The organism is Microbacterium sp. GCM10027623, assembly GCF_042666935.1.
GTDB lineage: Bacteria > Actinomycetota > Actinomycetes > Actinomycetales > Microbacteriaceae > Microbacterium.
The window spans coordinates 456,157-680,789 of sequence record NZ_JBHTHE010000001.1 but is presented as its reverse complement, the minus strand read 5'-3'; the positions used below and the strand labels follow the sequence as shown (position 1 = coordinate 680,789).

Annotated in this window: 215 protein-coding genes and 3 tRNA genes (2 of these 218 only partly in view); 122 read left to right on the top strand and 96 right to left on the bottom strand. The window is 68.8% G+C overall.

Annotated elements, in window-relative coordinates; translation table 11 throughout:
• A protein-coding gene (locus ACFQY2_RS03105) for an MBL fold metallo-hydrolase (RefSeq protein ID WP_378744158.1) crosses the window boundary here: on the top strand, positions 1-786 show its 3' portion. It extends 138 nt beyond the left edge of the window; the window shows 786 of its 924 coding nt (coding positions 139-924); its start codon lies off the left edge, out of view; its stop codon occupies positions 784-786.
• Between the two features lie 44 nt (positions 787-830).
• Here the strand turns inward: ACFQY2_RS03105 and ACFQY2_RS03100 are convergent, their stop codons facing one another.
• The 11 genes from ACFQY2_RS03100 to ACFQY2_RS03050 form a co-directional block, all read right to left on the bottom strand.
• Entirely contained in the window at positions 831-1,733 is a 903-nt protein-coding gene (locus ACFQY2_RS03100; RefSeq protein ID WP_378744157.1) for a hypothetical protein, read from the bottom strand.
• The gene (locus tag ACFQY2_RS03095) at positions 1,714-2,100 is read right to left on the bottom strand and encodes a carboxymuconolactone decarboxylase family protein (RefSeq protein WP_378744156.1); all 387 of its coding nucleotides are present in this window, start codon (positions 2,098-2,100) and stop codon (positions 1,714-1,716) included. Before ACFQY2_RS03095 ends, ACFQY2_RS03100 begins: the two co-directional genes overlap by 20 nt.
• 59 nt (positions 2,101-2,159) lie before the next feature.
• Positions 2,160-3,110 carry a DUF6282 family protein gene (locus ACFQY2_RS03090; RefSeq protein ID WP_378744155.1) on the bottom strand — a complete coding sequence of 317 codons (951 nt, stop codon included), beginning with the start codon at positions 3,108-3,110 and terminating at the stop codon, positions 2,160-2,162.
• Positions 3,111-3,146: 36 nt separating this feature from the next.
• The gene (locus tag ACFQY2_RS03085; RefSeq protein WP_378744154.1) at positions 3,147-4,127 is read right to left on the bottom strand and encodes a cyclase family protein; all 981 of its coding nucleotides are present in this window, start codon (positions 4,125-4,127) and stop codon (positions 3,147-3,149) included.
• Positions 4,124-5,245 (bottom strand): ABC transporter ATP-binding protein, encoded by a 1,122-nt coding sequence (locus ACFQY2_RS03080; RefSeq protein WP_378744153.1) that lies wholly within the window; start codon positions 5,243-5,245, stop codon positions 4,124-4,126. Before ACFQY2_RS03080 ends, ACFQY2_RS03085 begins: the two co-directional genes overlap by 4 nt.
• Positions 5,242-6,057, bottom strand: a complete 816-nt coding sequence (locus ACFQY2_RS03075) for an ABC transporter permease (RefSeq protein ID WP_378744152.1) — start codon at positions 6,055-6,057, stop codon at positions 5,242-5,244. The genes ACFQY2_RS03080 and ACFQY2_RS03075 overlap by 4 nt, the downstream gene beginning before the upstream one ends.
• The gene (locus ACFQY2_RS03070) at positions 6,054-6,992 is read right to left on the bottom strand and encodes an ABC transporter permease (protein ID WP_378744151.1); all 939 of its coding nucleotides are present in this window, start codon (positions 6,990-6,992) and stop codon (positions 6,054-6,056) included. Before ACFQY2_RS03070 ends, ACFQY2_RS03075 begins: the two co-directional genes overlap by 4 nt.
• The gene (locus ACFQY2_RS03065) at positions 6,989-7,711 is read right to left on the bottom strand and encodes an IclR family transcriptional regulator (RefSeq protein ID WP_378744150.1); all 723 of its coding nucleotides are present in this window, start codon (positions 7,709-7,711) and stop codon (positions 6,989-6,991) included. Before ACFQY2_RS03065 ends, ACFQY2_RS03070 begins: the two co-directional genes overlap by 4 nt.
• Before the next feature lie 80 nt (positions 7,712-7,791).
• Positions 7,792-8,598 (bottom strand): HpcH/HpaI aldolase/citrate lyase family protein, encoded by an 807-nt coding sequence (locus tag ACFQY2_RS03060; protein ID WP_378744149.1) that lies wholly within the window; start codon positions 8,596-8,598, stop codon positions 7,792-7,794.
• Between the two features lie 8 nt (positions 8,599-8,606).
• Complete coding sequence (locus tag ACFQY2_RS03055) at positions 8,607-9,359, bottom strand: SDR family NAD(P)-dependent oxidoreductase (RefSeq protein ID WP_378744148.1); 753 nt, start codon at positions 9,357-9,359, stop codon at positions 8,607-8,609.
• Between the two features lie 132 nt (positions 9,360-9,491).
• Positions 9,492-10,565: an extracellular solute-binding protein gene (locus ACFQY2_RS03050; RefSeq protein WP_378744147.1), complete on the bottom strand. Its 1,074-nt coding sequence runs from the start codon at positions 10,563-10,565 to the stop codon at positions 9,492-9,494.
• Positions 10,566-11,014: 449 nt separating this feature from the next.
• On the opposite strand from ACFQY2_RS03050, the gene ACFQY2_RS03045 reads away from it, so the two are divergent.
• Positions 11,015-12,553, top strand: coding sequence for a flavin-containing monooxygenase (locus ACFQY2_RS03045; RefSeq protein ID WP_378744146.1), 1,539 nt, complete (start codon positions 11,015-11,017; stop codon positions 12,551-12,553).
• A gap of 19 nt (positions 12,554-12,572) precedes the next feature.
• On the opposite strand, the gene ACFQY2_RS03040 is transcribed toward ACFQY2_RS03045, so the two are convergent.
• Both ACFQY2_RS03040 and ACFQY2_RS03035 read right to left on the bottom strand, forming a co-directional pair.
• Positions 12,573-13,703: an aminotransferase class V-fold PLP-dependent enzyme gene (locus ACFQY2_RS03040; RefSeq protein ID WP_378744145.1), complete on the bottom strand. Its 1,131-nt coding sequence runs from the start codon at positions 13,701-13,703 to the stop codon at positions 12,573-12,575.
• A 116-nt stretch (positions 13,704-13,819) separates the two neighbouring features.
• Positions 13,820-14,173, bottom strand: a complete 354-nt coding sequence (locus ACFQY2_RS03035) for a MerR family transcriptional regulator (protein WP_378744143.1) — start codon at positions 14,171-14,173, stop codon at positions 13,820-13,822.
• Positions 14,174-14,264: 91 nt separating this feature from the next.
• Here ACFQY2_RS03035 and ACFQY2_RS03030 point away from each other — a divergent pair, with 91 nt between their 5' ends.
• Positions 14,265-15,173 carry an NAD-dependent epimerase/dehydratase family protein gene (locus tag ACFQY2_RS03030; protein WP_378744142.1) on the top strand — a complete coding sequence of 303 codons (909 nt, stop codon included), beginning with the start codon at positions 14,265-14,267 and terminating at the stop codon, positions 15,171-15,173.
• A 67-nt stretch (positions 15,174-15,240) separates the two neighbouring features.
• On the opposite strand, the gene ACFQY2_RS03025 is transcribed toward ACFQY2_RS03030, so the two are convergent.
• The 6 genes from ACFQY2_RS03025 to ACFQY2_RS03000 form a co-directional block, all read right to left on the bottom strand.
• Positions 15,241-15,693, bottom strand: a complete 453-nt coding sequence (locus ACFQY2_RS03025) for a hypothetical protein (RefSeq protein ID WP_378744141.1) — start codon at positions 15,691-15,693, stop codon at positions 15,241-15,243.
• 222 nt (positions 15,694-15,915) lie between these two features.
• Positions 15,916-15,988: transfer RNA gene (locus ACFQY2_RS03020), tRNA-Ala, on the bottom strand.
• A gap of 24 nt (positions 15,989-16,012) precedes the next feature.
• Positions 16,013-16,089, bottom strand: a tRNA-Ile gene (locus ACFQY2_RS03015).
• Between the two features lie 88 nt (positions 16,090-16,177).
• The gene (locus tag ACFQY2_RS03010) at positions 16,178-16,981 is read right to left on the bottom strand and encodes a hypothetical protein (protein WP_378744140.1); all 804 of its coding nucleotides are present in this window, start codon (positions 16,979-16,981) and stop codon (positions 16,178-16,180) included.
• Positions 16,978-17,679 (bottom strand): LuxR C-terminal-related transcriptional regulator, encoded by a 702-nt coding sequence (locus ACFQY2_RS03005; protein ID WP_378744139.1) that lies wholly within the window; start codon positions 17,677-17,679, stop codon positions 16,978-16,980. The genes ACFQY2_RS03010 and ACFQY2_RS03005 overlap by 4 nt, the downstream gene beginning before the upstream one ends.
• Positions 17,667-19,076 carry a histidine kinase gene (locus tag ACFQY2_RS03000; protein ID WP_378744138.1) on the bottom strand — a complete coding sequence of 470 codons (1,410 nt, stop codon included), beginning with the start codon at positions 19,074-19,076 and terminating at the stop codon, positions 17,667-17,669. The genes ACFQY2_RS03005 and ACFQY2_RS03000 overlap by 13 nt, the downstream gene beginning before the upstream one ends.
• 117 nt (positions 19,077-19,193) lie before the next feature.
• Here ACFQY2_RS03000 and ACFQY2_RS02995 point away from each other — a divergent pair, with 117 nt between their 5' ends.
• On the top strand, positions 19,194-19,916 hold the full coding sequence (locus tag ACFQY2_RS02995) for a VIT family protein (RefSeq protein WP_378744137.1): 723 nt from the start codon (positions 19,194-19,196) through the stop codon (positions 19,914-19,916).
• Between the two features lie 157 nt (positions 19,917-20,073).
• Here the strand turns inward: ACFQY2_RS02995 and ACFQY2_RS02990 are convergent, their stop codons facing one another.
• The 7 genes from ACFQY2_RS02990 to dnaA all read right to left on the bottom strand — a co-directional run bounded on the left by ACFQY2_RS02990 (position 20,074) and on the right by dnaA (position 30,188).
• Positions 20,074-20,478: a DUF3566 domain-containing protein gene (locus ACFQY2_RS02990; RefSeq protein WP_378744136.1), complete on the bottom strand. Its 405-nt coding sequence runs from the start codon at positions 20,476-20,478 to the stop codon at positions 20,074-20,076.
• Positions 20,479-20,481: 3 nt separating this feature from the next.
• The gene (gene gyrA / locus ACFQY2_RS02985; RefSeq protein WP_378744135.1) at positions 20,482-23,076 is read right to left on the bottom strand and encodes a DNA gyrase subunit A; all 2,595 of its coding nucleotides are present in this window, start codon (positions 23,074-23,076) and stop codon (positions 20,482-20,484) included.
• Between the two features lie 168 nt (positions 23,077-23,244).
• Positions 23,245-25,311 (bottom strand): DNA topoisomerase (ATP-hydrolyzing) subunit B, encoded by a 2,067-nt coding sequence (gyrB, locus tag ACFQY2_RS02980; protein WP_378744134.1) that lies wholly within the window; start codon positions 25,309-25,311, stop codon positions 23,245-23,247.
• Positions 25,312-25,428: 117 nt separating this feature from the next.
• Entirely contained in the window at positions 25,429-25,956 is a 528-nt protein-coding gene (locus ACFQY2_RS02975; RefSeq protein ID WP_378744133.1) for a DUF721 domain-containing protein, read from the bottom strand.
• The gene (gene recF / locus ACFQY2_RS02970; protein ID WP_378744132.1) at positions 25,943-27,157 is read right to left on the bottom strand and encodes a DNA replication/repair protein RecF; all 1,215 of its coding nucleotides are present in this window, start codon (positions 27,155-27,157) and stop codon (positions 25,943-25,945) included. The genes ACFQY2_RS02975 and recF overlap by 14 nt, the downstream gene beginning before the upstream one ends.
• 79 nt (positions 27,158-27,236) lie before the next feature.
• Entirely contained in the window at positions 27,237-28,379 is a 1,143-nt protein-coding gene (gene dnaN, locus ACFQY2_RS02965; protein ID WP_378744131.1) for a DNA polymerase III subunit beta, read from the bottom strand.
• Positions 28,380-28,796: 417 nt separating this feature from the next.
• The gene (gene dnaA / locus ACFQY2_RS02960) at positions 28,797-30,188 is read right to left on the bottom strand and encodes a chromosomal replication initiator protein DnaA (RefSeq protein ID WP_378744130.1); all 1,392 of its coding nucleotides are present in this window, start codon (positions 30,186-30,188) and stop codon (positions 28,797-28,799) included.
• 320 nt (positions 30,189-30,508) lie between these two features.
• Here dnaA and rpmH point away from each other — a divergent pair, with 320 nt between their 5' ends.
• The 9 genes from rpmH (at position 30,509) to ACFQY2_RS02915 (ending at position 37,358) form a co-directional block, all read left to right on the top strand.
• The gene (gene rpmH / locus ACFQY2_RS02955; protein ID WP_241927151.1) at positions 30,509-30,646 is read left to right on the top strand and encodes a 50S ribosomal protein L34; all 138 of its coding nucleotides are present in this window, start codon (positions 30,509-30,511) and stop codon (positions 30,644-30,646) included.
• Positions 30,585-31,016, top strand: coding sequence for a ribonuclease P protein component (gene rnpA, locus ACFQY2_RS02950; protein WP_378744129.1), 432 nt, complete (start codon positions 30,585-30,587; stop codon positions 31,014-31,016). The genes rpmH and rnpA overlap by 62 nt, the downstream gene beginning before the upstream one ends.
• Positions 31,013-31,363, top strand: a complete 351-nt coding sequence (gene yidD / locus ACFQY2_RS02945; RefSeq protein ID WP_378744128.1) for a membrane protein insertion efficiency factor YidD — start codon at positions 31,013-31,015, stop codon at positions 31,361-31,363. The genes rnpA and yidD overlap by 4 nt, the downstream gene beginning before the upstream one ends.
• A 3-nt stretch (positions 31,364-31,366) precedes the next feature.
• Positions 31,367-32,431 carry a membrane protein insertase YidC gene (gene yidC / locus ACFQY2_RS02940; RefSeq protein WP_378744127.1) on the top strand — a complete coding sequence of 355 codons (1,065 nt, stop codon included), beginning with the start codon at positions 31,367-31,369 and terminating at the stop codon, positions 32,429-32,431.
• Positions 32,431-32,925, top strand: coding sequence for a protein jag (locus ACFQY2_RS02935; RefSeq protein WP_378744125.1), 495 nt, complete (start codon positions 32,431-32,433; stop codon positions 32,923-32,925). The genes yidC and ACFQY2_RS02935 overlap by 1 nt, the downstream gene beginning before the upstream one ends.
• A gap of 72 nt (positions 32,926-32,997) precedes the next feature.
• Entirely contained in the window at positions 32,998-33,627 is a 630-nt protein-coding gene (gene rsmG, locus ACFQY2_RS02930) for a 16S rRNA (guanine(527)-N(7))-methyltransferase RsmG (protein ID WP_378744124.1), read from the top strand.
• 1,525 nt (positions 33,628-35,152) lie between these two features.
• Positions 35,153-36,034, top strand: a complete 882-nt coding sequence (locus ACFQY2_RS02925; protein WP_378744123.1) for a ParA family protein — start codon at positions 35,153-35,155, stop codon at positions 36,032-36,034.
• A complete protein-coding gene (locus ACFQY2_RS02920; protein ID WP_378744122.1) occupies positions 36,034-37,011 on the top strand; it encodes a ParB/RepB/Spo0J family partition protein in 978 nt (325 codons plus the stop codon). The genes ACFQY2_RS02925 and ACFQY2_RS02920 overlap by 1 nt, the downstream gene beginning before the upstream one ends.
• A 14-nt stretch (positions 37,012-37,025) precedes the next feature.
• Positions 37,026-37,358, top strand: a complete 333-nt coding sequence (locus tag ACFQY2_RS02915; RefSeq protein ID WP_378744121.1) for a tryptophan synthase subunit alpha — start codon at positions 37,026-37,028, stop codon at positions 37,356-37,358.
• 104 nt (positions 37,359-37,462) lie between these two features.
• Here the strand turns inward: ACFQY2_RS02915 and trxA are convergent, their stop codons facing one another.
• From trxA to ACFQY2_RS02895, 4 genes are all read right to left on the bottom strand, one after another.
• Positions 37,463-37,786 carry a thioredoxin gene (trxA, locus tag ACFQY2_RS02910; RefSeq protein WP_378744120.1) on the bottom strand — a complete coding sequence of 108 codons (324 nt, stop codon included), beginning with the start codon at positions 37,784-37,786 and terminating at the stop codon, positions 37,463-37,465.
• A 64-nt stretch (positions 37,787-37,850) separates the two neighbouring features.
• Positions 37,851-38,825 carry a thioredoxin-disulfide reductase gene (gene trxB / locus ACFQY2_RS02905; protein WP_378744119.1) on the bottom strand — a complete coding sequence of 325 codons (975 nt, stop codon included), beginning with the start codon at positions 38,823-38,825 and terminating at the stop codon, positions 37,851-37,853.
• Between the two features lie 169 nt (positions 38,826-38,994).
• Positions 38,995-40,614, bottom strand: a complete 1,620-nt coding sequence (gene murJ / locus ACFQY2_RS02900) for a murein biosynthesis integral membrane protein MurJ (protein ID WP_378744118.1) — start codon at positions 40,612-40,614, stop codon at positions 38,995-38,997.
• Positions 40,611-42,728, bottom strand: a complete 2,118-nt coding sequence (locus ACFQY2_RS02895) for a DUF6049 family protein (RefSeq protein ID WP_378744117.1) — start codon at positions 42,726-42,728, stop codon at positions 40,611-40,613. The genes murJ and ACFQY2_RS02895 overlap by 4 nt, the downstream gene beginning before the upstream one ends.
• 87 nt (positions 42,729-42,815) lie before the next feature.
• Between ACFQY2_RS02895 and ACFQY2_RS02890 the strand changes: the two genes are divergently transcribed.
• The 3 genes from ACFQY2_RS02890 to ACFQY2_RS02880 all read left to right on the top strand — a co-directional run bounded on the left by ACFQY2_RS02890 (position 42,816) and on the right by ACFQY2_RS02880 (position 46,449).
• Positions 42,816-44,414, top strand: coding sequence for a class I SAM-dependent methyltransferase (locus tag ACFQY2_RS02890; protein WP_378744115.1), 1,599 nt, complete (start codon positions 42,816-42,818; stop codon positions 44,412-44,414).
• 28 nt (positions 44,415-44,442) lie between these two features.
• Entirely contained in the window at positions 44,443-45,498 is a 1,056-nt protein-coding gene (locus tag ACFQY2_RS02885) for an LLM class flavin-dependent oxidoreductase (protein ID WP_378744114.1), read from the top strand.
• A gap of 105 nt (positions 45,499-45,603) precedes the next feature.
• Complete coding sequence (locus ACFQY2_RS02880) at positions 45,604-46,449, top strand: endo alpha-1,4 polygalactosaminidase (RefSeq protein WP_378744113.1); 846 nt, start codon at positions 45,604-45,606, stop codon at positions 46,447-46,449.
• 82 nt (positions 46,450-46,531) lie between these two features.
• Here ACFQY2_RS02880 and ACFQY2_RS02875 read toward each other — a convergent pair whose 3' ends face one another.
• Both ACFQY2_RS02875 and ACFQY2_RS02870 read right to left on the bottom strand, forming a co-directional pair.
• Positions 46,532-49,096 (bottom strand): fibronectin type III domain-containing protein, encoded by a 2,565-nt coding sequence (locus ACFQY2_RS02875; protein ID WP_378744112.1) that lies wholly within the window; start codon positions 49,094-49,096, stop codon positions 46,532-46,534.
• Between the two features lie 65 nt (positions 49,097-49,161).
• Positions 49,162-50,424, bottom strand: coding sequence for an FAD-dependent oxidoreductase (locus ACFQY2_RS02870; RefSeq protein ID WP_378744111.1), 1,263 nt, complete (start codon positions 50,422-50,424; stop codon positions 49,162-49,164).
• A 73-nt stretch (positions 50,425-50,497) separates the two neighbouring features.
• Here ACFQY2_RS02870 and ACFQY2_RS02865 point away from each other — a divergent pair, with 73 nt between their 5' ends.
• The 6 genes from ACFQY2_RS02865 (at position 50,498) to ACFQY2_RS02840 (ending at position 58,272) form a co-directional block, all read left to right on the top strand.
• Positions 50,498-51,121: a TetR/AcrR family transcriptional regulator gene (locus ACFQY2_RS02865; RefSeq protein ID WP_378744109.1), complete on the top strand. Its 624-nt coding sequence runs from the start codon at positions 50,498-50,500 to the stop codon at positions 51,119-51,121.
• A 10-nt stretch (positions 51,122-51,131) separates the two neighbouring features.
• The gene (locus tag ACFQY2_RS02860) at positions 51,132-52,562 is read left to right on the top strand and encodes a CCA tRNA nucleotidyltransferase (RefSeq protein ID WP_378744108.1); all 1,431 of its coding nucleotides are present in this window, start codon (positions 51,132-51,134) and stop codon (positions 52,560-52,562) included.
• A gap of 131 nt (positions 52,563-52,693) precedes the next feature.
• The gene (locus ACFQY2_RS02855) at positions 52,694-54,328 is read left to right on the top strand and encodes an ABC transporter substrate-binding protein (protein WP_378745017.1); all 1,635 of its coding nucleotides are present in this window, start codon (positions 52,694-52,696) and stop codon (positions 54,326-54,328) included.
• A gap of 83 nt (positions 54,329-54,411) precedes the next feature.
• Positions 54,412-55,491, top strand: coding sequence for an ABC transporter permease (locus tag ACFQY2_RS02850; protein ID WP_378744107.1), 1,080 nt, complete (start codon positions 54,412-54,414; stop codon positions 55,489-55,491).
• A gap of 49 nt (positions 55,492-55,540) precedes the next feature.
• The gene (locus ACFQY2_RS02845; protein WP_378745015.1) at positions 55,541-56,548 is read left to right on the top strand and encodes an ABC transporter permease; all 1,008 of its coding nucleotides are present in this window, start codon (positions 55,541-55,543) and stop codon (positions 56,546-56,548) included.
• Positions 56,549-56,562: 14 nt separating this feature from the next.
• Positions 56,563-58,272: a dipeptide ABC transporter ATP-binding protein gene (locus tag ACFQY2_RS02840; RefSeq protein ID WP_378745014.1), complete on the top strand. Its 1,710-nt coding sequence runs from the start codon at positions 56,563-56,565 to the stop codon at positions 58,270-58,272.
• 61 nt (positions 58,273-58,333) lie between these two features.
• On the opposite strand, the gene ACFQY2_RS02835 is transcribed toward ACFQY2_RS02840, so the two are convergent.
• Positions 58,334-61,075, bottom strand: a complete 2,742-nt coding sequence (locus tag ACFQY2_RS02835; protein WP_378744106.1) for a LuxR C-terminal-related transcriptional regulator — start codon at positions 61,073-61,075, stop codon at positions 58,334-58,336.
• A 233-nt stretch (positions 61,076-61,308) separates the two neighbouring features.
• On the opposite strand from ACFQY2_RS02835, the gene ACFQY2_RS02830 reads away from it, so the two are divergent.
• On the top strand, positions 61,309-67,986 hold the full coding sequence (locus ACFQY2_RS02830; RefSeq protein WP_378744105.1) for a DUF6923 family protein: 6,678 nt from the start codon (positions 61,309-61,311) through the stop codon (positions 67,984-67,986).
• Positions 67,987-68,068: 82 nt separating this feature from the next.
• On the opposite strand, the gene ACFQY2_RS02825 is transcribed toward ACFQY2_RS02830, so the two are convergent.
• Together ACFQY2_RS02825 and ACFQY2_RS02820 are read right to left on the bottom strand one after the other, a co-directional pair.
• Positions 68,069-69,265 (bottom strand): hypothetical protein, encoded by a 1,197-nt coding sequence (locus ACFQY2_RS02825; protein ID WP_378744104.1) that lies wholly within the window; start codon positions 69,263-69,265, stop codon positions 68,069-68,071.
• Between the two features lie 4 nt (positions 69,266-69,269).
• Positions 69,270-70,187, bottom strand: coding sequence for a hypothetical protein (locus ACFQY2_RS02820; RefSeq protein ID WP_378744102.1), 918 nt, complete (start codon positions 70,185-70,187; stop codon positions 69,270-69,272).
• 346 nt (positions 70,188-70,533) lie between these two features.
• Here ACFQY2_RS02820 and rpsF point away from each other — a divergent pair, with 346 nt between their 5' ends.
• The 10 genes from rpsF (at position 70,534) to ACFQY2_RS02770 (ending at position 79,399) form a co-directional block, all read left to right on the top strand.
• A complete protein-coding gene (rpsF, locus tag ACFQY2_RS02815; RefSeq protein WP_378744101.1) occupies positions 70,534-70,899 on the top strand; it encodes a 30S ribosomal protein S6 in 366 nt (121 codons plus the stop codon).
• 5 nt (positions 70,900-70,904) lie between these two features.
• Entirely contained in the window at positions 70,905-71,402 is a 498-nt protein-coding gene (locus tag ACFQY2_RS02810) for a single-stranded DNA-binding protein (protein WP_378744100.1), read from the top strand.
• Between the two features lie 47 nt (positions 71,403-71,449).
• Positions 71,450-71,704, top strand: a complete 255-nt coding sequence (rpsR, locus tag ACFQY2_RS02805) for a 30S ribosomal protein S18 (protein WP_307369931.1) — start codon at positions 71,450-71,452, stop codon at positions 71,702-71,704.
• Between the two features lie 11 nt (positions 71,705-71,715).
• Positions 71,716-72,168 (top strand): 50S ribosomal protein L9, encoded by a 453-nt coding sequence (rplI, locus tag ACFQY2_RS02800; RefSeq protein WP_378744099.1) that lies wholly within the window; start codon positions 71,716-71,718, stop codon positions 72,166-72,168.
• 113 nt (positions 72,169-72,281) lie between these two features.
• Positions 72,282-73,319 carry a Gfo/Idh/MocA family protein gene (locus ACFQY2_RS02795; RefSeq protein ID WP_378744098.1) on the top strand — a complete coding sequence of 346 codons (1,038 nt, stop codon included), beginning with the start codon at positions 72,282-72,284 and terminating at the stop codon, positions 73,317-73,319.
• A 193-nt stretch (positions 73,320-73,512) separates the two neighbouring features.
• The gene (locus ACFQY2_RS02790; protein ID WP_378744097.1) at positions 73,513-74,814 is read left to right on the top strand and encodes an extracellular solute-binding protein; all 1,302 of its coding nucleotides are present in this window, start codon (positions 73,513-73,515) and stop codon (positions 74,812-74,814) included.
• 78 nt (positions 74,815-74,892) lie between these two features.
• Entirely contained in the window at positions 74,893-75,885 is a 993-nt protein-coding gene (locus ACFQY2_RS02785; protein ID WP_378744096.1) for a carbohydrate ABC transporter permease, read from the top strand.
• Entirely contained in the window at positions 75,882-76,799 is a 918-nt protein-coding gene (locus tag ACFQY2_RS02780; RefSeq protein WP_378744095.1) for a carbohydrate ABC transporter permease, read from the top strand. Before ACFQY2_RS02785 ends, ACFQY2_RS02780 begins: the two co-directional genes overlap by 4 nt.
• A 1-nt stretch (position 76,800) precedes the next feature.
• On the top strand, positions 76,801-78,276 hold the full coding sequence (locus ACFQY2_RS02775) for a GH1 family beta-glucosidase (protein WP_378744093.1): 1,476 nt from the start codon (positions 76,801-76,803) through the stop codon (positions 78,274-78,276).
• Positions 78,277-78,364: 88 nt separating this feature from the next.
• On the top strand, positions 78,365-79,399 hold the full coding sequence (locus tag ACFQY2_RS02770; protein ID WP_378744092.1) for a LacI family DNA-binding transcriptional regulator: 1,035 nt from the start codon (positions 78,365-78,367) through the stop codon (positions 79,397-79,399).
• 431 nt (positions 79,400-79,830) lie between these two features.
• Here the strand turns inward: ACFQY2_RS02770 and ACFQY2_RS02765 are convergent, their stop codons facing one another.
• Positions 79,831-80,826: a hypothetical protein gene (locus tag ACFQY2_RS02765; protein ID WP_378744091.1), complete on the bottom strand. Its 996-nt coding sequence runs from the start codon at positions 80,824-80,826 to the stop codon at positions 79,831-79,833.
• Positions 80,827-81,311: 485 nt separating this feature from the next.
• Between ACFQY2_RS02765 and dnaB the strand changes: the two genes are divergently transcribed.
• From dnaB to ACFQY2_RS02740, 5 genes are all read left to right on the top strand, one after another.
• Positions 81,312-82,685 carry a replicative DNA helicase gene (gene dnaB, locus ACFQY2_RS02760; RefSeq protein ID WP_378744090.1) on the top strand — a complete coding sequence of 458 codons (1,374 nt, stop codon included), beginning with the start codon at positions 81,312-81,314 and terminating at the stop codon, positions 82,683-82,685.
• 156 nt (positions 82,686-82,841) lie between these two features.
• Positions 82,842-83,369: a hemerythrin domain-containing protein gene (locus ACFQY2_RS02755; protein WP_378744089.1), complete on the top strand. Its 528-nt coding sequence runs from the start codon at positions 82,842-82,844 to the stop codon at positions 83,367-83,369.
• A gap of 45 nt (positions 83,370-83,414) precedes the next feature.
• Positions 83,415-83,792 (top strand): GntR family transcriptional regulator, encoded by a 378-nt coding sequence (locus tag ACFQY2_RS02750; protein WP_378744088.1) that lies wholly within the window; start codon positions 83,415-83,417, stop codon positions 83,790-83,792.
• Positions 83,785-84,636 (top strand): ABC transporter ATP-binding protein, encoded by an 852-nt coding sequence (locus tag ACFQY2_RS02745; protein ID WP_378744087.1) that lies wholly within the window; start codon positions 83,785-83,787, stop codon positions 84,634-84,636. Before ACFQY2_RS02750 ends, ACFQY2_RS02745 begins: the two co-directional genes overlap by 8 nt.
• Positions 84,633-85,268, top strand: a complete 636-nt coding sequence (locus ACFQY2_RS02740) for an ABC-2 transporter permease (protein ID WP_378744086.1) — start codon at positions 84,633-84,635, stop codon at positions 85,266-85,268. The genes ACFQY2_RS02745 and ACFQY2_RS02740 overlap by 4 nt, the downstream gene beginning before the upstream one ends.
• 92 nt (positions 85,269-85,360) lie before the next feature.
• On the opposite strand, the gene ACFQY2_RS02735 is transcribed toward ACFQY2_RS02740, so the two are convergent.
• Positions 85,361-86,095 carry an SDR family NAD(P)-dependent oxidoreductase gene (locus tag ACFQY2_RS02735; RefSeq protein ID WP_378744085.1) on the bottom strand — a complete coding sequence of 245 codons (735 nt, stop codon included), beginning with the start codon at positions 86,093-86,095 and terminating at the stop codon, positions 85,361-85,363.
• A gap of 2 nt (positions 86,096-86,097) precedes the next feature.
• Positions 86,098-86,856: an NADPH-dependent F420 reductase gene (locus ACFQY2_RS02730; RefSeq protein ID WP_378745013.1), complete on the bottom strand. Its 759-nt coding sequence runs from the start codon at positions 86,854-86,856 to the stop codon at positions 86,098-86,100.
• Between the two features lie 19 nt (positions 86,857-86,875).
• Here ACFQY2_RS02730 and ACFQY2_RS02725 point away from each other — a divergent pair, with 19 nt between their 5' ends.
• Positions 86,876-87,541, top strand: a complete 666-nt coding sequence (locus tag ACFQY2_RS02725; protein WP_378744084.1) for a TetR/AcrR family transcriptional regulator — start codon at positions 86,876-86,878, stop codon at positions 87,539-87,541.
• Positions 87,542-87,603: 62 nt separating this feature from the next.
• On the opposite strand, the gene ACFQY2_RS02720 is transcribed toward ACFQY2_RS02725, so the two are convergent.
• The 6 genes from ACFQY2_RS02720 to ACFQY2_RS02695 form a co-directional block, all read right to left on the bottom strand.
• Positions 87,604-87,789, bottom strand: coding sequence for a hypothetical protein (locus tag ACFQY2_RS02720; protein ID WP_378744083.1), 186 nt, complete (start codon positions 87,787-87,789; stop codon positions 87,604-87,606).
• Positions 87,786-88,526, bottom strand: a complete 741-nt coding sequence (locus ACFQY2_RS02715; RefSeq protein WP_378744082.1) for a DsbA family protein — start codon at positions 88,524-88,526, stop codon at positions 87,786-87,788. The genes ACFQY2_RS02720 and ACFQY2_RS02715 overlap by 4 nt, the downstream gene beginning before the upstream one ends.
• Positions 88,527-88,629: 103 nt before the next feature.
• A complete protein-coding gene (locus ACFQY2_RS02710) occupies positions 88,630-89,733 on the bottom strand; it encodes an ABC transporter ATP-binding protein (RefSeq protein ID WP_378744081.1) in 1,104 nt (367 codons plus the stop codon).
• Positions 89,721-90,413 carry an NADPH-dependent F420 reductase gene (locus ACFQY2_RS02705; protein ID WP_378744080.1) on the bottom strand — a complete coding sequence of 231 codons (693 nt, stop codon included), beginning with the start codon at positions 90,411-90,413 and terminating at the stop codon, positions 89,721-89,723. Before ACFQY2_RS02705 ends, ACFQY2_RS02710 begins: the two co-directional genes overlap by 13 nt.
• Positions 90,410-91,492, bottom strand: a complete 1,083-nt coding sequence (locus ACFQY2_RS02700; protein ID WP_378744079.1) for an LLM class flavin-dependent oxidoreductase — start codon at positions 91,490-91,492, stop codon at positions 90,410-90,412. Before ACFQY2_RS02700 ends, ACFQY2_RS02705 begins: the two co-directional genes overlap by 4 nt.
• A 22-nt stretch (positions 91,493-91,514) precedes the next feature.
• Positions 91,515-92,627, bottom strand: a complete 1,113-nt coding sequence (locus ACFQY2_RS02695; RefSeq protein WP_378744078.1) for an LLM class flavin-dependent oxidoreductase — start codon at positions 92,625-92,627, stop codon at positions 91,515-91,517.
• Between the two features lie 102 nt (positions 92,628-92,729).
• Here ACFQY2_RS02695 and ACFQY2_RS02690 point away from each other — a divergent pair, with 102 nt between their 5' ends.
• Positions 92,730-93,212, top strand: coding sequence for a MarR family winged helix-turn-helix transcriptional regulator (locus ACFQY2_RS02690; protein WP_378744077.1), 483 nt, complete (start codon positions 92,730-92,732; stop codon positions 93,210-93,212).
• Positions 93,213-93,220: 8 nt separating this feature from the next.
• Here ACFQY2_RS02690 and ACFQY2_RS02685 read toward each other — a convergent pair whose 3' ends face one another.
• Positions 93,221-93,973 (bottom strand): SDR family NAD(P)-dependent oxidoreductase, encoded by a 753-nt coding sequence (locus ACFQY2_RS02685; RefSeq protein ID WP_378744075.1) that lies wholly within the window; start codon positions 93,971-93,973, stop codon positions 93,221-93,223.
• A gap of 115 nt (positions 93,974-94,088) precedes the next feature.
• Here ACFQY2_RS02685 and ACFQY2_RS02680 point away from each other — a divergent pair, with 115 nt between their 5' ends.
• On the top strand, positions 94,089-95,030 hold the full coding sequence (locus tag ACFQY2_RS02680) for an AraC family transcriptional regulator (RefSeq protein WP_378744074.1): 942 nt from the start codon (positions 94,089-94,091) through the stop codon (positions 95,028-95,030).
• Here the strand turns inward: ACFQY2_RS02680 and ACFQY2_RS02675 are convergent.
• The 5 genes from ACFQY2_RS02675 to ACFQY2_RS02655 all read right to left on the bottom strand — a co-directional run bounded on the left by ACFQY2_RS02675 (position 95,011) and on the right by ACFQY2_RS02655 (position 98,876).
• On the bottom strand, positions 95,011-95,703 hold the full coding sequence (locus ACFQY2_RS02675) for an NAD(P)H-dependent oxidoreductase (RefSeq protein WP_378744073.1): 693 nt from the start codon (positions 95,701-95,703) through the stop codon (positions 95,011-95,013). The two genes, ACFQY2_RS02680 and ACFQY2_RS02675, sit on opposite strands and share 20 nt — an antisense overlap.
• Positions 95,704-95,728: 25 nt before the next feature.
• Entirely contained in the window at positions 95,729-96,463 is a 735-nt protein-coding gene (locus tag ACFQY2_RS02670) for a GPP34 family phosphoprotein (RefSeq protein ID WP_378744072.1), read from the bottom strand.
• A 52-nt stretch (positions 96,464-96,515) separates the two neighbouring features.
• A complete protein-coding gene (locus ACFQY2_RS02665) occupies positions 96,516-97,106 on the bottom strand; it encodes a small multidrug efflux protein (protein ID WP_378744071.1) in 591 nt (196 codons plus the stop codon).
• 77 nt (positions 97,107-97,183) lie between these two features.
• Positions 97,184-97,966: a MerR family transcriptional regulator gene (locus ACFQY2_RS02660; protein ID WP_378744070.1), complete on the bottom strand. Its 783-nt coding sequence runs from the start codon at positions 97,964-97,966 to the stop codon at positions 97,184-97,186.
• Between the two features lie 7 nt (positions 97,967-97,973).
• Positions 97,974-98,876, bottom strand: a complete 903-nt coding sequence (locus ACFQY2_RS02655) for an alpha/beta fold hydrolase (RefSeq protein WP_378744069.1) — start codon at positions 98,874-98,876, stop codon at positions 97,974-97,976.
• 223 nt (positions 98,877-99,099) lie between these two features.
• Here ACFQY2_RS02655 and ACFQY2_RS02650 point away from each other — a divergent pair, with 223 nt between their 5' ends.
• Positions 99,100-101,856, top strand: a complete 2,757-nt coding sequence (locus ACFQY2_RS02650; protein ID WP_378744068.1) for an ATP-binding protein — start codon at positions 99,100-99,102, stop codon at positions 101,854-101,856.
• Positions 101,857-101,886: 30 nt separating this feature from the next.
• On the opposite strand, the gene ACFQY2_RS02645 is transcribed toward ACFQY2_RS02650, so the two are convergent.
• A complete protein-coding gene (locus tag ACFQY2_RS02645) occupies positions 101,887-102,642 on the bottom strand; it encodes an SDR family oxidoreductase (protein WP_378744067.1) in 756 nt (251 codons plus the stop codon).
• A 209-nt stretch (positions 102,643-102,851) separates the two neighbouring features.
• Between ACFQY2_RS02645 and ACFQY2_RS02640 the strand changes: the two genes are divergently transcribed.
• Complete coding sequence (locus ACFQY2_RS02640; protein ID WP_378744066.1) at positions 102,852-103,757, top strand: RNA polymerase sigma-70 factor; 906 nt, start codon at positions 102,852-102,854, stop codon at positions 103,755-103,757.
• Complete coding sequence (locus ACFQY2_RS02635) at positions 103,754-104,173, top strand: hypothetical protein (RefSeq protein ID WP_378744065.1); 420 nt, start codon at positions 103,754-103,756, stop codon at positions 104,171-104,173. Before ACFQY2_RS02640 ends, ACFQY2_RS02635 begins: the two co-directional genes overlap by 4 nt.
• Before the next feature lie 74 nt (positions 104,174-104,247).
• Here ACFQY2_RS02635 and ACFQY2_RS02630 read toward each other — a convergent pair whose 3' ends face one another.
• Both ACFQY2_RS02630 and ACFQY2_RS02625 read right to left on the bottom strand, forming a co-directional pair.
• Positions 104,248-105,444, bottom strand: coding sequence for an MFS transporter (locus ACFQY2_RS02630; RefSeq protein ID WP_378744064.1), 1,197 nt, complete (start codon positions 105,442-105,444; stop codon positions 104,248-104,250).
• On the bottom strand, positions 105,441-105,797 hold the full coding sequence (locus ACFQY2_RS02625; RefSeq protein ID WP_378744063.1) for a DUF1330 domain-containing protein: 357 nt from the start codon (positions 105,795-105,797) through the stop codon (positions 105,441-105,443). Before ACFQY2_RS02625 ends, ACFQY2_RS02630 begins: the two co-directional genes overlap by 4 nt.
• Before the next feature lie 111 nt (positions 105,798-105,908).
• Here ACFQY2_RS02625 and ACFQY2_RS02620 point away from each other — a divergent pair, with 111 nt between their 5' ends.
• On the top strand, positions 105,909-106,502 hold the full coding sequence (locus ACFQY2_RS02620) for a TetR/AcrR family transcriptional regulator (protein WP_378744062.1): 594 nt from the start codon (positions 105,909-105,911) through the stop codon (positions 106,500-106,502).
• A gap of 14 nt (positions 106,503-106,516) precedes the next feature.
• Here ACFQY2_RS02620 and ACFQY2_RS02615 read toward each other — a convergent pair whose 3' ends face one another.
• Positions 106,517-107,290: an alpha/beta fold hydrolase gene (locus tag ACFQY2_RS02615; RefSeq protein ID WP_378744061.1), complete on the bottom strand. Its 774-nt coding sequence runs from the start codon at positions 107,288-107,290 to the stop codon at positions 106,517-106,519.
• 122 nt (positions 107,291-107,412) lie between these two features.
• Between ACFQY2_RS02615 and ACFQY2_RS02610 the strand changes: the two genes are divergently transcribed.
• Together ACFQY2_RS02610 and ACFQY2_RS02605 are read left to right on the top strand one after the other, a co-directional pair.
• Positions 107,413-108,351 carry a VOC family protein gene (locus tag ACFQY2_RS02610; protein ID WP_378744060.1) on the top strand — a complete coding sequence of 313 codons (939 nt, stop codon included), beginning with the start codon at positions 107,413-107,415 and terminating at the stop codon, positions 108,349-108,351.
• Positions 108,348-108,983, top strand: a complete 636-nt coding sequence (locus ACFQY2_RS02605) for an alpha/beta hydrolase (protein ID WP_378744059.1) — start codon at positions 108,348-108,350, stop codon at positions 108,981-108,983. Before ACFQY2_RS02610 ends, ACFQY2_RS02605 begins: the two co-directional genes overlap by 4 nt.
• A 22-nt stretch (positions 108,984-109,005) precedes the next feature.
• Here ACFQY2_RS02605 and ACFQY2_RS02600 read toward each other — a convergent pair whose 3' ends face one another.
• Together ACFQY2_RS02600 and ACFQY2_RS02595 are read right to left on the bottom strand one after the other, a co-directional pair.
• On the bottom strand, positions 109,006-109,677 hold the full coding sequence (locus tag ACFQY2_RS02600; RefSeq protein WP_378744058.1) for a histidine phosphatase family protein: 672 nt from the start codon (positions 109,675-109,677) through the stop codon (positions 109,006-109,008).
• Between the two features lie 29 nt (positions 109,678-109,706).
• A complete protein-coding gene (locus tag ACFQY2_RS02595) occupies positions 109,707-110,192 on the bottom strand; it encodes a MarR family winged helix-turn-helix transcriptional regulator (protein ID WP_378744057.1) in 486 nt (161 codons plus the stop codon).
• Between the two features lie 89 nt (positions 110,193-110,281).
• Here ACFQY2_RS02595 and ACFQY2_RS02590 point away from each other — a divergent pair, with 89 nt between their 5' ends.
• Entirely contained in the window at positions 110,282-110,857 is a 576-nt protein-coding gene (locus tag ACFQY2_RS02590) for an NADPH-dependent F420 reductase (RefSeq protein WP_378744056.1), read from the top strand.
• Positions 110,858-110,911: 54 nt separating this feature from the next.
• Here the strand turns inward: ACFQY2_RS02590 and ACFQY2_RS02585 are convergent, their stop codons facing one another.
• Entirely contained in the window at positions 110,912-111,832 is a 921-nt protein-coding gene (locus tag ACFQY2_RS02585) for a J domain-containing protein (RefSeq protein ID WP_378744054.1), read from the bottom strand.
• A 37-nt stretch (positions 111,833-111,869) separates the two neighbouring features.
• On the opposite strand from ACFQY2_RS02585, the gene ACFQY2_RS02580 reads away from it, so the two are divergent.
• Positions 111,870-112,049 carry a hypothetical protein gene (locus ACFQY2_RS02580; RefSeq protein ID WP_378744053.1) on the top strand — a complete coding sequence of 60 codons (180 nt, stop codon included), beginning with the start codon at positions 111,870-111,872 and terminating at the stop codon, positions 112,047-112,049.
• A gap of 9 nt (positions 112,050-112,058) precedes the next feature.
• Here ACFQY2_RS02580 and ACFQY2_RS02575 read toward each other — a convergent pair whose 3' ends face one another.
• The 9 genes from ACFQY2_RS02575 to ACFQY2_RS02535 all read right to left on the bottom strand — a co-directional run bounded on the left by ACFQY2_RS02575 (position 112,059) and on the right by ACFQY2_RS02535 (position 120,456).
• Positions 112,059-112,859 (bottom strand): alpha/beta fold hydrolase, encoded by an 801-nt coding sequence (locus tag ACFQY2_RS02575; protein WP_378744052.1) that lies wholly within the window; start codon positions 112,857-112,859, stop codon positions 112,059-112,061.
• 43 nt (positions 112,860-112,902) lie between these two features.
• Positions 112,903-113,871, bottom strand: coding sequence for a glycoside hydrolase family 130 protein (locus ACFQY2_RS02570; protein ID WP_378744051.1), 969 nt, complete (start codon positions 113,869-113,871; stop codon positions 112,903-112,905).
• 79 nt (positions 113,872-113,950) lie between these two features.
• Complete coding sequence (locus tag ACFQY2_RS02565) at positions 113,951-114,793, bottom strand: carbohydrate ABC transporter permease (protein WP_378744050.1); 843 nt, start codon at positions 114,791-114,793, stop codon at positions 113,951-113,953.
• Complete coding sequence (locus ACFQY2_RS02560; protein WP_378744049.1) at positions 114,790-115,728, bottom strand: carbohydrate ABC transporter permease; 939 nt, start codon at positions 115,726-115,728, stop codon at positions 114,790-114,792. Before ACFQY2_RS02560 ends, ACFQY2_RS02565 begins: the two co-directional genes overlap by 4 nt.
• Positions 115,729-115,732: 4 nt before the next feature.
• The gene (locus ACFQY2_RS02555) at positions 115,733-117,007 is read right to left on the bottom strand and encodes an ABC transporter substrate-binding protein (protein ID WP_378744048.1); all 1,275 of its coding nucleotides are present in this window, start codon (positions 117,005-117,007) and stop codon (positions 115,733-115,735) included.
• On the bottom strand, positions 117,004-118,035 hold the full coding sequence (locus ACFQY2_RS02550) for a LacI family DNA-binding transcriptional regulator (RefSeq protein WP_378744047.1): 1,032 nt from the start codon (positions 118,033-118,035) through the stop codon (positions 117,004-117,006). Before ACFQY2_RS02550 ends, ACFQY2_RS02555 begins: the two co-directional genes overlap by 4 nt.
• 100 nt (positions 118,036-118,135) lie before the next feature.
• Positions 118,136-119,014 carry a nitroreductase family protein gene (locus tag ACFQY2_RS02545; protein ID WP_378744045.1) on the bottom strand — a complete coding sequence of 293 codons (879 nt, stop codon included), beginning with the start codon at positions 119,012-119,014 and terminating at the stop codon, positions 118,136-118,138.
• A gap of 4 nt (positions 119,015-119,018) precedes the next feature.
• A complete protein-coding gene (locus ACFQY2_RS02540) occupies positions 119,019-119,378 on the bottom strand; it encodes a hypothetical protein (protein WP_378744044.1) in 360 nt (119 codons plus the stop codon).
• Positions 119,379-119,487: 109 nt separating this feature from the next.
• Positions 119,488-120,456 (bottom strand): DNA topoisomerase IB, encoded by a 969-nt coding sequence (locus ACFQY2_RS02535; protein WP_378744043.1) that lies wholly within the window; start codon positions 120,454-120,456, stop codon positions 119,488-119,490.
• Positions 120,457-120,572: 116 nt separating this feature from the next.
• Between ACFQY2_RS02535 and ACFQY2_RS02530 the strand changes: the two genes are divergently transcribed.
• The 3 genes from ACFQY2_RS02530 to ACFQY2_RS02520 all read left to right on the top strand — a co-directional run bounded on the left by ACFQY2_RS02530 (position 120,573) and on the right by ACFQY2_RS02520 (position 123,047).
• Positions 120,573-120,827, top strand: a complete 255-nt coding sequence (locus tag ACFQY2_RS02530; RefSeq protein ID WP_378744042.1) for a DUF2188 domain-containing protein — start codon at positions 120,573-120,575, stop codon at positions 120,825-120,827.
• Positions 120,828-120,944: 117 nt separating this feature from the next.
• The gene (locus ACFQY2_RS02525; RefSeq protein ID WP_378744041.1) at positions 120,945-122,435 is read left to right on the top strand and encodes an MATE family efflux transporter; all 1,491 of its coding nucleotides are present in this window, start codon (positions 120,945-120,947) and stop codon (positions 122,433-122,435) included.
• A gap of 180 nt (positions 122,436-122,615) precedes the next feature.
• A complete protein-coding gene (locus tag ACFQY2_RS02520) occupies positions 122,616-123,047 on the top strand; it encodes a hypothetical protein (RefSeq protein WP_378744040.1) in 432 nt (143 codons plus the stop codon).
• 51 nt (positions 123,048-123,098) lie between these two features.
• Here ACFQY2_RS02520 and ACFQY2_RS02515 read toward each other — a convergent pair whose 3' ends face one another.
• From ACFQY2_RS02515 to ACFQY2_RS02495, 5 genes are all read right to left on the bottom strand, one after another.
• Entirely contained in the window at positions 123,099-124,148 is a 1,050-nt protein-coding gene (locus tag ACFQY2_RS02515) for an NAD(P)-dependent alcohol dehydrogenase (RefSeq protein ID WP_378744038.1), read from the bottom strand.
• 61 nt (positions 124,149-124,209) lie between these two features.
• On the bottom strand, positions 124,210-125,118 hold the full coding sequence (locus tag ACFQY2_RS02510) for a DMT family transporter (protein ID WP_378744037.1): 909 nt from the start codon (positions 125,116-125,118) through the stop codon (positions 124,210-124,212).
• 70 nt (positions 125,119-125,188) lie between these two features.
• Positions 125,189-126,103 (bottom strand): hypothetical protein, encoded by a 915-nt coding sequence (locus ACFQY2_RS02505; protein WP_378744036.1) that lies wholly within the window; start codon positions 126,101-126,103, stop codon positions 125,189-125,191.
• A gap of 213 nt (positions 126,104-126,316) precedes the next feature.
• Positions 126,317-127,249: a hypothetical protein gene (locus ACFQY2_RS02500; protein ID WP_378744035.1), complete on the bottom strand. Its 933-nt coding sequence runs from the start codon at positions 127,247-127,249 to the stop codon at positions 126,317-126,319.
• Positions 127,246-127,584, bottom strand: coding sequence for a PadR family transcriptional regulator (locus ACFQY2_RS02495; protein ID WP_378744034.1), 339 nt, complete (start codon positions 127,582-127,584; stop codon positions 127,246-127,248). The genes ACFQY2_RS02500 and ACFQY2_RS02495 overlap by 4 nt, the downstream gene beginning before the upstream one ends.
• Positions 127,585-127,738: 154 nt before the next feature.
• Between ACFQY2_RS02495 and ACFQY2_RS02490 the strand changes: the two genes are divergently transcribed.
• Together ACFQY2_RS02490 and ACFQY2_RS02485 are read left to right on the top strand one after the other, a co-directional pair.
• Positions 127,739-128,383 carry a ClpP family protease gene (locus ACFQY2_RS02490; RefSeq protein ID WP_378744033.1) on the top strand — a complete coding sequence of 215 codons (645 nt, stop codon included), beginning with the start codon at positions 127,739-127,741 and terminating at the stop codon, positions 128,381-128,383.
• Positions 128,380-128,967, top strand: coding sequence for a ClpP family protease (locus ACFQY2_RS02485; protein ID WP_378744032.1), 588 nt, complete (start codon positions 128,380-128,382; stop codon positions 128,965-128,967). The genes ACFQY2_RS02490 and ACFQY2_RS02485 overlap by 4 nt, the downstream gene beginning before the upstream one ends.
• A 48-nt stretch (positions 128,968-129,015) precedes the next feature.
• Here ACFQY2_RS02485 and ACFQY2_RS02480 read toward each other — a convergent pair whose 3' ends face one another.
• Complete coding sequence (locus ACFQY2_RS02480; protein ID WP_378744030.1) at positions 129,016-129,339, bottom strand: helix-turn-helix domain-containing protein; 324 nt, start codon at positions 129,337-129,339, stop codon at positions 129,016-129,018.
• A 145-nt stretch (positions 129,340-129,484) separates the two neighbouring features.
• Here ACFQY2_RS02480 and ACFQY2_RS02475 point away from each other — a divergent pair, with 145 nt between their 5' ends.
• Together ACFQY2_RS02475 and ACFQY2_RS02470 are read left to right on the top strand one after the other, a co-directional pair.
• The gene (locus ACFQY2_RS02475) at positions 129,485-130,129 is read left to right on the top strand and encodes an acyl-CoA synthetase (RefSeq protein ID WP_378744029.1); all 645 of its coding nucleotides are present in this window, start codon (positions 129,485-129,487) and stop codon (positions 130,127-130,129) included.
• Entirely contained in the window at positions 130,126-130,533 is a 408-nt protein-coding gene (locus ACFQY2_RS02470) for a hypothetical protein (protein ID WP_378744028.1), read from the top strand. Before ACFQY2_RS02475 ends, ACFQY2_RS02470 begins: the two co-directional genes overlap by 4 nt.
• Positions 130,534-130,549: 16 nt before the next feature.
• Here ACFQY2_RS02470 and ACFQY2_RS02465 read toward each other — a convergent pair whose 3' ends face one another.
• Positions 130,550-131,605 carry a PQQ-dependent sugar dehydrogenase gene (locus ACFQY2_RS02465; RefSeq protein WP_378744027.1) on the bottom strand — a complete coding sequence of 352 codons (1,056 nt, stop codon included), beginning with the start codon at positions 131,603-131,605 and terminating at the stop codon, positions 130,550-130,552.
• A gap of 154 nt (positions 131,606-131,759) precedes the next feature.
• Between ACFQY2_RS02465 and ACFQY2_RS02460 the strand changes: the two genes are divergently transcribed.
• A complete protein-coding gene (locus ACFQY2_RS02460; RefSeq protein ID WP_378744026.1) occupies positions 131,760-133,178 on the top strand; it encodes an MFS transporter in 1,419 nt (472 codons plus the stop codon).
• Positions 133,179-133,429: 251 nt separating this feature from the next.
• Here the strand turns inward: ACFQY2_RS02460 and purB are convergent, their stop codons facing one another.
• Both purB and ACFQY2_RS02450 read right to left on the bottom strand, forming a co-directional pair.
• Positions 133,430-134,827: an adenylosuccinate lyase gene (gene purB, locus ACFQY2_RS02455; RefSeq protein WP_378745012.1), complete on the bottom strand. Its 1,398-nt coding sequence runs from the start codon at positions 134,825-134,827 to the stop codon at positions 133,430-133,432.
• Complete coding sequence (locus tag ACFQY2_RS02450; protein WP_378745011.1) at positions 134,824-135,306, bottom strand: low molecular weight protein-tyrosine-phosphatase; 483 nt, start codon at positions 135,304-135,306, stop codon at positions 134,824-134,826. The genes purB and ACFQY2_RS02450 overlap by 4 nt, the downstream gene beginning before the upstream one ends.
• Before the next feature lie 176 nt (positions 135,307-135,482).
• Between ACFQY2_RS02450 and ACFQY2_RS02445 the strand changes: the two genes are divergently transcribed.
• Together ACFQY2_RS02445 and ACFQY2_RS02440 are read left to right on the top strand one after the other, a co-directional pair.
• A complete protein-coding gene (locus tag ACFQY2_RS02445) occupies positions 135,483-135,752 on the top strand; it encodes a hypothetical protein (protein ID WP_378744025.1) in 270 nt (89 codons plus the stop codon).
• Positions 135,749-137,116: a hypothetical protein gene (locus ACFQY2_RS02440; protein ID WP_378744024.1), complete on the top strand. Its 1,368-nt coding sequence runs from the start codon at positions 135,749-135,751 to the stop codon at positions 137,114-137,116. Before ACFQY2_RS02445 ends, ACFQY2_RS02440 begins: the two co-directional genes overlap by 4 nt.
• A 24-nt stretch (positions 137,117-137,140) precedes the next feature.
• Here ACFQY2_RS02440 and ACFQY2_RS02435 read toward each other — a convergent pair whose 3' ends face one another.
• The gene (locus tag ACFQY2_RS02435; protein WP_378744023.1) at positions 137,141-137,539 is read right to left on the bottom strand and encodes a phage holin family protein; all 399 of its coding nucleotides are present in this window, start codon (positions 137,537-137,539) and stop codon (positions 137,141-137,143) included.
• 95 nt (positions 137,540-137,634) lie between these two features.
• Here ACFQY2_RS02435 and ACFQY2_RS02430 point away from each other — a divergent pair, with 95 nt between their 5' ends.
• The 5 genes from ACFQY2_RS02430 to ACFQY2_RS02410 all read left to right on the top strand — a co-directional run bounded on the left by ACFQY2_RS02430 (position 137,635) and on the right by ACFQY2_RS02410 (position 143,541).
• A complete protein-coding gene (locus ACFQY2_RS02430; protein WP_378744022.1) occupies positions 137,635-138,705 on the top strand; it encodes a histidinol-phosphate transaminase in 1,071 nt (356 codons plus the stop codon).
• Entirely contained in the window at positions 138,702-139,892 is a 1,191-nt protein-coding gene (locus tag ACFQY2_RS02425; protein ID WP_378744021.1) for a MalY/PatB family protein, read from the top strand. The genes ACFQY2_RS02430 and ACFQY2_RS02425 overlap by 4 nt, the downstream gene beginning before the upstream one ends.
• A gap of 87 nt (positions 139,893-139,979) precedes the next feature.
• Positions 139,980-141,107: a thiamine pyrophosphate-dependent enzyme gene (locus tag ACFQY2_RS02420; RefSeq protein ID WP_378744019.1), complete on the top strand. Its 1,128-nt coding sequence runs from the start codon at positions 139,980-139,982 to the stop codon at positions 141,105-141,107.
• Positions 141,108-141,118: 11 nt separating this feature from the next.
• Positions 141,119-142,084, top strand: coding sequence for an alpha-ketoacid dehydrogenase subunit beta (locus tag ACFQY2_RS02415; protein ID WP_378745010.1), 966 nt, complete (start codon positions 141,119-141,121; stop codon positions 142,082-142,084).
• A 122-nt stretch (positions 142,085-142,206) separates the two neighbouring features.
• Positions 142,207-143,541, top strand: a complete 1,335-nt coding sequence (locus ACFQY2_RS02410; RefSeq protein ID WP_378744018.1) for a dihydrolipoamide acetyltransferase family protein — start codon at positions 142,207-142,209, stop codon at positions 143,539-143,541.
• A 147-nt stretch (positions 143,542-143,688) separates the two neighbouring features.
• Here the strand turns inward: ACFQY2_RS02410 and ACFQY2_RS02405 are convergent, their stop codons facing one another.
• A complete protein-coding gene (locus tag ACFQY2_RS02405; RefSeq protein WP_378744017.1) occupies positions 143,689-144,909 on the bottom strand; it encodes an ROK family protein in 1,221 nt (406 codons plus the stop codon).
• Between the two features lie 131 nt (positions 144,910-145,040).
• On the opposite strand from ACFQY2_RS02405, the gene ACFQY2_RS02400 reads away from it, so the two are divergent.
• The 4 genes from ACFQY2_RS02400 to ACFQY2_RS02385 are packed head-to-tail and all read left to right on the top strand — an operon-like array spanning position 145,041 to position 149,919.
• A complete protein-coding gene (locus ACFQY2_RS02400) occupies positions 145,041-146,315 on the top strand; it encodes an ABC transporter substrate-binding protein (RefSeq protein WP_378744016.1) in 1,275 nt (424 codons plus the stop codon).
• The gene (locus tag ACFQY2_RS02395) at positions 146,312-147,220 is read left to right on the top strand and encodes a carbohydrate ABC transporter permease (RefSeq protein WP_378744015.1); all 909 of its coding nucleotides are present in this window, start codon (positions 146,312-146,314) and stop codon (positions 147,218-147,220) included. Before ACFQY2_RS02400 ends, ACFQY2_RS02395 begins: the two co-directional genes overlap by 4 nt.
• On the top strand, positions 147,220-148,125 hold the full coding sequence (locus tag ACFQY2_RS02390) for a carbohydrate ABC transporter permease (RefSeq protein ID WP_378744014.1): 906 nt from the start codon (positions 147,220-147,222) through the stop codon (positions 148,123-148,125). The genes ACFQY2_RS02395 and ACFQY2_RS02390 overlap by 1 nt, the downstream gene beginning before the upstream one ends.
• Positions 148,126-148,176: 51 nt before the next feature.
• On the top strand, positions 148,177-149,919 hold the full coding sequence (locus tag ACFQY2_RS02385; protein ID WP_378744013.1) for a glycoside hydrolase family 13 protein: 1,743 nt from the start codon (positions 148,177-148,179) through the stop codon (positions 149,917-149,919).
• A 33-nt stretch (positions 149,920-149,952) separates the two neighbouring features.
• On the opposite strand, the gene ACFQY2_RS02380 is transcribed toward ACFQY2_RS02385, so the two are convergent.
• Positions 149,953-150,153, bottom strand: coding sequence for a hypothetical protein (locus ACFQY2_RS02380; protein WP_378744011.1), 201 nt, complete (start codon positions 150,151-150,153; stop codon positions 149,953-149,955).
• Positions 150,154-150,254: 101 nt separating this feature from the next.
• Here ACFQY2_RS02380 and ACFQY2_RS02375 point away from each other — a divergent pair, with 101 nt between their 5' ends.
• The 9 genes from ACFQY2_RS02375 to ACFQY2_RS02335 all read left to right on the top strand — a co-directional run bounded on the left by ACFQY2_RS02375 (position 150,255) and on the right by ACFQY2_RS02335 (position 159,333).
• Positions 150,255-151,232, top strand: coding sequence for a metal ABC transporter solute-binding protein, Zn/Mn family (locus ACFQY2_RS02375; RefSeq protein ID WP_378744010.1), 978 nt, complete (start codon positions 150,255-150,257; stop codon positions 151,230-151,232).
• On the top strand, positions 151,229-152,113 hold the full coding sequence (locus ACFQY2_RS02370) for a metal ABC transporter ATP-binding protein (RefSeq protein WP_378744009.1): 885 nt from the start codon (positions 151,229-151,231) through the stop codon (positions 152,111-152,113). Before ACFQY2_RS02375 ends, ACFQY2_RS02370 begins: the two co-directional genes overlap by 4 nt.
• Complete coding sequence (locus ACFQY2_RS02365) at positions 152,110-152,964, top strand: metal ABC transporter permease (protein WP_378744008.1); 855 nt, start codon at positions 152,110-152,112, stop codon at positions 152,962-152,964. The genes ACFQY2_RS02370 and ACFQY2_RS02365 overlap by 4 nt, the downstream gene beginning before the upstream one ends.
• Before the next feature lie 91 nt (positions 152,965-153,055).
• Positions 153,056-154,429 (top strand): DivIVA domain-containing protein, encoded by a 1,374-nt coding sequence (locus ACFQY2_RS02360; protein ID WP_378744007.1) that lies wholly within the window; start codon positions 153,056-153,058, stop codon positions 154,427-154,429.
• Positions 154,430-154,659: 230 nt separating this feature from the next.
• On the top strand, positions 154,660-155,094 hold the full coding sequence (locus ACFQY2_RS02355; RefSeq protein WP_378744006.1) for a Fur family transcriptional regulator: 435 nt from the start codon (positions 154,660-154,662) through the stop codon (positions 155,092-155,094).
• Between the two features lie 17 nt (positions 155,095-155,111).
• On the top strand, positions 155,112-156,146 hold the full coding sequence (locus ACFQY2_RS02350; protein WP_378745008.1) for a permease: 1,035 nt from the start codon (positions 155,112-155,114) through the stop codon (positions 156,144-156,146).
• Positions 156,139-156,930 carry a TIGR03943 family putative permease subunit gene (locus ACFQY2_RS02345; RefSeq protein WP_378744004.1) on the top strand — a complete coding sequence of 264 codons (792 nt, stop codon included), beginning with the start codon at positions 156,139-156,141 and terminating at the stop codon, positions 156,928-156,930. Before ACFQY2_RS02350 ends, ACFQY2_RS02345 begins: the two co-directional genes overlap by 8 nt.
• Positions 156,920-158,647 carry a hypothetical protein gene (locus ACFQY2_RS02340; protein ID WP_378744003.1) on the top strand — a complete coding sequence of 576 codons (1,728 nt, stop codon included), beginning with the start codon at positions 156,920-156,922 and terminating at the stop codon, positions 158,645-158,647. Before ACFQY2_RS02345 ends, ACFQY2_RS02340 begins: the two co-directional genes overlap by 11 nt.
• Positions 158,644-159,333 (top strand): DNA-3-methyladenine glycosylase, encoded by a 690-nt coding sequence (locus ACFQY2_RS02335; protein ID WP_378744002.1) that lies wholly within the window; start codon positions 158,644-158,646, stop codon positions 159,331-159,333. Before ACFQY2_RS02340 ends, ACFQY2_RS02335 begins: the two co-directional genes overlap by 4 nt.
• A 57-nt stretch (positions 159,334-159,390) precedes the next feature.
• Here the strand turns inward: ACFQY2_RS02335 and ACFQY2_RS02330 are convergent, their stop codons facing one another.
• Together ACFQY2_RS02330 and ACFQY2_RS02325 are read right to left on the bottom strand one after the other, a co-directional pair.
• Positions 159,391-160,392, bottom strand: a complete 1,002-nt coding sequence (locus tag ACFQY2_RS02330; protein WP_378744001.1) for a LacI family DNA-binding transcriptional regulator — start codon at positions 160,390-160,392, stop codon at positions 159,391-159,393.
• Positions 160,382-161,590, bottom strand: a complete 1,209-nt coding sequence (locus ACFQY2_RS02325) for a Gfo/Idh/MocA family protein (protein WP_378744000.1) — start codon at positions 161,588-161,590, stop codon at positions 160,382-160,384. The genes ACFQY2_RS02330 and ACFQY2_RS02325 overlap by 11 nt, the downstream gene beginning before the upstream one ends.
• A 210-nt stretch (positions 161,591-161,800) precedes the next feature.
• Here ACFQY2_RS02325 and ACFQY2_RS02320 point away from each other — a divergent pair, with 210 nt between their 5' ends.
• Genes ACFQY2_RS02320 through ACFQY2_RS02310 form a run of 3 tightly spaced genes read left to right on the top strand, consistent with a single transcriptional unit; the run spans position 161,801 to position 164,894 of the window.
• Positions 161,801-163,054, top strand: a complete 1,254-nt coding sequence (locus tag ACFQY2_RS02320) for an ABC transporter substrate-binding protein (RefSeq protein ID WP_378743999.1) — start codon at positions 161,801-161,803, stop codon at positions 163,052-163,054.
• The gene (locus ACFQY2_RS02315) at positions 163,051-164,013 is read left to right on the top strand and encodes a carbohydrate ABC transporter permease (RefSeq protein ID WP_378743998.1); all 963 of its coding nucleotides are present in this window, start codon (positions 163,051-163,053) and stop codon (positions 164,011-164,013) included. Before ACFQY2_RS02320 ends, ACFQY2_RS02315 begins: the two co-directional genes overlap by 4 nt.
• Positions 164,010-164,894, top strand: coding sequence for a carbohydrate ABC transporter permease (locus ACFQY2_RS02310; RefSeq protein WP_378743997.1), 885 nt, complete (start codon positions 164,010-164,012; stop codon positions 164,892-164,894). Before ACFQY2_RS02315 ends, ACFQY2_RS02310 begins: the two co-directional genes overlap by 4 nt.
• Before the next feature lie 8 nt (positions 164,895-164,902).
• On the opposite strand, the gene ACFQY2_RS02305 is transcribed toward ACFQY2_RS02310, so the two are convergent.
• Positions 164,903-165,526 carry a TetR/AcrR family transcriptional regulator gene (locus tag ACFQY2_RS02305; RefSeq protein WP_378743996.1) on the bottom strand — a complete coding sequence of 208 codons (624 nt, stop codon included), beginning with the start codon at positions 165,524-165,526 and terminating at the stop codon, positions 164,903-164,905.
• Positions 165,527-165,560: 34 nt separating this feature from the next.
• On the opposite strand from ACFQY2_RS02305, the gene ACFQY2_RS02300 reads away from it, so the two are divergent.
• From ACFQY2_RS02300 to ACFQY2_RS02265, 8 genes are all read left to right on the top strand, one after another.
• Complete coding sequence (locus ACFQY2_RS02300) at positions 165,561-166,970, top strand: glycosyltransferase (protein ID WP_378743995.1); 1,410 nt, start codon at positions 165,561-165,563, stop codon at positions 166,968-166,970.
• A 61-nt stretch (positions 166,971-167,031) separates the two neighbouring features.
• Positions 167,032-168,399 (top strand): FAD-binding oxidoreductase, encoded by a 1,368-nt coding sequence (locus tag ACFQY2_RS02295; protein ID WP_378743993.1) that lies wholly within the window; start codon positions 167,032-167,034, stop codon positions 168,397-168,399.
• A gap of 202 nt (positions 168,400-168,601) precedes the next feature.
• Positions 168,602-168,838: a 50S ribosomal protein L28 gene (gene rpmB / locus ACFQY2_RS02290; protein WP_045271470.1), complete on the top strand. Its 237-nt coding sequence runs from the start codon at positions 168,602-168,604 to the stop codon at positions 168,836-168,838.
• Positions 168,838-169,008, top strand: a complete 171-nt coding sequence (rpmG, locus tag ACFQY2_RS02285; protein WP_066082388.1) for a 50S ribosomal protein L33 — start codon at positions 168,838-168,840, stop codon at positions 169,006-169,008. Before rpmB ends, rpmG begins: the two co-directional genes overlap by 1 nt.
• A 3-nt stretch (positions 169,009-169,011) precedes the next feature.
• Entirely contained in the window at positions 169,012-169,317 is a 306-nt protein-coding gene (gene rpsN / locus ACFQY2_RS02280; RefSeq protein ID WP_378743992.1) for a 30S ribosomal protein S14, read from the top strand.
• Positions 169,318-169,572: 255 nt separating this feature from the next.
• The gene (locus tag ACFQY2_RS02275; RefSeq protein WP_378743991.1) at positions 169,573-170,397 is read left to right on the top strand and encodes a DUF559 domain-containing protein; all 825 of its coding nucleotides are present in this window, start codon (positions 169,573-169,575) and stop codon (positions 170,395-170,397) included.
• Positions 170,398-170,708: 311 nt separating this feature from the next.
• Positions 170,709-170,996 (top strand): HU family DNA-binding protein, encoded by a 288-nt coding sequence (locus ACFQY2_RS02270; RefSeq protein ID WP_285638350.1) that lies wholly within the window; start codon positions 170,709-170,711, stop codon positions 170,994-170,996.
• Positions 170,997-171,125: 129 nt separating this feature from the next.
• Positions 171,126-173,147 (top strand): cytochrome c oxidase assembly protein, encoded by a 2,022-nt coding sequence (locus ACFQY2_RS02265; RefSeq protein ID WP_378743990.1) that lies wholly within the window; start codon positions 171,126-171,128, stop codon positions 173,145-173,147.
• Positions 173,148-173,218: 71 nt separating this feature from the next.
• Here the strand turns inward: ACFQY2_RS02265 and ACFQY2_RS02260 are convergent, their stop codons facing one another.
• On the bottom strand, positions 173,219-175,549 hold the full coding sequence (locus ACFQY2_RS02260) for a beta-glucosidase (RefSeq protein ID WP_378743989.1): 2,331 nt from the start codon (positions 175,547-175,549) through the stop codon (positions 173,219-173,221).
• Complete coding sequence (locus ACFQY2_RS02255; protein ID WP_378743988.1) at positions 175,546-176,595, bottom strand: LacI family DNA-binding transcriptional regulator; 1,050 nt, start codon at positions 176,593-176,595, stop codon at positions 175,546-175,548. Before ACFQY2_RS02255 ends, ACFQY2_RS02260 begins: the two co-directional genes overlap by 4 nt.
• Positions 176,596-176,795: 200 nt before the next feature.
• Between ACFQY2_RS02255 and ACFQY2_RS02250 the strand changes: the two genes are divergently transcribed.
• Genes ACFQY2_RS02250 through ACFQY2_RS02240 form a run of 3 tightly spaced genes read left to right on the top strand, consistent with a single transcriptional unit; the run spans position 176,796 to position 179,903 of the window.
• Positions 176,796-178,094, top strand: a complete 1,299-nt coding sequence (locus ACFQY2_RS02250; protein WP_378743987.1) for an ABC transporter substrate-binding protein — start codon at positions 176,796-176,798, stop codon at positions 178,092-178,094.
• Positions 178,091-178,999 (top strand): carbohydrate ABC transporter permease, encoded by a 909-nt coding sequence (locus ACFQY2_RS02245; RefSeq protein ID WP_378743986.1) that lies wholly within the window; start codon positions 178,091-178,093, stop codon positions 178,997-178,999. The genes ACFQY2_RS02250 and ACFQY2_RS02245 overlap by 4 nt, the downstream gene beginning before the upstream one ends.
• Position 179,000: 1 nt before the next feature.
• Complete coding sequence (locus ACFQY2_RS02240) at positions 179,001-179,903, top strand: carbohydrate ABC transporter permease (protein WP_378743985.1); 903 nt, start codon at positions 179,001-179,003, stop codon at positions 179,901-179,903.
• A gap of 19 nt (positions 179,904-179,922) precedes the next feature.
• Here ACFQY2_RS02240 and ACFQY2_RS02235 read toward each other — a convergent pair whose 3' ends face one another.
• On the bottom strand, positions 179,923-181,002 hold the full coding sequence (locus tag ACFQY2_RS02235; protein WP_378743984.1) for a hypothetical protein: 1,080 nt from the start codon (positions 181,000-181,002) through the stop codon (positions 179,923-179,925).
• A gap of 101 nt (positions 181,003-181,103) precedes the next feature.
• On the opposite strand from ACFQY2_RS02235, the gene ACFQY2_RS02230 reads away from it, so the two are divergent.
• The 4 genes from ACFQY2_RS02230 to ACFQY2_RS02215 all read left to right on the top strand — a co-directional run bounded on the left by ACFQY2_RS02230 (position 181,104) and on the right by ACFQY2_RS02215 (position 185,164).
• Complete coding sequence (locus ACFQY2_RS02230) at positions 181,104-182,489, top strand: ATP-dependent RecD-like DNA helicase (protein ID WP_378743982.1); 1,386 nt, start codon at positions 181,104-181,106, stop codon at positions 182,487-182,489.
• 77 nt (positions 182,490-182,566) lie between these two features.
• Entirely contained in the window at positions 182,567-183,853 is a 1,287-nt protein-coding gene (locus ACFQY2_RS02225) for a serine hydrolase domain-containing protein (protein ID WP_378743981.1), read from the top strand.
• Between the two features lie 51 nt (positions 183,854-183,904).
• Entirely contained in the window at positions 183,905-184,480 is a 576-nt protein-coding gene (locus tag ACFQY2_RS02220; protein WP_378743980.1) for a hypothetical protein, read from the top strand.
• Positions 184,481-184,579: 99 nt separating this feature from the next.
• Positions 184,580-185,164, top strand: a complete 585-nt coding sequence (locus ACFQY2_RS02215) for a copper resistance protein CopC (RefSeq protein ID WP_378743979.1) — start codon at positions 184,580-184,582, stop codon at positions 185,162-185,164.
• Between the two features lie 189 nt (positions 185,165-185,353).
• Here ACFQY2_RS02215 and ACFQY2_RS02210 read toward each other — a convergent pair whose 3' ends face one another.
• Positions 185,354-186,421 (bottom strand): YeiH family protein, encoded by a 1,068-nt coding sequence (locus ACFQY2_RS02210; RefSeq protein WP_378743978.1) that lies wholly within the window; start codon positions 186,419-186,421, stop codon positions 185,354-185,356.
• Positions 186,422-186,503: 82 nt separating this feature from the next.
• Here ACFQY2_RS02210 and ACFQY2_RS02205 point away from each other — a divergent pair, with 82 nt between their 5' ends.
• Positions 186,504-187,418, top strand: a complete 915-nt coding sequence (locus ACFQY2_RS02205) for a LysR family transcriptional regulator (RefSeq protein WP_378743977.1) — start codon at positions 186,504-186,506, stop codon at positions 187,416-187,418.
• A 59-nt stretch (positions 187,419-187,477) separates the two neighbouring features.
• Entirely contained in the window at positions 187,478-189,490 is a 2,013-nt protein-coding gene (locus ACFQY2_RS02200) for an ATP-dependent helicase (protein ID WP_378743976.1), read from the top strand.
• Positions 189,491-189,502: 12 nt separating this feature from the next.
• On the opposite strand, the gene ACFQY2_RS02195 is transcribed toward ACFQY2_RS02200, so the two are convergent.
• A complete protein-coding gene (locus tag ACFQY2_RS02195) occupies positions 189,503-190,165 on the bottom strand; it encodes an NAD(P)H-dependent oxidoreductase (RefSeq protein WP_378745007.1) in 663 nt (220 codons plus the stop codon).
• Positions 190,165-191,259, bottom strand: a complete 1,095-nt coding sequence (locus ACFQY2_RS02190; RefSeq protein ID WP_378743975.1) for an LLM class flavin-dependent oxidoreductase — start codon at positions 191,257-191,259, stop codon at positions 190,165-190,167. Before ACFQY2_RS02190 ends, ACFQY2_RS02195 begins: the two co-directional genes overlap by 1 nt.
• A 127-nt stretch (positions 191,260-191,386) precedes the next feature.
• Between ACFQY2_RS02190 and ACFQY2_RS02185 the strand changes: the two genes are divergently transcribed.
• The 14 genes from ACFQY2_RS02185 (at position 191,387) to ACFQY2_RS02120 (ending at position 207,716) form a co-directional block, all read left to right on the top strand.
• Positions 191,387-191,833, top strand: coding sequence for a MarR family winged helix-turn-helix transcriptional regulator (locus ACFQY2_RS02185; RefSeq protein ID WP_378743974.1), 447 nt, complete (start codon positions 191,387-191,389; stop codon positions 191,831-191,833).
• Positions 191,834-191,994: 161 nt separating this feature from the next.
• Positions 191,995-194,808 carry an FAD-binding and (Fe-S)-binding domain-containing protein gene (locus ACFQY2_RS02180; protein WP_378743973.1) on the top strand — a complete coding sequence of 938 codons (2,814 nt, stop codon included), beginning with the start codon at positions 191,995-191,997 and terminating at the stop codon, positions 194,806-194,808.
• A gap of 73 nt (positions 194,809-194,881) precedes the next feature.
• On the top strand, positions 194,882-196,114 hold the full coding sequence (locus tag ACFQY2_RS02175; RefSeq protein ID WP_378743972.1) for a threonine synthase: 1,233 nt from the start codon (positions 194,882-194,884) through the stop codon (positions 196,112-196,114).
• A 243-nt stretch (positions 196,115-196,357) separates the two neighbouring features.
• Positions 196,358-197,491, top strand: coding sequence for a Gfo/Idh/MocA family protein (locus tag ACFQY2_RS02170; RefSeq protein ID WP_378743971.1), 1,134 nt, complete (start codon positions 196,358-196,360; stop codon positions 197,489-197,491).
• A 16-nt stretch (positions 197,492-197,507) separates the two neighbouring features.
• Positions 197,508-198,749: an AGE family epimerase/isomerase gene (locus ACFQY2_RS02165; RefSeq protein WP_378743970.1), complete on the top strand. Its 1,242-nt coding sequence runs from the start codon at positions 197,508-197,510 to the stop codon at positions 198,747-198,749.
• The gene (locus ACFQY2_RS02160) at positions 198,746-199,684 is read left to right on the top strand and encodes a carbohydrate kinase family protein (RefSeq protein ID WP_378743969.1); all 939 of its coding nucleotides are present in this window, start codon (positions 198,746-198,748) and stop codon (positions 199,682-199,684) included. Before ACFQY2_RS02165 ends, ACFQY2_RS02160 begins: the two co-directional genes overlap by 4 nt.
• A gap of 17 nt (positions 199,685-199,701) precedes the next feature.
• On the top strand, positions 199,702-200,586 hold the full coding sequence (locus ACFQY2_RS02155; RefSeq protein WP_378743968.1) for an aldolase: 885 nt from the start codon (positions 199,702-199,704) through the stop codon (positions 200,584-200,586).
• Between the two features lie 39 nt (positions 200,587-200,625).
• Positions 200,626-201,948, top strand: a complete 1,323-nt coding sequence (locus tag ACFQY2_RS02150; protein ID WP_378743967.1) for an ABC transporter substrate-binding protein — start codon at positions 200,626-200,628, stop codon at positions 201,946-201,948.
• 4 nt (positions 201,949-201,952) lie between these two features.
• Complete coding sequence (locus tag ACFQY2_RS02145; RefSeq protein ID WP_378743966.1) at positions 201,953-202,891, top strand: carbohydrate ABC transporter permease; 939 nt, start codon at positions 201,953-201,955, stop codon at positions 202,889-202,891.
• Entirely contained in the window at positions 202,888-203,703 is an 816-nt protein-coding gene (locus tag ACFQY2_RS02140; protein WP_378743965.1) for a carbohydrate ABC transporter permease, read from the top strand. Before ACFQY2_RS02145 ends, ACFQY2_RS02140 begins: the two co-directional genes overlap by 4 nt.
• Positions 203,704-203,752: 49 nt before the next feature.
• A complete protein-coding gene (locus ACFQY2_RS02135) occupies positions 203,753-205,177 on the top strand; it encodes an NAD-dependent succinate-semialdehyde dehydrogenase (RefSeq protein WP_378743964.1) in 1,425 nt (474 codons plus the stop codon).
• A 25-nt stretch (positions 205,178-205,202) separates the two neighbouring features.
• On the top strand, positions 205,203-205,943 hold the full coding sequence (locus tag ACFQY2_RS02130; protein WP_378743963.1) for a sulfite exporter TauE/SafE family protein: 741 nt from the start codon (positions 205,203-205,205) through the stop codon (positions 205,941-205,943).
• Positions 205,944-206,048: 105 nt separating this feature from the next.
• Positions 206,049-206,825: a DeoR/GlpR family DNA-binding transcription regulator gene (locus ACFQY2_RS02125; RefSeq protein WP_378743962.1), complete on the top strand. Its 777-nt coding sequence runs from the start codon at positions 206,049-206,051 to the stop codon at positions 206,823-206,825.
• Between the two features lie 108 nt (positions 206,826-206,933).
• Positions 206,934-207,716, top strand: a complete 783-nt coding sequence (locus ACFQY2_RS02120; protein ID WP_378743961.1) for an aspartate dehydrogenase domain-containing protein — start codon at positions 206,934-206,936, stop codon at positions 207,714-207,716.
• 65 nt (positions 207,717-207,781) lie between these two features.
• Here the strand turns inward: ACFQY2_RS02120 and ACFQY2_RS02115 are convergent, their stop codons facing one another.
• From ACFQY2_RS02115 to ACFQY2_RS02105, 3 genes are read right to left on the bottom strand one after another with little or no spacing between them, the layout of a single operon-like run.
• Complete coding sequence (locus ACFQY2_RS02115; RefSeq protein WP_378743960.1) at positions 207,782-208,447, bottom strand: FMN-dependent NADH-azoreductase; 666 nt, start codon at positions 208,445-208,447, stop codon at positions 207,782-207,784.
• A gap of 51 nt (positions 208,448-208,498) precedes the next feature.
• Positions 208,499-209,119, bottom strand: a complete 621-nt coding sequence (locus ACFQY2_RS02110; protein ID WP_378743959.1) for an NADPH-dependent F420 reductase — start codon at positions 209,117-209,119, stop codon at positions 208,499-208,501.
• Positions 209,120-209,144: 25 nt separating this feature from the next.
• On the bottom strand, positions 209,145-210,080 hold the full coding sequence (locus ACFQY2_RS02105) for an SDR family oxidoreductase (protein WP_378743958.1): 936 nt from the start codon (positions 210,078-210,080) through the stop codon (positions 209,145-209,147).
• A 51-nt stretch (positions 210,081-210,131) separates the two neighbouring features.
• Here ACFQY2_RS02105 and ACFQY2_RS02100 point away from each other — a divergent pair, with 51 nt between their 5' ends.
• Entirely contained in the window at positions 210,132-210,752 is a 621-nt protein-coding gene (locus ACFQY2_RS02100) for a TetR/AcrR family transcriptional regulator (RefSeq protein WP_378743957.1), read from the top strand.
• Between the two features lie 7 nt (positions 210,753-210,759).
• Here the strand turns inward: ACFQY2_RS02100 and ACFQY2_RS02095 are convergent, their stop codons facing one another.
• Positions 210,760-211,116, bottom strand: coding sequence for a metalloregulator ArsR/SmtB family transcription factor (locus tag ACFQY2_RS02095; RefSeq protein ID WP_378743956.1), 357 nt, complete (start codon positions 211,114-211,116; stop codon positions 210,760-210,762).
• Between the two features lie 88 nt (positions 211,117-211,204).
• On the opposite strand from ACFQY2_RS02095, the gene ACFQY2_RS02090 reads away from it, so the two are divergent.
• A complete protein-coding gene (locus ACFQY2_RS02090) occupies positions 211,205-212,512 on the top strand; it encodes an FAD-dependent oxidoreductase (RefSeq protein ID WP_378743955.1) in 1,308 nt (435 codons plus the stop codon).
• Between the two features lie 19 nt (positions 212,513-212,531).
• On the opposite strand, the gene ACFQY2_RS02085 is transcribed toward ACFQY2_RS02090, so the two are convergent.
• Genes ACFQY2_RS02085 through ACFQY2_RS02075 form a run of 3 tightly spaced genes read right to left on the bottom strand, consistent with a single transcriptional unit; the run spans position 212,532 to position 215,310 of the window.
• A complete protein-coding gene (locus ACFQY2_RS02085; protein ID WP_378743954.1) occupies positions 212,532-213,407 on the bottom strand; it encodes an SMP-30/gluconolactonase/LRE family protein in 876 nt (291 codons plus the stop codon).
• Positions 213,404-214,297, bottom strand: coding sequence for an MBL fold metallo-hydrolase (locus ACFQY2_RS02080; RefSeq protein WP_378743953.1), 894 nt, complete (start codon positions 214,295-214,297; stop codon positions 213,404-213,406). The genes ACFQY2_RS02085 and ACFQY2_RS02080 overlap by 4 nt, the downstream gene beginning before the upstream one ends.
• Positions 214,294-215,310 (bottom strand): LacI family DNA-binding transcriptional regulator, encoded by a 1,017-nt coding sequence (locus ACFQY2_RS02075; protein ID WP_378743952.1) that lies wholly within the window; start codon positions 215,308-215,310, stop codon positions 214,294-214,296. The genes ACFQY2_RS02080 and ACFQY2_RS02075 overlap by 4 nt, the downstream gene beginning before the upstream one ends.
• A gap of 145 nt (positions 215,311-215,455) precedes the next feature.
• On the opposite strand from ACFQY2_RS02075, the gene ACFQY2_RS02070 reads away from it, so the two are divergent.
• The 6 genes from ACFQY2_RS02070 (at position 215,456) to ACFQY2_RS02045 (ending at position 222,730) form a co-directional block, all read left to right on the top strand.
• Positions 215,456-216,733 carry an ABC transporter substrate-binding protein gene (locus ACFQY2_RS02070; protein WP_378743951.1) on the top strand — a complete coding sequence of 426 codons (1,278 nt, stop codon included), beginning with the start codon at positions 215,456-215,458 and terminating at the stop codon, positions 216,731-216,733.
• Between the two features lie 2 nt (positions 216,734-216,735).
• Entirely contained in the window at positions 216,736-217,656 is a 921-nt protein-coding gene (locus tag ACFQY2_RS02065; protein WP_378743950.1) for a carbohydrate ABC transporter permease, read from the top strand.
• Positions 217,657-217,772: 116 nt separating this feature from the next.
• A complete protein-coding gene (locus tag ACFQY2_RS02060) occupies positions 217,773-218,594 on the top strand; it encodes a carbohydrate ABC transporter permease (protein WP_378743949.1) in 822 nt (273 codons plus the stop codon).
• Positions 218,595-218,619: 25 nt separating this feature from the next.
• Entirely contained in the window at positions 218,620-220,503 is a 1,884-nt protein-coding gene (locus ACFQY2_RS02055) for a beta-L-arabinofuranosidase domain-containing protein (RefSeq protein WP_378743948.1), read from the top strand.
• Positions 220,500-221,468 carry a PdxA family protein gene (locus ACFQY2_RS02050; protein WP_378743947.1) on the top strand — a complete coding sequence of 323 codons (969 nt, stop codon included), beginning with the start codon at positions 220,500-220,502 and terminating at the stop codon, positions 221,466-221,468. The genes ACFQY2_RS02055 and ACFQY2_RS02050 overlap by 4 nt, the downstream gene beginning before the upstream one ends.
• Positions 221,465-222,730, top strand: coding sequence for a four-carbon acid sugar kinase family protein (locus ACFQY2_RS02045; protein ID WP_378743946.1), 1,266 nt, complete (start codon positions 221,465-221,467; stop codon positions 222,728-222,730). The genes ACFQY2_RS02050 and ACFQY2_RS02045 overlap by 4 nt, the downstream gene beginning before the upstream one ends.
• Positions 222,731-222,794: 64 nt before the next feature.
• On the opposite strand, the gene ACFQY2_RS02040 is transcribed toward ACFQY2_RS02045, so the two are convergent.
• Complete coding sequence (locus tag ACFQY2_RS02040) at positions 222,795-222,998, bottom strand: hypothetical protein (RefSeq protein WP_378743945.1); 204 nt, start codon at positions 222,996-222,998, stop codon at positions 222,795-222,797.
• Here ACFQY2_RS02040 and ACFQY2_RS02035 point away from each other — a divergent pair.
• Both ACFQY2_RS02035 and ACFQY2_RS02030 read left to right on the top strand, forming a co-directional pair.
• The gene (locus ACFQY2_RS02035) at positions 222,988-223,539 is read left to right on the top strand and encodes an SDR family NAD(P)-dependent oxidoreductase (RefSeq protein ID WP_378743944.1); all 552 of its coding nucleotides are present in this window, start codon (positions 222,988-222,990) and stop codon (positions 223,537-223,539) included. The two genes, ACFQY2_RS02040 and ACFQY2_RS02035, sit on opposite strands and share 11 nt — an antisense overlap.
• 172 nt (positions 223,540-223,711) lie before the next feature.
• On the top strand, positions 223,712-224,098 hold the full coding sequence (locus ACFQY2_RS02030) for a hypothetical protein (protein ID WP_378743943.1): 387 nt from the start codon (positions 223,712-223,714) through the stop codon (positions 224,096-224,098).
• Between the two features lie 59 nt (positions 224,099-224,157).
• On the opposite strand, the gene ACFQY2_RS02025 is transcribed toward ACFQY2_RS02030, so the two are convergent.
• A tRNA-Gly gene (locus ACFQY2_RS02025) sits at positions 224,158-224,231 on the bottom strand.
• A gap of 249 nt (positions 224,232-224,480) precedes the next feature.
• Between ACFQY2_RS02025 and ACFQY2_RS02020 the strand changes: the two genes are divergently transcribed.
• Positions 224,481-224,633, top strand: the beginning of a protein-coding gene (locus tag ACFQY2_RS02020; RefSeq protein ID WP_378743942.1) for an ABC transporter ATP-binding protein. The gene runs 792 nt beyond the window's last position; only the first 153 of its 945 coding nucleotides appear in the window; its start codon is at positions 224,481-224,483; its stop codon lies beyond the right edge, outside the window.

Below are 224,633 nucleotides of genomic sequence, written 5' to 3'. Positions count from 1 at the left end.
GGATGGTCCATCGACGAGGACGGCTGGTACTGGCGCGCGCCGTATCTGGATTCGGGTGCTCTGGTGATCGACATGGGCGGCTTCCTCGTCCGCACGCGCGACCGTGTCATCGTCATCGACGCCGGCGTCGGCAACGGCAAGACCAGACCCAACCCCAGCTTCCACCGCCGCGACGACGACTGGCTCGGCCTGCTGCCGCAGGTCGGGGTCGCCGTCGAGGATGTCGACACGGTGCTGTTCACGCATCTGCACGTCGACCACGTCGGCTTCGCGACCACCTGGTCCGATGGACGATGGGTGCCCACGTTCCCGAACGCGCGCTACCACACCACTGCCGCCGAGTGGGCGTACTGGACGAGCCCGGCGGCCGCGCCGGAGTTCGATCGGCTGGGCGACTACGTCTCCGACAGCATCCGCCCGCTGCAGACCGCCGGGGTGCTGGAGCTGTCCGCGCCCGACCTCGTCGTCTCCGACGAGGTGCGCCTTGTTCCGGCCTTCGGTCACACGCCCGGCAACGTGTGCGTCGAGGTGCGGTCGCAGGGCATGCGCGCCGTCTTCGCGGGCGACATGATCCACCATCCCCTCCAGCTCGCGTTCCCGCACCGGAGCACCGACTACTGCATCGACGACCAGGCCGCGACCGCGGCACGGCGCGAACTCCTGCACAGCATGGGGCCGCGAGATCTGCTGTTTCCCGCGCACTTCGCCGAGGCGGTTCCGGGCCGGGTGCGCACCGACGCCGCCGGCGCTTACCGGTTCGACCCGCAACCGGGTCGGCCGATCTGACCAGGACGCGCCGGAGTCCTCACCGGGGCGCGTCTTCTTCGGGTTCATGGCATCGGATACTCGTGGGCGTTGAGCACCCATCCCGGCTTGGCCGAGAAATCCAGACGCGGGGGCGCGAAGATGTCGATGAGGTGGTTGCGCCCGGCGGAGATGCCCTGGCTGGTGTGGACCGCCTGTGCGGGGATGACCGTCACCGAGGGCGCGTCGAGCGTCTCGTGCTCGTCCTCGCGCCAGGTGGCCATGTCGGGAGTCCATGGCCAGCGGATGTGGTGCACGAACTCCCCTTCGAGCACCAGCGAGCACTGCTCGAAATCGTCGTGCGAATGGGGGGAGAGGTTTGCCGTGTCTCGCGGCCCGTCGGACGGATCGAAGAAGTTCACCATCAGCGTCGTGCTCCGGTACAGCCGGAACCGCGGGCGCTCCAGCGGAGGCAGTGAGAGGTCGTACACCCGGACGCGGTACCCGCCCACCGGCTCGGGCCAGTCCTCGAGAGGGGCGAGATTGCAGTGCTCCTCGGCGTACGAGTGGGCATTCGCCGCGCGTACGGTCAGGTCATCCGCCCTGCTGGAGAGAAGCCGGATGACCCGGCCCGTTCCTCGCAGGTCGACGGCGCTGTCTCCAGGCGGGACGATGACCAGGCTCCTGCCCGGGACCTCCTCGATCTGCGCGGACGTGCGCACGGTCGCCGTCACCCCGTCGTCGGGCAGGATCAGCATGTACTCGTCCGGCTGATCCGAGCGCTCGAGCGCCGTCTCGCCGTCCAGCTCAGAGAACTCCAGCACGAAGTGCTGTCCGCGCGCGTACCACGTCCGGCGGCCGCCCTCCCGCTCGCGCGGTGGCTGCTGCGAGAAGCGCACGTACTCCGCCGGCGAGAAGGCGGTCGCCGGTGGCACCCGGCTCTCCAGGACCGGCAGCGTGGAGCGAGGGTCATTCGTGCCGTAGGCCATGGTCGGCGTCCTTCCGTGCGGCAGGCTCGTCGTCGTCCAGCATCCCCAACCGCGTCAGCACCGATTCGGCCCGGCGGAACGCCGCCAGGGCGGCGGGTGCGCCGCAATAGGGGGCCACCTGCAGCAGCACCTCCTGGATATCGGAGACCGTGCATCCGTTGCGCGGTGCGGCGGTCAGATGCATCTCGAGCTCCTCGGACCTCAGTGCGGCGAGTATCGCGATGGTGACCAGGCTTCTGGTACGGCGGTCCAGTCCATCCCTCGTCCACACGTCGGCCCAGACCGCTCCCGCCAGCCATTGCTGGACCGGGCGGTTGAAGTCGTCGGCGCCGATGTAGTTGCGGTCGACGAGGTCGTCGCCGAACATCGACCGCCGTACGGCTTCCCCCCCTTGGACAAGGATGTCGTCTGCGGATCTCACGTCGCTCACCCGTTCAGCAGCTGAGCGCCGTTTGTCGCGACCATCCGGTGGACGTCCTCCCCGGGGATGCCGGCGTCCAGCAATCGCCGCGCCATGCGACGGAAGCCCGACACGGGCAGGATGCTGGCGCGCTGGCCGAGGTCGGACGAGAACACCGTCCCGCCCACCCCGCACGCCTCCAGATACGGCATCAGCGCCTCATGCGTGAGGGGCGACTCGGGCCGGCCGACCGCCAGAGCCAGGCAGTGCTCCACGGTGGCGCCTTCGCGCACCCAGCTCGCGGCGCGCTGCGGGGAGGCGCCGATGATGAAGGTCGGATGGCTGACGACGATCCGGTCCACGCCGGCGGCGCGCGCGGCAGGGATCAGCACGTCGATCTCCTCCGCAGGCAGATGCCCAGCGTTGAGCACAGCCCCGTGGGAGCGGATGATCTCGAAGATGTCGTACACCTCCGGCACCAGCGCACCCTCTGCGTCGAGGATCGACAGCGGCTCATGCTCACGCAGCGCGAGGTCGGTGGTCGGGAACCGGCTGTCGTGATGGACGTGATGGAAGTCGATGTGCGCGCGGGAGGAGATCGTCGGGAACCAGACCAGTTTCGCGCCCAGGCTCAGGAACAGCTCGACGGCATAGGGATTGAGTCCGCCCACGGTGCGGTTCAGCGCGACGCCCGAGTACACGTCGATGTCGAGTTCGTCGAGTCCGGCAGGGCCGAGAGCCAGCACGTCTGTCTGCATGGAGGCGTGGTGCGACTTGACGACGATCGCCGAGAAGCCGGCTTCCGCGGCGTCCTGCGCGGCATCGAGGATCCCGATCCGTCGGGGGAACGGGCTCGGCGCCGGATGCACGTGCAGGTCCACGGCGCCGCGCAGCAGCTCGTCGACCTCCGGGTCGTCGGTGAGGCGGTCGGCGTCGATCTCGGCATCGTAGAGGTGGGAAAGTGCGTTGAGCGTCATGCGAGAGTCTCCTGGTTCAGTTGCGGGAGGGCGAGGTCATTTGATGGCCATGGCGTTGGGCGGGGAGCCGACACCACCGATGAGGTTCAGCGGCTTGGCGGTGAGGAGAAAGGCGTACGAGCCGTCCTCCGCGCAGGCACGTGCGAGCTCGTCGAGCTTCCAGAGTTCGCCCAGCATGAGCCCCAGAAGAGGGATCAGACTGCGATGCATCATGCCGTTGTGATCGGGACCCCGCTCTGGCGGTGGGGCGTCTTCGATGACGAACCCGGACGAGCGGTCGATGGGGAAGGCCTCCAGGCCCGGGTTGTCGGCGGCGATCAGGCTGAACCGCCGGTTCCACAGCCACTCGAGCATCTGATCCGACTGATGCAGGCCCGCCGACCCGCGCCGGAGCGCGCGCTCCTCCTGGGTCATGCCGAGATACGCGACGGCCCAGCCGGTGTGCAGCAGCAGGATGTCACCGGGCTCGAAGGCCACCCTCTGATGCTCGGCCGCGGCTTCGAGCACCTCCGGCGTGAACGCGGCGGTGCGGGGCATCTCCTCCCCGCGGTCGCGGAAGAACTTCGGCATATCGAGCAGCACGCCCCGGCCCGCGATGCCGTGCTCGGCGACGTGATGGATGCCCAGGCGCGTCCTGCCCTCGGCGATCTCATCGTCTGCGGCGCCGTCGTAGAAGCCGGCGCTGGGGTGTCGCATATGTCGCAGTCCGTCGATCTGCGAGGTGGACTGCAGATAGAAGGAGTCCAGCCAGTCGTCACGGTGGTTGGGGTTGTTCGCGAAGATGTGATGCTCGGTCGCCGGTCGGGTGCCGGAGATGCTCGGAACGAACGTGTTGATCGGGTAGTCCAGGTTGTACACGGACCCCGTGCGCACCAGCTTCGCCGCTGCTGCCGTGCGAGGCGCGGTCAGGTTGTTGAGCATGCCGAGATCGTCCGGACTGCCGAACGCGCTCCACATCGCTCCCGCCGGCGTCGTGGGTGAGTCCGCGAGCGCCCGGTAGGTCGATTCGACGCTCATGCCGCGACCGTCTCGGCGCGAGCGGCGACGGCGCCCGGCGCATCGAGCTCGGGGGTGACGAACCGCTGGGAGGCAGGTGACCAGGCCGCCCAGGTGCTGTCTCCGGACCGCAGCGCGATCGTGGGATCGGCATCGAGACGAGCCGTGCCCGCCTGCCCGTTGTCGAACCGGAAGTCGACGCGGGTCGAGGAGCCGAGCTGCGACACGTCGACGACCGTGGCCCTCGCCGCGTTCCAGCCGGTCGGGACCGTCTCGCCGACCCGCACGTTCTCGGGACGCACCATCAGCAGGGATCCCGCATGAGCGTCCGCATCGCTGACTCGCAGACGTTCCTCGTTCCAGAGATAGGAACCGTCGGAGGTCAGCGTGCCCGCGAAGACATTCGCCTCGCCGAGGAACTGTGCGACGAATTGGGTGCCGGGGTCGTCATACAGTTCCGTGGGACTGCCCACCCGCTCGATGCGGCCCCGGTTGAACACCGCGATCTTGTCGGACAGGAACATCGCCTCGTCCTGATCGTGCGTGACGAAGACGAACGTGAGCCCGAGTTCGCGATGCAGCTTCTTGATCTCGGCCTGCAGCTGCGCCCGAAGCTTGCGATCCAGCGCTCCCAGCGGTTCATCCAGCAGCAGCACGGACGGCTCGAAGACAGTGGCCCGCGCCAGGGCGACGCGCTGCCGCTGACCTCCGGAGAGCTCCGCGGGCTTGCGGCCCTCGAATCCGGCCAGCCCGAACCGATGGAGCACGTCCTGGACGAGTTCGCGGATGTCTGTCCGTGAACGGCGACGCTGGCGCAGCGGGAAGGCGACGTTGTCGAAGACGCTCATGTGCGGGAAGAGCGCGTAGTCCTGGAACACCATCCCGAAGCTCCGCTTGTTCGGCGGCACGGCCACCAGGTCCCTGTCGTTGACCCGGATGGACCCGGACGTGGGCTGCAGGAACCCCGCGAGGAGGTTGAGGGTCGTCGTCTTGCCCGACCCGCTCGGACCGAGCAGCGTCATGAACTCGCCGGGATTGATGGTGAGGTCGATCGAGTCGACCGCCGGCGCTGACGTGCTGTTGTATCTCAGGACGAGATCCCGGATCTCGATGCGTCCGGCGTGTGGGGTGGTGCTCATCGGTTTCCGCCTTTCGTGGCGTGTTGTCCGCGCCGCAGCCAGACCAGCTGCACGAGGAGCACAGCGGTGCTGACAGCGACGACGAGGATCGTGGATGCGGCGGTGATCGTGGGGTCGGCTTCCTCCACGACGCTGTCGAACATCTTGACGGGGAGGGTGACGACGCCGGGGCCCTGAAGCAGAAGTGCTATCACCAGCTCGTCGAAGGAGGAGACGAATGCGAAGACCGCGCCGGCGATGATGCCGGGGAGGATCAGTGGAAGCGTCACCAGCCGGAATGTCGTGAACGGCGAGGCACCCAGACTCAGGGCCGCCGAGGTCAGTGACCGGTCGTACCCCTGCAGTCGTGCCCAGACCGCGATCACCACGAAGGGGATGGCCAGACAGGTCTGCGCGAACACCAGGCCGTGGATCGTGCCGCTGAGACCGAGTTGCAGGAAGAACGCGTAGGCAGCGAGCGCGATGAGGATGTTGGGGATCGCCAGTGGGGAGACCAGGATCCCGAGTCCCACGATGCGCGCCCTGCGGGTCATGCGGTGGAGAGCGAACGACGCCAGCGTGCCGATGACGAGGGCGAGAGGTGTCACCAGGCCCGACACCTGGAACGAGGTGATGATCGCCCGCTGCCATCCCGCGTCCACGATGAGGTTCTCGTACCAGCGCAACGAGAATCCGGGGGGCGGGAACTGGAAGGTGGTGCCGCTGGACAGACTCATCGGGACGATGAGCACGGCCGGAAGCAGGAGCAGTGCCGACACCAGGATCACGGAGATGCCCAGCGGCGACCAGGGCCGCATCGGTTTCGTGTTCATCTGATGCCTCCCAGGCTGTTGGTTCCGCGCGAGCGGCCTCCCGCTATGAGTCGACTGACCCCCAGCGAGAGCATCGTCACCACGAGCAGGAAGATGCCGATGGCACCCGCCCCGCCGAGATCGAGGATGAGTTGCACCCGCGCCATGATCAGCTGGGCGATCATCGCCTGCTGGGGCGAGCCGAGCATGGCCGGCGTGACGTAGAAGCCGAGCGACAGCACGAAGACGAGGATCAGGCCGGCGGCCAGGCCGGGGGCCGACAGCGGCAGGTAGACGCGGAAGAAGGCCCGCGTGCGTGTGGCCCCCAATCCGACCGCCGCGTCGAGCAGTCTTCTGTCGATCTGACCCAGGCTCGCGTAGAGGGGGAGCACCGCGAACGGCAGGAGAACCTGGGCCATCGCGATGGTCACGCCGAAGGCGGTCCCGATCAGCGGATAGTGGATGCCGAACTGCTGCAGGAACGAGTCGATCACCCCATTGCGCTGGAACAGCGCGAGGAAGACGAAGTTCTTCGCCGTCGCGTTGGTCCAGAACGGGATGAGGACGATCGTGAACAGGATCACGCGGGTGAGCGGGCTGCAGATCGTCATCGCGTAGGCGAAGGGGAACGCCAGGGCGGTGGTGACCACCGCGACGATGAAGGAGACCCAGACGGTGCGCAACAGGATGGCGACGGTGTAGCCGTCGGTGAACATCTTGACGTAGTTGTCGAATCCCGGTTCGGGTTGCGTGAGGCTCAGATACGCGATCTGGACCAGCGGCCAGAAGAACAGCAGGGTGAGTGCGACGGCGGCCGGCAGCATGAGCACCGCGGTCGGGAGCGAAGCGCGCCACCAGGTGCGACGGCGCGGTGCAGAGGGCGTGGAGACCGGGGGCCCGCCGTCGGAGGCGGTTGTCCCGGTGTCGGCCCGTTCGGTCGACAGTTCGGTGGTCATGATGTCTGCAGCTCTCGTGCGGCGGTGACGAGCCGTCGGATCAGGGCATCGTCATCGGTGTCGGGCAGTGAGACGCCGAACCCGAGCACGGCGAGGGTGGCGGCGATGTCTCCGCCGCGCGTGAGCACGGGGACGGCGACGACCTTGAGCGCACCCTCGGCGTAGGTGTGCCGGGCCACGAGTGTCTCCTCGTCCTCGAGCACGTAGGTGCTCACCCCCTCCTGCGCGTGGGGACGTCCGCTGCGTCTGGCCTGAAAGGCGGTGAAGAGCAGGTTCTGGGCGGATTCGGGGCCCAGTGAGCGGCCCACATCGACCGCGACAGACGTGGTCTGACTGGTGTTGCGCTCCACGCGCGCGACGACGGGGGACTGTCCTCCCCACACCCCGAGGACGACGGTCCCGAGTATCTCCGAAGCGAGTTCGCGCATGATGGGTCCGGCGGCATCGACCAGCCCGGAACCGGAGAAGGCGATGGCGCCGAGGCGCACCATCACCGGCCCGAGCACATACTTGGACGACGCGTCCTTGGTGAGCAGGCCGGATTTCTCCATCGATGCCAGGTAGCGGTGCGCCGTCGAGCGTCCGACGCCGAGCACGTCCGCAGCCCGCTGGATGTCCATCGAGGGGGAGTCCGCCGTGATGCATTCCAGCAGCGCCGCGAGGCGCGAGACGACCTGGATGTCGCCGCGGCCGCCGGCCACCTCATTCGTCGTGTTCATGTCGCATGCTCCTTCTCTGTGCGGTCGACCGAGGGCGCCCGCCCGTATCAGCTCGTGTGCGTCGCAGCGCGCCGCGCCTCTCAGCCATGCGCTGCTCCGACCGTCTGCCGGTGCAGCTGATGTCCGAGGGCTGCTGCGGCCTCGCGGAAGATGCTCGCGTCGTTGCTGACCATGACGTACTGGAACCCCCGATCGGCGGCCCTGCTGGCCTGCTCCGGCGTCTGCACGGCAGCACCGCAGGGGATCCCCCTGGCCTCCGCCGCACGCAGCATCCGGTCCACGAGGGCGTCGATGCGCGGGTCCGAGGGCGACAGCCCCGAGGAGAGCGAGAGGTCGCCCGCCCCGAGGAAGACCCCGTTGAGCTCAGGCACCGCGACGATCTCCTCCACCTGCTCGAGGGCGCTCATGTCCTCCAGCTGCACGGCGCGCAGCACGTTCTCGTTGCCGTGCGCCACATACTCGGCCCGCGAGCGCTCGCCCCAGCCACCGGCTCGGGCGGTGCTGCCGAGCCCTCGATCCCCTTCCGGGGAGAAGACCATCTGCGACACCAGCCGACGCACCTCGTCGGCGTTCTGGACGCGGGGGACCTGGATGCCGTCGACCCCGAGGTCGAGCAGGCGCTGCAGATGGCTCTCGCTGCGGTCGGGCACGCGGACGATGACGTGCAGGCCGAGGCCCTGAGCGACGACCGTCGTCCGGTAGGCGGATTCGAGGCTCAACGGCGAGTGCTCCTGGTCGATGACGATGAAGTCGAAGCCCGCCATCGCGATCATCTCCACCGTCTCGAGGCTGGGCAGTTTCACCCAGGTCCCCCATAGGCACTCCGCGGACTCGCGGAGGCGGCGCGCGAATCCGGGGAGGTCGGCACTGGTTCGTGTTCGCATCATGATTCCTCTCACTGGGCCAGATATCCGCCGTCGACGTTCACGACGGCACCGGTGATGCCGCTCGCGCTCGGCGCCGCGAGGAAGGCGATGGTGGCGGCGACTTCATCCGCGGTGGAGAACCGACCGATGGGATGCCGCGCCAGCGACGCCAGGGTGGTGGCCTCCGGGTCAGGGTCGGCTGCGCGGGACTCGGCGGTGAAGTCGGTGTCGATCGCTCCGGGCGCGACCGCGTTGACGCGTACGCCATGCGGGGCCTGCTCGATGGCCTGCTGACGGGTCAGCTGGATGATCGCGCCCTTCGTCATGGCGTAGACCGCCTGTTCGGCGACGCCGATGAAGCCGGAGGTGGAGGCGACATTGACCACGCATCCGCCGGACTCGCGCAGCAGCGGCATCGAGTCCCGGGTGTACGAGAACGCCGACCTCGCGTTGATCTGCATGAGCTCGTCGAAGGCCGTGTCATCCGTATCGATGATGGGCTTGCGCAGGAACCTGCCGGCGTTGTTCACCAGCACATCGAGCCGGCCGAAGCGCTCCCGCACCTCGCGCACTGTGCGCGCCGCGGCGCCGGGCTGGCGCACGTCCTGCTGCAGGGCGAGGACCTCGGGCGCGGACGCCGAGCCGGACTCGAGGTCGGCGACGGCCGGCGAGACGTCGACCGCCACGACCGCGAGTCCCGCGCGGCGCAGGGCGCCGACCGTGGCACGGCCGACACCCCCCGCCGCGCCCGTGACGATCGCCACCCGCTGATCCGCGAGCATCAGCGCACCTGCCAGGCCACGTAGGCTTCGGAAGCCTCCGCCGCGAGGGCGACGGTTCCGATCGACTTCTTCATCTGTGTTCTCCGTCCGTGATCTCTGTGTCTCTGACTGCGCCGACGCGTCCGGGTGGACTCAGCCGACCTGCCACGAGACATAGGCCTCGGATGCGGATCCGATGTTCTCGGCCCACCAGACCGGATCCAGGAGACCCATCCGTCCCTTGTCCTCGTTGAGGAACGGGTTGAAGATCCGGTGCGTGTCGGAGTACTCGATCGACGACAGCTCGATGTCCTCGCGTGCGGGAGTGCCGCCGTTGGTCTCGGCATAGCGGATGATCTGCTCCGGCTGCAGGGCGAACTCGATGGCCTTCGCGGCCTCATCCTTGTTCTTCGATCCGAGCGGGACGAGGAGCGCGTCGAAGTCCCAGGAGGTGTAGTCCCATACCGGCGTGATCGTTCCGCCGCTGTCGTAGATGGTGCCCAGACGCCCGGTCAGCGACAGGGTCATGGTGGCCTGCTTGTCGACGATGTTCTGCTGCAGCGCCGTCAGAGTCGGGGCGAAGATCATGTCGTCCTTGATGGTGTCCAGCTTCGCGATAGCCCGATCGACGTCGAGGGGGTACAGATCCTCCGGCTCGACCCCGTCGGCGACGAGGGCCGCTTCGAAGACGCCACGGGGGTTGCTGCCGTAGACCACGCGCTTGCCGGGGAACGTGTCGACGTCGAAGAAGTCCTCGATCTTGGTCGGCACCTTGTCGGTGTACACCTCGTTGTCGTAGGCGAATGCCGTGCCGTACTTCTGCAGCGGACGCGCGCAGTCGGACGTCGACCCGTCGGGGTAGATGTCTTCCGGGACCGTCTCGAAGTCGAGCTTCTCGAAGAGCTCGCCGCAGTAGCGCGCGGCGATGTGCGACCCCTTGTGGGTGACATCCCAAAGCACGTTCCCCGTCTCGACCATCGTCTGGATCTGGTTCACGGCCGACGGTGATGACACGTTCTCGAACCGCACGCCGGTCTTCTCCGTGTACGGGTCCTGGAACGAGTGCTTCTCCTTCTCGGTCGCCTCTCCACCGGTGGTCTCCCAGGTGAGCACCGTGTCCGATCCCGGGCGCTCATCATCTGCGCCACGCGATTCCGCCGCCGCGCAGGCGGTCAGGGGAAGGGCGGCGACCAGCAACAGCACGATCGCTCTGGGGGTTCGTCTCATTTCCTTGCCTCTCTTGATCGGACCCAGCCGGCGTGCCCTGCGGCGAATGCCGCCGGGCTCTGCGCCGTGTTCTGAGTCCACGGGACGGAATCCGGCAGCACGATGGCGCCGCTGTCCCGCTGGAACGGATGGGTCGTGTTCGCAGCCCGGTGCGCACATGGACGCCCGCCGAAGGCCGACGCTGTGGCGTCGGTGGTTCGGTTCATGGTGTTGCCTCTCTACATCGAGAAAGCTCCGAGCAGGGTCCCGGTCACCTCCGGGCGAGGGTGTTGCGTAATGCGGGATGGGTATCCCTTAATGCGGGTTGGGTGTTAGCGTAAGGCCGAAAACCGCCGAGGTCAACACATTTGACACAAATCGTATGACGATCCTACACTCGCCGTGTCGGCCGCTGACGAGCCGAACGCCCCGGGGACGCGTCGCGTCCCGCTTGGAAGATTGAGAACCGAATGCGCAGCAACGACCATCCTCACCAGCTCGCCACCCCACGGCGGCGACTGCGTGTCGGCATCATCGGGTCCGGGTTCGGCGGGATCGCCCTGGCCGTCAAGCTGAAAGCGAAGACCGATGCCGACATCGTCATCTTCGAGCAGGAGGGCGGCATCGGCGGCACGTGGTGGCAGAACCGTTACCCCGGCTGCGAGGTCGACATCCCCTCGCACGTGTACTCGTTCTCGTTCGTGAAGTGGGACTGGCCGCGTACACACGCCACGCAACCCGAGCTGCAGGACTACGCCGAGCGCGTCGTGGACATGTTCGGACTGCGCGATCACATCCGACTGAACACCAAGGTCGACGACGCCGTCTGGGACGACGAGACCCGCAGCTACACCGTCCGCACGGCGGACGGCGACGAGGAGCGATTCGACTTCGTCGTCTCCTCCGTCGGACTGCTCAACGTGCCTCGATACCCGGACTGGCCCGGTATCGACGACTTCGAAGGGGTGAAGTTCCACACCTCGAGGTGGGAGCACGATCACGACCTCACCGGCAAGCGGGTGGCTGTCGTCGGAACCGGCTCGACGGCCGTGCAGGTGGGTCCCGCCATCGCCCCCATCGCCGGCGAGGTCGCCGTCTATCAGCGCGAGCCCGGATGGATCGAGCCCAAGCACGAGCGCGCGTACACGCCGCGGGAGCGGTGGTTCTACCGGAACGTGCCGTTCGCCCAGCGCATCCATCGTCTCGTGCTGATGGCCAAGGCGAACAGCAGGTTCAAGGCGTACGACTCACGGAGCAGGATGCAGAAGCGGATGCAGCAGCTCTGCCTCGACTTCATCTCGGAGAGCATCCACGACCCCGACGTCCGCGCCAGTGTGACTCCGAACTACGCCTGGGGATGCAAACGGCCCATCGTCGCATCGACGTTCTACCCCTCACTGAACAGACCGAACGTCACGCTGGTCCCCCATGCGGTCACGCGCGTCACCAAGGACGGTCTGATCGATGCGACCGGCGCGGAGCGCAAGATCGACGTGCTGATCATGAGCACGGGCTTCCAGCCCCAGCGCTTCCTCAACAGCATCGAGGTGCACGGACGAGGCGGAAGATCGCTGCACGAGGCATGGGCGCAGCGGGCGACCGCATTCCTCGGGGTCACCGTCCCCGGCTTCCCGAACTTCTTCGTGCTCTACGGACCGAACACCAATGGCGGCACCTCGATCATCGCCCAGCTGGAGCGCCAGGCCGAGCTGGCCGTGAGGGCGATCCGCCGGATCGAGCGGGGAGTGGCCGACGTCGTCGACACCGACCCGTCGATGCTCACCCGGTGGACGAAGTGGATCGATGACCAGCTCGCGACCCACGCGTCCGCGATGAACTCGGGGTGCAACAACTACTACACCAGTGAAGGAGGCGCGAACGTCACCCAGTGGCCGCGAACGCACTGGATCTACTACCTCGCCACGCGTTTCCTCGCGCGCCGCGGTCTCGTGTTCGATGCGGCCGGGTCGGAGAGGCGTCGGGAGGACAGGGTCGGCGCCGCCGCCTGACAGGCGCGTCAGGCAGCCGTCAGGCGCCGATCGCATCGAGGGCGGTGCGGAGACGAGCGACCGTCCCCTCCACGTCGTCGAGCTTGTCCAGACCGAAGAGTCCCACCCGGAAGGTGGAGAACGACTCCGGCTCGCCGCAGTGCAGCGGCACTCCGGCGGCGATCTGCAGCCCGTGCTCGCGGAAGGCGCTCCCCGCCCGCATGCCGGGATCGGTGGTGTGCACGACGACCACACTGGGCGCCGCGAACGCGGCGGCGGCGACCGAGGGCAGACCACGGGACGCCAGCAGCTCCCGCACCCGCGAACCGAGGTCCATCTGCCGCGCGCGGAGGTCGTCGAGCCCGCGATCGCGCGTCTCGATCATCTGAGCGAGATTGTGTGCGATCGAGTCGGTCGGCATCGTCGCGTGGTAGGCGGCGGTGCCGTCACGATAGCCGTCGGAGATGGCGAGCCACCGGTTCAGGTCGAGAGCGAAGCTGGTCGGGGTGCCTGCTGCGACGGCATCCCGACCCTTCTCGCTGAGCATGACGTAGCCGACCCCGGGAGTTCCGCTCCATCCCTTCTGGGGAGCGCTGATGAGCACGTCGACGCCGAGCGCGCGCATGTCGACCCACATGGCGCCCGATGCGATGCAGTCCAGCACGAGGATCCCGCCGCCGGCGTGCACGGCATCGGCGAGCGCACGCACGTAATCGTCTGACAGCAGGATGCCCGCGGCGGTCTCGACATGCGGAGCGAACACGACGTCGGGGCGCTCGGTCCGAATGCTCGCGACGACCTCGTCGATCGGCGCGGGACTCCAGGCCGCCTGCGGGTCGTCGCTGTCCGCGCGCGCGGCGCAGACGGTGACGGCGGATGCGATGGAGCCGGACTCCAGGATCTGCGACCAGCGGAAGGAGAAGAGCCCGTTGCGCACCACGAGCGCGCGGCGTCCCGTGGCGAGGTGTCGGGCGACGGACTCCATGGCGTAGGTGCCGCCGCCGTTGATCACCGCGGCGCTGTCGGCGCCGTAGGCATCGCAGAGAATGCCGAGCGTCTGCTGCATGACGTCGATGAAACGCGTCGACATGTGGTTGAGCGAGCGATCCGTGAAGACGACCGAGTACTCCAGCAGTCCGTCGGGGTCGATGTCAGCGCGAGGAAGGTCCATGCTTCCAGGGTCGCACCCCGGGCACTTCCCCGGTGCGTCGTTTCCACGAAGTGGAAGAACCACGGCTGCGGCCGGGCCCGGGAGGGTCGCTGCGTCCTCCGACCCTCGGCGATCGGCTATCGCTGTCCCGCGGTGTCGATGAACCGGGTGAGCTGGTCGCGGGTGGCGTCGAGGCGTCTGGCCTTGGCATCCATCTCGTCGCGGATCTCGGAGACGCGCTGCATGAGAGCGCCGCAGTCCCCCGCGACCGGGCCCGCCTCGCCTGTGCACGGAAGCACACGCGAGACGAGTTCGGATGGGAACCCGAGTTCGAAGAGGGTACGGATCGTGCTGACCGTCCGTATTGCGTCGACGTCGAACTCCCGGTACCCGTTGGCTCGGCGCTCGGACTTCAGCAGTCCGGTCTGCTCGTAGTAGCGAATCGCCCGCGGGCTCGCACCGGTTTCTCGACTGAGCTCCCCGATCCTCACGGCAGCACACCTCCCGACTTGACCTTGACGTCAGCGTCAGAGTTTACCGTCGAGTCCGAGCGGGCATCGAGCTCGCACGGAAAGGACGGATATGAAGATCTTCCTCACGGGTGGCACAGGATACGTGGGTTCGGTCCTGCTGGAGCATCTGATCGCCGAAGGACACGTCGTCGAAGCGCTCACCCGCAGCGCCGGCGGCGCCGCTCGTCTCATCGAGGCGGGCGCGACGCCGGTGCAGGGCTCGCTGGCGGATGCCGATGTGCTCCGCGCCGCGGCGGCGAGAGCGGATGCCGTGGTCCATGCCGCGTTCGACAGCACCATGTCAGACGACGCGTCGGCGACGGAGCTCATCGCGGTCGGCGCACTCGCGTCCGGTGCGGGTGAGTCGGGGAGTGGAAAGCCGGTGCTGTACACGAGCACGGCGCTTGTCTACGGGGTCGACCCGGACCAGGACCGCCATGAGGAAGCACAGCTTCCCGAGCGCAGCGCTCAGCCGGTCAAAGCCCAGGCGGAACAGACGCTTCTCGCCGCTCCCGGCATCATCCCCATGGTGATGCGTGTCGCGCTCGTGCACGGCCGCGCTGGGTCCGGTCTGCTGACGGCGCTCATCTCACACTCAGCGACCACGGCGACCGCAGCCTACATCGATAACGGCGCGCAGGTCTGGGATGCGATCGACGTCGACGATCTCGCGGATCTCTACGTCGCCGCGCTCACCCAGCCCCGCGCTGGCGTGTACAACGCCAAGGGGGCCCACTCCTTCACGCAGCGCGAACTCGTCGAGGCGATCAGCGCTGTCACGCACGCGCAACCGGTCTCGCTGTCTGCGGAGAACGCGGCCAGCGCGCTCGGCCCCCTCGCACTGATCCTGGGAGCACCCGGCACGCTCGCCGGCGACAAGGCCAGGAGGACTTTCCCGTGGACACCGCTCCGCGGCTCAATCCTGGACGACATCCGGTATGGCAGCTACCGGCACGCGATCGACCAGCCGTCCGAATGACTTTCAGGTCCGATGTTCCTGCCCGCGGATCCGAACAGTACGCGGTGTCCGCCTCCGCGGAAGGGTGTCAGGCGCTGCGCAGCGGGTGCCGCATCCGGTCGCCGAACAGCCAGCCGAATCCGGCGACGATGAGAACGCCGTCGACGGCGTGGAGGAAGCCGAACCATCTGCTCACGCCGAATCCCAGCCCGACGAGCAGACCCTGCACGAAGTACAGCAACAGGAACAGCGCGATCGGGATGACCCACACACTCCAGTTCGCTCTCGACAGCAGCCCCAGGATCACCAGCACGATGGTGACCGCGTACAGGATCATCCCGTTGACGGCGTGCGGCTCGAATGCCGCCATGCCCCATTCCTGATCGCCCGGCTTCTCCTCCGCGCCCCAGAAGCCCAGCGCGGCGAACGCGAACTGAAGCAGGCTGAGGACGAGGCCGAGCAGCGCCACCCATTTGAAGATCTGGTCGCACACGACCCGCCACCCTGCGACGGTCGTGCTCCTGTTCTCCGCGGACGTCATCTTCGACTCCTTTCCGGCACGGGCTGATCCGCAGATGCGGTCGGCCCCGCGTGACTTCACTGTCCCTGGTCGTCGGAGGTCCGGCAGGCCGAGCAGACTCTACTCCTCCGGCGCAGCGCTCACCAGAGGGCGACTCCGCCGCCCGGCTCGGGACCCGATCGGTCCAGGGAGAAAAAGAAGACCCCGCCGAGGCGGGGTCGTCTTCACTGTCTCAACACAGTGTGGAGCCTAGGAGATTCGAACTCCTGACATCCTGCTTGCAAAGCAGGCGCTCTACCAACTGAGCTAAGGCCCCGAACGGGTATTCATTTGGAGGGAATGGTGGGGCTACCAGGACTTGAACCTGGGACCTCTTCATTATCAGTGAAGCGCTCTAACCACCTGAGCTATAGCCCCGTCAACCTCCAAGACTTTACCGGATGTCCCGCGTCAAAAGCGAATCGAGCCCGACCGCTCAGGGCCGGGCTCGATCGCCGATCCACGGTCAGTCGGCCGCGGGGTGGAGCCGGACGGATCCCGCCGAAACCGACGCTGTGATCCGGTTCACGCTGTTCGAGCTCTGCTGCAGACGGCTCTCCAGCGACCCGGCGCTCACGTCCTGCCGCAGGTCGTACTCTTCGTCCGGAACGGTGAGGTCGAGAGCCCCCGCGGAGACGTCGATCGCGACCGACGATGGCACGGTGTCGAGCGAGGCGACGATGCGGCCGGCGTTGACGGTGAACTCGGCCGTCCGCACGTCGCTCAGATCGATGTCGGCCCTGCCGGCGTTCAGCTGCGCGTCGAACTCACGCGCCGTGGCGTTCAGGCTCAACGAGCCGGCGTTCACGTCCACGTCGAGCTCGCCGAACGCGCCGTCGACGGAGAGCGAACCCGCCTGCAGGGTGAAGTCGGCGTCCAGCCCTCTCAGTCGGTCGGGCAGCACCAGCGTCACCCGCTGATCACCGCGGAGCCAGTCCGGACGGAACCAATCGAAGCCGTCGTGCGGTCCCCGCACGTGCAGCTCCTCCCCGTCGCGCTTGAGCACCCATCCGTCCGAGGACCCGCCATCGATCCGCAGCACGGCCTCGTCGGCGTCGTCCCGGAACTCGACGGTCACCTCGGCGCCGCTGACCTCGAGGTCGAGGGAGTCCACCCCCCGGACATCGGTCTGCAGCGAGCCGGAATCCGGCCCGATCCGGTGGACTCCGGCGACCGTCGCGGCGGCTCCCGTGCCCAGCAGCACCACGCCGCCGAACACTGCCAGCACCACGGTCAATGCGCCGATGCTCTTCTTCGTCGTGCCGCTCATCGCAGCCCTCCCTGGTTGTCTCGGCCCGCATCCGCAGTGCCGTTGTTCTCGATGTGGGCGAGCGCTGCCAGCACCCGCCGATTGCCGTCCTCGGGATCCAGCCCGAGCTTCTGGAAGATGGACGTGATGTGCTTCTCCACGCTGGCCTCGCTGAGGAACAGCATCCCGGCGATCGAGGCGTTCGACTTGCCCTCGGCGATCAGCGCGAGCACCGTGCGCTCGCGCTCGGTCAGCCGCAGCATCCGCTCGTCGCGGTTGCGCCGGGTGAGCAGCTGGGCGACCACCTCGGGGTCGAGCACCGTGCTGCCGTCGGCGATCCGCTGCACGGACTCCAGGAACTCGGCCACGTCGGCGACCCGGTCCTTGAGCAGGTAGCCGAGCGCACCACCGTGGGCGGGACCGCTGTGGGCGGCGATCAGCTCGCTGGCGTAGCGCTCCTCGACGTACTGGGAGAGCACCAGCAACGGGACCGAGGGGTGCGCGGCACGGATCTCCAGTGCGGCGCGGATGCCCTCGTCCGTGAAGGTCGGAGGCAGGCGCACATCGAGGATGCAGAGCTCCGGGTCCTTCTCGGTGACGGCGTCCATCAGCCCGTGCGTGTCGGCCAGGGCGGCGACCACCTCGTGGCCCGCGTCCTCGAGCAGGCGCACCAGGCCCTCACGAAGGAGGACCGAGTCCTCGCAGATCAGGATGCGCATGGGACCGTCACCTCCAGGCTGGTCGGACCGCCGGCGGGGCTGTCGAGACGGAACGTGCCGCCCGCGGCGAGCACCCGGTTGGTGATCCCGTCCAGTCCGCCGCCGGGCTGCACCTGAGCGCCGCCCATGCCGTTGTCCTCGACGCGTGCCCACAGTCCGCCGTCCCGACTGCGCACCACGACCCGGCATTCGCTGGCTCGGGAGTGCTTGGCCGCGTTGGTCAGCGACTCGGCGATCGCGAAGTACACGGCCGCCTCGGCATCCCGGCAGGAGGCGTTCACACCGGTCACGGTCGGGTCCAGTCGCACGTCCAGCTGCACGGGGATGTGCGATCGGCCGGCGAGCGCGGAGAGGGCGGCGTCGAGACCGCGGTCGTCGAGGACCGAGGTGTGGATGCCGCGCGCCAGCTGCCGCAGCTCGGTGATCGCCGCCTTCGTCGAGGTGTGGGCCTCGTCGATCAGCGCCTTGGCGGCGGCCGGATCGGCGTCGATCTTCTGCTGCGCCAGACCGAGGGTCATGCCCACGGAGACGAGGCGCGGCTGGACGCCGTCGTGCAGGTCGCGCTCGATGCGGGTGCGCTCGAGCTCGGCGGCGCGCACGGCTCCGGCGCGCTGGGCGCTGGTCGACTGCACCTTGGCGGTCAGCTCGGCCTCGCGGTTAGGCACGACGAGCGTCTGGCTGAGCAGGCGGTGCAGCAGGGCGAGTCCGATGATGCCTGCGATGCAGGCGAGGACGCCGAGGATGCCGACGAGCGGAGTCCATCCGACCGAGATGATGTTGCCGAAGATCGCGGGGCCGTCGACGACGCCGTCGCTGTGCAACGGGGTGAAGGCGAAGAAGGCCGACCAGATCATGCCCCAGAACAGACGGATCACCAGAGTGCCGGCGATGCAGGCGAGGACGAAGTTCACGATCGCCCGCCACATCGGTCCGCTGAGCGCCTGCTTGCCGACGTTGCGCAGCCACCCGCCGAAGCCCGGGTGGTTGCGGGCCCGCCACTGCAGGTCGGGCAGGTCCTTGCCGTACAGACCGCTGATGCGACGCACCTCGAACCACGCGACGCCGTAGAGGGCGTACACGAGGCCGAGCAGGATGAACAGACCCAGGCCGAAGACGAACAGCATCCCGAGCCCGACGCCGAGCATCGCGCTCAACGCGGCGAGGATGCCGGAGCCGACCACGCCGAGACCGGCGAGCTCGAGGATCGTGAGGACGAGACGAAGCGGGCGCTTCGTCGGCTCGCCGGCGATTGCCGGAAGAGGAGGCGTCGGGCCTGCTGCCGGAGGAGGCGTGGGGCCGGCTGCCGGGGGCAGGGGGGCGGCGGGCGGAGCCGGCGGCACGGCCGCCTGCGACGCGGTGGGCTGCACCGGCTGCGAAGGTGTCGGATTCGTGGTCATGTCAACAAAGCTACGGCGCACCGCAGAATCACGACACGGGGCCACCTGGAGAACCGTGTTCGGGTTTTCCCTACCGCTCTCGCGCGCTCGGCTCCATAAGGTGCTTCACTGGGCGTCATGACGACAGCGGACAGCGCCCACCCGTACGAGCCGCACGGCGCGGGCATCGGTCAGAAGCTCAACTGGCTGCGGGCCGGAGTGCTCGGCGCCAACGACGGCATCGTCTCGGTGGCGTCCCTCGTCGTCGGCGTCGCCGGAGCCACCACCGACAACGCCGCCCTGTTGATCGCGGGGCTGGCGGGTCTGGTCGGTGGCGCGATCTCGATGGCTCTCGGCGAGTACGTGTCGGTGAGCAGCCAGCGCGACACCGAGCAGGCGCTGATCCACAAGGAGCGCGAAGAGCTGCGGACGATGCCGGAGGAGGAGCTCGCCGAGCTGACGCAGCTGTACCGCGATCGCGGCCTCAGTGAACAGACCGCCCGCCGGGTGGCGACGGAGCTCACCGCGCACGACGCCCTCGCCGCCCACCTGGAGGTGGAGCTCGGCATCGATCAGAACGACCTGGTGAACCCCTGGCATGCGGCGATCTCGTCGGCCGTCTCGTTCACCGTCGGCGCGCTGCTGCCGCTGCTGGCCATCCTGCTTCCCCCGCCGGAGTGGCGCGTGCCGGTCACATTCGCGGCGGTGCTGATCGCCCTCGCCGCCACCGGCACCATCTCCGCCCGGGTCGGCGGCGCCTCACCGCTGCGTGCCTCGGCCCGTCTGGTCATCGGCGGCGCGCTGGCACTGCTGGCCACCTGGCTGATCGGCACTCTCCTCGGCACCACCGGCGTCGTCTAGCGAAAGGAGAAGGCGGATGCGAAGCATCCGCCTTCTCCTCATCCCGCTACCCCGAAGGGGGCGGGGACATTCCCGGAGCGAGCATCGGGGAGGGACCCGCGCAGCGGGAGGGGCACCCGCTCTGCGAGCGCAGGGAATGTCCCCGCGCCCGACCCCCTCAGTTCGACATGAAACCGACGAGCAGCCCGCCGGTCACCTTCACCGCCAGGTTGTAGATGCCCGCGACCACGGCGCCGAGCACCGTGAAGACGATCAGGTTCAGGATCGACACGACTGCCCCGAACGCCATCACCTGGGGCAGCCCGATCAGGCTCTCCAGGTCGATCGAGCCGTCGGTCAGCTTGTCGAGGAACTCACCCGTCTGGGACAGCACACCGGTGGCCTGCAGCACCATGTAGATCAGGAAGAACGACACCATCGTGACGATGGCGAGTGCCACCGCCCCGAGGAACGACAGCTTCACCGCAGACCAGAAGTCGACGTAGACCAGACGCAGCCGGACCTGCTTGCCACCGGTCTTGCGGGTGGACTTCTTCGCCAGCTTGTCGGCGACTGTGCTCATCGGTCAGCTCTCTTCGGGGGACTCGGCTTCAGCAGCCTGGACTTCGGAACTCTCGGCTTCGGCGATGGGCGACTCGGGCGTCGGAGACTCTGCGGTCTCGGCATCCGTCTCGTCCTCTTCATCGATGCCGCGCTCGCTGTTGCGTGCCACGGCGAGGATGCGATCGTCGCCCGTCATCCGGGCGAACACGACTCCCATGGTGTCGCGGCCCTTGGCGGGCACCTCGGCCACGGCAGAGCGTACCACCTTGCCGCTGGACAGAACCACCAAGACCTCGTCGTCCTCAGAGACGATCAGACCGCCCGCGAGAACGCCGCGCTCGTCGCTCAGCTTGGCCACCTTGATGCCGGTTCCGCCGCGCTTCTGCACCTTGTACTCCCCGACCCTGGTGCGCTTCGCGTACCCGCCGTCGGTCACGGTGAACACGTAGGAGTCCTCGGCGACGACGGATGCCGAGAGCAGGCAGTCCTCATCGTCCTTGAACTTCATCCCCCGCACACCCTCGGTCGCCCGGCCCATCGGACGCAGCGCGTCATCGGTGGCGTGGAAGCGCACCGACATGCCCTTGGCGCTGATGAGCAGGATGTCCTCATCCGCGTTGACGAGCTTGGCGCTGACCAGCTCGTCGCCCTCGCGCATCCGGATGGCGATCACACCGCCCTGACGGTTCGTGTCGTAATCCCCCAGGCGCGTCTTCTTGACCAGGCCGCCGCGGGTGGCCAGCACCAGGTAATCCTTGGCGTCGTAGTCGCTGATCGCGAGAACCTGGGCGATCTTCTCCTCCGGCTGCAGCGCGAGCAGGTTCGCGACGTGCTGACCCTTCGCGTCGCGGCCGGCCTCGGGCACCTCGTACGTCTTGGTGCGGTACACCCGGCCCATGTCGGTGAAGAACAGCAGCCAGTGGTGCGTGGTGGTCACGAAGAAGTGCTCGACCAGGTCGTCGGCGCGCAGCTGCGCACCCTTCACGCCCTTGCCGCCACGATGCTGCGAACGGTAGTTGTCGCTGCGGGTGCGCTTGATGTAGCCCTCACGGGTGACGGTGACGACCATCTCCTCGACGGGGATGAGGTCCTCCATCGACATGTCGCCGTCGAAGCCGTGCAGGATGTGGGTGCGGCGCTCGTCCGCGAAGCGGTCGACGATCTCGGTGAGCTCGATGCGCACGATGTCGCGCTGACGCGACTCCGTGGCGATGATCTCCTTGTAGTCCGTGATCTTCGCCTCGAGATCCGTGGCCTCGTCGATGATCTTCTGACGCTCCAGTGCGGCCAGGCGCCGCAGCTGCATGTCGAGGATCGCCTGAGCCTGGTCGTCGTCGATCTCCAGCAGGGCCTTCAGCCCCTCGCGGGCCTCGTCGACCGTGGGGGAGCGGCGGATCAGCGCGATGACCTCGTCGAGAGCATCCAGCGCCTTGAGGTACCCCTGCAGGATGTGCATGCGGGCCTGCGCCTTGCGCAGCCGGAATCGGGTGCGCCGCACGATCACGTCGAGCTGGTGGTCGAGCCAATGGGTGATGAAGCCGTCCAGTGCCAGGGTGCGCGGTACCCCGTCGACGATGGCCAGCATGTTCGCGCCGAAGTTGTCCTGCAGCGGTGTGTGCTTGTACAGGTTGTTCAGCACCACCTTGGCCACTGCGTCGCGCTTGAGCACGACGACCAGGCGCTGACCCGTGCGGTCGGACGACTCGTCGCGGATGTCGGCGATGCCGGTGATCCGACCCTCACGGGCCAGCTCGCCGATCTTCACCGCGAGGTTGTCGGGGTTGACCTGATACGGGAGCTCGGTGATGACCAGGCACGTGCGGCCCTGGATCTCCTCGACCTCGACGACCGCGCGCATGGTGATCGAGCCGCGACCCGTGCGGTACGCCTCGTGGATGCCCTTGGTGCCCAGGATCTGCGCGCCGGTCGGGAAGTCCGGACCGGGGATGCGCTGGATCAGTCCCTCGAGCAGATCCTCCCGCGGAAGACCCGGGTTCTCGAGAGCCCACAGAGCGGCCGCCGCGACCTCGCGGAGGTTGTGCGGCGGGATGTTGGTCGCCATGCCGACCGCGATGCCGATCGAGCCGTTGACGAGCAGGTTCGGGAACCGTGCGGGCAGGACGTCCGGCTCCTGCGTCTGACCGTCGTAGTTCGGCGAGAAGTCGACGGTCTCCTCTTCGATGTCGCGCACCATCTCCAGCGCGAGAGGAGCCATCTTCGTCTCGGTGTACCGAGGAGCAGCGGCGCCCATGTTGCCCGGGGAGCCGAAGTTGCCCTGGCCGAGAGCCAGCGGGTAGCGCAGCGACCACGGCTGCACCAGGCGCACGAGAGTGTCGTAGATCGCCGTGTCGCCGTGCGGGTGGTACTGACCCATCACCTCGCCGACGACGCGGGCGCACTTGGAGAACGACTTGTCGGGGCGGAAACCGCCGTCGTACATGCCGTAGATCACCCGACGGTGCACGGGCTTCAGGCCGTCGCGCACATCCGGCAGCGCTCGTCCGACGATGACGGCCATCGCGTAGTCGAGATAGCTGCGCTGCATCTCGGACTGCAGGTCGACCTGGTCGATGCGGCCGTGCTCGTGGATCGGCTCGGGGCGTTCTTCGTCAGTCATTGCTCATTTTCCGTACTTGTGGGGCGGGATCTCGGATGCCGCTTCGCTCGCAGAGCGGGGCCCCGGCGCTGGCGCGCCACCCCGATGCTCGCTCACGCGGCATCCGAGATCCCTCACGTTTTGAAGTTTGTCACCGCCGAGATCAGCGGGGTGTGTAAGCAGGGGTGGTCAGATGTCGAGGAAGCGGACGTCCTTGGCGTTGCGCTGGATGAAGGTGCGCCGGGACTCGACGTCCTCACCCATCAGCACGCTGAAGATCTCATCCGCGGCCGCGGCGTCATCGATGGTGATCTGACGAAGGGTGCGCGTGGTGTGATCCATCGTGGTCTCCCACAGCTCCTTCGGGTTCATCTCACCCAGACCCTTGTAGCGCTGGATTCCGGCATCCTTCGGGAGGCGCTTGCCGTTCGCCATGCCGTCCTTCATCAGCGCGTCGCGCTCGAGGTCGGTGTACACGTACTGATGCGGCGCGTTCGTCCACTTCAACCGGTACAGCGGCGGCATCGCGAGGTACACGAAACCGGCCTCGATGAGCCCGCGCATGTAGCGGAACAGCAGCGTGAGCAGCAGCGTGGTGATGTGCTGGCCGTCGACATCGGCATCCGCCATCAGCACGATCTTGTGGTACCGGGCCTTCTCGATGTCGAAGTCCTCGCCGATCCCCGTGCCGAAGGCCTGGATCATCGCCTGCACCTCGCGGTTTCCGAGCGCCTTGTCCAGCCGTGCGCGCTCGACGTTGAGGATCTTGCCGCGCAGCGCCAGGATCGCCTGGGTGTGCGGGTCGCGACCCTGCACAGCGGAACCGCCGGCCGAGTCGCCCTCCACGAGGAAGATCTCGCTGATCGAAGGGTCCTTGCTCGTGCAGTCCTTCAGCTTGTCGGGCATCGCAGCGGACTCGAAGACGCTCTTGCGGCGCGCGGTCTCACGCGCCTTGCGAGCGGCGAGACGAGCCGTGGCGGCATCGATCGACTTGCGGATGATGTTCCTCGCCTGCGCGGGGTTGCGGGCCAGCCAGTCGCCCAGCTGATCGTTCACGATCTTCTGCACGAAGGCCTTGGCCTCGGTGTTGCCCAGCTTGGTCTTGGTCTGACCCTCGAACTGGGGCTCGCCGAGCTTGATCGAGATGACCGCGGTGAGACCTTCGCGCACATCGTCGCCCGAGAGGTTCTCGTCCTTCTCCTTCAGCAGGTTGTTGGCGCGCGCGTAGCGGTTGACCAGGCTGGTCAGCGCGGCGCGGAAGCCCTCCTCGTGGGTGCCGCCCTCATGGGTGTTGATCGTGTTGGCGTACGTGAACACGTTCTCGGTGTAGGACGTCGTCCACTGCATCGCGATCTCGAGCGAGATCTTGCGATCGGTGTCCTCGGCTTCGAAATCGATGATCTCGTCGTTGACGACCTCGGCCTTGCGCACCCGGTTGAGGTACTCGACGTAGTCGACCAGACCCCGCTCGTACAGGAACACGTCCGACGGCTGCTTGGTGACGGTGGTGCCGTCTCCGGTGTCGACCTCGTATGCCGACGCCGGCCGCTCGTCGCGCAGCGCGATCCGCAGGCCCTTGTTGAGGAACGCCATCTGCTGGAAGCGCGTGCGCAGCGTGTCGTAGTCGAAGTCGACGCCCTCGGTGAAGATCTCCGGATCCGGCCAGAACGTGATGAGCGTACCCGTGCCGTCGGTCTCCTCGCCCTTCACCAGCTGCTGCTGGGGCACGCCGCCATCCGCGAAGCTGTGGCGCCAGACGTGTCCCTTGCGCTTGATCTCGACATCGAACCGTGTGGAGAGGGCGTTCACGACAGACGATCCCACGCCGTGCAGACCACCGGAGACCGCATAGCCTCCGCCGCCGAACTTTCCGCCGGCGTGCAGGATGGTCAGCACGACCTCGACCGTCGACTTGGTCGGGTCGGAGGAGTGCGGATCGACCGGGATGCCACGGCCGTTGTCATCCACGCGGATGCCGCCGTCCTCGAGGATCGTCACCTCGATGTTGTCGGCATAGCCGGCGAGAGCCTCATCCACCGAGTTGTCGACGATCTCGTACACCAGGTGGTGCAGACCACGCGGTCCCGTCGAGCCGATGTACATGCCCGGTCGCTTGCGCACCGCCTCAAGACCCTCGAGGATCTGGATGTCGTCGGCGCCGTAGTCGCCTGAAACCTTCCCGGAATTGCCCTCCCCGGATACAGGGATGCCCCCGTCGGTCGAATCGTTGTCGTCAGCAGGGGTTTCAGGCGTCATCAGAAATGGTTCTCCACATCGAAAGTACCCTGTCATTCTAGCGGGTTTCTGGAACCTATATACGCGTCAAACGCCGTGTATGCGATTCTGAGCGCGTGAGGGGTGCTTCGTGATGTCCTACCCGTAGGTATCCCGTGGGCCCCTTCCGGGGACGACCCGCGGACCCCACTTCCAGGACGGCACATCCGGTCCGATGAACCGGATGTCCACGACGCCGGCGTCGGGATAACGATTGCCGATCTCCGTCATGATCACGGCGCGCATGAACTGGAGGTTCTTCGCCCACGCCGTGGAGTCGCACTTGACGGTGAGCACACCGCGCTGCAGCGAGACCGGCTCGGAGTGCTTCGCGGTGTCGGATCCGGCCAGCTCGGCCCACTGTCGCACGAGGTCCTCGGCGGCGAGCGTCTTCTCCCACCCGGAGTCCTTGGTGAGCTGTGCGAGGACATCGCCCAGCATGCCGGGATCGCGACCCTTGGCGAACGGGGCGTTCTCGTCGTCGACGACGAGGCGCCTCTTGCGCTTCCAGTTCTTCGAGCTGGGCTTCAGTCCGCGCAGCCGGAGGTAGGTCGCGACGGTCTCGGGCGGCGCGGGGTCGGTGGCGGCGGGCCGGGCGGGCGGCTGGTGCGGATCAGTCATCGGCATCCTCGGTCGCTGACTTCCCCGATGGGGTTCCCGAGCTTGTCGAAGGGCGCTCGTCGCTGATGGTGCCGGCCGTGATGCGCACGACGTGACGATGCAGCTGAGCCGGGATGTCCGCTTCGACCGCGGCCGTGACGATGACCTGCTCGTAACCCGCGGTCAGGGTGGCGAGACGCTGCCGGCGATCGGCATCCAGTTCGGCGAACACGTCGTCGAGGATCAGCACCGGGTCGCCGGCCGGAGACTCCTCACGCAGCAGTGCCGCAGATGCCAGTCGCAGCGCCAGCGCCATCGACCACGATTCACCGTGGGAGGCATACCCCTTGACCGGGAGGTCCCGCACCCGGAGCACAAGGTCATCCCGGTGCGGACCCACCAGTGTGAGGCCTCGCTCGATCTCTCTGGCGCGCTTGTCCTGCAGCGCCGCGCGGAACAGCTCCTCGATCTCACCGCGCTGGTCGGCTGCGGCATCCGCATCCGGTTCCTGGGATTCCTCGGGATCTCCGCCTCTTACCGACAGCGCCCATTCGAGCTGCGGACGGTGGTCCGCGCCGGCGATGGCGGTGTACGCGTCGGACAGCGGACCCTGCAGATCGTCGGCGAGCCGGATGCGCGCGTGGATGATCTCCGAGCCGAGGGCCACGAGCTTGTCGTCCCAGACGTCCAGGGTCGACAGACCCTCCCCCCGAACGCCGCGCGCGCGCGCCGATTTCAGCAGCGCGGTGCGCTGACGCAGCACCCGCTCGTAGTCGCCGATGACCCCGGCCATGCGCGGGGTGCGCTGGATCAGCAGCTGATCGGCGAATCTCCGCCGGGAGGAGGGATCACCGCGCACGATCTGGAGATCCTCCGGTGCGAACAGCACGACATGGGCGTAGCGGGGAAGCTCATTGGTCTTCGACGGCGATCCGTTGATGCGCGCGCGGTTCGCGCCCTGCCGGTTCACCTGGACCTCGACCAGCACGGTCCGGCTGCCGTGCTGGAGACGTGCACGGACGATGGCGAAATCCTGTCCGTCACGCACCATCGGAGCGTCCGTCGAGACGCGGTGCGAACCGAGCGTCGCCAGGTAGACCACCGCTTCGGCGAGATTGGTCTTGCCCTGTCCGTTGCTGCCGACCAGGACATTCGGCCCGGGATGCAGGGTGAGATCAGCGGTCGCGTAATTGCGGAAGTCGACCAGATTCAGGTGCTCCACGATCACGGGACCAGCCTACCTTCGGGCCCTGACACCCACATCGGGCGGGGCCTTCGTCGCGGGCGCCCGGGCTGCACTGAGAACGTCAGCGCAGCAGCAGGTTCGGCTGCAACAGGTACTTGAACGAGTCCAGACCCGCCTGGTCGACCGAGGTCTGGCTGGTCACGAGCACCGGGCTGAGCTTGTTCGCATTGTCGCTCGAGGTGAAGGTGACCCGGGTGAACTCGCTCTTCACGGCCCCAAGTGCCTCGAGCAGATACTGCGGATTCAGACCGAGCGTCACCTCGTCGCCGCCGTTCAGGTGCGCGTCGACCGATTCGGATGCGCGGGCCTGCTCGCTCCCCGACGCGTCCATCGTCACGGCGTCGGCGCCGAACGTGAATCGCAGCGGGGCGGAACGGTCGAGCACGAGTGCCACTCGGCGCACCGCCTCGATCAGGTCACCGGTGTTGACCACCGCATAATGGTCGGTCTGCTCCGGGAACAGTCGGCGCACGGGCGGGAAATTGCCCTTGATCAGGAGGGATGTCACGGTCTTGTTGCCCGCGGTGAAAGCGATGATCTCGCGGTCGCCTGCACCCGAGAACGCGATCTCGATGTTGCCGGCGTGCGCGAAGGTCTTTCCGACCTCGGTGAGGGTGCGGGCCGGGACGAGCGCGGTCTGCTCGGTTCCCTCGCCGTCCCAGGGGACGTCGCGCAGCGAGACGCGATAGCGGTCCGTGGCGACCAGGCTGAGGTTCGTGCCCGAGACCTCGAGCTGCACGCCGGTGAGCACCGGGGTCACGTCGTCGCGGGAAGCGGCGAACGCCACCTGCGCGATGGCGGTGCCGAACTCCTCGGCGGGCACCACGCCGGTCGAGCCGCTGACCTCAGGGATCGAGGGATATTCCTCCACAGGCATGGCTGCGAGCGTGAATCGCGCGGATCCGCAGGTGACGGCGATGCCGCCGTCCTCCTCCACGACGATCTCGATGGGCGCGTTGGGCAGGCGGCTGGCGATGTCCGAGAGCAGTCGGCCGTGCACGAGGATCGTGCCCGGTTCGTCGACCGTCGCCTCGATGGTCGTGCGAGCAGAAGCCTCGTAGTCGAACGCCGAGAGGGTGAGACCCTCATCCGAGGCCTCGATGAGGACACCGGCGAGGATCGGCTGAGGATTGCGCTGAGGCAGCAGCTTGACGACGAAGGACACAGCCTCGCTGAACACATCGCGGTTGACCTGGAACCTCACGGGCGCTCCCTCGTTGTCATTCACCCATCGCAGCGGACCTGCTGCAGGCCATCCCATGCTAGTCGTACAGAGGGAAGGACCCGCTACCCGGATCCGGCCTCGCGCCGGTTCCCATCCACATCCGTCTGGTCATCGGATAGCCCATTTCAGAGAGAGATCTCTTAACGGTGTTAACAGCTGTGGAATCTGTGGATAAGTCGGTGGATATCAACGAAGAGTAGGAAACTACATCCGTGTCAGATGTGGATGCCCTGAGGAATCCGCGGGTTTCTGGTGCATCGGGGGTCTGGGCCGGTGGCCCGGTTATCCACAGACGCGGACGCGAGAAGGCATCCGCGGGTCGGGGTTTCCACAAGTTATCCACAGCCCCTGCGGACAACCGGTCCGATCCCAGTGGTGCGCAGGGATGTCGAGGCCTCAGCGTCGACTGATCTGGGTGGTGATCTCGGTGACCTGGTTGTAGATCGAGCGGCGCTCCTTCATGAGCTCGCTGATCTTCTTGCAGGCGTACATGACGGTCGTGTGATCACGATTGCCGAACAGCTGCCCGATCTTGGGCAGCGACAGACTGGTGCGCTCACGGCAGAGGTACATGGCGATCTGGCGGGCGATCGCGATCTGCTGCGATCGGCTGGAGCCGTAGAGATCGTCCACCGTGAGCTTGAAGTACGCGGCGGTGGCGGTGATGATGTCCGTCGGCGAGATGATGTTGTCGTCGGTCGTGTCGATGATGTCGCGCAGGACGGACTGCGCCAGCGAGATGTCCAGCGCCGAGCGGTTCAGGCTCGCGAACGCGGAGACCCGGATCAGCGCTCCCTCGAGTTCGCGGATGTTGGATGAGACCACCGTCGCGATGTATTCGAGGACTTCGTCGGGAATGTGCAGAGAATCGCTCTGCGCCTTCTTGCGCAGGATCGCGATGCGCGTCTCGAGGTCCGGCGCCTGCACGTCGGTGATGAGGCCCCATTCGAAGCGGCTGCGCATGCGGTCTTCGAATCCGGTGAGCAGCTTCGGCGCCACATCGCTCGTGATCACGACCTGCTTGTTATGGTCGTGCAGCTGGTTGAAGGTGTGGAAGAACGCCTCCTGGGTCTCGGCGCGACCCTGGAGGAACTGGATGTCGTCGATCATCAGGATGTCGACCTCGCGGTACCGGCTCTGGAATGCGGCGCCCCGGTTGTTCGCGATCGAGTTGATGAAGTCGTTGGTGAACTCCTCGCTGGACACGTAGCGCACCTTGACGCCGGCGTAGAGCGATTGGGCGTAGTCGCCGATGGCGTGCAGGAGGTGCGTCTTGCCCAGCCCGGAGTCGCCGTAGATGAACAGCGGGTTGTAGGCCTTCGCGGGCGCCTCGGCCACGGCGACCGCCGCTGCGTGCGCGAATCGATTCGACTGCCCGATGACGAAGTTGTCGAAGGTGTACTTCGGATTCAGTCGCGATTCGTGTCGCAGGGCGGTGGGCGCTTCCACAGCCGACTCGAGACGGACCGGTTCGGGAGCCGTGAAGTCGGGGACGGAGATCGGCGCGGTCGGCTGGTCGGCGAGCTCGTGGTTGACGACCGTCCGATAGGAGGAGACCTCATCGCCGATCGCGGAGAGCGCCTCCATGAGAGGCAGCCGCAGCCGTTTGTTGATCTGCGCGGCGGTCAGGTCGTTGGGCACGTCGAGGTAGAGAACACCGGCCATGACGCCGGCGGGGACCACCAGGCTGAGAAATCCATGCAGCTGCGGCGATACGCGCTCATCCTGGGCAAGATGATCCAGCAGCGCGGGCCAGATCGGAACATCGGGATGGGCTGCAGTGGTCATTGTGCTCCGGGCGAGTTGTGGAAAGGTCGCCTCAAGCGTGGTCTCCCCCTGTGGATAACGTCGTCTGCCACGGTAGTCATCGCTCGCCCGAACGGCAAGCTGCCCGCGGAAACACGCGGGTGTGTCGTGATCCGCCGTGGAGTCGACAGTTGTGGATAATGGATGTGCGCAACTGACAGGAAGGGCAAGGGCATCCGTCGGTGGATTTGCCCTGCGCGACGGCAGGTCGTACCCTTAATCGGTTGACTTATGCCTGTTGGCAGAACCCCCTGTCTCCGGATGACGAACCCCGGTGACACCACCATTTCCGGAGTGATTCCATGACCAAGCGCACCTTCCAGCCCAACAACCGCCGTCGCGCCAAGAAGCACGGCTTCCGCGCTCGCATGCGCACCCGTGCCGGCCGCGCCATCCTTTCGGCTCGCCGCACGAAGGGCCGTACCGAGCTCTCGGCGTAAGCCACAGCTCGGATCCGCCTTGCTCGCCCGGCTGAATCGTCTGACGCGCGGTGTCGACTACCGCCAGGTCGTTCGCCGTGGCGCGCGATGCGGTGGGCCGCGGCTCATCACCTCGGTGCTCCCGGCGTCGGAGGTGCGAGCCCCGCGGTTCGGGTTCATCATCAGCAAGCAGGTAGGAACCGCCGTGGTTCGCAATACCGTCCGTCGTCGCCTGAAGGCGATCTGCGCGGAGCTGCTGGACACGGTTCCCGAGGGCACGGATGTCGTCATCCGTGCCCTTCCTGCATCCGCCGGTGCCGACTTCAGCGACCTGCGCGCCGATGTGGTGCGCTGCCTGAACCGTCTGATCCCCCGAACGGTGCGAGCATGAGCGCACTACCGTCTTACGCGTTCGGAACCGCACGGTTTCATGCATCCGATCTGCTCCGCAGCATCCTGATCCTCCCGCGCAACGCGGTTCTCGCCTTTCTGGTGGCGTACCGGTCGGTGATCTCACCGCTCTATGGGGATGTATGCAGGTATTACCCCTCTTGTTCCGCATACGCTGTAGGGGCGGTTCAACAGCACGGTGCCGTGCGGGGAACGATTCTCTCCGCATGGCGCATCCTGCGCTGCAACCCGTGGAGCAAAGGCGGCGTCGACGACGTCCGCCCGCATGCTCACTTCCGATACGAACTGACTCCGCACGGATTCGTCGTACCCGCTCGAAAGGACTGAACAGTGGGTCTTGACCTTCTGCTCGCAAACACGCCCAGCCCCGACGCCGGTGGCGGTGGATTCGATCTGTTCGGCGTCGTGCTCTGGCCCCTGAAGTGGGCGGTCGAGCTGATCCTCGTCGCCTGGCACTGGCTTCTGACGGTCGTCGGCCTGCCGGCTGCCGAAGGCATCACGTGGGTGCTTTCGATCGTCGGCCTCGTGATCGTGGTGCGCGCGGCGGTTTTCCCGCTGTTCGTCAAGCAGATCAAGAGCCAGCGGAAGATGATGGAGATCGCTCCCGAGCTGAAGAAGGTTCAGGAGAAGTACAAGGGCAAGCGCGACCAGCTCTCCCGCGAGGCCATGAGTCGCGAGACCATGGCGCTGTACAAGAAGCACGGCACGACGCCGATGTCGAGCTGTCTGCCTCTTCTCGTGCAGATGCCGATCTTCTTCGCACTGTTCAGCGTGCTGCGGGATGTGGGAACCCACGCCAAGGCCGGTGGCGGTGGTGTCGGGATGCTGACACCCGAGCTCACCAAGGAGTTCTACGACGCGAAGCTGCTCGGCAGTGTGTCCCTGCACGAGACACTCGGCGACGCCTGGGCGGTGCAGAACACGCCCGCCATCGTGCTGCTGGTGATCCTCGTCGTGCTCATGATCGTCTCCCAGTTCTTCACCCAGCTGCAGATCATCTCCAAGAACCTGTCGCCCGAGGCCAAGACCGGTCAGGCGTACCAGATGCAGAAGATCATGCTGTACGTTCTGCCGCTGGGCTTCATCTTCTCCGGCGTCTTCTTCCCGCTCGGCGTGGTCATCTACTGGTTCGTCTCCAACCTGTGGACGATGGGCCAGCAGTTCATGGTCATCCGTGAGATGCCGACCCCGGGATCCGAAGCGGCACGCGCCCGCGAAGAGCGCCTCGCTCGCAAGGGCAAGGCCATCGCTGCCGATGGCAAGATCGTTCCTATGTCGGTGTATGAGGCCGAGCAGCAGCGCCTGCTCGAAGAGGCCGAGCGCGCGAAGGCGGAGGCGCCGAAGCGCGAGCAGCCTATGAGCAAGAAGCGCGCGAAGAAGAAGGGGTCCAACTGATGGCCGCTGAAGAACTGAGGACCTCCGCGGAGTCGACCGTCGAAGAGCTTGAGCGCGAAGGCGACATCGCTGCGGACTTCCTGGAAGGTCTGCTGGACATCGCCGACATCGACGGTGACCTCAACCTGGATGTTCGACAGGGCCGCGCCTACGTCTCGGTGGAGTCGGACGAGGACGGTCTGTCCGTGTTGTCGGCGCCGGACACCGTGCAGGCTCTGCAGGAGCTCACGCGGTTGGCCGTGCAGAGCAGCACCGGAGCCTTCTCACGGATGATCCTCGACATCGGCGGCTCTCGCGACACGCGTCGCCGGCAGCTCCAGTCACTGGTGGACGCCGCCGCGGCGAAGCTCGATGACGGCGCCAGCCAGGCTTCCCTCCCGGCCATGTCGAGCTATGAGCGCAAGCTCGTTCATGACATCGCTGCCGAGCGAGGGCTGGTGTCCGAGTCCTACGGCGATGGCGCCGACCGTCACACGGTGATCTCCCGCGGCTGACGCCCTCGTCTCCGGATGTTTCACGTGAAACATCCGGAGACGGGCAACACGGAAACCCCCACAGGAGCCCCGATGAATGTTCAGTCGCAGGTGGAGCCGGAGCCTTCTGTCGCCGCGTCGCTGTTCGGCGACCGCATCGATGCCGCTCGTCAGTTCGCCCGTGCTCTGGCCGCCGAGGGTGAGTTGCGCGGTCTGATCGGCCCCCTGGAGCTCCCGCGCCTCTGGACGCGCCACGTCTTGAACTCGGTGATCGCCGCACCACTGTTCCATGGCGCGGTCGCCGACGTCGGTTCCGGCGCCGGGCTTCCCGGGCTTGTCCTGGCGGTTGCGCGGCCTGATGTGCAGTGGACCTTGATCGAGCCGATGGAGCGGCGGGTGACCTGGCTCAATGAGCAGGTTGAGTCGCTGAGTCTGGACAACGTGAGGGTGATGCGTGCTCGCGCGGAGGATGTGGGACTCGAGTTCGACGTCGTCACCGCACGCGCGGTCAGTGCGCTGCGCACGCTGGTGCCGATCACTGCGCCGCTGGTGAGGGATGGCGGAGAGCTGGTCTTCCTCAAGGGCCAGAACGTCGCTGCCGAGATCGATGCCGCGCAGAAGGCGCTGAAGAAGCACAGGGTCTCCGCGGTCTCTGTCGACACCCTCGGGGAGGGCGTGCTCAGCGAGCCCACCCGCGTCTTCCGGGCGCGCGTCCGCGCCTGACTCACGGAGCGGGCAGGCCCTACTTGGGTCGTTGAGCGGACTGTGCCGGTCAGAGCGTCCTTCCGACTGGGGCACACGTGTCGCGTTTCACGTGAAACATCCCCCGGCCTGAGCCAGGACTCACGGTGTCGGCGCCCACTCCTCGGGTCACCGAGCGACCGGGCCCCCGCTTCCCTTCCCCGCCTTCGTGGTAATCAGTTCCCGAGGACCAGCACGCGCTCTGCACAACGGTCTCGCGATGCGTACGCGGGGCAGACAGCGGGAGCACCGCCTTCCGGCACTTCTTGGATCTGGTCCGCGGACTCGCCCGGGTCGGTGAGGCGCCGCGCCGATGACGGGGACTCGGGGACGGAGTCATGCGAAGCATGTCGGCTTCATCGTAGGCGCCGTCGATGACGCGGACGCTGGCTCGCTCGCGAGCGCAGCTCTCGCTCCACCCGCAAATCTGCCACCTCGCGATGGGCACTGAGCGGATCCAGTGAATCGGGCAGCTCACCGCGCGACGTCGACGACGTATTGTCCTATCGAAGGAGCGGGGAGCGCGGGTCTCCTCCCGCACCGAACCGCATCCGCACATCGAGCGAGGTGGGTCGGAAGAGGTCACTGACCCGTCATTGAAGAGTCTTGCTGCGCCTCGGCGCCCGCTGTGATCGGGGCTGGGTGTTGCTCGGAAACGCGACGGGCACCGGGCCGCTACGTTTCACGTGAAACGTCGCGGCGCGCAGAGCTGCGCGCGCGGTCGAGCGAGCTCGCCCGTCGAGATGCTGCACGCTGCTCGCGGGGCCATTGCAGTCATGCGATCTCTCGTCACTCGGTCGTTCAGAGGACGTGGTGGATCGAGCGCGCTGTTTCACGTGAAACAAGACAAACACGGGAGGGGTGTGCTGGTCACAGAAACAGGAGCGGTGCGGCTCCGAACCGGAGGGTCGTCTACCGGTGCTGGGTGCTGGGTGGTGGGTGGTGGGTGCTGGGTGCTGGGCATTCGCTTCTTCGGCGTTCCGCACTGTTCGGTTGCGCCGCGGTCTCACAGTGTGTTTCACGTGAAACATCCCTGGTCGGGGCGGTTGACGTGCAACCCCGGAGGGTCGACGTCCCTCGCGGCAGGAGGGCTCGACGTGGTCGTCCTCGATCCATGGCCGAATCGGGTCCCTGGTACAGGCGCCACGGCGGCGCGCGCGACCGTTTCACGTGAAACAGTCGGCGGACGACGGGAGCCGATTGTCGGGCCACCCGACGCGATCAGGCGCATACCGGCCGCCGCAGCCCGATCCGTCTCGTACTGCATCTCCCCTTCACTCACCGACTTCTTTCTGGCGCACCGCTCGCGGTCCCGTGAACATGACCGCTGTACGGGGAGCACCCCTCGTCCTTCGTCGTCGCGTCGCGGCCCGGCGGACGACCGCGCGAGGAGCGGCGCGCGTTTCGTCATGTCGCCGGCCGCGATTAGAGTGGTAGACGGTCCCGAAAGGAGTCGATGTTTCACGTGAAACCATCTGACGCAACATCGCCGAGCCACGATTTCGGGATGGACACGCCACTCGCCCGCGAACTCGCCGACCTCTCCACCCGCCGCAAAGCCCTTCGGGACGTGCACGTCAGTTTCTCCGGAGACACGCGCATCTTCACCGTCTCCAACCAGAAGGGCGGCGTCGGCAAGACGACGACAGCGGTGAACCTCGCATCAGCCCTCGCCGAACTCGGAGCCCAGGTGCTCGTCATCGATCTGGACCCGCAGGGCAACGCGTCCACCGCGCTCAACGTCACCCACACGGCAGACACGCCGAGCGTCTACGACGTGCTGATCGACGATCTTCCCTTCGCGGAGATCGTGCAGCAGAGCCCCGAGTCCCCCAATCTCTCCTGCGCGCCCAGCACCATCCACCTCGCCGGCGCGGAGATCGAGCTCGTGTCTCAGGTCGCGCGGGAGTTCCGTCTTCGTCGAGCTCTCGAGACCTACCTCGAGGAGCACCCGAAGGACATCGTCATCATCGACTGCCCGCCATCACTGGGGCTGCTCACCATCAACGCATTCACGGCGGCGACCGAGGTGCTCATCCCGATCCAGTGCGAGTACTACGCACTGGAAGGTCTCAGCCAGCTGCTCGGCAGCATCCAGATGATCCAGAAGCACCTCAACCCGGCGCTGGATCTCTCCACGATCCTGCTCACGATGTTCGATGCACGCACCCGGCTGGCACAGCAGGTGGCGGACGAGGTGCGCACGCATTTCCCGGAGCAGGTGCTCGACGCCGTCATCCCGCGCTCCGTGCGCGTGTCCGAGGCACCCAGCTTCGGGCAGACGGTGATCGCCTACGACGGCGCATCGGCCGGGGCAGTCGCCTATCGTGAGGCAGCGGTCGAGATCGCAAGACGCACCCCGCATGGGGCACAGAAGAAGGAGAACTGATGGCGAAGCGAACCGGACTCGGTCGGGGGATCGGTGCACTCATTCCGACGACGGATCACTCGGAGCGTCCCGTCGACGTCTTCTTCCCTGGGGCGGTGAAGACGAAGCCCGCGGAGGCTGCGGAGATCGCGGCTCCGGAGCAGCAGGCGGACGCTGACCTGGCCGTGGTGCCCGGCATCCACCTCATTCAACTCGACCCGCACGCGATCGTTCCGAATCCGCGCCAGCCGCGGACGGTCTTCGACGACGAGGACCTCGCGGAACTGGTGCACAGCGTGCGCGAGTTCGGCGTTCTCCAGCCCGTCGTGGTGCGCAAGAACGCGGCAGACGAGTATGAACTGATCATGGGGGAGCGGCGCACGCGCGCCGCGCGCGAGGCCGGATTGACCGAGATCCCCGCGATCGTCCGCGATACGGCGGACGAGAACCTGTTGCGGGATGCCCTCCTCGAGAACCTGCACCGATCGGAGCTGAATCCGCTGGAAGAGGCATCCGCCTACCAGCAGCTTCTCGAGGACTTCGGCATCACGCAGGAGCAGCTGGCCACGCGCATCGGTCGGTCGCGTCCGCAGATCAGCAACACCATCCGCCTGCTCCGGCTGCCGGTCCCCGTGCAGCAGCGCGTCGCCGCGGGCGTGCTCTCGGCAGGACACGCCCGCGCGATCCTCTCGGTCGACGACCCGGAGCGCATGCAGCAGCTCGCCGACAAGGTGGTGAACGAGGACCTCTCCGTGCGGGCTACCGAGGCCGCGGCGAAGGCTCTTCCCACCGAGACCGGCAGCAGGAGCAAGCCCCAGGCCGGTGCCCGGCGCGCGTACCTCGATGAGGTCTCCGCGAAGCTCGGCGATCGACTGAACACGCGGGTGCAGATCGCCCTCGGAGCACGAAAAGGCCAGATCAAGATCGAATTCGCGTCGATCCAGGATCTCAATCGCATTCTGACTGACCTCGGCGAGGACGAGTACGGCAACCGCTGACGTAGTCTGGACTGATGAGCGAATCAGTTCCGCGTCGCGCGAGCCTTGAGATCCTTCGTGCCGAGGCCACAGACGAACTCGCGGTGCTGATCCAGGAGCGTCTGCGTTCCGGCGAGGACCCGTGGGACTTCATGGAAGACCTGCCGAGCGTCGACGAACTCGTCGTCTACCTTCTACGCGCGGAGAACATCGTCGCGAACGACGGGGTGCGACCCAACGCCGCACGTCACTACCGGGTGCTGCGCCAGATCGCGCTGGAGTATCCGGAGCTCACGGGCACCGTGTGGCATCTGCTGGGTGAACAGAGACACCGGAGCTGGGATCCCCGGATCGCCGACGCTTCCTGACTCCGCCGCCCCGATGCGCGGCGGCGCGCGCACACAGAAGAGGCCCGCCACCGAAACGGTGGGCGGGCCTCTCCCGTGACTCAGTCCTCAGTGGACCGGCACTGTCAGCCGATGAACGCTGCGAGGTCCTTCTCGAGCGCGAACTTCGGCTTGGCGCCGATGATCGTGGTCTTCACCTCACCACCGTCGAACACCTTCATCGCAGGGATCGAGGTGATCTGGTACTGCATCGCGAGGTTGGGGTTCTCGTCGACGTTCAGCTTCAGGATGGTGATCTTGTCGGGGTTCTCGGACTGGATCTCGTCCAGAACGGGTGAGACCATGCGACACGGACCGCACCACTCGGCCCAGAAGTCGACGAGAACGGGACCCTCGGCCTGGAGCACGTCCTGCTCCCAGGTGGCCTCGGTGGTTGCCTTGGCAGTCATGAAACTCTCCTTGTTCGTAGTCACCTGGTCAAACACCGGATGCGGCTAAAGTGTTCCCGCCGGCTCAGCCGACGATGATCTCGGCGGCCTCCGCGGCCGGCTCCTCGACGGAGGCGTCTTCCAGAGCGGCCAGGAAGTGCTCCACGTCCAGAGCCGCGACGACGCCCGATCCGGCGGCGGTGGCGGCCTGACGGTACGTCGGGTCGATCACGTCGCCGGCGGCGAAGATTCCGGGTACCGATGTGTGCGACGAGCGGCCGTCGACCCAGATGGTGCCCTCCGGAGTGAGATCCAGCTTGCCGTGCACCAGATGGGTGCGCGGGTCGTTGCCGATCGCGACGAACACGCCCTGCAGGTCGAGTTCGCGAGTGGAGCCGTCGACGGTCGAGCGCAGACGCACACCCGTGGTCTCGAACTCACCGAGGATCTCCTCGACCTCGCTGTTCCAGATGAACTCGATCTTCTCGTTCGCGAACGCACGCTCCTGCATGATCTTGGAGGCGCGCAGGCTGTCCTTGCGGTGGATGACGTACACCTTCGAGGCGAAGCGCGTCAGGAAGGTCGCCTCCTCCATGGCCGAGTCGCCGCCGCCGACGACGGCGATCGTCTTCTCGCGGAAGAAGAACCCGTCGCACGTCGCGCACCAGGACACGCCGTGGCCGGAGAGCCGCTCCTCGCCCTCGATGCCGAGCTTGCGGTACGCGGACCCGGTGGCGTAGATGATGGTGGATGCTTCGTGCACGGCGCCCGAGCCGAGCGTGACCTTCTTCACAGGACCGGAGACGTCCAGCTCCACGACGTCGTCGTAGAGCACCTCGGTGCCGAACCTCTCGGCCTGCTCCTGCATCTTGACCATCAGGTCGGGGCCCTGGATGCCCTCGGGGAAGCCCGGGAAGTTCTCGACATCCGTCGTCTTCGTCAGCTCTCCGCCGACTTCGACGGAGCTCGCGACCATGAGCGGCTGCAGGTTGGCGCGCGCGGCGTAGATGGCGGCACTGAACCCGGCCGGGCCCGAACCGATGATGATGACCTGACGCATGAACTCTCCTCTGCCGGCAGACGGGAAACCGGATGCGATGAACCCGCCACGACTGCTTCAACCAATGGTAACCGGGTCGCATTCCCGCAGGCTGACCGCCTCGCTTCACCGCAGCGAACCGACCGGAATGCGGCGATGCCGACCGCTCCGTCGCTCCGATCCGGCGGGATCAGCGCGAGGGCAGGAACCGCGTGAGAAGCCCCCGTGCGGAGGAGAGCTCCGGCGCCCTGAGCACGATCAGCACGATCGCGTAGACCACCACGACGACCAGTCCGATCACTCCCGTACCCACCGCACCGAGCATCTTGTCGACGAACGCCGAGCCGGTCTGACCCGCAGCCCACCCGTCGCCAGCCCCCATCAGGACGAAGGCGCCCCACCCGGCGAAGCCGGCGGGAATGGCAGCGATTGCGAAGCGCAGCAGCGACATGAGGGTGCTGGGCAGTCCGAGTCCGCCCAGCCGGTTGCGCAGGATCCAGATGGCGATGACGGTCTGCACGATGCCGGCGATGGACTGTCCGAGGGCCACTGCTGCGGCGAGCTGGTCCAGCGGGGCGATGGCGGCGGCGAGCAGCGAGAACCCGATGATCAGCGCCACCTGCGCGAGGGTGAACAGGAAGGGTGTGCGGGTGTCGCCGTAGGCGTAGAACGTCCGCTGCACGATGAACAGCAGCGACAGCGGCACGAGTCCCACCAGATAGCAGATCAGCACCGGCGCAGCCTGCACCGCCTCCGCAGGGGTCGCCGTGAAGATGCGGGTCGCGGGGACGGACGCCACGGCGAGTGCGACGCCGGAACCGACCACGAACAGCACGACGAAGCGCATGCACCGCGCCACGTCGCCGCGCACTTCGTCATCGCGCTGCTCGGCGGCGTGCTCCGCGATCTGCGTGAAATACGGGGTGCCGATGGAGATCGCGAAGATCGAGTACGGCAGCATGAACACCAGCCAGGCCGCCATCATCAGCGCGGTTGACGGGTGCTCGCCGGACGCGGCCGTGACCACACGGGTCTGGATGAGCCCGGCGATCTGTCCGGCGATGACCATCAGGAAGGTCCAGCCGGCCAGGGAGCCGACCTGTCCCAGTCCCACGCCGCGCCAGCGGAAGTCCGGGCGCAGCTGCAGCCCGGTGTGCTTCCAGGCGAACAGCAGCAGGGCGGCCTGGAGCGCGATTCCGAGCGTGGCCGTGCCGCCGAGGACGGCGATCATCGAGGGGTCCCAGGCGCCCACCTGGTCGCGGTTGCCCCCGAACAGCGCGATGAACACGAGGAAGCCGATGATGGAGATGATGTTGTTCGCGACCGGGGTCCAGGTGTACGGCCCGAACACGCGCTTGGCGTTCAGCGTCTCGCCGATGAGCGCGTACAGGCCGTAGAAGAAGATCTGCGGCAGGCACCAGTACGCGAACGCGGTGCCCAGCGCCAGCTGATCGGGCGTGAACTTCTCGGCGTACAGCAGAATCAGCCAGGGCGCGAGCAGCATCGCCAGCACGGTGGCGCCGAGGAAGACCACGGTGCCGAGCGTGAACAGCTTGGAGATGTACGCGCGACCGCCGTCGCGATGCGCCGCCGACTTGACGATCTGCGGAATGATCACCGCAGTGAGGATGCCGGTCTGGATGATGGTGAAGACGTTGTTGGGGAGCTGGTTCGCGACGGCGAACGCGTCGGCCGGACGCCCGAAGCTGCCGATCGCCGCCACGAGCACGATCGTCCGCACGAGTCCGGTGAGGCGGGACACGAGGGTGCCTGCGCCGAGGACGGCGCTGGCTCTGCCGAGACTTGTCACTCATCCCCCTGGGGCGGTGTCGGGCGGGCGTCGGCATCCACGCCGGCGAGGGAACCCCTCGCCGCGGCCCGTCGCCGGCGACGCACGGTGCGGATGAGTCCGAAGACGAACAGCAGCGCGATCGCGGTGCCGAGGATGCCGATGCCGATGCCCTCCCAGTCGGCGCGCAGCGTGACATCCGCGGCCGTCGCCTGCCCGATGGGCACCTCGCTCGCACTGGTGAGCCGGAAGTCGACGCGCACCTCGCCGCTGGCCACGCGCGCCTCGATCGGTACATCCACGCGAGCGACGCTCGCGCCGATCACCTCGACCTCGGTCGTCGGCGCGATGTCGAGCCGGGGATCGGTCGGCTCACTGTGCAGCGTCACGTGGACGGTCCACGGCAGGTCGTTGCGCACCCACACCGGCAGCGGCGCCGCCGAGGTGATCAGCTGGACGGGCTTGGGCTGCTGGATGCTGACGGAGCGCAGGGTGGTCTGAACGCTCTCGGCCCGGGTGGATGCCGCAGCCGCGAACTCATCGTCGGTGAGGCCCACGCCGATCGTGCGCAGCATCCGGATCCGCTCGGGTGCGAGCAGCACGGCGGGCACGTCGAGGATCGAGGAGAAGGCCTGAAGTCGCTTCTCGTCGGCGAGCATGGCCGTCAGGCCTGCGGGACGGGTCGTGTCGGCGGCGCCGGTGATGGTGGCGGATGCCGCGGGCGCGGCTTCGAGAGCCGCCAGGTTCACCGTGGGCGTGGCGAACAGGCTGAGCAGGTCGCGCACGGCGACGGGGGAGCGGGTCTCCGACCGGTCGAGACCCACCAGGATCGTGGCGGACTTCTGTCCGGCGAAGAAGAGGTGTCCGGCGGCGCCTGCGAGCTCGCGGGCGATCGCGGGCGCGTCGGTGAGCTCGGCGGCCGCCGACAGCCGAGCAGAGGCGGCGGCGTCGGTGACCAGCACGTCATGCCCGTCGACGGTGCTGTGCGCAGTGGCGTCAGCGGACAGCGAGGTCGACGGCAGGATGGTGCTGGCGGCACCGCCGAGGTACGAGTCGAACGAACCGAGATCCTTCGCGGTCACGTCCGGACGGGGCCAGAGGACGTGGCTCTTCGCGCCGGAGACCGCTGACAGCGCTGCGGTGTCGGGGAGGACGGGTTCCGGGCTCTCCGTGGCGGTCGGGTCGGGCGTCGGGCTCGGTGTGCCCTGCGGGAAGTCATCGAGCTGCAGCAGCGGTGTCAGATCGAGCGGTCCGAGCAGGCCCGCCTGGCCGGCATGCGCCTGCGTGGCCGGGTCCGCGTCGCCGAACTGCAGCGTGAAGACGTCATTGGGCAGACGCTCCAGGCGCTGCAGCCATTCGACCGCGCTCTGCGGGGCGCGTGCTCCCAGCACCCGGATCGCGGCGGCGATCGCGGGGTCGACCGCGAGGATGGCCGAGGTGCCGGTGACGGCGTCGAGCTGACCGGTCAGTGCGCCGTCGGGTGCGGTGAGTGTCGTCAGCTCCTCAGCGGTGAGCAGGTCGCCCGCGGCGGGGGTGGCGGTGAGGGGGATGAGCACGCCGACAATGTGCGAACCGGGTGCCGCGACTACGAGCACGGTGGTCGCCGACAGATTCCAGACCGTGGCGTCGGCATCGTCGGTCGATGCGCCGGTCAGGCGCGCGCGCACCGGATAGACACCCGGCTTCAGGCTGCCGAGGCTCACGGCATCCGCGATCATGTCGACCGTGCCGCTGGTGTTCGCTGCGAGCTCCGGGGAGGGGGCCGTCGCGACGGAGTGGAAGTCCCCTGTGGCCGTGTCGTCGTCGAGCCAGGCGTCGAGCGCGTCCCCGTCGGGGAGGGGCGTGCTGTCGACCTCGAGGGACAGGGCTCCTGCGCTGAGCGAGTCATCGCTGTTGTTGGCGACGGTCACCGTGCTCACCAGCGGGCCGCCAGGGTCGATGGTCGCCTCGGTCGACACCATCAGCTCGACTCCGGCGGTCTCGGCTGCCGGATCGTCGGTTGCGGCGGATGCCCGGGAGGCGTTCGCGAAGGCGCCGCTGAGAGCGACCGAGCCGACGACGAGCACCGCGGCGAGTCGGCTCAGGAGCCTGGACGCGCGCGGGCGGGTGCCGTCGCCGGGGGAGATCGCAGTCATAGTTCAGGTCGGGGTGCCGAAGGATCGGCACGGTCGACGCCCCCGATTCTAGGTGCCGGGAGGCTGCGAACCCTGAAGGCGCGTAGAGTGACGGCCGTGCCGGATCGTGCCCAGCCCCTCCCTGACCTCGTGCTCGCGCAGGCGCTCGCCGCCGATCTGGACGCCGCGGACTTCCGTTCCGACCCGCTGCGACTGCTCTGGGGCGAGGAGCCGGACGATGCCTTGGCGCGCGGGCTGCGCGAACCGATCCTGCGCGCCATCGACGGGCAGAGCGGCGCTGCGGCGACACTGGGGCGCCTCTTCGTGCTCGGGATGCCGCAGCCGCGGGACGCCGTGCACAGGGCGCTTCCGCGGGTCGGCGTGGACGGACTTCTGACGCTGGGTCTGGCGACGCTCGAGAGTGGGGAGGGCGACACGGACGGCCCGGACGGCGTGGTGGTGCCGCAGGCCGTGATCCGCCCGCAGTCTTTCGTGGATGTCGACGGGGTCGGCGAGTGGTGGATCGCCAGCGACCTCGATGAAGTCGCCCTGGGATCATCGCTGCCCGCCGATCACGTCCTCGGTGTGGGAGGAGCCTCCCGCACCCTCGCCGAGCTCGTGATCCCCGCGCCGGTGGAGCGTGCGCTGGACCTCGGCACCGGGTGCGGTATCCAGGCGCTGCTGGTCTCCCGGCACGCGCAGGTCGTGATCGCCACCGACATCTCCGAGCGCGCCCTGGCGTATGCGGAGCTGAATGCCCAGCTGAACGGCGTCCGCAACGTCGAGTTCCGCGCGGGAAGCATGTTCGAGCCGGTGACCGGGGAGTCGTTCGATCTGATCGTGTCGAACCCGCCGTTCGTGATCACACCGCGCGCGACGGGGGTTCCGGAGTACGAGTACCGCGACGGCGGGCTGGTGGGTGACGCGCTCGTCGAGCGGTTCCTGCGGTTGGCCCCCGAACACCTGCGTCCCGGTGGCGTCGCCCAGTTGCTGGGCAACTGGGAGTCCCGCGAGGGGACCGGCGGGCTGGAGCGTGTGGGCACCTGGGTCGGCGAGGACCTCGACGTCTGGGTGGTGCAGCGCGAGGAGCTCTCGCCGCTGGCGTACGCCGAACTGTGGATCCGCGACGGCGGCATTCTGCCGCGGGATGCCGAATTCACCCGGCTGCTGACCGCGTGGCTCGATGATTTCGCCGCCCGAGGGGTGACGGCGATCGGCTTCGGGTACATCCTGCTGCGCCGGCCGGCCCGCGCCCAGGGAAACCGCACCGAGCATGTGTCGTCACCCCGGGAGGATCAGGCTCCGCGACGGCTGCGCCGGTTCGAGACCGTGACGCAGCCGGTGTCGAATCTCGGCCGTGCGCTGGGCGCCGGCCTGGCCGCCCACGACGTGCTCGCCGCCGGCATCCCGGACCGACTGGTCATCGCCGCCGATGTGACGGAGGCCCGCCACCACCTGCCGGGCAACGGGGACCCGAGCGTGATCGAGCTGCGTCAGGGCGGCGGCTTCGCACGCACGATCGGCGTCGATTCGGCCCTCGCCGGATTCGTGGGCGCCTGCGACGGCGAGCTGTCGGTCTCGCAGATAGTCAGCGCGCTGGCCGACCTGTTCGAGGTGCCGGTCGCCGACCTCTGGGCGGATCTGGAACCTCGCATCAGCGACCTCATGCTCGACGGATTCCTGCTGCCGGCCGACGACGCGGAATAGATCCCCAATTCATTCGCTTGGATACAACATGAAGGCATTCGGGTTCCTCTCCTTCGGGCACTACGCAGATGTGCCCGGCTCCGTCACGCGTACCGCCGGCGACATGCTGCGTCAGAGCATCGAGATCGCCGAGGGCGCCGACGAGATCGGCGTGAACGGTGCCTACATGCGCGTGCATCACTGGGCCCGGCAGGCGGCGTCTCCGATCCCTCTGCTGACGGCCATGGCCGCCCGCACGAAGCGCATCGAGGTCGGTACCGGCGTGGTCGACATGCGGTACGAGAACCCGTTCCAGTTCGCCGAGGAGGCCGCGGCTCTGGACTACATCGCCGACGGCCGCCTGGCCCTGGGCGTCAGCCGCGGGTCACCCGAGACCGCCCTGCGCGGTTACGAGACGTTCGGTTACGTCGACGGCGAGGACACCGAGCGCGGCAGCGTGATGGCCCGCGAGAAGTTCGACCTGTTCCTGCGCCTCATCGATGGTGAGCGCATCGCGCCCGGCGACCCGCGCATGGTCGGTGCGGGTCAGTACCTGGCCATCGAGCCGCAGTCGCCCACCCTGCGCGACCACATCTGGTGGGGGGCCGGCTCCCGCGCGACGGCCGAGGATACCGGCCGCAAGGGCCTGAACCTGATGAGTTCGACCCTGCTCACCGAGGCCACCGGCCAGCCGTTCCACGAGCTGCAGCGCGAGCAGATCGACCTGTTCCGCGCGGCCTACAAGGAAGCCGGGCACACCGGCAGCCCGCGCGTCTCCGTCAGCCGCAGCGTGTTCCCGCTCGTCAGCGCCAAGGACCGCGCCTACTTCGGTATGCGCTCGTCCGAGAACGGTGACCAGATCGGCATCATCGACGGCTACCGGTCGACCTTCGGCAAGACCTATGCCGCCGAGCCGGATGTGCTCATCGAGCAGCTGCTCGCCGACGAGGCCGTCATGGCCGCGGACACCCTGATGCTCACCATCCCGAACCAGCTCGGACCGGAGTACAACCTGCACGTGCTGCAGGCGTTCGCCGAGCACGTCGCCCCCGCACTGGGGTGGAAGCCCAACACCGAAGGGCCCGTCCAGGGCGACTCGGTCTGATGCGCCCCGACCGGTCGTTCCGCGAGAGACCACATTCCGCATGAGACACCACCTGTCAGCTGATGTCTCGTGCAGAATGTGGTTTCTCGTCAACGAATGAGGGCCATGATCAGGCTGATCACACTCGGCGCAACACTCGCGCTCGCGCTCACTTCGACGGCCTGTGCGACCGGAGCGCTGGACGCGCCTTCGTCCGAGCAGGCCGTCCACCTGCCACCCACGATCGGGGTCTTCGACTACCAGCTCGGCGGTGCTTCCGACGAGCTGGAGGCCGTTGCCGGGCCGATCGACGTCGTCGTGCGGGATGCCACTGCACGGCCCCTCGCCGGTGCGTACAGCATCTGCTACGTCAACGGGTTCCAGACGCAGCCGGGCGACGCGGATGCCTGGCTCGCGCACGAGGACCTGCTGCTGCACGACGCCGCGGGAGAACTCGTCACCGACCCCGAATGGCCGGACGAGTACGTGCTCGAGCCCAGCACACCCGCTCAGCGCGACGGCATCCTCCGTCACATCGGCCCCGTCATCGACGGCTGCGCCGAGAGGGGCTTCGATGCGGTCGAGATCGACAATCTCGACACCTGGACGCGTTTCGACGGGATCGATGAGGCAGGTGCGCACGCGCTCGCCGCCGCCTATGTCGACCGCGCGCACGGCGCCGGCATGGCGATCGCGCAGAAGAACGCAGCCGAGATCACCGCGTTGGCGCACAACGAACTCGGCTTCGACTTCGCCGTCACCGAAGAGTGCGGCGCGTGGGGCGAATGCGCCGCGTACACCGACGTGTACGGCGGCCGTGTGCTCCAGATCGAGTACCCGGACGCATTGGCCGAGAAGAACATGACCTTCGCCGACGTGTGCGCCCAGCCGGATCGCGCCCCGCTCACCATCCTGCGCGACCTCGCGCTCGCCGCCCCGGGGGTCGCCGGTCACCTGTACGCGTCCTGCTGACGCCGACACGAGTCGGCAGCGACGAGGGGATACGGTGAGGGCGCCGTCCGGAGCAGACCGGACGGCGCCCTCGTCGAACCGGCTACTCGCTGTCGCTGCGCGCGCGCCGACGGGCGACCAGGAGCACAGAACCCAGTGCCAGCAGTACGGCCGCGGTGATCACGTAGGGGATGCTGTCCGCACCGGTCGTGGCGAGCGAGCCCGCGTCGGGTCCCGAACCCGAGCCAGAACCCGCGCCTGCGCCCGCATCCGGGTCGGTCGTGCCGGGCTCTCCGCCGTCGTCTCCGTCGCCGGGGACCACAGCGGCCGCGGTGACCGTCAGCGCCGAGGCGACCTCGGAGCCGTCCGCACGGATCACGGCGAGCGTGTGCCGGCCGGCATCCGTCGCCGCGGGGATCGCGACCGTCGTGCGGAACGCGCCGTCGGCATCCGCCGTCACCGCTCCCACGCGCACGGGATCCGAGCGCAGCTCGAAGACGAGCTCCTCGCCGGCCGTGAACCCGGTGCCCGACACCTCGAGCGAGGCTCCCGCCTGCACGGAGGAGGCGGTGAGCTCGACCGCCGCCGGCACGTGCGGCGCGGGCGGAGTCATGCCCGCCTCGGTGACCCACTTCTCGCCGTCGTCGTACTTCGTGACGGTGAACTCGTCGTACACGTCGCCGACGTTCTTGTCGGTGCTCGCGCCCGGTACCTTCTCGGCGAGGTACGAGCGGTAGACCAGCTGATCCTTGGTGACGTCGATGACCTGGTAGGTGGTGACGCGTTCGCCGCGGATCACCTGGGTGGCGCCGTTGTTGGTCCACACGTTCCTCGCGTCGGTCTCGAGGTCGTAGTGCTTCGCGCCCGAGTTCGACACCATGTACACCGGTCCGGTGGTCAGTCCGGGCGTCTCGGTGGCCGAGGTGTTCTTGAAGCCGCGAGCATAGGTGTGGTCGTGGCCCATCATGACCAGGTCGATGTCGTTGCGCTCGAACACCGGCACCCACTCGTCGCGCAGGATCGGCTCGTCGCGCCCCGCCGAGGTGGAGTAGACCGGCTGGTGGAAGGTGACCACGTTCCACTTCGACGGGCTGCTGCTGAGGATGCCGTCGAGCCAGGCCGCCTGGAAGCGCGTCCACAGCCGCGCGACGTCGTTCTGCGGGCAGTCGTCGCCGGTGCAGGCGGGCAGGCTGCTCGGGGTGAGGAAGGTGGTGTCGCGGGTGGCGTTCAAGGTGATGAAGCGCACGTTCTGGTAATCGGTGTAGTACGCCGTCTCCTTCGCGAACTCGCTCCAGTGCTCGAAGTACGCCTGGTACTGGCGCGCGACCGGCGAGTCGCCCTGGGCCAGGTTCGCGAGCTCGCCGACCGAGCCGACCGCGGGATTGTTGTGCGGATACTCGAAGTTCGCCTTCCAGGCGGTGAGCATCTTGTCGCCGCTGTACTCGTGGTTGCCGGGTGCCGCCATGACGTTGGTGGTCGCGGCGGAGCGGCTCATGCCGGTGAACCAGTTGCGCCACTCGGTCTCGTTGGAGCCGGTGTTGATGAGGTCACCGGCGTGCACGGAGCCGATGGAGCGCGGGGCGTTCGCCTCGGCCTGCGTGACGACCGACGGCCAGGTGCTGTCCAGGCCGATCTGCGCATCGCCGTAGTAGACGAACTGGAAGTCGGTGGCGGCGGGGTCGGCGGTGCGGAACTCGTTCCACTCGCTCCAGCCGCCCTCGAACCCGACCCGGTAGCGGTAGGCGGTGGCGGGGACGAGCCCGCCGACCGTGGCCGAGAAGTGCTGCAGCGGGTTTCCGTTGACGACGCCCGCGGAGTACCCGTCGACAGTGCGCACATCGCCGCCGGCGACCGGCGCGATCTGCACCGAGCCGGTCACGTGCGAGGCATCGCCCGCCAGCCAGGAGAACGACTGCGAGGTCTCGGGGGTGGTGGTCGGCGTCAGGATCACGCGGCTCGGCGGTGCGGAGACCGGTTCGGCGTTCACGGAGACGAGTGAGAGCTCCGACAGGTCGAAGTAGATGTCGGAGCTGGACTCCCGGTCCTGATGCAGGGCGACGGCGACGGTGTTCTCGCCGTCGTGCAGCAGGTCACCGGTGGCCGTGAAGGTGCTCGTGAGCGGATCGCCGTTGCTGTCGCCGGCGTACTCCAGGTTCGTGGTCCCCGTGACACGGCCGTCGGCGTAGCCGGCGACCTGGGTGCCGTTGATCCAGACGACCAGCGCGTCGTCATAGGTGACGGTGCCGGCGAGCGAGGCGACCTGATCGGCCACGCCGTCCTCGAGGGTGAACTCCGTGCGGAAGAAGTAGGTCGGGATGGCGGTCGAGGTGTCGCCGATGTAGTGCGTCAGCAGCGTGCGCGGCTGGTGCGGCCCGACCTTGTCGAGCGTTCCGCGCTTCGCTCCGAACGAGCCCGGCGCGCTCTTCCACGCGCTGTCGTCGTACGCGGCAGCGGTCCACGCCCGCACGTCGCTGTCTCCGCGTGCGGGATCGGTGTTGTCGTCGAGGTAGCGCCAGGTGCTGTCGGAGGTGAGTACCGGTGCGGTGGGCACCTCGGGCTCGGGGGCGGCGGATGCGGCGGCCGGGGCGAGCAGGACGCCGCCCAGCAGCGCGACGAGCACGGTGGCGGTCACCGTGCCGCGCGGCCGTGCCTGGGGTCGAGAATGCATGTCGATCCTTCGTTGGGTGGTGGGGGAACTGCGTCGGCGGACGCACGCGCACCACCCAATCGACCTCAGGTGTCCTGCGGATGTCGTGCGCGCGACCCCTCGGTGAACGTCAGCCGCGCAGTGTCCCGCAGCACGCCATCCGGATCCGGACGGGCGGAGACCAGGCGCACGATCGGACCGAGCGCGGTGCGCACGCTCAGCATCCGCATCACCGTCTCGCGCAGCCAGGCGATGACCGGGCCGCGGCGGAACATGATCCTCGCCAGGGCCCGCGAGTTGGTCTGCGCCGCCTCGACCCGCGGCCGTTCCACCCGCTCCCAGGCCTTCAGCACCGTCGGCAGCGAGCCGCGGTCGGCATGCCGCAGCATCCGCGCCAGCATCCAGGCCGACTCGATCGCCATCCCGGCGCCGATGCCCGCCGTCGGCAGGAAGCCGGCGGCCGCGTCGCCGAGCAGGATGCCGCGTGGCAGCACCCAGCCGGGCACCCGCGCGTCGTCGAGCCGCCACAGGTACGGATCCGGATCCTCCTCGACCGCCGTGAGGGATGCCTCCAGGCGGGATCCCAGTTCGTCGACACGACGGCGGACGGATGCCGCGAAAGCGGCCGGTCCCACGCGCAGCTCGGCGTCCGGCCCGCCGAGGAACACGCCCAGCCGGCCCCTCACCGGATAGACGCCCAGGAGGAACCCGTCGCCCCAGAGCTCCTCACCCAGATCCGGATCGCCGAGGTCCTCTGCCCACGCGACCCACCCCGACCAGCCGGTCTCGACGACCTCCGGATCGCCGGCGCCGAGCACGGACCGCATGCGGGATCGGATGCCGTCGGCGCCGACGATCAGGTCGAACGCCGCCTCACCCGCAGGGGCTCCGTCGCGGTCGAGGAACCGTGCGACGCCCTCGGACACGTCGTCCACGGTGGTCCCGAAGGCCACCGGACACCCGCCGGTGCTGAGCACCTCGATCAGCTCGCCGCGCGAGATGCCGGTGTAATCGCCGTAGACGCTGAGCAGCGCGCTCATCGAATCGGTGCGCAGCGTCCGGCCGCGGTGCGAGCGGAACGAGTACCGCGCCATGGGCGTGCCGGATGCGCGGTACTGCTCCTGCACGCCGAGGTCGACGAACGCCTGATCGACCAGGGGCATCAGCGCGAGCATGTAGCCGGGGTGCTCCCTCGTCGGCATCCGATCGACGAGTACGGGGTGCAGGCCTTCACGGCGCAGCAGCTGTGCGAGCGTGAGTCCTGCGATCCCGGCGCCGACGACGAGCACACGCAGCCGGTCGCCGACCTGGGCCTCGAGCTGAGCGGAGAGCGGGGTGTCCGTGAGCATGATCCTCCTCTGGACCAGGTGGTCCAGATCGACTGTACGCCGGTTGGACCGCATGGTCCAGTAGGCTCTCTCCATGACCCAGCTGACCGGTGCGCACCGCGATGCGCTCATCGGGGCCACGGTCGCGGAGTTCGCGTCGGCAGGCTACGAGGGCGCGTCGCTCAATCGCATCATCCGTGCCGCGGGCATCAGCAAGAGCTCGTTCTATCACGCGGTCGCCTCCAAGGCCGAGCTGTTGGACGCGGTCGTGGAATCCCTCATCCGCGATGTGCGCGCGCGCTGGACCCCGCCCTCACCGGCCGACTTCCGGCACGGCCGCTTCTGGGCGATGGTCGACGCCGTGCTGGTCGACCTCGCAGCGCTCGCCGCGGACGACAGGGCGCTCGGCCTGCTGGGCCGGATCTTCTACCTCCCGACGACAGGAGCGGCCGACGCGCGCAGCGCTCTGCTCGGCACGGTGCGCACCTGGCTCGACGAGGTGCTGCGGGTGGGTGCGGCGAGCGGTGCGGTCCGCACCGACGTCCCGGTCGACGCGCTCGCCGCAGCGGCGTTCGGGATGCTGCGCGGCCTGGACGAGTGGGCGCTGACCGATCCGGCATCCCCCGATGCCGCGTCCGCGGCAGCCGCACCCGGCATCCTGCTGCGCGCGATGCTGCAGCCGGGACCCGTCGCGAACCCGTCCCGTCCACCCCGGTAACCTGGAACCCATGCTCAATATGGCCGAGGGTCTGTCCCGACTCGGCGCGCTCGCCGCGAATCCCGTCGTCGCCACCCTCGCCGACGCCTTCGCCGCAGCGGGCTTCGAGCTCGCCGTCGTCGGCGGTCCGGTGCGCGACGCCATCCTCGGCCGCTCCACCCACGACCTCGACTTCACCACGAACGCCCGCCCCGACGACATCCTGCGCATCGTCGAGCCCATCTCCAGCACGCACTGGGACGTGGGGCGCGCCTTCGGCACGATCGGCGCACGCGTGCAGGGGGAGCAGGTCGAGATCACCACGTACCGCGCCGACAGCTACGACGGTGTCACCCGCAAGCCCACCGTGGAGTTCGGCGATCGCATCGACGGTGACCTGCTGCGCCGCGACTTCACGGTGAACGCGATGGCGCTGCAGGTGCCCGCCGTGAAGCTGATCGACCCGACCGGCGGCGTCGAGGATCTGGTGTCGGGCATCCTGCGCACCCCCATCGACCCGCTCGTCAGCTTCGGCGACGACCCGCTGCGGATGCTGCGCGCCGCGCGCTTCAGCGCCCAGCTCGACTTCGCCGTCGACTCCGACACCCTCGGCGCCATCGAGCAGCTGCGCGAGACGCTCGAGATTGTCAGCCCCGAGCGCGTGCAGAGCGAACTGGTCCGGCTGATGCAGACCGATGATCCCGTACGCGGCATCCGCGTGCTGGTCGACACCGAGCTCATCGGGGAGTTCCTGCCCGAGGTCGGCGCGCTGCGCCTCGAGGTCGACGAGCACCATCATCACAAGGACGTCTACGAGCACTCGCTCACCGTGCTGCGGCAGGCCATCGAGCTCGAGCAGGCGCGCAACCCCGGCGCCGCGCCGGACGTTCCGCTGCGGCTGGCCGCGCTGCTGCACGACATCGGCAAGCCGCGCACGCGCAAGCTCGAGCCGGGTGGCGGCGTCACCTTCCATCACCACGACGTCGTCGGCGCCCGACTGGCCCGCAAGCGCCTGCAGGCGCTGCGGTTCGACGGCGCGACCATAGATGCCGTCACGACCCTCATCGAACTGCACCTGCGCTTCTTCGGCTACGCCGAGGGAGCCTGGACCGACAGCGCGGTGCGCCGGTACGTACGCGACGCGGGCGACCTGGTCGAGCGCCTGCACATCCTCGTGCGGGCCGACGTCACGACCCGCAACAGGCGCAAGGCCGCGCGCCTGGCATCCGCCTACGACGACATCGAGCGCCGCATCGCCGAGCTGCGCGAGCAGGAGCAGCTGGACAGCATCCGTCCCGAACTCGACGGCAACCGGATCCAGCAGGTCCTCGGCATCCGACCCGGCCGTGAGGTCGGCGAGGCGTACCGCTTCCTGCTCGAGGTGCGGCTCGATGAGGGCGTCATCGGGGCCGAGGCGGCGGAGCAGCGCCTGCGGGACTGGTGGGCGGCGCGGGCTCCGTGAGGTGGGCGCGCGTGTGTCGGTCTCGTCACGATCCTGACCGATCGGTTGGGTCATTTCATGCGGGTGACTAGATTGAACCCCGACCGCGCGGATGATCCGCGCGGTGTACTCGAACCATGACAGGGCAGGTTATGTCAATGAACATCCCCAGGGGCCGACTCGGCCTCGCCATCGGCGCCATCGGCATCTCGGCGCTCGTCCTCTCCGGCTGCGCGACCAGCACCGGCGACACGGGCGACGACAAGGGAGATGCCCAGGGCGGCGACATCATCGTCGGCACCACCGACAAGATCGTCTCGCTCGACCCGGCGGGCTCGTACGACAACGGCTCGTTCGCGGTGATGAACCAGATCTATCCGTTCCTGATGAACAGCAAGTACGGCACCGCCGAGGTCACGCCCGACATCGCCGAGTCGGCCGAGTTCACCTCGCCGACCGAGTACACCGTCAAGCTCAAGTCCGGCCTGACCTTCGCCAACGGCAACGAGCTCACCTCCAGCGACGTGAAGTTTTCGTTCGATCGCATGGTGAAGATCGCCGACCCGAACGGACCGTCCTCGCTGCTGGGCAACCTGGCCTCGGTCGAGGCGCCCGACGACACCACCGTCGTGTTCACCCTCAAGAACGGCAACGACCAGATCTGGCCGCTGATCCTCTCCAGCCCGGCCGGCCCCATCATCGACGAGGACGTCTTCTCGCCCGATGCGGTCACCGCCGATGACGTCATCGTCGATGGCGATGCATTCGCCGGCCAGTACACGATCGACTCGTACAAGGTGAACGAGCTGGTCTCGTACAAGCCGAACCCCGACTACAAGGGAGTGCTCGGCGCCGCCGAGAACAGCGCCGTGCAGACGAAGTACTACGCGGACGCCTCCAACCTGAAGCTCGCGATCGGCAACGGCGACATCGACGTGGCGTTCCGCAGCCTCTCGGCCACCGACGTCGCCGACCTCTCCACGAACGACGAGGTGCAGGTCATCGACGGTCCCGGTGGAGAGATCCGCTACATCGTCTTCAACTTCAACACCATGCCGTTCGGCGCGACCACTGACGAGGCCGACCCGGCCAAGGCACTGGCCGTTCGTCAGGCGATGGCCGACCTGATCGATCGCGACGCGGTCGCGAAGGACGTCTACAAGGACACCTTCGCCCCGCTGTACTCCTTCGTCCCCGAGGGCATGCCCGGCGCCACCACGCCGCTGAAAGACATGTACGGCGACGGCAACGGCGGACCGGACGTCGACAAGGCGACCAAGACGCTGGCGGATGCCGGTGTCACCACGCCGGTCACGGTGAACCTGCAGTACAACGGCGACCACTACGGCCCCTCCTCGGGCGACGAGTACGCCGCGTACAAGACGCAGCTCGAGAAGGGCGGCCTGTTCACGGTCAACCTCCAGCAGACCGAGTGGGTGCAGTACTCCAAGGACCGCAGCGCCGACGTGTACCCCGTGTACCAGCTCGGCTGGTTCCCGGACTACTCGGATGCCGACAACTACCTGTCGCCGTTCTTCCTCAAGGAGAACTTCCTCGCGAACCACTACGACAACCCCGCCGTCAACGACGCGATCGTCGCAGAACAGACCGAGACCGACTCGGACAAGCGCCTGGAGCAGATCGGCCAGATCCAGGAGATGGTCGCCAAGGACCTCTCCACGCTGCCGATCCTGCAGGGCAAGCAGGTCGCGGTCGTCGGCAAGGACGTCAAGGGCACCACGCTCGACGCCTCGTTCAAGTTCCGCTACGCACCGCTGAGCAAGTAACGCGTTCCACGTCCCGGGGGTGCTGCCTCACCGCAGCACCCCCGAGGCGTGCTCGCCCGACGAACGCAAGAAGAGGTACCCGAATGGCCGTCGACATCGGCGAGGCTCTCGTCCCCGTCCAACCCCGCAGCCGCTCCAACGGCGGAGGACTGTGGCGCTACATCCTGATCAGGCTCCTCCTGATCATCCCCACCGTGCTCATCCTGGTGAGCACCGTCTTCTTCCTGATGAGGATCACCGGGGATCCCATCACCGCAGCTCTGGGCGGCCGCCTGCCCGCCGACCAGCTGCAGGAGCGCATCCACGCCGCCGGCTACGACCGCCCGCTGTGGCAGCAATATCTGGAATACCTGGGTGCCGTCGTCCGGGGTGACTTCGGTGTGACCATCACCGACCGCCGACCCGTTGTCGAGATCCTGCTGCAGTACGGTTCGGCCACCCTGGAACTCGCGATCTACGCGCTGCTGGTCGCGCTGCTGGTCAGCATCCCGCTCGGGCTGGTGGCCGCGTACCGTCGCGACCGCTGGCAGGACGCCGTGCTGCGCGTGATGGCGATCCTCGCCTACGCGACGCCGATCTTCTTCGCCGGACTGCTGCTCAAGCTCATCTTCGCCGTGTGGCTCGGCTGGCTGCCCGTCTCCGGGCGCGGCAACACGCGCACCGAACTGCTGATGGCCGGACTCGACACCCCGACCGGCATCTACCTGCTCGATGCGATCCGCCTGGGCAACAGCGCGGCCATCGCCGACGTGCTCCAGCACGCGATCCTCCCGGCGATCGCACTCGGGCTGCTCACCGCCGGCGTGTTCCTACGGCTGATCCGCACCAACGTGATCGGCACGCTCGGTCAGCAGTTCGTCACCTCCGGCCGCTCCCGCGGTGTCAGCGAGTTCCGTCTCGTCACCAAGCACGCCTACCGGCCGGCTCTCATCCCCATCATCACCGTGATGGGCTTGCAGATCGCCATGCTGCTCGCGGGCGCCGTGCTCACCGAGACCACGTTCGAATGGAAGGGGATCGGCTTCATGCTCGCCGAGTACCTGAAGTCGCGCGACTTCGTGGCTGTTCAGGGAATCGTCGTGATGATCGCCGTGGTCGTCGCGGTGACCAACTTCATCGTCGACATCGTCGCGGCGTTCATCGACCCGAGGGTGAGGTACTGACATGAGGAGAGTCCGTGAGCCTGTCGGAGGGCACGACTCCCACGACGAGATGCCGACCCTGCAGACGTCGGCGCTCGCCGCCGTTCCGCCGCGCAAGAAGCACTGGAGCGAGAAGGTGCCCGTGCTCTCGCAGCTGCGGCAGAGCGTCGGTCTGCAGCGGGGGATGCTGGTCACCGGTCTGGTCATCACGGGGCTGTTCATCGTCATCGCGGTGCTCGCCCCGTTGATCGCTCCGTACTCCTGGGCGCAGCAGCAGACCGCCGACGACATCTCGTTCGGCACGCAGCAGGCGCCGAACGGCCTGAATCCGCTGGGCACCACCGTCTCCGGCTTCGACGTGCTCTCCCGGGTGCTCTGGGGCGCCCAGACGGCACTGCTCGTGATCCTCGCGGCCATCGCGTGCTCGATCTTCATCGGCATCGCTCTGGGACTGATCTCGGGCTACTTCGGCGGATGGCTCGATCGCATTCTGGTCGTCGTCGCCGACGCGATCTACGCCTTCCCGTCGCTGCTGCTGGCGATCGTGATGTCGATCGTCATCAGCCGAGGACAGTCCACCCTCGTCGGCGGCATCATGGCGACCGCCATAGCGATCACCGTGGTGTTCGTTCCGCAGTACTTCCGCGTGATCCGCTCCGAGGTCGTGCGGGTGCGGGCCGAGCCGTTCGTCGACTCCGCCAAGGTGATCGGCGTGCCGACCTCCCGCATCCTGCTGCGCCATGTGCTGCGCAACTCCACACGGTCGCTGCCGGTGATCATCACGCTGAACGCATCCGAGGCGCTGCTGACGCTCGCAGGACTCGGATTCCTCGGCTTCGGCATCGAGGCGACCGCCGCAGCCGAGTGGGGCTACGACCTGAACCGTGCGATGCAGGACGTGACCAGCGGCATCTGGTGGACCAGCGTGTTCCCCGGTGTCGCGATCGTGCTGGTCGTGCTGGGCGTCACCCTGGTCGGTGAGAGCCTGAACGATCTGAGCGACCCGCGACTGCGCATGCGTCGCCGCGCCGGCTCGAAGAAGAGCGCTCGCACCACGAGCGAAGGAGCGCAGTCGTGAGCGGTACCGGACGGATGGATGTGGATGTGGCGGAGATCCGCGACCTGCGGGTCGTGTTCGCCACCGACGATGAGCCCGTCGAGGCCGTCAAGGGGATCTCGCTGACCGCGCACGCCGGTGAGGTGCTCGCGATCGTCGGGGAGTCCGGCTCGGGCAAGACGGTCACGGCGAACACGCTGCTCGGGCTGCTGCCCGAGACGGCGACCACCTCGGGTGCTGTGATCATCCGCGGTCGTGACGGCGGCGAGACCGACATCGTGCATGCGTCGCACAACCGCATGCGGCAACTGCGCGGACGCGATGCCGCGATGGTGTTCCAGGAGCCGTCCACCGCGCTGAACCCGGTGTACACGGTGGGATGGCAGATCGCCGAAGGGCTTCGCGCGCACACCCGGATCTCGAAGAAGGATGCCAGGGTGCGCGCCATCGACATGATGCGACGGGTCGGCATCCCCGACCCCGAACGACGCGTCGACGACTATCCGCACCAGTTCTCCGGAGGTCAGAAGCAGCGCATCGTCATCGCGATGGCGCTCGTGCTCGATGCCGGGCTGATCATCGCCGACGAGCCGACGACTGCGCTCGACGTGACCGTGCAGGCAGAGATCCTCGAACTGCTGCGCACCTGTCGTGACGAGTTCGGCGCGACGATCGTGCTCATCACCCACAACATGGGCGTGGTGGCCGATCTCGCCGACCGCGTCGTCGTGATGTACCAGGGCGACATCGTCGAGCAGGCTCCGGTGACCGAGCTGTTCGCGCACCCGCGCGAGGAGTACACCCGCAAGCTGCTCGCGGCGGTGCCGCACGTGGGGCGGGGCAAGTCGTCCCTGGCTCCGGCGGCTGCCGCCGCCGTCACCGCGGTCGGTGAATCCCACGCCGCCGCGGCCGTCCCCGAGGGGAGCCTGATCGTCGCGTCCCGCGCCGAGATCGGCTACCCGGGGCGCTTCGGGCGCAACGCGGTGGTGGCCGTGAAGGGCATCGACTTCCACGTCGGCCCCGGTGAGGTCGTCGGTCTCGTCGGCGAGTCCGGTTCCGGAAAGACCACGATCGGCCGGGCCGTCGTGGGGCTGACCACGGTGCTGAGCGGCTCGCTCACGGTGCTGGGTCAGGAGATGCGCGGCGTCAAGAGCCGCACACTCACCCCTCTGCGCCCGCAGATCGGATTCGTCTTCCAGGATCCGGCGACGAGCTTCAACCCGCTGCTCACGATCGCGGAGTGCATCGCCGAACCGCTGATCGTGCACGGGCGGGCGTCGGGCCTGCAGGGCGCGCGACCCCGCGTGGACGAACTGCTGGATGCGGTGCGGCTGCCCAGGAACTTCGGGGAGCGCTATCCGCACGAGCTGTCCGGCGGGCAGCGTCAGCGCGCGTCGCTCGCCCGTGCGCTCGCGCTGGATCCGAAACTCCTGATCGCCGACGAGCCGACCAGCGCTCTGGACGTCTCGGTGCAGGCGACGGTGCTGGAGCTGTTCGTGCAGCTGCAGGCCGAGCTGGGTTTCGCATCGCTGTTCATCAGTCACGATCTGGCCGTGATCGACGCGGTGTCCGATCGGATCATCGTGCTTCAGCAGGGCCGCATCATGGAGCAGGGCACGGCGGCGCAGGTGCTCGGCGACCCGCGCGACCAGTACACCCGCGAGCTGCTGACCGCCCTGCCGGTGCCCGACCCCGTGGCCCAGGCCCAGCGCCGTGCCCAGTGGCAGGCGGTGCGCCGGAGCTGACGGGGACCTCGGCAACCCGAGGTTCCGGCCGCCGGCCGACGATGATCGCCGGCCGGCGCGCTCATTCCTGTGTTCGCGGGTCGGGTCGGCGATCGTGGGACATCATCATCAGTCCCGTGCGCCGCGCGAATGCCACGGCCTCCTGCCGATTCTTGACCTCGAGCTTGCGGTAGACGGAGCGCAGCTGGGACTTGAGGGTGTTCGTCGACACCGAGAGCGCGTGGGCGATCTCCGGGAGTGTGAGATCGCTCGCGAGCGCGGCGAGTACGTGCTGCTCGCGTCTGGACAGGGCGACGATGATCTCCGGTTCCGGGTATCTCGGCGACCGATCCGGAACCTGATCGAGCAGAGCCGGCCGGTGCGAGGCCAGCGCGATGAGATCACTCCGCGTCATGGATGCGAAAGGCAGCCGGACTCCGACCTGCTCGGCGATGTCGGCCGCCTGGTCGAAGCGGTTCTGCGCCTCCGTGCGATCGCCTGCACGGAGGTTCGATGACGCCGAGATCAGCAGCAGGTCGATGCGGTCGCGCCACGGCAGGGAGGCGCTGTGGGCATACCGATCGGCGATCGCCGCGGCCTGGTCCCAGCTTCCCGTGAGCAGCAGCGACCTGCTCTTGGGCACCTGGAGGCGCCTCGAGCGGCGCAACCGCCCGGATGTCAGCAGCGCCAGCGCCTCCGAACCGTGTCCCGAAGCCAGCAGCAGCTCGGCCTCCAGCGCAACGAGCAGGAGGACCATGGCGTCGCCGATCGGAGCCTTGAAGCGCTTCTCCGCACGGCCCTCGCGGAGAGTCAGCAGCGCGGATTCCGGGCCACGCCGCTGCCAGTCGATGTGAGCACGCGCCTCGAGGACGAAGGGCCAGTACTCCATGGCGGGCCAGTGCGGATCGGTGCGCCGCAGCGCGCTGTCCGCGGCCTCGGGGTCGAATCGTTCCAATGCGGTCCACGCCTCGGCGATGTGCATGCTCACCGCGAAGAAGCTCTCCTCGAACCCCGGCGGTGTGCCCAGTTCGGCGACCGTCTGCAGCACGGCGCTCGCGCGGGCCCGGTCGCCGCGGCGAGCATGGGCGAAGGCGGTGAGTCCTTGCAGGTTGGACTGCTGGAACCACGACATCGGATGCTGCTCGCGCACCGTGTCCAGTGCCAGCTGCTCGGCGGCATCCAGTCGATCCATGAAGCTGAGCGTGATCACCGTCTGCGTGCGGAAGAGCAGCATGGCGGGATCGAGCTGTCCCTCAGGATCATCGACCGCCTCGAGCATCCGCATGAATCGCCGGAGCGCGACGGAGACCAGCTCGAATCGGCCCGCCAGGCGCAGCGCGATCGTCAGGATGCCCTGCACCCAGACCTGGTCCGGCGTAGGCGCCCGTCTACTGGCGCCGCGCTGATGCTCGAATGCCGCCACCGCCGCGAGCAGCATCCGCACCGCCTTGGTATGACGGCCGGCGCTGTAATGCGCGATGCCGCTCATCAGCATGAGCAGTGGTTCCTGTCTGAGAACCGCGCGGGGGATGCCATCGAGCGCGTCCGGGTGCAACCGCAGCAGCACGATCACGTCGAACATGTCCGATCGCACGCATCGTCCGGCCAGCGCCCATTCTCCCGCGCGGATCGCGGCTTCGAACGCCGAGGCGGACTCCCCCCGGGTGGCGTGCCAGAGGGCGAGCCGTCTGAAGGCCTCCCGGGTGCGATCGTCGTCGAGCTGATCGCGGAGAGCGAGACGAAGCGCCGGGTGCAGCTGGTACTCGGGTGGGTCGGAGTCGAGTCGCCACGTTCCCATGCCGCGCACCTCCAGCTCGCGCAGCAGTGGATGAGGGTCCAGGTCGACGCCGAGCGCCGTGGCCTGCTCCAGATTGAACGTTTCACGTATCGACGTGGCGGCGAGCTGATCCAGTCCCTCGAGGTCGCTCAGCGAGTGCAGCAGCCGCGTGCTGACATAACCGGGGTCGAATGTCGACGGCTGGGATGCCGGCACGCCGAGGACGGCGGGCTTCCCGTTCGTCGGGGCCGACGCCCCCTTGAGGTGCCGCTCCAGCACGGCACGGATCCCGAACGGCCAACCGTCCAATTGCGCACCGAGCTGCTGCAGCTCTCGCTGGGATGCGGTGACGCCCAGCCGTGCCGACAGCTGCCGGACCTCCTGATCGCTGAAGCGCAGCGCGGCCGCGTCCACGACGAGCATGTCCAGCCGGCTCGCTGTGGCAGCGGTGCCGATCTCGGAGAGCACCTGCGTCGCGACCACGAGCCGCAGGTTGTCCGTCCGGGTCAGGAGGTCGATCAACTGGCGCTCGACATCCGTCCCGCTGAGCCGCTGGAAGTCATCGACGACGAGTGTCGCGTGCGCACGCAGGGAGGCGAAGGCTCGCCGCACCGAGGCGCTCAGCGCGTCTGCGTGAGCCTCGCCGGCGCCCGCCCGCGCCGGTTCGGCGTCGATCAGGCCCGCACGGGTCAACTCACGCAGGGCATGGCGCCAGAACTCGGTCGAATCGTGGAACGGCTGATCGGCGGCGATCCACACCACCGGCTCGTGATGCGCCCGTCCCTGAGCCCACAGCGCGAGCAGCGAGGTCTTGCCGAACCCTGATCCGGCCTGCACGACCGTCAGCGCGGGCGCGGGTTCGGCGTTCAGCAGTGCGACGAGTCTCTCGCGTTGGATCAGCCTCGCCGAGACCCGGGGCACGCCGGTGAACCGGCTCCGTGCTCGATGCTCTTCGCCGTGCTCACGCGCCGCGAAGTGCGTGCTTCCCTCCGGTCGTCGCGCCTCGACGCGCGTGTGAACGTGTTGTCGATCCGTGTCGTGGGTCACCTGTCCGCCGTATATCGTCTGTCAGCGCAACTTCCCCTCGCGCCGCAGCGTCCCCCGGCGACAGTCAAGCACAACCTGTGCGCCTACCGCTCGGCTCACGGGAATCGGCGCCGGAGGGGTGAAAAGCGGGGTGAGTTCCCGACGCCCTGGCGTCGGGCGAGCTCGCGCACCGATAGCAATGGAGTGACGCGCGGCGAGGCCGCGCGTGAATTGTGCAGTCCTGAGGGGGACAGATGATCAGGCAGAACCGTGCTCGCATCACACGAGGACGTTCGCGACGGAGCCGGCTGGGCGTCACCACCCGCAGCCGCTTCGTCTCAGGTTTCGTCACCGCACTGCTCGTCGGAGGCGCCGGGATCGCAACGGCAGCGCCCGCGATGGCCGCCGTGCCGACCGCGGCCACGCCCACCGTCGACGCCGCGCTTGCGCCCCAGGGCGCGGGCCAGCTCCTGCCACTCGCCAATGCGCCCGGCAACCCCGGTACGCCCGGCGAACCGACGGCGCTCTTCGAAGAGGACTTCGAGAACACCGACGGCACCACGCCGGTGGTGCTCGACGACTACGAGAGCGTCGACGGCCACACATACACCGCGGCGGCCGGCTGGCTGACGAACTGCAACGGCGTGATCGTCAACTTCGGCATCCCGTACACCACTCTCGCCAACTGTGCGAACCCGACCAGCTCCGCGAACCTGCGTCAGCTGTCCTATGCACTCGGCGTCCACGCCGGTGGCACGGCCGAGACCAATGACGCCGTCTCGGCGTTCACCGAGGGCAACCCCGGTGCGAACCTGGTCGAGTTCGAGACGGAGAACCCGATCCCGCTGACCAGCGCGTCCGGCCGGTTCCTCACCTTCAGCGTCGACGCGGCGGCGAAGAACTGCGCCGTCTCCGCGCCCGGCTACCAGTTCTCGTTCCTGTCCGAGACCGGTACACCGACTGCTGTCGGCGGCGTCATCAACGCCTGCGAGTCGACGAACACGGTTCCCGCGCCTGAGGTCGGACCCGTTGCGGCCGGAGCCATCAACGTCGACACCTATGCCGCGAACGACTCGATCCTCTTCGACGGCTCGTCCCTCGGCATCCGCATGGTGAACACGAACGGCAGCGGGGTCGGCAACGACGCCGCCTTCGACAACATCCGCATCCTCGACGTCACCCCCCAGCTCGACAAGGGCTTCAGCCCCGCACGCGTGCCGGTCGGCGGCACGTCGACCCTGACACTCACGGTCACCAACACGTCCGAGCTCGCCGCGAAGAGCGGCTGGGGCTTCACGGACGAGCTGCCGGCAGGCCTCACCGTCGCCTCCCCTGCAACCGTCGGCGGCACCTGTGTCGCCGACGTGACCGCTCCCGCCGGAGCCGACTCGGTCGCCGTCGCGAACGGCACGCTCGCCGCAGGCAGCGCATCGTGCACGATCACCGTCCCGGTGACCGCCGACACGGCGGACACCTACAGCAACGGCGCGGACAACATCACCGGCGAGACCGGCATCGATCTGCCCGGGGACTCGAGCGTCGAGTTCTACACCCCCGGTCCGTTCGTGTGCACCTCGGGCGCCGGCGGCATGCTCTTCCAGTACCCCACCGGACCCACCATGATCCAGGACATCAACATGGTCACCGGTGAGTACGAGACCGCGCACACCCTCGACGGCGTCAACATCAACGCCGTCGGCTACAACGTGCTCGACGACTACATCTACGGCTGGGACACGACAGCAGGCGATCAGAGCATCGTCCGCGTCGCCTCGGACGGCACCGTCACGCGGCTCGGAATCCCCGCAGGCGCCGTGACCACCACGGTGGTCGGCGACGTCGACGCCGACGGTCAGTACTGGGTTCTCAATGCGACCACCTGGAACAAGATCGACCTCGCTCCGGGATCGCCCACCTACATGACTCTGGTCGATTCCGGCACGAGCGCATTGCCCGCCGGCCTCACCACTCCGGGTGTCGACTGGGCGTATGTCCCGGGCGGTGGAGACTACCTCTACTCGGTCGGCCAGGGCACGGGCGGGCAGGCGCACCTCGTGCGCTTCAACCGCAGCACCGGCGTGCGCGACATCGTCGGCTCGCTGGGACTCGGCGTCGGCACGTGGAGCTTCGGCGCCGTGTACGCCGATGCGAACGGCTATCTGTACGCTTCGAACAACCCCACCGGCGTGATCTACCGCGTCGACGTTCAGAACGCCACAGCCGAGGTCTTCGCCCAGGGTCCGAACTCTGGAACGAACGACGGTGCGCGCTGCGCATCCTCCCCGATCCTGCTCGACTTCGGTGACGCCCCGGCTTCGTTCGGCACCACGCTGAACGGCGACGGCGCACGCCATGGCATCCTCGGCTACGACGACACCGCGCAGACCGCTCCGGTCATGCTCGGTGCGAGCGTCGATCCCGAGGACAACGGTCAGCCCGGTGCCGCCTCCGTCGGCGATGACGAGAACGGCGCAGACGACGAGGACGGCGTGGTGTTCAACCCGACGCTCGGCTACGCGACCCCGACACTGCGCACCGGACTGGACCTCATCTCCCAGCAGCCGCGGCAGAACACGCTCGAGGTCACTGCCTCCGCGGACGGGTTCGTCTCGGTCTGGGTGGACTGGAACCAGAACGGCGCGTTCTCCGACGATGAGCGGGTGGCCAACGCCCAGCCCGTGACCGCCGGCACGAACGACGTCACCTTCGCACAGGGCACCAACCCGACCGGCATCCACAGCCAGGTCCGCGTGCGCTACTCGACGGATGCGGCATCCATCGCCCTCCCCACCGGCCCGGCGCCGGACGGCGAGGTCGAGGACTACCGCGCCCAGATCGAGCGGGGCGTCCTGCCGAACATCTGCTCGGCCGACGGCGTCGACTACTCCGCCTTCACCTTCACCCAGATCACCGACATCGTCGGCGCCGGCGGGGTGGGCAGCACCGCGCGCTACACCGACGTCAGCGTCGTGGACGGCACTCCGGTCGACATGGTCGTCGAGGTCCTCGCCGGCGGCATGGCACCCACCGGCTCCGCCCCGAACGGCTTCCTGATCGGCAACGGCGGCATCTTCGACACCGACGACGCGCAGTGGCAGATCAACCGGGATGCGACGATCCGGTACACCTTCTACGAGGCGGGCACGACGACTCCCATCGAGGTCAACGCGGTCTTCACCGTGAGCGACCTCGACGGCGGCGTGAACAACGAGCGCGCCACGTTCAGCGCCGCTGATCTCTCCGGCTATGCGATCTCGGACGGCAGTGCGGTGACCATCACCGAGGACGCCGGCAACGTGGTCTTCAGCGGGAACGGCAGCTGGAACGGCGACCCCGAGAGCCGCTTCCAGGTGGCGTTCACCGAGCTCAGCACGCTCGACGTGCACTGGCAGGGAGCTCCGAATTCCGGCTTCGGGTTCGACGGCGACGGCGACCGCGCCATCGACCCCGCGTGCTCCGACTTCGGTGACGCGCCGGTCGGCTACGGTACGCTCGCCGCGGACGGCGGAGCCCAGCACGAGATCGTGCCCGGGCTCACCCTCGGTACGCTGATCGACTTCGACGCCGACGGCCAGCCCTCTCCCTCCGCGCTCGGCGACGACGACAACCGTCTCGCCGACGAGGACGGCGTCGCGGACGAGATCGTCGCGACGGTCGGCGACGAGACCGTCGTCACGGTCAGTGCGACGAACAGCACCGACGCCGCGGCGACTCTCGCAGGGTGGATCGACCTCGACGGCAACGGCACCTTCGATGCAGGCGAGCTCGTCACCGTGACGGTGCCGGCCGACAGCGGAACGGCGGACTACGAGCTGATGTTCCCGGCCGCCACGACGCTCGATGACACGTTCGCCCGGTTCCGGCTGTTCGCCGGCGCCGTGGCAGCCCCGCTCCCCACCGGTGCGGCGGACGGCGGCGAGGTCGAGGACTACGCCGTGACGGTGCTCGACCGCGACCTCGCGATCGTGAAGTCATCGGACTTCACCGCCGACTCGCGTCCGGGCGACACCGTGGAGTACACCATCACGGCCACCAACACCGGTACGGCCGACTACACGACGACAGACCCCGCGGTCGTGTTCGACGACCTGGCCGGCGTCCTCGACGACGCCGAGTACAACCGCGACGCGACCGCGACGAGCAACGGCTCCGATGCGGGTCCGGTGGGATTCCTCCCGGACTCCTTCCTGTCGTGGTCGGGCGCGCTTGCGGCGGGTGACTCGGTGACCATCACCTACACGGTCGAGCTGACCGGTGGCGGAGACGGTACCGTCCGCAACGTGGCGTGGGAGCCGAACGTGCCGCCCACACCGGGCGTGCCTCCGACCGTCATCCCGACGTGCGACCCGCCTTCGAGCGACGGCACCGATCCCGTCACCGGCGAGGCCTGCGGCTTCGTCGAGAACGCGCTGCCGAAGCTGACGATCGACAAGACCGCGGACCGCACGGACCTTCCTGCGGACGGCGAGACCGTCACCTACACCGTCACCGCGACGAATGTCGGACCCGGCGTCTACACCGCTGACGCTCCGGCGACCGTGACCGATGACCTGTCGAACGTGCTGGACGACAGCACGTTCGGGGAGATCGTCGCGCCTACCACGGGAGCGGCACTGAACGGCGAGGAGCTGACCTGGAGCGGCCCGCTCGGAGTCGGTGAGAGCGTGCAGATCGAGTACACGGTCGTCTACGACGCCGACGCACCCGATGGCGACCACCTCCTGGTGAACGCCGCGTGCGTCCCTGTGGACGACGCTCTCGACGCCGACGCGGCCTGCGACGTCGTGCAGGTTCCCGCTGCCGCGCTCATCATGTCGAAGAGCGTCGACCCGGCGGACGGCACGGCGGTGGAAGCCGGCCAGGAGGTCACCTACACGCTCTCGTTCGAGAACAACGGACAGGCCCCCGCGACCGTCGACGCGCTCGATGACCTCACCGGGGTGCTGGATGACGCGGAGCTGACCGACGGACCCACCGCGGAGGCGGGCCTCGCCGCCACGCTGACCGGTCAGGAGATCGAGGTGACCGGCGAGGTGCCGGTCGGCGAGACGCTGACGGTGAGCTACACGGTGGTCGTGCACGCCTACGCGGACCAGGCCGATCACCGGCTGGGCAACGTGCTCAGCAACGGTGACGGCACCTGTCCGCCGGTCGGATGCGAGGAGACCTCGAACCCGATCCGTCACTTCTCGGTGACGAAGACGTCCGACGCGGCGGCCGACGTGCAGCCGGGCGACACGGTCACCTACACGGTGACGGTGACGAACGACGGAGCCGCCGACTACACCGCCGGCCACCCGGCCGGAGTGTCGGATGACCTCACCGACGTGCTCGACGACGCGACCTACAACGGCGACGCCGCAGCAGTGGCGTCGGACGGGTCGATCGTCCCGCCGCCGGGCTTCACCGCACCGCAGCTGGACTGGGCGGGCGCCATCGCGACCGGCAGGACGGTCACGATCACGTACAGCGTCATCGTCACCAATCTGGGCGACCACGACCTGTCGAACGTCGTGACTCCGGTCTGTGCACCCGGCGTGCTGTGCGACCCTCCCACCGAGGTGACCACCCTGCTGCCGAGCATCACCCCCGCCAAGACGTCTGACCCGGCATCGGGCGAGGCGCTGCAGGCCGGTGACGTCGTCACCTACACGCTGAGCTGGACGAACGACGGTCAGGCTCCGGGTCCGCTGGACTCGACCGACGACCTGTCCGGTGTGCTGGACGACGCTGAGCTGACCACGGCTCCGACGGCGAGCTCGCCCGACGTCGATGTCGTGCTCGACGACGCGGCCCAGACGCTGCGGGTCACAGGCGAGCTCGATCCCGGTGCGACGGTCACGGTGACCTACCAGGCCACCATCCGTCCCGACGGAGACCGGGGCGACAACATCGCGGGCAACGTGCTGACGCCCGACGTACCGCCGTTCTTCTGCGCGGAGGACGACCCGGACTGCGACCCGTTCGTGCCGCCGGCCACCACGCACCCGCTGGGTGAGCTCGACGATTGGAAGACCGTCGATCCCGCCTCGGGCACGACGGTGCGTCCCGGCCAGGAGATGACCTACACGCTGCACTTCGCCAATACCGGTGAGGCGGATGTGGACGTCGCCCGTGACGATGTGCTGACGATGGTGCTCGACGACGCGACGGTGACCGCCGCTCCGACGGCCTCCGACTCGGCGCTGACGGTGTCGACGATCGTCGACGGACGCTTCACGGTCGCGGGAACGCTTGCCGCAGGGCAGGACGTCACCGTGGCGTACACGGTCACCGTGAACGAGGACGGCGCTCGCGGCGACGACCAGTTGGGCAACTTCCTGGTCGACGAGGGCGACGTGCCCCCGACGGACTGCACACCGACCGATGACGAGCGTCCGGACTGCACGGTCAACTTCGTCTCGAACGTGGTCGTGTCCAAGTCGGCCGACCCGGCATCGGGTACCGCCGTCGACTACAACCAGAACGTCACGTACACGCTGTCGTTCCGCAACGTCGGAACGAACGCGGGCGCCGGGGCGGTACCGGTGGACTACACCGATCACCTGGTCGACGTGCTCGACGACGCCGTCATGACGATGAGTCCGATCCCCTCGGACCGCAGCGTCCAGGCGGCTCTGGCGGGCGACACCATCCGGATCACCGGAGCGGTGCCGACCGGTGAGGTCGTCACGGTCACGTACACGGTCACGCCGAAGGCGTACGACGAGCAGGGCGATCACGTGCTCGGCAACGTCGTCGCCGTCACCGGCACCGACCCGATCTGCGCACCGGACAGCCCGCTGTGCACCACGCACGACATCACGCCGCCGCCGCCGCTGGCGACGACGGGTGCCGAGGCCACCTGGTCGAGCGCGTTCGCGGCGCTGCTGCTACTGATCGGCGGTGCGCTCCTCGTGGTGACCGGCCGCCGTCGCCGCATGGTCGTCTGACGCTCATCGCACAGGGATGCCCCTCCGTCCGGATCGGACGGAGGGGCATCGTGCTGTCCGGGGCCCACCGACCCGGGGCCGATCAGCGCAGGAAGAGGGCGGTGAGCACGCCGAAGAGCTGCGGCACGAATCCGAAACCGAGCACGACGACGATGATGACGACGGTCAGCCAGGAGAAGCTCTTCTTCAGTCGTCGCCCCTCGAGCGCGACACCGGGCGGCGGTTCCAGCATGCCGGCGGGAGCGGCGAACGGGAGCGGGCTCGCAGCGGCGCGGGGCGGCAGCGGGGCGCCCGGCGGCAGCGGGGCGTCGGGAGAACCGGTGTGCGCCTGGACCGCACGGGACTGCGCCTCGCGGAGACGGTCGTCGCGCCAGCGCGCCCATTGGTCGAACTTCGTCATCAACGCGCCGACCGCTCCGAACAACCAGGCCCAGGTGGCGGCATCCGTCGTCGACGCCGGACGCTGCATATAGAGGAACATCCAGTCGTCGACGATCTCCACGTCCAGTTGCGCGGCGTGGTCGACGAAGCGCGCCATGATGTCGGGAGTGAACAGGTAGAGCGCGTCGGCCTCGTACCCCCGCGGGCAGTACAGGGTGAAGTACCGGTCGAAGTCGCCTTCGAGCGACAGGCGCTGGTCCCGCGAGAACGACGCGGGCAGATTGGTGCCCAGGGCGTTGTTGCCGAGCGCGTCGAGCACGATGTTCGGCAGCGGAACGTCCAACTTGACGGCCACGTACCCCCAGTGATGGGTGGTGCGGTTCTTTCCCGACCCGGTCGTGTACTGATAATTGCCGAACTCCACGAAGCGCGGTTCGTAGCCCCGCAGCAGGGACGACGCCCTGCGAGAAGATCCGTTCTGGAAGATCATGCCGGGAAGGGGCGGGTCATCGACCGCGTGCTCGTAGACCATCCCGTTCGCGGCGGCGAAGCGCGAGAGCCGGTACGCGGTGGCGCGGCTGCTGCGGTAGGCGCGGATGCCGAGCGGAACACCGATCGCGGCGATCGCGACGATGACGAGCATCGGCACGGTGAACACGAAGGCGACCGGTCCTGTCTCGCGCAGCGCGAACATGCTGAACACCGAGACCCCGATCAAGGGCACGGCGATCCCGATGCCGATCAGGCCGATGAGAACCCCCACGATCACGCTGCTCGCGGATGTCGGATGCTTCGCCTTGGTCTGGCGCCAGAACTCCGCCGCCGCGCGGGGATCCACCGGGTCGGTGAGCGGCCGGGTGTCGAACGGATGGGTCCGCGCCTGCGGGGAGTTCGTCATCGGTTCACCCGGTGGTCCCTGAGCCTGTCGAAGGGTCGGCCCTCCACGTGAGGTCGGCGTTCTCGGCAAGCGGCAGAGCTTCGATCGCCGGGTCGGCGCAGATCGCGCGGACCAGGTCGACGGACCCGGCGACGATCGTCGAGTCGAAGTCGATCTCGCTGACCACCACCCAGGCCCGGTCGTCCGGCCAGATGAGGCTGGGATGCTGTGCCGACGGCGGGAAGCCGTGCTCCTCGGCCACGGTGTCGCGCCACGGCGCGTCGAGGGTCCAGTCCGGGTCGGCGAACACCCGCGGCGGTGCGGAGAACAGCACGTGTTCGCGGCCGGGCAGCTGCAGGCGGGGGCCCTCGGAGATCTCGCGGGAGAGGATGCCCTCCTGCCAGGTGCGCCTGCGGAACGCGTCCTCGAAGGGGCTGCGGATGCTGCGCTGGAGCATCTGCTCGTGGGCGGGCTGGTCGGTGAATCCGAAGAAGCTGCGGGACGGTGAGTGCCCCATGAAGCCCAGCAGTCCGCCCCACCCCGCCCAGAGCGCCGCGAACCCGGCATCCGGAGTACCGGTGTGCTCGACCAGGTGCCGGGCGACGGATGCCAGCAGCTCAGGCGGCATCGAACCCTCTTCGGGAGAGGTGAACTCACGGCCGTCCGGGCCGTTCCGCGTGCGCCAATCCTCATCATCGGGGGTGCGGACCAGGGCGCGCCATTGCGCGAGCGGATGCAGACGGGTGGCGAACACGGATGCGACATCCGCCCAGGTCACGGCGACGTCGTCGGGGATCTCGGGACGCGACCGCACGGATGCCGGGTGGAACACGCGCGCGTACGCGGCGTACCCGCGCGGCACGACACCGTGCATCGTGGCGTACCCGTCGTCCAGCCGCTCGCGCAACCAGTTCCCCGCGGAGGGGGCAGCGATCCACTCCATGCGATAACGGTACCCGCCAGGATTCCGTCGCCGCCGCCGCCCGCTCCGCATACGAAGAAGCCCCGTGGAGCATTCCACGGGGCTTCTTCGTCATCGGCTGTCAGCCACCCAGGCCGCCGAGCAGCCCGGAGACGCTGCTCCCCTGATCCAGCCCTGTTCCGGTCGAGCGGCGGCATCCCCTGCGGGTGCCGCCGTTCGTGCACGTCCTGCAGGATCGGCTCGCATCCGGTAGACTTCTGAGGTTGTCTGCCCGGCGGCGCCTTGCCGAAGGAGCTGACGACATGCACACACCCTCCTGCTTCCGGGAAAGCCCCGGAAGCCGTTCTAGTCCGAAGGAGGTGGGTAAGTGACGCACCAGTACGAGCTCATGGTCATTCTGACCCCCGAGCTGGACGAGCGCCAGGTTGCCCCCAACCTCGACAAGTTCCTGAAGGTCATCACCAACGATGGTGGCTCGATTGACAAGGTCGATGTCTGGGGCAAGCGCCGTTTCGCCTATGAGATCAACAAGAAGAACGAGGGCATCTACGCCGTCGTCAACTTCACCGCGACGAGCGCGGCCACCCAGGAGCTCGACCGCCAGCTGAAGCTGAGTGAGCTCGTCTTCCGCACCAAGGTCCAGCGCGCCGAAGAGGCGCAGGCCATGGTCGCAGCCGAGGCGAAGCGCGCAGCCGACAAGGCCGCTCGCAAGCCCAAGGTCGCGAAGGCGTAAGCATCATGGCCGGCGAAACCGTCATCACCGTGGTGGGCAACCTCACCGCAGACCCCGAACTGCGCTACACGCAGAACGGCCTGCCGGTGGCGAACTTCACCATCGCCTCGACTCCGCGCACGTTCGACCGTCAGGCCAACGAGTGGAAGGACGGCGATGCGCTGTTCCTTCGCGCGTCGGTCTGGCGCGAGTTCGCCGAGCACGTGGCAGGATCGCTGACCAAGGGCATGCGCGTCATCGCGCAGGGCCGCCTGCGTCAGCGCTCCTACCAGGACCGCGAAGGCAACCAGCGCACGTCGATCGAGCTGGAAGTTGACGAGATCGGTCCGTCGCTGCGATACGCGACGGCACAGGTCACGCGGGCCGCATCCACCGGCGGTGGTCAGTCCCGTCCGCAGCAACAGCAGCAGCAGGTCTCGGACGAGCCGTGGTCGACCCCCGGTTCCTCGAGCGCTGACGCCTGGAGCACTCCGGGCAGCTTCGGCGACGACACCCCGTTCTGAATTCCGGATGCTGCACAGCATCCGACCTCATCTGTTAAGGAAAACTCATGGCTGGAAAGTCGAGCGGCGACCGCCGCAAGCCGCGGAAGGGTGGCAAGCCCACCGCTCCCGCGAAGTCGATCCGCGTGGGCGTCATTGATTACAAGGACGTCGCAACGCTTCGCAAGTTCGTGTCCGAGCGCGGAAAGATCCGCGCCCGTCGTATCACCGGTGTCTCTGTGCAGGAGCAGCGTCTGATCGCCAAGGCGATCAAGAACGCTCGCGAGATGGCTCTCCTGCCCTACGCCGGCGCTGGCCGCTGAGGGGTACGGACATGTCTAAGCTGATTCTCACGAACGAGGTCGCCGGGCTCGGCAGCGCCGGCGATGTCATCGAGGTCAAGAACGGGTACGCCCGCAACTACCTCATCCCCCAGGGCTTCGCCGTCGCGTGGACCCGTGGTGGCGCCAAGCAGGTCGAGTCGATCCAGGCCGCCCGCAAGGCTCGCCAGATCCACGACCTCGATGAGGCGACCGCACTGAAGAACAGGCTCGAGGGCACCAAGGTGCGTCTGGCCGTCAAGGCCGGTGGCGAGGGCCGTCTGTTCGGTTCCGTCAAGACGGCCGATGTGGCCGACGCCGTCGCCGCAGCCGACCTCGGCTCGATCGACAAGCGCAAGGTGCACATCGCCAACCCGATCAAGTCGGTCGGTCTGCACGAGGCGACCGTTCGTCTGCACGACGACGTCACCGCCGTCATCACGCTGCAGGTCGTCGCCGCCAAGTGATCGACAGCGCTCTCTGAGTCTGTCGCAGGACGCCCCGCTCTCCTCGGAGGGCGGGGCGTCCTGCGTCGTCTCATGACGGCAGGCGCGCCCGCGTGTGCAGTATGTTCGGGCCCATGACCCCCGCACCGCTGTCCCTGCCCTCGCCGCGCTCCGAGCCGTTGCGCGGGGGTCCCGTGCTGCGGTGGGGCGTCGTGGCGCCCGGCACCATCGCGACCGATTTCGTGCACGCGCTGCACGCGCACACCGACCAGAGGGTGAGCGCTGTCGCGTCCCGCTCGCCCGAGCGCGCGGCCGCATTCGCGACACGACATGACATCCCGAGGTCGTACGGCGACTACGGACAGCTCTACGACGACCCCGACGTGCAGATCGTCTATGTGGCCTCGCCGCACAGCGAGCACCTGCGCCTCGCGCAGGACGCCATCGCCGCGGGCAAGCACGTGCTCGTGGAGAAGCCCCTGGGCCTGTCGGCGCACCAGGCGCGTCAGATCCGCGACCGGGCCCGTGAGGCCGGTGTGTTCGCCATGGAGGCGATGTGGACCCGTTTCGTGCCCCGGACGGATGTCATGATGCAGCTGCACGAGGACGGTGCGCTCGGCGACGTGCGGCTGGTGATGGCGGACCTCGGCTTCGCTGCACCGCCCGGGTCGGGCGGCCGGCTGTTCGACCCGGCGCTCGGAGGCGGAGCTCTCCTCGACCTGGGCGTCTACCCGATCTGGCTGAGTCATCTCTTCCTCGGGACGCCGATCTCGATCACCGCGCGCGGCACGTTGACCCGGTCGGGTGTCGATGAGCAGAGCGCGCTCGTGATGGAGTACGCCTCGGACGCGCAGGCGCTGCTCAGCACCAGCATCCGGGTCACGACCCCGGGTGCGGCAGCGATCTCCGGCACGGGCGGCCGGCTCGAGATCGACGCGAACTTCGTCTTCCCCGGCGGGTTCACCCTGACCGACCCGGCCGGCCGCCGCGGTCGCTTCGAGGACCGCTCAGGGCTGACCCACCGCGAGGGGATGGCCTGGCAGGCCGCCGCCGTGGCCCGCCACATCGACGACGGCCTGAGCGAGTCGCCGCTGCATCCGCTGCAGTCCACGATCGACGTGCTGGAGACCATCGACGAGGCGCGTCGCCTGCTCTCGGTCGTATCCGCCTGACCCCCGCGGACGAGCGGGCACGCGACGGCGACGACGTCCGCGTCGTGGCGTAACACTGTGGGAGCGCGCCCATAGATTCCTTGACAGGCCCCAAACACGAGCGTATGGTCGCTATAAAATCACCTGAGAGCGCTCCCACGCGCATTAATGCAAGCGCTCCCACACCTACCCATGCACACAAGGAAGTGAACCCGTGAAAGCATCACGAAGCAGGATCGTCACGTCCCTCGCCGGCGCCGCGGCGCTGGCACTCGTCGTCACCGGCTGCTCTTCGGCGGCCGACTCAGGCGACGCCGGGGGCGACGAGAAGATCACTCTGACCATCACCACCTTCGGCACCATGGGCGTCGAGACCGCCTACGCCCAGTACATGAAGGATCACCCGAACATCACGATCGAGGCGACGAACCTCGAGGGTGGCGGTGCGGCCCGCGATGACGCGTATGCGAAGATCGCCGCCAACACCGGTCTCAGCGACATCGTCGCGATCGAGGAGGGCTGGCTCGGCACGATCGCCGAGGTCTCGGACGCCTTCGTCGACCTGCGCGACTACGGCATCGAAGACGTCAAGGACCGCTGGCTCGACTGGAAGTACGAGCAGGGCACCACGCCCGACGGCCAGGTCATCGGCGCCGGCCTCGACATCGGGCCGCAGGGTCTCTGCTACCGCGGCGACCTTTTCGAGTCCGCCGGTCTGCCCAGCGATCGCGACGAGGTCGCGGAGTACTTCGGTGGGGACGACGCGACGTGGGACCGCTTCTTCGAGGTGGGCAAGGAGTACGTGGAGAAGACCGGCAAGGCGTTCTACCACAGCCCCCGCTTCTTCTGGAACTCCTTCGTGAACCAGCAGAAGGAGGGGTACTACAAGAAGGACGGCGAGACCCTGAACATCAAGGACAACAAGGTCCTGAAGGAGCAGTTCGCGAAGATCGTCCAGGCGGAGAAGGACGGCCTCGGCGCCGGCCTGCCGGGCTGGGAGGTCGGACCCGAGGCCAAGGCCGGCGACTACGCCGTGTACATGTGCCCGAGCTGGATGCTCGGCATCGTGCAGGGCTACTACGACGAGGGCACCACGGACAGCGGCTGGGACTTCGCCAACGTCCTCCCCGGCGGCGCGGCCAACTGGGGCGGCGCCTTCCTCGGCGTCTCCTCCACCTCGGAGCACCCGGAGGAAGCAGCTGAGCTCGCACTCTGGCTGGCCTCTCCCGAGCAGCAGGCCAAGGCTTTCGAGAAGGCCGGACCGTTCCCGAGCACGCCGGAGGGCCAGAAGCTCGTCGCCGACACGAAGAGCGCATTCTTCAACGACGCACCGGTCGGCGAGATCTTCGCCGAGCGCGCGAAGGGAGTCGTCGCCCAGGTCAAGGGACCTGAGGACTCCAACATCCAGGACAACGTCTTCGGCCCCATCTTCGACCGGGTCAGCCAGGGCGAGGTCACCGATCCCGACGAGGCCTGGGACCAGGCCATGACTCTGCTCGATCAGATCGTCGGCTGATCGACCCGGGTGGCCCGGCGCACCGCGCCGGGCCACCCGCTCACCCCTTCATCACCCTCCTCGCGGATTGGCTTGACGATGACCAGCTCACCGGGCCGCGCTGCCCGTTCTCATCTGACGTTCCGTCAGAAGGTCAGTCGCTTCGACTACACCTACTCCCCCTACTTCTACGTCGCGCCGTTCTTCATCCTGTTCGCGCTGATCGGCGTCTTCCCGATCGCGTACACGTTCAACGTGTCGCTGTACGACTGGCACCTCCTCAAGGGCCAGGGCGACTTCGTGGGCCTCGAGAACTACGTCTCGGTCCTGAACGACCCCTTCTTCTGGAACGCGTTCGGCAACACCATCAGCATCTTCCTGCTCTCCGCCATCCCGCAGCTGATCGTCGCCACCATCGTGGCCGCGCTGCTGGATCAGGCCATCCGGGGCAAGACGTTCTGGCGCATGAGCATCCTGCTGCCGTACATCGTCGCTCCCGTCGCGGTCACGGTCATCTTCCTGCAGGTCTTCAATCAGTTCCATGGGCCCATCGCCGGACTGCTCGAGCTGTTCGGGCTGGATCCCATCCGCTGGGCGTTCGACGTGTTCCCGTCGCACGTCGCGATCGCCACCATGGTGAACTGGCGCTGGACCGGGTACAACGCGCTGCTTCTGCTCGCCGCGATGCAGGCGGTCCCCCGTGACGTCTACGAGTCGGCCATGCTCGACGGCGCCAGCAAGGTGCGTCGCTTCTGGTCGATCACCATCCCGATGATCCGGCCGACCATCATCTTCGTGGTCATCACCGCGACCATCGGCGGACTGCAGATCTTCACCGAGCCCAAGCTGTTCGATTCGCGGACCTACGGGGGAAGCGACCGTCAGTTCCAGACCGTCGTGCTCTACCTGTACCAGCTCGGCTTCCCGCGGCGCGACTTCGGCCGGGCGTCGGCGACCGCCTGGATCCTGTTCGTCGTCATCGTCCTCGTCGGACTGCTCAGCTACGCCGCCACGCGCGCTGTGCGCACCGCCGATGAGAAGAGGACCCGCACCGAACGCGCGGCAGTCCGCGCGAAGCAGGGAGTGTCATGACCGCCCTCATCACGTCGCCGCAGGCGACGACATCCGACTCCAGCGATCGTCAGGCGAGCGCAGAAGACCGACGGGCGAAGCGCCGGCGCTTCTACGAGCGACCGGGCGTGCTGACCTACGCACTCCTCGCGGCCTTCTTCGCCGGCTCCGCCTTCCCGCTGTGGTGGTCGTTCGTGATCTCCAGCCGCCAGTCGTCGGACACGAACCTGGTGCCGCCCGCCGTGCTGCCCGGGCCGAACTTCCTCAGCAACGCGCTGAAGGTCTTCGACACCGTCCCGTTCCTGCTGGCGCTGCTGAACAGCGTCATCATCTCGGGCGCGATCACCATCTCGGTCGTGTTCTTCTCCACGCTCGCCGGGTACGCGTTCGCGAAGCTGCGCTTCCGCGGCCGCACCGGCCTGCTGCTGACGGTGATCGCGACCATGGCGATCCCCACCCAGCTGGGCATCGTCCCGATGTTCATGCTGATGGCCGAGTGGAAGTGGACGGGCACGCTGCAGGCGGTCATCGTGCCCGGCCTGGTCACGGCGTTCGGCGTCTTCTTCATGCGCCAGTATCTGGTCGACGTCATCCCCGACGAGCTCATCGAGGCCGCGCGCATGGACGGCGCGAGCATGTGGGGTACCTTCTGGCACGTCGCCGTCCCCGCTGCGCGACCCGGGATGGCGGTGCTCGCGCTGTTCACCTTCATGGCGTCGTGGACCGACTACCTGTGGCCGATGCTGGTGCTGGGCCCGCGCAATCCGAACGTGCAGACCGCGCTGGCATCACTCAGCGCTGCCGGCGGCCAGAACCCCGACAACGCCATGGTTCTCGCGGGGGCCGTGCTCTCGGTCATCCCGCTCCTCATCCTCTTCTTCGTCGCGGGCAGGCAGCTCGTGGCCGGAATCATGCAAGGCGCAGTGAAAGGCTGACATGACCATCGAGATGAACGCCCACACCCGTGAGAGCCCGGCGATCCCCGGCACACAGGGAGATCCGGACTACCGCGACAGTGGGCTCGAGTTCCCGGCGGATTTCGTGATCGGGGCGGCGACCGCCGCGTACCAGATCGAGGGCGCCGCCACCGCCGACGGGCGCGGACCGTCCATCTGGGACACCTTCAGCGCCACACCGGGCCGGGTCGTGAACGGCGACACCGGTGCGGTGGCCGATGACCACTACAACCGGCTCGAGTCCGATCTCGACCTGATGGCCGAGATGGGCCTGGAGGCCTACCGCTTCTCGATCTCCTGGCCGCGCGTGCAGCCGCTGGGCTCGGGCGCCGTGAACCAGGCGGGACTCGACTTCTACAGCCGTCTCGTCGACGGGCTGATCGCGCGCGGCATCCGCCCGGTCGTCACGCTGTATCACTGGGATCTTCCGCAGCCGTTGGAGGATGCCGGTGGCTGGACCAACCGCGAGACCGCGTACCGGTTCGCGGAGTACGCCCGGATCGTCGCGGAAGCGCTCGGCGACCGCGTCCCCGCGTGGACGACGCTGAACGAGCCGTGGTGCAGCGCCTTCCTCGGCTACGGATCAGGCGGTCACGCCCCGGGCCGGACCGACGGCGCCGCCGCGCTCACCGCCATGCACCACCTGAACCTCGCCCACGGCCTCGCGGTGCCGGTGCTCCGCGAGGTGGCTCCTCAGGCCGAGGTGTCCATCACCCTCAACTTCCATGTCGTGCGCTCGGAGGACGGCGTCGACGGGGCCGATACGGAGGCCGTGCGCCGGATCGACGCGCTCGCCAACCGCTCGTTCACCCAGCCCCTGCTCGTCGGCGGGTACCCCGCCGACCTCCTGGAGGACACCGCATCCGTCACGGACTGGTCGTTCGTGCTCCCGGGCGACACCGAGATCATCCGCCAGCCGCTCGACAGCCTCGGGGTCAACTACTACTCCACGGCGCGCGTGCGGATGTGGGACGGCGTCTCGCCGCGCGAGCACGCCGACGGGCACAAGAGCGCCCGGGGCTCAGCCTGGCCGGGCAGTGAGAACGTCGAGTTCCTCACCCAGGAGGGCCCGTACACGTCGATGGGCTGGAACATCGCCCCGGACGGACTCGAGCACCTTCTCCTCTCGCTGGGGGCGCAGCACCCCGGCCTGCCCCTGATGATCACCGAGAACGGGGCCGCCTTCGAGGACGAGGTGGTCGGCGATCGCGTGCACGACCACGAACGCGTCGACTACCTGCGCCGTCACTTCACCGCCGCGCACCGGGCGATGCGCCAGGGCGTCGACCTGCGCGGATACTTCGTCTGGTCGCTGTTCGACAACTTCGAGTGGAGCTACGGATACAGCAAGCGGTTCGGGATCGTGCACGTCGATTACGACACGCTGGAGCGCACGGTGAAGGACAGCGGACGGTGGGTGACGCGGCTGATCGAGGGGCATGTGATCCCGGACTGAACCGCATGTCATGATGGCGTACGGTGTAGAGGTCCCACCTCCGAGACGAGGACCAGAGAAGGCGCCCGACGGGCAGCAGGAGACAGAAGTGACGACGGAGCCGGCCCCCGCGGCGCAGCCCTGGATTCCGACCCTGGAAGAGGTCGCCGCTCTCGCAGGGGTCTCGAGCTCCACCGCGTCTCGGGTGATCAACGGCTCGCCCCGGGTCACCGAGCAGACGATCGCGCGGGTGAACGCCGCGATCGCCAAGGTCGGCTACGTACCCAACAGGGCGGCGCGCAGCCTTGCCCGGCGTCGGACCCAGACCGTCGCGATGATGATCCCCGAGCGCACGGCGGAGTTCTTCGCCGATCCGTACTTCGCCGAGGTCATCCAGGGCGCGGCCATGTACGCCTCCTCCACCGAGTACTCCCTGACGCTGCTGATCGAGTCCGAGAAGGATCCGGAGAAGACGCATCAGTTCCTGCGCCGGGGCAACGTCGACGGCGCGCTGATCCTGTCGCATCACAGCGCATCATCGTCGTACCGGGAGCTCGCTCGCACTCTTCCCGTGGTCTTCGGTGTGCGCCCGCCCGGCGAGATGGGCGACGAGATCCATATCGTCGACGTCGACAACCACGCCGCCGCCGTCATGGGCACGCAGCACCTCGTCGACCGCGGACGCAGACGCATCGCCACGATCACCGGACCGCTGGACACGTTCGCCGGGCAGGAGCGCCTGCGAGGCTGGCGCGAGACGCTTCTCGCGGCCGGGCTCGAGCCCGGTCGCAGCGAGGAGGGCGACTACACTCCCGCGGGGGGAGCGGCGGCAGCCCGCCGACTCATCGAGGCGGATGCCCCCTTCGACGCCATCTTCATCGCATCCGCCCAGATGGCGTCAGGCGCGATGACCGTGCTCAAGGAGAGCGGGCTGCGCGTCCCCGCTGACGTCGCGGTGGGCACCGTCGACAACAACGTCTTCTCGACCGGCACCAGTCCGCAGTTGACCACGGTCGATCTGCACACCGCTGCGAAGGGGGCGGCCATGATGGCGACCGTCGTGCGCCTCATCAAGGGCGAGCAGATCGGCGTCGAGACCCTGGTGCCGATGACCCTCGTCGAGCGCGAATCCACCGCGCTCTGACCGCTGCCCCCGAACGAGCCCGGACCCGCGTCGGCGGACCGCGCCTGCGGACAGAAAAGGCGGGTGCCTCACGAGGGGAGGTGAGGCACCCGCCGAGGCGGCCGGCCGGGGAAGCCGAGAACCGCCCGAGGTGCGGCGCCGCGGAGGAGGGGATCTCCACGGCGCCGCCGGATGCCGACGGCGCGCAGGACGCGCGGAGGCGTCACGGGGCGCGCAGATGCGGCATCCGATCCACCGATGGCGCGTTCCTTCCCCCGAAGGACGCGCAGCACCGGCGGAAGTCGTCAGGCCGTGCGGTGTCGGCGATCGTCCATGCGGACGCGGGGGGCTGTCATGCCCATGTCAGTTCTCCTGATCGGTGGTTCGAGTCGTGAGCGCGCGCCTGCGCGCGCCGGATCGGCGGACGACGCACGGGTCGCCCGGGACTCGGATCAGTCGGGAGAATGGTCGGTGGTGCCCGCCGGACCCGTGGGCAGCACGTCGTCGCCGGCGTGCACGGCGGTCAGGAGGGGCCCCAGCACGTCGCTCGCCTGGAGGGCGCCAGGCAGGACCCCGGCGGATGCGGACGGTCCGGCTCCGGCTGAGGAAGCGGAAGGCGGAGCGGCGGGCTGATGCTGCGTGCTCGCGCCGCGGGTGTCGAAGGGCGTGGGGCTCGGCGCCTTCTCGGATGCGGCGCCGGAGGTCACGACCGGGGTGATCGCCGCCGGGGCCGGCGCGGTTCGTGCGGCGGCGAATGTCGTCGTGCGGTGCGTGCGCTGTGCGTGCGCGCGAATCGTGCCGTCGGACGCGTGCTTCGCCGCATGGGCCGCCTGGTGCCGAGCGGCCGCGTGGGCGTCGTGCCGAGCCGCCGCCTCCGCATGCGGGGACTCTCGGCGCGGGTCGCCGGAGTGGTCGCGGCCCGCAGGATGCTCATCGCGATCCTGACGGTGCAGTGCGAGGGTGCGGGCGGCGCGCTGCGTCAGCGTACGCGCCTCATCCCGGGCCCGCGTCGCGGCGTCCCTCCGCTGCGTCGCCGCGTTCATGCGCTCGGTCGCGGCCTGCGGCAGGGCAGCGGATGCGCGGGGAGCGGGCGGCGTCGCCGGAGGCGGGGCGATCGTGTGGCCGGCCGCGGGCTTCTGCGGTGCGGGCTTCTGCGGTGCGGGCTTCTGGGGTGCGGGCTTCTGGGGTGCGGGCTTCTGGGGTGCGGCGGACTCGCGGACAGCGCGCCTCTGCTGGGCCTCGGCCGGCGAAGCGTGCGCCGTCGCCGGTCGCGCCTGCTGGGCGGTACTGGTCTGCTGGTGCACCGGCTTCGGCGGGCGTACGGAATCATCGTCCGCATGGGCGGGTGACCCGCCGAGGAGCACGCTGAGCGCGGCCCAGATGAGGACACCGAGGCCGGCCAGCAGCCACATCGCTCGGCTGCGGTTGTCGACAGACGCGGACCGCACGTTTTCCTTCCCCAGCACCGGCGAAATCCCGCCAGAACAGCTTGAGCGACGATACCTCGTCAGCGACGCCGTGTCCACACGGCCGGGTGTGCGGCGGCGTGGCGGAGCGCCAGAATCAGCACTTGACTTTCCCCAGGTTCTACACATCCCTCCTCACGGGCGCCAACCTTAAATCTTGGCTTGAAGTCGAATCCCATCCACAGGATGGGGACGAGGGAAACACCTGGTGAGACGCAATAAGAGGGCGGTATATCGATGCTCTCCACCGGGTTGTCCACAGGTCCTCTGCACAGACACCCCCGAGTTCTCCGCAACCTCTCCACAGAGTTATCCACAGGGTGTGTTGCGAGGGCCCTGGCGCTGCTCGTAGCTTGAGGGAGACCGGATGTCCGAGGCTCGTGATTCGCTGTGTGCACGACCGCACGGGTGTCGGTCGCGTGGCTGACGGCAGGCGATCGCATCGCCGTCGCCGGGGGAGGAGCACGGTGTCGATCGCTGATATCTCGAACGAGCGACTGGGCGGGTCGCGCCCGCCTGAGCGCACCCCTCCGCACGACCTGCTGGCGGAGCAGAGCGCACTGGGCGGGATGCTGCTCTCGAAGGACGCCGTCGCGGATGTGATCGAGACGCTCAAGGGCGCCGATTTCTACGTGCCCAAGCACGAGCTCATCTTCGAGGCGATCCTGTCGCTGTACTCGCATGGCGAGCCGACCGACGTCGTGGCGGTGACCGACGAGCTGATCAAGACCGGCGAACTGGGACGAGCGGGCGGCGCGGACTACCTGCACACCCTCACCTCGATCGTGCCGACGGCCGCGAACGCCGGCTACTACGCGGGCATCGTCTCCGAGCGCGCGATCCTGCGCCGCCTGGTCGATGCCGGTACGCGCATCGTGCAGCTCGGCTACGCGGGCGAGGGGGACGCCACCGACATCGTCAACAACGCGCAGGCGGAGATCTACTCGGTGACGGGCGCCGAGGCCGCCGAGGACTACGTGGCGCTCACGGTCGCCGTCGACGCGGCGGTGGAGGAGATCGAGGCGGCGAACGGCCGCGACGGCACCATGACCGGCATCCCGACCGGGTTCCGCGAACTGGACGAGTTGACCAACGGCCTGCACGGCGGACAGATGATCGTCGTCGCCGCTCGCCCTGCGATGGGAAAGTCGACGCTGGCGCTGGATTTCGCCCGCGCGGCGTCCATCGGCCACGATTTCCCCTCGATCTTCTTCTCCCTCGAGATGGGAAAGAGCGAGATCGCGATGCGACTGCTCAGCGCGGAGGGCGGCATCCCGCTGCAGAACATGCGCAAGGGCACGCTCGACCCGCGCGACTGGACCACCGTGGCCGCGACCCGCGGGCGCATCAATGACGCGCCGCTGTACATCGACGACAGCCCCAACATGACGCTCGTCGAGATCCGCGCCAAGTGCCGCCGACTCAAGCAGCGCGAGGGCCTGAAGATGGTGATCATCGACTACCTGCAGCTGATGACCAGCGGCAAGCGCGTGGAGTCGCGTCAGCAGGAGGTCTCGGAGTTCTCGCGTGCCCTGAAGCTGCTCGCCAAGGAGCTGCAGGTTCCGGTGATCGCGCTGAGCCAGCTGAACCGTGGTCCCGAGCAGCGCACCGACAAGAAGCCCGCGATCAGCGACCTGCGCGAGTCCGGCTCGATCGAGCAGGACGCCGACATGGTGATCCTGCTGCATCGCGACTCGGTGTACGACAAGGATGTGCGCCCGGGCGAGGCGGACCTGATCGTCGCCAAGCACCGAAACGGACCGACGGCGACCATCACCGTGGCCTTCCAGGGCCACTACTCGCGCTTCCACGACATGGCCCCGGGCGGCGACTTCAACTAGTCGTGGTTCCCCGCCGCAATGACATGTCCACTCGTAGTCGGCGGGCGCTCGGCATCTCTGCCATTGCCGTGACGAGGGCAGCGATAGGCGGGGGACACTCCCATCGGGCAGTAGGCTGGCCGCAGCGTCGCGTGCTGATGACAGGCTGTGTCAGGCATGGAGGCGCCGGACACAAGGAGTGGACGATGGCCCCGTCGCATCCTTTGTTCTCGCGTGACTGACCGCGAGACGACCAGGCTCATCGCCTGGAGCAACGAACTCCGACGTGCACATTCACGGTTGCGCGACGCACTGCGGGTCGCGCGTGTTGCGGTGCAGGGCGGCGGCGACCCGCAGACGGTGAGCAGTGAGCTCCTGCTCTACTGCCGGGGATTCTGCGCTGCGCTCGATAAGCATCACCGCGGTGAGGACCGGTCGCTGTTCCCCGTGATCGAGGCAGCCCACCCGGAGCTCGCGCCGGTGCTGCGCAATCTCGAGCAGGATCACTCGATGATCGACTTCCTCCTCACGGCGCTGCGTTCGGCCGTGGACGAGGGCGCGGCACCGTCGGAACTCGACCGACATCTGGACGGGATCGGAGCGATCATGGAGAACCACTTCGCGTATGAGGAACGTCAGCTGCTCCGGGTACTGGACACACTCGCGCTGCAGGAGGATCCACGCATCGTGCTTGGCACTTTGTAGCGGGCGCTGTTACTGTTCTTGTGTGTATATACAGCAGGTGGACAGGTGAGGATCGTCGTCTCCACGGACTCGACGATCCCGATCTACGACCAGATCAGGGTGCAGGTGCGCTCTGCGATCCTGTCGGGAACGGTGGCGGCAGGCTCGCACCTGCCCTCACTGCGGCAACTCGCAGCCGATCTTCGAGTCAGCGTGATCACGATCACCCGTGCGTACAACAACCTGGTCGCAGAAGGGCTCGTGAGCAACGAACATGGTCGCGGCTTCGTCGTGCTCGACGTCGATCCGCAGACCGCATCGACCGCACTGCGTGAACGTGTGAACGATGTGCTCGAGGACCTCTACACCGCAGCACGCCATGCACGACTCAGCAGCGCTGACGTGCACCGACTGATCGACGAGACCTGGAGGGCTCATGACTGACGCGTTTGCCCGACTCGATGAACTGCGCATCCGACGTTCGAGCTTCGACGTCGCCGACGTCTCACTGAAGATTCCCCCAGGGAGGGTTGTCGGTCTGGTCGGCCCGAACGGTGCCGGGAAGACCACGATCATCCGTGCGCTGCTCGGTCTGATCACGCCCGATGCAGGAGCGGTCGAGGTCTTCGGGCAGCCGGCGGGATCCCCTGTTGCGCTCGCCCGCACCGGCGTGGTGCTCGACCAGCCGACCGCCGCGCCGGAGTGGCGCGTCGCAAGCCTGGGCCGCCGACTGGCGCCGTTCTACCGCGCGTGGGACGAGGACCACCTCGTCGAGCTGCTCGAAAGATTCGACGTACCCCGCAGCGGGCGCGTCGGCGACCTTTCGCGTGGACAGGGCGTCAAGCTCACGCTCGCCACGGCACTTGCGCAGCGCCCCGACCTGCTGATCCTCGACGAGCCCTCCAGCGGTCTGGATCCGGCGTCGCGTCGTGAGATCGGCGACGTCATCCGGGAGTTCATGGTCGACCCTGAGCACTCCACTCTCCTCTCGACACACATCACCACCGATCTGGACGACCTCGCCGACGAACTCGTCGTGCTCGTCGGCGGCCGGGTCGCGCGCCAGGGTGAACTCCTCGACGTGCGCGACGAGTTCGCGCTCGCTCGCGGAGCGGGAACCGTGCCGCCTTCCGGCGTCATCGGGCCTCAGACCCGGGGAGCCCAATGGTCAGGGCTCATCAGAGCGGCTGACACCGCATCCTTCGACGCCGACGTCGTGATCGACACCGCCAGCGTCGACGACATCATCATCCACCTTGCCGCCGAACACCGGGAGGCCGCAGCATGACGATTGCCTTCATTCGATTCGATCTTCTGTCGTGGCTGCCTCGCAAGCAGACGCTGCTGCCCCTCGCCTTCATCGTCGTCGTGGGTGTGGCGCTCCCGGTGCCGGGCATGGCCGTGGTCGCGTCCGCGGTCGTCGCCTCGATGATGATCTCCGCGCCGTTCCTCGCCGACGAGCGGGGTCGTCTCGACATCCTCTACGGCCTGCTTCCGATCTCCCGGAACAAGGTGGTCGTGGGACGCGCGGCAGCGCTTCTCGTCTACTACGTCATCGCCTTCGGCGTCGCCGCGCTCACCACGTTCGTCGTAGCGATCGCGCGCGGTGACACGATCCCGATGGAGCTGGTCGGCGTCGCGCTCGCCGTCGGTTTCGCCTTCATCGGTCTCGCGATGGCGCTGCAGCTGCCCGTGCTGTTCCGCGTCGGGTACACGCGCGGTCGTCTCGTCGCCTACGCGCCCGCCTTCGTGGTCGCCGGGCTGATCTGGCTGAATCAGGGCACGGGCCTGGTCAAGATGGAGGGGCAGCTTCTCTCCACGATCGGGCTGGTCATCGCCGGTGTGGTCATCGGCGCTTTCGGCTCTGCACTCGGCGTGGTCATCGCGACGCGAATGTACCGGAACCGCGAACTGCGTTGACGGTGGTCGGCTGGCCCGCGCCCCGGCATCCGCGCGCAGGAAAGGGGAGGCCGCCGTCGGCGACCTCCCCTGAGGAACATTCATCTGCGTACTCAGATCACTGTCGAACCTCCGTCCGCCACGAGCTCCATGCCGTTGACGTAGCTGGAGTCGTCTGAGGCGAGGAAGAGCGCCGTGGTGGCGATCTCCTCCGGCTGGCCCATCTCGCGCCGCGGGATGACGGATTCGAAGACCGCCATCATCTGGGCGTCCAGGTTCTTCTCCATCATGGGGGAGGAGACCTGGCCGGGGGTCAGCACGTTCACGCGGATCCTGCGATCCCGCAGCTCCGCGACCCACACCCGTGCGTAGGCGGGGAGCACCGCCTTGCTGCCGGCGTAGGCGGCCCACTCCGGGTACCCCCGGACGGAGGCGTTCGAGCCGGTCATGATGATCGAGCCGTTGTCGTTGAACAGCGGCAGGGCCTTCTGCACCGTGAACAGCGTGCCTCGGGCGTTCACCGAGAACGTGCTGTCGAACTCCTCCTCGGTGATGTCGCCCAGCTTCTGGGGTCCGCCGGCGCCCGCGCTCGCCCACAGCACGTCGATCGAGCCCCTCTCCTGCTGGACCGTCTCGAACAGGCGGTCCAGGTGGGTGAGATCGGCCGAATCGGCCACGACGCCGGTGACGTTGCGTCCGATCTGCTTCACGGCCGCGTCGACCGTGTCCTGGTGGCGTCCGGTGATGAAGACGTACGCGCCCTCTTCGACGAACAGCTTGGCGCCCGCGAGCGCCATTCCACTCGTGGCCCCGGTGATGACCGCGGTCTTGCCGTCAAGCTTTCCCATGCTCAGTTCCCTTCTGCGATGTTGACGCCCAGCGAGAATCCGATCCCCAGGCCGCCGCGCGCCAGACCCATCTCCAAGAGACCGGCCCCCTCGAGCCAGTGGGCCATGAAGAGCTCACCGGCATCGCGCGGGCGCAGCCCCAGGCTGGTGATGAGCGCCGCCACCTTGGCCTTGGCCTGCGCGTCGTCGCCTGCGAAGAAGACGTCCGCCGGCTCGCCCGACGCGACGATCTGGCTGAACAGGGTGTTGAATCCCTTGATCACGCGAGTGCTGGAGGGAGTGGCCTCGTCGACCAGCTTCGCGACGGAGGTGTCATCCGGCACGGCGAGGCCGGTGCCGGTGGCGTTGAACGGGTTCGTGATGTCGATGACGATCTTGCCTGCGAGGGCGTCGCCGAACTCCTTGGCGACCGGAACGGCGCTGGCGAACAGCACGGCGAGGAAGACGATGTCTCCCGTCGGTGCACTGCCCCAGGCGCCGGTGGTCACATCCGCGCCGAGGGTCTTGGCCAGCGATGCGGCCTTCGCCTCGTCGCGAGCGATGATCTGGACGCTGTTGCCGCCCCTCACCGCCCGGCTGCCGATCCCGCGGGCCATGTTGCCCGCCCCGATGATGGTGATGCTGCTCATGGTGAGCTCCTTCGTTATCCGTTGATGACCCGGCGACTTCTCTCGCCGGGTGGACGAGCGGAGCACCAAATATGAGGCACCCCTCCGGTTCGTGTGGAAGAACCGGAGGGAGGCCTCAGGTATTCCCAGCATCGGGGAGTAGATTGACGGCATGACCATCAGTGAGGTGAGACGCAAGCCTCTGCGCCGCGACGCTCAGGCGCGGTACGACCGACTCGTCGCCGCGGCACGGGCGGAGTTCGCCGCACGCGGCATGGACGCCTCCCTGGAGAAGATCGCCCGCGATGCCGGCGTCGCGATCGGGACGCTGTACCGGCACTTCCCGACGCGGATGGACCTGCTGCTCGCGGCGTTCGAGCCTCGACTGCGCGAGTTTCTGAGCGAAGCGGAGAAGGCGCTGCAGATCGAGGACCCCTGGGAGGGGTTCGCTGGCTACCTGGAGAACCTCTTCCGCCTGCAGGCGGGCGACCGCGGATTCAACGACTTCCTGTCCCGTCGCTTCCCTGGCAACGCCGAGACGGAGAGCATCCACGACCGGATGTGTCAGCAGATCGAGGATGTGCTCACGCGCGCCCAGGAGGCCGGCAGCGCTCGTGCCGACATCACCCGTGCCGACATCGTGAATCTCATCTGGTTCAACGGCCGGATGATCGACGCCACCAGCGCCACCGTCCCGAACGCGTGGCGCCGGCAGCTGCACATCATGCTCGACGCCTACCGCGCCGAGCGCGCCCACCCTCTTCCCGAACCGGCGATGACCGACGAGCAGCTCTACAACGCGATGGTGCAGCTCAACGCGAACGACCAGTCGCGGTGACGCCGCCGCAGACAGGCGAAGCGGGGCGCACCCGCTCGGGCGCGCCCCGCGGGGCGGTGGCGTCAGCGAGCGTCTGAGAGCCCGCTCACGACGGCTGAGGCGATTCCGGCACTCAGAGAGCCCGAGGGAATCGCGCACACGTCGCCGCAGAAGCCGGCGGCGACTTCGCCGAACGGGGTGAACGCGGGCGTCGCGCTGACGCCCATCCCGTCGGCATCCTCCACCCGGGTGACGGTCGAGTCGCTCATGCTCCCGGCCTCTCCGACCAGGCCTGTTCCAGGGCGCGCTCGAGCACGGCCTGCTCCTGGGCTCCCGACAGGGCGTACTTCCCGTCGACGACGAAGAACGGCACGCCGGTGATGCCCTGCGCGCCGGCTCGCGCGATGTCGGACCGGACGGCGGGCAGGTGCTCGCTCGAGGCCAGCGCTCGCGTCGTCTCGGCACGATCCAGACCCAGCCGTTCGGCGATGTCTGCCAGGACCTCCGCATCGCCGACGTCCCGACCCTCGGTGAAGTAGGCGGCGAACAGCGCCTCTTCTGCCTCGAGCTGCTTGCCGGCGGCCTTCGCATGATGGATCAGCTGGTGGGCGAGCAGCGTGTTCGTGACCTGAACCGCATCCCAGTTGTAATCGATGCCGATGCGCTTGCCGAGCCGGACCATGTGATTCAGCATGGTGTGCACCTCGGCCTCTGTCGATCCGGTCTCGCGCGCGATGAACGCGGCGGCGGGCTCCGTCTTTCCTGCGGGGAGATCGGGCGCGAGCTGGAAGCTGTGGAACTCGATCTCGACCTTGCGGCCTTCGCCGAGGCCCCGGGCCGCGAAGGAGGCGGCAGCCGCATCGAGCCGTCGCTTGCCGAGGTAGCACCACGGGCACATCACGTCGGCCCAGACATCCACCTTGAGGTGATGCGTCCGGTCATGCAGTTCGCGCCCGGCCGAACCGCGGGTGTCGCCGGATTCCGTCGTCGTCATGATGTTGTTCACTGGGATTCTCTCTTCTCGTGTTTCCGTGATCGCGACGGCCGGATGCGCGTCGAGGAGGACACCGCCGCGTGTGCGGCGGCAGGATTGTGGGTGCGGAGCCGGTTCATCGAACCGCTGCGCCGACGCCCGCGTTCACCCGGACTCCGCTGTGCAGGTCGAACAGGTGCGCGCGTCCGGGCACGGGGACGGCGGAGACGGTGTCGCCCGCCACGGGGTGCCTTCGCCCGTCGACGCGAGCGGTGATCTCGACCCGCCGGTCGTCGAGCGTGGTGTGCCCGTAGAGATAGCCGTCGGCGCCGAGTTCCTCGACGAGGTCGACGGTGAGTCTGAGTCCGGGCTCCATCGCGTCGGCGATCGTGATGTCCTCCGGGCGGATGCCGATCGTGACCCGCGTGCCGGCGGCATCCCGCGTGCCACGATCGATCGCGGCGGTGCCCGTGCCGAAACGCACTCCCTGCTCGCTGATGTCGGCCTCGAAGAGGTTCATCGCCGGCGAGCCGATGAACCCCGCGACGAAGACGTTCGCCGGGTTCTCGTACAGGTCGCGAGGGGTGCCCAGCTGCTGCAGCGCACCATCCGCGAGCACGGCGATGCGATCGCCCATGGTCAGAGCCTCCACCTGGTCGTGGGTCACGTAGACCGTCGTGACGTGGAGGCGACGCTGGAGAGACGAGATCTGGGTGCGGGTCTGGACGCGCAGCTTCGCGTCGAGATTCGACAGCGGTTCATCCATCAGGAACACCTGCGGGCTGCGCACGATCGCCCGCCCCATCGCGACCCGCTGACGCTGGCCGCCGGAGAGAGCCTTCGGCTTCCGCTCGAGGAACGGCACGAGATCGAGCAGCTTCGCAGCATCCAGAACGCGTTGCGCGCGCTCGTGCTTGCCGACGCCGGCGATCTTCAGCGCGAATCCCATGTTCTCGCCGACCGTCATGTGCGGGTAGAGGGCGTAGTTCTGGAACACCATCGCGATGTCGCGATCCTTCGGGGGGACGGACGTCACATCCCGATCGCCGATGAGGATGCGTCCGCCGTTCACCTCTTCGAGGCCGGCGAGCATCCGGAGCGAGGTGGACTTCCCCGACCCCGACGGGCCGACGAGCACGAGGAACTCACCGTCGCCGATTTCGAGATCCAGCTTGTCGACGGCGGGACGGAGCACACCCGGGAAGGTGCGCGTCGCCTGGTCGAAGGTCACCGATGCCATTGCTTCATTCCCTTCTCCGACGCGTCCGCGTCGGATGACGTGATGTGCAGCGGATCCGCAGGCTCGATCAGCGCTCGGAGATCGTCGAGCGGCAGATCCGCACCGAACGTCGGCGAGCCGGGCTGCAGACGCGCTCCGTCCGCGAGTCGGCCGGCGACCAGCGCGTCGAAGCCCAGGCCGTCGACGAATGCGGCCACGCGCTCGACGTCGCGAGCGTGGTCGCCGGCGATGGCGATCGCCTTCCGGCCCGCTGTGCCGCGAGGCCGGGCCTCTTCCTGCATGTCGTGATAGCCCATGTGGTTCAGGGCCTTGATGACACGCGAGTCGGGCAGGAACTCCTGGATGATCTCGCTCGTGGACGTACGGGGATCGTTCAGGTCGTCGCGGATGCCGTCGGTCTCCCACCAGTAGTTCATGGCGTCCACGACGAGCTTGCCGGCGAGCTCGGTCACGGGAAGGCTGCGATACTTCCCGAGAGGAAGGGCCAGGACGACGAGATCGGCAGCGCGCGCCGCGTCGTCGGCGCCGACGGCGACCGCGCCGGGCGCCAGGACCTCGACCGTCAGCGCGATCCGATCCGGATCGCTGGAGCCGGCGATGAGCACCTCGTGGCCTGCGGCGATGGCGAGCCGAGCGATGACCGTGCCGACTTTTCCGGCGCCGAGGATGCCGATGATCATCGGGCCACCTCCTCGGTGGTCAGACCGCGCGCGGGTGTCTCGGCAAGCAGTTCGCGCACCATCGGGATGACGTTCGTGCCGTACAGCTCCACGGCGCGAAGTCGCGCGCTGGCCGACATGGCGCCTCCCGCGGTGTAGATGAGGTCGAATCGGCCGACGTCCAGAGTGCGGATGGCAGCGGCTATCTTCCGGGCGACGGTCTCAGGGGAGCCGACGTACAGCGATCCCTGCGCGACATCTGCCTCGAACTCGGAGCGGCGCAGCGGAGGCCAGCCGCGCAGGGCTCCGATCCGATCCCGGATCACCTTGTATCCGGGGTAGAACATCTCCATCGCCTGCGCATCGGTCTCGGCGATGAAGCCGGGCGAGTGCATGCCCACCGCGTGCGCGCTGGTGCCCAGCTGCTCGGTCGCGCGGCGATACAGGTCGACATACGGAGCGAAGCGCGACGGGGCGCCGCCGATGATGGCGAGCATGAGCCGGAACCCGTAGTGCGCGGTGCGGATGACGGACTGCGGCGACCCGCCGACGCCCACCCAGGTGCGCAGTCGTCCCGAATCGGTCTTGGGGAAGACGTCCGCCGCATGCAGCGCCGGACGCGTCGTGCCCTCCCAGGTGACGGGCTTCTCGTCGAGCAGGGCATGGAAGAGATCGATCTTCTCGTCGAAGAGGAGGTCGTAGTCGGACAGGTCGTAGCCGAACAGGGGGAACGACTCCGTGAAGGATCCCCGACCGAGGATGATCTCGGCACGTCCGCTCGAGAGGGCGTCGAGGGTGGCGAAGCGCTGGAACACGCGCACCGGGTCATCGGAGGAGAGCACCGTGACCCCCGACCCGAGGCGGATGCGATCGGTGGCCGTCGCGATGCCGGCCAGAACCGTCTCGGGTGAGGAGATGGCGAACTCGGGGCGGTGATGCTCCCCGATCGCGACAGCCTCGATTCCGATGCTGTCGGCGAGCACCGCTTCGGCGACGGTGGCCCGGATGGCCGCACCGTAGGAGACGACGGCGCCACGGTCATCGCGCGGCAGGTCGCCGAACGTGTCGATGCCGAACTCGAGGTCGGTGAAGTCGTTCATGATCTCTCTCTTCTCCTGGGTCTCAGGCGTGGACGGCTCTGCCGCCCTTGACGATCTCCGCCGGAGTGCGCCCGGTCAGCCTCCACCGGCCGGGGTCCTCGTCCAGCAGCTCACGCACGCGGGGGACCACGCGCTCGCCGAACAGGCGGATGCTGTGCTCGCGCGCATCTCTGGACAGGTGCAGCAGGTCGTACTTCAGGTCGAAACGCGACAGATGGTTGGCGCGAACGGTCGCAGCGATCTTCTGAGCGACCGTCTCCGGCGATCCGACATACAGGGCTCCGGTATCGACCTCGGTCTCGTACCGCTCGGCAGTCGGCGGGTAGAACCCCCGCTCCTCGCTCATCGCGGTCACGACCGGCTGCCAGTGCTTCCAGTGCACGCTCTTCGCCAGCGCGTCGGTGTCGGCGATGAAGCCGAGGGAGTGCTGACCGATCGGGAGCTCTTCCCGCCCGAACCGGGACAGCGCGCGCAGATAGAGTTCGACGTGCCCGGCGAAGCGCTCCGGACGCCCTCCGATGATCGCCATCATGAGGGGGAGTCCATTGCGCGCGGCCCGAACAGCCGAATCAGGACTTCCCCCGATGCCGATCCAGGTGGGGATCCCGCCATCGGGCATCCGGGGGTGCAGACGCACACCGTCCAGAGGAGCGCGGTGGCGACCGGACCACGATACGCGGTCCTCGCGCATGAGCCTCAGGAACAGGTCGAGCTTCTCCTCGAAGATCTCCTCGTACTCCGCGATGTCGTACCCGAACAGCGGAAAGGACTCTATCGCCGATGCGCGCCCCAGCACGAGGTGGGCTCGTCCGCCGGAAAGGCCGTCGACCGTGGCGAACTGCTGGTAGAGGCGCACGGGATCCTGAGTGGACAGCACGGTCACCGATGTTCCCAGGCGAATGGTCGATGTTCCCTGCGCTGCGGCCGCGAGGATCACGGGAGTTGCCGAGTCGACCATGCCCTCCCGGTGATGCTCGCCGATGCTGAAGACATCCAGCCCGACGGACTCCGCCAGCTGCGCCTCAGCGACGAGAAGCCTCAGAGTCTCGGCGTCCGAGAGCACGCGTCCGCCGTCGGTCGCGATGTCGCCGAAGGAGTTCAGTCCGAACTCCACTTCGCCTGATCGGGTGACCATGATCGATGCCTCTCCGTCGCCGGCGCATCCGGATTGACGTGTCAATGCTGCAACATTGGTATTGACGCGTCTATTCCACGCGTGCGATTCCAGGGAGACGCGATGCCTCACGATCAGCGGACGATGCCCACGCAGGATCAACTGCGCATCTGGCGGGACTACATCGAGACCGCCCAGACCCTGAGGACTCTTCTGGGCAGACGTCTGCTGAGCGAGTCATCGCTGTCGGCGGCGGATTATCAGGTGCTGCTCGCCCTGACGGAGGCGCCGCAGCGAACGCTGCGATCGTCGGAGCTGGCGGCGCTGATCGACTGGGAGCGCAGCCGGCTCTCTCACCATCTGGGGCGGATGGAGAAGCGCCGGCTGATCCGACGCCTCCCCTGCGCGGACGAAGTTCACGGGGTGGATGTCAGCGCGACCGAGCTGGGGAGGGAGGCGTTCCGCGCCGGATCCGTCCCGCACCTGCGCGCCGTGCGCGAGCTGTTCGTCGACGCCCTCACGACGGAACAGCTCGCGCACCTCGATGACATCGCGGGGGCGCTGCGCAGGCATCTGGAGCGGGATGCCGGGGAGGACGAGGACTGAGCCGTCCGTCAGATCTGGTTCGCTCCGCCGTCCACGTAGAGGTTCGCGCCGACGACGTAACTGCTCTGCTCGGAAGCCAGGAACGCGATCACCGCGGCAGCCTCCTCGGGTCGCCCCATGCGTCCCTTGGCGACCGTGGCGGCGACGTTCTCCATGATGGCCCGTGCGGTCTCCTCGTCGCCGAAGGCGGCGGTGCCGCCTGGTGTCTCGATCCAAGCGGGCGAGACCACGTTCACGCGGATCCCACGACCCTTCAGCTCGGTGGACCAGGTTCGTGCGAAGGATCGGACGGCGGCCTTCGACGCCGCGTAGGCGCCGAACGCGTCCATCCCGCGGTCGGCGGCCGTGGAACCGGTCAAGACCACCGATGCGCCGTCGTTGAGCAGGGGCAGCGCCTTCTGGACCGTGAACAGCGTGCCCCTCGTGTTGACCGCGAAGGTCTGGTCGAAGTGCTCCTCGGTGGTCTGCTCCAGTGTGGCGAACGAGCCGACCCCCGCGTTCGCGACCAGCACATCCAGTCCGCTTCCTCGTGACGCGACCGCTGCGTAGAGTCGATCCAGATCGTCTCCGACGGCGACGTCCCCGACGACTCCCGTCGCGCGGCTGGGCCCGATCGTCTCGACGGCTGCGGCCAGTGCCGCGCTGCGCCGTCCGGTGATGAAGACGTGCGCGCCCTCGTCGGCCAATCGGATGCCGGTGGCCAGCCCGATCCCCGTGCTCCCGCCCGTGACGACTGCGGTCTTGCCTGCAAGCTGCGACATGTTGTTGCTCCCTCGTTCGTAGATCGACGTGCTGTCATCCACCCTGGTCGCGCCCCGAGGTAACATCGGTCATACAGCGTCCACATTTCTTTATCTATCGTCCCGAGGAGCTCGCGTGTTCGGATTCCAGGATCCCGTCGCCGACGCCATCGGTCTGCTGCGGCCCCGCACCGTGGTGGGGCCGAACCTGCGCGCCGCGGGAGAGTGGGCGCTGCGTTTCGAGACGTTCCCGCATGTTCGGGTGGGGGGCGTGGTGCGCGGTCGCTGCTGGCTGACGCTGGACGGGCACGACCCGGTGCGGCTGGAGGCAGGAGACACCTTCCTGCTGGGCAATCCGCCCTCCTACGTGCTGGCCAGCACCCTCGACGCCATGCCTCAGCCTGCTGAGCCGGTGTGGGCGGCTGCCGAGGACGGGTTCGCGCGGATCGGATCGGAGCCCGAAGACCTCCACCTCTGCGTGGGGCACATCGGATTCGACGAGGCGAACGCGACGCTGCTGACCGACCTGCTGCCGCCGCTCGTCGTCTTCCGCGCGGCAGACCCGGACGGATCGGGCATGGCACAGCTGATCACCCTGCTGGCCACGGAGGTCGCCGTCACCGCACCGGGCGGGCCGCTCGTGCAGAGCCATCTGGCGCAGATCCTGCTCGTGCACATGCTGCGCGCCCATGCGGCGCGCACCGATCGACCTGCGGGCTGGCTCAGCGCGCTGAACGACGACGGCATCGGCGCCGCCTTGCGTGCCCTGCACTCGGACATCGCCCGTTCGTGGACTCTCGCAGAGCTCGCCGGAATCAGCCACATGTCTCGCTCCGGGTTCGCGCGGACGTTCAAAGCCCATGTCGGGGTGCCACCGCGGGAGTATCTGATCCGATGGCGGATGAGTCTCGCCCGCGATGCCCTCGAGCGCGACAGCCTGTCGATCCCCCAGCTGGCCCGCTCCACCGGCTATCTCTCCGAGAGCGCGTTCAGCACGGCGTTCCGCCGGGTGGTCGGGGCATCGCCCGCGCAGTACCGCAGCCGCTCACGGCATCGGTCTATCGCTGATCCGGGGTGATGGGTCCGCCCCGCCCGCGTCGACCCTCGAGGTGCTCCTGCTTCGCATGGCGGACGGTCCTGCCGGGGTCGATGAAGGAGCGCCCGATCCGACGAGCCTGGGCCAGCCCCGCGCTGCGGACGGAGGCGTTGTGGTCTCCTTCCACGTCGTAGATCAGGTGGCTCTCGACATCATCGATGCCGCAGTACGCGAAGATGCCGACATCCAACTGCGTGCGCATCGCGTCGTCATAGCCGTACTTGTCATAGGTGGCTTTCTTCGAGCCGCCGACACCGACCAGCGCTGTCGGTATCGAGGGGAGGAGCCCGCGAAGCGGCGCTCTGCCGCGATCGACGACCCCTTGGCCGTACTGGTATGCCCAGCCCGCCGTGAACACCCGCTCGATCCACCCCTTCATCAACGCGGGCATCGACCACCAGTAGACGGGGAACACGAACGCGAGCCGGTCGGCTGCTTCCACCCGGCGGTGCATCCCCTCGATGTCGGGGGGAATCGGCCCTCCCCAGAAATGTGCATGGTCCTCGGCGGTGAACCTCGGGTCGAACCGCTCCCGGTGCAGATCCAGGATGTCGATAGTGACACCGGACTGGCTGAGCGGGGCGTGGAAGGAATCCATGACGGCGGCGGGGTACCTGTCGCGGAACGGATGGGCGAACACGGTCAGCAGATGCATGGGTCTCCTTGGTCGTTCACAGCGGTCACCGGCGCGGCAGGGCGGCCGCAGCGAAGATGACGCTGTTGACGATCGTGGCGGTGAGGGTGCGCGCCACGGCGTTCGCGGCGGCATCCGCGCCCCAGCTGCCGGCCTTGAGCTCTTCGGCGCGCGAGATGACCGCGGAGGTCCACGGGATGTCGCGGTCAAACTGCGGCAAGGTGCCACTCCCGTACAGCAGCGCGGCGAGCGCGGCGGTGCGGGGCGTCGCCGGTGCGCCGTCGACGAGCACGGCGCGAACGTCGGCGAGGACGCCCCCGCGGCGGGAGTCGTTCCCGTCCTCCAGTGCCGAGGTGGTGAACAGGCCGAGCATCCGGCGTGTGACCCGCCGGATGTCGCCTCGTTCGACGAGCCGGTCCAGCAGCGGCGCACGCAGGGTGGGGCCCATGGCGGCCAGGACCGTCTGCACACCACGCGGCTTCTCGGCGACGTACTCCCAGCTGGCGCGGAGCAGGTGGTCGTCCGGCGGGTTCTCGGCGACGGCCTGCACGGTCAGCGCACCTGTCACCCCCGTGCCCGTCCTGACGTGTCCGCCGAGCCCGAGGTCGGCCAGCACAGCGCCGGCGAGCACGTAGTAGAGGGTCCCCTCCCCGGCAACGGTCCCGCTGTCGGGCTGGAACAGCAGGAGCAGCAGGTCCTCCGCCACTGTGGGCGCGGGGGAGGGCGTCGCGGCGCCTCCACTCGCGGATGTCGGGCGCGGTGCTTCGTACGAATCAGTCATGAGCTCGATTTCTCTTCGTCGTCGCGAGTCGGGTATGCGTGGGCGCTGAGGCTCAGACCAGGAAGACGACGGTCAGGGCCAGCCAGGCCGAGGTGCTGGCGAGCGCGGTCCAGATCAGGATGGCCACGCCCTGCCAGAGCAGAACCCAGCCGCGCGGCGAGCCTCCCGCGACGAGGATCGCCGAGGTGACCTGCGTGGGCAGCGCCAGTGGGCTCAGGATGCTGGCGCCGGGAACGCCGAAGCGGACGAACCACTTGTTCAGGCGCTGACGGCCCTTCGTACGGCTCTTCGACTCGGCCTTGCCCGACGACGGCGCGGGCAACGCCGTGCCGTCGTCGCTCAGCGTGACGAAGGACTCGGCACCCCCGACGGGGGCGGCAATGCGCTCCTTGCGGTTCTGGATCGCGGTGCGGGCCCGTGCCGTGAGCAGCACGGTGAGCAGCACGGTGACGAAGTTCCCCACTGCGCCGGCGAGTCCCGCGACGACCGGATTGAGTCCGCCGACGATGCCGAGCACAGCGGCAGCATCTCCCTCGATGGCGGGGATCGCGCCGGCGAGCATCACCACGAGTGGCTGCACGATCTCCGGCACTTGCGATACGAGGTCTTGGAGAGTGCTGATGAGGTCCTGGATGATGTTCATGGCTCTGGCTTCTTCCTGTCGCTGACCCGAGCGATTCTCGAATCGCTGTCATTGGACACCGTGTTCTCGGAACAGGGTCAAGTGGGTGGGTGATCCGCCGTCGGCTGCGGGGCGTCGCGCTGATCTGACCTCGATCGGTTCAGGTCATCCGCCAGGGTGCTGGCACGTGCGAGCACATCGATCTGGGCAGGGTTGTAGAGCTCGACGATCGCTTCGATGAAGGTCTCCTGCGTCACGTGCTCGCTCTTGGACAGGTGCCCGGCGGGATCGGACAGCCATGGGTAGTCGACGAGGTTCTGCGCGAGCACGGGAGCAAGGCGTTCTGCGAGCTGCTGCCGGCTGGCTTCGTCCGCGTCCGCGGGGAGAGCCCTGATCTCATCGCCGAGTGCGTCGGACTCGGCGTCCGCCTCGACCATACGCCGCAGATCGGCCAGCGCGTCCTCGTCGTAGAGCTGCGTGTAGACGTGGACGAGAGAGCTGTCGGCGTCGGACAGGTGCGCCGAGACGGAGGCGAATCCCGCCGGTGCATCCGCCGGCGCGTGTTCCTGGAGGATGGCGGCGATCTCCGCCCTCGCCTCCTGCATTCGTACAATGCTCTCGGCCAACTCGGCGTCCAGTTCGCGCAGAGCATCCGGTGTGGTCTCGTCGCCCGCGCCGACAGGATCCACCTTCGACAGCGGCACGCCGAGTTCCGCAAGTCGGCGGATGCGCAGCAGCCGCACCAGGTGGCGCACTCCGTACTGCTTGTAGCCGTTGTACCGGCGTTCCGGCTCGTCGAGCAGGCCGAGCCGGTGATAGTGCCGGATCGTGTTCGTCGTGGTGCCCGCCATGTCGGCGAGTTCTCGTGTGCTCCAGGCCATCGCCGGGCTACACCCGCCCGGCCACGCTGAGCAGAGCGGACACCGTGTCGGTGTCCAGCGACTCGCGGCCCGTGTCGAGGAACGCGGTCAGCGCCAGGTTGACGTCATCGGTGTGTGTCCACAGGAGTCCATGAGGCGCTGCGTCGATCTCGACGTACTGGGCGTCGGGCAGGGCACGATGCAGGCGCCGACCAGTGCTGTCGATCGGCAGGATCCTGTCGGCAGTGCCATGAACGATGAGGGTCGGCACGCCGCTCGCCCGGACGGCGACGATGTCGGCGCGGAAGTCCTCCAACCAGGAGGACACCACGGCGTGTGCAGCCGCCGGCGCGCTCGTGATGGCGACGTTCCAGCTGGCGGTGACCGCTTCCATGCTGATGCGGTCCCCGAGGTTCTGGTCGAGGTTGTAGAAGTCCGCGAAGAAGTGAGCGAACCAGGCGAAACGGTCGGCGACTGCCGCTGCGCGGATCTCCTCGAAGACCATCTGCGGCACGCCCTCCGGGTTGTCGGGGCGCGCAGCGAGGAACGGGGGGAGCGATGCGAGGAACGCCAGCCCGGTCACCCGCTCGTGCCCGAATCGTGAGACGTAGCGGGCCAGCTCACCTGTGCCCATCGAGAACCCGATGAGTACGACGTCGTGCAGATCCAGGGTCTCCAGGACGATGCGGAGATCGGTCGCGAAGGTGTCGTAGTCGTAGCCGGACGAGACCTTCGACGACCGCCCGAATCCGCGACGGTCGTAGGTGATCACGCGATATCCGTCGGCGAGGAGCGCGCGCGACTGCCGCTCCCAGCTGTGACCGTCGAGCGGGTATCCGTGGATGAGGACCAGCGGTCGGCCTGATCCGTGATCCTCGTAGTAGAGCTCGATCGGTGAGCTGTTCTCGGTGCCGACGGTGATGTGTCCCATGTTTCTCTCCCCTGTTCTGCGAGTCGCCTCGGGTGAGCCCAGCGGGTCGCCTCCCGAGGCCGGTGATCGGTAAGCCCAGGTTCGCAACCTCCGCCGGGCCTTCGCGTCGGTAGAACCCCCGCTCCCCGGCGTGCCCTCTCCGACCGCTACACCTGGCCTGCGCTGCGTCGCGTCGGTGATAATTACGTAGAACGGGCGCTCCCGCGCTCTGACGGGAGTCGCCATGTCAGACGTTCTGGGCCGTCGGACCGAGCGCGCCGCTGTTCAGGCGCTCCTCAACGGTGCGCGAGCCGGGCGCAGCTCGGCCCTCGTCGTGCGGGGCGAGGCCGGCATCGGCAAGACGACGTTGCTCGACCACGCGCGCGCCGCAGCCGGGGAAGACGGCTTCCGGGTGGAATCCCTTGTCGGGGTGGAGGCCGAGAGGCAGTTCGCTTTCGCCGGACTGCACCATCTGTGCGCGCCCCTGCTGAGGGGAGACAAGGGGCTGCCCGAGCCGCAGCGGACGGCGCTGGCTGTCGCCTTCGGCCAGCGCAGCGGCGCGCCGCCCGACCGTTTCCTCGTGGGGCTGGCGATCCTCAACCTCTTGGCCGAGGCGGCAGAGCAGCAGCCGCTGCTGTGCGTCATCGATGACGCACAGTGGTTGGATGACGCCTCCGGACAGGTCCTCGCTTTCGTCGCGCGCCGGCTGGACGCCGAGCGCATCGCGCTCGTGTTCGGGATGAGGGATCCGGAGGGCGACGACGCCGGGGTCGACCCCGGTGTCCTGATGGGGCTGCCCGAGATGCGCCTGCAGGGCCTCGACGACGCGGACGCGCGCAGGCTGCTGGCATCCGCGCTCGCCGCGCCGATGGATGACGCAGTGCTCGAACGCATCGTCGCCGAATCGTGCGGGAACCCGCTGGCGCTGCTGGAGCTTCCGCGCAGCATGGATCAGACGCCCCTGGCCGGCGGATTCGCCGTCCCCGGCGCATGGAATGTGTCGCGCCGCATCGAGGAGAGCTTTCGGCGCCGCTCGGCGGGTCTTCCCGGGGACACCCGGCTGCTTCTTCTCGTGGCGGCGGCGGAGCCGACAGGCGACACGGCGCTGCTCTGGCGCGCCCTCGCACGACTGAAGATCTCCCCGAGCGCGGTGGCTCCTGCCGAGGACGCCGGACTGCTCGAGATCGGCAGCATGGTGACATTCCGGCATCCGATGGTGCGCTCGGCGATCTATCGCGAGGCGGCGGCCGCAGATCTGCGTCGCGCGCATGCCGCACTCGCCGCGGCGACGGATCCGGATGCGGAGCCGGATCGCCACGCCTGGCATCGAGCCCGGGCGGTGCTCGGCATGGACGAGGAGACGGCGGCAGCGCTCGAGCGGTCCGCCGATCGGGCCCGCCGGCGGGGCGGACTGGCAGCCTCGGCCGCATTCATGGAGTACGCGGCCCGGTTGACGCCCGACCCCACCGCGCGTGCGCGCCGGTCGCTGGAGGCGGCGTTCGCGATGCACGAGACGGGCTCGTCCGCGGCAGCGGCGGAGCTGCTGACGTCCGCGGAAGGAGGGTCACTGGATGCCCTGCAGAGGGCTCGCCTGAACCTGCTCCGCGCCAGGATCGCGTTCCACCGGTCGCGCGGCGGCCCCGGGCTGGTGATGCTGCTGGAGGCGGCGGAGGGTCTTGCGCCTCTGGATGCGGCACTGTCGCGGGAGACGTACCTCGACGCCCTGGACGCGGCGATCGTCACGGGCGGTCTCCGCTCGGGTCCGGACGTGCGCGAGGTGGCCGAAGCCGCCCGCGCTGCGCCCCCTCCGCCCGGAACGCCGAGGTCACCGGATCTGCTGCTGGACGGACTGGTGACCACCTTCACCGCCGGATACGCGGCCGGTGCGGGTCAGCTGCAGCGGGCTCTGGCCGCCTTCTGCGGGGAGGACCCGAATGTGGATCCGGCCAGTGATGCGGAGGTACGACGCTGGGGATGGCTGGCAAGCCGAACGGCGATGGCGGTGTTCGATGACGAACGGCTTCTGGCGCTCACGTCCCGCCACACTCGCCTGGCTCTGGAAGCCGGAGCGCTCGCCACTCTCCCCGCCGCCCTGCTCGTGCAGTCGGTCATGCTGGTGCTGTTCGGCGAGTTCGCCCGGGCCGCGGAGCAGGCCTCGATCGGTCCGGCCGCGGGGTCGGCGCCGCTGCTGCACGCCCAGCTCATCCTCGCCGCCTGGCGAGGCCGGTCCGACGAGACCGGGCACGCGCACGCGGCGCTCGCGCAGGAGGGGGAGTCGGGAGATCACGCGACCGAGGTGTCGCTCGCGGAGTACGGCATGGCCGTGCTGCACAACGGACTGCGCGCCTATGACGCGGCACGTCACGCCGCGGAGCGCGCGTTCCGATCCGACGAGCTCACCCACAGCAACCTTGCGCACACGGAACTCATCGAAGCGGCATGCAGGTCGGGCGAGCCGGAGCGCGTCGCCGACGCCCTCGAGGAACTGTGCATGCGGGCGACCGCGAGCGGAACGCCGTGGGCGCTGGGGCTGGCGGCACGCTCACGCGCGCTGACCAGCACAGGGCCCACGGCCGAGGCGCACTACAAGGAGGCGATCTCGCAACTCAGCCGATGCCGGACCGTCGCTCACTTGGCCCGCACGCATCTCGTCTACGGCGAGTGGCTGCGCCGTGAAGGGCGGCGTCAGGACGCACGCGAGCAGCTGCGCACCGCCCATGAGCTGTTGTCGGACATGGGTGCCGAGGCGTTCGCCGCGCGTGCTGCCGGGGAGCTCGCGGCCACCGGGGAGTTCGCCCGCAAACGCGCGGTCCGACCGACCGACGAGCTCACTCCTCACGAGCTGCACGTCGCCCGGCTGGTCGCCACGGGAGCGACCAGCCGGGAAGTCGGAGCGCAGCTGTTCCTGAGCCCGCGCACGATCGAGGCGCACCTGCGCAGCATCTTCCGCAAGCTGGGCATCACCTCTCGGCGACAGTTGAGGCAGATTCCGCTGCCCTGATGCCGCGGCCTGCAGGACGGTGCCGGGCCGTCACCTGCGCGGCGGATTGGCCGGCAGCCACTCCTCGAGCGTGGTCTCGAAGATCTGCGCGCCTTCGATGGGAATGAGGGTCCGCTCCGCGATCTGCGCGCCGTAGTACGTGGCGCTGTCATCGCGGACGACCGTGCGCGGGTCTTCCCGGAAGGCGAGCGCGCGGCGTGCGAACTCGTCCATCCCGAAGGCCTCGGGGCCGGCGATCTCGATGTCGCCCTGCGGTGCGCCCGCAGCAGTGCGTGCGACGGCCGTGGCCACGTCCTCCGCCGCGATCGGCTGGATGAGCGCGCCGGGCAGGCGGACCGTGTCCCCCTCGGTCGAGATGTCGGCGATGCTGCCGACGAACTCGAAGAACTGGGTCGCGTGCACCAGCGAGTAGCCCATGCCCGACTCGCGGATCAGCTTCTCCTGCGCGATCTTCGCCGCGAAGTAGTCGATGTTCTGCGGACGGTTCGTGCCGACGATCGTCAGCGCGACGTGGTGGGTGACGCCTGCTGCGGCCTCGGCAGCGAGCAGGTTGCGGGTGGAGGTCGTGAAGAACTCGAGCACGGCCGCGGCCTCGAACGAGGGCGAGTTCGACACGTCCACGACGGTGTTCGCGCCGGTGAGAACCTCCGCGAGTCCTTCACCGGTCAGCGCGTTCACACCTGTCTGGGGCGAGGCGGCGATCGCCTCGTGTCCGTGCTCGGTGAGCTTCGCGACGACCTTCGAGCCGATCAGGCCCGTCCCTCCGATGACGACGATCTTTGCCATTGTCCAGCCTTCCTTGTCAGCGCCGCCGGTGGCGACGTCTACAGCGAGGACAGCGCGGGGACCGCAGGTGTGACGGCTCACCGACGCCGATGGAGGATTCCGCCTCCCTGTCACAGATCCGGGTCGCGTCCTGTCATAGCTGGCAGGACGCGTGTGCGCGAGAGGGGCAGGCGCTTGCGGAGGTGACCGTGCAGATGGAAGGTGGAGGCGTGAGCGCGAGGGATGAGCAGGGATCGGCGGTGGATGATCTCGAGATCGCGACGGAGCTCTTCGCGGCGCAGCGGAGGCGCCTGTTCGGCATCGCATACCGGATGCTGGGGACGGTGGCGGATGCGGAGGACATCGTCCAGGAGACCTGGATCCGCTGGCAGGGCACTGACCGCTCGCGGGTGCAGGAGCCGGCGGCGTTCCTCGCGACGATCGCGACGAGGCTCTCGATCAACGTCCTGCAGTCCGCGCACGCCAAGCGGGAGACGTACATCGGCCCGTGGCTGCCCGAGCCCGTCAACACCGACGACGATCCCGCGCTGGGCGCGGAACGCGCCGAGGCGCTGCAGTTCGCGATCCTGCTCACCCTGGAGAAGCTGACGCCGACGGAGCGTGCGGCCTACATCCTGCGCGAGGCCTTCGACTATCCGTATCCGCGCATCGCGGAGATCGTGTCCTCCAGCGTGGTCAGCGCGAGGCAGCTGGTGAGCCGCGCCCGCGCACACCTCGCATCGGCACGTCACGTTCCTGCCGGTCCTGGACATCAGCGCCGTTTGCTGGAGGCGTTCCTCGCGGCGGCGCGCAGCGGCGACGCGCGTCAGTTGGAGAAGCTCTTCGAGGAGGATGTCGTCAGCTACACCGACGGCAACGGCGCGAAGCTGGCCGCACGCATTCCGGTCATCGGACGCGCGCGCGTCGCCAAGTTCGTGGCCGCCTTCGCGCACCACTTCTGGACCGGCAAGTCGATCGGCTGGGTCGAGGTGAACGGACAACCCGCGGCGACCCTCAGCGAGCACGGACGGATCACCACCATCGTGACGCTGACGACGTCCGGCGCCGGGATCGAGCAGCTCCTCTGGGTGATGAGCCCGCAGAAGCTCGGCCATGTGACTCCGGTCGGCGCATGACGGGTGGACACCGCCCGGCGTGGACGCGCCGGAGTCGCCGTGATGCCCTGGTCAGGCGCACCATCGAAGACCTGGCGACCGCCTTGACCGCGCGGGACGACCACGGCATCCGTGCCGTGCTGCGGCCGGACGTGGAGCTGGTGATCGACACCGGTGATGTCCCACCGACAGTCCGGGCCTCTTCGGGGACGGGCCCGACGGGCTCCGAGACGCGTCGCGATGCGGCCGTCGGACTGCGGCGGCTGATGACCGACGACGTGACGGTCATGACGGCATCCGTCAACGGCACGCCCGGACTGCTCCTCGTCCGTGCAGGCGCGGTCATCGGAGTCGTGACCGCACAGCCACGCGGGCGCCTGCTGGCGAACGTCTGGGTGGTGAGCAACCCCGACAAGCTCAGGCACTGGAACCGATGACGGTCGTCGCCACGGCGGCGGTCGGAGCTCGAGCCGAACCCGCACCGGGCTTCGAGCGCACCCTGCTCGCCTCGCTAGACGGACGTCCGCCGCGGTCGGACCCGCCGCCGGGCGACGTCGAGCACCACCGCGGTGACGGCAAGCAGCACCACCGCCGCGCCGTACCACTGGGTCGTGCCGCCCAGCGTCAGCACCGGGATGAGGAAGCCGGCTGCGACGGCCGGAAGGCCGAACGCGAGATACGAGACCGTGTACATGGCGGCGAACAGGCCCGCCCGTTCGTGGACGCCGACGACCGCGGGCACGGAGCGGAGCGCTCCGGTGAAGGCGATGCCGTAGCCGAGGCCGGCGACGGCGACGGCGCCCAGGTACACCGCGGCGGAGTGCCCGGCCAGCGCGATCAGCGACGACCCCGTGCCGATGACGATCGCGATCATGCCGACCAGAGGGGCGTGGCCGGCTCCCAGCCGGATGACGACGAGGGCACCGACCGCAGCGGCGGTGGAGAGGATGCCGACGACGGCTCCCTGCCAGGCGTGCGAACGGATGCCGAGTTCCGATCTCACGATCTGCGCTCCGAGCGAGAGGAACAGGGCGCCGTTGGCCCAACCTGCCACGAGCACGGGAACGGCGGCCCAGAACTCACGACGCGCATGTCGCGGCACGGCGAGCACGGGGCGCAGGGACGCAGCCCAGCCCGGCCGCAGGGACGAGGTCTCCGGTGCGATCCAGACCAGGAGGGCCAACACCGCGAAAGCGGCACCGAGCCCGCCGAAGACCGGCCCCGCGGCATCCTCGGAGATCGACAGCGCCTCGCCGGCGACGAAGGCCCCGACGGCCAGGCCGAACAGCGGCGCCGCGGAGTTCCACACCGCAGCCGACCCGGGCATGCGCACCGCTTCCAGGTCGGCGATGGTCGCGGACAGCGCCGACAGCAGGAGCCCGCTGGCCAGTCCCTGCAGCGATCGCGCCCAGAGCAGTGCCGCGAGCGAGTCGGATGCCGCGAAGAGCACGACGCTCACGGCGAGGATGCCGAAGCCGATGCTCAGCACCGGACGGCGCCCGATGTGCTCGGACAGTCGGCCCGTCGTCAGCAGCGCCGCCAGCAGCACCACCGTGTAGATAGCGAACACCGCCGTGACGGCTCCCGGCGTCATTCCTAACCGGGACTGGATGGCCGGATAGAACGGCGACGGCGCGCTCGCCGCGGCCATCATCAGGATGATTCCGATGATGGCCACGGCCAGCCCGAGAGATCGTCGGATGTTCATTCCGCGGCCGCGGCGATCGCGGTGCGCACGTCGGCCGCGAATCCGGCGATGGTGAAGCCGGCGGGCAGGCTGTCGACGAGGACGAGGTCGGAGATCGCGTTGTCGTGACGCAGGTCGACGATGGCGCGGTACGCGGCCGACTCGTACCAGGCCAGGGCGGCGGCCCGATCGGGGAACTCCATCAGCACGACCGAGCCCGGCCAGGCGCCTTCGACGACATCGGGCTCGCCCTGCGCCAGCCAGGTGCCGCCGAACGGTGCCACGGTCGCCTCGACCTGCTCGAGGTAGCGCAGCCCCTGTTCGTTGGGAATGCCCCCGGGGATGCGGAGGTGGTTGATCAGATACGTGGACATGTCCACTCCTCTCATTTAGATGATGTGCGTAATCTAAACACGAGGATCCCGTCGAGCGCAACTTAGATGATTGCTGTAATCTAATAAGCGGTTCTGATCGAGAGGAACGTCATGAGCAGATCGTCACAGGCGGATGCCGCCCGCAACCGTGCGCAGGTCATCGAGGCGACCTCCCACCTGCTGCGCGAGCGGGGGGCTGCCGGTGTGAGCGTGCAGGATGCGATGTCAGCGGCCGGACTGACCCACGGCGGGTTCTACAAGCACTTCGCATCCAAGGACGAGCTGCTGGCAACGGCGGCGCGCACCGCCTTCGACGACATTCTCGAGCGACTGGAGCGCATCGCGCGCGAGAGCGCCGCGCCGGCCGACGCGCGCGAGCGCATCATCAGTGAGTACCTGACCCCGCAGCACAGGGACACACCGGCGACGGGGTGCGCCAACACCGCCCTCGCGGCCGACGCCGCGCGCTCGGAGAGCATCGAGCTGCGCGAGGCGTACGTGTCAGGCTTCGAGCAGACGCTTCAGCGCCTCGAAGCACTGACGGAGGGACCGGATGCTCGCCGTCGCGCCCTGCAGGACCTCCTGGTGCTCGTGGGCGGACTCACACTGGCGCGTGCGACCAGCGGATCCGCCGTCTCGGACGAGATCCTCGTCGAGGCCGAGCACCTTCTGCATCCGCGGGCCGGCGACGCGCCGCGCTCATGAGACGCACGCCCGAGTCACATCCCGGCGGCGACCACGCGCGCGGTCGCCACCGGGTCGGGGCGATGCATCACCGATTCCGGGACGACCAGCAGCTGCGCGTGAGGGATCGCCGCCGCCAGTCGATCCGCCGCCTCGAGGAGGAACGGGAAGGTCTGTGCACCCCGGAGGACCGTGACCGGCACTGACACGTCGAGGAGTGCGGGATCGACCTGTCTCAGCCGCAGTGTCAGCCGCGTGTCGTAGATCGTGGACTGGGCCAGGGGGGCCAGCGCGCGCAGCTGCCCGCTGTCGCGTGCGGCCGCCACCATCTCGGCGGGCAGGCCGACGGCGTCGAGCTGGAAGGACGCGATGGCCTCGTCGTGTCGGCCGGAGTCGACCAGCGCCTGCAGTCTCTCCGGCAGCTGATCGCCGAAGCCGGTCCCGTCGAAGTCGATCGGCGGTTCGGAGAGGAAGAGAGCTCCGACGGCCACGCCGCGCATCGCCGCGTACAGGGCGAGAACCGCACCCGAGGAGTGCCCGAGCACGGCATCCGTCCCTCCCGCCGCATCGATGACGGCGGCGAGATCGTCCACCTCGTCCTTGGGGGTGGACCCCGCTCGATCGCCGCTGGCGCCCCGCGCTCTGCGATCCCAGACGACCGCGCGGAATCCGGCATCAGTGAGCGCCGCAGCCAGCGGCGCCGCATCAGCGGCGGTCGACAGTGCTCCGTTCACGATCACGACGGTTCGGCCCTCTCCCGAAGTCGTGAAGGAGATCGCGGTTCCATCGGCGGAGGTCGTGGTGGCCATGCCGCCATACAACCACCGTCCGACGACGTAAGCCAGGGGTCCGATCACCGCGTTCTCGAATCCAGGAATGGATCCGCGCGCTTATTGGTTGTACATTCAACAATAACTTCCTGGAGGCCCTCATGTCCAAGAACGAGACCCGCGCCGGTCATCCGATCGCATCCGACCTCACCCTCAACCCCGACACCGGTATGGATGCGGTGTCGCTGCGCGTCGGAGACCTCGAGACGATGTCGTCGTACTACGCGAACGCACTGGCCCTGGAGCCGATCGAAGAGCGTTCGCGCGGCGCCGAGGTGCACCGCGTGCTCGGCCGGGGCCGGACGCCGATGGTGCGCCTGATCAGCACGCCCGGACTGCCGGCCGTCGACCCGCGCCAGGCCGGTCTGTTCCACACCGCCTTCCTCTTCGACGACGCCCCGACGCTCGCCGCCACGGTGCTGCGCGCCGCCCAGGATCAGCGCGGCCACTTCACCGGGTCGAGCGACCACCTGGTCAGCGAGGCCTTCTACTTCACGGACCCCGAGGGCAACGGCATCGAGCTGTACGTCGACCGCGACCGCGCCGACTGGCGGTACCGCGACGGCGAGCTGCAGATGTCCACGCTGTACCTGGATCCCCACGCGTATCTGCGGGACAACCTCGACGAGGACGTCCTGAAGAACGTGTCGCGGACGGCCGGCAAGGTCGGCCACGTACACCTGCAGGTGGGCGACATCCCCACGGCGCGGGCGTTCTACATCGACGCGCTCGGGTTCGAGACGACGGTCGGGTCCTACCCCGGCGCGCTGTTCGCCTCGGCGGGCGGCTACCACCACCACATCGCCATGAACACCTGGAACAGCGCAGGGGCGGGTCCCCGCGCAGCGGGTCTCGGGCTCGGCGACGTCTCGATCACCGTCCCTGCTCGGGATGACCTCGATGCGCTCGCCGCACGCCTCGTCCACCACCGGCTGTCGTTCGCCGATGACGGCCGCTCGATCGTGGTCGCCGACCCCTGGGGCACGCAGGTCACCCTCGCTCTCCCCGGCGCCGACGTGGCCGAGGTGCTGGCGCGGTGACCCTGCACGCGATCGCATCCACGGAGAACGTCGGCGCTGCATCCGTCGTCGCCGTCCTCCTGCACGGATTCGGCTCGAACGAGCGCGACCTCGTCGGCCTCTCATCCGCGCTTCCCGAGGGCACGCCGTGGGTGTCGGTGCGCGCGCCGATCGCCGTCGGCCCCGACGGCTGGGCCTGGTTCCCCATCGGCGAACCCGGCAATCCCGCCCCGGGTGTCGTCGCGGCGGCGACCGAGTCGATCTGGGAGTGGGTGGATGCCGCGCTGCCGGACGGTGCGCGCATCGTGCCGATCGGGTTCTCGCAGGGCGGCTTGATGGCCTCGCAGCTGCTGCGCACCGCCCCCGGGCGCGTGATCGCCCCGGTGATCCTGGGCGGGTTCGTGCAGGCCGGTGAGCAGCCCGGCGACAGCCTGCTCGTCCAGACGCGGCCGGCCGTGTTCTCCGGCCGCGGGCAGGAGGACCGCGTCATCACCGCATCCGCCGTCGCCCGCACCGACGCCTGGCTGTCGACGCACACCACGCCGATCGCGAAGCTCTACCCGGGGCTGGGGCACGGCATCGACGCGCAGGAACTCGTCGATGTGCGTGACTTCCTCGCCGCCGCGCTCGCCGCCGGGGGATCGCTCGCCTGAGGATCGCGCCGCGCTCGTGCCGTCAGGACTCCGACGGCACGAGGGGCAGGGCCGGCCCGTGATTCCAGGCGAGGATGGCGGGCTGCTCGCGGGCGAAGCCCAGCACCGACACCGAACCGGCATCCAGTGAGATGGACGCCGCGAACCGCGGCGCCTGCCGCAGGAACACCGCGGTGAGGATGCGCAGATAGTGGCCGTGCGCGACCAGGGCCACATCACCCTGCGCCATCGCGGGCAGCACGCGGGTGAGCACGCGCGAGGCCCGTGCCGCCACCTCCTCGACGGTCTCGCCCGGCGTCTCGCCGCGGATCACACCGTGCTCGAAAGCCGTCCAGCCGTAGCCGAGCTCGGCACGGATGTCCTTGGTCGTGCGTCCTTCGTACCCGCCGTAGTCCCACTCCACCAGCAGTGGATCGATGTCTGCGTGCAGCCCGGCCAGCTCCGCCGTGCGGCGGGCGCGCTGCAGCGGCGAGCTGAGCACGAGGCGGAAGTCGTAGTCGCGCACCAGGTCGCCGGCGGCACGGGCGAGCTGTTCGCCGTGCGCGGTGAGCGGGATGTCGGTGAGCCCGGTGTGCCGGCCGGTGCGGGACCACTCGGTCTCACCGTGCCGCAGCAGCACCAGTTTGCCCTGCGGGCAGTCCGGCGCAGGGTGGTCGGGAAGGGGATCGGTGTGCGGCAAGTGGGTGGGGAGCACATGATCACCGTACCCCGGGCGCCGGAGCCTCAGCTCATCCTGCTGGCGAGCATCCGCTGATCCGGGTCCAGCCGCGCGAGCAGCGCGACCGTGATGCCGTGCAGCTGCTCGCGCTGCTCGGCATCCAGCGCATCGAACACCAATGCGCGCACCGTGCGCACGTGCTCGGGGGTCGCGCCGATCACCTTGCGACGGCCGTCCGCCGTGAGCTGGACGGTGGTGGCCCTGGCATCCTCGGGCGTGCGCTCCCGCCGCACCAGACCCCGCTGCTCCAGCCGGCTGATCGCATGCGACAGCCGGGAGAGCGTGGCGTTCACGCCGGTGGCGAGGGCTGTCATGCGCATGCGTCGGCCGTCGGCGAGAGCGAGCATCGACAACGTGGCGTAGTCGAAGTGGGTGAGGTTCTCATCGCGCAGCAGCTGGGCGTCGATCCGGTGGGGCAGCAGCTCCAGCACCGCGGTCAGCGGTGCCCAGGTGCGGCGCTCCTCGTCGGTGAAGGACCGTGGTGTGCTCATCTTCCGAGCCTACGGGGAATAGTTGATTCTTCAATGACGTTGTCCTGGGTAAGAGCTTGAACAATCAACCAATAAATCAGGAGAGCAGCATGACCACCATCTCGATCTTCGGCAACGGCAACATGGCCCAGGCCATCGGCGGCGTCTTCGCGCGCGGCGGAGCTTCGATCCAGTACGTAGGCAGTGCGGACAAGGCCGCGCAGCTCGAGGGCGACATCGTCGTGCTGGCAGTCCCGTACCCGGCGCTCGCGCAGATCGCCGCAGACTACGGGGACCAGCTCGACGGGAAGACCGTCGTGGACATCACGAACCCCCTCGACTTCACCACCTTCGACGCTCTCGTGGTGCCCGCGGACGCTTCCGCCGCCGCCGAACTGCAGGCCGCGCTCCCCGGTGCGCACGTGCTGAAGGCCTTCAACACCACCTTCGCCGCCACGCTCATCTCCGGCACCGTGGGCTCGCACAGGACGACCGTGCTCGTCGCAGGCGACGACAACGCCGCCAAGCAGTCGCTCATCGCCGCCGTGGAGGCCGGTGGGCTCGTCGCTGTGGACGCCGGCGCCCTCGTCCGCGCGCGCGAGCTGGAGGCCGTCGGCTTCCTGCAGCTGACGCTCGCCGCGTCGGAGAAGGTCGGGTGGAACGCCGGCTTCTCGCTGAGCCGCTGATCACGATCGGATGCCGCACCCCCGGCGCCGGCCGGGCGGTGCGGCATGTGGTCGTCAGGGGCGGAGCACACGCGCGGACTGGGTGAGCCGGGTGCGCACGTCGAAGGCCTCGGTGGCTCCCAGGGGACGCGCACCGGGAATGCCTCGCCGCAGCACGGTGCGCACGGCGCTGCGCCGCACCACGGAGACGGGCAGCCCGCGCACCGACCCCAGTGCGGTGACCGGCTCGTCGAGGTCGTCGTCGGGCAGGATCAGGATGGCGCCCGCGAAGCGCACCCGCGCGGTCCGCGAGATCGAACGGATGCGGCTGAGGAGGTCGGCCACGGGGGTGCTCCCGTCCACCGTGCCGCCGATCACCTCGCCCTGGCGGAAGCGGACCGCATCTCCGAAGTCTTCCGACACCAGGCCGTACAGCCCGGTCGGGCCGAGCACCGCATGGTCCAGCTTCTGCGCCGCATCCGCGCCGCAGACCACGTCGTGCCAGGCGGTGAATCCGATCCCGAGGTCCGCGATCGCCGCCGCGGTGCTCTCCTCGGCGAGCGCATCGGCCAGCATCCGGCGCACCTCCCACGGCGCCGAGCGCACCACCGCCGGATCGTACGCCTCGCGTGCCGAGACGGTCCTCCTCAGATGCTCGCTGAGCAGCTGCAGATACCGCAGGCGACGCCATCCGCCGGCCTGACCGTACGACTTCGTGCGCGGCCTGGTGCCCGCGTGGGAAGCGGGTGCAGCCGGCGCACCCCATGTCACCTCATCGCGACCACGGTCGTACGCCGCTCTGCCCTCGGGCGTGCCGATGCTCTCCCAGGCGCGCTGCACCCGGACGAACAGCGCCGCATCCCCGCCGGTGTCCGGATGCGTCTGGCGCAGCCGCAGTCGGTAGGCACGGCGCAGCTCCTCGTCGTCGACGGTCGCCGAGACGCCGAGCACCTCATAGGCGGATGCGGACAGGGGCCCCTCGAACGTCACGTTCACACGATAGGCGGTCAGCGACCCCGGCTAGGCTTGACGCATGACCAAGAGCACCGTCTGGACCGTCCTCGGCGTGATCGTCGCCGTCGTCATCGCGTGGTGGTTGGTGAGCGCGCTGTTCTCGCTGCTCTGGTTCATCGCGAAGCTGGCGGTGGTGGCCGTCGTCGCCGTCGCCGTGTATGCCGGCCTGCGCGCGCTGCTGAACCGCACGGCTGACTGACCCGCGCGACTATCCCGCTTGAAGGAACTCCAGCGACGCCTCGCGGAAGTGCCTCGAACCCGGGGCGTTGAAGTGATGACGACCGGGGATCTCGAAGAACGAACCCCTGGGTGCCGTCTGCGCCAGGTGCCGTGATCCGTCGAGCACCGGGTCCTGCGATCCGGTGGCGAACAGCACCGGCTGCTGAGGCGCCTGCGCCCGGTCGTGCTCGATCGACGGGGAATCGCGCATCCCCTCCGCCAGTGCGAGCAGCGCGTACAAGTCGTTGCCCGGGACCCGCTCGGCGAGGGCGATGTAGTTGAGCGTGTCGGGGTCGGTGACAGGTGTGCCGTCCTCGGCGTACCGGCACACCTGTTCCACGTCGAGCCGGTCGAGCGGTATCCCGTCGGGGACGCCGCCGAGCACGGCGCGCGGGAGGCGGTCGCCGAGATCCTGCAGCACCTGCCAGCCGACGCGGGCACCGAGGGAGTACCCGACGTACAGCGCCTCGTCGACGAGGAAGGTGTCGAGGACGGAAGCGATGTCGCGCGCCAGGTTCCGCACGCTGTAGCCGGCGGCGTCGTGGGGCTTCTGGCTGGCGCCATGACCCCGCTGGTCGATGCCGAGGATGCGAAAGCCCTCGGCCTGCAGCATCCGCACCCAGCCGGTGTGCAGCCAGGTGTCGGCGGTGCTCGACGCGAAACCGTGCACGAGCACCACCGTCTGCGCGTCCGGCTCGCCCCACGAGTACGTCGCCAGCGCCACTCCGTCACCGACCTCGATGAACCGCGGGTGAGGCATTCGGGTCAGGGAGGCGAGCAGGTCGGTCACCCCTCCATCATGCTCCTGCCTGGCGGGGCGCGGCGTGCCGGCGCTATCGCAGCGTGCGGCCCCAGGGCTCGGCAGGGTCGTGGATCGCCACGGCGAGCGTCGTGTCGGACTGTCCGTAGTACGCCAGCCAGCGGCCCTGGAACTTCACCAGTCCTTCCACGAACGTCACGTTCGAGACCAGGCCGTTGAGATCCTCGAAGGTCTGCGGGCGCAGCCACGGCTCCTGCATCCGCGCGATGACCTTGGTGGGTTCATCGGGGTCGATGGCGATCTGTCCGCACCGGTAGTCGACGTCCACCGTGCCGTCCTCGTTCACGGTCCGGGTCGCACCGTTGGTGAGCATCACCAGCAGCCCGTTGTCGCTGAGCACCGGTGAGGTGCCGATCTCGACGAGCGCCTCGTCCCAGGTGCCGGGGGTCGGCGAGTACATCGGCTGCGTGTCGGGAGTGCCGGGCGTCCAATGGATGAGATCGTCACTCGTCGCCCAGTAGATCGCCCCCTCGCCGAAGTACATCCACCAGGTGCCCTGCATCTTGACGGGGACGATGACCCCCGCCTTCGACCAGTTGAATCCGCGCGGGTCGACCGTCTTGAACGTGTCGAAGTCCTCGAAGAGGGGGCCGTGCCTGGTCCAGGTGCGCAGGTCCGTCGACGTCGCCAGGCAGAGCTGAGCGCTGTGGCGATCCCACCCGGTGTACGTCAGATAGTAGGTGCCGTCGATGCGGGCGATCCGTGGATCCTCGCACCCGTAGCGCTCGTAGTCCTCCTGCGGGGACAGGATCGGCTCCTCCTCCCGCGTGAAGTTCAATCCGTCGTGCGAGCGTGCGAGACCGATGTGCGACACGATGTCGTCGGCATGCGCCCGGTACAGCAGCAGGACCTCGTCGCCGTCGACCAGCGCCGCGGGGTTGTAGAGGTTCGACGACTCCCAGCTGTCGCCGCGCGGACGGAGGATCGGGTTGCCCTCGTACGGGGTGAACGGGCCGAGGGGGAAGGTCGCTCCGGAGAACATGTGATGCCTTTCTGTGACGCGAGGGGATGAGTGTCTGCGGACGTCGACGCGCGCCACCGCGCCGATGCCGACGGTGTGTTCAGCCCTTGACGGCGGCGCCGAGATCGGTGGCGGTGAAGAATCGCTGGAAGACGCAGAACAGCACGACGACCGGCAGGGCCAGGGCGGTGGCTCCGGCCAGGATCGCGCCGTTGGGATTGGCCGTCGACTGCGCCACCGTGGAGATGTAGTTCGCCAGCGACACGGCGAGCGGCTGCAGCCCGGCATCCTTCGTGATCAGGAACGGCCAGAGGAACTCGTTCCACGGACCGATGAACGTGATCAGCACGACGGTCACCAGCACGGGGCGGATCAGCGGGATGGCCACGCCGGTGAGCAGGCGCACCTCACCCGCGCCGTCGATGCGCGCCGCCTCGAAGATCTCGACCGGCAGCGACTTGAAGAACTGGGTGAAGATGAACACCGCCGTCGTGTTGATCGCGAAGGGCAGGATCATGCCGAGATACGAGTCGCCGAGCCCGTAGTTGCGGGTGATCTGCACGTACAGCGGGATCATCAGCAGCTGGAACGGCACCATCTGCACGAGCAGCATGAGCACCCACAGCACGCCGCGCCCGCGGAAATCCAGGCGCGCGAGGGCGTACCCGGCGAGCAGGCCGAACACGAGGGTGCCGAGCAGCACACCGGCGGTGAAGACGAGCGAGTTCAGCAGCGAGCCGACCAGATCGATGCGCGAGTCGATGTTCACGAAGTTCTGCAGCGTCCAGCCGCTGGTCGGCAGCAGCTCGCTCGGCGAATTGGTCGGGTTCTCCTGGAAGGCCCCCACGATCATGAAATAGAAGGGGAACGCGAACAGCAGTGCTGCGACGGTGAGCAGGACGATGCTCAGCACGCGGGGGAGTCGTCGACGGGATCGCATCATCTCTCCTGGGTGGCGCGGTTCGCGAGCAGGGACAGGCCGCCGACGAGGATCACCAGCAGCATGCCGATCGCCGCCGCCGTGTCGGGGTTCTGCTGCTGGATGCCCTGCTGGTAGATCAGCAGCACGGGAGTGACCGATGCGCCGTCAGGCCCGCCGCCACTGGTGAGCAGGTAGGGCTCGGTGAACAGATTGGCTCCCGTGATGATCGAGAGGATCAGCACCAGCGTGGTGGCGTTGCGCACGCCGGGCACGGTGACGTTCATGAACCGTGCGAACGCGCCCGCCCCGTCGGTCTCTGCCGATTCGTACAGCTCCTTCGGAACGTTCTGCAGGGCCGCGAGATAGAGCAGGATGTAGAACCCGAGCTGCTTCCAGGTCACATAGAGAGCGATCATCGGCATCGCCAGGGTGCTGTTGACCAACCACGACGGGTTCGGTGCCAGCGGACCGAGCACCGCGTTGATGAGCCCCCCGCTCGAGAAGAGCAGCATCCACACGCCGACCAGCGAGACGCTCGCCGTCAGGTACGGCACGTAGAACGCGACGCGGTACGCCGCGACCCATCGGATGCCGCTGTTCAGCGCCGCCGCCAGCAACAGGGAGAGGACCACCGTCAGCGGCACGTTGATCACGAGGAAGACGAGGGTGTTCCGGAAGGCGTCGAAGACCCGCGGGTCGGTCAGCACGTGCACGAAGTTGTCGAAGCCGACGAACGGGCGGTCGGGTTCGACGCCGGGCGCCGTGAAGAAGTAGTCGTGGAACGCGATGTAGATCGCGAACCCCAGCGGGTAGGCGAAGATCGCCACCACGAACACGAAGTAGGGCAGTGCGAACAGCCCGCCCAGCGGTTGCGCCCCCAGGATCCGGGTGCGCAACCGCCGCGAGCCGGCCGCGGTGGTGCCGCGGGATCCGGTCACGCTCTTCGTGTCGGTCACGCCATCACTCCGCGACGAGCTCGTCGATCTTCTTCGCCGCCTTCGTGAGGAAGTCCGAAGTGGACTCCTTGCCGAAGATCACCGAGGCCGAATACTCATCACGGAAGGCCTGCCAGGCCTCCACGGAGTTCGGGATGCTGGGCACATCCGCGGTGTTCTCGGCCTGGTCGGCGAAGGCGGCGTAGTTCGGGTTCGCCGAGAAGTAGTCCGGATAGGTGTCCTTGAGGTCCGTGCGCATGGGCATCTGACCGGTCTTCTCCAGCAGCACCCCATCGCTCTTCTCGCTGGTGGCGTACTTCATGAACTCCCATGCGGTGCCCTGGTTCTTGCAGGAGGTGAACATGGACACGCTCTTGGAGTCGGCGAAGGTCTTCGGGTCCGCACGGCCGTCGGAGGTCGGCACGGGCATGAAGCCCACGTCCACGGTGTCGGCGTAGGAGGGGATCGCCCAGGGGCCGGCCAGCTGCATGGCGGTCGTTCCCGCCGACATCGCATCGTCGGTCGACTTCTCCTTGGGGGAGAGCCCGTCCGCGTACATCGTGGCCCAGAAGTCGGCGACGGTCTTGCCGGCGTCGGAGTCGAAGGTGGCCTTGCCGTCCTCGACGAGCATCGTGCCGTCGGTCTCCGCGAGATAGAACGGATAGAAATCGAACCAGGGCTGATAGAACTCACTGGTGGGCGAGGGCCAGATGGCGCTCTGCACTCCGGAGTCGACGATCGCCTGGGAGCCCTGGAGGAACGCGTCGTAGGTGTTCATCTTCGGGTCGTCGGCGTTCAGCCCCGCCTTCGTGAAGAGCTCCTTGTTGTACATCACCATCACCGGGTTGGACTTCCAGGGCAGCTGGTAGAACTTCCCGTCGGTCTGGTACGAGTCGACGTCGCCACCGCGCTCGGCGATGTAGTCGTCGGCGCCGTCGATCGAGCTGAGGTCGACCAGCCCGCCCTGCCTGACCCAGCCGGATACGGCTGCGGGCGCGATGTTGAAGACCAGGCATGGCGCGGTGCCGGCGGTGATGGCGGCGGTGATGGCCTCCTCCGAGGACGAGGCGGCGGGGATCTCCTGCGAGGTCACCTTCTGGTCGGGGTGCTCCTCGTTCCAGGCGTCCACGACGGCCTTTCCCCAGGCGAGCTCCTGCTCGTTGTTGGAGAGCCAGACCTTGATGCCTCCGGTGCCGCTGCCGGCATTCTCGCCGCCGCCGCCTCCTCCCCCGCCTGCCGAGCAGCCGGTGACGAGGAGCACGGCGGCCCCGATGAGTGCTGCGGAACGGATCCTTCTCATGGTTTCCTCCTTGCGATGCCAGGCCCCGCGGTCGCCGGTCCTGAGGTGCTTTCCCGAAGATGCACGACGTTGCAGTCGATCAGCTCGGTGTGCGGTGCGGCACCGAGGCCTGCGTCGCGCAGCAGCCGCGCGGCGGCGCGACCCCGTGCCGCCGGATCGGACGACACGCTGGTGAGAGAGGGGGAGAGATGCGCTGACAGGTGATCGTCGTCGAAGCCCGCCACCGCGAGGTCCCGCGGAACGGCGAGCCCGCGGGACCGGGCGAGCGAGAGGCCCGCGATCGCCATGGTGTCGTTCGAGTACAGGATGGCGGTGGGAGGATCGTCCAGGTCGAGCAGCTCGGCGGTGCGATCGCGTCCGCTGCCCGCGGTGAAGTCGCCTTCCCGCAGCAGTGCCGCGTCTCCGATCGCATCGACGTAGGCGTCGGCGCGGGCCTTGGAGTGCACGTAGTCGAGCGGCCCGCTGACGTGCGCGATCCGGCTGTGTCCCTCCGCGCGGAGATGCGCGATGAGCTCGCGCACCGGCGCGCCGTCGTCGGTGCGAACGCACGAGAAGTCGTGCGGCCGGTCGTACGCGCCCACCAGCACCGTCGGCAGACCGAGTTCCGCCAGCAGGGGAACACGCCAGTCGTCCACGCGCAGGTCGAGCAGGATCGCGCCGTCGGCGCGGCCGCGCGCCATCGCCCGGTAGGCACGCTCCTCCGCCTCCCGGTCCGGCACCACCTGGAGCAGCAGCGCGGTCTCGGTCTCGGCGAGCACGGACTCGACGCCGGCGATGAAAGCAGGGAAGAACGAGTCGTTCGCGATGACGTCCGGATCGCGCGCCAGCACGACGCCGACCGCATTGGCGCGTCGGGTCGCCAGCGAGCGGGCGTTCTGGCTGGGCACCCAGTTCAGGCGTTCCGCCGCCGCGAGCACCCGCGCCTTCGTCTCGTCGGAGATCGGCCGGTTGCCGCTGAGCGCGTGCGAGACAGTCGCCTTGGTGACGCCCGCCTCGCGCGCGACATCCGCGATCGTCGTCCGTGCCATGCCACCTCCTCGTGCCCGGCGGTTCGACCGAGGCGCATCGCGTCGATTGAACCGGTTTGATATCGGCAAAGGTAAACCGGTTTGACTACGGTGTCAATGGTCATCTGCTGACCATGTCGGCCGAGGGTGACGCGTGACGGCTCACGCCGCTGGCGGGGGGGTCCTCTTCCTCGGCCGGCGCGCTCAGCGGCTGGTCCCACCCCTGCTGCGGTGTGGCGCAGGTGCCGCGGAACACGTACTGAGAGGGGACCCGGCGCTCACTGCTGGTCCAGTCGATGGGTGGTCGCCGCTGCTCTGCGGGAATGTAGCCGAGCCGATAGACCGCCATCAGCTCGAGCGCATCGGGCACCTGCAGCAGCCGCTCGATCTCAGCCCATCGACCGGGGACCTCCATGGGGAAGGAGATGAACTGAATGCCCATGCCCAGCTCGACAGTCGTCAGCCAGACGTTCTCCATGGCCGCGCCCATGCTGAACACCGAGTAGAACGCCGACAGCTCTCCGGGCCGATACTCGGAGCGGTCGAGCATCACGCCGAGCAGCAGAGGCGAGCCGGCGACGAGCTTGCGGTTCTCCTCCCCGAGAGTCTGAGGAATGCGCAGCGCGTTCATCAGCCTCTGCCCGCGCGCGGTGAACACCTGACCGGTGAACGGGCGCAGAGGAGCGGGAAGCCGGTCGAACAGCATCCCGTCGCGCCGTTCGGCCATCTCCTTCCTGCTGAAGCGGAAGTACGGCTTGTAGCGCTCGAAGAACGTGCCGTTCGACATCGCCTCGGTCATGCTCTCGCCACTGATCCGCGCGATCGTCTCGATCGTCTCGCGCTCCTCGATCACCACGAAGCGCCACGGCTGGCTGTTCAGCTGGGAGGGCGCGCGGCCGGCGACCTCCATGAGGAGGCGCTGGTGCTCCTCGCTCACCGGGTCGGGAAGAAACGGACCGTTCGTCGTCTTGCGTCGACGAACCACGTCGAGGAAGTCCATCAGGTCACCTCCGGGCCAGCAAGGCTGCGATCACGAACGAGGGAAGAGCGGATGCCGCGACGGCGATGTGCCGCGCACTTCCGCCTCGGGTGGACGGCATGGCGACCAGTGCCGCGGCGGCGGGGACGAGCGCGAGGCCCGCACTGCGCCGCCCGAGCACGCAGGTGAGCAGTGTCAGACCGGTCAGCGTCGAGGTCAGGATGAACAGCGCGTGGTGCAGCCACCGCATCCGCGCGGTGCCGAACACCCCCGCCGCGACCGCCGTGCCGTACCCGGTGTTCACGATGAAACTCGCCAGCGCGGTGGAGGACAGAGACGCGATCAGCGGAGCACGGCTGTCGCGGCGCGTGCGGTGGCGATTCATCCGGGCTCCTCTCCCGCGGGGTGCGCCGCGTACCGGTGAGACGATCCTCCATCGGTGCCGGGCGTGCCGACAGCGGGTTGACACCGACCGGCTCGATGCGGAATGCGCTTCACCGCAGCAGCTCGATGAGCTGGCCCTCCACGCGCCGGGCCGGATCGACGGTCACGCCTTCGTCGTACAGATCGAACAGACGCGGATCGATGTAGCTCGCCCGCGCGACTGTCGCGGTGTTGCCCAGGACGGCGGCGGCTGTGCGGACCGCCTGCGCGGCCGCCCGCTTGCGTGCGCTCGCCGTGCCCTTCGGGCCGATCTCGGCGAGTGCGACGGCCGCCGTGATGGTGCCGTGCAGCGTGCGGAAGTCCTTCGCGGTGAACTCGCCGCCGGTGCGGCCACGCACCTCCGCATTGATGTCCGCGGGATGCAGCGGATGCCAGGCGCGCCGGTCCTCGTCCTGCCAGCTGAGCAGCAGACTGCGTCCGCCGCGGCGCTTGAGACCCGCGATCAGCTGGGCGAGCTCGGCATCCTCGACATCCGACTCCCAGGGCTGCCCGCTCTTCCCCGGAAAGCGCAGCTCCACGACGGTGCCTCCCCGCACGCGGGCATGCGAACCGCGCAGGGTGACCAGGCCGATGCTGCCGTGCTGGCGGGCGTACTGCTCCGAGCCGACGCGGAGCAGCGCGCTGTCCAGGATCCGGAAGGCGCCGGCGAGCACGCGGGCGCGGCCGTACCCCTCCGCTCGCAGGTCGCGGGTGACTCCGCCGCGCACCGCGGGCATGACCGAGGCCAGGTCCAGCATCCGCTCGAACTTCTCGTTCGCCATCCGCTCGTGCCAGGCCGGGTGGTAGATGTACTGGCGGCGCCCCGCGGCGTCGGTGCCGGTCGCGAGGATGTGCCCGTGGGGATGAGGGCTGATCCAGACGTCCGTCCAGGCGGGCGGAATCGCGAGCGCGCGCACCGCGGCGATCGTGGACGGATCATCGATGCGTGCACCGTCGGGTGCCCGGTACTCGAACCCGCGTCCGCGGCGCACGCGGGTCAGGCCGGGGGCGTGCGGATCGCTGCGCCGAAGACGAGTCATGCTCTGTGAGTACCCCGCCTGGCGGGCGGGGCGCAAGCCCCTGCGCAGGGCCGTATGGGCAGGGTTATCCTGCCGGTTCGCCGCGGGAGTCGCGGTGGACGGACGGAGGACGCGCGATGGCACGCGGAGATGTCGAGACGGTCTCGAAGAACGGGCAATGGGTGAATCGCGTCGAGGGCGAGGCGGAGCTCTCTCAGGGATACGCCTCCAAGGAGGAGGCGGTCGAGGAGGGCGCCAGGCTGGCGGCCGAGACCGGGGCGCGGCACACCGTGCGCGATGCGCCGGCGACGGGGGTGGTCACGGACGAGCAGGAATCGGATGGCGCTGACAGCTCCGGCGACGACGTGATCGACGTCGAGGATCTTCCCTGAGCCGGTCAGGGGCTTCCTCTTCGCCGAATCGATTCGATAGGGTCGGGTGTGGCGCCGTGACCGATCACGGTGCCTTTCCTGTTCCCGCCGTTCGGCATCCCTCACCCCTCTCTCTTCATGGCGATCAATCTCATCACCGGGCGCCCCTGGCGCGTCATCCTGGCCTTCTCCGTGCCGTTGCTCATCGGCAACGTCGTGCAGCAGCTGTACCAGTTCGTCGACGCCGTCGTCGTCGGCCGCCAGCTCGGGGTCGACTCGCTCGCCGCGGTCGGGGCGACAGGCAGCCTGATCTTCCTCGTCATCGGGTTCGCCTGGGGCCTGGCGAGCGGGTTCGCGATCCCGACGGCGCAGGCGTTCGGCGGGTCGGATGCCCGCGGAGTGCGCCGCTCCGTCGCGACGGGAACCCTGCTGACCGGCGTCACCAGCCTGATCCTCACGATCCTCGGCCCGCTGATCGCCGCGCCCTTCCTGGAGCTGCTGCAGACGCCGCCCGAGCTGATGGCCGAGGCCACGGTGTTCACCCAGGTGACCTTCATCGGCGGCAGCACCATCATGTTCTTCAACTACCTCGCGGCGATCATCCGCGCGATCGGCGACTCGACGACGCCGCTCGTTTTCCTCACCGTCTCGTGCGCGCTGAACGTCGGGCTCGTCATCCTCATGGTCGGGCCCCTGCAGTGGGGCGTCGCCGGCGCGGCGTGGGCGACGGTCGTGGCGCAGGCGATCTCGGTGCTGCTGTGCCTGCTGTACGTCTGGCGGCGCGTGCCGGTCCTGCACGTGCACCGCGCCGACTGGCGGGTCTCGCGCGCAGACATCGCCGACCACCTGCGGTTGGGTCTGCCGATGGGCTTCCAGGCCTCGATCATCGCGATCGGAGCGCTGATCGTGCAGGTGGCGCTGAACACGCTCGGGTCCGAGGCGGTCGCGGCGTACACCGCCGCGTCCCGCGTCGACAGCCTCGCCAGCGCGTTCCTCGCCTCGCTGGGGCTGGCGGCCTCGATGTACGCCGCGCAGAACCTCGGCGCGGGCCGCCCCGACCGCATCCGTCGCGGCACCATCCAGGCGATCTGGATGTCGGTCGTGGCAGCCGTCGCGCTCGGCGTGATCATGATCACTCTCGGCGCACCGGCCGTGCGCCTGTTCGTGGGCGACGGCGCCGACCGCGTGGTCGAGCTCGCGCACCTCATGCTCATCATCAACGGCTGCACCTACGTGCTGCTGGGGGTGCTGTTCGTGCTGCGCGGCGTGCTGCAGGGTATCGGCCGGGTGCTCGTGCCGACGGTGACCGGTGTGATCGAGCTGGTGATGCGTGTCGTCGCGGCTGTCGTGCTGGGCTCCCTGCTGGAGTTCGAGGGCGTCGCGATGAGCAACCCGCTCGCCTGGGTCGGCGCGGTCGCGCTCCTCGCCCCGGCGTACGCGCGCGCGCACCGGGCGCTCGCGAAGATGGTGGTCTCGCCGGTGGAGCCGACGCTCACGACCCCGATCGCGGTGATCGGTCCGGCCGACGGCTCGATGTCGGTGGATGCCGTGTTCACCGCGCCCGTGCCGATCGTGCCGCCGCGCCTCAGCCGGCTGCGTCTGCCGCGCGGCATCCGCCGTCCGCGGTGAGCCGAGACACCGTGCTCTCGACGGGAGTCGGGATGCGGCGGAGGAGGCGGTCACCGGGCGTTCACCTGTCATCCTTCGGGATGATGCCGAATCGTTCTCCAGGTGGAGGATTACGGCGATCAACGCGCGTAACCTGGAAGTGTTGAGACACCGGGGGGTCGTCGAATGTCCACACTTGCCATGACACACACACTGGCAGCCATCTTCGTGCCGATCGGGATCGCGGGGGCGGTCCTGGCAGTGATCTGCGCGCTGATCGTCACCTTCGCGCTCGCTCGCCGCGCGGCGGGTCTCGCCGGCGGAGCAGCCGGCGTCTGGATCGTCGGCGCGCTGCTGAGCTGGGCGTCGTCGTTCGCCGACCTGTGGCTGCCGCTGCTCGTCTCGCTGGGTGCCCTCGGCGCCGCCCTCGTGGTGGGCGGACTGCTGCGCGTGCTCATCGGCGGCGTCCGCAGGCGCGAACAGCCGGAGTCGAGTGCCCGGACCTCGCAGGCTCAGGAGCCGCGCGTCCAGGAGCCGCGCGTCGAGGAGCCGCGGACTCAGCCCACGCGCGTCGCGCCGGCGCCGGTTCGCGCATCCTCGCCGGTGACCGACGGCATCCGCGCCGCCGCGTAACTCGTCCTGACGCGGCCGCCATGAGCCGACATCGCGGCGGCGCGAGTTCGCTCAGCCCTTCAGCGTCTCGATGTCGATCACGAAGCGGTAGCGGACGTCAGAGGCCAGCACCCGCGCCCACGCCTCGTTGACCTCATCGGCGGAGGTGACCTCGACCTCGGGGGCGATGTTGTGCTCGGCGCAGAAGTCGAGCATCTCCTGGGTCTCCGCGATCCCGCCGATGTTGGATCCCGCGAACGAGCGACGCCCGCCGATCAGCGTGCCGGCGCGCACGGGCATCGGCTCGGCCGGGGCGCCCACGTTCACCAGGGTGCCGTTCAGGGCGAGCAGCTTCAGGTGCGCGTCGATGTCGATCGGCGCGGACACCGAGTTGATGATGAGGTCGAACGAGCTCCGCAGGGTGCGGAACGTCTCGGCATCCTCGGTCGCGAAGTAGTGGTCGGCGCCGAGCCTCAGCGCGTCGTCCTTCTTCGACAGCGACCGCGACAGCACGGTGACCTCGGCGCCCATGGCGTGCGCGATCTTCACGGCCATGTGACCGAGCCCGCCGAGCCCGATCACCGCGACCCTCTTGCCGGGGCCGGCGTTCCAGTGCCGCAGCGGCGAGTACGTGGTGATGCCGGCGCACAGCAGCGGTGCCGCCTTCTCGTAGGGGATCGCCTCGGGCATCCGCAGCACGAAGTCCTGTGTGACGACGATCGACGTGGAGTAGCCGCCCTGGGTGATCGTCCCGTCCACGTCCGTGGCGGCATAGGTGCCGATCGCACCCTTCTCGCAGTGCTGCTCCTCGCCGGCGAGGCAGTTCGCGCACTCTCCGCAGGAGTTCACCAGGCATCCGACGCCCACGCGGTCGCCGACGGCGAACTTCGTCACGTCGGCGCCCACCTCGGCGACCGTGCCGACGATCTCGTGCCCGACGGTCAGGGGGTACTGCTGCGCGCCCCAGTCTCCCTGCACGGTGTGGATGTCGGAGTGGCAGATGCCCGCCCAGCGGATGTCGATGAGCACATCGTCGGGGCCGACGTCGCGGCGCTCGATGGTGCCGGTGAAGAGCGGGTCGGTGGCGGACGGCGCGATGATGGCGGGGATCACGGTGGGCATGATCCGAGCGTAGACGCGTTGAAGTCGATCCGTCGGGAGGATCTGCTCGGACCGCGCAGGATCAGGTCGACAGGGCTCGGTGACCGCCCCGATCACGCCGTCGCACGAGGCGCAGCTCGCTGGCGAGAATGCCGAGCACGACCAGCAGCCCGCCCATCAGGGCGGCGGCCGGCAGCCGCTCGCCCGCGATGCGCCCGATCACCGCAGCCCACACCGGCTCACCGGCGTAGATGATCGTGGCGCGCGTGGGGGACACCGACTTCTGCGCCCAGTTCATGGTCAGCTGGATGAGACAGCTCGCCACGCCGAGCCCGACGCCGGCGATGACCCAGGCCCAGGAGAACGACGGGATGCTCTCGCCGGTGAGCGGCATGGTCGCGAGTCCCAGCAGACCGGCGACGAGCAGCTGCACGATGGTGATGCGACCGAGATCGATGCGGTTCGCGAACACGCTGATGAGGATGATCTCGCCGACGATCGGCAGCGTGCTGATCAGCGTGACGGACTCCCCGACACCCAGCGACAGGGAGAACGCGCTGGGGCCGGCGATCAGCAGCAGTCCGAGGAACGCAAGACCGGCACCGAGAAAGGCCATTGCCGGCGGTCGCCGGCGGAAGAACAGCCACTGGGCGAACGGCACCATCGGCACGTAGAGGGCGGTGAGGAAGGCAGAGGTGCTGCTGTCGATCGTCTGCAGGCCGAGGGTCTGCAGCCCGTAACCGCCGTAGATCATGACGCCGATCGCGGCACCTGCGCCGATGTCGGCCCACGTCATGCCCCGCAGCGAGCGCCGGAAGATCAGGATGGCGACCAGAGCGGCCACGAGAAAGCGCAGCCCCACGAAGAACCAGGGGTCGGAGTGCTCCATCGCCCAGTGCACGAGCAGGAACGTGCCGCCCCACACTGCCGTGATCGCGATGAGGGCGAGTTCCTGCGGGCGCAGGCGCATCCAGCGCAGTCGAGAGGTCACAGCCGATTCTCCCGCATCCGGCTGTCGCTGCGGGAGCGCGGACCGTCGGGGTGCGGGAAGCCGGCGGGAGTCACTCGGGGCGTTCGTCGAATCCCCACCGCATCGAGAGCGCGCCGGGGCCGAAGCCCCGTCGGATCGCGTGCAGCGAGAGCGCGCCGTCGAGCGAGCGCGGCGTCACGACCGCACCCGACGGCGTCTCCTCGACCTCCTCGATCCACGCCGGCACCGCGGCCGGGTCGAACCGCGTCCACAGCAGCAGCTCACGGGACTGGAAAGCGATGCCATGACCGCTTCCGTCGCCCTGCGGGAACTCCGCTGGGTACACCACCGCCCACTCGATGAGCGTGGAGGCGGGTGCGGCGATCGGACGCTCCGGTTCGAACAGGAAGCCGTGCACCTCACCGCTCTCGTGCGAGTGCCGTGCGGAGATGCGGCCGCCGCCGACGGCGACGAAGTCCGGGGGAGGCGTCGGTGTTCCCGGCGTCAACTCCACGAACGGGATCGCCGAGACGACGCCCGAGGTGGCCTGCACCAGCAGTCGAGTGGTGCGCCGCAGCACCTGGCCGGCCGGTCCGACATCGGTGACCGCATGGATGGTCAGTTCTCGCGTCGGATCGGGATAGGCCGCCCCCATGGCCAGGAACGTCTCGCGCACCCGCTGCTCCATCAGCTCCTCGTCGAAGGGGAAGGCCGTCGAGCCCAGCGGGCCGGTGCGCAGCGTGGGGCGCAGCCGGTCGACGAGCGCGCCGCGGTCGAGGTCGAGCAGCTCCTCCAGATCAGTGACCGCAGCCAGGGATTGCGCCCCCTCGGGATGTCGTGCACCGGAGCGCCAATAGCTGAGCGTGGCCATCGACACCGGATTTCCGCGTGCGACGAGCCGGTCGTGCAGTCGGGAGAGGGTGAGTCCGCGGACTCTGATGGCGGCACTGAGCGCCTCGGCGAACGATGCCGCACCCTGATCGTCAGAAGACTTCTCCGTCGTCACAGCAGACCTTCCGGTATGTGAACACCCGAGCCTTAGATTGGCACAGGGTTCGGTGAGGTCACGACTGGGGAGTCACACGCACCGAGCACAGAGGGACGTGCGGACCATGGTCGGCACGCACACTCGCTCCTGTTCGCTCAGCCCTCATCGGCGCGCAGGTGGGCCGGCGGCTTCTGGGGATGCCGCCGGCCGACACCCCGCGGCGGCGCGGTATCAGGGCCGCCGGGATGCCGTGAGAGCGTGAGCCAGCCCGATGGTCAGCCACCAGCCGCCGAGCCAGATCACCAGCAGGGTCAGCAGTCCGCCGGAGACGAGACCGCCGATGAGGATCACGAGGCCGACGGCGGCGAGCAGCCACCCGGCTGAGCGGATGCCGAGGCCGATCAGCACGGCGAGCAGCACGATCGCCGCCAGTACCGGCCACGCCCACGCGCTGATGTCGAACGCTCCTCCGGTCCCCGCCCCGGCGAGCAGCAGCAGCGTGGGCGCGATCGTCAGCGCACCGCCGGTGATGCGCGCCGGCCCGCCGAAGCCGGCGCCCCGCAGCCGAACCCACACGATCAACGACGCCCAGCTCAGCAGCACGACCGGGAGGAAGAACCCGCCCAGCGTGAAGCCGCCCACGAGCGCCATCAGCGTGAGCACGGTGGCGGCGACGGACGCCGTGGCTGCGCGCGCTCGCCGCGGCACGGCCAGTGGTACCGCCGCGACGAGCGCGGGCACCAGGGCGACCAGCGCCATCGCCAGTCCCAGCTGCTGGAAGATCGTCCCCGCCGAGGGCTCTGCCGTGTGCAGTCCGTCCGAGGTCACCGAGTCGGAGGAGGAGACGCCATAGCTGGGCAGGATGAACGCGACGACGATTCCCGTCACCAGCGCCACCGCGACGGCCGCGCCCTGGAGCACGCGCCAGGCTCGTTCCGCGTGGACGGCTCCTGCGTCGGCATCCGACCCGAACTCCTCGACGGCCCGGTCCGCGATCTCCTGGGGCGTCCCGAGGCTTCCGATGATCGTGTCGACCGACCGGCCGGCATCCTCGGCATCCTCGAAGTGTCCGCGCAGGTCCTCGAGCACGGCTGCGCGGTGCTCCGGGGCGATGTCGCTCAGCGTCCGCTCCACCGATCGCAGATAATCGTCCTTCGTCGTCATGATGTCCCCTCGATGATGGCGTCGACTTCGGTGCCCATCGCGCGCCAGACGGCGGCGAACGTGTCGAGCTGCTCGCGGCCCGCGGCCGTGATCGTGTAGTACCGGCGAGGCCGCCCTCCGCCGATCCCTTCGGTGCGGGTGTCGACGAGCCCGCCCTCCCGCATGCGTGCGAGCAGCGGGTAGAGGCTGCCCTCGCTCGCGATCAGGCCGCGCGTCTGCAATTCGGATGCGAGCTCCAGGCCGTACCGCTCGTTCGCGGCCAGAAGTCCGAGCACGCAGAACTCCAGCACTCCCTTGCGGAGATTCGTGGCGATGCGCTCGGCGTTCTCAGTCACGCGTCCACTTTAACCTTGCATAGCAAGTATTGCAATGCAAGGTTACCGACGACCGCTCTGCCACGTCGGCGACGGGCCCGATCGCCGCCGAGGGCGGATCCGCCCCAGGCGGATCCCCGCGACACCAGCGCCCGGCCGGCCGCACGCTGGAGTCATGACCGAAGACAAGTCCATTCCGCAGTTCGGAGCCGAGGCCCGGCGCGCACTGCTCCACGACCGTGTGCTCGTGCTCGACGGACCCCTCGATGACGACAACGGCACCCTGCTCATGACCCAGCTGCTCAGCCTGGCCGCCGAGGACCCCGCGGCCGACATCGCCCTGTGGATCCACTCGCCGGGTGGCTCCGTGCCGGCGATGCTCGGCATCCGGGACATCATGCGCACCATCCCCAACGACGTCGCGACCGTCGCGCTGGGTCTCGCCTGCAGTGCCGGGCAGTTCCTGCTCTCCGCAGGCACGAGGGGCAAGCGCCGCGCGCTGGCGCACTCCCGCATACTGCTGCATCAGGGCTCGTCCGGCATCGGCGGCTCCGCCGGCGAGATCGAGGTGCAGGCCGATGATCTGCGCCACATGCGCGACACCGTGATCGGGCTCATCTCCGACGACACCGGGCAGCCGCGCGAGCGCGTGTTCGAGGACTCGCTGCACGACCACTGGTACACCGCCGACGAGGCGCTCGACTACGGCTTCATCGACGGCATCGTCGTCTCCCTCGCCGATGTGTTCCCGCACCGCCGCACACGGATCGGACTGGGCGGCGAGACCGCCCAGTCAGACGCGATGGAGGAGTCCCGATGAGCGGCTACACGATCCCCAATGTCATCGCGCAGAACCCGCGCGGCGACCGCATCATGGACGTCTACTCGCACCTGCTGTCGGAGCGGATCGTCTACCTCGGCACCGAGGTGGATGCCGGAGTCGCGAACACGATCATCGCCCAGCTGCTGCACCTGGATGCCGACGGCCCGGACGCTGACGTACAGCTCTCGATCAACTGCGCCGGCGGCGACCCCAGCGCTGCGCTCGCGATCTACGACACGATGCAGCACATCCGGCCGCGGGTCACGACGACCTGCGTCGGCCAGGCGATCGGCGTGGGTGCTCTGCTCGTGGCCTCCGGAGCGCCCGGCATGCGTTCGGCCCTGCCGCACGCCAGGATCGTGCTGCATCAGCCCGCCGCGCAGACCCGCGGCGCCGTGCCCGATCTCATCCTCGCCGCCGACGAGGTGGTGCGGGTGCGCGCCGAGATGGAGCAGGTGCTCGCCCTTCACACCGGACGAACCGTCGAGACGCTGCGCGCCGACACCGACCGCGACCGCGTGTTCACCGCCGAGTCGGCCCGCGAGTACGGGCTCATCGATCAGGTGCTCGCGCCGCGGTGACCGTGCGGGTCGGCCGCGGGCGGTCGCGCCGCCCCGGATGCCGGCGCCTCAGGCCGCCAGAGAGAACGCGCCGCCCGTGGCGCCCGGCGCGGCGTCGGCCGGCTGGAGCCCGTCCGCCACCGAGCCGACGAGTTCGAGCAGCGACGTCTCCAGCGCGCCCGCGACGGCTGCGATCATCTCGCTCGACGGCTCCTTGACCCCTCGCTCCATCTCGGACAGATACTGCGGGGAGATGCCGGCGGCATCCGCGGTCTCGGTGAGGGTGTCACCGCGCTCGTGGCGGCGACGCCGCAGCTCGGCACCGAGCAGCTCGCGCCACAGCGGTTCCGGCGCACGGCGGGTGCGGGGCGGGAAGGGGAGGATCGAGGCCATGGCTCACGGTACGCACGGTCGCGGGCCCGTTTCCACCTCTTCCGCCCAGAGCAGAACGCGGATGCGGCCCGCGCCCACGCCCGATCGAACCGGGCTCATAGGCGTCGCGACGTAGACTGGGCAGGTCACCGATCCGAGGACTGTCATGCCCGCCGCCCCCCTCACGTTCACTGCCCGTCACGTGCAGTTGACCCGCGCCGTCCTGGCGGCCGTCGCGGCCCTGATGATCACGTTCTCCCCCGACCACTCCGCCACTGTCGGCCTGTCGGTGTTCGGTGGATTCGCGATCGCCACCGCCCTGGTCCTCCTGCTCGCCGCGATCCTCGTGCACCGCGGGACTCGGCGCTGGCCTGCGCTGATCATGAGCGGCGTCTCGTTCGTGCTCGGCATGGCCGCCAGCATCCCCTCGCTGCGCTCGGTCACGCTCTTCTTCGTGGTCGTCATCGTCTGGGCCGCGGTGACCGGGCTCGTCGAACTCATCGCCGGCATCCGCTTCACAGGCGCCGATGGTGCACGCGACGCCGTGATCACGGGAGGCGCCGGACTGCTGCTCGCCGTGCTGCTGCTGGTCATCCCCGCAGGGCTCGTGCACGAGTACATGACGCCGCAGGGCGAGACCATGGTGCTCACCGGCATCATCCTGGGAGTCGGGACCTTCGGCGGCTACGCCGCGATCGTCGCCGTGCTCCAGGGCATCGCCGGGTTCACCCCCAACGCGAAGAAGGCCGTGCAGGCGCAGGCCCGTACGGATGCCGGCGGCGACCGCCTGGCAGAGGGAGGACACGCATGACCGACGACAAGCCCACCCGACGCGAGATCCTGCGGCCGCTGCACCTCGTGGGCATCGCCCTGGGCTGCGGTGTCTTCGCCGCCGTGGTGACGATGGTCTCCACCGGCGCCTTCACCTCCCGCGTCAACACCGCACTCGCGCGCGGAACGTACGAGGACCTCCCGCCCGTCAGCCTGGGCCTGGTCGTTGGCGGGATCGCGTTCATCGTGACCCTGCTGGGCCTGGCGATGCTGATGCTCGCCGTCAACCCCGCGGACGTCACCAAGACCATCGACCGGCCGGTGCTCTACGACGCGGAGGACAGGAAGAAGTCCGCCGGCGGGACCGCGGCGTCCTCCTCGCCGACGAACGCGGAGGCGTCCGATCCCGAGGCGCCCGCGCCGGAGAAGCCGGGCGAGGTCTGACCCGCCACGGCGGAGCTCAGCCCTCCGGCAGCGCCGGCTGGAGGAGCCGGTCATCGCCGTCGCCGGGCTGTCCGCGCCCATCGGTGTTGTTCGTCAGCACCCAGAACGTGCCGTCCGGTCCGGGGATGACATCGCGCAGGCGTCCGAACTCCTCGCGGAAGAACGACCACGGCTCGACGTCCGGACTCGACGGATCGAACAGCCAGAGGCGCTGACCGCGCAGCCCGGCGATGTAGACCATGTCGTCGATCACCGCGATGCCGCTGGGGCTGGCCTCCGCCGGCGCCCACACCGCCACCGGGTCGATGGCATCCGGCGCCCCGGTCTTCCCCTCGTGGTCGGGCCAGCCGTAGTCGCCGCCAGGACGGATGCGATTCAGTTCGTCCCAGGTGTCCTGCCCGAACTCGCTCGCCCACATCGTGCCCGAGCTGTCCCACGCCAGCCCCTGCACGTTGCGGTGCCCGAGCGAGTACACCGCGGTGCCGAACGGGTTGCCCGGTGCGGGCTCGCCCGTGGGAGTCACCCGCAGGATCTTCCCGCCGAGATAGTCCGGGTCGCGGGCGTGCTCCCGCTGCCCGGCGTCTCCCGTGCCGATGTACAGCATCCCGTCCGGACCGAAGGCGATCCGCCCGCCGTTGTGCGTGGCGGCGTGCGGGATGCCGTCGATCACCGTCTCCAGCCGGTCGATGTCCAGGGTCAGCGATCCCGGGTCGCCGGTGAGCGGCATCCGCACCACCCGGTTGTCGCCGTCGGTGGCGTGATACGCGTACAGCCAGCGGATGCCGTCGGCCTCGCGGACGGCGAGTCCGTTCAGCCCGGCCTCGCCGCCGGAGACGACCCCCGGAACCGTGCCGGCCTCGCGCAGATCACCGGATGCCGTCAGTTCGAGCACCCTGCCGTCATCGCGCTGCGAGATGACCGCGCCGCCGTCGTCCAGGCGCACCACCGACCAGGGCGCGTCCAGGCCCGACGCCAGAGTGACGGTCTCCTCCTGGAGGGTGTCGGGCGGCGACGTGCAGGCGGTGAGGGTGAGCGCGAGCAGGAGCGCCGCGCCGGCGAGTATCCGTGTCATGCCGCACCTCCTCGCTCCAGCATCCCCGACCGCGAGACGGGGCGCCAGCGCTGGTCACCGGATGTCGCCGAGCGCCCGTGCCCGGCGGCGAGGTCTCGTGTCGGCGATGGAGCGGTCCGGGAATATTCGGAATCATCGGGTGCTTGTCATTGCCATGGCCACTTCCGTCGATCGCGCTTCCGTCGGATTGCGATCGGCACGCGGACCCGTTCTCGGAGCGCTCATGCTCTCCACCGGGCTGATCGCGATCGACGCGACCATCCTCGCCACGGCCGTGCCGAGCATCGTGCGCGACCTCGGCGGCTACCAGCAGTTCCCGTGGCTGTTCTCGGTGTACCTGCTGGCGCAGGCCGTGAGCGTGCCGATCTACTCCCGCTTCGCCGACACCGTGGGCCGCAAGCCGATCATCATGATCGGCATCGCCCTGTTCCTGATCGGCTCGGTGCTCTGCGGTCTCGCCGGCAGCATGATGTGGCTGATCCTGTTCCGCATCGTGCAGGGACTCGGCGCCGGTGCGGTCGCGCCGATGTCGATGACGATCGTCGGAGACATCTACACGGTCGCGGAACGCGCCAAGGTGCAGGGCTACATCGCGAGCGTCTGGGCGATCTCGTCGGTCGTCGGGCCGGCACTCGGCGGCATCTTCTCGCAGCTGGACGCCTGGCGCTGGATCTTCTTCGTCAACGTGCCGCTGTGCGCGCTCGCCGCGTGGATGCTCCTGACGCACTATCGGGAGGAGAAGCAGACCCGCCGGCACCGCATCGACTTCGCGGGGGCGGCGCTGCTCACCGTCGGCCTCACCGGCATCATCCTCGGGCTGCTGGAGGGCGACGACGCCTGGGCGTGGGTCTCGGTGCCCAGCGCGATCTGCTTCGGAGGCGGGGCGCTCGCGCTCATCGCCTTCGCGCTCGTGGAACGCCGCACGGCCGAGCCGATCATCGACTTCACGCTCATCTCCCGTCGGCTGATCCTCACCACGACCATCGCCTCGTTCGGCGTCGGCGCTCTGCTGATCGGCGTCACGAGCTTCGCGCCGGCCTACCTGGAGGGCTCGCTCGGCATCGTGCCGCTGCTCTCGGGCCTCGCCGTCGCCGCCCTCACCGTGGGCTGGCCGATCGCCTCAGGGGTGTCCGGGCGGCTGTACCTGCGCATCGGCTTCCGACGCACCGCGATGCTGGGAATGGGTATCGCGACCATCGCCGCAGCCGGCCTCGCGCTGACGGGCCCCTGGCCGAGCCCGTTCACGGTGGCCGGACTCGCGTTCCTTCTGGGGTTCGGACTGGGGTGGACCTCCGCGCCGAGCCTCATCGCCGCGCAGGCCTCGGTCGGCTGGGGCGAGCGCGGCGTCGTGACCGGAATGAACGCGTTCGCGCGCTCGGCGGGCAGCGCGGTGGGCGTCGCGGTGCTGGGTGCCATCTCGAATGCGGTGATCGCACAGGGCGCGGGACCCCAGGATCCGGCCACGATCATCGCGGCATCCACGTGGGTGTTCGTGGGTGCGGCCATCGCCGCCGTCCTGACCTTCGTGGTCGTGCTGTTCATGCCGCGCGACGGCGCGGTCGCCCCCGACTGACCGCGCGCCGTCGCCCGGCCTCCGCGTGCGCGGGCGCCCCGGCCCCTGCGTGCGCGGTCGCAGAGATGGATAACGTCGGTCGGCGGGCCCTCCTGCCCGCGTTTTCCATCCGCAGCCGACGACCGCGGATGGAAAACGCCGGTGCGCCGCCCCTCGGACCCGCCCTTTCCATCTCTGAGAGGAGCCGGGCGGGGCACGCACGAGCGCAGGCCGTCCGGGTGAAGGGGCGGCGACGGGCCGCGCCCCGGGGCTCAGCGGGCGAGCTGCTCGGCGAGGCCGGTGTAGGTGGCGGGGGTCAGCGCCAGCAGACGCTGCTTCGCGGCATCCCCGATCTCCAGACCCTCGACGAACTCCGCCAGCTCGGCCGCACCCACGCGGTGCCCGCGGGTGAGGTCCTTCAGCAGCGCGTACGGGTCCGTGATGGTGGAGCGGCCGGCGACGACCTCCGCACGGATGACGGTCTGGATGGCCTCGGCCAGAACCTCCCAGTTGTGGTCGAGGTCATCGAGCAGCACGTCGCGCGAGAGCGAGATGGCATCCAGCCCGCGGCGCAGGTTGTCCAGCGCGAGCAGCGAGTGCCCGAACGCCACGCCGATGTTGCGCTGCGTCGTCGAATCGGTCAGGTCCCGCTGCATCCGCGAGGTGACCAGCGTCTGTGACAGCGAGTTCAGCAGCGCGCCGGACAGTTCGAGGTTCGCCTCGGCGTTCTCGAAGCGGATCGGGTTGATCTTGTGCGGCATCGTCGAGGAGCCGGTGGCCCCCGCGACGGGGATCTGCGCGAAGTAGCCGAGCGAGATGTAGGTCCAGATGTCGGTGGCGAGGTTGTGCAGGATGCCGCCGGCGTGCCGTACGTGGTCGTACAGCTCGACCTGCCAGTCGTGCGACTCGATCTGGGTGGTCAGCGGGTTGAAGTCGATGCCGAGACCCTCGATGTACTCGCGGGACACCTGCGGCCAGTCGACGTCGGGATCGGCGGACAGGTGCGCCGACCAGGTGCCGGTCGCGCCGGAGAACTTCGCCAGGTACTCGGATGCGGCGATGCGGCTGCGCACCCGCTCCAGGCGCCAGGCGAAGACGGCGAGCTCCTTGCCCATCGTGGACGGGGTGGCCGGCTGCCCGTGCGTGCGGGACAGCATGGCGGCATCCGCGTGCTCGACGGCCAGTTCGCGCAGCTTGGCGATCACGCCGTCCAGGGCCGGCAGCCACACACCCTCGACCGCCCGCTTGACGGTCAGCGCGTAGGAGGCCGAGTTGATGTCCTCGCTGGTGCACGCGAAGTGCGTCAGCTCGGCGATCGAGTCCAGGCCCAGGGTCGCCAGACGATCGCGGACCAGGTACTCGACGGCCTTCACATCGTGGCGGGTGACCGCCTCCTTGTCGGCGAGCCAGTCGATCTCGGCCTGCCCGAAGTCACGGTAGAGCGCACACAGGCGCTGCTTGTCGGCATCCGGCAGTGGCGACGTCCCGAACAGGGAGCGATCGGTCAGCGCGATGAGCCACTCCACCTCCACCTCGACGCGGGCGCGGTTCAGACCGGCCTCCGAGAGGTAATCCGCCAGGCCCGTGACGGAGGCGCGGTAGCGGCCGTCGAGCGGGCTGAGCGGCTGAGCCGGAAGCGGAGGAAGCGAGGGCGAGGGCTGAGAAGTCAGGGGAGATCCTCCTGATCGGGGCGCCGCATCGCGCGGAGCGTGGGATGGGGGGCGCGCACGGCGGGCTCGAGCTGGGAGAACAGGCCACGCGTCGCGGTCTCAATCATAGCCAGCACCGAATCGAACATCTCCGGGCCTGCGTAGTAGGGGTCGGGCACGTCCATGCTGGACGCGTGCGGATCGTACGCCCGCAGCAGGGTGACCTTGCCCTCGTCGTCCTCGGAGCGCGCCCAGGCGCGCAGGATGCGCTCGTGGGTGCGATCGAGGGCGACGATCAGGTCGTTGTCGGCGAAGGAGGCCGCGCTGAACTGCTTCGCCCGATGCTGTGACCCGTCGTAGCCGTGACGTTCGAGGGATTCCAGGGTGCGGGCGTCGGCGCGCTCTCCGAGATGCCAGTCGCCGGTTCCGGCGCTGCGGGACACGATCCGGGAGCCCAGTCCGCGCTGTTCTGCGAGCGCGCGGAACACCACTTCGGCCATCGGCGAGCGGCAGATGTTGCCCGTGCAGACGAAGATGACGCGGAAGGGATCCGGGCGGGTCACAGTCCCATTGTGCCGGTATCCACTTCCGTCCCCAATCGTTCGGTGCCGACAATTGTCCACAGGGAGTGCCATCCGAGGCCGAGCCGATGCCGTGTGCGGCGCACGCTGGAGGCATGTACGCGATCACAGCGGCCGAGCCGCCGGCATCCGATCAGATCTGGCGGGCGCTCCTCGCGGTGCGTCGGATCGACGCGGCGGCGGACGCGCTCAGTGCCGCGGGCGCGCTGACCGCCGAGCTGAGCGCGCAATCGCGGTGGCGGAACGACGGCCTCGGACCGCGGGCGCTGCGCGACGCGCTCGACGAGCTGAACAGCGCCATCGGCGGCGAATTGTCGGAGGTGCGGCGGGCGGGCGCCGAGGTGGAGAGGGGGATCGGTGCATGAGCGATGAGGTGACGATCACCTCCGGCGGTGCCATCGCCGTGGACTCCTCGGCGCTGCGCGACATCGCCGCGCGGCTCGACCAGGTCTCGAGACAGCTCGCAGAGGCGAGGGATCGTCTGGGGAGCGCCCGTGCCGAGCTGGCGGAGGCACCCGACGTCGAACGCCGGGTGGGGGATGCCGGCATCCCGGCGTGCATCGAGCGTCTGGCCGGCCTGGGGCGACAGGTCGATGAGGCGTCGAGGGGGACCGTGATGATGGCCGACACGTTCGAGGTCATCGAGCTGCGGGCGCAGCAGGAGGCGCTCGGCATCGATCGTCCCGAATCCGCCGCGGCACTGCAGCCACGGATCGATGAGCTCCTGGCGCTGCCGACGGTCGCGGAGTCGGTGGTGTGGACCGAGTCGCGATGGGCGCGGCTGCGCGTCGACGGTGCCGTGGATCAGCCGCTCGATCGCCGCCTCGGGCTCGCGGGGGGACTGCTCGGAGCCGTGAGCGCCGTCTTCTCGCCCTTCGCGCTGCGCGGCACGGGGATGGTCGCCAGCGGGCTGCTCGGCGCGAAACCGACGGAGACGCTGATGACCGTCGCGTCGGGGGAGGCTGCTCGACGCGGCTTCGGCGTCCTGCCGTTCGGTGCCGCGCTGCGGGGTCCTGCGCCGCGGGTCACCGTGCGACAGATCTCGAGGACCACGACGGCAGCGCCCGTGAACCTCACCGAGGCCATCAGCCGCATCCCCTATCACGGCGCCGGACAGGTGGCCGTCGAGAAATACACGATGAGGGATGGCGGCACCCGATTCGTCGCCTACATCGACGGCACCCGCACCGTGAAGCCGGGCACGTCCGAGCCGTGGGACATGGGCTCGAACATCGACATGTACCTGCAGCGCGAGCGGGCGGCGTCTCAGCAGGCGGTGCTGCATGCGCTGGCGACCGTGGGCGCCGAGCCGGGCGATCAGGTGGACCTCGTGGGCTACTCGCAGGGGGCGGAGATCGCCTCGTTCATCGCGATGGACAGCCCCTACGAGACGAGCACAGTGATCGTGGCGGGCGATCCGACGCAGCCGTCGCTCGCCGCCGATCAGACCCTGGTCGATATCCGGCACCGCGGCGACATCGTCTCGAACCTCGCAGAGGGCGGCGCAGAGGGCGGCACGGGGTCGCCGGAGAGCTTCGAGGTGATGAGGGAACCCGAACGGGATGCGAATCCCGTCACCCCGCACGACTTCGAGGAGTACCTGAAGACCGCCGACATGGCCGGCCGATCCGGCGACCCACGGGTCGACGCGCTGAGGCGGGACTTCTTCGACGAGCTCGTGCAGGCGTCGCAGGTCGAACGGCGGGAGTTCGCCGCCAGTCGGGAGTGAGCTGCTGCCGTGGCGTCGCGCGCCTCAGCGGCGCTTCTTCGCCTGCGGTCGCAGGATCGCCCCGAGCACGGCGTTGATGATCGAGATCACGATCGCGGCGACGACGCCCCACCAGAACGACTCGACGCTCAGGCCCCAGCCGAAGCCACTGGTGATCCAGGCGGTGAGCCACAGCAGGAAGCCGTTGATGACGAAGGAGATGAGCCCCAGCGTGAGGATGTAGAGCGGGAACGCGACGATCTTGATGATCGTGCCGATGATCGAGTTGACCAGGGCGAAGATCGCGGCGACGGCCAGCAGGGTGAGCACCAGCTGCAGGGTCTCACCGGGCGCGAACGGGCGCACGGCGATTCCGAGCACGGGAATCAGCGTGACCACCCAGATGGCGAAGGCGTTGATGACGACGCGGATGATGAAGCGCATAGTTCCGACAGTCTCCCATGCGTACGCCCCGGGGTCACGGAGCATCCCCGAATCGTCTGAGCCGCTGGGTGGCGCCCGGCTCCTAGACTGATTCCGTGACCGAGCCAACGCTGCCCCGCATCCGCCCCGAGATCGCCGCGCTGCCGCCCTACCGGCAGGGCAGGCAGGCCGGCGCGAACGCCTTCAAGCTCTCCAGCAACGAGAACCCCTTCGAGCCGCTCCCCTCGGTGCTCGAGGCGCTCGCGCACACGGCCCCGATCAACCGGTATCCGGACGCCACGGCAGGGGCGCTGCGCGCCCGGCTCGGAGAGCGCTACGGCGTGGACCCCGACGCCGTGCACGTCGCGTCCGGCAGCGTGTCGATCCTGCACCAGCTCGTGCTGGGAACGTCGACGGTGGGCGACGAGGTCATCTACGCCTGGCGCTCCTTCGAGGCGTACCCCAGCCTGCCCCTGGTCGCCGGTGCCACCGGCATCCAGGTCCCGCTCGCGCCCGGCGCGCGGCACGATCTCGACGCGATGGCGGATGCCGTCACCGACCGCACCCGCGTGATCATCGTCTGCACGCCCAACAACCCGACGGGCCCGATCGTCACCAGCGCCGAGTTCGCGGCGTTCGTGGCTCGCGTCCCGCAGGACGTCCTGGTAATCCTCGACGAGGCGTACGCCGAGTTCGTCACCGCCCCGGATGCCGTCGACGGGCTGACCGAGCGCATCTTCGAGCAGCACCCCAATGTGGTCGTGCTGCGCACCTTCTCCAAGGCGTACGGTCTTGCGGGGCTCCGGGTCGGCTATGCGATCGGGCACCCGAGCGTGCTGGACGCCGCCCGCACCACCGGCATCCCGCTCTCGGTCACCAGTGCCGCAGAGCGCGCCGCGATCGCGAGCCTGGACGCCGAGCAGGAGCTCCTCGCACGCGTCGACGTCATCGTCGAGCGACGCACCCGCCTGATCGAGGGACTGCGCGCCGGGGGGTGGGACGTGCCCGACTCGCAGGCGAACTTCGTGTGGCTGCCCACCGGCGAGCGCACCGACGCGGCCGCCGACGCCTTCGGCAACGCCGACCTCGTCGTGCGCCCGTTCTCCGGCGACGGCATCCGCATCTCCGTCGGCGAGGAGGAGTCGATCGACCGCGTGCTGTGGGTCGCCCGGGAGTTCGGGGCATGACCGAGACGCGTGCATACGACTTCGAGACCACCGTCGATCGCACCGGAACCGGCGCGGCCAAGTGGGAGCACATGCGCACGGTGAACCCCGCGGTGCCTGCCGGCATCTCGCCGTTCTCGGTCGCCGACCTCGACCTCAAACTCGCGCCCGAGATCATCGACGGCCTGCACGAGCACCTGCAGGACGCGGTGCTCGGCTACACCGTCGCGACCGATGACTACTGGGATGCCGTGACCGGATGGTTCCGCGAGCGGCACGGCTGGAGCGTCGACCGCGAGCACATCCTGCTGGCGCCGGGTGTGGTGCCGGCGTTCAACACGGCCGTCCGAGCCGTGACAGCCCCCGGCGACGGCGTGATCGTGCAGACCCCCGCGTACTACCCCTTCTTCGGCGCCATCGAGGGCAACGACCGCGTGGTCGTGCGCAACCCGCTCGTCCTGCGCGACGGCCGCTGGCGGATCGACCTGGACGATCTCGCGGAGAAGGCCGCCGACCCGCGGACCACCGCGCTGCTGTTCTGCAGCCCGCACAACCCCACCGGACGCGTCTGGGAGCACGCCGAGCTCGAGGCGATCTGGCGCATCGCGCGCGACAACGATCTCACGGTGATCAGCGATGAGATCCACTTCGACCTGCTGATGCCCGGCATCCAGCACACCGTCTTCTCCACCCTGAACGAGGACGCGGCGGCGCGGAGCATCATCTGCACGGCGCCCAGCAAGACGTTCAACCTCGCCGGCATGGCGACCAGCAACATCGTCATCAGCGATGAGGGTCTGCGCGAGAAGTACGCGGCCGAGCAGCGGCGCACCGGCTTCTTCACCCTGAACGCACTGGGGTTCCAGGCGTGCCGGCTGGCGTACACCAAGGCCGGCGGCTGGCTCGACGGGCTCATCGATCTGGTGCACGGCAACCATGAACTGGTCCGGTCCTTCCTGGCCGAGCGGATGCCCGAGGTCGTCGTCCACGACCTGGAGGGCACGTACCTGCAGTGGATGGACTTCCGTGCACTGGGCCTGACCGCCGAGGAGCTGGAGCGCCTGCATCAGCAGGACGCCCTGGTGTTCTTCGACGAGGGTGCCATGTTCGGCCCCGAGGGCGAGGGCTTCGAGCGCATGAACCTCGCCGCACCGCGCCGTGCGATCGCCGACGCACTGGAACGGCTGGCCCAGGCGCACGGCCGCTGAGCACGCTCGGAAGTCCGCATTCCGAGCAGGTACTAGGGCCCCCGAGCTATGCGTGACGTGGCATGCGGGCGTGGGTAGCGTGGAGCCGTGACTTCGACCGAGACACCCCTGGTCCGCATCCTGGATGCGGATGGATCCTTCGCTCCTTCCGCGGCCGCCGAGCAGTATCTGCCGCTGATCGACGCACTTCCCGACAGCGATCTCGAGCAGTTCCACCGCGACATGGTGGTCATCCGCGCGATCGACACCCAGGCCACCAACCTGCAGCGGCAGGGACAGCTGGCCCTGTGGCCGCCGAGCCGCGGTCAGGAGGCCGCCCAGGTCGGCTCGGCGCGCGCCGCGCGCACGCAGGACACGCTCTTCCCCTCCTACCGCGAGCACGCCGTCACCCGCATCCGCGGCGTCGACCCGCTCGACATCATCAAGATCATGCGCGGCACCTCGCACGGCGGCTGGGACCCGACCGACCCGAAGAACGGCAACACCCGCATCTACACGCTGGTGCTGGCGTCGCAGACACTGCACGCCGCCGGCTACGCCATGGGTCTCGCCTTCGACGGCAGGACCAGCTCCGGAGACGTCGACCGCGACGAGGCCGTGGTCGTCTACTACGGCGACGGCGCCTCCAGCCAGGGCGACGTGCACGAGGCGATGGTCTTCGCCGCCAGCTACGACGCCCCGGTCGTCTTCTTCCTGCAGAACAACCACTGGGCCATCTCGGTGCCCGTGCAGACTCAGTCGAAGGTGCCGCTGGTCGGCCGAGGCGCCGGCTACGGCATCCCGAGCGTGCGCGTCGACGGCAACGACGTGCTCGCCAGCTACGCCGTCTCACGCACCCTGCTCGACGAGGCGCGCGGCGGCGCCGGGCCCCGCGCGATCGAGGCGGTCACGTACCGGATGGGCGCGCACACCACCAGCGACGACCCGACCAAGTACCGCGGCTCCGACGAGGAGCAGTCCTGGGCCCTGCGCGACCCGATCGCGCGGATGGAGGCATTCCTGCGCAACAGGGGAGCATCCGACGCGCTCTTCGCCGACATCCAGGCCGAGGCGGCGGACGCCGCCGAAGACCTGCGCGCGCGCACCGTCGAGCTCACCTCTCCACCCCGGAACCTCATGTTCGACCACGTGTACAGCGAACCGCATCCGCTCGTCCAGGAGCAGCGCGCCTGGCTGGACGACTACGAGGCCTCGTTCGAAGGAGGCGCCGCGTGACTCTCGAGACGATGCCGCTGTCGAAGGCGCTGAACGCAGGGCTCCGCAAGGCCATGCAGGACGACCCGCGCGTGCTGATGATGGGCGAGGACATCGGCCGGCTCGGCGGCGTGTTCCGGGTCACCGAGGGTCTGCAGGCCGAGTTCGGCGACCGGCGCGTGCTGGACACCCCGCTCGCCGAGTCCGGGATCGTCGGCACCGCGATCGGTCTCGCCATGGCGGGATTCCGCCCGGTCTGCGAGATCCAGTTCGACGGGTTCGTGTTCCCCGCGTTCGACCAGATCACCTCGCAGCTGGCGAAGATGACCAACCGCCACGAGGGCGCGTTGTCGATGCCGATCGTCATCCGCATCCCCTACGGCGGCCACATCGGCGCCGTCGAACACCATCAGGAGAGCCCCGAGGCGTATTTCGCGCACACCCCGGGGCTGCGGGTGGTGTCGCCGTCGACGCCGAACGATGCCTACTGGATGATCCAGGAGGCCATCGCCTCGAACGACCCTGTGATCTTCCTCGAGCCCAAGAGCCGCTACTGGCCCAAGGGCGAGGTGGAGCTCGACGCATCCGCCGCCCCGCTGCACGCCTCGCGCATCGTCCGCCGCGGCACGGACGTGACCCTCGTCGGCCACGGCGCGATGGTGACGACTCTGCTGCAGGCCGCCGCGCTCGCCGAGGCCGAGGGCACCAGCTGCGAGGTCGTCGACGTGCGCTCCCTCTCGCCCGTGGACTATGGACCCATCCTCGACTCGGTGCGCTCCACCGGACGGATGGTCTACGCGCAGGAGGCGCCAGGCAACACCAGCGTGGGCGGTGAGATCGCCGCGACCGTCATGGAGCGCGCGTTCTACGCGCTCGAGGCACCGGTGCTGCGCGTCTCGGGGTTCGACGTGCCCTTCCCACCCGCCAAGCTCGAGGGCGCCTACCTTCCGGATGCCGACCGCATCCTGGAAGCCGTCGACCGCTCGCTCGCCTACTGATCCTTCCCCCGCGTTCACAACTCCGGAAAAGCGTCCATGAACTTCCCCCTTCACCTCGATTCCGGCACTGTGGGCATCGGATCTCCGGAGTTGTGAACCTCGCGTAGTCGAAAGGACTCGCCATGACCACTCAGACCTTCACCCTTCCCGACGTCGGCGAGGGCCTCACCGAGGCCGAGATCGTCAGCTGGAAGGTCGCACCGGGAGACACCGTGGCGATCAACGACGTCATCTGCGAGATCGAGACGGCCAAGTCGCTCGTCGAGCTGCCCTCGCCGCACGCCGGCACGGTCGGCGAGATCCTCGTCGCCGAGGGCGTCACCGTGGAGGTCGGAGCGCCGATCATCACCTTCGTGAGTGCGGATGCCGCCCCAGCGGTCCCCGCACCGGCGGCGCCCGCGGTGGAGGAGGGCGGCGGATCGGTGCTCGTCGGGTACGGCACCGGCGGCGGCGCGACCTCGAGGCGCAAGCGTCCGGCCGAGCGTCAGGTGCGCTCCTCGGTGGGGGTGATCGCGAAGCCGCCGATCCGCAAGCTCGCCCGCGATCTGGGTGTCGATCTGACCGAGGTCACCGCGACCGGTGCGGATGGAGAGGTCACCCGGGAGGATGTCGTCGGGCACGCCGAGCAGGCGAGCGTGTTCCGCAACATCGAGACCCCGGAGTGGGGCGCCGTGCGCGACGAGACGCTGCCGGTCGCCGAGCCCGTCGCAGGGCCGGTCGGCCTGTCGCGCGGCAGCCAGCCGGGCTCCGATCCGGAGCGCACCGAGTCCATTCCGGTCAAGGGCGTCCGCAAGGCGACGTCGTCGGCGATGGTGCGCAGCGCATACTCCGCCCCGCACGTGACGGTGTGGAAGGAGATCGACGCCACCCGCACCATGGAGCTCGTCAAGCGGCTGAAGGCCTCGCCCGACTTCGCGGACATCCGCGTCTCGCCGTTGCTGATCATGGCGCGCGCGGTGATCTGGGCGGCCCGCCGCACACCGATGGTGAACGCCGCGTGGGTCGACACCGACGACGGTGCGGAGATCGCCGTGCGCCACTACGTGAACCTCGGCATCGCCGCGGCGACACCGCGCGGGCTGCTCGTGCCGAACATCAAGGACGCGCAGGACCTCAGCATGAAGGACCTCGCCCGGGCGCTGAACCGCCTGACCCTCACCGCCCGCGAGGGCAAGACCACCCCTGCCGACCAGCAGGGCGGCACGATCACGATCACCAACATCGGCGTGTTCGGGATGGATGCCGGCACCCCGATCATCAACCCCGGCGAGGCCGGCATCGTGGCCATGGGCACGATCGCGCAGAAGCCCTGGGTCGTCGACGGCGAGGTGCGTCCGCGCTGGGTGTCCACGGTCGCCGGCTCCTTCGATCACCGCGTGGTCGACGGCGACGGCATGAGCCGCTTCGTCGCCGACGTGGCCTCGATCCTCGAGGAGCCCGCGCTGCTCGTGGAGTGACCACCACGCGCCGCTACTGCCGCGCTACTGCCCGAGAATTGCCTTACCGCGGGAGAATGGCGCTGCCAGCAGCATTCTCACGCGGTAAGGCAATTCTCGCGGTGAGGGCGAGAGGTCGCGCGGGCGAGGGCGGAGAGAAGCGCGCGGCTAGCCGCGGGCGGACAGCCGCCTCTCGGCGAGCAGCGGCACTGCGCGCTCCCGGGCGGCACGGCGCGCCGTGGCGACGGCGCCCAGCGAGACGACCTCCGCCCCGAGGGTGGAGGCCAGCAGCTGCGGCGCCGGCAGGTCGAGCTGCTCGGGCAGCACCCGGCGCGCGGCGGCGAGAACCGGCTCGATGCTGTCGGCGACCGCGCCGCAGACGATCACCCGAGCCGGATCGTAGACGCTGCCGAGCAGTCCGACCGCGCGCGCGAGGATCCTGCCGACCCTGGCGCTGACGAGTCCGGCATCCGCATCCTGCTCCGCCGCGAGCGCGAGCACGGTGCGCGGATCGATGCGGTCGTCGCGCGCGAGCAGCCCGATCGCGCTCTCGGGAGCGATCTCCCCGCTGTCCAGCGCGGCCCTGGCCTGGTCGCGCAGCAGCGGGCCGAGACCGAACGCGGACTCCACGCCCGTCACATGGGCGAAGGCGACGCCTTCGCCGACACCTCCATGCGCCCCGTGCAGGAGGTGCCCGTCGACCACGACGCCGGCGCCGAATCGCTGGCCGGCCAGCAGTGCGACATAGTCGCGGCAGTCGACGGCAGCCCCCTGGGCGCCTTCGGCGACCGCGGCGAGCAGTGCATCGTTCTTGACCTGCACCACGGGTGCCCAGTCGCGGAAAGCGGCAGCGAGACCGGGGTTGGTGCGCTCCCAGAACCCGCCGGGATGCGGCGGTGAGACGCCGTTCCGGTCCACGGGTGCCGCCACGCCGATGCAGAGCGCGAGCACGTCCTCACGACCTCGGCCCGCCTCGGTCAGCGCCCCGTCGAGGCGTCGTTCGACGGTGGTGAGCCGCTCCGCAGGCGTCTGGGCGGAGTCGACCTCGACACGGTGGTGCACCAGGGTTGCGTCCCGGACGTCTGCGACGGTCACCGCGAGGTGCGTGTCACCGGCATCGACGCCGACGACGACCCCGAGCTCCGACGACAGTGCGAAGCGCCGCGCCGGCCGGCCCGACCGGTAGGTGCCACCGAGACGCGCATTGGGCAGCTCCTGCAGCACCTCGGCGTCGACCAGAATCGCCAGGGCCTCGATGGCGGTGGAGCGGGTGAGCGATGTGGACGCCATGACGTCGGTCGCGGTGAACTCGTCGGCCGTCCAGGCATAGTCGAGCACCGCGCCGACACTCGCCCGTCCTGTGCCGAGATCCGCAGAGACTTCGCTCAATGCCCTTGACCTTTCCTCACCCCAAATGAGAGAGTACCCTCCAGCAAACTAAATCTGCTCACTAAATTTAATCTCCGAATCTTTGAATCGGAAGGACGACGGTGTCTGTGAAACCTCTACGGGCGGCCCGGATGGCTGCGGGCGCGACAGCGCTCACCCTGGTGGCATCAGCGCTCGCCGGCTGTTCGGCCGACGGCCGCGAGACCATCCGCTTCACCTTCAGCAAGCGGGAGGCGATCGAGTTCATGACCGACCTCGTCGCCGACTACAACGCTTCGCAGGACGACGTGCGGGTCGAGATCGACACCTCCGGCGTCGATGTCGTTTCGGCGAGCTTCGTGCGCGGCAATCCCCCCGACATCATGCTGGCCAACTACAACTACGAGATCGCCCGGTTCGTGCAGCGCTGCGCCCTGACGGATCTCAGCGACACGGATGCCGCCCGCAGTCTGCGCGATGACCTGCAGCCGCTCATGGCGCAGTACGGCACCTGTGAGGGACGGACCAGTGCGCTGCCCTTCTCGGTGATGGCCGCCTCGGTGATCTACAACAAGCAGATCTTCGACGAGCAGGGGCTCGAGGTGCCGAAGACCTGGAGCGATCTGCTGGAGGTGGCCGACCAGTTGCAGCAGGACGGCATCACGCCGTTCTACGCGACCTTCAAGGACGACTGGACGGTGGCTCAGGGCTGGTACGACTACTCGGCCGGCGGGTCGCTGGACGTCATCGACTTCTTCGACGCGCTCGCGAAGGAGGGCGCCGAGGTCGGTCCCGACTCGGAGGTGTCGTTCCGGAAGGACTTCGCCGAGCCCATGGACCGGATGCTGCAGCTGGCGAAGGAGTACACCAACGACGATGCCGCGAGTCGCGGCTACGGCGATGGGAATCTCGCCTTCGCGAAGGGCGAGGCGGCGATGTATCTGCAGGGCCCCTGGGCGTTCAGTGAGATCGCCAAGACGGCTCCCGATCTCGAGCTGGGCACCTTCCCGCTGCCGATGACCGACGACCCGGACGACCTCGCCGTGCGGGTGAACATGGACCTCGCGGCGATGATCCCGGAGGGCTCGCGTCACCAGGAGGCCGCGCGGGACTTCCTCGAGTTCCTGTACCAGCCCGAGCGCATCGAGGCGTACAACGCGTCCCAGCTCGGATTCACTCCGCTGCAGGATTCCCCCGCCCCCGACGACCCTCGCATCGAGGGGATGATCGAGTACTACGACGCGGGCCGCATCTACCAGGGCCCGTCGGTGCTCGTGCCCAAGACCATCCCGGTCTTCAACTACGCGCAGGCCATGGTGCTCGGGGCGGATCCCGCCCGCACCCTGAGCACCATGGACGCGGACTGGGCGCGCATCGCCTTCCGCGCACCGGCGCCGACCAGCCAGACGAAGGAGTCCGCACGATGAGCACCACGAACATCGTCACGGCGGGGGATGCCACCCGGCGTCGCAGCTCGCGCCGTGTCGAGCCGATCTACTACTTCTTCCTCGTGCCGACCCTGGTGCTGTTCACCCTGGCGATCACCCTGCCCGGTGCGATCGGGATCTTCTTCAGCTTCACCGACTCCATCGGGATCGGCGACTGGAGCTTCAACGGGCTGACGAACTACATCGCGATGTTCAGCGACCCGGCGATCCTGCAGAGCTACCTGTTCACCTTCGGGTTCTCGATCGCCACGGTGATCGTGGTCAACCTCGCGGCCTTCCTGCTCGCGGTGGGCCTCACCTCCCGCATCCGCTTCAAGACCGGCCTGCGGACGGTCTTCGTCATCCCGATGGTGATCTCGGGCATCATCATCGCCTACGTCTTCAACTTCCTGTTCTCCAACTCCATCCCCGCGGCCGGTGCGGCGACGGGGATCTCGTGGCTGCAGACCAGCCTGCTGGCCAACCCCGACCTCGCCTGGGTGGCGATCGTCATCGTGACCGCCTGGCAGGCCATCCCCGGCACGATGCTCATCTACATCGCCGGCCTGCTCTCCGTGCCGGGAGAGGTGTACGAGGCGGCCTCGATCGACGGCGCCAGCAAGGCGCAGCAGCTCGCGCGCATCACCGTGCCCCTGGTCGCGGGCTATGTGGTGATCAACATCATCCTCGGTTTCAAGGGCTTCCTGAACGCCTACGACATCATCGTGGGCCTCACCAACGGCGGACCGGGCACCGCCACCCGCAGCGTCGCGATGACGATCATCGCGGGGTTCAACGGCGGCGACTACGCCTACCAGATGGCCAACGCGACGATCTTCTTCATCGTCGCGGTGCTCATCTCCCTTCTCCAGCTCTCGCTGACGCGCGGAAGGAATGCGCTCTGATGACCACTCAACCCGCCGTGACCACGGCATCCACCGCCGCCATCGTGCTGGGACCCGGCAGCGCCAAGCCCGGGCGCACGAAGATGGAGCGCGTCAACTGGTCGGGCACCATCATCCTGATCCTCTGTGCGGTCACGGTGCTGCTGCCGCTGTACGTGACGATCTCGATGGCGCTGAAGACGAGTGGCCAGGCCGTCGACGGCAACGCCTTCTCCCTCCCCGCGCCGTTGAGCTTCGACGGGTTCGTGCAGGCGTGGAACCTGACGAAGTTCCCGGTGGGCGCGGGGATCTCCCTGTTCGTCACGGCCGGCACCGTGATCGCGACGATCCTTCTGGCCGCCTTCGCCTCGTACGCCATCGTGCGCAACTGGGACCGGCGCTTCTTCCGCTATTCGTTCTTCTACCTGCTGGCGGCGATGTTCATCCCGTTCCCCGTCGTCGCACTGCCCCAGATCCAGCTCACCGGGCGGGTCGGGCTGGACAACCCGGTCGGCGTGATCATCCTCGCCACCATGTTCCAGCTCAGCTTCAGCGTGCTGCTGTTCACCGCGTTCCTGCGCTCGATCCCGATCGAGCTCGAGGAGAGCGCCCGCATCGACGGCGCGAGCACCTGGCAGACCTTCTGGCGACTGATCTTCCCGCTGCTGGCGCCGATGAGCGCCACCGTCGGCATCTTCGCGTTCCTGTACGCGTGGAACGACTTCATGATGCCGTCGCTGATCATCTCCGACCCGAATCTGCAGACCCTGCCGGTGCGGCAGAACCTGTTCCAGAACCAGTTCAGCAACAACTACAACGTCGCCTTCGCCTCGTACCTGATGGCCATGGCCCCCGCCATCGTCGCCTACCTGTTCACGCAGCGCTGGGTGATGGAGGGCGTCACCCAGGGCGCCGTCAAGGGCTGACCGACGTCTTCCCACCCCGAACCCGACACCATCGACAAGGAGTTCCTTTCCGTGACTGACCCGCTCCTCAGCGAGACCGCGCACGACAAGACCGCGCACGACAAGACCGCGCACGCCGCCGCCGCGGCGCAGGACGCCGCCGCGGCGCAGGACGCCGCCGCCTGGTGGCGCCAGGCGGCCGTCTACCAGATCTATCCTCGCAGCTTCGCGGATGCCACCGGCGACGGCATCGGCGACCTCCCCGGCATCCTCTCCCGCGTGGACTACCTCGCCGAGCTGGGCGTCGACGCGGTCTGGCTGAGCCCGTTCTACCCGTCGGCGCTCGCCGACGGCGGGTACGACGTCGACGACTACCGGGACATCGACCCGCGGCTGGGCACGCTCGACGATTTCGACGCCATGGTCGCCGCTCTGCACGAGCGCGGGATCAAGGTCGTCATCGACATCGTCCCCAACCACACGTCCGACCGGCATGAGTGGTTCCGCGAGGCGCTCGCCGCCGGCCGAGGATCCACCGCCCGGGAGCGCTACATCTTCCGCGAGGGCACCGGACCCGACGGCGCCGAGCCGCCGACGGACTGGGTGTCGGTGTTCGGCGGGTCGGCGTGGGAGCGCGTCGAGGACGGCCAGTGGTACTTCCACAACTTCGCCGTCGAGCAGCCCGACCTGAACTGGTCGAACCCCGAGGTGCGCGAGGACTTCCTGACCACTCTGCGGTTCTGGTCGGATCGCGGGGTCGACGGATTCCGCATCGATGTGGCGCACATGCTCACCAAGGATCTCAGCGAGCCGCTGCCCAGTCGCGCCGAGCTCGCACTGCTGCCGCAGGACGGAACGCATCCGCTGATCGACCGCGACGACGTGCACGAGATCTACGCGGAATGGCGCCGGGTGTTCAATGCATACGACCCGCCGCGGACCGCCGTCGCCGAGGCCTGGGTCTCGTCCCCCGAGCGCCGCGCGAAGTACGCGTCGGCCGAGGGTCTCGGCCAGGCGTTCAACTTCGACCTGCTCGTCGCCGACTTCGATGCGGCGGAGTTCCGTCGCATCATCGCCGACAACCTCGCCCAGGCGACACTGAGCGGATCGTCGACCACATGGGTGCTCTCCAACCACGACGTGACCCGCCATGCCACTCGCTACGGGCTGGCGCCGCTGCACGGCAGGCCTGTGAAGCAGGGCACCGAATGGGTGCGCGCGGGAGGCCCGGCGGGCGACCTGGACCGCGAGCAGGGCCGGCGCCGCGCCGAGGCGGCCACGCTGCTGCTGCTCGGCCTGCCCGGCAGCACCTATCTCTACCAGGGCGAGGAGCTCGGACTGCACGAGGTGGCGGAGATCGCTGCCGAGCAGCGCCAGGATCCCGCCTTCTTCCGCGGGGGCGAGTTCGACGGTCTCGGGCGGGACGGATGCCGTGTGCCGCTGCCCTGGACGACGGGAGGCTCGTCGTTCGGCTTCGGCGCCGACGGCGCCCACCTGCCGCAGCCGGCGTGGTTCGCGGAGTACGCGGTCGAGGCGGAGGCTGCGGATCCGGCATCCACCCTCTCGCTCTACCGGAGGGCGCTGGGTCTGCGGCGGCGGCTGCAGGCCGAGGAGAGGCTCGAGTGGGTCGAGACCGGCCGCGCCGACGTGCTGCGCTTCGCCCGCCCGAACGGCTGGCAGGTGGTGACGAACTTCGGGACCGAGTCGTTCGATCTGGGAGCGGATGCCGCGGACGTGGTGCTCACCAGCATCCCGCTCTCAGACCGCGCCCTCCGCGGCGAGGCGACCGCTTGGATCGCACCGGCGCACCCGTGACCCCTCACCGGGCAGCGGTGAGCGGATTCGCCGTCAGTTCTGCGCTGCGTTCGACATGTCCAGAAGACGACGTTCGTCCTCGTCGAGCCAGGTGGCGGCCTTCGGTACACGCTGCTCGATCCGCGTCTCATTGCGCGCCTGACGGAGTGCGTGAACGATCGCGAATCGGACGGTCGCGTAGACGATGCATGCGCCGACCAGGACGTACAGAATCGGCAGGAGAATGAGGAGCATGTCTTCCTAGGGGTCGTGGATCGGCGTCTATCCGGCGAGCATAGCAACGGGTCGGAGATTCCTTGTTGAGAATGGTTCTCATTTGCATTAGTGTCGAACGCATGCAGAAATCCCTCGCCGCGCTCGCGCTCGCCGCCGCATCCGTCATCGTCCTGTCCGGATGCTCGACGACCGCCACTGCGCGGGGGGATGGCGGGGGCACCGTGCAGGTGGTCGCGTCGACCAACGTGTACGGAGCGCTTGCGGCGGAGATCGGTGGCGATCGCGTCGCGGTGACGAGCCTGATCGATTCGGTCGCGAAGGATCCGCATTCCTATGAGGCCACCGCGCGCGATCGCCTCGTCGTCCAGAACGCGGACCTGCTCATCGAGAACGGCGGCGGATACGACGCCTTCATGGAGGAGCTGCGCGACGGATCGGATGCCGCCGTCATCACCGCCGTCGAGTTCTCCCACGACTACCCCGGCGCAACCGCCGAGGAGCACGAGCACGTCGACGAGCACGAGCACGCCGAGGAGCACGAGCACGCCGACGACCACGGCCACGCGCACATCGAGGGCTTCAACGAGCACGTCTGGTTCGACGCGCACACCGTCTCGCACGTCGCCGAGCAGATCGCGGCAGACCTGGCCGAGCTCGACCCGGCCGGCAAGGCCGACTTCGCCGCGAACGCGAAGAAGCTGAACGACGATCTGGAGGACATCGAATCCGAGCTCCACGGACTGCACGAGAAGCTGGAGGGCACGCCGGTGTTCATCACCGAGCCGCTGCCCGGCCTGCTCGCTGCCGCCGCGGGTCTCGACGACGTCACCCCCGACGGCTTCGCCTCCGCGGTCGAGGAGGGCAATGACGTCGCCCCCGCCACGCTGCTCGAGGCGCTCTCCCTCATCGACGACGGCAAGGTGCGGGCCGTGCTCGCCAACGCCCAGACCGGCGGCAGCGAGACCAGCCGGGTAGAGGATGCCGCGACGCAGGTCGGAATCCCCGTGCTCACCTTCAGTGAGCTGCTCGACGCCGATCAGTCGTACGCTGAGTGGATGCGCGCCGCGATCTCGGACCTCGCCGCCCTCCAGAAGTGAGCGGCGGTGATGTGAGCGGCGGTCCCGAGGCGACCGACGCCGCACCTCAGCCGGTCCTGTCGATCGAGGGGGCGGCGCTTCATCGCGACGGCCGTGAACTCTGGTCCCGCCTGGACCTGGAGATGCATGCCGGCGAGTTCATCGCCGTGCTCGGCCCCTCGGGCTCCGGCAAGACCACGCTGCTGCGCAGCATCCTCGGTCTGCAGCAGCTGTCCACCGGCAGCATCCGGATCGCCGGCTCCTCCGCGCAGCGGGGCGACCCGCGCATCGGATACATCCCGCAGCAGCGCCCGCTGCCGCCGGACACCAGCCTGCGCGCCCGCGACCTCGTCGCACTGGGAGTGAACGGCACCCGGTTCGGTCTGCCGATCCCGCGCCGCGGCGACCGCGCGCGTGTGGACGCCCTGCTCGACGGCGTCGGCGCCTCCCATTACGGCGACCGGCCCGTCGGACTGCTCTCCGGCGGTGAGCAGCAGCGGCTGCGCGTCGGCCAGGCACTCGCCGACCGACCTGCCCTGCTGCTTTGCGATGAGCCGCTGTCGAACCTCGACCTGGCCAACCAGCGCGGTGTGACCGACATCATCGACCGTGAGCGGCGCGAGCACGGCACCGCGGTGCTGTTCGTCACCCACGACATCAACCCGATCCTCGACCGCGTCGACCGCATCCTCTACATCGCCGGTGGGCGATTCCTGCTCGGCACACCCGAGGAGGTGCTGCAGACCCACGTGCTCAGCCGGCTGTACGGCACCCCGGTGTTCGTGTTCCGCGCCGGCGGCCGACTCGTCGTCGTCGGGGTTCCGGATGCCGAGACGCACCACGAACTCGAGGGCGAGGAGCCGATCACGACGAGCACCATCACTTCGGGCGGCCGCGCGTGAACCCGCTGGTCGACTGGGGCGACGTCTTCTCCTTCCAGGACTACGGGCAGCTGCTGGCACTGCTGTCCAACTCCCTGATCGCGGGTGCCGTGCTGGGCCTGGTGGGCGGGCTGATCAGCACCTTCGTGATGCAGCGCGATCTCGCGTTCGCCGTGCACGGCGTGAGCGAGCTGTCCTTCGCCGGCGCCGCCGCGGCCCTGCTGTTCGGCGGCAGCGTCGTGGCCGGATCGATCGGCGGTGCGCTCATCGCGGCGATCCTGATCGGCGTGCTCGGCGCCCGCGCCCGCGACCGCAATTCCATCGTGGGCGTGCTGATGCCGTTCGGGCTGGGTCTCGGCATCCTGTTCCTCTCCCTCTACGAGGGCCGCAGCGCCAACCGCTTCGGCCTGCTCACCGGCCAGATCGTGTCGGTGTCGAGTCCGGACCTCGGCTGGCTGATCGGGATCAGCGTGATCGTGCTGGCCGGGCTCCTGCTGATGTGGAATCCGCTGCGCTTCGACTCGCTGGACCCCGAGTCGGCGGCCGCGCGCGGCGTGCCCACCCGCACGGTGAACCTGGTGTTCATGGTGCTGCTCGGCCTGATCGTCGCGGTCAGCGTGCACATCATCGGGGCGCTGCTGGTCATGGCGCTGCTGGTGACCCCCGCGGCCGCGGCGACCCGCCTGTCGGCCGGACCGGTGGCGGTGCCGGTGCTGGCGGCGCTGTTCGGCTTCGTGTCGGCTGTCGGCGGCATCCTGCTGGCCCTCGCCGGCACGCTGCCTGTCAGCCCCTACATCACCACGATCTCGTTCCTCATCTACGGCGGATGCTGGATCACGCAGCGCCTGCGCGCCCGCATCCGCCGAGTCTGAGTGTGTCGCCGTCGGGCATCTCGTCCCCGACGGCGGGCTGGGGATGACATCATGGTCACTCGGGGCAGGCTTACTCAGAAAGGTGGCGTCCGTGAGCGACTCGCAGGAGCCGGGCAACGCGCAGAACGGTGACTTCTTCGACCAGCTGCTGACCGCAGCACCCAAGGAGCACGCGTCATTCACCCAGGCGTTCCGCGGGTACGACAAGACCGAGGTGGATGCGGCGCTCGCGACGATGCGCGACCAGCTGGCACGACTGAGCGCGGACCGCGAAGGGGCCGACGCACGTCACCGTGAGTCACTGGAGGCGCTGCGCGCCGACAACGAGCGCGCACTCGCGGAGGCTCTGGCCGAGAGCGACGCCCGTGTCTCGCGGCTGGAGGACGAACTCGCCGCCGCCCGCGCTCAGGCCGACGACGCGGCCGCCCAGGTGAGCACGCTCGCCTCGGAGCTGAGCGAGGCGCCCCGGGACGAGGACGCCCCGCAGAGCCGCCAGCAGTTCGAGGCGGTGCTGCGCGTTGCCGAGGAGCAGGCCAGTGTGCTCATCCAGAACGCCGCCACTCAGGCCGAGCGGCTTCTCGACGCCGCCCGCGAGGAGGCGGACAACAAGCGCGCGGAGCTCGCCGCCGACGTCGCCCGCATCACAGCGCAGGCGCAGCACGATGCCGACCAGGTGCGGTTGAAGATCGACACCGAGCTCACCGCGCACGAGGCGCGGCTGGAGCGCGAGGCCGCTCATGCCGCCGAGAAGGTCGCGCAGGCCGAGCAGGAGGCCGCGACGGTGCGCACCGAGGCCGAGAAGGGCGCCGCCGCGCTGCGCGCCATGGTCACGCGCGAGACCACCGACCTGCGCGCGGACGCCGAGCGCGAGGTGCGGGAGATGAACGCGCGCGTCCTGGAGTTCGAGGAGACCCTCACCCGCCGCCAGGATGACGCGCAGCAGGAGTTCCTCGTGCTGCACAACCAGGCGGTCGCGCACGCCGAGCGCATCACGACGGATGCCAATGAGCAGGTCGCCGCGTCGCTCGAGCACGCACAGCGCATCTCGTCGAAGGCCGAGGACTACGAACGGCTGATGCGCTCGCAGGCGCAGGCGATCGAGGCCGAGGCGCAGGTGAAGGCCCGCGAGACCCTCGAGCGCGCTCGCGCGAAGGCGCAGAAGATCATCGATTCCGTCACCGGCCACGCCACGGGCGCGCTGCGCGACGCCGAGGACCGCACGCGTCAGCTGCGCTGGCAGCAGCAGCAGCTGAACAGCTTCATGGCCGAGGTGCGTGAGCTGATCCGCCCCGAGGGCGTGCTCGCCCGCCCCGCATCCGACGCCGCGCTCGCCGCCGACGCATCCGACGAGGAAGAGGGCGACGCCGCGCTCGACGCACTGCGAGACGAGCCCGCGCTCGCCGCCGAGGACGCCGATGCGGACGACGACGAGGATGACGAGGACGAGGACGAGCCGCGCGACTGACCCTCGGCAGTCCTCGTGGGCATGTCCCACATGTGGCGGGTTCGCGGACTGCGGACCCGCCACTTCTGGGACATGCGCCGGGGTGCGGGGTGAGCAACGGTGGGTGGATGCCGTGCGGACCCGCCACTTCTGGGACATGCGGGTGACAGGAGCGGGACACGCACCAGCCCGTGAGGCGGTCAGTAGGTGCGCTCAGCGCGCCTCTCAGGCTCCCGGCCTAGACTCGGAGCATGGCTCAGCGGAACACCTGGCAGCGTGAACGCGTCCGTGACGCGCTCACGGATGCGGCGGGTTTCGTGAGCGCGCAGACGCTGCATGCCGAGCTGCGGCAGGCGAACACCGGCATCGGACTCGCCACGGTGTACCGCGCCCTGGCCGGGCTGGCAGCGACCGGCGAGGCCGACTCGCTGCAGAGCCCCGAGGGTGAGGCGCTGTACCGCGCCTGCGCCACGCAGGGCCACCACCACCACCTGATCTGTCGCTCCTGCGGCCGCGCCGTGGAGATCGAGGCGAAGGATGTCGAGCAGTGGGCGCAGCGCACTGCCGCCCTGCACGGCTTCCGCGACCCCGCACACGTGGTCGACATCTTCGGCCTGTGCGCCGAGTGCGCCGACCGCCGTGATCGCGCCACGCAGGCGCCGGGCGAAGCCGGAGCAGACGCGTGACCACAGCCCCGGCACGGATGCCGCAGGGGCCGTCCACCGGCACGCCGCACGCGCATCGTCATCCACAGCGCCGGGTTCCCCTCGGCACCGCGCTCGCTGTCGGTCTCGGCATCCTCGTCGTGCTGGTCCTCATCGACGCCTTCGCCCCGACCCTCTTCCCCGAGGCGCTGCCCGATCGGGCTCAGGACGGCCTGACCCTCTCGCTGAGCGTGCTCATCGAGGCTCTGCCCTGGGTGATCCTCGGCGTCGTGCTGTCGATCGTCGTACAGGTGTGGCTGCCATCCGACGCCGTGCAGCGCTGGCTGCCTGGCAACGCCTGGCTGCGTCGGGCGGTGCTGTCGCTGCTGGGCATGTTCATCCCGGTGTGCGAGTGCGGCAACGTCCCGTTCGCGCGGGGCCTGCTGATGCGCGGGCTCGCCCCCGCCGAGGCACTGACATTCCTCGTCGCCGCACCCATCGTCAATCCGATCGTCATCCTCACCACGCACGCCGCGTTCGGCTGGGACGGCGGCGTGCTCGTCGCGCGTCTCGTCGGCGGCTACCTGATCGCGAACCTCATCGGCTGGATCTACAGCCGCCACTCCGACCCGCAGTCGCTGCTCACCGCCCGCTTCGTGGAGACGTGCGAGCAGGCCGCCCACGAACCCGGCACCCCCGTGCGCCGCAGTCTGGTCCACTTCCTCGTCGAGCTGCGTGCCGTGATGCCCGCCCTCGTGGTCGGCTCGGCGCTCGCCGGTGCGGTGCAGGTGCTCGTCCCGCGCGACGTGCTGCTGGGGATCGGCTCGAACCCGGTGCTGTCGATCCTGGCGATGGTCGCGCTGGCCATGACGGTGGCCATCTGCTCGAACGTCGACGCGTTCTTCGCGCTGTCCTTCGCGTCGACCTTCTCCACGGGTGCGATCATCGCGTTCCTGCTGGTCGGTCCGCTGGTCGACGTGAAGATGCTCGCGCTGCTGCGCACGACGTTCACCGGACGCGTGCTCGCCGGCCTGGTCGGCATCGTGGTGCTCTCGGCGTGCGCCATCGGGATCGGGGTGAACGTCCTTGGCTGACTCCCGTACCCCCACTGTCGACGCCCCCTCTCGCCGGCACGCCCTGGTGACCCGCTGGCTGGGCGTCGGGCTGGCGACCGTCATCTCGGTCGTGACACTGGGTCTCGGTGCGACCGGGCGCCTCACCCTCTACATCAGCCCCGAGACCGTGTGGTTCGCCTGCGCGGCCGCCGTGGTCACGCTGGTCGTCGCGGTGTGGTCGTGCACGCTGCCGCTCGGTGCGGAGGGCGATCACGATCACGATCACGGTGAGGCCGCCTCGGGCGCGCATGCCCTGCGGCACCGGATGCTGCAGACCGCAGCCGCCGTGAGCGGCGGAGTGATCGCATCGGGTGTGGTCCTCGCCGGGCTCGTGCTGCCCCCGGCATCCCTCTCCGCCCAACTGGCCATGTCGCGCTCCGGCGAGGTGCCGGTGCTGTTCGCCGGCGCCGACGACGTCACCCTCGGCGTGGCTGACACGACCACGTTCGGCGTGGGCGACTGGGCGAGTGCGTTCGCGACCGCGACCCGTCCGGAGAACTACGACGGCGCGGCCGTGACGCTGACCGGCTTCGTCACCCCGGGGGAGGGGGATGCCGTCGGCCTGACCCGCATGACCATCACGCACTGCGTGATCGACGCGCAGCCGGCGACCGTGCCGCTCGGGGGAGTCACCGAGAAGTACGCCACTGGCCAATGGGTGGAGGTCACCGGGACGGTGCGCGCGGAAGCAGGCGGAACGCTGCGCATCGAGCCCACCTCGGTGAAGAAGATCGCCGAGCCGAAGGATCCGTATGAGTACTGACGGACCCGGGGCGGACGAGTCCGGCCCGCCGCTCACCCGCGCCCAGCTGCGCGCACTCCGCGCGGCCGAGGAGGCTGAGGCGGTTCGGCATCCGGTGCCGTCCGTCCCACTGCCCACGACTCCCGTGCAGACCGCCGCCGCACCGGCGGACCTGGTCCCGCGTGTCGGTGCGCCCGCGGAGACCCCCGATCCCCCTCGCGGAGGTGACCCGGCACGCCCGGACCCGGAGGACCCGGCACGCACGGACCCGGAGGACCCGGCAAGCCCCGCAGACCCGGCACGCACCGCGCCGCGGCACCGCTCCGCTTCGCCGTCCGACCGCGGCGCAGGATCGAAGGATCGCCGCCCCCGCGACCGGCGCTTCGCCGTCACGATGATGTCGGTGCTCGGCGCGCTCGCGCTGGTGGTCGCCGTGCTGGGCACCGTGAGCCTCGTGCAGGGACCGCGCATCGCGCAGGTGCAGGTCGACGCGCAGCAGGCGATCGAGACCTCGGGCAGCAGGCTCATCCTCAGCGCGAATCAGCGTCTGGAGCCGATCGACCCGGCACAGGTCACCGTGTCGCCCGCCGTTCCCTTCACGGTGGACGCGGCCGGACGCAGCATCGGCGTCCGCTTCACCGTGCCGCTGGACGACGCGACGTCCTACACCGTCTCCGTCGCGGGCGCCGCGGCCGCCGGCGGGGGACCGACCGCCGACCTGACCACGAGCTTCACCACTCCCGCGTCGCGCATCCTCCTGCTGCAGCGCTCGGTCGACGAGGACGACAAGATCTTCTCGACCGACCTCACCGGAAAGCGGGCGGCGCCGGTCTTCGCGCATCCGCACATCGACGACTACCGGGCCGCTGCCAACCTGCTCGTCGTCGCGGTGGAGGACGAGGACGGCTCGCATCTGCTCGTGATGAACCGCGACGGATCCGACCGGCGGGAGCTGAAGCTCCCCGGCGAGGGGTTCGTGTCCTCGGTGCAGGTCTCGGATCGCGGCGGGCTCGTCGGTTACAGCTACTCCGATCGTGAGCTCACCGAGACGTCGGGGCGCGCCAGCGTCCTGGTGACCCAGCCGCTCAGCGGTAAGGGGGAGCCGCGGATCGTCCAGGTCGACGGCAAGGAGGCCAGCGTCGCCGAGTGGCAGTTCGTCCCGGATTCGTCGTCGCTGCTGTTCATCGACTTCAACGGCGCGCTGGGCGTGGAGGATCGCAGCACCGATGCCGGGGTGCAGGGGATGGGCATCGCGGCCAGCATCCTCGGCGTCAGCCGCGGCACTTACACGGCGATCGTGGAGCGCTCGGACGGGAGCATCGTGCAGCTGGATCTCACCGACGGCACGGAGTCGGCGCTGCCGGCGTCCGAGCCCGACTACGGTGACGCCGACACCATCGTCCCGTTCCCCGGGGGCACGCTGCGCCACATCGTGCAGCGCGACGACGCCGGCATGCCGACCGGCCAGGCCATCGTCCGGGTGGACGACGACGGTGCGGCGACGGTGATCTCGGACGTGAGCGGAGCGGATGCCATTCTGCAGACCTGCGTGTCCCCGAGCGGACAGTACGCGGCGGTCGTGGTGGCACCCGACCTGCCGAACAACCCCTACGACACCCTGCAGCTGCCGCTGCCCTCCACCCTGCACACCCGGCTGATCGACCTCGACGGCGACCGCGAGCTGCCCACCCTGAGCGGGTTCGACATCTCCTGGTGCGCTCAGGCGCCGCAGCCGTGAGCGGCCCGCGTCCGGTCCTGCGAGCGGACCTCGTGGACCTGCCGCTCCGGGTCGCGCCGCGCCTGCTGGGTGCGACCTTGATGACCGTGGTGGACGGTGTCGAGACGCACCTGCGGATCACCGAGGTGGAGGCCTATCACGGCAAGGGGACCGGCGACGCACCCGACCCCGGTTCGCACGCCCGGATGGGCCCCACCGCCCGCAATGCGACCATGTGGGGCGAGCCCGGGCACCTGTACGTGTACCTGAGCCACGGCATCCACTCCTGCATCAACGTGGTCTGCGGTGCCGAGGGAGAAGCGGGCGGAGTGCTGCTGCGCGCCGGGGAGGTCGTGCACGGGGCTGAGGCCGCCGCCGCGCGCCGCGGCGCCACTGTGCCGCTGGGGCGCACGGCGGCGCGCGATCTCGCCCGCGGGCCCGGAAGGCTGGGTCAGGCGTTGGGACTGCGGCACGGGCTCCACGACGGCATCGACGCCGTGACGGGTGCGGAGATGAACGGCGCCGTCGCACGACTGCTGCTGGCCGATCCCGTCGCGGACATCTCGGCCGGACCGCGGGTCGGCGTGGCGGGAATCGCCGGGACGATGGCATTCCCCTGGCGGTTCTGGATCACCGGTGACCCGACCGTCTCGCCGTTCCGGTGGGGGCGCGGCGCCGCCGATGCCGCAGCCGTACTCGGCGTCTGAGCGACATCGCCCGCGCATCGCAGGCGGCGTTGCGGCCGGCGCGCAGCCGCGCCCGGGTCAGTCGGCCGGCGCGCAGCCGCACGACTCGCGGATGCGCAGGGTGCTCGTGAAGGTCTGGTGATGCGCCACGGCCCCGGGCGTCAGCAGCGTCCGCACCGTCGTCTCGGCCATCAGTTCGAGCGGCTGCACGGCGGTGGTCAGACGGGGCCAGACGAAGTCGGCGGTGACCGTGCCGTCGAAGGACACCAGCGCGATGTCGTCCGGCACCCGGATGCCGCGCTGGCCGAACGCGGTCAGGATGCCCATCGCGATCTGATCCGACGCGGCGAGCACCGCGCGCGGCCGCACGGGGGATGCCGCCAGCTGCACGCCGACCTCGTATCCGCCCTGGTAGGAGAAGGAGGTGTGCGCGAGCGCGCCCAGCGGGAGCCGGGCTGCGGTGAGCGCTTCGCGCCAGCCGGTTTCGCGCTCGTCGTAGCGGGCGGCGCTTCCGGCGAAGGCGATGTCGCGATAGCCGTGCCCGATGAGATGCTCGGTGGCCAGGCGCGCACCGCTGCGGAAGTCGACGCCGATGCTGTGCAGGCCCTCGGTCTCACCGAACTGGCCGATGACGACCGCAGGGACGCCCAGCGTCTCGACCAGCGACTGCTCGCGCACGGTGAGCACGTCCGCGATGACGAGTCCCGCGATCTGCCGGGAGGCGAGATCGCGGATCTGCTCCGAGGTCGGCACCTGCGTGCGGTCGGAGTTGACGATCAGCAGCGAGCGACCGGCGTCGGCCGTGGCCTGGTCGAGGGCGTGGCACAGTTCGGCGAAGAACGGGTTGCGGTTGTCGTGCACGAGCAGCCCGAACATGTCGGTCGAGCCCAGCGACAGCGCGCGGGCGGCCGCATTCGGGCGGTAGCCGAGCACCCGTACGGCGTCGAGGACGCGCTCCCGGGTGAGCGGGGCGACGTTCTTCGGGCCGTCGTTGAGCACATAGCTGACGACGGCGGTGCTGACACCGGCGTAGCGGGCGACGTCCGCGCGGGTCACCGAGCGCGCGCGTTCAGGAGGCATCCGGATCCCCCATGTCGGGGATCGCGAGTCGTTCCCCGCCGCGCCGCGCAGACTCGTGCGCGATCACGCCGGGCAGGGTGAAGCGGGCCGCCTGCCAGGCGTTCACCGGCGGCAGGGTGCGGTCGTTCACCGCGCGTGCGAAATCGTCCACAAGGAAATGGTGACTGCCTTCGTGCCCGTTGTGCAACGACCGGAGCTCCACGGGGATGCGAGCGCGATCGGCCTCGTGGATCTCGGCGTAGCCCGAGACGAACGCGTCGCGCAGCGCGGGGGCCACGTGGGCCAGCGACGGATCGTCGTGGGCGACGGAGGCATGCGTGTCGATGAGCCGCGAGATGTCCTCGATCCCCTCGCGGGTCTGCCACACGGTGGTCGTCGCGAGCTGTTCGAACGAGCCCTCCGTGCCGAACCAGCGGAAGCGGGACTCGCGCAGATGCGACGGATACCCCACGCGGCGGAACTCGTTGATGCGCATCGAGCCGCCGGCGGCGAGTTCGAAGAGCGCGGTGGCGTTGGAGAAGTCGTTGTCGAACTGACTGACCGTCCGGTCGAACACCGCGTCACCCCGCTGATCCACCACCCCGACCGCCGACACGGCCGTCGCGTGGGTCGGCCAGGCACCGAGGACTCCGCCGATCGAGTGCGTCGGATAGAGCAGCGGGGGATAGCTCGCCGTCGCCCTCCAGTTCTCGCCGCCGGAGTACTGGTACGCCTCGTAGAAGCCCAGGTCCATGTCGTGGATGTAGTCGCCCTCGCCGTAGAACAGCCGCCCGAACGCCCCCTCGGCGAGCTTCCGCCTGGCGAACACCGTCGCCGGGTTGTAGTAGCTGGTCTCGCCCATCATGTACGTCAGGCCCGTCTCGCGCACCGCGTCGATGATCGCGGCGATCTCCTCGACCGTGATCGCCATGGGCACCGCCGAGTAGACGTGCTTGCCGGCACGCAGCGCCTGCACGACCAGCGGCCCGTGGGTCCAGCGCTGCGTGAAGACCGCGACCGCGTCGATCGTCGGCGACGCGATCATGTCCTCGAACGAGTCGAACGTGCCGGACAGTCCGGCGTCTCGAACGAGCTCATCGGCTCGTGAGCGGACCACGTCGGTGACGTGCACGGCGGACACGCCGGGATGGTGGTGGAAGAGCGTCGCGAACTGGCCGGCGAACTGGCCCGCCCCCACGATCCCCAGAGTGAACGCCATGGCGGAAGTCTTCCATTGCCGGTCTACGGGTGTCAACATGAGGGAGGGCCCCGGAGCCGTGCCCCTCAGAACGGCTTCGAGACCCCCTGTACCCCAGCGATCTACGCGGGTAACGTATCACGAACCGGGAGATTCCGCATCAGCCGCATGTAACGGACGGCCACGCCTGGAGACACCTGGAGACAGTGAGGACCAGACAGGATGAGATCTATGACCGCGAAGCACACCACGCCCGCCCTGGCCATCGTCGCGACTGCCGCGCTAGCGCTCACCGGATGCTCCGGCGACACCGGCGGAGGTGAGAGCGGAGGCGATGTCACGATCGAGATGCAGACCAACTTCGGCTCGACGGATCCGTCGCTGAAGGTGCTGCAGAAGATCACCGAGGCGTATGAGAAGGACAACGCGGGCGTGAAGATCGAGCTCGTGCCGTCGACTGACACGTACGAGGCCGACATGAAGGTGCGGCTGTCCTCCAACGACATCCCCGACATCTGGGCCACCCACGGGTGGTCGCTGCTGAGGTACAGCCAGTTCCTCGAACCGTTGAACGAGCAGGCCTGGGCGAAGGACTTCAACGAGGCCCTCGCGCCCGCGATGGCGAACTCCGACGGCCAGTTCTTCGCCCTGCCGATCGACACGGACGTGGCCGGCATCGTCTACAACCGCACCGTCCTGGAGGATGCCGGGATCGACCCGACCGAGCTGACGGACTGGGACGCGTTCGAGGCCGCGCTGAAGACGCTGAAGAGTGCCGGCGTCACCCCGGTCTCGTCCTCCGGGAAGGACAGCTGGTTCGCGGGGAACATCGCCGACTTCATCGGCTCGGGCGACTTCAGCGACGCCGAGCTGAAGGGATTTGCGGACGGCACCTTCGACGAGGACGGGTACACACGCATCCTCGATCACGTCGCAACCTGGCAGAAGGCCGGATGGTTCAACCCCGATTACTCGTCGGCGACGACCGATGACCTGGGGCGCTCGCTCGCCGAGGGCAAGACGGCGTTCGTGTTCGTGCAGAACTACCTGGTCGCCACCGCTCTCGGCTTCAATCCGGATGCCGATCTCGGCTACATGCCCATCCCGTCCGAGAACGGCGAGCCCTTCCTCGTCGGTGGCGAGGGCCGCGCGTACGGCGTGTCCAAGACCTCTCCGAACAAGGAGCAGGCGCTGGATTACCTGGCCTACCTGGCCGAGCCGGAGAACCTCTCCGAGCTGGCCGGCTCCATCGGCGGCATCCCGGGGCTGACCAGCGCGACGAGCGATCTCGGCGTCCTCACCGCGAGCTACGACGCGTTCGTCAAGCCCGGGGAGCTCCCGCTGAAGCCGTACTTCGACCGCGTGTATCTGCCCAACGGCATCTGGGACACCATGGTCACCACGACCGATGGTGTCATCACCGGACAGATGACACCGGCGGATGCGGTGAAGCAGATGAAGTCGAGCTACGACTCGCTGCGATGACGGCGACCGCTGCGAGAGTGCGGCCGAAACCCTCCTCCGCCCGGGCCGGCAACCGGTCCGGGCGGCGTCCCGGTCGCGCGGTCATCCCGCGGTTCGCGCGCCCGGGGCTCAATCTGCTGTACCTCCCCGCGCTCGCCGTGCTCGGCGTCTTCACCCTGTGGCCGCTGCTGAACGGGGTGCTGCTGTCGCTCTCCAACTGGGACGGATACTCACCGCAGCGCACCTTCGTCGGCGTGGACAACTATCTGCGCCTGTTCGATGACCCCAACTTCCGCACGGCGCTGGGCAACACGTTCCTCTACGGCATCGGCTCCACGATCCTGCAGCAGATCATCGGCCTCGGGCTGGCCCTCGCCCTGGACAGGGCTGTGCGCGGTCGCAGCGTCGCGCGCGCGATCATCTATCTGCCGGTGCTCGTGTCACCCGTGGTGATGGGCACGATGTACTACCTGTTCCTCTCCTACAACGGCGGCGGCCTCAACGACCTCGTCATCGCGCTGGGCGGGGAGCGCACGGCGTGGCTCAGCGACTCCGGTACCGCGGTGGCGCTGATCGTCGCCGTGAACTCGCTGCAGTTCGTGGGCATCTCCATGGTGATCTACCTGGCGGGCCTGCAATCGATCCCCACGGTGTACTACGAAGCGGCGCGCCTCGACGGCGCGAACGCCGTGCAGTCCTTCCGCCACATCACCGTGCCGATGCTCCAGCCCGCCTTCGCGACGAGCATCGTGCTGAACCTGATCGGCGGCCTGAAGCTGTTCGACGTCATCCAGGTGCTCACGGCCGGCGGCCCCGGCTACTCCACGCACTCGGTGTCGACCCTCATCGCCAAGATGTACTTCGGCAGCCAGCGCGCCGGTTACGCCTCCGCCATGGGGGTCGTGCTGTTCCTCATCATCATCGTGTTCACACTGGTGCTGAACACGATGCTGAACCGTCGACGGCTGGAGCAGCTGTGAGCGTGACATCCGCACCGTCCGCAGCGAGCACGGCGCCCGCCGCGACCAGGGCCGCCGTCCGCTCCGCGTGGCCGGCGCGGCTCGCCATCGGCGCCGGGGTGCTGTCGGCCGTGCTGCTGCAGCTGCTGCCGTTCTACATCACCGTCACCTCGGCGATGAAGGCGCGCAGCGACCTGTCCTCGCAGTGGCTGCCGCGTTTCGACGCCATCCACTGGCAGAACTTCGCCACCGCGATCGAGCAGGGCGGCATCCTGCGCGCGATCGGCAACAGCGCCATCGTGACGGTGGGAGCGACGCTGCTGGTGTGCGTGCTGGGCGCGCTCGCCGCGTATCCGCTGGCTCGTCGTCCCACGCTGTCGAACAAGCTGATCCTGGCCGGTGTTGTCGCACTCATCATGATCCCGCCGCTGTCGATCCTGGTGCCGTTGTACTCGATGATGAGCCAGTGGCACGCGATCAACACCTACTGGGGCACGATCCTGGTGATGACGGCCACCCAGCTGCCGCTGGCGATCTTCCTGTACACGGCCTTCATGCGCGCGATACCGGTCTCGATCGAGGAAGCCGCGTCGGTGGACGGGGCCAGCGCCGTGCAAGTGCTGTTCCGGGTGGTGGTGCCGATGCTGAAACCGGTGACGGCGACGGTCGTGATCCTCACCAGCGTGAACGTGTGGAACGACTACGCGCTCAGCGTGTACCTCATGCGCAGTCCGGAGATGCGCACGATCGCACCGGCCACGGCGACGTTCTTCTCGACCACGTCGAGCGACGTCGGCGCCGCCGCGGCGGCGTCCCTGCTGTCGGTGCTGCCGGTGCTGGTGGTGTACCTCGTGCTGCAGAAGTACTTCATCAAGGGGATGGTGGCGGGTTCCGAGAAGTGACCCGACGGTCAGGGCTGCAGGATCATCCGGTCCACCGCGCGGCCGAGCCAGGCCCGGTACGCGTCCTCGCTCCATCCGCTGTCCAGCACCAGCTGCGTGTAGCTCTCCGGAGAGATGAGAAAGGACAGTTCGGCGGCGAGGTCGGCGTCGTCGCGTGCGCTGCGGCACAGGCCGCGTTCGCGCAGCAGCGCGATCACCGAATCCATGTCCGCACGGCGGTTGGACTGCAGCGCGGCCAGCCGGGTGCCGACCTCGTCGTCGGATGATGCCGCCTCGAGAAGCCGGGGCCAGAGCTGCGCGACGCGCGTGTTCGCGTCGGCGACGAAGCCCAGCCAGCCGGCGGTGAACTCGTCGTCGGGAAGCGCGCGGATCCACTCCAGCCCGCTCTGCTGGCTCAGCGGAAGCTCGTTGTCCACTCCCGTGAAGGCGTGACCGAATGCCGACAGCAGCAGAGAGGCTTTCGGCCCGAGCTGCTTCACCGTCTCGACGGAGACTCCCGCCGTCCTGGCGATCTGCGCCAGCGAGGCGCCGGAATAGCCCGACGAGCGGAAGATCGCCACCGCCGCATCGAGTACGCGTTCGCGAGTCTGCGCCGCCTGCGCTTCGCGGAGGGGCGACACATAACGAGCCATTGACTTTCCTTAAGGGGTAGTGAATACTTCCAGCATGTCTTCAACATCCTATCTGGTGCCGTCGCCTTCGCCGTCCTCGACGACGCCGATGTCGTTGCTGATCTGCTGCACTCCCGTGCACGGTCACGTCCTGCCGCTCGTGGCCGTGGCGCGCGCCCTCACCGCAGCCGGCCACGACGTGCGCTTCCTCACCGGAGCGCGGTACCGCGCCCTCGTCGAGCAGACCGGCGCGCGATGGATTCCGCTTCCTGCCGAGGCCGACTACGACGACCGCGACATGGATACCGCCTTTCCGGGTCGGGTCGGTCGGCGCGGCGTCGACGGCGCTCGCTGGGACCTGCGCAACATCTTCCTCGAGCCCGCGCCCGCGCAGCTGCGCGCGGTCGACGAGCAGCTGCGGGTGCGGCCGGTGGATGCGGTGCTGGCGGAGAGCATGTTCCTCGGGGCGATGCTGCTGCTGTGCCGCCCGGCCGCGGCGCGCCCGCCGGTCATCAACCTCGGCATCGTCCCGCTGGGCCTGCGCAGCCGTGACACCGCTCCCTTCGCCCTCGGCATCCCCCCGCTCCCGGGCCCGTTGGGCCGGCTGCGCAACGCGGCACTGAACGCGGTGACCGACCGGCTGGTGTTCGCTGAACTGCAGCGTGACGCGGAGCGGATGGCGCTGGCCGAGACCGGTGCTGCGCTGACAGCGCCGGCCATGAACTATCCGGCCCTGGCCGATGCCGTCGTGCAGTTCACCGTGCCGTCGTTCGAGTATCCGCGCAGCGATCTGCCCGTGCCGGTGCACTTCGTCGGCCCGGTGTCGGTCAGCTCGGTGTCGGTCGGCTCGGTGTCGGTCGGCCCGGTGTCGGTCGGCTCGGTGCCATCGGAGGGGGCTTCGGACGCCGCGCCTGCCCGTGAGCCGGGCGCCCTCCCCGACTGGTGGGACGATCTCGACGGGCGCCGGGTGGTGCACGTCACTCAGGGCACCGTCGCGAACGCGGATCTCGGTGAGCTGGTGCTGCCCACGCTGAGCGCGCTCGCCGAGGAGGACCTGCTCGTGGTCGTCTCCACCGGCGGGCGTCCGGTGCCGCAAGGCGCCCTGCCGCCGAATGCACGGATCGCGGAGTACCTTCCCTACGACCTGCTGTTCCCTCGTCTGGGGGCGTTCGTCACGAACGGCGGATACGGCGGCGTGCATCACTCCCTCGCCCGCGGAGTGCCGATCGTCGCTGCGGGCAGCACGGAGGACAAGGCGGAGGTGTCCGCGCGCGTCGCCTGGAGCGGTGCGGGACTGCGCGTGCGCCGAGTGTCGCCGGAAAGCATCCGCGATGCCGTCCGGCGGGTTCTGCACGAGCCGTCGTTCCGTGAGAACGCCGCGCGCATCGGCGCGGAGATCTCCGCCGCGCCGGGGCCGTCCGGCATCGAACCCGTCCTGCGCGGTCTCGTCGCGCGCGCAGGCTGACCCGACCGCGGCGCCGTCTGCGTCGCAGCGGAAACGTTCCACCACTGGGAATCGAGGAACCATGAACACCGATCAATCCGCCGTCTCGAAGATCGAAGAGCTGCGGGGACGGCTGCACGGCGAGCTGCACCTGCCGGGGGAGGCGGGCTGGGACGCGGCGCGGGGCGCGTGGCAGCTCCTCGCGGACCAGCGTCCCGATGCGGTCGTGGAAGCCGCCGACGTGCAGGACGTCGTCGAGGCGGTGCGTGCGGCCCGAGCGCTGGGACTCGGCGTCGCACCTCAGTCCACCGGTCATGCGGCTGGCACGCTGCCCGGTCTGGCAGGAACGATCCTGTTGCGGACCTCCCGCCTGGATGACGTCAGCATCGATCCGGTCGCGGGGACGGCCAGGGTCGAAGCGGGCGCACGGTGGGGCGCGGTGGCGGCTGGGGCCGCCGCGCACGGCCTCGCGCCGGTCGCCGGGATGGCGGCCGGCGTGGGGGTCGTCGGCCTCCTGCTCGGTGGTGGACTGGGGTGGTTCGCGCGATCGCACGGCCTCGCCTCGAACGCGGTCATCGCCGTCGAGGCGGTGGATGCGCAGGGGCGGATGCTGACGATCGACGAGCACCGGCATCCCGAACTGCTCTGGGCCGCGCGCGGCGGTGCTCTGCCGGTGATCGTCACGGCCGTCGTCATCCGGCTGCATGCGGTTCCGCAACTGGTCGCCGGATCGCTGCTGTGGCCGGTGGAACGGACGGCGGAGGTCGCCGCGGCGTGGGCGCAGTGGACCGACGGACTGCCCCGCAGCGTCACTTCGGTGCTGCGCGTGCTGCGATTCCCGCCGATCGAGCAGATCCCCGAGCCGATGCGGGGCCGCTCGTTCGTCGGAGTCGAAGCGGCGATCCAGGAGGACGCCGAGACCACGATGCGCCTGCTCGCACCGCTGCGCGCCCTCGAGCCTGAGCAGGACAGCTTCGCGCCGATCACCGCGGCCGGGCTCGCGGCGGTGCACGGCGATCCGCCGGATCCGGTGCCGGGGCACGGTGATTCGCTGCTGATCGCCGCGATCACTCCGGAGCTCATCGATGCGCTGGTGAGTGCGGTGGGCGAGCCGATCGCCGCGCCCCTGCTGTCGATCGAACTGCGCCACCTCGGCGCAGCCGCATCCGATGCGTCCGGCGACGGCGCGGTGACGACACTCGAGGGCGACGCCCTGGTGTACGTGGTCGGCATCGTGCCGTCCGCCGAGGCGCTGGAGCCGGTGCGCACCGCAGCGGATGCGGTGCTCTCCCGCCTGCGTCCGTTCGGCTCCGCACGAAGCGTGAAGACCTTCACCGAGCGCCCGGCAGCCGCCGAATCGCTGTATGGTCCGTCGACGCAGCGCCTGCGCGACATCCGCTCCGCATGGGACGAGGACGGTCTGCTGCGGGTCGGGCATCCGCTGACCTGACCGGGGGAAGGGCGTGATACCGGCATCCGCTGCCCGCGTGCTAAACTGACTCCTTGTCTGCGCGCTCTCCTGTGCGCAGTTCGCATCCCACTCCTCACCATCCGGTCCCTGAGCTTGTCGAAGGGCTGTGCGTGCGGGCGGGGTGCAGACAAGGGATCTTGGGTGGGGCCGTCCGGCCTCACGGTAATGAAGGAGTAATCACATGGCAGCAGTGTGCCAGGTGACAGGAGCTGTTCCCGGCTTCGGTCACAACATCTCGCACTCGCACCGCCGGACGAAGCGCCGCTTCGACCCGAACGTGCAGAAGAAGACGTACTTCGTGCCGTCGCTGGGTCGTAAGATCACGCTCAACGTGTCCGCCAAGGGCATCAAGGTGATCGACGCGCGCGGCATCGAGAAGGTCGTCGCGGACCTCCAGGCGAAGGGTGTGAAGCTCTAATGGCCAAGAAGGCTCAGGACGTCCGTCCGATCATCAAGCTCCGTTCGACGGCAGGCACCGGTTACACCTACGTGACCAAGAAGAACCGTCGCAACACCCCCGACCGTCTCGTGCTGAAGAAGTACGACCCGGTCATCCGCAAGCACGTCGAATTCCGAGAGGAGCGTTAAGACATGGCCAAGAAGAGCAAGATCGCCAAGAATGAGCAGCGCAAGGTCATCGTCGCCCGCTACGCGGAGCGTCGTGCCGAGCTGAAGAAGACCCTGGTCGACCCGACCGCCACCGACGAGGCCCGTGAGGCCGCTCGCGTCGGTCTGCAGAAGCTGCCGCGCAACGCGTCGCCGGTTCGCGTCCGTTCGCGCGACGCCATCGACGGCCGCCCCCGTGGTGTCCTCACGAAGTTCGGCATCTCGCGTGTCCGCTTCCGTGACATGGCGCACCGCGGCGAGCTGCCCGGCATCACCAAGTCGAGCTGGTAAGCAGTCGCTTCCAAGGGGCGGGGATCTTCGGATCCTCGCCCCTTTCGCGTCCCGTGGCGCTCTTGTCCGCACCCGCTCGGGAGGAGAACTCCCTGTGGGGAGGACGGTCGTCGCGCAGCGCTCCTCCCGAGCGCGAGTTCTCCTCCGGAGCGGGGGCGCCCGTGTCGTCCTGCACAATCGCGAGCGCCGGCGATTTGTCCCCAGAACGCGGGATCGGGGACTTCGGATGCTGTCGCGCGGGGCCACGATCGACCCATGGATGTCCTGGACGCGCTCGCGCAGTACGACGGAGTGGCCCCCATCGACGCCCTGCGCCGGCTGGGCGTCACCGCTCACGCTCTGCGTAGAGCGCGCGAGCGCGGCTGGATCCTCTCGATTCGTCGCGGATGGGTGGCGCGCGCCGGCGCTGATCGGATGCTGGTGGCCGCAGCCAAGCGCGGAGTGGTGCTCAGCTGCATCACCCTCGCCGCACGGCGCGACCTGTGGGTGCTCGACTCCTCGACACCGCACCTCGCCGCCCCGCCGCACGCTGGGCACGTCGCGGTGAAGAGCGGGGTGGTGCACTGGAGCGTGCCGCTCTTCCCTCGGCATCCGGACTCCTGTGAGGACTCGTTGGAGAACGCGCTCGTGCTGGTGGCGCGCTGCCGCCCGCACGAGGAGGCGCTCGCTGTCTGGGAGTCGGCACTCAAGAGCGGACTGGTGGATCCCGGCATCCTCGCGCGGGCACCGCTGCCACCCGACGCCAAGCGGATGCTGCAGCATGCGACGCCCTTCGCGGATGCCGGCACGGAGACGATCTTCCGTACGCGCCTACGGTGGCTGCGCGTGCCCATCACTCCCCAGGTCTGGCTGCTGGGGCATCGGGTCGACTTCCTGATCGGTGATCGCCTCGTCGTACAGATCGACGGAGGCCATCACGTCGGTGCGCAGCGCACCAGCGACATCGCCCATGACGCGCTGCTCAAGCTGCACGGGTACCACGTCATCCGCATCAGCTACTCGCAGCTCATGAATCGCTGGCACGAGGTGCAGGCCTCGATCCTGGCCGCGATCGCGCAGCGCCTGCACCTCGCCGCCTGAGTCCCTTGCTCCCCACTCCCGCTCGGGCGGAGAACTCTCGGATGGGAGGAGGATGCTCGCGCTGGGCTCCTCCCGAGCGGGAGTTCTCCTCCCGAGCAGGGGAGGCGCGGAGGGTCGCTGGCCCGGCATCGAACCCCCGAAATGTGAAAAATGTGACTGCTGAGGCGCGACACACCGAGAAAACAGCCCGAAACCCGCGAAATGACGGGGATTTCGTGCTTGCGGTTGATACATTCAAGGCGGTCGATCGACCGACGGGGGTCTCCCCCGAAATCAACACGATGCGGCGGACGTCGTCGCTGGAGGATGACATGGCTGACAAGTCCATCACCAAGACCGAGCTCGTCGCGAGCATCGCTTCCGCAACCGGCGAGAGCCAGGCCACCGTTTCGCGCGTCCTCGACTCGCTCTTCGGCACCGTCTCCGACGCTGTCGCCAAGGGCAGCAAGGTCTCGATCCCGGGCTGGATCTCGTTCGAGCAGGTGGCGACCGCTGCGCGCACCGGCCGCAACCCGCAGACCGGCGCCGAGATCAAGATCCCCGCCGGCAAGCGCGTCAAGGTCACCGCAGGCTCCAAGCTGAAGGCTGCCGTCAAGTAAGACCGCTGCTGCTGGATCTGCCAGCGCGGAGAGGCCGTCCCTGCGGGGGCGGCCTCTCTCGTGCCCGCAGGTGCTGTGCAGGCATCCGTCTCCCGCGTCGTGCACAGGCATCCGCCGTAGGCTGGGGGAGTGAAGTCTTACCGTCTCGCCGGCCTCGCGATCCTCATCGCCGGCGCGACCGCGGGGGTCCTCGTGGCGTTCGTCGTGGGTGGGGCCGCCGTGCCGCCCAAGCTGCTGGATCCCGGCCCCGTCGTCATGTGGGGTCTGCCCATCGTCAAGATGGTCGCCAACCTCTCCGGGGCGGCGATGCTGGGCGCGCTGGTGCTCGCCCTGTTCGCCCTGCGCAGCGGCACCCGCCCGTACGACATCGCCCTGGACACCGCGTCCGTCGGAGCGGCGCTGTTCACCGTGACCTCCGCCATCGCCGCGGTCATGACGCTCCTCGCCGCCTTCAACCCCAAGCTCTCGGCGGATCGTTCGTTCGGAGAGCAGCTGGGGATGTTCCTGCTGACCCTTCCGCTCGGTCAGGCGTGGCTGATCACCGTGCTCATGGGGGCGGTCATCACCCTGCTCGCCTTCGGCTGGCGCGGCTGGACGGGAACGCTCATGACGGCGGTGCTCGCGGCGGCGGCGTTCCTTCCCCTCGCGACCCAGGGTCACTCCGGCGACCTGGCGGGACACAACGTCGCGGTCAACGCGATCCTGCTGCACACGATCGGCGCTGCCGTGTGGATCGGCGGTCTGATGCTGCTGGTGATCCTGCGCGGCGTCGGCGGCACGAGCGCGAAGACGAAGACCAAGAACGCGAAGACGGATGCCGTCGACCTGCCGCTGCTGATCAGCCGGTACTCGTCGCTCGCACTGGCCGCTTTCGTCGTCGTCGCGATCTCGGGCATCGCCCGCACCGTCGTGGCGGTCGGCTCGTGGGAGGAGATGTTCTCGCCGTACGGCCTGATCGTCATCGGCAAGGCGATTCTGCTGATCGGCCTCGGCCTGTTCGGCGCCTGGTACCGCCGCCGACTCATCCCGCACTTCTCCGGAGCGAAGGGGAAGCGCTCGTTCTGGACGCTGGTCCTCGGCGAGCTGGCGCTGATGGGGGCCGCGTCCGGTGCCGCGTCGGCGCTCGCCCGCACCCCACCGCCGCAGGGCGAGACGGCGCCCGCCGTGCAGACGGCGGCCGAGAGGCTCGCGCGCAGCCCGCTGCCGCCGGAACTGACGCTCGACCGATGGTTCACCTCGCACGACGTCGACATCCTGTGGGTGGTGGCTGTCGGCTTCGGCGTCTTCCTGTACGCGGTGGGCGTCGTGCGGCTTCGGGCGCGGGGCGACCGCTGGCCGGTGCAGCGCACGATCTTCTGGATGGCCGGGATGCTGCTGCTGCTCTGGGTCACCTGCGGTCCCATCAACCTGTACCAGGAGTACCTGTTCAGCGTCCACATGCTCGGCCACATGGTGCTGAGCATGGCCATTCCGCTGCTGCTGGTGAGCGGTGCCCCCATCACGCTGGCGCTGCGCGCGATCCACAAGCGCGATGACGGCACGCGAGGCGCACGGGAATGGATCCTCTGGGCGGTGCACTCGCCCTACTCGCGCGTGATCACGCATCCGTTCGTGGCGGCCGGGATCTTCATCGTGTCGCTGTGGGCGTTCTACTTCACCGATCTGGTCAGGTGGTCGATGTACGACCACCTCGGTCACGAGTGGATGGTCGTGCACTTCCTCATCTCGGGCTACCTGTTCGTGATGACTCTGGTCGGGGCGGATCCGATCCCGTACCGGCTGCCGCATGCGGGCCGCATCATCACCCTCATCGCCATCATGGCCATGCACGCGTTCTTCGGCATGGCGATCATGATGCAGTCGGGCCTGATGGTCGCCGAGTGGTTCGGATCCATGGGGCGCACCTGGGGACCGACGCCGATGGAGGACCAGTACATCGGCGGCGGCATCGCCTGGTCGGTCGGTGAGATCCCGACGCTGATCCTGGCGATCACGGTGGCGATCCAGTGGTCCCGGTCGGATGCCAAGCTGCAGCGTCGCCGGGACCGGTTCATCGATCGGGCGGGCGATGCGGAGCTGGACGAGTACAACGAGAGGCTCGCGAAGATGGCCGCGCGCGACCTGCCCGTCGCCCAGCGCGAACCGCACTGAGCGCGCGCCTGAACCGCGCCTGACGACCCTGACGACCCGTGGTGCCCGGCATCCGCATCCGGGGTCGCGAGTCAGCTCAGCGACTGCACCTGCACCGGCGCGACGATCATCCGATCCCCGCCGACCAGCCGCGCCGACCCGGTGACCTCGATGGAGCACTCGGCATGGATCTGCTCGCTGGAGCTGCCGACCGCGAACACCAGTGCTCCGGTGTCGATCCGGCGCTGCATGTCGCCACCCGTGTAGGCGGCGAGCTCGGGGCTGATCGTGAAGGTGACGGCGGCTCGGTCCCCCGCTCCGAGGGCGACCTTGGCGTAGCCGACGAGCTTGCGCACCGGCCGCGCGATCTGCGCGAGCGGGTCCGAGACGTAGAGCTGAACGACCTCGGCGCCCGCCTGCGCGCCCGTGTTCCGCACGGTCAGCGACAGGGTGGTGGTCTCGTCGGAGGCGAGCCGGTCGGTGCCGACGGTCACCGCGTCGATCGCGAAGTCGGAGTAGCCGAGTCCGTGCCCGAAGGGGAAGGCGGGCGTCGTGGAGAGGTTGGAGATCTTGTCTATCGTGCGGGTCAACGGCGCGCCGAGGTAGAGGTGCTGAGCGCCGCTGCGGGTGCGGGGGATCTGCACGGGCAGCTTCGCCGACGGATTGACGCGGCCTGAGAGCACGCCGGCGATCGCAGCGGCCGCCTCTTCTCCGGGGATGAACGCCTGCACGGCTGCGGGCACGCTCCGCGTGGTGTGATCGAACGCGTAGGGTCGACCGCTGTTGGTGATGAGGATGATCGGCTTGCCGGTCGCGGTGACGGCGTCCACGAGCGCCGCCTGCCCGCCCGGAAGGGCGAGGTCCTCGACATCGCAGCCCTCTCCTGAGGTGCCGCGGCCGAACATGCCGGGCAGGTCTCCGACCGCGAGGATGACGATGTCGGCGGCGCGCGCGGCTTCCACAGCCGCGGGAACTCCCGACGCGTCGTCATCGAGGAAGTCGGCTCCGCGCCGGTGCACCACCTGCGCGGCGGGGAACTCGTCGCGCAGCGCATCGGTGAGAGAGGCGACCTCCACGCCCAGACCGTACTCCGGATGCCGGGGAAGGACGTGCACAGGGTAGGAGTAGCAGCCCAGGAAAGCGCGCGGGGTGTCACCGGCTGGGCCGATGACCGCGATGCTGCCGCGGAACGCCGGATCCAGTGGGAGGGCATCGTTCTCGTTGCGCAGCAGCACGATGGCGGCCTCAGCGGCCTCCCGCGCCAGGGCGCGATTGTCGGCGTCATCCAGGTCGAGGTCATCCTCCACCTGGAAATCGAAGTCCGCCTCGAGCAGGCCCAGCTCCACCTTCTGGCGCAGGACGCGACGCACGGACCGGTCGATGAGCTCCTCGTCGACGACGCCGGCGGCGACGGCGTCGGCCAGCGGGGGGAAGCACATGCCGTTCGGCAGCTCGACATCCATGCCCGCCTCGAGGGCGCGCACCCCCGCATCGGGACCGTCGGCGGCCACGCCGTGAGCGGTGGCGAGGAAGGGGACGGCCCAGTAGTCGGAGACGACCGTGCCCTCGAAGCCCCAGGTGGTGCGCAGCAGGTCGGTGAGCAGGGTGCGGTCGGCGGCCACCGGCATCCCGTCGATGTCGCTGTACGAATTCATGACGGAGCGCGCCCCGCCTTCACGCAGGGCGAGCTCGAACGGCACCAGCAGGACGTCGGCGAGCTCACGCGGGCCCGCGGAGACCGGCGCATGATTGCGCCCGGACACCGAGGCGGAGTAGCCGACGAAATGCTTCAGCGTCGCGATGACCCCGGCCTCCTCCAGTCCGCGCACGTACGCCGCGCCCACCGTGCCGACCAGAACCGGATCCTCGCCGATGGTCTCCTCGACGCGTCCCCAGCGGTAGTCGCGGACCACATCGAGCACCGGGGACAGGCCCTGGTGCACGCCGAGCGCACGCAGGTCGGCGCCGATGGTCTCGCTGATGCGCTGCACGAGCGCCGGGTCGAAGGATGCGCCCCAGGACAGCGGGGCGGGGTACACGGTCGCACCGACCGCGTTGACACCGGTGAGGCACTCCTCGTGGGCGATCGCAGGCAGGCCGAGCCGGGACTGCTCGATGAGCTCGCGCTGGCGGTCGCGCAGGCGCCGGCGCACCGCGACGGTCGTATCGGGGGTCGTCCCGACCACCCGGGTGAAGTGGCCGAGACCGCGCGGGGCGACCTTCTCGAACGGCGGTCGCCCTGCACCCAGGGTGTCCTGCATGGGGGCGACGACTTCTCCGGCATCCCGCCGATCGAACCAGTAGCCGGTGAGCTGCGCCACCTTCTCCTCGAGGGTCATCGCGCCCAGAAGCGCCTCGACGCGTGCGTCGGCGGGGAGGTCGGTGCGCTGCCAGGCGGCGGCGGAGGAATGCTGCTGTGTCACGGATGGTCCTGGGGTGCGGGAGGAGCGGTGGATTCGCGGACGACGAGACGCGTCGCCAACTCGATGTGGTGGGAGTCGAGGCGCTTGCCGGCGGCCAGGCGCTGCACGGTGCGCAGGCAGACCCGTCCGATGTCCTGCAGCGGCTGGTAGACGGAGGTCAGCGGCGGGTGCGCCCAGGCGGCCACATAGGTGTCGTCATAGCCGACGACGCTGAGGTCCTCCGGCACGCGCAGTCCGAGTCGGCGTGCCGCCTCCAGGACCCCCAGTGCCTGGGCATCGCTGGAGGCGACGATCCCCGTCGGGCGGTCGGGAAGGGCCAGCCAGCCCTCCGCGATCGCCTGCGCGCTGTCGTGCTCGAAGTGCGTGTGCGCGACGAAACGCGGGTCGACGGTCACCGCCGCCGATTCGGCGGCGGATCGGAAGCCGTCCATCCGTGCCACCGCGCTGACCGACGTCTCGGGTCCGCCGAGCATGGCCAGCCGGCGGTGGCCGAGGCCGATCAGGTACTCGGTGGCACTGCGTCCACCGATCCAGTTGGTCGACCCGACCGACACCACGGGGGCGCCTTCGACGCGGAGGGGGTCGACGAAGACGACCGGGATGCCGGATTCGGTGATCGCGGCATAGGTCGTGTCGGACACCTCGGCCGTGACGATGATCGCGCCCATGCGCTCGGCATCGACGAGTCGACCGATGATGTCGGCGTCGGCGTCGGCGTCGGTTCGGCGGAAGCGTCCGACGACGATGTCCACTCCGGCTGCCTCGGCGGCCAGGGTGACGCCCCGCAGGATCTCCATCGCATAGGGGCTGGTCAGCACGTCCACGAGGAACTCGACGGTCGGCCGTGAGCGCGGCGCCGCACCGTGGATCGGGTCGTAACCTGTCGCGGCGATCGCCGCCTCGACGCGCGCGCGGGTGGCTGCCGAGACGTCGCGGCGACCGTTGATGGCCTTCGACGCGGTGGACGGGGACACACCGGCGTGCCTGGCGACGTCGGCCAGCGTCGCTCTGCCGCGGGGCACGGTGTCGCGGGATGTGTCGTTCATGGGGATCTCCTCGGTCGTCGACAGCATCGTACAAGCAGCGAAATGTTTTCGTAGGTGTTGGGGACCTGGTCGTCATCCTATGCCCAGGCCGGCACGCTTGACGGCAATGATTTCAGCCGTTACTGTCACAGCGAACCCCGAAAATATGCCGAAATTATTTCGGATGGTTCTCCTGTATCAACGATGAAGTGAGGCAGACCATGAGGTTGAAGAAGACCAGAGCGGCCGCACTCGCGGCTGCGGGCGTGACCGCCGCTCTCGCACTGACGGGGTGCGGACCATCGTCCGGGGAAGCCGCGTCCGACAGCTCCGCGGCGGTCGTCTGGGGCGTGCAGGGCGGCCAGTCGGACTCGTACGAGGCGGCGGTGGAGCGCTGGAACAGCGCGAACCCGGGTCGCCCCATCGAGCTGCAGATGTTCGGCAACGACGGCTACCAGGACAAGCTGCGCATGGCGCTCGGCGCCGATCAGGGGCCGGCGCTGATGTTCGGCTGGGGCGGCGGCGTTCTCGACAGCTACGTCGATGCGGGGTACGTGGACCCGATCGAGGATGCCGAGATCACCGACCGCTACCTGGACACCGTGAAGGGCGCGGTCACCTTCGACGGCAAGACCTACGGTGCGGCGATCAACAACATCCAGCCGGTCGTGATCCTGTACAACAAGGACGTCTTCGAGAGCGTGGGCGCCGAACCACCGGCATCCTGGGACGACCTGATGGAACTCGTGCCGGTCTTCACGAAGGCCGGGGTCGCTCCGATCGCGCTCGCCGGTGCCAGCAAATGGCCCGAACTGCCCTACCTCTCGTACCTCGTCGACCGCATCGGCGGGTCGGAGGTGTTCGACAGCATCCTGGCGGGCGAGCCCGACTCCTGGTCGGACCCGGCGGTCATCGAGGCCGTCGAGATGATCCAGGAGCTGGTCAGGGCAGGCGGATTCAACGCCGACTACGCCTCCGTCGACTATGGAAGCGGTGCGGCGGATGCCCTGCTGTATTCCGGGAAGGCCGCGATGATGGTCGTCCTCTCGCAGGCGTACTCCAACATCCAGAGCAGCGCCCCGGACTTCGTGGCGGCCGGATCCCTCGGCTATGTCCCGTTCCCGTCCGTGGAGGGCGGCAGCGGCGACCCCGCGACCATCGTCGGCAACCCGTCGAACTTCTGGTCGGTGACCAGCGCCACATCCGATGAGAAGAAGGCCACCGTGCTCGACTTCCTCAAGACCGAGGTGATGAACGAGGACTACGTGGGCGAGATCCTGGACCGTTCGGCCGTCCCGGGTGTGAAGAGCGCGTCGGAGCTCATCGCACAGCGGGACGACAACGAGTTCCAGAGCTTCGTCTTCGATCTGGCGCAGGACGCGCCGAGCTTCCAGCTGTCCTGGGATCAGGCCCTGTCGCCGGCGCAGGGTGCTGAGCTGACCACCCAGCTGGACCGGGTCTTCCTGCTGGAGATCGACGCGGATGCCTTCGCCGAGGCGATGAATGCGACCATCGGATGACGAGCGCGTCGACTGTGGGACGGGCGCGCCAGCGCTCGTCCCACGGCCCCAGCCTCTGGTATCTCCTGCCGGCCGCGCTCCTGTTCGGCGGATTCGCGGTGATACCCCTGATCGGGGCCGTCGTGCTGTCGTTCATGAGGTGGGATCAGCTGAGCCCGCCCGGCTGGCTGGGTCTGGCGAACTGGCAGGAGTTCTTCACGAGCGACGTCACCTGGATCACTCTGCAGGTGACGATCCTCGTGGTGATCGGCAGCTGGCTCGTGCAGACGCCGATCAGTCTTCTCCTCGGCGTGTGGATCGCGCGATCAGGCGGATTCCGCTCGTTCGCGGGGCTGATGTTCTTCATCCCCCTGCTGCTGTCGTCCGCCGCCGTCGCCCTGGCCTTCAAGAACCTGCTCGACCCCAACTTCGGCCTGTCGACCCAGCCGGGTCTGGAATGGCTCTCGCACAACTGGCTCGGTGACAAGAGCACTGTGCTCCTGATGGTCATCTTCGTGATCGCGTGGAGCTTCATCCCGCTGCACACGATCCTGTACCAGGGCGGCGTGCGGCAGATCCCCGGGCAGCTCTACGAGGCGGCGTCCATCGACGGCGCCGGTGCGATGAGGCAGTTCCTCTCGATCACCCTCCCGCAGCTGAAGTACACCATCGTCACCTCATCGACGCTCATGCTGGTCGGATCTCTCACCTACTTCGATCTGATCTTCGTGATGACGGCCGGTGGCCCCGGCTATGCGACGCGCGTGCTGCCGCTGCACATGTACATCACCGGCTTCCGGGCCGCGGACATGGGTCTCGGCAGCGCGATCGCCACGTTCCTCGCCGTGCTCGGTCTGGTGATGTCCGTTCTGCTGACCAGACTGACCGGCTTCACCAAGATGCAGAGCCAGATGGAAGGCGCCTGACATGACCTCCACCGCACAGCGCCCCCCGCTTCGAACACAGCGCCCCCCGCTTCGAGCACAGGGCCGGCCGCTTCGATCACGCCGCCCCCGACGCGAGGTCAACGTCGCCGGAGGCGCTTTCGGCGCGATCTGGCTCATCATCGTCATGGTCCCGCTGTACTGGGTGCTCGTGACGAGCCTGCGGTCGAACCAGACGTTCTTCGTCGACGCGCCGCTGGCTCTGCCGTCCGCGCCCACACTCGACAACTACGTCAAGGTGTTCGACGCCGGGTTCCTCGGCTACTTCATGAACTCCGTGATCGTCACGACCGTGGCCGCGGTGGCCGCCGTGTTCATCTCACTGCTCGCGGCGTACACGATCGTCCGCAACGATCATCCGATCTCCCGCGGGTCGTTCTCGTTCGCCCTGCTGGGCCTGGCGATCCCGCTGCAGGCGGCGATCATCCCGATCTATTACATGATCACGCAGATGAAGCTCTACGACACCCTCATCGCACTCATCATCCCCTCCGCCGCCTTCGCCATGCCGATCACCATCGTGATCCTGGTGAACTTCCTGCGGGACATCCCCGGCGAGCTGTTCGAGTCGATGCGGCTGGACGGCGCGACGAACTGGACCATGCTGTGGCGGCTGGTGCTCCCGCTCGGTCGCCCGGCACTGATCACGGTGCTCATCTACGACGGCCTGCAGGTGTGGAACGGATTCCTCTTCCCGCTGGTGCTCACCCAGAGCCCCTCACAGCGCGTGCTGCCGCTCGCGCTGTGGAGTTTTCAGAGCGAGCTGACCGTCGACGTGCCCGGGATCATGGCGGCGGTCATCCTGACCATGCTGCCGATCCTGCTCCTGTACGTCTTCGGGCGCCGTCAGCTGGTGGCCGGCTTGACTGCCGGGTTCGGCAAGTAGGACGCGTCGCGTCGACGGCCTACTCGGGGTCGGCGTCCGCGGCGGGGGATCCGACCCGGATCTGCGCGGAGCCGTCCGGCAGGATGCCGATGGTGCCGTCGACCTGGAACGGCACGTCTTCCGACACGTCGTGCACCGACCCGTCGAACACCGACTTGATCTTCACATCGATGTGGGCGACGGCGTCGGCTGCGGGGATGCGCCACTGCGCCCCGTCGGGTTCGACCGTGACCTGCGGCTGCCGGGCGATCGACCACTTCGGCACCGACCCGTCGGCGATGCGGTTCTGCACCTCGAGGCCGAACGGGCAGGCGGTGGGCAGCAGCACCTCCTGGGTGGCGCAGTTCGCGAGGAACTCCTCGACCTTCTGCTGCACGATGCCGATGAACTTCTCGGTCGGCAGCGCCTGCACCTCGACGGGTGTCCGGGCGAGGGCGGTGTCGGCGAGCACGCGCACTCCGGGCGTTGCCGAGATCGGAGTGTCGACGGTCACCGAGTACACGCCGGGGGTGAAGACCAGCAGATGCAGCGGGTCCAGAGGATCGGCCTCGGCGCCATGGGTGGAGACCTGGCGGCGGTCGAGCTCGAAGCCGTTCACCGAGAAGACGTCGGCGCCTCGCACGGTGAGCTCGATCTCGGCGAGGGGGCTGCGCTCGAAGCGCCAGTTCGGCGCCACGCCGATCCAGCCGTCCTGGACCACGGTGTAGGTGGTGGAGCCGGGGGTGCCCGCGGCCTCGTAGGAGGCGGTCACCCGGTAGACGCCGTCCTTCTGCTTCTCCGATGTGATCTCGTAGTCGGACAGGCGGCTGAGGGCGGCGGTGCGCAGCAGCGCCTCCGATGCCACGGCGTCGATGTCGGCATCCGTCTGCAGAACCAGATCGACCGAGACGCCCGGCACGCGCAGCGCGTCTGCGGCGTGACCGTCGGCGAGCAGATCGAGGTAGCGGTGGACGAACGCCGACGGACTGTAGATCTGCTGGTAGAGCGAGACGCCGGCAGCGGAGAGCGCGGCGATCAGCAGGATCCCGATGACGGTGAGGATGCTGAGGTCGGTTCGGAGCGCGGCTCGCCGCCGTGACACCGTCCGCCCCTGCATCATGGCGCAATTCTAGGGATGCGTCCTGGGATGCAGCCGAGTCGCGCGCCTCGGTGCGACATGCGCGGACTCCCGCCGTACGCAGGGGGACTTAACATGGGTGCGTGCCCGTGACCCTCTCCGATGAACAGCAGGCGCTGTTCCGACTCATCGAGGACACCGACGAGCACGTGTTCATCACCGGTCGTGCGGGGACGGGAAAGTCCACCCTCCTGCAGCATTTCGCGTGGAACACCGAGAAGCAGATCGCGATCTGCGCGCCGACGGGTGTGGCCGCGCTGAACGTCGAGGGACAGACGATCCACTCGCTGTTCCGGCTGCCGATCGGGCTGATCGCCGAGAGCGAGATCGAGCAGTCGGATGCCACGCGCCGCATCCTCAACGCCATCCAGACCCTCGTCATCGACGAGATCTCGATGGTCAACGCCGACCTGATGGACGCCATCGACCGGTCTCTGCGCCAGGCCAGGGGCAAGCGCGGCCTGCCGTTCGGCGGCGTGCAGGTGGTGATGTTCGGCGACCCGTACCAGCTGGCGCCGGTGCCGCCCCGCGGCGACGAGCTGCGCTACATCCAAGACCACTACCGCTCGTTCTGGTTCTTCGACGCGAAGGTGTGGACGGGGGGTCTATCCGACGGAGCCGGATCCCAGGGACTGCTGGATCTCGGCGCCCATGGGGCGAAGCTGCACGTGCACGAGCTGGTGCAGATCCACCGCCAGGCGGACGACGGATTCAAGGCGATGCTGAACGCCGTGCGGTACGGACGCGTGACGGCCGAGATCGCAGGAACGCTGAACGCGCAGGGCGCTCGCACGCCCCCGGAACCGGAGCCGGGAGAGGTGCCGATCATCACGCTCGCCACCCGCAACGACATCGTCAACAGCATCAACAGCCGTCACCTCGCCGCTCTCGCCGGCCGCGAGCAGACCGCTCATGCCGAGGTGTCGGGTGACTTCGGGCGCGGTGAGGCGAACTACCCCGCCGATTCGGAGCTCAAGCTCAAGGTCGGGGCTCAGGTGATGTTCCTGCGCAATGACGTGGCCATGCAGGGAGAGCCGCCCCGCTGGGTGAACGGATCCATCGGCACGGTCACCCGCATCCTGGGCGGCACGGTGCGCGTGGAGGTGGACGGCGAGGAGTTCGACGTGGAGCCGGCGGTCTGGGAGCGATTCCGGTACGCCTACAATCCCGGCACCAAGACGCTCACTCGCGAGGTGGTCGCGGAGTTCACGCAGTTCCCGCTGCGGCTGGCCTGGGCGGTGACGATCCATAAATCGCAGGGCAAGACGTACGATCGGGCGATCATCGACCTGGGCTCGGGGGCGTTCGCCCCCGGACAGACGTATGTCGCGCTGTCGCGGCTCACCTCCCTGGACGGCCTCTACCTCTCGCGGCCGCTGCGTCCGCGTGACATCCGCGTGGACGAGGACGTGCGCCGATTCATGCGCGAAGCGTGGGAGGCGCGCCAGGCCGAGAAAGTGCGGACCTGACGCACAGGAGCCGTACAGGCGGGCTTTCAGCCTCTGCGTTCTAGACTCGGAGAATCCATCTCCCAGAGAGTCGATCTATGCACCTTCGTTCGTCGCGCCGTCTGCGCGCTGCCGTCGGCGGCGCCGTCGCCCTCGTTCTCGCACTCACCGGATGCTCGGCATCCGAACCGGATTTCTCCTACACGCCTCCGAAGCAGGTGGAGGCGAAACTGCCGGACGACGTGACCGCTCAGCTGCAGTCGGCCGTCGAGAAGGCCATGGTCGCGACGGGCTCATCCGGCGCCATCGTGGGCGTGTGGGTGCCCTGGAGCGGTGAATGGGTGACCGGGCTGGGCACGCAGACCGCCAACGACGACACCAAGGTCACCACCGACATGTCCTTCCGCGTGGCGGATGTCACGCGGATGATGACCTGCGACGTGCTGTACGGAATGGTGGACGATGGCAAGGTCAAGCTCGACACTCCCGTGCCGAAGCATGTCTCGGGCGTCGCCGATCTCAGCGACATCACGCTGCTCGACCTGTGCAACGGCACCAGCGGGGTCGGCTCGTCGGAAGCCGCCGCGAAGCCGTACTGGCTGAACACCCCCGATCGGGAATGGGCGCCTCTGCAGCTGGCCAGCTTCGGCCTGGGCGTGCAGCGCGGCGCCGCGCACACCACTTACCGCGACTCGGATGCCGGCTACCTCATGCTCGGTCTGGCGCTGGAGCGCATCTCGGGCGAGAGCGCATCGCAGCTGATCTCCCGGTACGTCACCACCCCCCTTGAGCTGGACTCCACCTCGCTGCCGTCGCCGGCGGCGTCCGCCCCGAAGCCCGCGCCGGCTCTGAAGGGCGCCTACCTGCCCGAGGTCGAAGGCGGATACGACTGCAAGGCACCCGTCGACATCACCAAGATCTCCTCGAGCATCGGCTTCACCGACTCGGGCGTCGTCTCCACCATCACCGACCTCGGCCGGTACACGCAGGCCGAGGCGCGCCAGGCACTGCGCGAGAAGAACGCCGCTCCCGCCCGCTTCGAGTCTCCGCTGCCGGCGTCGTCGAAGGCCCCGGCCTGGTATCAGGCGACGGGCGGTGCGTACCTGGTCGGATCGATGATCGGGCAGCACGGCTGGGTGCCCGGCTACGCGACAGCGGCCTACGCCGACCCCGAGACCGGATTCACGGTGGCGGTGACGCTGAACAACTCCGCCGCCGGAGGCGGCACCGCCGCCTACCTCGCCTGGCAGCTCGCGGCGATCGCGTCGAAGGCTCCCGCGGCGAAGGGCGAGACCGCGCCTGACTTCGGCCTGCCGTTCACAGCCGAGCAGTATGCGCAGACGATCGCCGACGTCGCCATCTGCACGGCTCCCGCCGGCGAGTGAGACAATGGAGGGGTGCGCCCCTCCCGCAGAATCCCGCTGCTCCGTGGATTCGTGGGCGCCTCGATCGCGACGTTCGTCGCGCTGGCGTCCCACGTGTGGGTGGGCGGTCCGATGCCCGGCTTGCTGGGCATCGCCGTGCCCTGGTTGCTGTCGCTGACCGTGTGCATCCTGCTGGCCGGTCGGCGTCTCTCCATCCTCCGGCTGAGTCTGTCGGTGCTCGCCTCGCAGCTGCTCTTCCACGCCCTGTTCGTGCTGGGCAGCATCACGCCCTCCGCCGGCCTCGCGCCGCACGTGCATGCCCTCGCGCCGCACGTGCACGCCCTCGCGCCGCTGTCGTTCTCCGGTGACGCCGTGCTCGTCCCCGAGGATGCGGGCATGTGGATCGCGCACGGCCTGGCCGCCGCCCTCACGATCGCCGCGCTGCACCGCGGGGAGCTGATCGTCCGCGCGCTGCTGAGCGCGGCATCCGCCATTGCCGCCTGGGTGCGCCGAATCGTCCCGACGGCCGTCTCGGTCACCCTCGACATACCCGCACGGCGCCGCTGGGCGGTGGCATGCGCCCCGGTGCCCCAGGACCCCCTGCGCGCCGAGATCCATCGTCGCGGTCCGCCTCTTCGCCTGGTCTGACTCCCCTCGCAGCGCATCGCTGCGACCGTCGGTCGTGCATCCGCGCCCGCCGTCCACAGATACAGGCGCCGCATCGCGGCATCCGAAGAGAGGTCTTTCATGTTCCGTATCCGCACCGCACTGGCGGGAGTCGCCGTGGCCGTCGCCGCCGTGTTCGCGGTGGCCGCCCCGGCGTCCGCCCATGACGAGCTCGTGTCGAGCTCGCCCGCATCCGGTGAGCAGTTGACCACCGCGCCGGAGCAGGTCGTGCTCACGTTCTCGAACAATCTGCTCGAGCTCGACGGCAACAGCGGCACCGCCATGTCCGTCGTCGACGCGTCGGGCGACGACTGGGTGAGCGGCGATCCTGTCGTGAGCGCCGACACCGTGACCGTGCCGTTGAAGAGCGGCATGCCGAACGGCGACTTCACCGTGACCTGGCAGGTCGTCTCGAGTGACGGCCACCCCACGTCGGGCGAGTACGCGTTCTCGCTCGCCGCCCCCGAGGCGGCGCCGAGCCCGTCTGCGACCGCGTCCGAGACCACCGCGCCGGTGCAGACCACCGCGCCGGCTTCGCCCGAGGAGACGCAGGCGCCGTCCGAGACGGAGGCCGCTCCCTGGCCGCTGCTGATCGGCCTCGGCGTGGTGCTGATCGTCGCGATCGCGATCGTGATCGTGATCACCGTCCGCAAGCGCCGGAGCTGACCGGACACTCGATGCGTCTCGTCGCGGGCTGCGCTGCCGACCCGCGTGCTCGGGAGGAGAACTCGCGTTCGGGAGGGTGATCCTGCGGGATGTCTCCTCCCGACGCGGAGTTCTCCTCCCGCGCGTGCGGGACCCCTGCGTGTGCGAGGCCTGGATGCGTCGCGGGCAGGCGCGGTGTCCAGGCTGGGCTCAGCCGCGCAGAGCGCCCGTGGCGGCGATCGTGGCCAGCGCGGTGATCGTCACGAGGATCCACAGCATCCCGCCCAGCGCCAGCGGACGCCAGCCCGCGCGGCGCAGGGCGGGGATGTCGGTGGACAGTCCGATGCCGGCGAGGGCCATCGCGATGAGGAACACGCTGGCGTGCACGAGCACCTCGCGCGGCGCATCCGGGATCACTCCGGTCGAGTTCACGATCGCGACGACGACGAAGCCGATCAGGAACCACGGCACGAGCTTCGCGATGCGACGGCCGGTGAGCGGCTGCCCGGCTGCGCTGCGCCGGGCCTCCATGACGGACAGGCCGATGCTGATCGGGATGATCATCAGTGTGCGCACGAGCTTGACGACCACGGCGAAGCCGAGGGCGGCGGTGCTGAAGACGCCGGCCGCGGCGACCACCGAGCTGGTGTCGTTCACGGCGGTGCCCGCGAACAGGCCGAAAGTGTGCGGGTCCAGGTTCAGCGCGTGCCCGATCAGGGGGAAGAGCACGACGGCGAGGATGTTGAAGAGGAAGATCGTCGAGACGGCGTAGGCGATCTCGGCGCCGGCCGCTCCGATCACGGGGGAGACGGCGGCGATGGCGGATGCTCCGCAGATGCCCGTTCCGACGCCGATCAGGGTGGTCAGGCGTCGCTCGGTGCGCAGCATCCGTCCCAGCGCCCAGGCGCCCAGCAGGCAGACGATGAGGGTGGTCAGCATGATCGGCAACGACTCGAGGCCGACCTTCGCGATCGCGCCGATCGAAAGCTGCACGCCCAGCAGCACGACGGCGAGCTGCAGCAGGAACTTGCCCGAGTAGGCGATGCCGGGCTGCACCCGGGCATCCGTCCTCTCGCGCCCGGCCATCAGGCGCGGGCGCAGCAGCGACAGCAGCACTCCGATGACGATCGCCGGGACGGCCGAGCCGAGCACGGGCAAGATCGCGCCGATGCCCGTCGCCACCAGCGCGATGGCCGCGGTGAGGAGCACGCCGGGGAGCACATCGATGCCGCGGCGGCCGAGGCGGGAGGGGAGGGTCTGCACGGGAGACAGCTGCACCCGTCCAGCATTTCGGATGACGCCGTCATGCGGTAGGGGTCGCATCACGATAGGGGTACAGTTCGGAACTGTGACGGATGCGATGACCGATGTTCCCGACCTGCGGGCCCTGCGGCTGCTGACCGCGGCCGTGCGGCACGGATCGATCTCCGCTGCGGCCCGCGAGTGCGGGGTCACCCAGCAGTCGGCATCCACCCGCCTGCGCGGTGTGGAGCGGATGCTGGGACTCGAGCTGCTGCAGCGCACCACGCGCGGCGCCGAGCCGACCCCCGCCGGTGAGACCGCCGCCGCCTGGGCGGAGGAGGTGCTCGCCGCTGCCGAGAGATTCCGCATCGGTGTCAGCACGCTGCGCGGGGAGCGGCGCCGCGAGCTGACGGTCGCCGCGAGCCAGACGGTCGCCGCGCACCTGCTGCCGGGGTGGCTGGTCGCGCTGCGGGACCGGCAGGTGCGCGAGGGGCTGGAACCGACCACGGTGCGCCTGATCGCCGGGAACAGTGTCGAGGTGGCCGCCCTCGTGCGCGAGGGCGCCGCCGATCTGGGGTTCATCGAATCGCCGGTGCTGCCCGACGGTCTCGCCCGCGCGGTGGTGGGTGCGGACGCGCTCGCGCTGGTGGTCGCGCCCGGACATCCGTGGGCCGTCGCCGCATCGGTCACGATGTCGGACGCCGCGTCAGCACCACTGGTCGCGCGCGAGGAGGGCAGCGGCACGAGAAGGACCTGGGAGGACGCCGTGCGCGACAGGCTCCACCGGGAACCGGATGCCCCGATCGCCGTGCTGCCGACCTCGGCAGCCGTGCGCTCGGCCGTGGCGAACGGGCTGGCGCCGGCGCTGCTGTCGCGGCTGGTGGTCGCCGACGACGTGCACCTGGGCCGTCTGGTCGAGGTGGCGATCGACAGCGACCCGGTCACGCGCCCCATCACGGCGCTGTGGCGCGGTGGCACCCGGGATCTGGACCCCACCCGTCGCGATCTCGTCGAGGTCGCGACGGCGCTCTGAGCTCGTCGCCGCGCCCGTGTCCGAGGCCGATGTCCGAGGCCGCGGTTACCGTCGGCGGTATGACGGAAAGCGATGCGCTCGCCGGGCTCGACGCGGCCCAGCTGCAGGCGGTGGAGCACGGCGACGGGCTGCTGGTGATCGCCGCCGGCGCCGGCACGGGCAAGACGCGCGTGCTCACCTCGCGGGTCGCGCGCCTGCTCGAGGCCGGCGTCGCGCCCGAGCGCATCCTGCTGCTGACCTTCACCCGCCGCGCGGCCGCCGCGATGGCCTCCCGTGCCGCGGCGCTCTGCGGCGACCCGCAGGCCGCGCAGCGGATCGCCGGCGGCACGTTCCACGCGGTGGCGCACCGGCTCGTCGCCGAGCACGCGCAGCATCTCGGGCTGGCGGATGTCACACTGCTCGACCCGGATGACGTCATCGACCTGCTCGATCTGCTGCGCTCCGAGCACGGTCTGGACGGAACGACGGACCGCCTGCCCACCACGCGCACGATCGCCGACATCGGCTCCCGGGCGATCAACACCGGCACGCCGGCGCGCACGGTCATCGACGAGCAGTTCCCGTGGGCGCTGGAGCACGCGGACGCCGTCATCGCCCTGCTCAGGCACTACAGCGCCCGCAAGCGCGAACGCGGCCTGCTGGATCTCGACGACCTGCTCATCGCCTGGCGCGCGCTCGTCGCCGACGCGGACATCGGCGCGCGGATGCGGGCCCGCTGGGACTGGGTGCTCGTCGACGAGTATCAGGACGTCAACCAGCTGCAGGTCGACATCGTGCGCGGGCTCGCTCCCGACGGGCGCGGTCTGACCGTGGTCGGCGACGACGCGCAGGCGATCTACGGTTTCCGCGGTGCGGGCGCCGGTCAGCTCCTCGAGCTCGTCGACGCGCATCCGGACGCCACTCTCGTGCGGCTGGAGCGCAACTTCCGCTCCACGCAGCCGATCCTCGACCTGGCGAACGCGGTGCGGCCGGGCGAACTCCCGTTGCGGCTGGTCGCGGACCGGGAGCATCGGGGGCCTCGGCCCGCCCTGGTCGTGTGCCGGAACGCCGACGACGAGGCGCGCACGGTCGCCGACCGCATCCTCGCCGCGCATGTCGACGGGATGCCCCTGCGCGAGCAGGCCGTGCTCATGCGCACCGGATCGCACAGTTCGCTGCTGGAGATCGAGCTGAAGGTGCGCGGCATCCCGTTCCGCAAGTTCGGCGGGATCGGCTATCTGGAGACCGCACACGTGCGTGACCTGCTCGCGAGCTTCCGGATCATCCTCAATCCCGCCGACGAGGTGTCCTGGTACCGCCTGCTGACCCGGCACCGGGCGATCGGCAAGACGACCGCCCGCGGGCTGGCGGCGATGCTCTCCGACGGCGGGATCGACCGGGCGGCGGACGCCGTCGCCGCAGCCCCCGCCCAGGCCCGCACCGGGCTCGCCTCGACCCTGTCCCTGCTGGGTGCGGTGCATTCCGGCGCGCCCGTCGCCGACGTGGTCGAGGCGTGCCGCGGGGCGGTAGACCCGCTCCTGCGGGCGCATTACCCCGACTGGCAGCGCCGCGTCATCGACGTCGATGGGATCGCCCAGGCCGCCGCACGGCAGTCCGACCTGCGCACGTTCGTCAGCGAGCAGGCGATCGATCCGGTGACCGTGGCCGGCGACTGGGCGAAGAAGCCGCACCTCGACGAGGACTGGGTGACGCTCTCGACGATCCACTCGGCCAAGGGCCTGGAGTGGCATGCCGTGCACGTGCTGCGCGCCTGCGACGGCGCGATGCCGTCGGACATGGCGCTTTCGTCATCGGCCGGGCTGGACGAGGAGCAGCGGCTGTTCTACGTCGCGCTGACGCGAGCGCGCGACACGCTGGACGTGTACGCGCCCGCACGGCTGCCCACCCATCCGACCTCCTTCCTCGCCAGGCATGTGATCGCCAAGCCGAGCCGGTTCCTGACCCCCACGGCGCGTGAGGCGATGGATGCCGTGGACACGTCCCCGCCACCCGCGGTGGCGGCAGCCCCGACCGAGCCGGAGGTTCGCGTGCCGCGCATCCGGCTGGACGCGTTCGACGATCTGTTCGCCTGACGCGCGGACGTCTCAGGCTGAAGCCGCCTCCTCGACCTGGGGCCGCGCGACCGGGAGCGGGCCGCGCTTCCCCGCCCGAGCCACGAGCAGCGGGAGGATGTCGTCGATCGCGGTCTCGATGCGACCGTGGATGCGCGGGGTGAGCGGGATCGTGCCGTCGAAATCCGTGGCGGAGGCGAACACCGCGACTGGCGCAGTCATCGCCTGGAAGAACGAGAACAGCGGCCGCATGGCGTGCTCGAGCACGAGCGCGTGATGCTCCCCGCCGCCGGTGGCCGCCAGCAGCACCGGTTTGTTCGCCAGCGCGTACTGGTCGACCAGGTCGAAGAGGTGCTTGAACATTCCCGTGTACGAGCCGCGGAACACGGGCGTCGCCGCGATCAGCAGGTCGGCGTTCTCGACCTGCCGCAGGAGGTCGTCTATGTCGGCGGCGATGCCCTCACGTTCGACGGCTCCGGTGAACGCGGGGCCGAGCCGATAGACATCGACGGTCGTCGTGCGTGCGGCCAGCCCTGCGCGCGCGAGCGCGGCGGTCACCCGGTCCACCATGAGATCCGTCAGCCCGGCGGTCTTGGACTTGCGGCTGGGACTGCCGTTCACCACGACGACCTCCAGCGGGGCGCGGTCGGCGTCCCCTGCGGAGCGGTCGTCGCCGAGCGCCTCGATCGCGGTCATCACGCCGCCGCCGTGGTTCGACCGGACAGCTCGCGCTGCACGACGGGGGCGACTTCGGTGCCGAGAAGCTCGATGGCGTCGAGAACATCCTTCTGCGGCATGCCGCCGAAGCCGATCTGAATCAGGGCGCGGTCCATCCCGTACAGCTGGTTGTAGAGCAGGATCTTGTCGATGACCTCCTGCGGGCTGCCGACGATGAGACCGGCCGCCGGCGAGGTCTGCGCCTCGAACGCGTCTCTGGGCATGATGAACCCATTGCCGCGCTGATGATTGTTCTCCTTCATCCCCTGGGCGAAGAAGGGGTACATCGTCTCGCGCGCGCCTTGGCTGGTTCGGCCGATGAATCCGTGGACGTTGATGCTGGTGCGGAGCCGCGACGGGTCGTGCCCGGCCTGCGCAGCGGCCTGATGGTAGGCCTCGACCGTCTGCTGGTGCAGGGTGATGGGCCCGAGCAGCAGCGCCAGGGCCATCGGCAGTCCGAGGTGCCCGGTGCGGACGGCGGATGCCATGCTGCCGCCGACGCCCACCCAGACCGGCAGCTCGTCCTGCACGGCGCGAGGACCGATGTCGGCGTCGACGAGCGGCGCGCGGAGACGCCCCTGCCAGGTGATGGGGTTCTGCGCGCGGATGCGCAGCAGCAGGTCGAGGTTCTCGCGGAACAGGTCACCGTAGTCCTGCAGGTCGTAGCCGAACAGGGGGAACGATTCCGTGTACGAGCCGCGGCCGGCGATGATCTCCGCCCGGCCTCCGGACAGCTGATCCAGAGTCGCGTACTGCTCCCAGACGCGCACGGGGTCGTCCGAGCTGAGCACGGTGACGGAGCTGGTCAGACGGATCCGCTCCGTCGCCTCGGCGGCAGCGGCGAGCACCATCTGCGGCGCCGAACCGACGAAGTCGGTGCGGTGGTGCTCACCGACTCCGAAGAGATCGAGGCCGACCTGGTCGGCCAGCCGCGCTTGTTCGATCGTGTCCCGGGTGCGCTGGGTGGGGGAGGGCATCTCGCCCGTCAGCGGGTTCTCGGTGATCTCGACGAAGGTCATGTGGCCGAGTTCGAATGCCGGTCGCCCATCGGGGGCCGATACCGCGTCGTTCATAGGTCTTCTCCTCGTTGTCGTGACGGGGCTCGGAAGGATCCCGTGGCAGAGTTAACTATCTGCGCAGACAATTATTCCCGGGTCCGCGGCGCCACCCGAGACCGCCGCCGGTGGATAGAATCGGCGCATGGCCGCACCGCGTCTGAACGCCCTGCAGGACGAGTCCTGGCGAGGTCTGCTCTACGCGCACGACCATCTCTGGCGCGAGGTGGAGGCGGGCCTGGCCTCCTTGAACGTCTCGATGGCGGAGTACAGCGTGCTGGCGCTGCTGGGCGAGGTCGGTGACGCGGGAATGCGGATGTCAGAACTCGCCCGGAGGAGAGTGATGTCCACCGGCGGTTTCACGCGTCTCGCCGACCGACTCGACCGACGCGGGCTCATCGAACGCCGACGGGCCGAGGAGGACGGGCGGGGCATGGTCGCCGTTCTGACGCCGCAGGGCCGCGCACTACTGCGCAGCGCCTGGCGACAGCATCGAGCAGACCTGCAGCGGCTGTTCTTCGACCGGCTCGACGAGCAGGACCTTCGAGATCTGGCCCGGGTGTGGGCGAAGGTCCTGCCCGAGACGGAGTGACCCACGGCGACGACGCCGTCGCATCGGCTTGACCTGGAATCCGCAGATGCCTACGGTGTAGGTTAAACAACACATGATGTTGGAATCTCAACATCATCATCCCGGGGAGCGCTGCTGCGCGGATCTAGGATGCAGAAGAATCGCGGGAGAGGGAGGACGCCATGGATGCCGTCACCGAGACGGCCGTCGACCTCGTCGCCGAACTGCGCGGCCGAGGCCTCGCGGACGTCTCCGTCAGTGACATCGATCGAGCCATGTACTCCTCCGACGCCTCGCTGTACCGGGTCGTGCCCCGGGCCGTCGTGCGCGCGAGGCACGTGGACGAGCTGCATGCGCTGCACGAGGCCTCGCGTCAGCTCGGAGTGCCGCTGACACTGCGCGGATCCGGCACCTCCATCGCCGGCAACGCGATCGGATCCGGTATCGTCGTGGACACCCGGCACCTGAACCGCGTACTCGCGGTCGACCCGGAGGCGCGCACGGCCACGGTCGAGCCCGGGGTCGTGCACGCCGACCTGCAGCGCGCGGCCGGACAGCACGGGCTGCGGTTCGGACCCGACCCGTCCTCGCACACCCGGGCCACGATCGGCGGCATGATCGGCAACAACGCCTGTGGATCCAGAGCCCTGGGCTACGGGCGCACGGTCGACAACATCGAGGACCTCGAGGTCATCTGGGGCTCCGACCGGGCTCCGTCCGAGATCACGACCGACCTCGCCGCGCTCGCCGAGCGCAACCTCGGCATGATCCGCACCCAGTTCGGCAGGTTCGGTCGGCAGGTCTCGGGATACTCCCTGGAGCACCTGCTGCCCGAGCGGCGCAGCATTGCGAGATTCCTGGTGGGCTCGGAGGGCACCCTCGCGACCGTGACTCGGGCGACCGTGCGTCTCGTGACCGCCCCCGCCGCGCGCGTGCTCATCGCGCTGGGTTACCCGGACATGGCGCAGGCCGCGGATGCCGTGCCGCAGATCCGCGCCGGCATCGCCCCCTACGAGAGCCCCGACCTCCGACTGACTGCCCTGGAGGGCATGGACGCGCGCATCATCGATCTGGTCCGCGGTCGCGGCGTGATCGTGCCCGAACTGCCCCGAGGCACCGGCTGGTTGTTCGCCGAGCTCGGCGGCGAGGCCGGAGCCGTGACGGATGCCGCCGTCAAGGTCATCGCCGCATCCGGCGCTCTGGCCTCCCGGATCGTCAGCACGGATTCGGAGCAGGATGCGCTCTGGCGGATCCGCGAGGACGGCGGCGGCCTCGCCGGACGAGCACTGCCGACGCCGGCGCATGCGGGCTGGGAGGACTCGGCCGTGCCACCAGAGCATCTGGGGGCGTGGCTGCGCGACTTCGAGGCGCTTCTCGTCGACCACGGCCTGCAGGGCATCCCGTACGGGCACTTCGGCGACGGATGCATCCACGTGCGCATCGACTTCCCGTTCCAGCCCGGACAGCCCGCGTCCGCGGCCCCGTTCCATGACTTCATGCACGCTGCGGCATCCGCTCTGCAGAGGTACGGCGGCACCATCTCGGGCGAGCACGGCGACGGACGCACCCGCTCGGAGCTGCTGCCGTACATGTACGAGCCCGACGCCCTACGGCTGTTCGACGAGGTCAAGCGCATCTGCGACCCCCGAGGGCTGATGAACCCCGGCGTGATCGCCGACCCCTCCGAGAACGGCGTGGCCGATATCACCGAGGATCTCCGTCCGGTGCGCCCGCGCTCCCGGCCGCGCACTGCGCTGACTCTGCTGCACGACGGGGGAGATCTCGGAGCGGCCGTGCACCGGTGCACGGGCGTGGGCAAATGCGTCGCGCCGCACGCCGCCGGCGTGATGTGCCCGTCGTACCAGGCGACCAGGAGCGAGAAGGACTCCACGCGCGGTCGCGCGCGGGTGCTGCAGGAGGCACTCGACGGCGGACTGCTGCGCGACGGGCTCACCAGCGCCGCCGTCGACGAGGCGCTGGACCTGTGCCTGGCGTGCAAGGGGTGCCTCAGCGACTGCCCGACCGGCGTCGACATGGCGACCTACAAGTCCGAGGTGCTGCACCAGAAGCACGACGTGGCCGGCGTCCGTCGTCCGCGCTCGCACCTCACGCTCGGCCGCCTGCCGCTCTGGGCGCGGCTCGCCGCGCCACTGGCGTCGGCCGCGAATCTCGCCGCGCGGGTGCCCCCGCTGGCGGCGCTGGGCAAGTGGGCCGTCGGGATCGACCAGCGTCGCTCCATCCCGAGGTTCGCGCCGCGGACGCTGCGGCGATCCGATCGCCGCTCGGCTGCCGATCAGGGCCGGCCGGACGTCTGGATCTGGGCGGACTCGTTCACCGATCACTTCTTCCCGAACTCGGGCGTGGCGGCCCTGGCGTACCTGAGTGCGCAGGGGATCGACGCCCGCGTGATCCAGGAGGACGCCTGCTGCGGCCTGACCTGGATCACGACGGGCCAGCTGGATCGCGCCAAGCCGATGCTCGTCCGCACGGTGGAGCGGCTCGCGGCCTACGTGGATTCGGGCGTTCCGGTGCTCGGTCTGGAGCCGTCCTGCACCGCCACACTGCGTTCGGACGTCCTGGAACTGGTCGCCTCGCCCGACGCTCAGCGCGTGGCCGACGGCGTACTGACCTTCGCCGAACTCGTCACCCGGCTGGAACTGCCGGTGCCGGATCTCACCGGGGTCGAGGTGGTGGCGCAGCCGCACTGCCACCAGAACGCGGTGCTCGGGTGGACCGTGGACGAGACGCTGCTGCGCCGCGCCGGCGCGACCGTGACGCGCCTGGACGGATGCTGCGGGCTGGCCGGGAACTTCGGCGTCGAGAAGGGCCACTACGAGGTGAGCGTCGCGGTGGCCGAGACCAACCTGCTGCCCGGGCTGCGCGCTCATCCCGACGCGATCGTGCTGGCGGACGGCATGAGCTGCCGCATCCAGGTCGACGACCTCACCGCCCGTCCGACGATGCACCTCGCCGAACTGCTCGCGTCACGGCTGTGACGTCGGCCCGGTCCGGGCCATGCCATTCGCTTCACGGTGAACTCAACAATCCGAAAATCATGGAGGTCGCACGATGTCGACACGTTTCAGTTATCTGACGTCACTGGTCAGCAGTCGCACCGGCGAGGTTCACGACCCTGCCGTGCCGCAGAACCTTGCCGCTGACGGATCCACTCTGTTCGCACGCTACGACCTCGACGCCGTGCGGGAGGCGGTGAACCCTGACGTCATCGCCGGCCGAGCACACGACCTGTGGCGCTATCACGAACTGCTCCCGGTGCAGGATCCGGATGCCGTGCGCGGCTTCGGTGAGGGGATGACGCCGCTCATCGACGTGCCCACCCTGGGCAGGCGACTCGGGCTGTCGCGGTTGAAGTTCAAGGATGAATCGCTGCTGCCGACCGGCACCTTCAAGGCGCGCGGTGCTGCGGTGGGCGTCGCTCGCGCCGCCGAGCTCGGCATCGCCCGCATCGCGATGCCGACGAACGGAAATGCCGGCGCGGCATGGGCGAGCTACAGCGCGCGCTATGGCATCGCTCTGACGGCGATCCAGCCCATCGACGCTCCGCGGATCAATCGCTCCGAGTCGTCGTTCGCCGGCGCCGAGATCTCCCTGATAGACGGCCTCATCTCGGATGCGGGCAAGGCCATCGCCGCGCTGGTCGGCAAGGGGGAGCACTTCGACGTCTCCACGCTCAAGGAGCCGTACCGGGTGGAGGGCAAGAAGACCATGGGCCTGGAGATCGCCGAGCAGCTCGGCTGGCGCGTCCCGGATGTGATCCTGTATCCCACGGGCGGCGGCGTCGGTCTGATCGGCATTCACAAGGCCATCCTCGAGCTGCAGGAGCTGGGCTGGATCGAGAAGGGCAGGATGCCGCGCCTCGTCAGCGTCCAGGCTGAGGGCTGCGACCCGATCGTGCGCGCCTTCGAATCCGGCGCGGAGAACGTCGAGCCGCTGAACGACACCTCCACGATCGCCTTCGGGGTCAACGTGCCCTCGCCCGTGCTGGGAGCCCCGAGCGTGCTGAACGCCGTGCGCAGCACCGGGGGGACCGCGGTGCGGGTGAGTGACGAGGACACCATGGCCGCTCTGCATGCGATCGCCGAGGACGAGGGCATCCTGCCCTGCCCGGAGGGCGCGGCGACCATCGCCGCGGCCGGGGCTCTGAGGCGCTCCGGCTGGATCGCCGAGGACGACGAGGTGGTGCTGCTGAACACGGGCGCGGGCAACAAGTACGGCGAGGTCCTCGGCGTGACGCTTCCCGTGCTCGATCGCGCGGGCGTGCCGACCGGCGGGTCGCTGTAGGCATCGCCGTCGATCATCGGGACGAACGAGCGAGCGCGCTGACCGCCGGCGACGGCGATCGGGGCCGCGCTGGTGCGCCGGGGCCGCGCTGGTGCGCCGGGGGTGCGCAGCGCCGTCCGGTGGTGAGCCGTGCCCGGGAGTGCAGAATGACCTCTTGACGGAGTCAGCGTCCGATCGCTATTGTTGTTCGAAACCCGACAGACAGTGTTGGAAACCTAACATTCGGCGAAGAAGGCGGACGCGATGACAGGGATTGAGACCGACTCGGCAGAAGGCCTGCGCTACGGTCTGATCGGTGCAGGCACGATGGGCCAGGAGCACATCCGCTACATCGAGTTGATCGAGGGCGGCGAGATCGTCGCGATCACCGATCCGCACGCTCCTTCGCTGGAGAAGGCGCGGGGCATGCTCTCTCGCGATGTCGCCACGTATGACAACCACCTCGAGATGCTCGCCGAGGAGCGTCTGGACGCGCTGCTGATCGCCACGCCGAACGACACCCACGCCCAGATCCTGCTGGACGTCTTCGCCTCGGGCGTCGTGCTGCCGATCATGGTCGAGAAGCCCCTGGTGACCTCCCCCGCCGACGTCGAGCGCATCCGCTCCGCGGCCGCGAGCTACCCCGCACCGATCTGGGTCGCCATGGAGTACCGCTACATGCCGCCGGTGCAGGCATTCCTGAAGGATGTCCACGGCGGCCGCGTCGGCACCCCGCGGATGCTGGCGATCACCGAGCATCGCTTCCCGTTCATGCACAAGGTCGACGACTGGAACCGCTTCGCGGCCCGCACCGGCGGAACCCTCGTCGAGAAGTGCTGCCACTTCTTCGACCTCATGCGCCTGATCCTGCAGGACGAGCCCGTGCGCGTCTACGCATCCGGCGCCGCCGACGTGAACCACAAGGACGAGGACTACGACGGGCATGTTCCCGACATCCTCGACAACGCGTTCGTGATCGTCGACTTCTCTCGCGGGAGCCGCGCGATGCTGAACCTGTCGATGTTCGCCGAGGGCAGCCGGTACCAGGAGCACATGTCGGTGGTCGGCGACGTCGCCAAGGTCGAGATCGGCGTCCCCGTCTCGGCGCACCACTGGGAGGGCTCCGAGAGCCCGGCCTACATCGAGTTCAGCCCCAGGGATCCCCAAGGCCCACATCGCCAGGACGTCGCCCTCGATCGTGAGCTGCTGCTGGCCGGCGGCCATTACGGCTCGACGTACTTCGAGCACCTGAAGTTCCAGCAGGTCGTGCGCGGCGAGGCCGACGTGGAGGTCACCGTCGAGGACGGACTGCGCGCCGTGCTGATGGGAATGGCCGCCGAGCGGTCGGTCGTCGAGCACACCCCCGTCGACCTCGATTTCGCCGCGAACCCGAGCTGAGAGAAAGACCGATCCGATGAAGTGGCTCAACACCCCCGCACACGCCCGCTGGCTGGAGGCCGAGGCCGACCGCACCTTCGAGTTCGGCCGCGCCGCGAAGGTGCCGACCGGCTTCGGCTGGCTGAGCAACCAGGGAGTGGTGCGCGAGGACAAGAACACCGAGCTGTGGATCACCAGCCGCATGGTGCACGTCTACTCCTTGGCCGCGCTCCTGGGTCGCCCGGGTGCCGCCTCTTACGTCGACCACGGCATCCGTGCGCTGAACGGCCCGCTGCGGGACGCCGTCAACGGCGGCTGGTTCGCCGAGGTGGATTCCGAGGGCCCGGTCGACGACAGCAAGCCCGGGTACGCGCACTGCTTCGTGCTGCTGGGCGCCGCGAGTGCGACCGCCGCCGGCCGCCCGGGTGCGCGCGAACTGCTCGACGACGCCATCGAGCTCTTCGAGAAGCGCTTCTGGGATGAGCAGAATCAGATCAGCCTCGAATCCTGGAACGCCGACTTCACCGAGACGGAGGCATACCGTGGCGGCAACGTGAACATGCACACGGTCGAGGCCTTCCTCGTGGTCGCCGACGTGACCGGAGACGACAAGTGGCTGCACCGGGCGCTCGCGATCTCCGCGAAGGTGATCCACGACGTCGCGCGGGGCAACGACTACCGGGTCGTGGAGCACTTCGACGAGCACATGAATCCGCTCTTCGAGTACAACACGGACAACCGAGCGCACCGTTTCCGTGCCTACGGCGGAACGCCAGGGCACTGGACCGAATGGGCGCGACTGCTGCTCTCGCTGCGTGCGTCGCTCATCGCCCGGGACCTGGATGCTCCGGACTGGCTGCTCGAGGATGCGATCGGCGTCTTCCAGGCCGCGGTGCGCGATGCGTGGGAGCCGGACGGCAACCCGGGATTCGTGTACTCGGTGGGCTGGGACGGGGAGCCGGTGGTCCGCGAGCGCATCCGCTGGGTGGTCGTCGAGGCGATGGGCGGGGCATCCGCCCTGTACAACGTGACCGGCGAGGACCAGTACGAGCAGTGGTACCAGAAGTTCTGGGACTATGCGAAGACCTACCTGATCGACACCGTGAACGGTTCGTGGTGGCAGGAGCTGTCCCCCGAGAACGTGGTGTCCACGGAGGTGTGGGACGGCAAGCCCGACATCTACCACCTGATGCACTGCCTGCTGGTGCCGCGGCTGCCCCTGGCACCAGCGATGGCTCCGGCGCTCGCCGCCGGCCTGCTCGATTCGGTGACCTCATGACCACCCCGCGCGCGGTCTTCATCGGTGTCGCGACCGAGGACTCCATCGCGGTCGTCGACCGCTACCCGGACGCCGACGAGCGCGTCGTGGCATCCGGCATGGTCTTCGGCGGCGGAGGCCCCGCCGCGACGGCGGCGGTCGCCGCCGCGCGACTGGGCGTGCCGAGCGCCGTCGTCGCCGCGGTCGGCGACGATGAGGCCGGCGACCGGGTGCGCGAGCGGCTCATCGCCGAGGACGTCGACGTCTCGGGGATCGTCACGGTCTCCGGCGCGGAGACGTCGCGCAGCATCGTCGTGATCAGCGGTCCGGAGCGCTCGCGGGCGATCGTCAACCGGGTGGGACCGGCGCTCGATCTGACCGGCGACGAACGCGCGCGCGAGTTGATGACCGGCGCGCGCTGGGTGCACGTCGACCAGCACGGCTGGCGTGCCGTCCGCGACGTGCGCGACCGCATCGCCGGCGGCATCCGCCTCTCCATCGACGCCGGCAACGACATCCCCGGGCTCGACCTGTCCGGCACGGCGCTGTATGCGCCGACCCGCGAGGCCCTCCAGCGCCGATACGGCGACGGGGACCTCGACGAGAACATGCGGCGGGCGATCGCCGACGGTGCCGAGACGGTCGTCGTCACCGACGGCGGCCGCGGGTCGCACGCGCTGCGAGCCGACGGCCGCGCCGCCCACGCGATGCCGCCGTCCGCCGAACTGGTGAGCACCCTGGGGGCGGGGGACGTGTTCCACGGCGCCCTGATCGCCGGGCTGATGCACGCCGAGGACGGCGCGCTCGGCGGCGGCTTCGAGCGCGTCATCGCCTACGCCACCATCGTGGCGACCCTGTCCTGCCGCGGCATCGACGGCCGCTCGCGCATACCCACCCATCCCGAGACCCTGCGGGCGCTGGCGGCTCTGGACGCCGACGACGCCGTGGCCGTCTGAGAAGAGGAAGCACTGTGATGACCGATACGACGACAGGCGCCGACCGTCTGGCTCCGCTGCGCAGGCCCTCGGGCGCCTTCGCGATGCTGGCGGTCGACCAACGCGAGGCGCTGCGGAACATGCTCGCGGAGCACACCGATCAGCCGGTGTCGGATGAGGATGTGACCGCGTTCAAGCTGGACGCCGCGCGCATTCTCACCCCGCACGCCTCGGCCGTGCTGATCGATCGCCAGTTCGCGCTCGATCAGGCGATCGAACAAGGCGTCGTCGACGCCGGCTGCGGCCTGATCGGCTCCGCCGACCACTTCGAGTCCGCCCACGGCGAGCTCGTGGGGGAGGTCACCATCGACCGTCTGGTCGACGCGCACGCTCTCAAGCGCCGCGGCGCGGTCGCGCTCAAGCTCCTCGTGCTCTACCGTCCGGACGGCGGTGCCGCCGAGCGCATCGCCATGACGCGCGAGTTCATCGGCATCTGCGCGGACGCAGGACTCGCCAGCATCATCGAACCCGTCTCCCGCGGTCCGGTGGACGGCGGTGACTGGGACTGGAACGAGGGCGTGCACCAGGCCGCCGCCGAGCTCGGCGGCCTCGGCGCCGACCTGTACAAGGCCGAGATGCCGCTGCGCGGTCAGGGCGATGAAGCAGTGCTGCGTGCCGAGTGCGCGCGTCTGACCGACACCATCGACGGACCGTGGGTCATTCTGTCCTCCGGCGTGTCTCCTGACCTGTTCCCGGAGGCCGTGCGGATCGCGTGCGGGGCCGGGGCCTCCGGATTCCTCGCCGGCCGTGCCGTCTGGGCGCCGTCACTCGGCGCCGACGATGTGAGAGCGGATCTTGCAGTAAACGCCGTTGCACGCCTGCAGCGGCTGTCCGACGTCGCCGACCACGCGGTCGGTCGATGAACAACCAGCACAACACCACCAACACAACGGAGTATGGGAATGTCTGCATTTGAGAAATGGCAGCCGACGCGTCGCCAGCTGTTCGGGGCGGCGGGAGCACTCGGCATCGGAGCACTGCTGGCCTCGTGCGCAGGGCCGGGAACCGGAACCGGCGGGGGAGGCGGCGGCACCGGCAGCGGTGCGCTCAAGCCCGGCGGAAAAGTCACCGGTGACCTCTCGTTCGCGCACTGGCGCGGCGAGGACCGTGAGGCGTTCGACGACCTGATCAAGAAGTTCGTGGAGAAGTATCCCGACACGGCGATCACGCAGGACATCTCGACGTCGAACGACTACGCGGCCCAGGCCTTCCGTCGTCTTCGCGACGGGAAGATCGGCGACGTCGCCGTGGCCGGCCGCGGCGATCAGTTCGAGCAGTTCACCACCACGGGACTGTTCGAGCCGCTGGACGAGACCGGTTTGACCGAGAAGTACCAGGCCAGTCTCATCGAGGTGGGCGCCAAGGACGGCAAGCAGTACGGCTACCCGTACCAGATCGTCTACAACGTGCCGATCGCGAACATGGATCTGCTCAGCAGCGTCGGCGTGACCGAGGCCCCCGCGTACTGGGACGCCTACATCGACATGCTCGACAAGCTCAAGACCAAGGGCATCACGCCGATCGCCTTCCCCGGTGCGGATGCCGGAAACGCCGGGCAGCTCATGAACTCGATGGTGATGAACCTCGCCCCCTCCGACGACATGTTCACGCAGATGCAGGAGGGCAAGACCAAGTGCACCGATGACTGGTTCGTGGAGATGCTGCGGCGGTACGCGCAGCTCGGCGCTTACGTGCAGCCCAACGCCGCGGGCACAGCGGTGGAGCCGGCGCAGCAGATGTTCAACACGGGCCAGGCCGCCATCCTCTCGACCGGCAGCTATCACATCGCCGCGGTTCGCTCCCTGGGCGCGACCTTCCCCATCGATCTGGTTCCCGCCCGCACCAACGCGGAGGGCGAGGGCAAGTACGAGGGCATCTACAACGCGACCTTCATCCTCGGCATCAACTCCAAGGGCGACAACAAGGCCACCGCGCTCGCGTGGCTCGAGTTCCTCAGCGATCCGACGAACGCGGGTGCCTACGGCGATGCGACCGCTCAGCACACCTCGGTCGCGGGCGTCGAATACACCAACCCCGACCTCAAGCGCATCGCGCCCTGGCTGGACAAGAATCTCGTCATCGCGCCGCGATTCCAGTTCCTCGACCTCGACATGCGCAACGCGGTGGAGGCCGCCGGTGTCGCCGCACTGACGGGCACCCAGCCGGAGAAGGCAGCCGAAGACGCGCAGAAGATCGTCGACGAGCGAATCGCCGCCAAGGGGTAGGACCGTGACGACGACCGAGCTCATCGTCACGGGAGCGGCGACGAAGAGAAGGTTCGGCGGCCGACGCTCCGGGAGGAGGACAGCCCCTGCGCTGTACCTCTTCCCGGTGCCGGCGCTGATCATCTACATCGCCTTCTTCGTGGTGCCCACACTGCAGACGTTCCAGTACTCGATCACGAACTGGGATGGCTACAGTGCGGAATTCGACTACGTGGGGCTGAAGAACTTCGCCCGGGCCTTCACCGGAGACACGTTGTTCACGAACGCGCTGGTGAACAACATGAAGTTCATGATCGTCGTCGTCATCGGGCAGACGATCGTCGCGTTGACGATGGCCGTGCTGCTCATGAAGAACACGAAGACGAACGTGTTCCTGCGTGCGCTGTACTTCTTCCCGACGATCCTGTCGTCGGTCTCGGTCGGCTTCATCTGGAAGTTCGTCTACGACCCGAACTACGGGGTGATCAACAGCCTCCTCGGAGCGGTCGGCATCCAGGGACCCGGGTTCCTGGGCGACGCCACCGCGGCGATCTACTGGCTGGCGGTGACGCAGATCTGGTTCCACGCGGGCATGATGATCGTCATCTTCGTCGCGGGCCTGCAGGCGATCCCGGCAGAGCTGTACGAGGCCGCGGAGGTCGACGGGGCGGGGCCATGGCGGCGATTCACCTCGATCACCTGGCCGCTCATCGCCCCGGCGATGTCGATCGTGGTCGCCTACACCACGATCCAGTCGTTCAAGGCGTTCGACGTCGTGCTCAGCATCTCGGGCAATCCGCCCAGCCGTGCGCTCGACATCCTCTCCACCCGCATCTACGCGACGTTCGCGAACTCGCAGTTCGGGTACGCGGCGGCCGAGTCGGTGCTCTTCATCATCTTCATCCTGGTGACCGTGTTCGTGCTGCGTCGCTTCCTGCGACTGATCCAGAGGGGTGAATCATGACCGGCAGGCTCTCGCGGGGCGCCGTCCTCTTCATCTACGCGGTGCTCATCGTCGTCCCGCTGGTGGTCGTCTTCTCGGGCAGCTTCAAGACCACCGGGGAGCTCTTCGAGAACTCCTTCGGCGTCCCGCCCGCGCCGAGCCTCGACAACTATCACGAGGTGCTCACCGGCGGGAACCTGGCGACCGCCTTCGCGAACAGCGCCATGATCACGGTGTGCTCGGTGACGATCACGCTGTTCGTGGCCTCGCTCGCGGCGTACGGGATCTCGCGCATCCCGGGCTGGAAGGGAGTCGTACTGCTGGGCGTCTTCATCGCCGGCATGTCCGTGCCGACGCAGGCGAACATGATCCCGCAGTTCGTGCAGTTCGGTCAGCTCGGGCTGCTGGACAGCCAGTTCGGCCTGATCCTGATCAACATCGTGATGACGCTGCCGGTGGCGGTGTTCATCCTCGGCGGATTCATGAAGACCCTTCCCAGCGGGCTGTACGAGGCCGCCGAGATCGACGGGTCGGGAGCCTGGCGCACGTACGTGTCGATCGCGATGCCGCTGTCGGCGCCCTCGCTGGCGGCCACGGCGACGTTCCTGTTCGTCATGCACTGGAACGAGCTGCTGTACCCGCTGATGTTCATCTCGTCCGAGGACAAGGTGACGCTGCCACTGGCGCTGCTGCGGTTCCAGGGCGAGTACCTCACCAACTACCCGGTGCTGTTCGCGGGCGTGGTGCTGGCATCCGTCCCGATCGTGATCGCCTACGTGTTCCTGCAACGCTACTTCGTGGCGGGCATGACCAGCGGCGCGGTCAAGGGCTGACATCGACGCGGACGACGTCGCGACGACAGATACGAGGAGAACCCAGGACATGGACACGAAGACCACGCTCATCGACGGCGTCTGGACGGCGCTCGAGCAGCGACGCGAGGTGATCTCGCCCGGAACCGGCGACGTGGTCGGAAGCGTGTGCTGGGGGACGGCGGATGATGCCAGGCGGGCCGCCGATGCCGCCGGGCGCGCCTTCGCATCCTGGGCGGGGACGTCCGCCCGGGCGCGCGCCGACATCCTGCTGCGCGCTGCCGACCTGCTGACCGAGCGCCGCGACGAGATCGCCCGGATCCTCGCGGCCGAGGCCGGCAAGCGCCTGCCCGAAGCGGTCGGCGAGCTGGCGTTCTCGGCGGAGTACATCCGCTGGTTCGCGGAGGAGGTGCGTCGCCCGCAGGGCAGCGTCTACGCGCAGGAGGATGCCGCCCGCCGGCATCTGAGCACGCGCAGTGCAGCCGGCGTGGTGGTCAGTCTGACGTCGTGGAACTTCCCGTGCTCACTGCAGGCGCGCAAGCTCGCCCCCGCACTCGCGGCGGGCTGCCCCGTCGTGGTCCGCGTCTCGGAGCGCGCGCCGCTCGCGGTGACCGAGATGATCCGCGCGTTCACGGATGCCGGCGTGCCCGCGGGCGTCCTCGGGCTCGTGCACGGTCCGTCCCGGGCGATCACGGACGCGCTGCTCGAGCATCCGAGCGTCCGCGTCGTGACGTTCACCGGATCGACGTCGGTCGGCCGGGCGATCATGGCGAAGGCCGCCGAGCGCGTGGTGCGGCCGATGCTCGAGCTCGGTGGGGACGCCGGGTTCGTCGTGTTCGACGATGCGGACGTCGATGAGGCGGTGCATGCCGCGGTGCTGGCGAAGACCCGCAACACCGGCCAGTCCTGCGTGGCCGCGAATCGCTTCATCGTGCAGAACGGAATCCACGACGAGTTCGTGGCGAAGCTCGCGGCGCGGCTGGACGCGATGAGCATCGGCGACGGGCTGGCGGAGCCGACACCGGATCTCGGTCCGATGATCGATGCCAAGGCGGTGAGCGCCGTGGACGCGATCGTGGCCGACGCGGTCTCCCGCGGCGCCCGCGAGGTCACGACGGCCCGCGACGTGCCCTCCGGAGGCACCTTCGTGCGCCCGATGCTGTTCACCCACGTGCCCGACGACGCCCTGCTGGCGCGGGAAGAGGTGTTCGGACCCGTGGCCGGGGTGTTCCCCTTCGACACGGAGGACGAGGCGATCGCCCGGGCCAACAGCACCGAGATGGGGCTCGCGGCCTACGTGTTCACGAAGGACGCAGCGCGCTGCTGGCGGGTCGCGGAGCAGCTGCAGGCGGGGATCGTGGGGATCAACGACCCCCTTCCGTCGGTGGCCTTCGCGCCCATGGGCGGCGTGAAGCAGTCCGGACTGGGCCGAGAGGGCGCCACGATCGGACTCGAGGAGTTCACCGAACCGAAGTACCTCGCCTGGCGGCTGTGATCGTGCGCACGCGGCGGCACCGCGCATGACCGGTCTGCTCGTGAACCTGGCACTCGGCGGCGCGGTCTTCCTGGGGGCCGCGACCCAGCGCATCTCCGGCATGGGCTTCGCTCTGGTGGCCTCCCCCTTCCTGGTGGCCCTGCTCGGACCGTTCGACGGGGTGGTGCTCATCAATCTGCTGGGCGCGCTGACGGCGTTCGTGCTGTTCGCCGCGACGTGGCGGCGCGTGGAGTATCGGCGCGCGGGGCTGCTGCTCGTGCCGGCGGTGATCGCCGCTCTTCCCGGTGCGCTGGTCGCCCGACTCGTCCCCTCCGCGATCCTGTCGATCGTCGTCGGCGGGCTGGTCGTGCTCACCCTGGTCGGCAGCTTCTTCGCCGTCAGCAACGTGCGAATGATGGGGCGAGGAGGAGCGGTGCTGGCCGGAGGGGTCTCGGGTTTCATGGGTGCCTCCGCCGGAGTCGGGGGCCCCGCGATCTCGGCCTACGCGATCGCCATCCGCTGGCCGCAACCCGCCTTCGCCATCACCGTGCAGCCGTACTTCTGCGCGTTGGCGATCATCTCCCTCGCGTTCAAGGGCGCTCTGCCGCAGCTGACCTGGCAGGGGTGGGCCTCCTGCGGAGCGGCGTTGGCGGCGGGCCTCCTCGTCGGGCACTTCCTGGCGCGCATCGTGAAGCCTCGAGCTGCCCGGACCCTCGTCATCGTGCTCGCGTTCGCGGGCGCGGCGGTCATCATCGTCAAAGGAGTGGTGGAGTTGTGGGCGTCGTGAACTCGTTAGGGGCCGCCGTGCATCTATCTTGTAAGCAGGCACGGTCTCGTGATCAGGCGCAGCGTCGGCGGTGTCGATGGGGCCGGATCGAGGGAGTAGGTGGACATGGCGGGCAATGACGCGCTGACCGCGCGCCAGCACGCGATCGCACAGGACCTCAAGGAACGCGGGTTCGTCTCCACGACGGCGCTGGCCGAGAAGTACCAGGTCTCCGACATGACGATCCGCCGCGATGCCAGGCGCCTCGAGCAGCAGGGCATCGCGCGGTCCGTGCACGGCGGGCTGATGCTGCCGCACGGCACAGTGCACGGCGCGGGGTTCGCGGCGCGGGCGAACGACGACAGCGAGGCGAAGCATGGCATCGCCGCTGCCTGCATCGAGCTCATTTCGGAGGGCGAGCGCATCTTCATCGACGCGGGAACCACCGCGTACAGCGTTGCCCGGGCTCTGCCGTCGACGTTCTCCGGCACGCTGATCACGCACTCGGCTCCGGTCATGCAGATCGCCCTGCAGCTGCCGAACGCGACGACCATCTCGCTCGGCGGGCAGCTGCTCCACGACAGCCAGGCCTTCGTCGGGCACATCGCCATCGCGAATCTCCAGGGACTGCGTGCAGAGGCCGCCTTCCTCGGGATCGCCGGGGTCGACGAGCACGGACTGTACATCGAGCGCAACCTCGAGCTGACGACGAAGCGGGCGATCATGGCCGCCTCCGATCGGGTCGTCCTCGTCGCCGCGGCCAGCAAGATGGGCCGCAGCGACCTCGTCCGGCTGGGCGATTTCACCGACATCGACGTACTCGTCACCGACCAGGAGCCGCCGACCGCGATCGCCGCGGCGCTCACGGAGGCGGGCGTGCAGGTGATCGTCACCGGTACCTAGGGCCGTGAGCGCCGCCTCAGCCGATCATCCCGCGCTCGGCCTCTCCGATGAGTGCTGCGGCTTCCCGCCGATGCGCCGCCGTCGCCGTGCCTGACCTAGGGTCGAGACATGACGGGTCTGCGGGTCGGGTTCCTCGGCGACGGGCACCTGAACGGGGTGCTGCACCGGGCGGTGCGGGAGTCGCGTCCTTACCGCGTGGTCGGCGTGTACGGACGGGATGCCGTGCTGCCCGGTTCCGGGATGGTCGACGTCATCGTCGAGGCGGCCACCCAGCAGGCGGTTCGAGAACGCGTGCCGCCGCTGCTCGCGGACGGGATCGATGTGATCCTGCTGTCCGTCGGCGCGCTGGCCGACGCCGCCGTGCGGTCCGAGCTGCTGCAGCGGATGCCGGGGCGCGGCCTGCTCATCCCCTGCACCGGCGCGATCGGCGGGCTGGACCAGGTGCGCGCTCTGCGCGCCGCCGGCCCGTTGGAGTCGGTCTCGCTGGAGAGCCGCAAGCTGCCAGGAGCCCTGATCCAACCGTGGATGCGGACTCGCCTGACGGAGTCGCTGCGTGCCGGCGACACCGAGATCGTCCTGGCCGACGGGCCGGCCGCGGAGGTCGCGCAGCGGTTCCCGGCATCCGCCAACGTCGCGGCGGCGCTCGCGCTCGCCGCGGATGCCTGGGAGGTGGCGACCGCTCGGATCGTCGCTGATCCCTCCGCCGTACGGACGCGGCATGAGATTCGCGCTTCCGGCGTCCTCGGCGAGGTGCGCACGATCGTGACCAACGCGCCGTCGGTCGAGCGGCCCCGTTCCAGCGCTGTCGTGGCCTGGGCCGCCCTGCGGGCACTGGACGACTACGCGCGGCTGCGGGGGTTCCCGAACGCCGGGGGCGTCACGTTCCTGTGACCGAGGGCGCAGCACCGAGAGGCAGGCGGTCCGCAAGGGCCGCCTGCCTCTCGCCGTGTCCGCTGTCAGGCCGCAGCGGTGTCGGCGAAGCTCGCCGCGACGCGCTTGCCGTGCTCTTCGGCCGCCTCGTGCGCCCGAGCGCGGTTCTCCTTGGCGAGATCCACGAGGTGGGCCATGGCCGGGTTGTGCTCGGCGAGGGTCAGCTCGGTCTCGATGATCTCGGTCTCGTAGCCGAACACGTCACGGAAGATGCGCAGCAGCCACGGCGTGCCGTGGTCCCAGCCGTAGCGCGGGGTGCCCTCGGAGTACCCGCCGCCGCGGGAGACGACGATGAAGGCGGTCTTGCCCTCGCCCGGGCGTGCTCCGGGGCTGAAGCGACTGTCGGTGATGATGGCGTCCAGCCAGGCCTTGGTGTGCTGCGAGACGCCGAAGTTGTAGAACGGCGCGCCGATGATCAGCAGGTCCGCGGCGTCGACCTCGTCCGCCAGCATCCGCGCATAGGCGACCGCCGCGACCTGCTCGACGGAGCGCTGGTCCTCGGGCGCGAACCCGGCGTTCGCGGCCAGGCCCCACGTGGTCGGAGGCACCGGCTCGGTGGCGAGATCGCGGCGGGTGACCGTCGCCACGTCGTCGAGTTCGGAGGTGAGGGTCTCGAGCAGGGTATCCGACAGTGCGCGGCTGACCGAGGCCTCACCGCGAATGGAGGCGTCGAGGCGGAAGATGCGGGTCATAGTGGGTCGCTTTCTCTTTTTCTGGGTGGGATCTGGATGTGTCTTCGCGGCTCAGCCGGCGTCGACGTTGAGGGCGAAGTCGAAGCTGCCGAGGCCGTTCTGCGCCAGGCCGATCAGCAGCGTGCTGGTCGCCTCGAGATTGCGCGCCATCACCAGTCCGCCGACATCGAGGGGACGCAGCCCGAGGCTCGTGATGAACTCCGAGACGCGCTCCTTGGCGGCCGCGTCGTCTGAGGCCACGAACGTGTCTCGGCTTCCGCCGCGGGCGAGCACCTGGCCCACCAGGGTGTTGAACGCCTTCACGACCGTCGTCCCTGCGGGCAGCAGCTTGGAGAGCTCCTGCGCGCCGGAGCTTCCGGCCGGGGTGACCAGGGCGCCGGGCTCGGGCGAGTACGGGTTCGTAATGTCGATGATCACCTTTCCGGCGAGCGCGTCGCCGTACGAGCTCACAACGGGTGCGGCGACGGAGTAGGGCACGGCCAGGATGACGAGGTCGCCGGCCGGCACGGTGCCGTGCGCGCCGACGGTCGCGTCGATCTCCAGTCCGTCCGCGAACGCCTGTGCGCTGGCGGTACTGCGGCTGAGCACCTGGATGGTGTGCCCTGCCGCGGACGCGCGTCCGGCGATCGCGGCGGCCATGCCGCCGGTGCCGATGATGGTGATGTTGCTCATGTCGATCTCCTTCGGGGTGGGTTGTTCAACGTGCGGGGAAGTAGTGGCCGTTGTCGAGGCCGTCGAAGAGCCCGGGTTCACGGGGCTCCCAGCCGAGCTCGCGACGGGTGGTGAGATTGGATGCCGGGTAGCTGTGCGTCACGATGTTGGACAGGAAGCCGAAGTACCCGGGCACCATCAGCTCGTCGAGCGGGACGCTCAGGGCCGGTACGCCGACCCGTTCGCCGATGGCCTCGGCGAGGGAGCGGAGAGGGACCTCTCCGTCGGCGACGGCGTGCCAGTAGCTGCCCGCGGCGCCCTTCTCGAGCGCCAGACGGAAGATCCGGGCGACATCGCGGATGTGGATCGCATTCCACAGATTCGAGCCGTCCCCCGGATAGCCGGCGAAGCCCCTCTCCTTCGCCAGTGCGATCAGTGTCGGCAGGAACCCGGCCTGGTCGACGGTGCTGTGCGCGATGTTCGCCATCCGTACGACCGAGGAGCGCACGCCCTGCTCCGCGAAGCCGATGACCGCGGACTCCACGGTGTTGCGCATGCGCAGCGTTCCGCTGTGCTCGCCGTCGGCGGGCAGCGCCGGGTCGCTCTCGACGACGGGCCGCCCCAGGCTTCCGGGAGATCCGATGCTTCCGGCTGCGACGAGAGGCTTCCCGGTGCCCGCGAGAGCATCGCGGTAGGCGTTCATCACCTCGATCTCGGCGGCCGCCACCGCGTCCATCCCGCCGACGGGCAGGAGGTCCTGTCGGTGGGCGACGTGGACGACGCCGTCCGACTCCGCGGCCGCCCGCGTGAGACCGTCGAGATCGAGGAGGTCGCCGCGACGGGGCGTGGCGCCGAGGGCGGTGATCGCGGCGGCGGAGGCATCCGACCGGGCGAGTCCGGTGACCCGGTGGCCGGCTGCGATGAGTTCAGGGATGATGTGCGAACCGGTGTGGCCGGTACCGCCTGTGACGAGTACGTGCATGCCCAGTCAAACGGACTATCCCCCGTTTATTATTCCGCCTAATCTGAATTCGTGAGTATTCCCCTCGCGGCGCCCGGTGAGCCGCGCCCCAAGCGCGCGGATGCGGTGCGCAATCATGCGCGTCTGATCGCCGCCGCACAGGAGGTGCTCGCCGAGCGAGGCCCGGCAGGAATAACGATGGACGGCCTCGCCGAGCGCACGGGGCTCGGCAAGGGGACGGTGTTCCGCGCCTTCGGCTCCCGCGCAGGGATCTTCCGGGATCTGCTCGGCGCGGACGAGGTCGCCTTCCAAGAGCAGGTGATGCGGGGGGCGCCACCTCTGGGGCCGGGAGCCGACCCCGTGCAGCGGCTCGTCGCGTACGGTCGTGCGCGTTATGCGCACTCGATGAACCACCTGCAGATCATCCGCGAGACGCTGGATCCGGCGAGCGACGTACCCGCCTCCAGTGTGCGTTTCACGCAGATCCACATCCGGATGCTGTTGGCGCAGGCCGACATCGGCGTCGACGATCTCGACAATCTGGCCGTGCAGCTCAGCGTGGCACTGGAGGGGCCGCTGCTGCTGGCGCTGCAGTCCCCGCCGCCTCCCACGGCACGCAGCGTCGGCTCCTTCGAGGACAGCTGGCAGACGCTCATCGAACGGGTCTGCACGCGTCCCGCATCCGAGGGCTGAGCGGCGTTCAGATCGAGAGGACTCCTGCGACGGAGGCCAACGCGTCCGGGCGCAGCCGGTAGTACGCCCAGGTGCCCCGCTTGGAGCGCGACAGGAACCCGGCTTCCGTGAGTACCTTCAGGTGATGCGACACGGTCGGCTGCGAGAGGCCGACGGGCTCGATCAGATCGCACACGCAGGCCTCCTGGCCCTCGGAGGAGGCGACGATCGACAGCAGTCGCAGTCGTGCGGGATCGGCGAGCGCCTTCAGGGCTCTCGAGAGCTGGTCGGCATCCGCCGGTGTGATCGGCTCCTTCACCAGCGGAGCGCAGCAGGTCGCGCCGCGCGGGGCGGTGACATCGGTGACCTCGAGCATCGTGACCATGTATCGATCATAATCGATATTGACAGGGATCGATATATGCCTCGATACTGAATATCGACGTTCATCGATATGTGGCTGGGAGGCCATCATGACTCTGCTCGATCTGACACCTCGCCCTCGACTGACCGATCGTCTGGCGACGCTGCCCGTCGTCATCGTCGGCGCCGGGCCGATCGGTCTCGCCGCGGCGGCGAACCTGGTCGAGAGGGGCATCGACTTCGTGGTGTTGGAGGCCGGCGATCGCCCCGCGTCCTCGGTGCGTCTGTGGGGGCACACCCGCCTGTTCTCGCCCTGGCGGCACCTGATCGACCCCGCATCTCGACGCCTGCTGACCGCCGCGGGGTGGACTCCGCCGCTCGATGAGGGCCGCGCGCCGACTGGCCTGCAGCTGGTCGACGAATACCTGGTGCCGCTGGCAGGGCTGGAGGCGATCCGCAGCCGGATCCGGTACGGCACGCGCGTGACGGCGGTGGCCCGGCAGGGCATGGATCGCACCCGCACTGTGGGCAGGGAGGCGACGCCGTTCCTGCTGCGCGTCATGACGGATGCCGGAGAAGTGGAGGAGATGACCGGGCGGGCGGTGATCGACGCCTCCGGCACGTACACGACCCCCAATCCCTTGGCCTCGTCCGGGTTGGAGCCGATGGGGGCCGGCAGCGCCGGCGACCGCATCGTGCACGCGCTGCCGGACGTTCTCGGCGCTGATCGGGACCGGTTCGCCGGTCGGCGCACGACCGTCGTGGGAGCCGGGCACTCCGCGGCGAACACCCTGATCGCGCTGGCCGAGTTGTCGAAGAGCGAGCCGGGCACGCACGTGACCTGGCTGATCCGGAACGCGTCCGCCGTGCGCGTGTCCTCGTCGGCGGATGACGAGCTGGCCGACCGCGCGCGCCTCGGCTCGCGCGTGGATCAGCTCGTGGACTCCGGGATCATCGAGAAGATCGACTCGTTCGAGATCTCCACTGTCCGTCGACACGGTGACGGCATCCGCCTGATCGGTGCGCGGCGGGGCGAGCCGGCCGCCCACGACACCGATCTGGTCGTGGGGGCGACCGGCTTCCGGCCCGATCTGGACATGCTCCGCGAGATCCGGGTGCAGCTGGACGACATCGTCGAGGCGCCGATCCGCCTCGCCCCGCTGATCGACCCGAACGTGCACTCCTGCGGGACGGTCGCTCCGCACGGTGTCGAGGAGCTGCGGCATCCCGAATCCGGATTCTTCCTCGTCGGGATGAAGTCCTACGGTCGTGCGCCGACGTTCCTGCTCGCCACCGGCTACGAGCAGGTGCGCTCGGTTGTCGCGTGGCTGGACGGCGACATGCGCGCCGCGTCCGAGGTTCGGCTCACGCTCCCGGCGACGGGGGTGTGCTCCACAGGCGCAGGCGGATGCTGCTGAGGGCGCCGGCCGATGCCGCTCAGTCGAAGCGGGCCTCCCGGGTCGTCGTCCTGACGCGGTAGAGGCTCGTCGTGGCGGCGATGAAGAGCTCGTCGCCGTGGTCGCCGCCGAAGCACAGGTTGGCGACGACCTCGGGCACCGGGATGTGAAGCAGTTCATCACCGACGGGGGAGAAGACGTGCACCCCGTCTCCCGCCGAGGACCACACGCGCCCCTCGACGTCGACCGCGATGCCGTCGGAGAGGCCCACCTCGATGGAGGCGAAATGGCGACCCCCGCTCGCGGTGGCGCCTTGGACCTCGTAGGCGCGGATCCAGTGACCAGGCCCGTCACCCAGGGCCGCGGCTGTGTCGCTCACGTACACGGTCTTCCCGTCCGGCGCGAAGGCGATGCCGTTCGGGCGGTCGATGTCATCGATGACCGAGGTGAGGCCGTCGGAGTCCGACCACCGGAACACCCGGCAGTCCCCGTACTCGCGGACGCCGGGGTGCCCCTCCTGCGGCTGACGGATGCCGTAGTCCGGATCGGTGAACCAGTAGGAGCCGTCCGGGGCGAGCGCCACGTCGTTCGGGGAGTTGAGGCGATGCTCCCCCCAGTGCGCGACCAGCTCGGTGAGCTCCCCGTCGGCCGACTCCCGCTCGAGCCTCCGGCGGCCGTGCGAGCACTGCACGACGCTGCCGTCGCGGTCCAGCATCCGCCCGTTCGTGAACTCGACCTCGGAGCGGTGCACACTCACCTCGCCGGTCGCCGCATCCCACCGCATGATCCGGTTGCCGGGGATGTCGCTCCAGCGCACGGCCCGTTCGTCCGGAATCCACAGCGGACCCTCGTTCCACGTGCCACCGGTCGCCAGCTGCTCCAACTGCGATCCCTCTGCGATCAGTTCGTCCGTCATGCGTGCTCTCCTGTCTCTTCGTCGGCGGATTCTGCTTCGCGGTATGCCACCCGCACGGCCCCCGCGATGCGGACGGCGTCGGGCTGTGCGTCGATCAGCTGCGGCACGATCTCGGCGACCGCCTGCTCGGCACTCCGTCCCTCCTGCCAGGCCGCCCGACTGAGACGGCGAACGTCGCGCAGATAGCGGCGATAGCCCTCGATCAGCTCTGCTCCGCCGAAGGGGCCGTGACTGGGAACGATGATGCGCGGACGCATCGCCTGCAATTCGTCCAGGCTCGTCAGCCAGTGGCGCAAACTCGAGTGAGGGCTGGCGAATGACGGAGGCGGCCGCATCGCGATATCTCCCGAGAACACGACGCCATCGTCGACGACCAGGGCGATGGTGTCTCCCGGTGTGTGGTTGGGGCCCATGGCTCGCAGCTGCACGCGGACTCCGCCGAGGTCGAGTACGAGCACGTCATCGAAGACGATGTCCGGCTCGCGGAATCGTGCCCCGGCGAGCAGTTCTGCGTACTCGGTGGAGCGCTTCCGGAAGTCGTCCGCGACCCCCAGGCCCGTCTCGGCGATCTCCTCGACCTGGGGGCGCGATCTGATCATCACGGTGCCCGCGGGAAACGCCGAGGCACCCAGGTCGTGTTCAGGGTGCACGTGCGTGGTAACCAGCCGCAGGGGGAGATCGCCGGCAAGCTTCCGTGCCACTCCGAGCACCGCCCGGCCATTGGGCTCGCCGATCCCCGTGTCGATCACGAGGGCCGCCCTGCCCCCCACCACGATTCCGGCATTGGGCACGCCGGGGACCCCGCCGTCGGCGATCGCATGCACGTGCGGTGAAACGCGGAGGAGGTTATCGGGGTTGATGAGGGGAGCGGCCCAGCTGCCGACGTTCACGCGGGCAGCACCGCCGTCGATCCGCGCACAATGAGCTCGCACTCGTGCGCGATCTCTCCGCGCATCTCCTTGCCCTCGAGCACGGAGAGCACCGAGTGCGCCGCGAGGCGGCCGAGATCGTCCAGTCGCGCGTCGATCGTGGTCAGCATGGGACGAGACGCGAGCGCCATCACATCCCAGTTGTCGAAGCCGACGACGGACACGTCCTCGGGTACGCGGACCGATTCCTGCTGGAGCTGTTCCACCATTCCCCGAGCGATCTGATCACTTCCGCAGAAGACGGCATCGAATGGCACGTGCGAGCGGGTCAGGATGCTGGCGGCCTGTCTGCCCCAGGCTTCGGACCACTCGCCCCACATCACGGATCGCTCCGCGGGCTCGACGCCCGCCTCGCGCAGCTGCTGAAGCATGCCACTGTGCCGCAACCGCGCCGACAGATGCTTCTGCGGACCGGAGACGTAGGCGATGCGGCGCCGTCCCAGAGACAGCAGATGGGACGTGGCCAGTCGTGCACCCTGTTCGTCATCGATCACGATCGACAGATCCTCCGGGCGCTGCGACGGAGAGAGCACGTAGCAGACGGGCACGCGGGTGGGAATGCCGATGGGTGCTCGCGACTCGGCTCGTCTGCCCGTGACGATGATCGCGTCGACGCGGCGGGCGAGGAAAGTCTGAAGGTGATGATTCTCCCGGATCGGATCGCCCCGTCCGTCGGCGAGCAGCACTGAGATCCGCCCGGCGCTCAGTGCGTCCTCGACGCCGAGCATGAGCGGTATCGCGAAGCGGGTGAAGCTGTCGGTGGTGAGCAGTCCGATCGTGTACGACCGCGAGGAGCGGGATTCGCGTCGAGGAGCGCGTGCGGTGTAGCCGAGCCGTTGCGCGACCTCGGTCACATGGGTTCTCGTCTCATCGCGCATCCGTCCCGTTCCGTTGAGCGCTTTCGAGACGGTGCTGATCGACACCTCTGCCTCACGAGCGACGTCCGAGATGGTGGGTTGCGATGGATTCGTCATTGAACACCCTCCTTTCGCACGAGTTTTCTCTCTTGAATAGCGGGCGTCAAGTGCATGATTGAGAAAGTCTGGGAAAAGTTTGGTAATTGCGCACCGGCCCTCAGACACTGGCATCACAGCAAGTCCCACTCAATGAGGAGCAACAATGACTGCATTACGAAAGACGCTCGCCGCCGGCGCCGGTCTGCTGACTGCTGCCCTGGTCCTCACGGCCTGCGGAGGTTCGACGGAAGGCGACGGCTCCGGCGACGTCGATGAGCTGACCATGTGGGCGCGTTCATCGACGCAGGACTACACGCAGGCTCTGGTCGACGCCTACAACGCCGATCACGACACCCAGATCAAGCTGACCATCGTCGCCTCCGACAGCTTCCAGCAGAAGGTCGGCGCCGCAGCGGGCGCCGGATCACTGCCCGACATCCTGGCATCCGACGTGGTCTACGCGCCGAACTACGCGAAGCAGTCTGTATACCAGGACATCTCGGACCGGGTGAAGAAGCTGCCATTCGCCGACGACCTCGTCTCCGCGCACATCGAGGCCTCGACGTTCGACGGCAAGATCTACGCCGTGCCGCACAAGGTCGACTCGAGCTTCATCTTCTACAACAAGAATCTCTTCGCCGCAGCAGGCCTCGACCCTGAGAACCCGCCCCGCACCTATGACGAGATCTACGACGCGGCCAAGGCGATCAGAGCCCTCGGCGGAGACACCTACGGCCTTTACTTCCCGGGTAACTGCGCGGGGTGCAACGCGTACACCTCCTTCGGAGTGGCGCGGGCCGGCGACGAAGTGCCCTTCGCTGACGACGGCAAGAAGGCAGACATCGACAGCACCGCGCTCAGCGACTGGTTCGGACTCTACCAGCGCCTCTTCGCCGACGGGCTGGTCCCTCCTGGTGCCTCCACGGGCGACTCGACCACGCAGCAGGAGCCCTTCCTACAGGGCAAGGTCGGCATGTGGCCGAACGGGTCCTACTCGATCCCGACTGTCAACGAGTCCATCGACTTCGAGTGGGGTTATATGCCTCTGGCCAACGCGGATGGTTCCAACACCGGGACGTTCGTGGGCGGTGACGTGGTCGGCGTGACGAGCACGACCAAGAAGTCCGACGCGGCGTGGGACTTCATCGAATGGACACTCGAGGAGGAGGCTCAGGTCGACATCGTCGCCAAGGACGGAAATCTTCCCGTGCGCGTCGACCTCTCCGACAACGAGTTCACCTCTGCTGATCCCCGGCTCGAGGCGATCACGGCGGGCATGGCGAACGGCTACACGCCCTCCACGCTCGCCTACGGCGAGGCCATCAACTCGCCGAACGGTCCCTGGCTGACTGCGATGCGCGGTGTGGTCTTCAACGGCGACGCCGGTGCACTCGCGACCGGCCAGAAGGCCATTCAGGCGCTGGTCGACGGAACCAACTGATCGTGGTCACCACAGCACTCCCCGCGGGGCCGACGCGCATGCGCCGGTCCCGCGGGGCCGCACGCCAGCAGCTCGCCGGATGGGCATTCATCGGGCCGACGGCGGTCACCATCCTCGTGCTGTTCATCCTGCCGCTCGCGATCGTGGTCTTCATGTCGCTGAGCGACTGGCCTCTGCTCGGCTCCCCCGAACTCATCGGCGTCGGCAACTACATCGAGATCTTCAGCGACCCTGGCTATATCGGCGCCATCCTGTTCACCCTCGGCTACACGGCCCTCGCGACGATTGCGATCTTCGTGCTCGCGATCCTGCTCGCGGCCTTCCTGAACACGGCTCGCCGCGGTGCGAAGTTCTACCGCATCGCGATCTTCGCCCCTTATGTAGTCGGTCTCTCCACCGCCAGCCTGATGTGGGTCGTCAACTACAACGACCAGGTCGGCATCTATGCACAAGCGCTGCGCTGGCTGGGCATCGCCGACGGCCCCGTCGGCTTCTTCGACACTCCGCTCAGTGCCACACTCGCAGTGACCTTCATGATCGTCTGGAAGTTCGTCGGATTCCAAGTGATCATCCTCCTGGTGGCGCTGCAGTCCATCCCCTCGAGCGTCAACGAAGCCTCGCTGATGGACGGCGCGAACGCCTGGCAGCGCTTCTTCTACATCACCCTGCCGTTCCTGCGGCCCACGCTGGCGCTGCTGCTCGTGCTGTCGGTGACCGGATCCCTGCTGGCATTCGATCAATTCATGGTGATGACACAGGGGGGTCCCGACAACAGCACCGTGACCATGGTGATGAAGATCTACAACACCGCGTTCACCTCCTTCGACCTCGGCAAGGCGGCGGCGCTGTCGATCGTCATGCTCATCGCGCTCGTCATCATCAACGGACTGCAGCTCAAGTTCGTGAAGGGCTCAGACAAATGACCTCTATCACCCGCACTTCCACGTCCACCACCCGGACTGAGCTGCTGACCACCGCCGGCGCACGCTCGCGTCACCTTCGCCTTCGCCGCGTGCGCCCGAGTGCGCGGCGGACACTCATGAGCATCCCGTATCACGTCACCGGGATCGTCCTCGCGTTGCTGTTCCTGTTTCCGCTGCTGTGGTCGACACTGAACTCCTTCAAAACATCGTCGGAAGCGAGCGCGTCGCCTCCGACGCTCTGGCCGCAGCAGTGGAGCGGTGAGAACTACTCCGAGCTCGTCGCCAACGGCGAGGGGCTCGGGCAGTACATCGGAAACTCGCTCGTCGTGGCTGTCGTCTCGGTGGTCCTCACGATCGTCATCGCCACCCTCGGTGGCTATGGCTTCGCCCGTTTCCAGTTCCCCGGCAAGAACATCGTGTTCCTCGCCGTGATCGCGGTGCTGATGGTGCCGCACGCGACCCTGGTGCTCCCGCTGTACTTCATGTTCGCCAAGGCGGGGCTGCAGGACAGCCTGGTCGGTGTGGGCCTCGTGCTCACGGTGTTCCAGCTGCCATTCAGCATCTTCCTGATGCGTAACAGCTTCGAGGCGATCCCGCTCGAGCTGGAGGAGGCGGGCAAGGTCGATGGTGCCAACTCGCTGGGCGTCTTCCTGCGCATCTCGCTTCCGCTGGTCCTGCCTGGTGTGGTGACGGTCGCGCTGTTCGCGTTCCTGGTCTCCTGGAACGAGTTCTTCATCCCCCTGCTCCTGCTGAACGATGGGGCGCATTTCACTCTCTCGGTCATGCTCGTCAACATTCGCACCGGGGCGTACGGCTCCATCGACTGGGGGTTGCTGCAGGCGGGTACGACCGTCGCCATCCTCCCTTGTCTCGTCCTCTACCTCGTTCTGCAGCGCTTCTACATCGGTGGGCTCACCGAGGGTGCGCTGCGTGGCTGAATCCATGTCGACCCCAGGAGAACACATGCCTTCCATCCATTCCGCCTTCTCGTCTCTGCCTCTCGGCGCAGTGCGCCCTGCCGGCTGGCTGCGCCGGCAGCTGCAGATCCAGGCCGACGGACTGTCCGGCTCCATCGAGGAGTTGTGGCCGGATGTCGGTCCCGACTCGGGCTGGCTCGGCGGCGCCGGGGAGAGCTGGGAGCGCGGCCCTTACTACCTCGACGGTCTCGTGCCGCTGGCGCACCTGCTCGGCGATGAGGTGCTCATCGAGCGGGCTGACAAATGGGTCGAATGGATGCTGCAGAGCCAGCAGCCCAGTGGTCAGTTCGGTCCCGCGAGCAATGACGACTGGTGGACGCGGATGGTGGCGGCCAAGGTGCTCCAGCAACACGCCGAGGCCACCGGTGACGAGCGCGTGCTGCCGTTCCTGGAGCGCTACTACGAGTTCCAGCTCAGGGAGCTGCCCGGCCGCCCGCTGGAGCACTGGGCGGCGGCGCGCGCGATCGACAACGTGCTCGCATTGGCCTGGGTGCACGAGCGGCGTCCGCGCCCTGAGTGGGTGGAGCTGACGAGGCTTCTGCTGTCTCAGGGGTTGGACTGGGACGACGCGTTCGGCGAGGGGCTGATCACCGGCAAGGCGATGGGGTTCGATCACCGCACCCACGGCCCGAACGTCGCGATGGCACTGAAGAACCCGGTCGTGCGCTCGATGATGCTCGGCGAGGGCGAGCCGCACGGGGAGACGCAGCGGGCGCTCGCCAACCTCGACCGCTGGCACGGGATGGTGCACGGGATGTTCTCGGGCGAGGAGTGGCTCGCCGGGCGCGAAGCCGCGCGCGGGGTCGAGACCTGTCAGGTCGTCGAATACATGTTCACGATGGAGATCGCCGCGCGGGTGACCGGCGAGGCCGCGTACTCCGACCTGCTGGAGGGTGCCGCGTACAACCTGCTGCCGGCATCGTCCGACCCGCTCATGCGGGCGCACCAGTACCATCAGCAGGCGAACCAGATCGAGGCTTCCACGGCGGACCGCAACTGGGCGTACAGCACCAACGGAGCCAACGTGTTCGGCCTCGAGCCGCATTTCGGATGCTGCACGGCGAACTACCACCAGGGGTGGCCGAAGCTCGTCGCTGCGCTGTGGATGACAGCGGAGGACGCGCTCGCAGTCACCGCCTACGGGCCGTCCCGGGTCACCGCCGACGTCGGCGGCGGAGTGATCACGATCGACGAGATCACTGATTATCCTTTCGACGACACGATCGTTTTCCGCATCATCGACTCCACCGTGAGGCGCGACGTCGCGCTGCGACTGCGGATCCCCGAGTGGGCGCACGGCGCCGCCCTCACAGTGAACGCCGCGCCCGTCGCTGTGGACACCGACGAGCATGGGTACGTCGCACTCTCCCGGTCGTGGAAGCAGGGTGACGAGGTCGTACTGACCCTTCCGATGCGGCCCCGTCGCATCAAACGAGAGCGGCAGGCCGTCGGCGTGCGGCTTGGGCCGCTGGTGATGGTGGCCACCGCCGGTGAGCGCTGGCGCCCCATCCCCGACGCGAAGGGGATGGGCGAATGGGAGGTGTTCCCCGAGCGCAGCTGGAACTTCGGGCTGTATCCGGACGCCCCCGTGCCGCTCGAGGAGTGGTCCGTGCACCGACTGCCGGTCCCGGACGTGCCTTTCGGCCGTGAGGGCGTACCCGTGAGTATCACCGGCGTGGGCATCCGAACGCTCGCCGAATGGCAGCGGGACGGGGCTGACGCGGGCAACCCACCGGACGGGCCGCTTCCCGCACGATGGGCGAACATCGTCGAGCTCGTGCCCTACGGCAGCGCGACCATCCGCATCTCGGAGTTCCCGACCATCGTGCCCGTTCTCGGGGCGAAGGTCCCCGGGGAGTTCCTGCGATGACACCCGCTGTCGCACTGACCGCGGGCGACCCGGCGGGAGTCGGTCCCGAACTGCTCGTGCGCCTTCTCCGCGAGCTCCGCGGGCAGGATGAGGGGTCGATCGTCGTCGTGTCCTCGGAGGCGGAACTCGCTCAGGGCCTGATGCAGGCGGGATTCGATGCGGATGTCGATCAGCTGATCAGTGGGGCGCAGGCGACTCTCGAGGAGGTCGTCTGCGACCACCCCGGACCGGTGGGGGATGTCTCCGCGGCGAGTGGGCGCTGGGCGCTGATGGCGCTGAATCGCGCGCTTGAGCTGCATGCGGATGGACGCGTCGCGGGGTTGCAGTTCGGTCCGTTGAACAAGACATCGCTGCATCTGGGCGGAATGACCGAACCGGACGAGATGCGCTGGTTCGAGGCGAGGCTCGGTCCGACGGCGAGTGCATCCGAGGTCAACGTCAGTACGACCTTCTGGACGTCACGAGTCACATCGCACGTGGCCCTGCGAGAGGTGGCCGATCTCGTCACCGCCGAGGCTGTACGCGACTCCGTGCTGCTGCTGCACGGCCTGTTGTCCGCATCCGGCGTCGCCAGGCCACGGCTCGCCGTTTGCGCCTTGAATCCGCACGCGGGCGAGCACGGGCTGTTCGGCGATGAGGAGATCACCGCCATCGCCCCGGGGATCGCGCTCGCGGCAGAGAGCGATGTGGAGGTGTCGGGCCCCTTCCCCTGCGACACGCTCTTCCGGCGCGGGTTCGACGGGACCTACGACGGCATCGTCACGATGTACCACGATCAGGGACAGATCGCGCTGAAGACCAGGGCTTTCGACGGCGGAGTGACGCTGGAGGCGGGTCTTGCTCTCCCGATCTGCACGCCAGCGCACGGAACCGCCTTCGACATCGTCGGTTCGGGGCGCGCGAGCTTGGATTCCACTCTCAACGCCTACCGGCTGCTGTGCAGGCTGGTCGGTGGCGCCTCATGACCAGGCGGCGCTGCGTCGTCGTCCTCGACGACGACCCTACTGGGACTCAGTCCGCGTCGAACGTGACAGTGCTCTTGACCTGGGACGCCGACATCGTGGAGGAGGCGCTCGCAACCGCCGACAGCGTGTATCTCCAAACCAACAGCCGTGCGCTCGACGAACGGGACGCCATCGGACTCGTCCAGGCGATCCGCGGGGTGACGGCGGAGGTCGCGGATCGCCTCGACATCGATGTCCGACTGGTTCTTCGAGGCGACTCGACTCTCCGGGGGCACGTCGTCGCCGAAACCAGGGCGATCGCCGAGGTGGACGCCGTGCACCTTTTCGTTCCCGCCTTTCCGGCTGGTGGGAGGATCACGCGGAACGGCGTGCACCACCTGAGACAGGACGGCCGGCTGGTGCCGGTCTCTCAGACGGAGTACGCACACGACCCCGTCTTCGGCTTCAGCAGCAGCCGGCTTACCGCGTTCATCGAGTCGTACTCGGGAGCGCGTGCGCTGCACGTGCCACTCGACGAGGTGCGGACCGGCCGCCTGGCGGGTGTGCTGCGCGAGGCGCCCGCCGGATGCTTTGTCGTTCCGGATGCGGAGAATGACGAGGACATCGGAATCATCGCAGAGGCCGTCGAGCGCGTGTGGGACTCCAGGGCGGTGACCGTTCGGACCGCGGCGCCGCTGGCGGCGGCACTCGCGAAAGTGGTGAGCAGACAGCCGCTCGATGCCGAAGTGCTGTCGAGCGCTCGGTCAGTGCTCGTCGTCTGCGGCTCCCACACCGATGGCGCGCGAGCGCAGGTCGCCGCACTGTCCACTCGGCTCGGTCCACCCACGGTCGTCCGGACGACTGCCGCTCTCCGCGATCCCTACGCCGAGGGGGCGCGGGCCGCTGCGGAAGAGCTCTCCCTCTCCCGACCAGGGGCTGCGCGCTTCGTGGCCACTGAGCGGGATCGATGCGATTCGCACGACGGACTGCAGCACGGTGCAGCGGTGATGCAGGCTCTCACCGTGGCGGCTCGGCTTCTGGCAGCCGAGGCCGAAGTGGTGGTCACCAAGGGCGGCATCACGTCGGCGGAGGTGGTGCGACAGAGCCTGGGTGCGCGAGCGGCGCTCGTGTGCGGTCAGGTGCGTCCGGGAGTGAGCGTGTGGCGCGTGCGAACGGATGCTGGGCAGGAATGCGACTGCGTCATCGTGCCTGGAAACATGGGCGATCCGGAGATCCTCGTGGAGGCAGTCGACTGGGTCATCGGCGCCGTGCGAGAGACGTGACAGTCGTCGCAGACCCTCTCGCATCTCGCGTCCACGACCGAAGCGAGCTCAGGACCTTCAGATGTCAGCGGGTGGCGAGACCGTCGACGATCACCGTCAGCATGCGACGGAGCTGCGCGGTCTGCGAGGGCGAACCCGCGACGGACAGCGCGCCGGAGATGAGCGCGCCCACGTCGACCGCATCGACGCCCGAGCGCAGCTCGCCCGCTGCCGCTCTGCCGGACGAGGTGATCGTCCTCCGCTCCGACAGCGGCTCGGTGACCGACATCCACGATCTCATCGCCCGGGTGGGCGAGGAGTTCGGATCGCTCGATCTGCTGTTCCTCAACGCGGGTGTCTTCCGACCGGCCGAGATCGCGGATGTGAGCGAATCGGAGTTCGACTCCCAGGTCGACGTCAACTTCAAGGGACAGTTCTTCACGATGCAGCGGGCGCTGCCGATTCTGAACGACGGCGGCTCGATCGTGATGACCGTCGGTCTCGGCGCGAGCCGCGGCAGCGTCGGCGCCGCGCTGGGGGCTGGAACGCGGGGTGCTCTGCTCGCGATGCTGCCGTCGCTGGCCGTCGAGTTGGCGCCTCGCCGCATCCGCGTGAACGCCGTGAGTCCGGGCATGACCGACACCCCGCTGCTCGACAAGCTCGGCGTGCCGCAGACCGCGCGGGAGGGCATCGCCGCGCAGATCCCGCTCGGTCGCTTCGCGACCGGACGCGATATCGCGGAGACTGTCGCGTTCCTGGCCTCCGAGGCGGCCGGTTACATCACCGGTCAGGAGATCACGGTCGCCGGCGGCCACGGACTGAGTGCCTGAGCGAAGAGCACGTGGTTCCCGCGGGGAACAGGGGGTCTCACCGACAGGATGCAAGGGGTAGCACCCAGGTGAGGAACGGTCCAGGTTGATCCATGACCTCCTTTACACACCAGGTCCTCGCCTCGATTCTGCGGGGAAGTGGCACGTATCCAGCGGATGCTAGCCTGACCGCATGAGACCGCTGGGGTGGGTCGTCTTCGTCATCGCGCTCGGTGCCATCGGGTCCGTCGTCACGCTCGCGATTCGGTCTGGAACGCTCGCCGAGACCTGGTATGTCGTGCCGATCCTCGTCGTCCCCCTGCCTGCATTCTGGGCGGCATTCTTCGGTCTGATGCTGTCTGACTCCATCGCCGCCGCGCTCATCGTCGGGCTCACGGGCCTCGTTCTCCCGGTTGCGGACTTCGGAATCGCTTACCTCGCGGCCGGAGATCTCGACCGTGCGCGGGGCTACGGTCTCACGACCAGCGTCGGACTGGCGCTCGCGGGCATTGTCGCGTTCGTGCTCATCGGCAAGGAGCGGAAGGTGCAGCGCCGTAGCACCGCCCCAGCGTCGGCTTAGCGTTCCACTCAGACAACAGCCCACGCTCGCGCAAGATCTCAACGCGGAAATTCGACAGGTGGAGGGGCTGACGGGAATCGAACCCGCGCTGTCTGCTTGGGAAGCAGAAGTTCTGCCATTGAACTACAGCCCCGCACGCCTCACGGCGCCTGGCCAGCATAACAAACCCGGACGGCCCGCTTCGCACGCGGCACAACTCCGCAGATCCGCGCAACTCAGCATCCGGATGCTGGATCTCTGCGGGATCGCGCAGATCTGCGGAGATGTGCCGACGCAGCCCGGGGCTGCCCAACCGGGCATGGCACCAAAGTGCCATGCCCTCCGGCAGGTTCATCCCGCAGGGGGACGCGCGCGCACCGTTCGCGGCCGTAGCGTCGAAGACATGATCACAGCAGAGGGCCTCGGCAAGAGGTACGGAGACAAGGTCGCGGTGGATGACGTGTCGTTCACCGTCCGTCCGGGGAGCGTCACAGGATTCCTCGGACCCAACGGTGCAGGCAAGTCGACCACGATGCGCATGATCGTCGGGCTCGAC

What these genes read in the sequence shown, in the direction of transcription:
- ACFQY2_RS03100 (WP_378744157.1), bottom strand. Translation starts at nt 1,733, where the DNA reads ATGGCCTACGGCACGAATGACCCTCGCTCCACGCTGCCGGTCCTGGAG.
- ACFQY2_RS03095 (WP_378744156.1), bottom strand. Translation starts at nt 2,100, where the DNA reads ATGTTCGGCGACGACCTCGTCGACCGCAACTACATCGGCGCCGACGAC.
- ACFQY2_RS03090 (WP_378744155.1), bottom strand. Translation starts at nt 3,110, where the DNA reads ATGACGCTCAACGCACTTTCCCACCTCTACGATGCCGAGATCGACGCC.
- ACFQY2_RS03085 (WP_378744154.1), bottom strand. Translation starts at nt 4,127, where the DNA reads ATGAGCGTCGAATCGACCTACCGGGCGCTCGCGGACTCACCCACGACG.
- ACFQY2_RS03080 (WP_378744153.1), bottom strand. Translation starts at nt 5,245, where the DNA reads ATGAGCACCACCCCACACGCCGGACGCATCGAGATCCGGGATCTCGTC.
- ACFQY2_RS03075 (WP_378744152.1), bottom strand. Translation starts at nt 6,057, where the DNA reads ATGAACACGAAACCGATGCGGCCCTGGTCGCCGCTGGGCATCTCCGTG.
- ACFQY2_RS03070 (WP_378744151.1), bottom strand. Translation starts at nt 6,992, where the DNA reads ATGACCACCGAACTGTCGACCGAACGGGCCGACACCGGGACAACCGCC.
- ACFQY2_RS03065 (WP_378744150.1), bottom strand. Translation starts at nt 7,711, where the DNA reads ATGAACACGACGAATGAGGTGGCCGGCGGCCGCGGCGACATCCAGGTC.
- ACFQY2_RS03060 (WP_378744149.1), bottom strand. Translation starts at nt 8,598, where the DNA reads ATGATGCGAACACGAACCAGTGCCGACCTCCCCGGATTCGCGCGCCGC.
- ACFQY2_RS03055 (WP_378744148.1), bottom strand. Translation starts at nt 9,359, where the DNA reads ATGCTCGCGGATCAGCGGGTGGCGATCGTCACGGGCGCGGCGGGGGGT.
- ACFQY2_RS03050 (WP_378744147.1), bottom strand. Translation starts at nt 10,565, where the DNA reads ATGAGACGAACCCCCAGAGCGATCGTGCTGTTGCTGGTCGCCGCCCTT.
- ACFQY2_RS03045 (WP_378744146.1), top strand. Translation starts at nt 11,015, where the DNA reads ATGCGCAGCAACGACCATCCTCACCAGCTCGCCACCCCACGGCGGCGA.
- ACFQY2_RS03040 (WP_378744145.1), bottom strand. Translation starts at nt 13,703, where the DNA reads ATGGACCTTCCTCGCGCTGACATCGACCCCGACGGACTGCTGGAGTAC.
- ACFQY2_RS03030 (WP_378744142.1), top strand. Translation starts at nt 14,265, where the DNA reads ATGAAGATCTTCCTCACGGGTGGCACAGGATACGTGGGTTCGGTCCTG.
- ACFQY2_RS03025 (WP_378744141.1), bottom strand. Translation starts at nt 15,693, where the DNA reads ATGACGTCCGCGGAGAACAGGAGCACGACCGTCGCAGGGTGGCGGGTC.
- ACFQY2_RS03010 (WP_378744140.1), bottom strand. Translation starts at nt 16,981, where the DNA reads ATGAGCGGCACGACGAAGAAGAGCATCGGCGCATTGACCGTGGTGCTG.
- ACFQY2_RS03005 (WP_378744139.1), bottom strand. Translation starts at nt 17,679, where the DNA reads ATGCGCATCCTGATCTGCGAGGACTCGGTCCTCCTTCGTGAGGGCCTG.
- ACFQY2_RS03000 (WP_378744138.1), bottom strand. Translation starts at nt 19,076, where the DNA reads ATGACCACGAATCCGACACCTTCGCAGCCGGTGCAGCCCACCGCGTCG.
- ACFQY2_RS02995 (WP_378744137.1), top strand. Translation starts at nt 19,194, where the DNA reads ATGACGACAGCGGACAGCGCCCACCCGTACGAGCCGCACGGCGCGGGC.
- ACFQY2_RS02990 (WP_378744136.1), bottom strand. Translation starts at nt 20,478, where the DNA reads ATGAGCACAGTCGCCGACAAGCTGGCGAAGAAGTCCACCCGCAAGACC.
- gyrA (WP_378744135.1), bottom strand. Translation starts at nt 23,076, where the DNA reads ATGACTGACGAAGAACGCCCCGAGCCGATCCACGAGCACGGCCGCATC.
- gyrB (WP_378744134.1), bottom strand. Translation starts at nt 25,311, where the DNA reads ATGACGCCTGAAACCCCTGCTGACGACAACGATTCGACCGACGGGGGC.
- ACFQY2_RS02975 (WP_378744133.1), bottom strand. Translation starts at nt 25,956, where the DNA reads ATGCCGATGACTGATCCGCACCAGCCGCCCGCCCGGCCCGCCGCCACC.
- dnaA (WP_378744130.1), bottom strand. Translation starts at nt 30,188, where the DNA reads ATGACCACTGCAGCCCATCCCGATGTTCCGATCTGGCCCGCGCTGCTG.
- rpmH (WP_241927151.1), top strand. Translation starts at nt 30,509, where the DNA reads ATGACCAAGCGCACCTTCCAGCCCAACAACCGCCGTCGCGCCAAGAAG.
- yidD (WP_378744128.1), top strand. Translation starts at nt 31,013, where the DNA reads ATGAGCGCACTACCGTCTTACGCGTTCGGAACCGCACGGTTTCATGCA.
- ACFQY2_RS02935 (WP_378744125.1), top strand. Translation starts at nt 32,431, where the DNA reads ATGGCCGCTGAAGAACTGAGGACCTCCGCGGAGTCGACCGTCGAAGAG.
- rsmG (WP_378744124.1), top strand. Translation starts at nt 32,998, where the DNA reads ATGAATGTTCAGTCGCAGGTGGAGCCGGAGCCTTCTGTCGCCGCGTCG.
- ACFQY2_RS02925 (WP_378744123.1), top strand. Translation starts at nt 35,153, where the DNA reads ATGGACACGCCACTCGCCCGCGAACTCGCCGACCTCTCCACCCGCCGC.
- ACFQY2_RS02920 (WP_378744122.1), top strand. Translation starts at nt 36,034, where the DNA reads ATGGCGAAGCGAACCGGACTCGGTCGGGGGATCGGTGCACTCATTCCG.
- ACFQY2_RS02915 (WP_378744121.1), top strand. Translation starts at nt 37,026, where the DNA reads ATGAGCGAATCAGTTCCGCGTCGCGCGAGCCTTGAGATCCTTCGTGCC.
- trxA (WP_378744120.1), bottom strand. Translation starts at nt 37,786, where the DNA reads ATGACTGCCAAGGCAACCACCGAGGCCACCTGGGAGCAGGACGTGCTC.
- trxB (WP_378744119.1), bottom strand. Translation starts at nt 38,825, where the DNA reads ATGCGTCAGGTCATCATCATCGGTTCGGGCCCGGCCGGGTTCAGTGCC.
- ACFQY2_RS02895 (WP_378744117.1), bottom strand. Translation starts at nt 42,728, where the DNA reads ATGACTGCGATCTCCCCCGGCGACGGCACCCGCCCGCGCGCGTCCAGG.
- ACFQY2_RS02885 (WP_378744114.1), top strand. Translation starts at nt 44,443, where the DNA reads ATGAAGGCATTCGGGTTCCTCTCCTTCGGGCACTACGCAGATGTGCCC.
- ACFQY2_RS02880 (WP_378744113.1), top strand. Translation starts at nt 45,604, where the DNA reads ATGATCAGGCTGATCACACTCGGCGCAACACTCGCGCTCGCGCTCACT.
- ACFQY2_RS02875 (WP_378744112.1), bottom strand. Translation starts at nt 49,096, where the DNA reads ATGCATTCTCGACCCCAGGCACGGCCGCGCGGCACGGTGACCGCCACC.
- ACFQY2_RS02870 (WP_378744111.1), bottom strand. Translation starts at nt 50,424, where the DNA reads ATGCTCACGGACACCCCGCTCTCCGCTCAGCTCGAGGCCCAGGTCGGC.
- ACFQY2_RS02865 (WP_378744109.1), top strand. Translation starts at nt 50,498, where the DNA reads ATGACCCAGCTGACCGGTGCGCACCGCGATGCGCTCATCGGGGCCACG.
- ACFQY2_RS02860 (WP_378744108.1), top strand. Translation starts at nt 51,132, where the DNA reads ATGCTCAATATGGCCGAGGGTCTGTCCCGACTCGGCGCGCTCGCCGCG.
- ACFQY2_RS02855 (WP_378745017.1), top strand. Translation starts at nt 52,694, where the DNA reads ATGTCAATGAACATCCCCAGGGGCCGACTCGGCCTCGCCATCGGCGCC.
- ACFQY2_RS02850 (WP_378744107.1), top strand. Translation starts at nt 54,412, where the DNA reads ATGGCCGTCGACATCGGCGAGGCTCTCGTCCCCGTCCAACCCCGCAGC.
- ACFQY2_RS02845 (WP_378745015.1), top strand. Translation starts at nt 55,541, where the DNA reads ATGCCGACCCTGCAGACGTCGGCGCTCGCCGCCGTTCCGCCGCGCAAG.
- ACFQY2_RS02840 (WP_378745014.1), top strand. Translation starts at nt 56,563, where the DNA reads ATGGATGTGGATGTGGCGGAGATCCGCGACCTGCGGGTCGTGTTCGCC.
- ACFQY2_RS02830 (WP_378744105.1), top strand. Translation starts at nt 61,309, where the DNA reads ATGATCAGGCAGAACCGTGCTCGCATCACACGAGGACGTTCGCGACGG.
- ACFQY2_RS02825 (WP_378744104.1), bottom strand. Translation starts at nt 69,265, where the DNA reads ATGACGAACTCCCCGCAGGCGCGGACCCATCCGTTCGACACCCGGCCG.
- ACFQY2_RS02820 (WP_378744102.1), bottom strand. Translation starts at nt 70,187, where the DNA reads ATGGAGTGGATCGCTGCCCCCTCCGCGGGGAACTGGTTGCGCGAGCGG.
- ACFQY2_RS02810 (WP_378744100.1), top strand. Translation starts at nt 70,905, where the DNA reads ATGGCCGGCGAAACCGTCATCACCGTGGTGGGCAACCTCACCGCAGAC.
- rpsR (WP_307369931.1), top strand. Translation starts at nt 71,450, where the DNA reads ATGGCTGGAAAGTCGAGCGGCGACCGCCGCAAGCCGCGGAAGGGTGGC.
- rplI (WP_378744099.1), top strand. Translation starts at nt 71,716, where the DNA reads ATGTCTAAGCTGATTCTCACGAACGAGGTCGCCGGGCTCGGCAGCGCC.
- ACFQY2_RS02795 (WP_378744098.1), top strand. Translation starts at nt 72,282, where the DNA reads ATGACCCCCGCACCGCTGTCCCTGCCCTCGCCGCGCTCCGAGCCGTTG.
- ACFQY2_RS02785 (WP_378744096.1), top strand. Translation starts at nt 74,893, where the DNA reads ATGACCAGCTCACCGGGCCGCGCTGCCCGTTCTCATCTGACGTTCCGT.
- ACFQY2_RS02780 (WP_378744095.1), top strand. Translation starts at nt 75,882, where the DNA reads ATGACCGCCCTCATCACGTCGCCGCAGGCGACGACATCCGACTCCAGC.
- ACFQY2_RS02775 (WP_378744093.1), top strand. Translation starts at nt 76,801, where the DNA reads ATGACCATCGAGATGAACGCCCACACCCGTGAGAGCCCGGCGATCCCC.
- ACFQY2_RS02755 (WP_378744089.1), top strand. Translation starts at nt 82,842, where the DNA reads ATGGAGGCGCCGGACACAAGGAGTGGACGATGGCCCCGTCGCATCCTT.
- ACFQY2_RS02745 (WP_378744087.1), top strand. Translation starts at nt 83,785, where the DNA reads ATGACTGACGCGTTTGCCCGACTCGATGAACTGCGCATCCGACGTTCG.
- ACFQY2_RS02740 (WP_378744086.1), top strand. Translation starts at nt 84,633, where the DNA reads ATGACGATTGCCTTCATTCGATTCGATCTTCTGTCGTGGCTGCCTCGC.
- ACFQY2_RS02735 (WP_378744085.1), bottom strand. Translation starts at nt 86,095, where the DNA reads ATGGGAAAGCTTGACGGCAAGACCGCGGTCATCACCGGGGCCACGAGT.
- ACFQY2_RS02730 (WP_378745013.1), bottom strand. Translation starts at nt 86,856, where the DNA reads ATGCTGGGAATACCTGAGGCCTCCCTCCGGTTCTTCCACACGAACCGG.
- ACFQY2_RS02725 (WP_378744084.1), top strand. Translation starts at nt 86,876, where the DNA reads ATGACCATCAGTGAGGTGAGACGCAAGCCTCTGCGCCGCGACGCTCAG.
- ACFQY2_RS02720 (WP_378744083.1), bottom strand. Translation starts at nt 87,789, where the DNA reads ATGAGCGACTCGACCGTCACCCGGGTGGAGGATGCCGACGGGATGGGC.
- ACFQY2_RS02710 (WP_378744081.1), bottom strand. Translation starts at nt 89,733, where the DNA reads ATGGCATCGGTGACCTTCGACCAGGCGACGCGCACCTTCCCGGGTGTG.
- ACFQY2_RS02705 (WP_378744080.1), bottom strand. Translation starts at nt 90,413, where the DNA reads ATGATCATCGGCATCCTCGGCGCCGGAAAAGTCGGCACGGTCATCGCT.
- ACFQY2_RS02700 (WP_378744079.1), bottom strand. Translation starts at nt 91,492, where the DNA reads ATGAACGACTTCACCGACCTCGAGTTCGGCATCGACACGTTCGGCGAC.
- ACFQY2_RS02695 (WP_378744078.1), bottom strand. Translation starts at nt 92,627, where the DNA reads ATGGTCACCCGATCAGGCGAAGTGGAGTTCGGACTGAACTCCTTCGGC.
- ACFQY2_RS02690 (WP_378744077.1), top strand. Translation starts at nt 92,730, where the DNA reads ATGCCTCACGATCAGCGGACGATGCCCACGCAGGATCAACTGCGCATC.
- ACFQY2_RS02685 (WP_378744075.1), bottom strand. Translation starts at nt 93,973, where the DNA reads ATGTCGCAGCTTGCAGGCAAGACCGCAGTCGTCACGGGCGGGAGCACG.
- ACFQY2_RS02675 (WP_378744073.1), bottom strand. Translation starts at nt 95,703, where the DNA reads ATGCATCTGCTGACCGTGTTCGCCCATCCGTTCCGCGACAGGTACCCC.
- ACFQY2_RS02670 (WP_378744072.1), bottom strand. Translation starts at nt 96,463, where the DNA reads ATGACTGATTCGTACGAAGCACCGCGCCCGACATCCGCGAGTGGAGGC.
- ACFQY2_RS02665 (WP_378744071.1), bottom strand. Translation starts at nt 97,106, where the DNA reads ATGAACATCATCCAGGACCTCATCAGCACTCTCCAAGACCTCGTATCG.
- ACFQY2_RS02660 (WP_378744070.1), bottom strand. Translation starts at nt 97,966, where the DNA reads ATGGCCTGGAGCACACGAGAACTCGCCGACATGGCGGGCACCACGACG.
- ACFQY2_RS02655 (WP_378744069.1), bottom strand. Translation starts at nt 98,876, where the DNA reads ATGGGACACATCACCGTCGGCACCGAGAACAGCTCACCGATCGAGCTC.
- ACFQY2_RS02650 (WP_378744068.1), top strand. Translation starts at nt 99,100, where the DNA reads ATGTCAGACGTTCTGGGCCGTCGGACCGAGCGCGCCGCTGTTCAGGCG.
- ACFQY2_RS02645 (WP_378744067.1), bottom strand. Translation starts at nt 102,642, where the DNA reads ATGGCAAAGATCGTCGTCATCGGAGGGACGGGCCTGATCGGCTCGAAG.
- ACFQY2_RS02635 (WP_378744065.1), top strand. Translation starts at nt 103,754, where the DNA reads ATGACGGGTGGACACCGCCCGGCGTGGACGCGCCGGAGTCGCCGTGAT.
- ACFQY2_RS02630 (WP_378744064.1), bottom strand. Translation starts at nt 105,444, where the DNA reads ATGAACATCCGACGATCTCTCGGGCTGGCCGTGGCCATCATCGGAATC.
- ACFQY2_RS02625 (WP_378744063.1), bottom strand. Translation starts at nt 105,797, where the DNA reads ATGTCCACGTATCTGATCAACCACCTCCGCATCCCCGGGGGCATTCCC.
- ACFQY2_RS02620 (WP_378744062.1), top strand. Translation starts at nt 105,909, where the DNA reads ATGAGCAGATCGTCACAGGCGGATGCCGCCCGCAACCGTGCGCAGGTC.
- ACFQY2_RS02615 (WP_378744061.1), bottom strand. Translation starts at nt 107,290, where the DNA reads ATGGCCACCACGACCTCCGCCGATGGAACCGCGATCTCCTTCACGACT.
- ACFQY2_RS02610 (WP_378744060.1), top strand. Translation starts at nt 107,413, where the DNA reads ATGTCCAAGAACGAGACCCGCGCCGGTCATCCGATCGCATCCGACCTC.
- ACFQY2_RS02595 (WP_378744057.1), bottom strand. Translation starts at nt 110,192, where the DNA reads ATGAGCACACCACGGTCCTTCACCGACGAGGAGCGCCGCACCTGGGCA.
- ACFQY2_RS02590 (WP_378744056.1), top strand. Translation starts at nt 110,282, where the DNA reads ATGACCACCATCTCGATCTTCGGCAACGGCAACATGGCCCAGGCCATC.
- ACFQY2_RS02580 (WP_378744053.1), top strand. Translation starts at nt 111,870, where the DNA reads ATGACCAAGAGCACCGTCTGGACCGTCCTCGGCGTGATCGTCGCCGTC.
- ACFQY2_RS02570 (WP_378744051.1), bottom strand. Translation starts at nt 113,871, where the DNA reads ATGTTCTCCGGAGCGACCTTCCCCCTCGGCCCGTTCACCCCGTACGAG.
- ACFQY2_RS02565 (WP_378744050.1), bottom strand. Translation starts at nt 114,793, where the DNA reads ATGATGCGATCCCGTCGACGACTCCCCCGCGTGCTGAGCATCGTCCTG.
- ACFQY2_RS02555 (WP_378744048.1), bottom strand. Translation starts at nt 117,007, where the DNA reads ATGAGAAGGATCCGTTCCGCAGCACTCATCGGGGCCGCCGTGCTCCTC.
- ACFQY2_RS02550 (WP_378744047.1), bottom strand. Translation starts at nt 118,035, where the DNA reads ATGGCACGGACGACGATCGCGGATGTCGCGCGCGAGGCGGGCGTCACC.
- ACFQY2_RS02545 (WP_378744045.1), bottom strand. Translation starts at nt 119,014, where the DNA reads ATGGACTTCCTCGACGTGGTTCGTCGACGCAAGACGACGAACGGTCCG.
- ACFQY2_RS02540 (WP_378744044.1), bottom strand. Translation starts at nt 119,378, where the DNA reads ATGAATCGCCACCGCACGCGCCGCGACAGCCGTGCTCCGCTGATCGCG.
- ACFQY2_RS02535 (WP_378744043.1), bottom strand. Translation starts at nt 120,456, where the DNA reads ATGACTCGTCTTCGGCGCAGCGATCCGCACGCCCCCGGCCTGACCCGC.
- ACFQY2_RS02530 (WP_378744042.1), top strand. Translation starts at nt 120,573, where the DNA reads ATGGCACGCGGAGATGTCGAGACGGTCTCGAAGAACGGGCAATGGGTG.
- ACFQY2_RS02525 (WP_378744041.1), top strand. Translation starts at nt 120,945, where the DNA reads ATGGCGATCAATCTCATCACCGGGCGCCCCTGGCGCGTCATCCTGGCC.
- ACFQY2_RS02520 (WP_378744040.1), top strand. Translation starts at nt 122,616, where the DNA reads ATGACACACACACTGGCAGCCATCTTCGTGCCGATCGGGATCGCGGGG.
- ACFQY2_RS02515 (WP_378744038.1), bottom strand. Translation starts at nt 124,148, where the DNA reads ATGCCCACCGTGATCCCCGCCATCATCGCGCCGTCCGCCACCGACCCG.
- ACFQY2_RS02500 (WP_378744035.1), bottom strand. Translation starts at nt 127,249, where the DNA reads ATGACGACGAAGGACGATTATCTGCGATCGGTGGAGCGGACGCTGAGC.
- ACFQY2_RS02490 (WP_378744033.1), top strand. Translation starts at nt 127,739, where the DNA reads ATGACCGAAGACAAGTCCATTCCGCAGTTCGGAGCCGAGGCCCGGCGC.
- ACFQY2_RS02485 (WP_378744032.1), top strand. Translation starts at nt 128,380, where the DNA reads ATGAGCGGCTACACGATCCCCAATGTCATCGCGCAGAACCCGCGCGGC.
- ACFQY2_RS02480 (WP_378744030.1), bottom strand. Translation starts at nt 129,339, where the DNA reads ATGGCCTCGATCCTCCCCTTCCCGCCCCGCACCCGCCGTGCGCCGGAA.
- ACFQY2_RS02475 (WP_378744029.1), top strand. Translation starts at nt 129,485, where the DNA reads ATGCCCGCCGCCCCCCTCACGTTCACTGCCCGTCACGTGCAGTTGACC.
- ACFQY2_RS02470 (WP_378744028.1), top strand. Translation starts at nt 130,126, where the DNA reads ATGACCGACGACAAGCCCACCCGACGCGAGATCCTGCGGCCGCTGCAC.
- ACFQY2_RS02465 (WP_378744027.1), bottom strand. Translation starts at nt 131,605, where the DNA reads ATGACACGGATACTCGCCGGCGCGGCGCTCCTGCTCGCGCTCACCCTC.
- ACFQY2_RS02460 (WP_378744026.1), top strand. Translation starts at nt 131,760, where the DNA reads ATGGCCACTTCCGTCGATCGCGCTTCCGTCGGATTGCGATCGGCACGC.
- ACFQY2_RS02450 (WP_378745011.1), bottom strand. Translation starts at nt 135,306, where the DNA reads ATGGCCGAAGTGGTGTTCCGCGCGCTCGCAGAACAGCGCGGACTGGGC.
- ACFQY2_RS02445 (WP_378744025.1), top strand. Translation starts at nt 135,483, where the DNA reads ATGTACGCGATCACAGCGGCCGAGCCGCCGGCATCCGATCAGATCTGG.
- ACFQY2_RS02440 (WP_378744024.1), top strand. Translation starts at nt 135,749, where the DNA reads ATGAGCGATGAGGTGACGATCACCTCCGGCGGTGCCATCGCCGTGGAC.
- ACFQY2_RS02435 (WP_378744023.1), bottom strand. Translation starts at nt 137,539, where the DNA reads ATGCGCTTCATCATCCGCGTCGTCATCAACGCCTTCGCCATCTGGGTG.
- ACFQY2_RS02425 (WP_378744021.1), top strand. Translation starts at nt 138,702, where the DNA reads ATGACCGAGACGCGTGCATACGACTTCGAGACCACCGTCGATCGCACC.
- ACFQY2_RS02415 (WP_378745010.1), top strand. Translation starts at nt 141,119, where the DNA reads ATGCCGCTGTCGAAGGCGCTGAACGCAGGGCTCCGCAAGGCCATGCAG.
- ACFQY2_RS02410 (WP_378744018.1), top strand. Translation starts at nt 142,207, where the DNA reads ATGACCACTCAGACCTTCACCCTTCCCGACGTCGGCGAGGGCCTCACC.
- ACFQY2_RS02400 (WP_378744016.1), top strand. Translation starts at nt 145,041, where the DNA reads ATGGCTGCGGGCGCGACAGCGCTCACCCTGGTGGCATCAGCGCTCGCC.
- ACFQY2_RS02395 (WP_378744015.1), top strand. Translation starts at nt 146,312, where the DNA reads ATGAGCACCACGAACATCGTCACGGCGGGGGATGCCACCCGGCGTCGC.
- ACFQY2_RS02390 (WP_378744014.1), top strand. Translation starts at nt 147,220, where the DNA reads ATGACCACTCAACCCGCCGTGACCACGGCATCCACCGCCGCCATCGTG.
- ACFQY2_RS02380 (WP_378744011.1), bottom strand. Translation starts at nt 150,153, where the DNA reads ATGCTCCTCATTCTCCTGCCGATTCTGTACGTCCTGGTCGGCGCATGC.
- ACFQY2_RS02375 (WP_378744010.1), top strand. Translation starts at nt 150,255, where the DNA reads ATGCAGAAATCCCTCGCCGCGCTCGCGCTCGCCGCCGCATCCGTCATC.
- ACFQY2_RS02355 (WP_378744006.1), top strand. Translation starts at nt 154,660, where the DNA reads ATGGCTCAGCGGAACACCTGGCAGCGTGAACGCGTCCGTGACGCGCTC.
- ACFQY2_RS02350 (WP_378745008.1), top strand. Translation starts at nt 155,112, where the DNA reads ATGCCGCAGGGGCCGTCCACCGGCACGCCGCACGCGCATCGTCATCCA.
- ACFQY2_RS02340 (WP_378744003.1), top strand. Translation starts at nt 156,920, where the DNA reads ATGAGTACTGACGGACCCGGGGCGGACGAGTCCGGCCCGCCGCTCACC.
- ACFQY2_RS02330 (WP_378744001.1), bottom strand. Translation starts at nt 160,392, where the DNA reads ATGCCTCCTGAACGCGCGCGCTCGGTGACCCGCGCGGACGTCGCCCGC.
- ACFQY2_RS02325 (WP_378744000.1), bottom strand. Translation starts at nt 161,590, where the DNA reads ATGGCGTTCACTCTGGGGATCGTGGGGGCGGGCCAGTTCGCCGGCCAG.
- ACFQY2_RS02320 (WP_378743999.1), top strand. Translation starts at nt 161,801, where the DNA reads ATGACCGCGAAGCACACCACGCCCGCCCTGGCCATCGTCGCGACTGCC.
- ACFQY2_RS02315 (WP_378743998.1), top strand. Translation starts at nt 163,051, where the DNA reads ATGACGGCGACCGCTGCGAGAGTGCGGCCGAAACCCTCCTCCGCCCGG.
- ACFQY2_RS02305 (WP_378743996.1), bottom strand. Translation starts at nt 165,526, where the DNA reads ATGGCTCGTTATGTGTCGCCCCTCCGCGAAGCGCAGGCGGCGCAGACT.
- ACFQY2_RS02300 (WP_378743995.1), top strand. Translation starts at nt 165,561, where the DNA reads ATGTCTTCAACATCCTATCTGGTGCCGTCGCCTTCGCCGTCCTCGACG.
- ACFQY2_RS02295 (WP_378743993.1), top strand. Translation starts at nt 167,032, where the DNA reads ATGAACACCGATCAATCCGCCGTCTCGAAGATCGAAGAGCTGCGGGGA.
- rpmB (WP_045271470.1), top strand. Translation starts at nt 168,602, where the DNA reads ATGGCAGCAGTGTGCCAGGTGACAGGAGCTGTTCCCGGCTTCGGTCAC.
- rpmG (WP_066082388.1), top strand. Translation starts at nt 168,838, where the DNA reads ATGGCCAAGAAGGCTCAGGACGTCCGTCCGATCATCAAGCTCCGTTCG.
- rpsN (WP_378743992.1), top strand. Translation starts at nt 169,012, where the DNA reads ATGGCCAAGAAGAGCAAGATCGCCAAGAATGAGCAGCGCAAGGTCATC.
- ACFQY2_RS02275 (WP_378743991.1), top strand. Translation starts at nt 169,573, where the DNA reads ATGGATGTCCTGGACGCGCTCGCGCAGTACGACGGAGTGGCCCCCATC.
- ACFQY2_RS02270 (WP_285638350.1), top strand. Translation starts at nt 170,709, where the DNA reads ATGGCTGACAAGTCCATCACCAAGACCGAGCTCGTCGCGAGCATCGCT.
- ACFQY2_RS02255 (WP_378743988.1), bottom strand. Translation starts at nt 176,595, where the DNA reads ATGAACGACACATCCCGCGACACCGTGCCCCGCGGCAGAGCGACGCTG.
- ACFQY2_RS02250 (WP_378743987.1), top strand. Translation starts at nt 176,796, where the DNA reads ATGAGGTTGAAGAAGACCAGAGCGGCCGCACTCGCGGCTGCGGGCGTG.
- ACFQY2_RS02245 (WP_378743986.1), top strand. Translation starts at nt 178,091, where the DNA reads ATGACGAGCGCGTCGACTGTGGGACGGGCGCGCCAGCGCTCGTCCCAC.
- ACFQY2_RS02240 (WP_378743985.1), top strand. Translation starts at nt 179,001, where the DNA reads ATGACCTCCACCGCACAGCGCCCCCCGCTTCGAACACAGCGCCCCCCG.
- ACFQY2_RS02235 (WP_378743984.1), bottom strand. Translation starts at nt 181,002, where the DNA reads ATGATGCAGGGGCGGACGGTGTCACGGCGGCGAGCCGCGCTCCGAACC.
- ACFQY2_RS02225 (WP_378743981.1), top strand. Translation starts at nt 182,567, where the DNA reads ATGCACCTTCGTTCGTCGCGCCGTCTGCGCGCTGCCGTCGGCGGCGCC.
- ACFQY2_RS02215 (WP_378743979.1), top strand. Translation starts at nt 184,580, where the DNA reads ATGTTCCGTATCCGCACCGCACTGGCGGGAGTCGCCGTGGCCGTCGCC.
- ACFQY2_RS02205 (WP_378743977.1), top strand. Translation starts at nt 186,504, where the DNA reads ATGACCGATGTTCCCGACCTGCGGGCCCTGCGGCTGCTGACCGCGGCC.
- ACFQY2_RS02200 (WP_378743976.1), top strand. Translation starts at nt 187,478, where the DNA reads ATGACGGAAAGCGATGCGCTCGCCGGGCTCGACGCGGCCCAGCTGCAG.
- ACFQY2_RS02195 (WP_378745007.1), bottom strand. Translation starts at nt 190,165, where the DNA reads ATGACCGCGATCGAGGCGCTCGGCGACGACCGCTCCGCAGGGGACGCC.
- ACFQY2_RS02190 (WP_378743975.1), bottom strand. Translation starts at nt 191,259, where the DNA reads ATGAACGACGCGGTATCGGCCCCCGATGGGCGACCGGCATTCGAACTC.
- ACFQY2_RS02185 (WP_378743974.1), top strand. Translation starts at nt 191,387, where the DNA reads ATGGCCGCACCGCGTCTGAACGCCCTGCAGGACGAGTCCTGGCGAGGT.
- ACFQY2_RS02180 (WP_378743973.1), top strand. Translation starts at nt 191,995, where the DNA reads ATGGATGCCGTCACCGAGACGGCCGTCGACCTCGTCGCCGAACTGCGC.
- ACFQY2_RS02175 (WP_378743972.1), top strand. Translation starts at nt 194,882, where the DNA reads ATGTCGACACGTTTCAGTTATCTGACGTCACTGGTCAGCAGTCGCACC.
- ACFQY2_RS02170 (WP_378743971.1), top strand. Translation starts at nt 196,358, where the DNA reads ATGACAGGGATTGAGACCGACTCGGCAGAAGGCCTGCGCTACGGTCTG.
- ACFQY2_RS02165 (WP_378743970.1), top strand. Translation starts at nt 197,508, where the DNA reads ATGAAGTGGCTCAACACCCCCGCACACGCCCGCTGGCTGGAGGCCGAG.
- ACFQY2_RS02160 (WP_378743969.1), top strand. Translation starts at nt 198,746, where the DNA reads ATGACCACCCCGCGCGCGGTCTTCATCGGTGTCGCGACCGAGGACTCC.
- ACFQY2_RS02155 (WP_378743968.1), top strand. Translation starts at nt 199,702, where the DNA reads ATGACCGATACGACGACAGGCGCCGACCGTCTGGCTCCGCTGCGCAGG.
- ACFQY2_RS02150 (WP_378743967.1), top strand. Translation starts at nt 200,626, where the DNA reads ATGTCTGCATTTGAGAAATGGCAGCCGACGCGTCGCCAGCTGTTCGGG.
- ACFQY2_RS02140 (WP_378743965.1), top strand. Translation starts at nt 202,888, where the DNA reads ATGACCGGCAGGCTCTCGCGGGGCGCCGTCCTCTTCATCTACGCGGTG.
- ACFQY2_RS02135 (WP_378743964.1), top strand. Translation starts at nt 203,753, where the DNA reads ATGGACACGAAGACCACGCTCATCGACGGCGTCTGGACGGCGCTCGAG.
- ACFQY2_RS02130 (WP_378743963.1), top strand. Translation starts at nt 205,203, where the DNA reads ATGACCGGTCTGCTCGTGAACCTGGCACTCGGCGGCGCGGTCTTCCTG.
- ACFQY2_RS02125 (WP_378743962.1), top strand. Translation starts at nt 206,049, where the DNA reads ATGGCGGGCAATGACGCGCTGACCGCGCGCCAGCACGCGATCGCACAG.
- ACFQY2_RS02120 (WP_378743961.1), top strand. Translation starts at nt 206,934, where the DNA reads ATGACGGGTCTGCGGGTCGGGTTCCTCGGCGACGGGCACCTGAACGGG.
- ACFQY2_RS02115 (WP_378743960.1), bottom strand. Translation starts at nt 208,447, where the DNA reads ATGACCCGCATCTTCCGCCTCGACGCCTCCATTCGCGGTGAGGCCTCG.
- ACFQY2_RS02110 (WP_378743959.1), bottom strand. Translation starts at nt 209,119, where the DNA reads ATGAGCAACATCACCATCATCGGCACCGGCGGCATGGCCGCCGCGATC.
- ACFQY2_RS02105 (WP_378743958.1), bottom strand. Translation starts at nt 210,080, where the DNA reads ATGCACGTACTCGTCACAGGCGGTACCGGCCACACCGGTTCGCACATC.
- ACFQY2_RS02095 (WP_378743956.1), bottom strand. Translation starts at nt 211,116, where the DNA reads ATGGTCACGATGCTCGAGGTCACCGATGTCACCGCCCCGCGCGGCGCG.
- ACFQY2_RS02090 (WP_378743955.1), top strand. Translation starts at nt 211,205, where the DNA reads ATGACTCTGCTCGATCTGACACCTCGCCCTCGACTGACCGATCGTCTG.
- ACFQY2_RS02085 (WP_378743954.1), bottom strand. Translation starts at nt 213,407, where the DNA reads ATGACGGACGAACTGATCGCAGAGGGATCGCAGTTGGAGCAGCTGGCG.
- ACFQY2_RS02075 (WP_378743952.1), bottom strand. Translation starts at nt 215,310, where the DNA reads ATGACGAATCCATCGCAACCCACCATCTCGGACGTCGCTCGTGAGGCA.
- ACFQY2_RS02070 (WP_378743951.1), top strand. Translation starts at nt 215,456, where the DNA reads ATGACTGCATTACGAAAGACGCTCGCCGCCGGCGCCGGTCTGCTGACT.
- ACFQY2_RS02060 (WP_378743949.1), top strand. Translation starts at nt 217,773, where the DNA reads ATGAGCATCCCGTATCACGTCACCGGGATCGTCCTCGCGTTGCTGTTC.
- ACFQY2_RS02055 (WP_378743948.1), top strand. Translation starts at nt 218,620, where the DNA reads ATGCCTTCCATCCATTCCGCCTTCTCGTCTCTGCCTCTCGGCGCAGTG.
- ACFQY2_RS02050 (WP_378743947.1), top strand. Translation starts at nt 220,500, where the DNA reads ATGACACCCGCTGTCGCACTGACCGCGGGCGACCCGGCGGGAGTCGGT.
- ACFQY2_RS02045 (WP_378743946.1), top strand. Translation starts at nt 221,465, where the DNA reads ATGACCAGGCGGCGCTGCGTCGTCGTCCTCGACGACGACCCTACTGGG.
- ACFQY2_RS02040 (WP_378743945.1), bottom strand. Translation starts at nt 222,998, where the DNA reads ATGTCGGTCACCGAGCCGCTGTCGGAGCGGAGGACGATCACCTCGTCC.
- ACFQY2_RS02030 (WP_378743943.1), top strand. Translation starts at nt 223,712, where the DNA reads ATGAGACCGCTGGGGTGGGTCGTCTTCGTCATCGCGCTCGGTGCCATC.